This window comes from Paracoccus aestuariivivens (assembly GCF_009711225.1).
Classification (GTDB): Bacteria; Pseudomonadota; Alphaproteobacteria; order Rhodobacterales; family Rhodobacteraceae; genus Paracoccus; species Paracoccus aestuariivivens.
In genome coordinates this window covers 57,212-244,239 of the sequence record NZ_WMIE01000005.1, presented here as the reverse complement: position 1 = coordinate 244,239, position 187,028 = coordinate 57,212, and the positions used below count along the sequence as shown (strand labels likewise).

At 61.3% G+C, this 187,028-nt stretch carries 189 protein-coding genes, 2 tRNA genes and 1 riboswitch; of the genes, 91 read left to right on the top strand and 100 right to left on the bottom strand.

What is annotated here, in order from left to right:
• Positions 1-172: 172 nt before the first annotated feature.
• The 3 genes from GL286_RS11450 to GL286_RS11440 are packed head-to-tail and all read right to left on the bottom strand — an operon-like array spanning position 173 to position 2,190.
• The gene (locus GL286_RS11450; RefSeq protein ID WP_155095693.1) at positions 173-439 is read right to left on the bottom strand and encodes a hypothetical protein; all 267 of its coding nucleotides are present in this window, start codon (positions 437-439) and stop codon (positions 173-175) included.
• Positions 439-1,329, bottom strand: coding sequence for an SPFH domain-containing protein (locus tag GL286_RS11445; RefSeq protein WP_155095692.1), 891 nt, complete (start codon positions 1,327-1,329; stop codon positions 439-441). Before GL286_RS11445 ends, GL286_RS11450 begins: the two co-directional genes overlap by 1 nt.
• A gap of 12 nt (positions 1,330-1,341) precedes the next feature.
• Positions 1,342-2,190: an N-formylglutamate amidohydrolase gene (locus GL286_RS11440; protein ID WP_246184923.1), complete on the bottom strand. Its 849-nt coding sequence runs from the start codon at positions 2,188-2,190 to the stop codon at positions 1,342-1,344.
• 216 nt (positions 2,191-2,406) lie between these two features.
• Here GL286_RS11440 and GL286_RS11435 point away from each other — a divergent pair.
• Positions 2,407-2,481 (top strand) — tRNA-Val (locus GL286_RS11435).
• An 82-nt stretch (positions 2,482-2,563) separates the two neighbouring features.
• Positions 2,564-2,689, top strand: a complete 126-nt coding sequence (gene ykgO, locus GL286_RS11430; RefSeq protein ID WP_011746405.1) for a type B 50S ribosomal protein L36 — start codon at positions 2,564-2,566, stop codon at positions 2,687-2,689.
• A gap of 114 nt (positions 2,690-2,803) precedes the next feature.
• On the opposite strand, the gene GL286_RS11425 is transcribed toward ykgO, so the two are convergent.
• The 10 genes from GL286_RS11425 to GL286_RS11380 are packed head-to-tail and all read right to left on the bottom strand — an operon-like array spanning position 2,804 to position 13,500.
• A complete protein-coding gene (locus tag GL286_RS11425) occupies positions 2,804-3,247 on the bottom strand; it encodes a DMT family transporter (protein WP_155095690.1) in 444 nt (147 codons plus the stop codon).
• 18 nt (positions 3,248-3,265) lie between these two features.
• Positions 3,266-4,867 carry a peptidoglycan-binding protein gene (locus tag GL286_RS11420; RefSeq protein WP_155095689.1) on the bottom strand — a complete coding sequence of 534 codons (1,602 nt, stop codon included), beginning with the start codon at positions 4,865-4,867 and terminating at the stop codon, positions 3,266-3,268.
• A gap of 34 nt (positions 4,868-4,901) precedes the next feature.
• Complete coding sequence (locus GL286_RS11415; protein ID WP_155095688.1) at positions 4,902-6,119, bottom strand: phenylacetate--CoA ligase family protein; 1,218 nt, start codon at positions 6,117-6,119, stop codon at positions 4,902-4,904.
• 36 nt (positions 6,120-6,155) lie between these two features.
• Positions 6,156-6,980 (bottom strand): ABC transporter ATP-binding protein, encoded by an 825-nt coding sequence (locus tag GL286_RS11410; protein ID WP_155095687.1) that lies wholly within the window; start codon positions 6,978-6,980, stop codon positions 6,156-6,158.
• Between the two features lie 56 nt (positions 6,981-7,036).
• Entirely contained in the window at positions 7,037-8,314 is a 1,278-nt protein-coding gene (locus GL286_RS11405) for an ABC transporter substrate-binding protein (RefSeq protein ID WP_155095686.1), read from the bottom strand.
• Between the two features lie 42 nt (positions 8,315-8,356).
• Positions 8,357-9,433 carry a branched-chain amino acid ABC transporter permease gene (locus tag GL286_RS11400; protein ID WP_155095685.1) on the bottom strand — a complete coding sequence of 359 codons (1,077 nt, stop codon included), beginning with the start codon at positions 9,431-9,433 and terminating at the stop codon, positions 8,357-8,359.
• Positions 9,434-9,445: 12 nt separating this feature from the next.
• Positions 9,446-10,426, bottom strand: coding sequence for a branched-chain amino acid ABC transporter permease (locus tag GL286_RS11395; RefSeq protein ID WP_155095684.1), 981 nt, complete (start codon positions 10,424-10,426; stop codon positions 9,446-9,448).
• A gap of 4 nt (positions 10,427-10,430) precedes the next feature.
• Positions 10,431-11,261, bottom strand: coding sequence for an ABC transporter ATP-binding protein (locus GL286_RS11390; protein WP_155095683.1), 831 nt, complete (start codon positions 11,259-11,261; stop codon positions 10,431-10,433).
• Positions 11,258-11,518: a hypothetical protein gene (locus GL286_RS11385; protein WP_155095682.1), complete on the bottom strand. Its 261-nt coding sequence runs from the start codon at positions 11,516-11,518 to the stop codon at positions 11,258-11,260. The genes GL286_RS11390 and GL286_RS11385 overlap by 4 nt, the downstream gene beginning before the upstream one ends.
• Positions 11,515-13,500, bottom strand: coding sequence for an AMP-binding protein (locus GL286_RS11380; RefSeq protein WP_155095681.1), 1,986 nt, complete (start codon positions 13,498-13,500; stop codon positions 11,515-11,517). Before GL286_RS11380 ends, GL286_RS11385 begins: the two co-directional genes overlap by 4 nt.
• 120 nt (positions 13,501-13,620) lie before the next feature.
• Between GL286_RS11380 and GL286_RS11375 the strand changes: the two genes are divergently transcribed.
• From GL286_RS11375 to aroQ, 3 genes are all read left to right on the top strand, one after another.
• Positions 13,621-15,486 (top strand): PAS-domain containing protein, encoded by a 1,866-nt coding sequence (locus GL286_RS11375; RefSeq protein ID WP_155095680.1) that lies wholly within the window; start codon positions 13,621-13,623, stop codon positions 15,484-15,486.
• Positions 15,479-16,183, top strand: coding sequence for a response regulator transcription factor (locus tag GL286_RS11370; RefSeq protein WP_155095679.1), 705 nt, complete (start codon positions 15,479-15,481; stop codon positions 16,181-16,183). Before GL286_RS11375 ends, GL286_RS11370 begins: the two co-directional genes overlap by 8 nt.
• An 81-nt stretch (positions 16,184-16,264) precedes the next feature.
• Positions 16,265-16,705, top strand: coding sequence for a type II 3-dehydroquinate dehydratase (gene aroQ, locus GL286_RS11365; protein WP_155095678.1), 441 nt, complete (start codon positions 16,265-16,267; stop codon positions 16,703-16,705).
• A 4-nt stretch (positions 16,706-16,709) separates the two neighbouring features.
• Here the strand turns inward: aroQ and GL286_RS11360 are convergent, their stop codons facing one another.
• Both GL286_RS11360 and GL286_RS11355 read right to left on the bottom strand, forming a co-directional pair.
• Complete coding sequence (locus GL286_RS11360) at positions 16,710-17,324, bottom strand: HAD family hydrolase (protein WP_155095677.1); 615 nt, start codon at positions 17,322-17,324, stop codon at positions 16,710-16,712.
• A gap of 136 nt (positions 17,325-17,460) precedes the next feature.
• The gene (locus tag GL286_RS11355) at positions 17,461-18,978 is read right to left on the bottom strand and encodes an aldehyde dehydrogenase (NADP(+)) (RefSeq protein ID WP_155095676.1); all 1,518 of its coding nucleotides are present in this window, start codon (positions 18,976-18,978) and stop codon (positions 17,461-17,463) included.
• A 137-nt stretch (positions 18,979-19,115) separates the two neighbouring features.
• On the opposite strand from GL286_RS11355, the gene GL286_RS11350 reads away from it, so the two are divergent.
• The 12 genes from GL286_RS11350 to GL286_RS11295 all read left to right on the top strand — a co-directional run bounded on the left by GL286_RS11350 (position 19,116) and on the right by GL286_RS11295 (position 28,818).
• Complete coding sequence (locus GL286_RS11350; RefSeq protein WP_155095675.1) at positions 19,116-20,282, top strand: nucleotide sugar dehydrogenase; 1,167 nt, start codon at positions 19,116-19,118, stop codon at positions 20,280-20,282.
• A complete protein-coding gene (locus GL286_RS11345) occupies positions 20,279-21,277 on the top strand; it encodes an NAD-dependent epimerase/dehydratase family protein (RefSeq protein WP_155095674.1) in 999 nt (332 codons plus the stop codon). Before GL286_RS11350 ends, GL286_RS11345 begins: the two co-directional genes overlap by 4 nt.
• Positions 21,278-21,320: 43 nt before the next feature.
• Positions 21,321-21,425, top strand: a riboswitch (TPP riboswitch).
• A gap of 72 nt (positions 21,426-21,497) precedes the next feature.
• Positions 21,498-22,313, top strand: a complete 816-nt coding sequence (gene thiD, locus GL286_RS11340; RefSeq protein WP_155095673.1) for a bifunctional hydroxymethylpyrimidine kinase/phosphomethylpyrimidine kinase — start codon at positions 21,498-21,500, stop codon at positions 22,311-22,313.
• Positions 22,310-23,287 (top strand): FAD-dependent oxidoreductase, encoded by a 978-nt coding sequence (locus GL286_RS11335; RefSeq protein ID WP_155095672.1) that lies wholly within the window; start codon positions 22,310-22,312, stop codon positions 23,285-23,287. Before thiD ends, GL286_RS11335 begins: the two co-directional genes overlap by 4 nt.
• The gene (gene thiS, locus GL286_RS11330) at positions 23,271-23,468 is read left to right on the top strand and encodes a sulfur carrier protein ThiS (RefSeq protein ID WP_155095671.1); all 198 of its coding nucleotides are present in this window, start codon (positions 23,271-23,273) and stop codon (positions 23,466-23,468) included. The genes GL286_RS11335 and thiS overlap by 17 nt, the downstream gene beginning before the upstream one ends.
• Before the next feature lies 1 nt (position 23,469).
• Positions 23,470-24,234 carry a thiazole synthase gene (locus GL286_RS11325; protein WP_155095670.1) on the top strand — a complete coding sequence of 255 codons (765 nt, stop codon included), beginning with the start codon at positions 23,470-23,472 and terminating at the stop codon, positions 24,232-24,234.
• The gene (locus GL286_RS11320) at positions 24,231-24,827 is read left to right on the top strand and encodes a thiamine phosphate synthase (protein WP_155095669.1); all 597 of its coding nucleotides are present in this window, start codon (positions 24,231-24,233) and stop codon (positions 24,825-24,827) included. The genes GL286_RS11325 and GL286_RS11320 overlap by 4 nt, the downstream gene beginning before the upstream one ends.
• Positions 24,824-25,786 (top strand): HesA/MoeB/ThiF family protein, encoded by a 963-nt coding sequence (locus GL286_RS11315; RefSeq protein WP_170295150.1) that lies wholly within the window; start codon positions 24,824-24,826, stop codon positions 25,784-25,786. Before GL286_RS11320 ends, GL286_RS11315 begins: the two co-directional genes overlap by 4 nt.
• Positions 25,783-26,721, top strand: coding sequence for an ABC transporter substrate-binding protein (locus GL286_RS11310; RefSeq protein ID WP_155095667.1), 939 nt, complete (start codon positions 25,783-25,785; stop codon positions 26,719-26,721). Before GL286_RS11315 ends, GL286_RS11310 begins: the two co-directional genes overlap by 4 nt.
• The gene (gene tenA, locus GL286_RS11305; RefSeq protein ID WP_170295149.1) at positions 26,718-27,389 is read left to right on the top strand and encodes a thiaminase II; all 672 of its coding nucleotides are present in this window, start codon (positions 26,718-26,720) and stop codon (positions 27,387-27,389) included. Before GL286_RS11310 ends, tenA begins: the two co-directional genes overlap by 4 nt.
• Positions 27,386-28,090 carry an ABC transporter ATP-binding protein gene (locus GL286_RS11300; RefSeq protein WP_155095666.1) on the top strand — a complete coding sequence of 235 codons (705 nt, stop codon included), beginning with the start codon at positions 27,386-27,388 and terminating at the stop codon, positions 28,088-28,090. Before tenA ends, GL286_RS11300 begins: the two co-directional genes overlap by 4 nt.
• Positions 28,087-28,818, top strand: a complete 732-nt coding sequence (locus GL286_RS11295; RefSeq protein ID WP_155095665.1) for an ABC transporter permease — start codon at positions 28,087-28,089, stop codon at positions 28,816-28,818. Before GL286_RS11300 ends, GL286_RS11295 begins: the two co-directional genes overlap by 4 nt.
• A 39-nt stretch (positions 28,819-28,857) precedes the next feature.
• Here GL286_RS11295 and GL286_RS11290 read toward each other — a convergent pair whose 3' ends face one another.
• The 8 genes from GL286_RS11290 to GL286_RS11255 all read right to left on the bottom strand — a co-directional run bounded on the left by GL286_RS11290 (position 28,858) and on the right by GL286_RS11255 (position 35,799).
• Positions 28,858-30,120 (bottom strand): Nramp family divalent metal transporter, encoded by a 1,263-nt coding sequence (locus GL286_RS11290; RefSeq protein ID WP_155095664.1) that lies wholly within the window; start codon positions 30,118-30,120, stop codon positions 28,858-28,860.
• A gap of 141 nt (positions 30,121-30,261) precedes the next feature.
• A complete protein-coding gene (mobA, locus tag GL286_RS11285) occupies positions 30,262-30,864 on the bottom strand; it encodes a molybdenum cofactor guanylyltransferase MobA (RefSeq protein WP_155095663.1) in 603 nt (200 codons plus the stop codon).
• The gene (locus GL286_RS11280; protein ID WP_155095662.1) at positions 30,861-31,454 is read right to left on the bottom strand and encodes a hypothetical protein; all 594 of its coding nucleotides are present in this window, start codon (positions 31,452-31,454) and stop codon (positions 30,861-30,863) included. The genes mobA and GL286_RS11280 overlap by 4 nt, the downstream gene beginning before the upstream one ends.
• Positions 31,451-32,269 carry an ABC transporter permease gene (locus tag GL286_RS11275; protein WP_155095661.1) on the bottom strand — a complete coding sequence of 273 codons (819 nt, stop codon included), beginning with the start codon at positions 32,267-32,269 and terminating at the stop codon, positions 31,451-31,453. The genes GL286_RS11280 and GL286_RS11275 overlap by 4 nt, the downstream gene beginning before the upstream one ends.
• Positions 32,266-32,988, bottom strand: coding sequence for an ABC transporter ATP-binding protein (locus GL286_RS11270; protein WP_155095660.1), 723 nt, complete (start codon positions 32,986-32,988; stop codon positions 32,266-32,268). Before GL286_RS11270 ends, GL286_RS11275 begins: the two co-directional genes overlap by 4 nt.
• A gap of 39 nt (positions 32,989-33,027) precedes the next feature.
• The gene (locus GL286_RS11265; protein ID WP_155095659.1) at positions 33,028-33,594 is read right to left on the bottom strand and encodes a cupredoxin domain-containing protein; all 567 of its coding nucleotides are present in this window, start codon (positions 33,592-33,594) and stop codon (positions 33,028-33,030) included.
• Positions 33,595-33,619: 25 nt separating this feature from the next.
• Positions 33,620-34,594, bottom strand: a complete 975-nt coding sequence (locus GL286_RS11260; RefSeq protein WP_155095658.1) for a YVTN family beta-propeller repeat protein — start codon at positions 34,592-34,594, stop codon at positions 33,620-33,622.
• A gap of 8 nt (positions 34,595-34,602) precedes the next feature.
• Complete coding sequence (locus GL286_RS11255) at positions 34,603-35,799, bottom strand: ABC transporter substrate-binding protein (protein ID WP_155095657.1); 1,197 nt, start codon at positions 35,797-35,799, stop codon at positions 34,603-34,605.
• A gap of 201 nt (positions 35,800-36,000) precedes the next feature.
• Between GL286_RS11255 and GL286_RS11250 the strand changes: the two genes are divergently transcribed.
• The gene (locus tag GL286_RS11250) at positions 36,001-36,552 is read left to right on the top strand and encodes an SRPBCC family protein (protein ID WP_155095656.1); all 552 of its coding nucleotides are present in this window, start codon (positions 36,001-36,003) and stop codon (positions 36,550-36,552) included.
• Positions 36,549-37,472, top strand: a complete 924-nt coding sequence (locus tag GL286_RS11245; RefSeq protein ID WP_155095655.1) for a YncE family protein — start codon at positions 36,549-36,551, stop codon at positions 37,470-37,472. Before GL286_RS11250 ends, GL286_RS11245 begins: the two co-directional genes overlap by 4 nt.
• Here the strand turns inward: GL286_RS11245 and GL286_RS11240 are convergent.
• The 5 genes from GL286_RS11240 to fghA form a co-directional block, all read right to left on the bottom strand.
• Complete coding sequence (locus GL286_RS11240) at positions 37,453-37,983, bottom strand: PQQ-dependent catabolism-associated CXXCW motif protein (RefSeq protein WP_155095654.1); 531 nt, start codon at positions 37,981-37,983, stop codon at positions 37,453-37,455. The two genes, GL286_RS11245 and GL286_RS11240, sit on opposite strands and share 20 nt — an antisense overlap.
• Entirely contained in the window at positions 37,980-38,795 is an 816-nt protein-coding gene (locus GL286_RS11235) for a substrate-binding domain-containing protein (RefSeq protein WP_425496095.1), read from the bottom strand. Before GL286_RS11235 ends, GL286_RS11240 begins: the two co-directional genes overlap by 4 nt.
• Complete coding sequence (locus tag GL286_RS11230; protein WP_155095652.1) at positions 38,795-39,457, bottom strand: c-type cytochrome, methanol metabolism-related; 663 nt, start codon at positions 39,455-39,457, stop codon at positions 38,795-38,797. Before GL286_RS11230 ends, GL286_RS11235 begins: the two co-directional genes overlap by 1 nt.
• A 108-nt stretch (positions 39,458-39,565) precedes the next feature.
• Positions 39,566-41,368 carry a methanol/ethanol family PQQ-dependent dehydrogenase gene (locus tag GL286_RS11225; protein ID WP_155095651.1) on the bottom strand — a complete coding sequence of 601 codons (1,803 nt, stop codon included), beginning with the start codon at positions 41,366-41,368 and terminating at the stop codon, positions 39,566-39,568.
• 184 nt (positions 41,369-41,552) lie between these two features.
• Positions 41,553-42,386 carry an S-formylglutathione hydrolase gene (gene fghA, locus GL286_RS11220; RefSeq protein ID WP_155095650.1) on the bottom strand — a complete coding sequence of 278 codons (834 nt, stop codon included), beginning with the start codon at positions 42,384-42,386 and terminating at the stop codon, positions 41,553-41,555.
• A 254-nt stretch (positions 42,387-42,640) separates the two neighbouring features.
• Here fghA and GL286_RS11215 point away from each other — a divergent pair, with 254 nt between their 5' ends.
• The gene (locus GL286_RS11215; RefSeq protein WP_155095649.1) at positions 42,641-43,750 is read left to right on the top strand and encodes a BamA/TamA family outer membrane protein; all 1,110 of its coding nucleotides are present in this window, start codon (positions 42,641-42,643) and stop codon (positions 43,748-43,750) included.
• Positions 43,751-43,757: 7 nt separating this feature from the next.
• On the opposite strand, the gene GL286_RS11210 is transcribed toward GL286_RS11215, so the two are convergent.
• From GL286_RS11210 to rph, 9 genes are all read right to left on the bottom strand, one after another.
• Positions 43,758-44,270: a GNAT family N-acetyltransferase gene (locus GL286_RS11210; RefSeq protein ID WP_155095648.1), complete on the bottom strand. Its 513-nt coding sequence runs from the start codon at positions 44,268-44,270 to the stop codon at positions 43,758-43,760.
• Positions 44,267-44,905 carry an ATP-dependent Clp protease proteolytic subunit gene (locus GL286_RS11205; RefSeq protein ID WP_155095647.1) on the bottom strand — a complete coding sequence of 213 codons (639 nt, stop codon included), beginning with the start codon at positions 44,903-44,905 and terminating at the stop codon, positions 44,267-44,269. Before GL286_RS11205 ends, GL286_RS11210 begins: the two co-directional genes overlap by 4 nt.
• A 79-nt stretch (positions 44,906-44,984) precedes the next feature.
• Entirely contained in the window at positions 44,985-46,112 is a 1,128-nt protein-coding gene (locus tag GL286_RS11200) for an S-(hydroxymethyl)glutathione dehydrogenase/class III alcohol dehydrogenase (protein WP_155095646.1), read from the bottom strand.
• A gap of 132 nt (positions 46,113-46,244) precedes the next feature.
• Complete coding sequence (gene gfa, locus GL286_RS11195; RefSeq protein WP_155095645.1) at positions 46,245-46,829, bottom strand: S-(hydroxymethyl)glutathione synthase; 585 nt, start codon at positions 46,827-46,829, stop codon at positions 46,245-46,247.
• A gap of 104 nt (positions 46,830-46,933) precedes the next feature.
• Positions 46,934-47,287, bottom strand: coding sequence for a YbaN family protein (locus GL286_RS11190; RefSeq protein WP_155095644.1), 354 nt, complete (start codon positions 47,285-47,287; stop codon positions 46,934-46,936).
• Position 47,288: 1 nt separating this feature from the next.
• Positions 47,289-48,479: a radical SAM family heme chaperone HemW gene (hemW, locus tag GL286_RS11185; protein ID WP_155095643.1), complete on the bottom strand. Its 1,191-nt coding sequence runs from the start codon at positions 48,477-48,479 to the stop codon at positions 47,289-47,291.
• Complete coding sequence (locus GL286_RS11180) at positions 48,476-48,850, bottom strand: RidA family protein (RefSeq protein ID WP_155095642.1); 375 nt, start codon at positions 48,848-48,850, stop codon at positions 48,476-48,478. Before GL286_RS11180 ends, hemW begins: the two co-directional genes overlap by 4 nt.
• On the bottom strand, positions 48,843-49,448 hold the full coding sequence (gene rdgB / locus GL286_RS11175) for an RdgB/HAM1 family non-canonical purine NTP pyrophosphatase (RefSeq protein ID WP_155095641.1): 606 nt from the start codon (positions 49,446-49,448) through the stop codon (positions 48,843-48,845). Before rdgB ends, GL286_RS11180 begins: the two co-directional genes overlap by 8 nt.
• Positions 49,445-50,158 carry a ribonuclease PH gene (rph, locus tag GL286_RS11170; RefSeq protein ID WP_155095640.1) on the bottom strand — a complete coding sequence of 238 codons (714 nt, stop codon included), beginning with the start codon at positions 50,156-50,158 and terminating at the stop codon, positions 49,445-49,447. Before rph ends, rdgB begins: the two co-directional genes overlap by 4 nt.
• A gap of 85 nt (positions 50,159-50,243) precedes the next feature.
• On the opposite strand from rph, the gene hrcA reads away from it, so the two are divergent.
• Together hrcA and GL286_RS11160 are read left to right on the top strand one after the other, a co-directional pair.
• Positions 50,244-51,299: a heat-inducible transcriptional repressor HrcA gene (gene hrcA, locus GL286_RS11165; RefSeq protein WP_155095639.1), complete on the top strand. Its 1,056-nt coding sequence runs from the start codon at positions 50,244-50,246 to the stop codon at positions 51,297-51,299.
• 4 nt (positions 51,300-51,303) lie between these two features.
• Complete coding sequence (locus tag GL286_RS11160; RefSeq protein ID WP_155095638.1) at positions 51,304-51,849, top strand: nucleotide exchange factor GrpE; 546 nt, start codon at positions 51,304-51,306, stop codon at positions 51,847-51,849.
• Between the two features lie 82 nt (positions 51,850-51,931).
• On the opposite strand, the gene GL286_RS11155 is transcribed toward GL286_RS11160, so the two are convergent.
• The 7 genes from GL286_RS11155 to hemJ all read right to left on the bottom strand — a co-directional run bounded on the left by GL286_RS11155 (position 51,932) and on the right by hemJ (position 59,145).
• Positions 51,932-52,807: a ParB/RepB/Spo0J family partition protein gene (locus tag GL286_RS11155; protein ID WP_155095637.1), complete on the bottom strand. Its 876-nt coding sequence runs from the start codon at positions 52,805-52,807 to the stop codon at positions 51,932-51,934.
• A gap of 9 nt (positions 52,808-52,816) precedes the next feature.
• On the bottom strand, positions 52,817-53,593 hold the full coding sequence (locus tag GL286_RS11150; RefSeq protein WP_155095636.1) for a ParA family protein: 777 nt from the start codon (positions 53,591-53,593) through the stop codon (positions 52,817-52,819).
• Complete coding sequence (gene rsmG / locus GL286_RS11145; RefSeq protein WP_155095635.1) at positions 53,586-54,167, bottom strand: 16S rRNA (guanine(527)-N(7))-methyltransferase RsmG; 582 nt, start codon at positions 54,165-54,167, stop codon at positions 53,586-53,588. Before rsmG ends, GL286_RS11150 begins: the two co-directional genes overlap by 8 nt.
• Positions 54,164-56,023 carry a tRNA uridine-5-carboxymethylaminomethyl(34) synthesis enzyme MnmG gene (gene mnmG, locus GL286_RS11140; protein WP_170295148.1) on the bottom strand — a complete coding sequence of 620 codons (1,860 nt, stop codon included), beginning with the start codon at positions 56,021-56,023 and terminating at the stop codon, positions 54,164-54,166. Before mnmG ends, rsmG begins: the two co-directional genes overlap by 4 nt.
• A 9-nt stretch (positions 56,024-56,032) precedes the next feature.
• Positions 56,033-57,289 carry a tRNA uridine-5-carboxymethylaminomethyl(34) synthesis GTPase MnmE gene (gene mnmE, locus GL286_RS11135; protein ID WP_155095634.1) on the bottom strand — a complete coding sequence of 419 codons (1,257 nt, stop codon included), beginning with the start codon at positions 57,287-57,289 and terminating at the stop codon, positions 56,033-56,035.
• Positions 57,290-57,305: 16 nt separating this feature from the next.
• Positions 57,306-58,577, bottom strand: a complete 1,272-nt coding sequence (gene rho, locus GL286_RS11130) for a transcription termination factor Rho (RefSeq protein ID WP_155095633.1) — start codon at positions 58,575-58,577, stop codon at positions 57,306-57,308.
• A gap of 118 nt (positions 58,578-58,695) precedes the next feature.
• Positions 58,696-59,145 carry a protoporphyrinogen oxidase HemJ gene (gene hemJ, locus GL286_RS11125; protein WP_155095632.1) on the bottom strand — a complete coding sequence of 150 codons (450 nt, stop codon included), beginning with the start codon at positions 59,143-59,145 and terminating at the stop codon, positions 58,696-58,698.
• A gap of 582 nt (positions 59,146-59,727) precedes the next feature.
• Between hemJ and GL286_RS11120 the strand changes: the two genes are divergently transcribed.
• The 8 genes from GL286_RS11120 to selB all read left to right on the top strand — a co-directional run bounded on the left by GL286_RS11120 (position 59,728) and on the right by selB (position 71,140).
• Positions 59,728-60,966, top strand: a complete 1,239-nt coding sequence (locus tag GL286_RS11120; RefSeq protein WP_155095631.1) for an aromatic ring-hydroxylating oxygenase subunit alpha — start codon at positions 59,728-59,730, stop codon at positions 60,964-60,966.
• Entirely contained in the window at positions 60,966-62,042 is a 1,077-nt protein-coding gene (locus GL286_RS11115; protein WP_155095630.1) for an FAD-binding oxidoreductase, read from the top strand. Before GL286_RS11120 ends, GL286_RS11115 begins: the two co-directional genes overlap by 1 nt.
• A gap of 141 nt (positions 62,043-62,183) precedes the next feature.
• Positions 62,184-65,267 (top strand): formate dehydrogenase-N subunit alpha, encoded by a 3,084-nt coding sequence (gene fdnG / locus GL286_RS11110; protein WP_155095629.1) that lies wholly within the window; start codon positions 62,184-62,186, stop codon positions 65,265-65,267.
• Complete coding sequence (gene fdxH / locus GL286_RS11105; RefSeq protein WP_155095628.1) at positions 65,264-66,256, top strand: formate dehydrogenase subunit beta; 993 nt, start codon at positions 65,264-65,266, stop codon at positions 66,254-66,256. The genes fdnG and fdxH overlap by 4 nt, the downstream gene beginning before the upstream one ends.
• Positions 66,253-66,939, top strand: coding sequence for a formate dehydrogenase subunit gamma (locus GL286_RS11100; protein WP_155095627.1), 687 nt, complete (start codon positions 66,253-66,255; stop codon positions 66,937-66,939). Before fdxH ends, GL286_RS11100 begins: the two co-directional genes overlap by 4 nt.
• Positions 66,940-66,981: 42 nt before the next feature.
• The gene (gene fdhE, locus GL286_RS11095) at positions 66,982-67,890 is read left to right on the top strand and encodes a formate dehydrogenase accessory protein FdhE (RefSeq protein WP_155095626.1); all 909 of its coding nucleotides are present in this window, start codon (positions 66,982-66,984) and stop codon (positions 67,888-67,890) included.
• The gene (selA, locus tag GL286_RS11090) at positions 67,890-69,227 is read left to right on the top strand and encodes an L-seryl-tRNA(Sec) selenium transferase (RefSeq protein ID WP_155095625.1); all 1,338 of its coding nucleotides are present in this window, start codon (positions 67,890-67,892) and stop codon (positions 69,225-69,227) included. Before fdhE ends, selA begins: the two co-directional genes overlap by 1 nt.
• Positions 69,224-71,140 carry a selenocysteine-specific translation elongation factor gene (selB, locus tag GL286_RS11085; RefSeq protein WP_155095624.1) on the top strand — a complete coding sequence of 639 codons (1,917 nt, stop codon included), beginning with the start codon at positions 69,224-69,226 and terminating at the stop codon, positions 71,138-71,140. Before selA ends, selB begins: the two co-directional genes overlap by 4 nt.
• Positions 71,141-71,212: 72 nt before the next feature.
• Here the strand turns inward: selB and GL286_RS11080 are convergent, their stop codons facing one another.
• Both GL286_RS11080 and GL286_RS11075 read right to left on the bottom strand, forming a co-directional pair.
• Entirely contained in the window at positions 71,213-72,034 is an 822-nt protein-coding gene (locus GL286_RS11080; protein ID WP_155095623.1) for a hypothetical protein, read from the bottom strand.
• A gap of 9 nt (positions 72,035-72,043) precedes the next feature.
• Positions 72,044-74,062, bottom strand: a complete 2,019-nt coding sequence (locus tag GL286_RS11075) for a hypothetical protein (protein ID WP_155095622.1) — start codon at positions 74,060-74,062, stop codon at positions 72,044-72,046.
• A gap of 440 nt (positions 74,063-74,502) precedes the next feature.
• On the opposite strand from GL286_RS11075, the gene GL286_RS11070 reads away from it, so the two are divergent.
• From GL286_RS11070 to GL286_RS11060, 3 genes are all read left to right on the top strand, one after another.
• Positions 74,503-74,598, top strand: a tRNA-Sec gene (locus GL286_RS11070).
• A 20-nt stretch (positions 74,599-74,618) separates the two neighbouring features.
• On the top strand, positions 74,619-75,674 hold the full coding sequence (locus tag GL286_RS11065; protein ID WP_155095621.1) for an aldo/keto reductase: 1,056 nt from the start codon (positions 74,619-74,621) through the stop codon (positions 75,672-75,674).
• A 78-nt stretch (positions 75,675-75,752) separates the two neighbouring features.
• The gene (locus GL286_RS11060) at positions 75,753-76,721 is read left to right on the top strand and encodes an NAD(P)H-dependent flavin oxidoreductase (protein WP_155095620.1); all 969 of its coding nucleotides are present in this window, start codon (positions 75,753-75,755) and stop codon (positions 76,719-76,721) included.
• A gap of 46 nt (positions 76,722-76,767) precedes the next feature.
• Here the strand turns inward: GL286_RS11060 and GL286_RS11055 are convergent, their stop codons facing one another.
• Positions 76,768-77,574 carry a response regulator gene (locus GL286_RS11055; RefSeq protein WP_155095619.1) on the bottom strand — a complete coding sequence of 269 codons (807 nt, stop codon included), beginning with the start codon at positions 77,572-77,574 and terminating at the stop codon, positions 76,768-76,770.
• Positions 77,575-77,667: 93 nt separating this feature from the next.
• On the opposite strand from GL286_RS11055, the gene GL286_RS11050 reads away from it, so the two are divergent.
• Genes GL286_RS11050 through GL286_RS11040 form a run of 3 tightly spaced genes read left to right on the top strand, consistent with a single transcriptional unit; the run spans position 77,668 to position 80,208 of the window.
• Entirely contained in the window at positions 77,668-77,814 is a 147-nt protein-coding gene (locus tag GL286_RS11050; protein ID WP_155095618.1) for a NepR family anti-sigma factor, read from the top strand.
• Between the two features lie 6 nt (positions 77,815-77,820).
• Positions 77,821-78,411, top strand: a complete 591-nt coding sequence (locus tag GL286_RS11045) for an RNA polymerase sigma factor (RefSeq protein WP_155095617.1) — start codon at positions 77,821-77,823, stop codon at positions 78,409-78,411.
• 9 nt (positions 78,412-78,420) lie between these two features.
• Complete coding sequence (locus GL286_RS11040) at positions 78,421-80,208, top strand: histidine kinase dimerization/phosphoacceptor domain -containing protein (protein WP_170295147.1); 1,788 nt, start codon at positions 78,421-78,423, stop codon at positions 80,206-80,208.
• On the opposite strand, the gene GL286_RS11035 is transcribed toward GL286_RS11040, so the two are convergent.
• The 5 genes from GL286_RS11035 to GL286_RS11015 all read right to left on the bottom strand — a co-directional run bounded on the left by GL286_RS11035 (position 80,205) and on the right by GL286_RS11015 (position 83,927).
• Positions 80,205-81,083: a YihY/virulence factor BrkB family protein gene (locus tag GL286_RS11035; RefSeq protein ID WP_246184918.1), complete on the bottom strand. Its 879-nt coding sequence runs from the start codon at positions 81,081-81,083 to the stop codon at positions 80,205-80,207. The two genes, GL286_RS11040 and GL286_RS11035, sit on opposite strands and share 4 nt — an antisense overlap.
• An 88-nt stretch (positions 81,084-81,171) precedes the next feature.
• Positions 81,172-81,882, bottom strand: coding sequence for a DNA polymerase III subunit epsilon (gene dnaQ / locus GL286_RS11030; RefSeq protein ID WP_155095615.1), 711 nt, complete (start codon positions 81,880-81,882; stop codon positions 81,172-81,174).
• A complete protein-coding gene (gene coaE, locus GL286_RS11025; protein ID WP_155095614.1) occupies positions 81,875-82,471 on the bottom strand; it encodes a dephospho-CoA kinase in 597 nt (198 codons plus the stop codon). The genes dnaQ and coaE overlap by 8 nt, the downstream gene beginning before the upstream one ends.
• Positions 82,468-83,319 (bottom strand): shikimate dehydrogenase, encoded by an 852-nt coding sequence (locus tag GL286_RS11020; RefSeq protein ID WP_155095709.1) that lies wholly within the window; start codon positions 83,317-83,319, stop codon positions 82,468-82,470. Before GL286_RS11020 ends, coaE begins: the two co-directional genes overlap by 4 nt.
• Before the next feature lie 158 nt (positions 83,320-83,477).
• Positions 83,478-83,927 (bottom strand): RrF2 family transcriptional regulator, encoded by a 450-nt coding sequence (locus tag GL286_RS11015; RefSeq protein ID WP_155095613.1) that lies wholly within the window; start codon positions 83,925-83,927, stop codon positions 83,478-83,480.
• 151 nt (positions 83,928-84,078) lie between these two features.
• Here GL286_RS11015 and GL286_RS11010 point away from each other — a divergent pair, with 151 nt between their 5' ends.
• From GL286_RS11010 to GL286_RS10970, 9 genes are all read left to right on the top strand, one after another.
• Positions 84,079-85,296 carry an NAD-dependent epimerase/dehydratase family protein gene (locus GL286_RS11010; protein ID WP_155095612.1) on the top strand — a complete coding sequence of 406 codons (1,218 nt, stop codon included), beginning with the start codon at positions 84,079-84,081 and terminating at the stop codon, positions 85,294-85,296.
• Positions 85,290-86,123, top strand: a complete 834-nt coding sequence (locus GL286_RS11005; RefSeq protein ID WP_170295153.1) for a glycosyltransferase — start codon at positions 85,290-85,292, stop codon at positions 86,121-86,123. The genes GL286_RS11010 and GL286_RS11005 overlap by 7 nt, the downstream gene beginning before the upstream one ends.
• Complete coding sequence (locus GL286_RS11000; RefSeq protein ID WP_155095611.1) at positions 86,120-86,950, top strand: NAD-dependent epimerase/dehydratase family protein; 831 nt, start codon at positions 86,120-86,122, stop codon at positions 86,948-86,950. Before GL286_RS11005 ends, GL286_RS11000 begins: the two co-directional genes overlap by 4 nt.
• The gene (locus GL286_RS10995; RefSeq protein WP_155095610.1) at positions 86,947-87,405 is read left to right on the top strand and encodes a GAF domain-containing protein; all 459 of its coding nucleotides are present in this window, start codon (positions 86,947-86,949) and stop codon (positions 87,403-87,405) included. The genes GL286_RS11000 and GL286_RS10995 overlap by 4 nt, the downstream gene beginning before the upstream one ends.
• On the top strand, positions 87,383-87,778 hold the full coding sequence (locus GL286_RS10990; RefSeq protein ID WP_155095609.1) for a GFA family protein: 396 nt from the start codon (positions 87,383-87,385) through the stop codon (positions 87,776-87,778). The genes GL286_RS10995 and GL286_RS10990 overlap by 23 nt, the downstream gene beginning before the upstream one ends.
• 49 nt (positions 87,779-87,827) lie before the next feature.
• Positions 87,828-88,454, top strand: coding sequence for a LysE family translocator (locus GL286_RS10985; RefSeq protein WP_155095608.1), 627 nt, complete (start codon positions 87,828-87,830; stop codon positions 88,452-88,454).
• The gene (locus GL286_RS10980) at positions 88,451-89,098 is read left to right on the top strand and encodes an RluA family pseudouridine synthase (protein ID WP_155095607.1); all 648 of its coding nucleotides are present in this window, start codon (positions 88,451-88,453) and stop codon (positions 89,096-89,098) included. Before GL286_RS10985 ends, GL286_RS10980 begins: the two co-directional genes overlap by 4 nt.
• A 79-nt stretch (positions 89,099-89,177) precedes the next feature.
• Complete coding sequence (locus GL286_RS10975) at positions 89,178-90,107, top strand: MBL fold metallo-hydrolase (protein ID WP_155095606.1); 930 nt, start codon at positions 89,178-89,180, stop codon at positions 90,105-90,107.
• 186 nt (positions 90,108-90,293) lie between these two features.
• Complete coding sequence (locus tag GL286_RS10970) at positions 90,294-90,776, top strand: MOSC domain-containing protein (protein ID WP_211596282.1); 483 nt, start codon at positions 90,294-90,296, stop codon at positions 90,774-90,776.
• Here the strand turns inward: GL286_RS10970 and truB are convergent.
• The 3 genes from truB to rbfA are packed head-to-tail and all read right to left on the bottom strand — an operon-like array spanning position 90,773 to position 92,835.
• The gene (gene truB, locus GL286_RS10965; protein ID WP_155095604.1) at positions 90,773-91,669 is read right to left on the bottom strand and encodes a tRNA pseudouridine(55) synthase TruB; all 897 of its coding nucleotides are present in this window, start codon (positions 91,667-91,669) and stop codon (positions 90,773-90,775) included. The genes GL286_RS10970 and truB overlap by 4 nt on opposite strands.
• Position 91,670: 1 nt before the next feature.
• Complete coding sequence (locus GL286_RS10960; RefSeq protein ID WP_155095603.1) at positions 91,671-92,426, bottom strand: phosphodiester glycosidase family protein; 756 nt, start codon at positions 92,424-92,426, stop codon at positions 91,671-91,673.
• Entirely contained in the window at positions 92,416-92,835 is a 420-nt protein-coding gene (gene rbfA / locus GL286_RS10955; RefSeq protein ID WP_155095602.1) for a 30S ribosome-binding factor RbfA, read from the bottom strand. Before rbfA ends, GL286_RS10960 begins: the two co-directional genes overlap by 11 nt.
• Positions 92,836-92,914: 79 nt before the next feature.
• Between rbfA and dapB the strand changes: the two genes are divergently transcribed.
• The 6 genes from dapB to trxA are packed head-to-tail and all read left to right on the top strand — an operon-like array spanning position 92,915 to position 102,532.
• Positions 92,915-93,721, top strand: a complete 807-nt coding sequence (dapB, locus tag GL286_RS10950) for a 4-hydroxy-tetrahydrodipicolinate reductase (RefSeq protein ID WP_155095601.1) — start codon at positions 92,915-92,917, stop codon at positions 93,719-93,721.
• Between the two features lie 32 nt (positions 93,722-93,753).
• The gene (tsaE, locus tag GL286_RS10945) at positions 93,754-95,172 is read left to right on the top strand and encodes a tRNA (adenosine(37)-N6)-threonylcarbamoyltransferase complex ATPase subunit type 1 TsaE (protein WP_155095600.1); all 1,419 of its coding nucleotides are present in this window, start codon (positions 93,754-93,756) and stop codon (positions 95,170-95,172) included.
• Positions 95,169-95,840: a nucleotidyltransferase family protein gene (locus GL286_RS10940; protein ID WP_155095599.1), complete on the top strand. Its 672-nt coding sequence runs from the start codon at positions 95,169-95,171 to the stop codon at positions 95,838-95,840. The genes tsaE and GL286_RS10940 overlap by 4 nt, the downstream gene beginning before the upstream one ends.
• On the top strand, positions 95,833-98,772 hold the full coding sequence (addB, locus tag GL286_RS10935) for a double-strand break repair protein AddB (protein WP_155095598.1): 2,940 nt from the start codon (positions 95,833-95,835) through the stop codon (positions 98,770-98,772). Before GL286_RS10940 ends, addB begins: the two co-directional genes overlap by 8 nt.
• Entirely contained in the window at positions 98,765-102,157 is a 3,393-nt protein-coding gene (gene addA, locus GL286_RS10930) for a double-strand break repair helicase AddA (RefSeq protein ID WP_246184917.1), read from the top strand. Before addB ends, addA begins: the two co-directional genes overlap by 8 nt.
• 54 nt (positions 102,158-102,211) lie before the next feature.
• Positions 102,212-102,532, top strand: a complete 321-nt coding sequence (trxA, locus tag GL286_RS10925; protein WP_155095597.1) for a thioredoxin — start codon at positions 102,212-102,214, stop codon at positions 102,530-102,532.
• 22 nt (positions 102,533-102,554) lie between these two features.
• Here the strand turns inward: trxA and GL286_RS10920 are convergent, their stop codons facing one another.
• A complete protein-coding gene (locus GL286_RS10920) occupies positions 102,555-103,457 on the bottom strand; it encodes a hypothetical protein (protein ID WP_155095596.1) in 903 nt (300 codons plus the stop codon).
• Between the two features lie 83 nt (positions 103,458-103,540).
• Here GL286_RS10920 and hslV point away from each other — a divergent pair, with 83 nt between their 5' ends.
• The 4 genes from hslV (at position 103,541) to GL286_RS10900 (ending at position 106,926) form a co-directional block, all read left to right on the top strand.
• Positions 103,541-104,095 (top strand): ATP-dependent protease subunit HslV, encoded by a 555-nt coding sequence (hslV, locus tag GL286_RS10915; RefSeq protein ID WP_155095595.1) that lies wholly within the window; start codon positions 103,541-103,543, stop codon positions 104,093-104,095.
• A gap of 87 nt (positions 104,096-104,182) precedes the next feature.
• A complete protein-coding gene (gene hslU, locus GL286_RS10910) occupies positions 104,183-105,490 on the top strand; it encodes an ATP-dependent protease ATPase subunit HslU (protein ID WP_155095594.1) in 1,308 nt (435 codons plus the stop codon).
• Positions 105,491-105,544: 54 nt separating this feature from the next.
• On the top strand, positions 105,545-105,724 hold the full coding sequence (locus GL286_RS10905) for a PLD nuclease N-terminal domain-containing protein (RefSeq protein WP_155095706.1): 180 nt from the start codon (positions 105,545-105,547) through the stop codon (positions 105,722-105,724).
• Between the two features lie 473 nt (positions 105,725-106,197).
• The gene (locus tag GL286_RS10900; RefSeq protein WP_211596281.1) at positions 106,198-106,926 is read left to right on the top strand and encodes a hypothetical protein; all 729 of its coding nucleotides are present in this window, start codon (positions 106,198-106,200) and stop codon (positions 106,924-106,926) included.
• Positions 106,927-106,986: 60 nt separating this feature from the next.
• Here the strand turns inward: GL286_RS10900 and GL286_RS10895 are convergent, their stop codons facing one another.
• Together GL286_RS10895 and GL286_RS10890 are read right to left on the bottom strand one after the other, a co-directional pair.
• Entirely contained in the window at positions 106,987-107,592 is a 606-nt protein-coding gene (locus GL286_RS10895; RefSeq protein ID WP_155095593.1) for a Smr/MutS family protein, read from the bottom strand.
• Positions 107,593-108,249, bottom strand: coding sequence for a Tim44/TimA family putative adaptor protein (locus GL286_RS10890; protein WP_155095592.1), 657 nt, complete (start codon positions 108,247-108,249; stop codon positions 107,593-107,595).
• Positions 108,250-108,359: 110 nt separating this feature from the next.
• Here GL286_RS10890 and GL286_RS10885 point away from each other — a divergent pair, with 110 nt between their 5' ends.
• The 3 genes from GL286_RS10885 to GL286_RS10875 all read left to right on the top strand — a co-directional run bounded on the left by GL286_RS10885 (position 108,360) and on the right by GL286_RS10875 (position 110,185).
• Complete coding sequence (locus tag GL286_RS10885; protein WP_155095591.1) at positions 108,360-108,920, top strand: FxsA family protein; 561 nt, start codon at positions 108,360-108,362, stop codon at positions 108,918-108,920.
• 61 nt (positions 108,921-108,981) lie between these two features.
• The gene (gene secB, locus GL286_RS10880; RefSeq protein ID WP_170295152.1) at positions 108,982-109,482 is read left to right on the top strand and encodes a protein-export chaperone SecB; all 501 of its coding nucleotides are present in this window, start codon (positions 108,982-108,984) and stop codon (positions 109,480-109,482) included.
• Positions 109,483-109,579: 97 nt separating this feature from the next.
• Complete coding sequence (locus tag GL286_RS10875) at positions 109,580-110,185, top strand: HD domain-containing protein (RefSeq protein ID WP_155095589.1); 606 nt, start codon at positions 109,580-109,582, stop codon at positions 110,183-110,185.
• A gap of 35 nt (positions 110,186-110,220) precedes the next feature.
• Here GL286_RS10875 and GL286_RS10870 read toward each other — a convergent pair whose 3' ends face one another.
• Entirely contained in the window at positions 110,221-110,529 is a 309-nt protein-coding gene (locus GL286_RS10870; RefSeq protein ID WP_155095588.1) for an H-NS histone family protein, read from the bottom strand.
• Between the two features lie 102 nt (positions 110,530-110,631).
• Positions 110,632-111,183 (bottom strand): ActR/PrrA/RegA family redox response regulator transcription factor, encoded by a 552-nt coding sequence (locus GL286_RS10865; RefSeq protein ID WP_155095587.1) that lies wholly within the window; start codon positions 111,181-111,183, stop codon positions 110,632-110,634.
• Between the two features lie 149 nt (positions 111,184-111,332).
• Here GL286_RS10865 and GL286_RS10860 point away from each other — a divergent pair, with 149 nt between their 5' ends.
• Both GL286_RS10860 and GL286_RS10855 read left to right on the top strand, forming a co-directional pair.
• Complete coding sequence (locus GL286_RS10860; RefSeq protein WP_170295146.1) at positions 111,333-112,673, top strand: ActS/PrrB/RegB family redox-sensitive histidine kinase; 1,341 nt, start codon at positions 111,333-111,335, stop codon at positions 112,671-112,673.
• A gap of 66 nt (positions 112,674-112,739) precedes the next feature.
• A complete protein-coding gene (locus tag GL286_RS10855; protein ID WP_155095586.1) occupies positions 112,740-114,272 on the top strand; it encodes a PAS-domain containing protein in 1,533 nt (510 codons plus the stop codon).
• A gap of 180 nt (positions 114,273-114,452) precedes the next feature.
• On the opposite strand, the gene GL286_RS10850 is transcribed toward GL286_RS10855, so the two are convergent.
• The 10 genes from GL286_RS10850 to GL286_RS10805 all read right to left on the bottom strand — a co-directional run bounded on the left by GL286_RS10850 (position 114,453) and on the right by GL286_RS10805 (position 125,547).
• Positions 114,453-115,475: an aspartate-semialdehyde dehydrogenase gene (locus tag GL286_RS10850; RefSeq protein ID WP_155095585.1), complete on the bottom strand. Its 1,023-nt coding sequence runs from the start codon at positions 115,473-115,475 to the stop codon at positions 114,453-114,455.
• 76 nt (positions 115,476-115,551) lie between these two features.
• Positions 115,552-116,169 (bottom strand): glycosyltransferase family 29 protein, encoded by a 618-nt coding sequence (locus tag GL286_RS10845; RefSeq protein WP_170295145.1) that lies wholly within the window; start codon positions 116,167-116,169, stop codon positions 115,552-115,554.
• On the bottom strand, positions 116,166-117,212 hold the full coding sequence (locus GL286_RS10840) for a glycosyltransferase family 4 protein (RefSeq protein WP_155095584.1): 1,047 nt from the start codon (positions 117,210-117,212) through the stop codon (positions 116,166-116,168). Before GL286_RS10840 ends, GL286_RS10845 begins: the two co-directional genes overlap by 4 nt.
• Positions 117,205-118,398, bottom strand: coding sequence for an MFS transporter (locus tag GL286_RS10835; protein ID WP_155095583.1), 1,194 nt, complete (start codon positions 118,396-118,398; stop codon positions 117,205-117,207). The genes GL286_RS10840 and GL286_RS10835 overlap by 8 nt, the downstream gene beginning before the upstream one ends.
• Positions 118,399-118,467: 69 nt before the next feature.
• Positions 118,468-119,712, bottom strand: coding sequence for an MFS transporter (locus GL286_RS10830; RefSeq protein ID WP_155095582.1), 1,245 nt, complete (start codon positions 119,710-119,712; stop codon positions 118,468-118,470).
• 73 nt (positions 119,713-119,785) lie between these two features.
• Positions 119,786-120,931 carry a TIGR03862 family flavoprotein gene (locus tag GL286_RS10825; RefSeq protein WP_155095702.1) on the bottom strand — a complete coding sequence of 382 codons (1,146 nt, stop codon included), beginning with the start codon at positions 120,929-120,931 and terminating at the stop codon, positions 119,786-119,788.
• A gap of 53 nt (positions 120,932-120,984) precedes the next feature.
• Complete coding sequence (holA, locus tag GL286_RS10820; RefSeq protein ID WP_155095581.1) at positions 120,985-122,013, bottom strand: DNA polymerase III subunit delta; 1,029 nt, start codon at positions 122,011-122,013, stop codon at positions 120,985-120,987.
• The gene (lptE, locus tag GL286_RS10815) at positions 122,010-122,495 is read right to left on the bottom strand and encodes an LPS assembly lipoprotein LptE (protein WP_155095580.1); all 486 of its coding nucleotides are present in this window, start codon (positions 122,493-122,495) and stop codon (positions 122,010-122,012) included. The genes holA and lptE overlap by 4 nt, the downstream gene beginning before the upstream one ends.
• Positions 122,482-125,019, bottom strand: coding sequence for a leucine--tRNA ligase (gene leuS / locus GL286_RS10810; protein ID WP_155095579.1), 2,538 nt, complete (start codon positions 125,017-125,019; stop codon positions 122,482-122,484). Before leuS ends, lptE begins: the two co-directional genes overlap by 14 nt.
• 66 nt (positions 125,020-125,085) lie before the next feature.
• Positions 125,086-125,547 (bottom strand): DUF3576 domain-containing protein, encoded by a 462-nt coding sequence (locus GL286_RS10805; RefSeq protein ID WP_155095578.1) that lies wholly within the window; start codon positions 125,545-125,547, stop codon positions 125,086-125,088.
• 407 nt (positions 125,548-125,954) lie between these two features.
• On the opposite strand from GL286_RS10805, the gene GL286_RS10800 reads away from it, so the two are divergent.
• The 6 genes from GL286_RS10800 to pnp all read left to right on the top strand — a co-directional run bounded on the left by GL286_RS10800 (position 125,955) and on the right by pnp (position 133,160).
• A complete protein-coding gene (locus tag GL286_RS10800) occupies positions 125,955-127,019 on the top strand; it encodes a porin (RefSeq protein WP_155095577.1) in 1,065 nt (354 codons plus the stop codon).
• Between the two features lie 70 nt (positions 127,020-127,089).
• Complete coding sequence (locus tag GL286_RS10795) at positions 127,090-127,743, top strand: YggS family pyridoxal phosphate-dependent enzyme (protein WP_155095576.1); 654 nt, start codon at positions 127,090-127,092, stop codon at positions 127,741-127,743.
• Between the two features lie 229 nt (positions 127,744-127,972).
• Positions 127,973-128,242 carry a 30S ribosomal protein S15 gene (rpsO, locus tag GL286_RS10790; RefSeq protein ID WP_155095575.1) on the top strand — a complete coding sequence of 90 codons (270 nt, stop codon included), beginning with the start codon at positions 127,973-127,975 and terminating at the stop codon, positions 128,240-128,242.
• Positions 128,243-128,681: 439 nt separating this feature from the next.
• Complete coding sequence (locus tag GL286_RS10785) at positions 128,682-128,927, top strand: hypothetical protein (protein WP_155095574.1); 246 nt, start codon at positions 128,682-128,684, stop codon at positions 128,925-128,927.
• Positions 128,928-129,225: 298 nt separating this feature from the next.
• Positions 129,226-130,695, top strand: a complete 1,470-nt coding sequence (gene putP, locus GL286_RS10780; protein ID WP_155095573.1) for a sodium/proline symporter PutP — start codon at positions 129,226-129,228, stop codon at positions 130,693-130,695.
• Positions 130,696-131,015: 320 nt separating this feature from the next.
• Positions 131,016-133,160, top strand: coding sequence for a polyribonucleotide nucleotidyltransferase (gene pnp / locus GL286_RS10775; protein ID WP_155095572.1), 2,145 nt, complete (start codon positions 131,016-131,018; stop codon positions 133,158-133,160).
• 49 nt (positions 133,161-133,209) lie between these two features.
• Here pnp and GL286_RS10770 read toward each other — a convergent pair whose 3' ends face one another.
• Entirely contained in the window at positions 133,210-134,139 is a 930-nt protein-coding gene (locus GL286_RS10770; RefSeq protein ID WP_211596279.1) for a glycosyltransferase family 2 protein, read from the bottom strand.
• Between the two features lie 136 nt (positions 134,140-134,275).
• Between GL286_RS10770 and GL286_RS10765 the strand changes: the two genes are divergently transcribed.
• Complete coding sequence (locus GL286_RS10765) at positions 134,276-135,043, top strand: hypothetical protein (protein ID WP_170295143.1); 768 nt, start codon at positions 134,276-134,278, stop codon at positions 135,041-135,043.
• 48 nt (positions 135,044-135,091) lie between these two features.
• On the opposite strand, the gene GL286_RS10760 is transcribed toward GL286_RS10765, so the two are convergent.
• Together GL286_RS10760 and gloA2 are read right to left on the bottom strand one after the other, a co-directional pair.
• Positions 135,092-135,748 carry a redoxin domain-containing protein gene (locus tag GL286_RS10760; protein ID WP_155095570.1) on the bottom strand — a complete coding sequence of 219 codons (657 nt, stop codon included), beginning with the start codon at positions 135,746-135,748 and terminating at the stop codon, positions 135,092-135,094.
• Between the two features lie 80 nt (positions 135,749-135,828).
• Positions 135,829-136,221, bottom strand: coding sequence for an SMU1112c/YaeR family gloxylase I-like metalloprotein (gene gloA2 / locus GL286_RS10755; protein WP_155095569.1), 393 nt, complete (start codon positions 136,219-136,221; stop codon positions 135,829-135,831).
• Between the two features lie 125 nt (positions 136,222-136,346).
• On the opposite strand from gloA2, the gene GL286_RS10750 reads away from it, so the two are divergent.
• The 6 genes from GL286_RS10750 to GL286_RS10725 all read left to right on the top strand — a co-directional run bounded on the left by GL286_RS10750 (position 136,347) and on the right by GL286_RS10725 (position 143,226).
• Positions 136,347-137,798 carry an aldehyde dehydrogenase family protein gene (locus GL286_RS10750; protein ID WP_155095568.1) on the top strand — a complete coding sequence of 484 codons (1,452 nt, stop codon included), beginning with the start codon at positions 136,347-136,349 and terminating at the stop codon, positions 137,796-137,798.
• Positions 137,799-137,894: 96 nt separating this feature from the next.
• Positions 137,895-138,794, top strand: coding sequence for a sugar kinase (locus tag GL286_RS10745; RefSeq protein WP_155095567.1), 900 nt, complete (start codon positions 137,895-137,897; stop codon positions 138,792-138,794).
• A 128-nt stretch (positions 138,795-138,922) separates the two neighbouring features.
• Positions 138,923-139,969: an ABC transporter ATP-binding protein gene (locus GL286_RS10740; RefSeq protein WP_155095566.1), complete on the top strand. Its 1,047-nt coding sequence runs from the start codon at positions 138,923-138,925 to the stop codon at positions 139,967-139,969.
• 82 nt (positions 139,970-140,051) lie between these two features.
• The gene (locus tag GL286_RS10735) at positions 140,052-141,365 is read left to right on the top strand and encodes an ABC transporter substrate-binding protein (protein WP_155095565.1); all 1,314 of its coding nucleotides are present in this window, start codon (positions 140,052-140,054) and stop codon (positions 141,363-141,365) included.
• Between the two features lie 50 nt (positions 141,366-141,415).
• Positions 141,416-142,342, top strand: coding sequence for a carbohydrate ABC transporter permease (locus GL286_RS10730; RefSeq protein WP_155095564.1), 927 nt, complete (start codon positions 141,416-141,418; stop codon positions 142,340-142,342).
• Positions 142,342-143,226 carry a carbohydrate ABC transporter permease gene (locus GL286_RS10725; protein ID WP_155095563.1) on the top strand — a complete coding sequence of 295 codons (885 nt, stop codon included), beginning with the start codon at positions 142,342-142,344 and terminating at the stop codon, positions 143,224-143,226. Before GL286_RS10730 ends, GL286_RS10725 begins: the two co-directional genes overlap by 1 nt.
• A 26-nt stretch (positions 143,227-143,252) precedes the next feature.
• Here the strand turns inward: GL286_RS10725 and GL286_RS10720 are convergent, their stop codons facing one another.
• The 4 genes from GL286_RS10720 to GL286_RS10705 all read right to left on the bottom strand — a co-directional run bounded on the left by GL286_RS10720 (position 143,253) and on the right by GL286_RS10705 (position 146,740).
• Positions 143,253-143,987: an SDR family NAD(P)-dependent oxidoreductase gene (locus tag GL286_RS10720; protein WP_155095562.1), complete on the bottom strand. Its 735-nt coding sequence runs from the start codon at positions 143,985-143,987 to the stop codon at positions 143,253-143,255.
• Between the two features lie 28 nt (positions 143,988-144,015).
• Entirely contained in the window at positions 144,016-144,756 is a 741-nt protein-coding gene (locus GL286_RS10715; protein ID WP_211596278.1) for a GntR family transcriptional regulator, read from the bottom strand.
• Entirely contained in the window at positions 144,743-145,720 is a 978-nt protein-coding gene (gene denD / locus GL286_RS10710; RefSeq protein WP_155095561.1) for a D-erythronate dehydrogenase, read from the bottom strand. Before denD ends, GL286_RS10715 begins: the two co-directional genes overlap by 14 nt.
• Positions 145,721-145,828: 108 nt before the next feature.
• Positions 145,829-146,740: a dihydrodipicolinate synthase family protein gene (locus GL286_RS10705; RefSeq protein WP_155095560.1), complete on the bottom strand. Its 912-nt coding sequence runs from the start codon at positions 146,738-146,740 to the stop codon at positions 145,829-145,831.
• A 128-nt stretch (positions 146,741-146,868) separates the two neighbouring features.
• Here GL286_RS10705 and GL286_RS10700 point away from each other — a divergent pair, with 128 nt between their 5' ends.
• From GL286_RS10700 to GL286_RS10670, 7 genes are read left to right on the top strand one after another with little or no spacing between them, the layout of a single operon-like run.
• A complete protein-coding gene (locus GL286_RS10700; RefSeq protein ID WP_155095559.1) occupies positions 146,869-148,650 on the top strand; it encodes an IlvD/Edd family dehydratase in 1,782 nt (593 codons plus the stop codon).
• 24 nt (positions 148,651-148,674) lie between these two features.
• Complete coding sequence (locus tag GL286_RS10695; protein WP_170295142.1) at positions 148,675-149,409, top strand: SDR family NAD(P)-dependent oxidoreductase; 735 nt, start codon at positions 148,675-148,677, stop codon at positions 149,407-149,409.
• A gap of 12 nt (positions 149,410-149,421) precedes the next feature.
• A complete protein-coding gene (locus GL286_RS10690) occupies positions 149,422-150,363 on the top strand; it encodes a 2-hydroxyacid dehydrogenase (protein ID WP_155095558.1) in 942 nt (313 codons plus the stop codon).
• Positions 150,364-150,374: 11 nt separating this feature from the next.
• Entirely contained in the window at positions 150,375-151,037 is a 663-nt protein-coding gene (locus tag GL286_RS10685) for a GntR family transcriptional regulator (RefSeq protein WP_246184916.1), read from the top strand.
• A gap of 3 nt (positions 151,038-151,040) precedes the next feature.
• Positions 151,041-151,982 (top strand): DMT family transporter, encoded by a 942-nt coding sequence (locus tag GL286_RS10680; protein WP_155095556.1) that lies wholly within the window; start codon positions 151,041-151,043, stop codon positions 151,980-151,982.
• Complete coding sequence (locus GL286_RS10675; RefSeq protein ID WP_155095555.1) at positions 151,979-152,821, top strand: ureidoglycolate lyase; 843 nt, start codon at positions 151,979-151,981, stop codon at positions 152,819-152,821. Before GL286_RS10680 ends, GL286_RS10675 begins: the two co-directional genes overlap by 4 nt.
• Positions 152,822-152,872: 51 nt before the next feature.
• Positions 152,873-153,628 carry a hydroxypyruvate isomerase family protein gene (locus tag GL286_RS10670; RefSeq protein ID WP_155095554.1) on the top strand — a complete coding sequence of 252 codons (756 nt, stop codon included), beginning with the start codon at positions 152,873-152,875 and terminating at the stop codon, positions 153,626-153,628.
• 46 nt (positions 153,629-153,674) lie between these two features.
• Here the strand turns inward: GL286_RS10670 and ltnD are convergent, their stop codons facing one another.
• The 14 genes from ltnD to chvE all read right to left on the bottom strand — a co-directional run bounded on the left by ltnD (position 153,675) and on the right by chvE (position 168,381).
• A complete protein-coding gene (ltnD, locus tag GL286_RS10665; protein ID WP_155095553.1) occupies positions 153,675-154,577 on the bottom strand; it encodes an L-threonate dehydrogenase in 903 nt (300 codons plus the stop codon).
• On the bottom strand, positions 154,574-156,067 hold the full coding sequence (locus GL286_RS10660; RefSeq protein ID WP_155095552.1) for a tripartite tricarboxylate transporter permease: 1,494 nt from the start codon (positions 156,065-156,067) through the stop codon (positions 154,574-154,576). Before GL286_RS10660 ends, ltnD begins: the two co-directional genes overlap by 4 nt.
• Before the next feature lie 10 nt (positions 156,068-156,077).
• The gene (locus GL286_RS10655; protein WP_155095551.1) at positions 156,078-156,551 is read right to left on the bottom strand and encodes a tripartite tricarboxylate transporter TctB family protein; all 474 of its coding nucleotides are present in this window, start codon (positions 156,549-156,551) and stop codon (positions 156,078-156,080) included.
• A 61-nt stretch (positions 156,552-156,612) separates the two neighbouring features.
• On the bottom strand, positions 156,613-157,587 hold the full coding sequence (locus GL286_RS10650) for a tripartite tricarboxylate transporter substrate binding protein (RefSeq protein WP_155095550.1): 975 nt from the start codon (positions 157,585-157,587) through the stop codon (positions 156,613-156,615).
• Positions 157,588-157,688: 101 nt separating this feature from the next.
• On the bottom strand, positions 157,689-158,444 hold the full coding sequence (locus tag GL286_RS10645) for a GntR family transcriptional regulator (protein WP_155095549.1): 756 nt from the start codon (positions 158,442-158,444) through the stop codon (positions 157,689-157,691).
• A 45-nt stretch (positions 158,445-158,489) separates the two neighbouring features.
• Positions 158,490-159,500 (bottom strand): aldose epimerase family protein, encoded by a 1,011-nt coding sequence (locus tag GL286_RS10640; protein WP_155095548.1) that lies wholly within the window; start codon positions 159,498-159,500, stop codon positions 158,490-158,492.
• On the bottom strand, positions 159,497-160,342 hold the full coding sequence (locus tag GL286_RS10635; RefSeq protein WP_155095547.1) for an SMP-30/gluconolactonase/LRE family protein: 846 nt from the start codon (positions 160,340-160,342) through the stop codon (positions 159,497-159,499). Before GL286_RS10635 ends, GL286_RS10640 begins: the two co-directional genes overlap by 4 nt.
• The gene (locus GL286_RS10630) at positions 160,339-160,935 is read right to left on the bottom strand and encodes a 2-dehydro-3-deoxy-6-phosphogalactonate aldolase (RefSeq protein ID WP_155095546.1); all 597 of its coding nucleotides are present in this window, start codon (positions 160,933-160,935) and stop codon (positions 160,339-160,341) included. The genes GL286_RS10635 and GL286_RS10630 overlap by 4 nt, the downstream gene beginning before the upstream one ends.
• Positions 160,932-161,834 carry a 2-dehydro-3-deoxygalactonokinase gene (locus GL286_RS10625; RefSeq protein WP_155095545.1) on the bottom strand — a complete coding sequence of 301 codons (903 nt, stop codon included), beginning with the start codon at positions 161,832-161,834 and terminating at the stop codon, positions 160,932-160,934. The genes GL286_RS10630 and GL286_RS10625 overlap by 4 nt, the downstream gene beginning before the upstream one ends.
• Positions 161,828-162,760: a Gfo/Idh/MocA family oxidoreductase gene (locus GL286_RS10620; RefSeq protein WP_170295141.1), complete on the bottom strand. Its 933-nt coding sequence runs from the start codon at positions 162,758-162,760 to the stop codon at positions 161,828-161,830. The genes GL286_RS10625 and GL286_RS10620 overlap by 7 nt, the downstream gene beginning before the upstream one ends.
• Complete coding sequence (gene araD, locus GL286_RS10615; RefSeq protein ID WP_155095544.1) at positions 162,747-164,489, bottom strand: L-arabinonate dehydratase; 1,743 nt, start codon at positions 164,487-164,489, stop codon at positions 162,747-162,749. Before araD ends, GL286_RS10620 begins: the two co-directional genes overlap by 14 nt.
• Complete coding sequence (mmsB, locus tag GL286_RS10610; RefSeq protein WP_155095543.1) at positions 164,489-165,673, bottom strand: multiple monosaccharide ABC transporter permease; 1,185 nt, start codon at positions 165,671-165,673, stop codon at positions 164,489-164,491. Before mmsB ends, araD begins: the two co-directional genes overlap by 1 nt.
• Positions 165,666-167,240, bottom strand: a complete 1,575-nt coding sequence (mmsA, locus tag GL286_RS10605) for a multiple monosaccharide ABC transporter ATP-binding protein (RefSeq protein ID WP_155095542.1) — start codon at positions 167,238-167,240, stop codon at positions 165,666-165,668. The genes mmsB and mmsA overlap by 8 nt, the downstream gene beginning before the upstream one ends.
• A gap of 76 nt (positions 167,241-167,316) precedes the next feature.
• The gene (gene chvE, locus GL286_RS10600) at positions 167,317-168,381 is read right to left on the bottom strand and encodes a multiple monosaccharide ABC transporter substrate-binding protein (RefSeq protein ID WP_155095541.1); all 1,065 of its coding nucleotides are present in this window, start codon (positions 168,379-168,381) and stop codon (positions 167,317-167,319) included.
• A gap of 316 nt (positions 168,382-168,697) precedes the next feature.
• Between chvE and GL286_RS10595 the strand changes: the two genes are divergently transcribed.
• Entirely contained in the window at positions 168,698-169,603 is a 906-nt protein-coding gene (locus tag GL286_RS10595) for a LysR family transcriptional regulator (protein WP_170295140.1), read from the top strand.
• Here the strand turns inward: GL286_RS10595 and GL286_RS10590 are convergent, their stop codons facing one another.
• Positions 169,604-169,903, bottom strand: a complete 300-nt coding sequence (locus GL286_RS10590) for a GNAT family N-acetyltransferase (RefSeq protein ID WP_155095539.1) — start codon at positions 169,901-169,903, stop codon at positions 169,604-169,606.
• 126 nt (positions 169,904-170,029) lie between these two features.
• Positions 170,030-170,593 carry an elongation factor P gene (efp, locus tag GL286_RS10585; protein WP_155095538.1) on the bottom strand — a complete coding sequence of 188 codons (564 nt, stop codon included), beginning with the start codon at positions 170,591-170,593 and terminating at the stop codon, positions 170,030-170,032.
• Positions 170,594-170,937: 344 nt separating this feature from the next.
• On the opposite strand from efp, the gene GL286_RS10580 reads away from it, so the two are divergent.
• On the top strand, positions 170,938-171,258 hold the full coding sequence (locus GL286_RS10580) for a DUF6280 family protein (protein WP_024842734.1): 321 nt from the start codon (positions 170,938-170,940) through the stop codon (positions 171,256-171,258).
• Between the two features lie 55 nt (positions 171,259-171,313).
• Here GL286_RS10580 and GL286_RS10575 read toward each other — a convergent pair whose 3' ends face one another.
• Positions 171,314-172,030: an LrgB family protein gene (locus tag GL286_RS10575; protein WP_155095537.1), complete on the bottom strand. Its 717-nt coding sequence runs from the start codon at positions 172,028-172,030 to the stop codon at positions 171,314-171,316.
• Entirely contained in the window at positions 172,027-172,380 is a 354-nt protein-coding gene (locus GL286_RS10570; RefSeq protein WP_155095536.1) for a CidA/LrgA family protein, read from the bottom strand. Before GL286_RS10570 ends, GL286_RS10575 begins: the two co-directional genes overlap by 4 nt.
• Before the next feature lie 154 nt (positions 172,381-172,534).
• Between GL286_RS10570 and GL286_RS10565 the strand changes: the two genes are divergently transcribed.
• The 6 genes from GL286_RS10565 to GL286_RS10540 all read left to right on the top strand — a co-directional run bounded on the left by GL286_RS10565 (position 172,535) and on the right by GL286_RS10540 (position 179,616).
• The gene (locus GL286_RS10565) at positions 172,535-175,981 is read left to right on the top strand and encodes a chromosome segregation SMC family protein (protein WP_155095535.1); all 3,447 of its coding nucleotides are present in this window, start codon (positions 172,535-172,537) and stop codon (positions 175,979-175,981) included.
• A 151-nt stretch (positions 175,982-176,132) separates the two neighbouring features.
• Positions 176,133-176,489, top strand: coding sequence for a YbjN domain-containing protein (locus GL286_RS10560; RefSeq protein WP_170295139.1), 357 nt, complete (start codon positions 176,133-176,135; stop codon positions 176,487-176,489).
• 8 nt (positions 176,490-176,497) lie between these two features.
• Positions 176,498-176,938, top strand: a complete 441-nt coding sequence (locus GL286_RS10555; protein WP_155095533.1) for a RidA family protein — start codon at positions 176,498-176,500, stop codon at positions 176,936-176,938.
• A complete protein-coding gene (locus GL286_RS10550) occupies positions 176,938-177,693 on the top strand; it encodes a glycerophosphodiester phosphodiesterase family protein (RefSeq protein ID WP_155095532.1) in 756 nt (251 codons plus the stop codon). The genes GL286_RS10555 and GL286_RS10550 overlap by 1 nt, the downstream gene beginning before the upstream one ends.
• Positions 177,690-178,442, top strand: a complete 753-nt coding sequence (locus GL286_RS10545; protein ID WP_155095531.1) for an SDR family oxidoreductase — start codon at positions 177,690-177,692, stop codon at positions 178,440-178,442. Before GL286_RS10550 ends, GL286_RS10545 begins: the two co-directional genes overlap by 4 nt.
• Positions 178,443-178,473: 31 nt before the next feature.
• Positions 178,474-179,616, top strand: a complete 1,143-nt coding sequence (locus GL286_RS10540) for a GNAT family N-acetyltransferase (RefSeq protein WP_155095530.1) — start codon at positions 178,474-178,476, stop codon at positions 179,614-179,616.
• On the opposite strand, the gene GL286_RS10535 is transcribed toward GL286_RS10540, so the two are convergent.
• Both GL286_RS10535 and GL286_RS10530 read right to left on the bottom strand, forming a co-directional pair.
• Complete coding sequence (locus GL286_RS10535; RefSeq protein WP_425496096.1) at positions 179,613-180,398, bottom strand: TIGR02186 family protein; 786 nt, start codon at positions 180,396-180,398, stop codon at positions 179,613-179,615. The two genes, GL286_RS10540 and GL286_RS10535, sit on opposite strands and share 4 nt — an antisense overlap.
• Complete coding sequence (locus tag GL286_RS10530) at positions 180,398-181,321, bottom strand: sulfite exporter TauE/SafE family protein (RefSeq protein ID WP_155095528.1); 924 nt, start codon at positions 181,319-181,321, stop codon at positions 180,398-180,400. The genes GL286_RS10535 and GL286_RS10530 overlap by 1 nt, the downstream gene beginning before the upstream one ends.
• Before the next feature lie 210 nt (positions 181,322-181,531).
• Between GL286_RS10530 and surE the strand changes: the two genes are divergently transcribed.
• Genes surE through GL286_RS10515 form a run of 3 tightly spaced genes read left to right on the top strand, consistent with a single transcriptional unit; the run spans position 181,532 to position 184,188 of the window.
• Positions 181,532-182,323, top strand: coding sequence for a 5'/3'-nucleotidase SurE (gene surE / locus GL286_RS10525; RefSeq protein WP_155095527.1), 792 nt, complete (start codon positions 181,532-181,534; stop codon positions 182,321-182,323).
• Positions 182,324-182,330: 7 nt separating this feature from the next.
• Positions 182,331-182,978, top strand: a complete 648-nt coding sequence (locus GL286_RS10520; protein WP_155095526.1) for a protein-L-isoaspartate(D-aspartate) O-methyltransferase — start codon at positions 182,331-182,333, stop codon at positions 182,976-182,978.
• A gap of 37 nt (positions 182,979-183,015) precedes the next feature.
• Positions 183,016-184,188, top strand: a complete 1,173-nt coding sequence (locus GL286_RS10515; RefSeq protein ID WP_155095525.1) for a LysM peptidoglycan-binding domain-containing protein — start codon at positions 183,016-183,018, stop codon at positions 184,186-184,188.
• A 42-nt stretch (positions 184,189-184,230) separates the two neighbouring features.
• Here the strand turns inward: GL286_RS10515 and GL286_RS10510 are convergent, their stop codons facing one another.
• The 3 genes from GL286_RS10510 to GL286_RS10500 are packed head-to-tail and all read right to left on the bottom strand — an operon-like array spanning position 184,231 to position 186,935.
• A complete protein-coding gene (locus tag GL286_RS10510; RefSeq protein ID WP_155095524.1) occupies positions 184,231-184,827 on the bottom strand; it encodes a hypothetical protein in 597 nt (198 codons plus the stop codon).
• Between the two features lie 35 nt (positions 184,828-184,862).
• Positions 184,863-186,257 carry a TolC family outer membrane protein gene (locus GL286_RS10505; RefSeq protein WP_155095523.1) on the bottom strand — a complete coding sequence of 465 codons (1,395 nt, stop codon included), beginning with the start codon at positions 186,255-186,257 and terminating at the stop codon, positions 184,863-184,865.
• 24 nt (positions 186,258-186,281) lie between these two features.
• Positions 186,282-186,935 carry a protein-L-isoaspartate O-methyltransferase family protein gene (locus GL286_RS10500; RefSeq protein WP_155095522.1) on the bottom strand — a complete coding sequence of 218 codons (654 nt, stop codon included), beginning with the start codon at positions 186,933-186,935 and terminating at the stop codon, positions 186,282-186,284.
• Positions 186,936-187,028: the final 93 nt, after the last annotated feature.

The window sequence follows — 187,028 nt, the reverse complement described above, 5'->3', positions numbered from 1 at the left end:
ACCCGCGCATGAGAGCTTGCTCAACCGTCGTCTCAGTTCCGTCTCCAACCTTGCGCATCCACATCACGTTGGCCCGGATCAGCCGGAATAAATGCTATGGAACAAAGCCTTGACAACGATCATGAGAGCAGGCTGTCGCCACAGGTCAGAACCAGTTTTGAGCCGACGAACTTCATGGATCGTCATTGATGTCGCGCGTCCAGATCCGGACATCGCCGCGACTCGAACCAAAGATACGGCGCATCACAAGCCAGATCACCCCGCTCAGCATGGCGGTCACCACCAGCGTCACGGGCAAGCCGCCGGTCCAGATCCCGACCAATAGCGCCAACCCCATCAGACCGGTCGCCAAAGCGATGCCAAGGAAGAACCAGCCCGGTAGCACGATCTCCAATGCTGCAAGGATCAGAGCCGCGATGATCCACAGCCAGCCGCTCATCACGGTTTTGCGCCCCTGAACATACGGAAGGCATCGCCCATCGCCTCGACCGCCGAGGCAGGCAGGATGACGGTCTGCTGTCCCGGACCTTTGCCGACCTCGGACAGCACTTCGACCTGACGCATGGCGACCTGATACTGCGCCGCCTCAAGCCCGCCATCGCGGATTGCGGACGCAATGGCGCCGGTCGCGTAGGCTTCAGCATCGGCAAGCACGCGCTTAGCTTTGGCGTGCTGCTCGGCCGCGTACAATTCCCCATCGGCGGCCAGTTCGACGGCACGGCGCTTGCCCTCGGCCTCGGTCACCTGCGCACGGCGGGCACGTTCGGCGTTCAACTGCTGCAACATGGCGGCGCGGGTGGCATCGTCCAGATTTACGTCCAGAATCTCGGCCCGCGTAACCTCGATACCCCAGTCATCGACGATATTCGCCAGTGAACCCCGAATGCGTTCGATCAGCGAAGCCCGATTGGACTGGACCTGATCCAGTTCCATCGTGCCGATTTCAGAGCGGACGATGCCCGTAACCGTGGTTGCGATTGCCGCGTCGATGTCGCGGATGCGGTAGACGGTCTTTTCCGGCTCGATGATGCGATAGAAGACCGAGGTTTCAACCTGCACAAGCACGTTATCCGCCGTGATCGCATCCTGACGGTTTGTCGGCAATTGACGCTCGAGAACCGAGATCTTATGTGCGACCCGATCCAGAAACGGCACGATGAAGTTGATCCCCGGTCCCAGCACCGCCCGCAAGCGCCCGAAACGCTCGACCACGAATTTCTCTGATTGAGGCACGATCCGGACGGCTGATGTGACGGCGATAAAGATCACGATAGCCAGAACGATTAGCGCGATGTTCTGACCGATCAGATCGGTGATGTCCTGCTCCATGCCCGTCCCTTCCTATTCAGCGGCGATCGCGCGCTGGCAATCATCCGGCCGCAACTGCGCCAGTCGCTCGACGATGCGCGAGAAACGGGCCGCGAAGACATCGAAATCCGGCCGCGGTTCGATCTTTTTCTCGTCCATATACAGCGACCGGTCCAGTTCGAGCTGCACGACATGAACGTTCCGCGTCGGCTTGCCATATGCCGCCGTGATGTAGGCCCCCGAGAAGGGCGTGTTCTTCTGGACCCGAAAGCCTTCGGCGGTAACAGCCGACACGACTTCCTTGGTAATCCGCGGAGAGGCAGAAACCCCGTTCCGGTCGCCAAGGACGAAATCCGGTCGCGGTCTTGGCAAATGGGCCAGCGCATCGCGCGGCATGGAATGCATGTCGACCAGAATCGCGCCTCCGAACCGTCTCAGCGATTCGTCGATCAGCGCGGAAAGCGCTTGGTGATAGGGATGCCACAGGCGGGCGATCCTGTGATCGGCCTCTTCCCGCGCAATCGGGCGGTCGTGAATCACCCTGCCCTGCGACACGACACGCGGAATCACCCCAAGTCCCGCCATGATTCGCGGACTCATCACCCTTGGGACCGCACCCGCGACCACCAGAGGGTCTATTTCGTCGGGTCCGCGATTGAGATCGACCACGCAACGCGGCACCCGTGCCGTCAGCACGACAGCACCGTGATCCAACGCAGGAGCGATCAACCGATCCACAAATGCATCCTCGGATGACCGCAGATTCTGGGGATCCAGCCTCGATTCGGCTAAAAACCACTGGGGATAACAACGACCTGAATGAGGAGAGGCAAAAATAACCCCTCCGGCCCAGCCTTCGGGGCGTTGCAGGTCGAACGTCATATCGTCCAGGCTCATATCCGGATTTCCTTAAGAATTCGGGCTGGCTGGGCAAAATCTGCCGGGCGGAATACCCAATCGTTATAGCTTAAGTTGGTCTTAGTCCAAGTCCGGATCAAGAAGCTTGCAAAAGGGGGTTGTAACCGCCGAAATGCCTCTATATAGAGCCGCAGACCAAGGAGATGTGGAAGCGAAAGCAGCAAGCATCACCGGTTCGGAGGGCGGTTAGCTCAGCGGTAGAGCACTACGTTGACATCGTAGTGGCCACTGGTTCGATCCCAGTACCGCCCACCATATTTATTCGAGCCCCCGGGCATTGACCGGGGGCGTTTCAGTTTCATGGCGCCTTGCGATGCGCCGCGATAGGAGAAGACCCATGAAGGTTCGCAATTCGCTCCGCTCGCTCAAGAGCCGCCACCGCGATTGCCAAGTAGTACGTCGTAAAGGCCGTATCTACGTCATCAACAAGACCAACCCGCGCTTCAAAGCCCGTCAAGGCTAAGTCTCGCGGCACTTGTTGCCAGATTTGAACGCCCGCTGCGCAATTGCTCAGCGGGCGTTTTGCTGTCCGCAAAGGGCATCCGGTATTTCCGCGACGGTTTCCCTACCAACGACGCTAGAATCGCGACAGGATCAGCCCGCCTCCGACCATGGCGGCAGCGATAATCCGGGGTAGGGATATTTCACGAATCGGCAGGCCGAATGCGCCGGTCCGGTCAAGAATGATGGCTGCCACGATCTGTCCCAATGCCAGCGCACAAAGCGCGGTCAGCGTGCCCAAGCGGGGCAACGACCAGACCATCGCCCAGACATAGAAGGCACCCAGAATGCCTCCGGCCCACATCCATGGCTCGGCAGCGGTGGCGCGGGAAAGTCCTTTGCCCTGCCCCGTGACAAAGGACAGCGACATCAGGATGACAAAGCCGACCCCGAACGAGATCGCCGCCGCCACGAGCGGGCTTTCCACCATCCGTCCAAGCGCCGCGTTGATCGGCGCCTGAACCGCAATGCAGACACCCGCCAGAACGATCAGGACGGCTGGCAAAAGGACTTGGATCATTGGCTGGTTCCTTCGGGCCTATTCGGGCTGCGCGCCATTGGCCAGAAGCGTTGCCGCAGTCTGGCGCGAGACATAGCCGGTGACACGCAGGTTTCGTGACGCCTGATACCGGCGAAGCGCCTGACGGGTATCCTCGGTGAACTCGCCATCGGTCAACCCCGGTTCCAGCCCCGCGAGATGCAGGCGGTTCTCGATGATTTGCCGGGCGGTGATCGTCAGACCCAGTTCCGCTTCCTCGAGTCGCGCGGCCTCGGTCAGGGCAAGCAGGTTGTCGTGGCGCAACTGAGCTTCCTCGCGATGCGCGCCCTCGGGGAACCGGTCAAGATAGATCTGATAGGCCGCCGACGAATCCTGACGGCGCGCCCAACGCCATGTCGCGGAATCGCCCCTAAACCGAGACTGCAACAACGGGTGCTGTCCTCCCGAGGCCAATTGCCTGCGGGCATCGGCGGCAAACAGGCCCTCGGGATAGCGTTTCAGGTAATCGCGCAACCGCTCGATGCCACCCTTTGCGCCGCTTCTTTCCCAGAAATCACGATCCCCCGCCGGATCTGCGGCCGTGGCGGTGTTCTCCCGCAACTGCGCCAACTGATCGGCCGTCAGGTATCCGGTCGGATCGAAGCGGTGGGCGCGCTGCCAGATCCGCAACGCGTGCCGTGTCTGATCGCCGATCGTCCCGTCCTGCGGGCCGGGATCAATTCCCAACGCGGCCAAATTGCGCTGGATCTGCAACTGTTGCGCCCCGCTCAGGCGCAATGCCGCCTCGATCTGCGCGGGCGACGCTGTCATCTCACCCGGAACGGATTGCTGCAAAAGGCGCAGACCTGCGCGTCGCTCCCGCGCCGCCGAAGCGAAAGCGCCCAAGGGGAACCGCTCGAGATAGGTCGAGTAACCACGAACGGAATCGAGCGTCATTGCTTCGGCCCATGCCTGCCGATCAGGATCCGAGGGCTCGACAGTCGGGATCGGGACCGTGCGTGACGGGCGGACAGGAATCGCGTCTCCATCCGCTCCGGGCAAAAGCCTTAGCCCCTTGACGGCGGCGACCGCGGCCTTGACCGACCGCCCCGCAGCTAGCTCGCGCAGGGCTCGTCCGGTTGCCTCGGGCGGGCCAGTGATGACCGAGACACCCTCGACCGCAGACAGCGGACCGACGCCATTCGCCAACCCGCGTTCATGCGGCATACCCTGCCGGTCGGTTCCCAGCAAAAGCACAGCGCCCTGTTCCGAGCTTGCCATCAATTGCATGACCAGCCCCAGCGGCACACCTTGCCGCGCCGCGCCCAGTGGACCGGGTTTGCGCGCTTCGGTCCCCATGAACCAGGTCTCGGCACCGTCGTTCAGGAAGCGACCGCTGAGCATGACGATGCGTGCCCCCGGCATGTCATCGACCCGAGCCATCAGGTCCAGCACGCCGCGCATTTCATTCGAGGGCAGATCCACCCCTTCGGCAGTCACGAAACCGGTCTTGCGGATCACCCCTGCCAAGGACAGCGTGTCCGAACCGGCCAGATCGGGCGCATGAAGATAGTCGGCGTTCCCGATGACCACCGCGCGATTCTCGGCCCATGCCGGAGCCGCCGCGCCAAGCATGGCCAGCAGAAACAAACAGTACCGCATCGACGAACCTCATGGCCTTTATTGGCGGCCAAGATCAGTCGTAGCTGCGCCGATCCTCGATGACCTTTCCGTCATTGGGCAAGGAGCCGGGCGCAACCAGTTCGATCCGGCCGCGAAGTTTCAAGGTGTCCAGCACCGTTGCCTCGTACCTTGCCGCATCTTGTATGTCAGTTTCCAGTTGCACCGTCATCAAATCCATCTCACCCGAGCGATCAGCCACGACACGGGCGCGATTTACTTCGGGATGGCGCGAGACGAGTGCCGCGACCTGCTCGGGGCGAACGAACATGCCCTTGATCTTGGTGGTCTGATCGGCGCGCCCCATCCAACCCTTGATCCTCATATTCGTGCGCCCGCATGGACTGGTTCCCGGCAGCACGGCCGACAGGTCTCCGGTCGCGAATCTCACCAGAGGATAATCCGGATTGAACGTGGTCACGACGACCTCGCCCACCTCGCCTTCGGGGACCGGATCGCCGGTGCCGGGACGGACGATTTCCACGATGACGCCCTCATCCACGATCATCCCCTCCATCGCGGGGGATTCATAGGCGATCAGGCCAAGATCGGCGGTGGCATAGCATTGCGTCGTAGCGATCCGCCGATCGGCATAGGATTGGCGCAGACTTGGGAACAACGCTCCGCCCGAGACGACCGCGCGAGTCAGGGCCAAGGACTCGGCCATCTCGTCGGCCTTATCCAGAATGATCTTCAGGTAATCGGGTGTCCCTGCATAGACCGTAGTCCCGATATCCACGGCGGCACGGACCTGCAATTCGGTCTGGCCGGTTCCAGCAGGCAATACAGCGGCATCGACCGCGCGCGCCGCGCTTTCGAACATCATGCCCGCAGGAGTCAGATGATAGCCGAAGCAGTTCTGGACGATATCGCCCGCCCCGACCCCCGCCGCAAACAGGAAACGCCCCAGCCTCCACCAGTCATTGCCGCGCCTTCCCGGCTCGTAGATCGGGCCGGGACTTTGGAAGATATTCTCGAACTCATGGGCATGGCGGGTGGTGAAGCCTCCGAAGGGCGGAGACTTCTTCTGCGCCTCGGACAGTTCGGATTTACGCAAAACCGGCAGGCTTGCCAGCATATCCGCCGTCACCAATGCATCAGGGTCGATTGCATGCAGGCTGCGGGCAAGCGCCGGTGCCGTGCGCGCCCGGGCAAGGGCTGCCGTCAACTCGCGGGCCTGCCATGCCGCGCGCTCATCGGCGCTGCGGGTTTCCAGCTCGTCATAGAATGTCATCGGATTACCTTTCTGCCACGCGCGATCTTGCCCCGATCAGGCCAACCAGCGTTTGCGGCGACGATACGAGCGCACATCGCGAAAGCTTTTCCGGCCCTGCTCGGACATGCCGAGGTAGAATTCCTTCACATCGGGATTCTCGCGCAAAGCCTCGGCGGGACCGTCCATCACCACCCGCCCACTTTCCAGAATGTAGCCGTAATGGCCGTAGCGCAGCGCGATATTGGTGTTCTGCTCAGCCAGAAGGAAGGTCACGCCCTCACCCTCATTGACCGCCTTCACGATCTCGAAGATCTGCTCGACCAGTTGCGGGGCAAGACCCATCGAGGGCTCATCAAGCAGGATCGTCTCGGGGCGGGACATCAGCGCGCGGCCCATGGCGCACATCTGCTGCTCGCCGCCCGAAGTGTAGCCCGCCTGAGATTTCCGCCGTTCCTTGAGGCGAGGGAAGTAGGAATAGACCATTTCCAGATCCTGCGCGACGGCGGCGCGACCATCGGTCCGTGTATAGGCTCCGGTCAGCAGGTTTTCCTCGACCGTCAGGTGTTCGAAGCAATGCCGCCCCTCCATCACCTGAATGACGCCTTTTTTCACAAGGCTGGCCGGGTCCATCTTCTGGATCGGCTCGCCGCGATAGTTGATCGCGCCCTTGGTGACCTCGCCCCGTTCCGAATGCAGCAGGTTCGAGATCGCCTTCAACGTCGTCGTCTTGCCCGCGCCGTTCCCGCCAAGCAGGGCCGTGATGCCGCCCTTGGGCACCGACAAGCTGACGCCCTTGAGCACCAGAATGACGTGATTGTAGATCACCTCGATATTATTGATCTCAAGCAGCGTTTCGCGGCCTGCTGCGCTGTCGAACATGGTGTTCCCCTGTGGATTGGGTACGCCCCGGCAGTTCGCCCGCCGGGGCGGATGCTTCAGCAGCGCGGTGTGATGCCGGCCTCCTTGGCATAAGCCTCGCTGTCCTCGGCGATCAGCGGGTTCAGCACGTCCTGATCAGGTTCGGTGAACTCGGTGATCAGGCTCCATTTCTTGGCACCCGCATCCCATTGCTGCAGACGGGCCATGCCGCTGCCGCCATGGTTGTCGCAGCTCATCTTGATCTCGGGTCCGAAATCAGGAAGGCCGATCTCGGTCAGACGCTCGGGCGTGATGTCCAGCGCCTCGAAACCGTCACGCAGTTGTGGCGCGGTGATCGCCGAGGATCCGGCCAGTTCTTGCGCCTTCTTGATCGCCTCGGCGATCACCACCGCCGCATACATGCCGCGCGAATACAAGGCCGAGCCGACGAACTGCCCGCCTTGCGATGCCTTACCCGGCTCAATGACGAATTTCTTCATGTCGTCATAGACCGGATAGTCGGTGCCGACGCCGTTGAAGGTGAGCGACTTATATCCATTCGCGGCATCACCCACCGGCATCACGTCAACCTCGGAACCCGCCCACCAGATGCCGATGAAATTCTCCATCGGGAAGCGGATGTTTGCTGCTTCCTGAATGGCGGTCTGGTTCATCACGCCCCAACCCCACATCACCACGTAATCCGGCTTGTCGCGGCGGATTTGCAGCCATTGGCTTTTCTGCTCCTGCCCCGGAGGGTCGATCGGCAGTTCGCTTAGCGTAAAGCCGTGCTTCTTCGACAATTCCTGCAGGGTGCGGATCGGCTCTTTGCCATAGGCCGAGTTGTGATAGACTAGCGCGATTTTTTTGCCCTTCAGATCGCCGCCATTCTGGTCCAGCAGGTATTTGATCGCGACCGAGGCACCGTCCCAATAGTTCGCCGGCGCGTTGAAGACCCACTCGAAAACCTTGCCGTTCTTGGCCGAGGTCCGCCCGTAACCCGGCGTATAAAGCGGGATCTTGTCAGCCGAAACCTTGGGGATCAGTTGATAGGTGATGCCGGTCGAAAGCGGGTTATAGACCAGCGCACCATTGCCCTTGGTGGCCTCGTAGCATTCGACGCCTTTTTCGGTGTTGTAGGCAGTCTCGCATTCCGGAGTCTGGATCTTTTCGCCGCCAATGCCGCCGTCACGTTCGTTCAGCAGGGTGAAGTAGTCGTTGAACCCGTCGGCATATTGCGTGCCGTTCGCGCCGTAAGGGCCGGTGCGGTAGCTCAGGTTCGGCACGACCAGATCCGCCATGGCGGGTCCCGCCACCAGCAATGCGGTCAAGGCAGTCGCAAGTTTCAGTTTCATCTTGGTCTCCTCCCCAAGGGTTTTCCGCCGGTTAACCGGTCTTCAATGCGGGAACGGCCAGAGCCGTAGTTTTTCCTTTGTCAGCCGCCAAAGCCGTGCGAGGCCATGCGGTTCGACGATCAGGAAGAAAATGATCAGCGCTCCGACGATCATCAGCTCCAGATGCGCGGCCAGATCGGTCGGCCAACCCAACCGCGCGACCAGAACGTTCTTCAGAAACACCGGCAGCAGGACAAGGAAAGCCGCCCCCGCGAAGCTGCCGAAGATGCTGCCAAGGCCGCCGATGATGACCATAAAGAGGACAAGAAAGCTCTTGTTGATGCCGAATGCCTCGCTCGCCTCGGCCGCGCCCAGATAGACCGCGAACAGAAGCGCACCCGCGATGCCGATGAAAAAGCTGCTGACGGCAAAGGCCGAGAGTTTCGCGCTCAGCGGGTTCACCCCGATGATCTCAGCAGCGATGTCCATGTCGCGGATCGCCATCCATTTGCGCCCCACCGTTCCGCGCGTCAGGTTCCGCGCGACCCATGCCAGAACCACCGCAAAGACCAGACAAGTCAGGTATTTCGCCGAAGCCGAGGTCGCAGGCCCTGTCACTGCCCAGCCGAAGAAAGTCCGCTCGGGCGCGGTGATCTGACCCGAGGCCGAGTAGTTGTAAAACCACGGCACCTTGTTGAAGAGCCAGACCAGAAAGAACTGCGCTGCCAGCGTCGCGACCGCCAGATAGAAGCCCTTGATCCGCAGGCTGGGCAGACCAAACAGCATCCCGACCAGCGCCGTGATCAGCCCTGCCAACAGGATATGGACAAAGATCGGCACACCCGGAAAGGCCGTCATCAGCTTATAGACCGCATAGGCCCCGACCGCCATAAAGCCGCCCGTGCCAAGGCTGACCTGCCCCGCATAGCCCACCAGAATATTCAGCCCGATCGCTGCAATCGCGTAGATCAGGAACGGCACCAGCACCGCATTGGCCCAGTAGCTGTCGATAAAGAACGGCACGACCAGAAAGGCCACCGCCAGCAGCGCGTAATAGCCCCAGCGGTCCAGCCGGATCGGAAAGGTCTGGCCATCGTCGCGATAGCTCGTCTTGAAGTCGCCCGCTTCGCGATAGATCATCGCCTTCCCTCCTCAGACGCGCTCGATGATGCGCTCGCCGAACAGGCCTTGCGGCCTGAAGACGAGGAACAGCAGCGCCAGCACATAGGCGAACCAGTTCTCGGTCGCGCCGCCGACCATCGGGCCGATGAAATATTCAAACAGTTTCTCGCCCATGCCGATGATCAGCCCGCCAACGATCGCGCCGGGGATCGAGGTGAAGCCGCCAAGCATCAACACCGGCAGCGCCTTCAACGCGATCAAGGACAGGCTGAACTGCACACCGGATTTCGTGCCCCACATGATCCCCGCGACCAGCGCGACGAAACCGGCGATGGACCATACCATGATCCAGATGAAGCGTAGGCTGATCCCCACCGAAAGCGCGGCCTGATGATCATCTGCCACGGCCCGCATGGCGCGGCCCTGCTTGGTATATTGCGAGAAACCGACCAGAGCCGCGACCAGAGCCGCCGCAATCACCGTGGCCCAGATATCGAGCTTATCGATGAAGAAGCCATAGCCCAACCAGTCATTCGTCGCGGCCTCGATCCCGTCCGAGATGCCCTGCGGCAGGCCGACATCCAGAACCTTGACGTCCGCGCCCCACATCACGTCGCCCAAGCCTTCGAGGAACCAGGCCAGACCGATGGTCGCCATGAAAAGGATGATCGGCTCTTGCCCGACCAAATGTTTCAGCACGAGTTTTTCGACCGCGATCGCCAGTCCGACCATGATCAGCGCGGTCAGCGCGATCCCGAAGATTGCGGGGACGGTCCAACCGAAATGGCTGACATGGACGCCGAACATCGCGTTGATCAGATGGGCGAAGGGCACGCGGCCCTCCATGATGCCCACCAGCGTCATCGCCGCGAACAGCGCCATCACCCCTTGGGCATAGTTAAAAACGCCCGAGGCCTTGTAGATCAGCACGAAACCCAGCGCGACGAGGGCATACATCACCCCCGCCATCAGCCCGTTGACCAGCACCTCGCTTGCGTAAAGAAACTCCATCGCCCTACTCCTGCGAGACGCCAAGATAGGCGCTGATGACCTCGGGGTTGGCGCGCACCTCGTCGGGCGTGCCGTCGCCGATCTTGCGGCCGTAATCCATCACCACCACACGGTCGCTCAGGTCCATGACCACGCCCATGTCATGCTCGATCAGGGCAATAGTCGTGCCGAATTCGTCATTCACGTCGAGGATGAAGCGGCACATGTCCTCTTTCTCTTCGACATTCATTCCGGCCATCGGCTCGTCGAGCAGCAGGATGCGGGGCTCGGCCGCCAAGGCGCGGGCCAGTTCGACGCGCTTTTTCAGCCCGTAAGGCAGGCGGCCCACGGGCGTCTTGCGGATGTTCTGGATTTCAAGAAAGTCGATGATCTTCTCGACCTGCTCGCGGTTCTCGACCTCTTCGCGCTCGGCCCGACCCCACCAGATCGCCTGCGCCCACAAGGGCGCCTTCATACGGTTCAGCCTGCCGGTCATGATATTGTCCAGAACCGACATGCCGTCGAACAGCGCAATATTCTGGAAGGTGCGCGCCAGACCAAGACGCGCGACCTCATAGGGTTTCATCGGTGGGCGCCTCGCACCCTCGAACCAGATCTCGCCCTCTTGCGGGACATAGAAGCCCGAGATGACGTTCAACATCGAGGATTTGCCCGCCCCGTTCGGCCCGATGATCGCGCGGATCTCGCCCTCGCGGATGTCGAAGCTGATGTCCTTGATCGCCACCACCCCGCCAAAGCGCAGGGTGATGTTTTTCAGGTCCATCAGCACCGGACCGGTCCGGCGGCCATCGGTGGTGAATTCGCCAGTGAGTTCGGTAGCGGGCGTAGCAATCATGCGGACAACCAGACCCTTTCCAGCAGCGAAAGGCCGATATTGTAGGCGATCAGCGCCGCACCCCAGAGATGTGCCTTGCCAAAGGGCAAAGCAGGCCACAGGCGCGAGATCATCAAGACGCCAAAGACCGCGCCGATGGCGCTTGAAAAGACGTTGTAGACATGCGGCGGCAGGATCGAGGCCAGAAGCCATGCCAGTACCAGACCGGAGATCCCGAAGATGATGGCAAAGACATAAGCGGGTTTTTCAGAGGTCATGCTGCAATTCCCTTTGCTTTCACATGGTGAAGGGTGGGAGATACGAGCCGGGTATCCTCGATGTGCAATGTCGCCCGGATCTTGCCCTTGCGACCATCTTCGTAGGTGACTTCGGTTTCGGTAAAGACGTTTTCCGATCCGTCATAAAGCGCCGCGATCAGATCGGCATATTTGTCGGCAATGATATTGCGCCGAACCTTGCGGGTACGGGTCATCTCGCCGTCGTCTGGATCAAGTTCCTTATGCAGAACAAGGAAACGGCTGATCTGGCAGCCCGACAGCATCGGGTCTTCGGCAATTGAGGCATTGACCGCCTGCACATGGTCCTTGATCGTCGCATAGACCTGCGGATGCCCGGCCAATTCCTGATAGCTGGCATAGGCGATGTTGTTACGCTCAGCCCAATTACCGACGGCGGTCAGGTCGATATTGATGAAGGCGGTGCAGAAGTCGCGCCCCGCGCCAAAGACGACGGCCTCAAGGATGTTGGGATAGAATTTCAGCTTATTCTCGACATATTTCGGCGCGAACATGCGTCCGTCAGCCATCTTCCCGACATCCTTGGCGCGGTCGATAATGCGCAGATGTCCGGTCGCCTCTTCGAAAAAGCCCGCGTCTCCGGTTGCGACCCAACCCTCGGCGTCCTTGGTCGAGGCCGTGCTGTCGGGGTTCTTGAAATATTCGACGAACGTGCCGGGCGAGCGGTAGAACACTTCGCCATTCTCGGCGATCTTCAACTCGACCCCCGGCGACGGCACGCCCACCGTATCCGAGCGCACCTCGCCATCCGGTTGCTGGGTGATGAAAACCGAAGCCTCGGTCTGGCCGTAAAGCTGCTTCAGGTTGATCCCGAGGCTGCGATAGAAATCGAAGATCTCGGGCCCGATCGCCTCGCCCGCGGTGTAGCCGACGCGGATGCGGGAATAGCCCAGCGTATTCTTGAGCGGCCCAAAGATCAGGATATTGCCAAGTGCATAGCTGAGCCGGTCCAGAATTCCGACGGGTTTACCCTCGAGGATCTGCGGTCCGACGCGGCGCGCCACGGCCATGTAATGCTTGAACAGCCCGCGCTTGATGCGGCCCGCATCCTCCATCCGGATCATGACGCTGGTCAGTTGCCCCTCGAACACGCGCGGCGGAGCGAAGAAGTATGTCGGACCGATTTCGCGCAGGTCGGTCATCATCGTATGCGCGCCCTCGGGACAGCTGACCGTGAAGGCAGCCGAATAAGCCTGCCCCACCGAAAAGATGAAATCGCCGACCCATGCCATCGGCAGATAGGCCAAGGCCTCCTCACGCTCGGAAAGGTGGTCGAAATCGGCACTGTTTCTGGCGGTTTCGATGATATTGCGGTTCGAGAGCACCACTCCCTTGGGCTTGCCCGTCGTCCCCGAAGTGTACAGCATCACGCAGGTCGCGTCGTAATCCAGCGCGGCGATATGGCGGTCGAGTTCCGGGCCGAGCCGTTGCTCGGCGGCGCGACCCTCGGCCTGCACATCGGCCAAGGCGTTCATGCGGGAATGGTCGTATTTCCGCATCCCGCGCTTGTCGGTATAGATGATCTGCTCGACCGCCGGGGCTCGGGTTCCGACCTCGAGTACCTTGTCGACCTGTTCCTGATCGCCGCAAACCACAAAACGCGCGCCGCAATTTCCCAGCACATAGGCCATCTCGTCGGCGACGGCGTCCTGATACAGCGGCACCGGAATGGCTCCGCACATCTGGGCCGCGACCATCGACCAATAATGCATCGGGCGGTTGCGGCCGATAATGGCGACGTAATCACCGGGGCGAAGGCCAAGAACCAGAAAACCCAAAGCCAGCTCGCGAATCTCGCGCGCGGATTGCGCCCAGGTCCAGCTTTGCCAGATCCCGAATTCCTTTTCCCGATATGCTGTCCGCGTCCCGAATTGCGAGGCGTTGCGCGCCAGCAATGCGGGAATGGACTGCAAACCGGCATGGGCCGCCTGCGTCTTCTGCATGGTTCCTCCCTGTCCTTGGGGCTCCCCTCCCTTCGGACAATCTCAGCTTAGTTCAGCAATCCTTGCGCCAATTTTTCGAAAATCCTACGAATTGTTACAAGCTCAAGGCAAAGAGGTCTGATGATGCTTCCCGAGGACCGTCACGCCGAGTTGACCAGATCCGGCCTGAACCTGATCCAGCAGGCAATCTCGATCTTTGACGCGGACCTTAGGCTTGCCGTGGCCAACCGGCCCTATCAGGCGATGTTCGGTCTGCCGGATGCGCTGACCCGTCCGGGCGCAACCTTTCAGGACACGATCCGCTATCTGGTCGATCGTGGCGAATACGGCCCGCAAGACGACCCCGAGACCGCGATCCGCGAAAGGGTCGAGCAGGCCAAGACCTTCCAGCCCCACTACATGGAGCGCAAACGGGCCGACGGGCGCTGGATTTCGGTCGAGGGGGCGCCGCTGTCCCAAGGTGGCTGGATCGCCGTCTATACCGATATCACCCAGATCAAGCAGCACGAGGAATTGCGGCGGGCGCGATCCGAGGAACTGTCAGAACTTGTTCTGGACCATGCCGAGCGTCTGTCCGCCGCGAACCGCACCTTGGCCGCGACCAACGCCGCGCTGGAAGAAGCCAAGCGCATCCTGACCGAATCCGAGGCCCGCACCCGACAGGTCACCGCAATGGTTCCTGCCCATATCGCGCATATGGACCAGAACTACCGCTACACCTTTTCGAACAACCAGATCTCGACCGTGTTTCCGGGATCGGGCCGGTCGATCCTTGGCCGCGATGGCAACGAGGTGCTGGGACGCGAGACCTTCGACCGCATCCGCCCTTATATGGATCGCGCGATTGCCGGCCAACCCCAGGTGTTCGAGATCACCCATCCCCCTTCCGGACGGCGCATCCGCATCGCACTGACCCCCGACCAGATCGGGCGTGGCGCCTATATCCTGTCGACCGATGTCACCGCCGAGGTGCAATCGCGCGAGGCCATGACCCATGCCGCAAAGCGCGCCGTTGCAGCTCAGGTCACTTCGGGTATGGCGCATGATTTCGGCAATCTTCTGACCATCATTCTGGGCTTGCAAACCCGTCTATCGCGGGTCGGACTTCCCGCTGAACAGGCCGAGGACGTACAGGCAACGCTTGCCGCAGCAAGACGCGGCGCGACGCTGCTGGACGGTATCGCCACGCTGACCGGACGGCGGGAACACCATCCCCGCCCCGTCGATCTGGGACGGCTGCTCGAAGAACTGGCCGCCATGACCCGCCCGACCCTTGGCGCGGATGTGACGCTGACGATCAGCCCCGATCTACCGGCACAACCGCTGATGCTGGACCCCGGCGCGTTGCAGGATGCGCTGTTGAACCTGATCCTCAACGCAAGGGATGCCATGCAAGGTCAGGGCCGGATCACCCTGACCGCCCGCCCCGCCGGTCGTTGGCTTGAAATCGCGGTGACCGATTCCGGTCCCGGCTTCTCGCCCGAGGCGCTCAAGCGCGGAACCGAGCCGTTCTTTTCCACGAAAGGCGGACAGGGATCGGGGCTTGGCCTGCCGATGGTCTATGACCAGATCAAACTTGCCGGAGGAACGCTGCAACTGGCCAATGCCGGGGGCGCGCAGGTCACCATCCGGTTGCCTTGGCAAACGGCCAACCCGTTGCTGGTTCTGCTCGCCGATGACGATCCCGACATTCGCGCCACCATCCGCGAGATGTTGACCGCGCAGGGGCATTCCGTCATCGAGGCCGACAGCCTGTCCGAAGCCCGCGCCTTGTCCGACCTGCCGGATCTGGCGCTGATCCTGTCGGACCTACAGCTTGGCGACGGCTTGGGGACCGATCTTGGTGCGACGGGCCTGCCACTGATCCTGATGACGGCGCTGCCGGTCGGCGCTGCCCAAAGGGACGGGCTGCAATCTATCGTCTTGACCAAACCCTTTGATGAGGCCGAACTGGCCATTGCTCTTTTGAAGGTGACGGATGACTGACGACGCCCCGCTGATTGCGATCCTTGACGACGAACCGGAAATCCGTCGTCTGCTGTCGAATGCGCTGCAGGAAGCAGGCTTTCGCACGCAATGCTTCGCGCGCGCCACCGAGTTCGAGGCAGGTCTGCGCCGCATCCAGCCCGATGCCTGCCTGATCGATCTGGGCTTGCCGGATCGGGACGGGCTGGCATTGGTACATCGCTTGGCGCGCGATTCCGGCGCGGCGATCATCATCATCTCGGGTCGGGCGCAAGTGCAGGATCGGGTGACTGGCCTCGAGCTTGGCGCGGATGACTACATCATCAAACCTTTCGAGCCAGCCGAGGTCGTGGCCCGCATCCGCGCCCGCCTGCGCAAACCCGTCCGCGACAACGGCACGGGCCGCCAATTGATCCGCTTCGCCGGTTGGGCTGTCGATTTCGACCGCTACAGCCTGACCTCGCCCGAGGGGGTCGAAACCCCGATCAGCCATGCCGAAGCCGAAGTCCTGCGGATGTTTCTGGACAATCCGCGCCGCCTGATCTCGCGCACGCAGATGCTGGAAACATTGGGTGGCGCGGCGGGGGAAAGCTTTGATCGGGCCATGGACGTCCGCATCTCGCGCCTGCGGACCAAGCTGGGCGAAGACCCCAAAAGCCCGCGCCTGATCAAGACAATCTACGGTGCAGGCTACATCTTCCTGGCCGAACCTGCCTGATCCCGCTTGCGGCAGGGGCCGCCCCCGCTATCCTGCGCGCCACGAAAATGCGGGCATGCCCGCCTGCGCCACGAGGAAGCCATGCCCACCGTCTATATCCTGAACGGCCCGAACCTGAACCTGCTTGGTCAACGCCAGCCCGAGATCTACGGCAGCACCACACTGGCCGATGTCGAACAGTCCTGCACCGAGCTAGGTCGCGAACTGGGGTTGGAGATCCGTTTCTTCCAATCCAACCACGAAGGCGTCATCGTCGACACCATCCACGAGGCGCGTCACAAGGCCGATGCGATCGTGATCAATCCCGGTGCGCTTACCCATACCTCGGTCGCGATCCTCGATGCGCTGAACACCTTCGATGCGCCGGTGATCGAGGTCCATATCTCGAACATCCACAAACGCGAGAGCTTCCGCCATCACTCCTATGTCAGCCTGCGGGCCGAGGGGGTGATCGCAGGTCTGGGAACCAACGGCTATCTGCTGGCGCTTCGCCACCTTGCGCCGCTGATCGGCGCGGCGTGACGCGCTAGCCGAAGACCCCGCGCAAGGCAAGTTCCCGTGCGAGTGCCTCGGCTCCGGTGAAATGGATTGCATCCATGCCGACAGCGCGCGCGCCTTCGACATTCGCCGCGCTGTCGTCAATGAAGATGCAATCCTTGGCCTCGAGTCCGTTGCGCGCCATCAATAGCTGATAGATCGCCGCGTCGGGCTTGAGTTGCGCCACCTGCCCCGAGACGACGATATCCTTGAACACCGTGGCCAGACGCGGGTGCAGTTCCAGCGCCGCAGGCCATGTTTCCGCGGCCCAGTTTGTAATGGCATAAAGCGGCACGTCGCGGGTGGCCAGATCCTCGAGGATCTCCCAGCTTCCCGGAACGGTCTTTTCGATGGTGACAGGAAAGGCCGCCAGATAGCCTTTCAGATGCCGCGCGAGATCGCCGTGTTCGGCTTTGGCTGCGGCCAGCCCGTCGTCAAAACTGCGGCCACCATCCTGCAAGCGGTTCCAAGCCACAAAACCGATCTCGTGCATCCAGCTTTCGGCGGCGTCGCGGGTGGTAAAGACATCGGCAAAGGCCAGCGCCGCATCCCATTCGATCAGGACCGCGCCCAGATCGAAAATCACATGTTTCGTCGCCGTCATTTCCCGAACTCCGATGCCGCCGCCATTTGTCCGCGCAAACTGAATCAGCCGCTCCTTGTGGTCAAGTCAGCGGTAGAAATGGAAATGCCACGGGACGCGGGTCCCGTGGCACGAAGTCTTGCGATGCAGCGCGAAATCAGCCGCGCAGATCTTCCGGCAGCAGGGCTTCCGGGAAGTTCTGGTAGCTGACCGGACGCAGGAAGCGACGGATCGACAGCGTACCGACCGAGGTCGCGCCGAAGTTCGTCGAAGCCGGATACGGCCCGCCATGCACCATCGAGTCGACAACTTCCACGCCGGTCGGGAAACCGTTGACCATCACGCGGCCAGCCTTGCGCTCGAGGATCGGGCGAAGTTTCAGCGCGTCGTCCAGATCGCCCGCATCCATGTGCAGGGTCGTGGTCAGCTGACCTTCGAAACCTTTCGCCAGTTTCACCATCTCGTCCACGTCAGCGACGCGCACAACCAGACCAAGCGGGCCGAAGACTTCTTCACCCAGCGCATGGTCCTGCAGATAGGCTTCGGCGGTGGTTTCATAGAGGTTCGGGTTGGCAACGCGGTCAGCCGACTCGGTCGTATAGACCGGAGTCACCGAGTTGCGCGACTCGAAGCGCTCTTTGCCATCGCGGTAGGCTTTCGCGATACCGTCGGTCAGCATGGTCTGCGCGCCGACTTTTTCCAGACCCGCTTTGGCAGCGGCGGTGTAACGGTCGGCATCCGGACCGTCGATCACGACCGAAATGCCCGGATTGGTGCAGAACTGGCCTGCGCCCATGGTCAGCGAACCGGCCCAACCGGTGCCCAGTTCTTCGGCGCGGGCAGCCATGGCTTCCGGCAGCAGGAACATCGGGTTGACCGAGCCCAGCTCGCCGAAGAAGGGGATCGGCTCGGGGCGCTGCGCACACAGATCGAACAGCGCACGGCCACCAGCCAGCGAGCCGGTGAAGCCGACCGCCTTGATGAACGGGTGCTGGACCAGTGCCGTGCCGACGTCGCGGCGACCGCCCTGGATCAGGCTGAAGACGCCCGGATGCAGACCGCATTTCGCGATTGCTGCGGCGACGGCTTCGGCAACGATCTCGCCGGTGCCGGGATGGGCCGAGTGACCTTTGACGACGACGGGGCAACCAGCGGCCAGAGCGGCTGCGGTGTCACCACCAGCCGTCGAGAATGCCAGCGGGAAGTTCGAGGCACCGAAAACGGCAACCGGACCGATGGGACGCTCGACAAGGCGCAGTTCCGGACGCGGTGCCGGTTTGCGGTCGGGCATAGCCGCGTCGAAGCGGCGGTCAAGGTAGTCGCCCTTGCGGATGTGGCTTGCGAACAGACGCAACTGGCCGGTGGTGCGGCCACGCTCGCCTTGCAGGCGGGCTTCCGGCAGGCCGGTTTCCTGGCTGCCGATCTGGGTGATCGCATCGGCACGGGCTTCGATCTCGTCCGCGATGGCTTCAAGGAACAGCGCACGCTCTTCGCGCGAGCTGTAGCCGTAGCTCCAGAACGCGTCTTCGGCGGCTTCACAGGCGCGGTTCACCAGATCGACGGTGCCGACGCTGAACGAATGCACCGGTCCGGTGGCCGGTTCGGATTGGAAAGTCTGCTCGGTCGCGACCCATTCGCCAGCGATCAGATGTTTGCCATGAGGGGTGAAGGTCATTGGGGGAGGTCCTCCGTTTGGTCGGGCTCTATTTGGCATCTTGGTATACCGGTCGCAAGTCGCATGACCAAATCTGCGGCTTCTTCGCCCAGATTGCCTATGTTAGGGCTGGCACAAACAAGGATGTGGACGCCACGATGAAGATCACAGTCGCAGGCTTGGGCTATGTCGGGATGTCAATTGGCGTCCTACTTGCCCAGCACAACAAGGTCGTTGCGCTGGATATCAACAAATCCCGCGTCGATCAGGTCAACGCCCGACGCTCTCCGATCGAAGACCACGAGATCGCAAGGTTTCTGGCCGACAAGCCCCTTGATCTTGAAGCAACCACCGATGCCGCCGAGGCGCTGACCGGCGCGAACTTTGTCGTGATCGCCACGCCGACGAATTACGACACCCGCACGAACCATTTCGACACATCCAGCGTGCAGCGCGTCATAGGGCTTGCTAGGGAATACGCGCCGAATGCGACAATCGTCGTGAAATCGACCGTTCCCGTTGGTTTCGCGACCGAAATGCGGACGCAGTTCGACTATGCGGGGATCATGTTCTCGCCCGAATTCCTACGCGAGGGCCGCGCGCTTTATGACAACCTTTATCCCTCGCGCATCGTTGTCGGCGATGACACGCCGCAAGCGCATCAATTCGCCGATCTTCTGGTCGAAGGCGCCGTCAGCAAGGACATGCCCGTGCTGTTTACCGGCGCGGTCGAGGCCGAGGCCATCAAGCTGTTCTCGAACACCTATCTTGCGCTGCGCATCGCCTATTTCAACGAACTCGACAGCTACGCATTGTCGCGCGGGCTGAACACCCGCGACATCATCGAGGGCGTCGGTCTGGACCCACGCATCGGCGCTCACTACAATAACCCGAGTTTCGGCTATGGCGGATACTGCCTGCCAAAGGATGCCAAACAGCTTTTGGCCAATTATGATCAGGTGCCGCAGCAATTGATCGCGGCGGTCGTCGAATCAAACCGCACCCGCAAGGACTTTATCGCCGATGAAATCATCGCCCGCCGTCCGAAACTGGTCGGCGTCTACCGGCTTGTGATGAAGGCAGGCTCGGACAATTTCCGCGACAGCTCGATCCAGGGCATCATGAAACGGATCAAGGCCAAGGGCATTCCCTGTATCGTCTATGAGCCCGCGCTGGCCGAGGAAGATTTCTTCCAAAGTCCGGTCGTGCGCAACCTTGCGAGGTTCAAGGAACAGTCGGATCTGATCATCGCCAACCGGATGAGTCCCGATCTGCTGGATGTCGAAGGCAAGGTCTACACCCGCGACCTTTATGGGGTAGATTGATGCGAGTCCTCGTTACCGGATCGGCCGGTTTCATCGGCTATCACCTGTCCGAACTACTGTTGGCCGAAGGAAACGACGTCATCGGACTGGATGCCCATGACGTCTATTACGACCCCGCGCTGAAAGAAGCCCGCGAGGCGCGACTGCGCCAGCATCCCCGCTTCACCGCAATTCATGCCCGCGTCGAGGAGCCCGATGTGCTGGCCGATATCTTTGCCACGCATCGTCTCGATCTGGTCGTCCATCTGGCCGCACAAGCCGGAGTCCGGCATTCGATCGACAATCCCCGCGCCTATCTGCAATCGAACCTGATCGGCACGTTCGAACTGCTCGAAGCCGCGCGCGCCCATCCGCCAAGGCACCTGCTGCTGGCCTCGACCAGTTCGGCATATGGCGCGAACACAAGGATGCCCTACCGCGAGACGGATAAGGCCGATCTGCAGATGTCGTTCTACGCGGCTTCGAAAAAGTCGACCGAAGCCATGGCGCATAGCTACTCGCATCTGTTCGGCCTGCCGGTGACGATGTTCCGCTTTTTCACGGTTTATGGGCCTTGGGGGCGTCCGGACATGGCTCCGTGGCTGTTCACGAGCGCGATTCTGGCTGGCAAGCCGATCAGGGTGTTCAATCACGGCGACATGCGGCGCGACTTTACCTATGTCACTGATCTGGTCCGTGCGATCCGGCTTCTGATGGATACGGTTCCCGGCGATACTCCGGTCGGGCCCGAGGATAGCCTGTCCTCGGTCGCGCCTTTCCGCGTCGTGAATATCGGCAATGGCGCACCGGTCGAACTGCTGGATTTCATCGCCGCATTCGAAGCCGCGACAGGTCGGGAAGCGATCAAGGATCTGCTGCCCATGCAGCCGGGCGACGTTCCCGCGACATGGGCCGATACCACGCTTTTGCGCAGCCTGACGGGTTATGCGCCCGAAACGCAGGTGCGTGAGGGCGTGGCGGCCTATGTGGACTGGTTCCGCAGCTATTATCTTTGACCTCTTGCGGGTCGCGCCGGCTGGCCTTAGATTATCAGCACAATTTCTACACTTGGGGAGTCCCGCGACGGGGCTGAGAGGTGCAAGGCACCGACCCATCGAACCTGATCCGGGTCATGCCGGCGTAGGGAAGGGTAGAGTGCCGCATTCGGGCCATCCTTGGCCATAATCGGCGCATATCCCCCGAACTGCCTGACCCGCTTTTGATGAAAGGCGGGCCATGTCTCATCCCATCGCACTGACCATTGCCGGTTCGGACAGTGGCGGCGGCGCAGGTATTCAGGCGGACCTGAAAAGCTTTTCGGCTATGGAGGTCTATGGCGCATCCGTGATCACGGCGATCACCGCGCAGAACACCCGCACCGTGGCCGCAGTCGAATCCGTCAGCCCCGCGATGGTCGCAGCCCAGATCGACGCGGTATTCGGCGATCTGGACGTGCGTGCGGTCAAGATCGGCATGGTCGGCGGGCCAGACGTCATCACAACGGTCGCGGAACGGCTGGAAGCCCATTTGCGCACCAATGCGGTTCCCGTGGTGCTGGATCCCGTGATGGTCGCGAAATCGGGTGATGCACTGCTGCCGGATCTTGCCGTCACCGCCCTGCGCGACCGCCTGATCCCTTTGGCAACCGTCCTGACCCCGAACCTACCCGAAGCCGCGCGGCTGCTGGAATGTGCGCCCGCCGAAACGCCGGAACAACTGGCCGAACAAGGCGAGGCGCTGCGGGCGCTTGGCGCGACCTATGTCCTGATGAAGGGCGGACATGCCTCGGGCGAGGTTTGCACCGACCTTCTGATCGGACCGACACCCTTGACCCTTTCCGTTGCGCGCCAAATCACGCGCAACACTCACGGCACCGGATGCTCGTTGTCATCCGCCATCGCCGCCGGACTGGCTTCGGGCCAGACCGTCACCGAGGCCGTCACGAACGCGCATCGCTGGTTACAGGGTGCCATTGCCGCCGCCGACGAACTGGCGGTCGGGCTGGGCCATGGCCCGGTCCACCACTTCCACGAGCTATGGGGGAAATCATGACCCAAATCACCATTCTCGGCGCGGGCGTTATGGGCCTTGCGATTGCGACCGAACTGGCCGCGCGCGGCCTGCGTCCACGCCTTATCGACCCCGCCGGAAAACCCGGCTCGCATGCGTGCAGTTGGCGGGCTGGCGGGATGCTTGCCCCCTATTGCGAGGCCGAAAGCGCCGAACCTGTCGTCGTCCGCCTTGGCCTTGACGCGATCGGCTGGTGGCAGGCCAACGGTGCCGAAGTGACCCATCGCGGGACGCTGGTGCTGGCCCCCTCGCGCGACAAGGCCGAATTGGACCGCTTTGCCCGCATGACGGAAACCCACCAAGCGGTCAGCGGAGCCGAGATCTCGACGCTTGAACCCGAGTTGGATGGCCGCTTCCAGCGGGGACTTTTCTTCGGCACCGAGGCACACCTGAATCCGCGCAAGGCTTTGGTCACACTGCGCGACCGTTTGGCCGAGCAGGGCATCGAGATCGAAGCCGAAGGCGCTCCGACCGGCATGGTCGTGGATGCACGAGGGCTGAGCGCGCGCGACGAGTTGACCGACCTTCGCGGCGTTCGCGGCGAGATGCTGGTCCTGCGCTGCCCCGAGGTGAACCTGACCCGCACCGTCCGTTTGCTGCATCCGCGCATCCCGCTTTACGTCGTGCCGCGCGGCGATGGCGTCTACATGATCGGCGCGACCATGCTTGAAACCGGCGGAAAATACCGCGTCACCGCACGTTCCGCCGTCGAAATGCTGTCTGCCGCCTATGCGCTGCATCCCGGATTTGCCGAGGCCGAGATCCTTGAACTGGGATCGGATGCCCGCCCCGCCTTCCCCGACAACCTGCCCCGCCTCCGCCGACGCGGGAACACGCTGTTCGCCAATGGTCTATACCGCCACGGCTACCTGTTGGCACCTGCGGTAGCCCGCATGGCCGCCGAATACATCACCACGGGCGAGAAACCGGAGTTCATGGATGAAGATCACCCTTAACGGAGTTCCGCGCGACCTGAACGGCCCGACCGTGCAGCAGGCGCTGACCGAGATCGGCTTGGGTCAGGCCAAGGTGGCCACCGCGCTGAACGGAGATTTCCTGCCCGCAGGAATCCGGACCACGACTACGCTCAAGGACGGGGACGCGTTGGAAGTCGTCGCCCCCATGCAAGGAGGCTGACATGCCGCAATTCTACGGAACCCATGTCGAAAGCCCACTGATGCTGGGCACGGCGCAATACCCCTCGCCCGCGATCATGGCCGAGGCCTTCCGTGCCTCGGGCGCGGGCATCGCCACCGTCAGCCTGCGCCGCGAGGGCGGGCAAGGTCAGGATTTCCACGCCTTGATCAAGGGGCTCGGCGTTCCCGTCCTGCCCAATACCGCAGGTTGCCACTCCGTGCGCGAGGCCGTGACCACTGCCCAGATGGCGCGCGAATTGTTCGACACGCCTTGGATCAAACTTGAGGTCATCCGCGACGATGACACGCTTTGCCCCGACGTGATCGCGCTTGTCGAGGCCGCGAAGATCCTTGCCGATGACGGCTTTCAGGTCTTTCCCTATTGCACCGAGGATCTGTCCGTTTGCGGGCGGCTTCTTGACGCGGGCTGCGAGGTGCTGATGCCTTGGGGCGCGCCCATCGGCTCGGGTCGAGGGCTGAACAATCCCTACGGGCTGCGCAGTCTGCGCGCGCATTTCCCCGATGTGCCTTTGGTCGTCGATGCGGGGATCGGCCTGCCCAGCCACGCGGCCCAAGCGATGGAGCTTGGTTTTGACGCTGTGCTGCTGAACACTGCCGTCGCCAAGGCGGGCGATCCCGTCGCCATGGCCCGCGCTATGGCCTTGGCCATCGAGGCAGGCCAACTGGCTCATGCCGCGAACCCGATCGAGGCGCGGGATATGGCCGCGCCCTCGACCCCCCTATTCGGCATGGCGGTGCTTGGATGAGCTTTCCCCGTTTCTATCCGATCTTCGACAATACCGGCTGGCTGAGGCGCGCTTTACCCCTTGGCGTCAAGCTGGTGCAGATCCGCATCAAGGACCTGCCGCCCGAGGCCCTGTTGGCCGAACTGACGCTGGCCCGCGATCTTTGCCGCGAGCATGGTGCGACGCTGGTGGTCAATGACCATTGGCGCGAGGCCATCGATCTGGGTTGCGATTTCATCCATCTGGGGCAAGAGGATCTGGACGTGGCCGACATCACCGCGATCCGGCGCGCAGGCCTCCGGCTGGGGCTTTCGACCCATGACAATGCGGAACTCGACCGCGCCTTGTCCTTCGGCCCCGAATATATCGCGCTGGGTCCGGTCTGGCCGACGATCCTGAAGAAGATGAAATGGGAACAGCAAGGGCTAGAGCGCGTAAGCGAATGGAAGCGCCTTGTCGGTGATACGCCTCTGGTCGCGATCGGGGGCATGACGCCCGAACGCGCCGCGCTGGCGTTTGAGGCCGGAGCCGATATCGCATCCGCTGTGACCGACATCACCCTGAACCCCGACCCCGAGGCCCGCATCCGCGAATGGCTGAAGGTCGCCGCATGAACCGCTTTGCCCGCCAGATGATCCTGCCCGAGGTCGGAGCCGACGGGCAGGCACGGATTGGCTCCGCCCATGTTCTGATCGTCGGAGCCGGTGGCCTTGGCGTACCGGCCCTGCAATATCTTGCGGGAGCTGGCATCGGACGCATCACCCTGATCGACCCCGATCTGGTCGAGGAAACCAACCTTCACCGCCAGCCGCTGTATCGCATGAAGGATCTTGGTAAGCCCAAGGTCCGCGCTGCTGCCAAGGCTGTCGCTCGGCTGAACCCCGATGTCAGAATTACGGCGCTGGTTGATCGACTGACACCGGCCAATGCTCCGGCGCTGGTCTGGGAAGCCGATGTCGTGCTGGATTGCGCCGACAGCTACGCCGCCAGTTATACGCTGTCAGATGCATGTCTGGCGGTCGGCAAGCCGCTGATCTCGGCCTCTGCCTTGGGCATGTCTGGCTATGTCGGCGGCTTTTGCGGCACCGCGCCCAGCCTGCGAGCCCTGTTCCCCGATCCGCCCGATAGCGGACAGACATGCGCGACTGCCGGCGTGTTGGGTCCGGTTGTCGGGATGCTGGGTTGCCTGCAAGCGCAGATGACGCTGGGGGTGATCCTTGGGCTTGCGCCCTCGCTCTTGGGTCAGTTTACGCGGCTCGAAAACGGTCGTTTCACCCAATTCCGCTTTGACAACGCCCCCGAGGCCGACGGCCCGCGCTTCATCGCGCGCGACCAGATCCGCGACGGCGACATGGTCATCGACCTGCGCCCCGAAGACGAAGCGCCGCGCAAGGCGACACCCGACGCGCTGCGCATCCCCGGCTATGGCGAAACCGGACCCCTTCCCGAAACGGGCCAACGTATCGTGCTGGCCTGCCGCTCTGGCCTGCGCTCGTGGCGCGCGGCCGACCAGCTTGCCCGCCGATGGTGCGGCGAAATCACCCTTCTGGCTCTTGGAGACGACACGGAATGAAGCACCTGATCCCCGCCGCCTTGCTGGCGCTGATCTCTCAACCCGCATTGGCCGCCGACAAGGTCACGCTGATGCTGGATTGGTTCGTGAACCCCGACCACGCCCCCATCATCGTCGCGCAGGAGAAGGGCTTCTTCAAGGACGAGGGCCTTGAGGTCGAGGTCGTCGCCCCCGCCGATCCCTCGGACCCACCGAAACTGGTCGCGGCCGGCAAGGCGGATTACGCGATCAGCTACCAGCCACAACTGCATCTGCAGGTCCACGAGGGGCTGCCGCTGAAACGCGTCGGAACGCTGATCGCGACGCCGCTGAACTGCCTGATGGTCAAGGCCGATGGTCCGGTCCAGAAGATCGAGGACCTCAAGGGCAAGAAGATCGGCTATTCGGTTTCCGGCGTCGAGGAGGCTCTGGTCGGCCAGATCCTGAAAACCGCGGGGCTGGGCATGTCCGATGTGGAGATGGTCAACGTCAACTGGTCGCTGTCGCCGTCGCTGATCGCCGGTCAGGTCGATGCCACCATCGGCGGCTACCGCAATTTCGAACTGACCCAGATGCGTCTGGAAGGCGCGGAAGGACGCTGCTTCTTTGTCGAGGAGCAAGGCGTGCCGACCTATGACGAACTGATCTTCGTCGCGAACCCCGCCACTCTGGACACCGAACGCACCGCCCGTTTCCTGCACGCGGTCGAGCGTGGCGCGCAATACATGGTCAACCACCCTGACGAGGCATGGGAACTGTTCTCGGGCACTGCGCCCGACCTGAAGGACGAGTTGAACGCCGAGGCGTGGAAGCAAACCCTGCCCCGCTTTTCGCAAAGCCCCGCCGCGCTGGATCAGGGCCGCTATGCGCATTTCGAGACGTTCCTGAAGGAAGCCGGACTGATCGACAGCGTCCTGCCGGTATCGGATCTGGCGATCGACGTAGGTGCAAAGTGAGCTACGGTCAGGCATTCGAGCTATGGCGTCAGGCGTCCCAACCCGATTGGGACGCCTATACCCACCACCCCTTTGTCGAAGGATTGCGCGACGGGACGTTGCCCCGCGCCGATTTCCTGACCTATTTGGTGCAGGACTATCTGTTCCTGATCAACTTTTCCCGCGCATGGGCTTTGGCGGTGGTCAAGGCGGGCGATCTGGACGAGATGCGCGCCTGTTCGGCCACGGTCCACACCTTGCTCGACCACGAGATGTCGCTGCATGTCCAGACCTGCTCTGCCGCCGGAATCGATATCGAGGCGATGGTCAACACGCCCGAGGCCATGACCAATATCGCCTATACGCGATACGTCATGGATGCGGGCCTGTCGGGCGATTTTCTGGACCTGCTGGCCGCGCTGATGCCCTGCGTGCTGGGCTATGGCGAGATCGGCTTGCGGCTGGCGCGCGACTGTGTGCCGGACACACCCTATCGCGAATGGATCGATACCTATGCTGGCGCAGACTACCAGACCGCCTGTGCCGAGGCGGGCGCGTTGCTGGATAGCGCGATCCGCAAACGTCTGGGCAACCAGCCTGAAGCCAGCCCTCGCTGGGCCATGCTGACCAAACGCTTCGCCACCGCCACAAGGCTGGAGGTCGCGTTCTGGGATCTGGGCCGCGCATGAGCGCCGCCGCGATTGTCCGTGGGCGGGCTTGGGTGGGCGACACCGCCCTGTTCGCGCCGGTCGATCTGGAACTGGGCACGACGGGATGGACCTGTCTTCTGGGGCCGTCGGGGGTGGGCAAATCCACCATCCTGCGGCTGATCGCGGGGCTGGAAACCGGCGCGCGCTTCGAAGGGCGGGTGGAAACCAACCGCCCCGTCGCCCTCATGGCCCAAGACCCCGGCCTGATCGGCTGGCTGGATGTGACGGGCAACGTCACGCTGGGGGCAAGGCTGCGCGGCGAAAACCCAGATCCGGCCCGCGCCGAAACTCTGATCAAGGCAGTCGGTCTGGCCGACCGTGCCCATCACCTTCCCTCGAACCTGTCAGGAGGGCAGCGCCAGCGCGTGGCCCTTGCGCGGACCCTGTTCGAGGACCGGCCTCTGGTCCTGCTGGACGAGCCGTTCTCGGCGCTGGATGCGCGGACGCGGGCCCAGATGCAGGATCTTTCTGCGCACTTGCTGGACGGCCGCACCGTACTTCTGGTCACGCACGACCCCGCCGAGGCCGCCCGTCTGGGCGACCGCATCGTGCTTTTGCGCGAGGATGGTCTGACCGAATGGTCTGTCCCGACCCGACGTCCCGATGCCGCCGCCCGCCCCTATGACGCGCCCGAGGTTCTGGCCCTTCAGGCCGATCTGATGCGGGGGATGATGGCATGAGGACGGTCCTTGCCTTGATCGTCACCGTCCTTGCGCTGTGGCAGGGCGTGATCTGGCTGGCTGGAATGCCGCCATTCCTGCTGCCCTCGCCCATATCCGTCGCCGAGGCGCTATGGATCAACCGCGCCGAGATCACCCGCCATGCCGGTTACACCTTAGCCGAGGTTGCACTGGGCTTCGTCCTTGGCTCGGCGCTTGGGGCGGCGCTGGCCGTCGCGATGGGCTTCTCGGCTAAGCTGACGGCTGTGCTGCGCCCGATCCTGACATTCAGCCAGACAATTCCGGTATTCGCGCTGGCGCCAATCCTGACCCTGTGGCTGGGTTTCGGCATGGCCCCCAAGATCGCGGTGACGGTGTTGATCGTGTTCTTTCCGGTCTGTTCGGCATTTCTGGACGGGCTGGCCCGGACGCCACAGGCCGCGCTGGACCTGGCACAGGTCATGGGGGCCTCACGCGGCCGGATCATGCGCCATCTGCGCATTCCTGCCGCCTTGCCCTATCTGGCGACGGGGTTGCGGCTGGCAGCAGTCTACGCGCCCATCGGTGCGGTCATCGGCGAATGGGTCGGAGGCGCGCGTGGCCTTGGTGCGCTGATGATCCACGCCAACGGACGGATGAAGACCGATCTGGTCTTTGCCGCGTTGCTGGTTCTATCGGTGATGACGGTCGTTTTCGCGCGTCTGGTCGCGATCGCTGTGGCGCGGCTCTGGCGGCGCTACGCGGTTTGAAATGCTGCGCCCCATCCGGTCGGGGCGCAGCGATCAGTTTCAGAACAGACCCGAAAGCCGGGTGTAAAGTTCGTTCACGGCCAGCGCGAGGAAGGCCAGCGCACAGATTACCAGCATCAGGTTGGTCAGAGGTTTGTTGCGCCATTGGGCGGGAACGCGGTCGGTGTTCAGGATCCACAGCAGGGTGATCGCCATGAACGGCATGAACAACGAGCCCAGCACCCCGTAAGCCAGAATCAGATAGACCGGCTTGCCAAGGAACATCATCGCCATCGGCGGAACCGTCAGCCAGAAGATATAGGCCTTGTAGTAACGGCCACCCGCCAAGCGGTCGGGATGGTCATGCGGTTTGCCCTGAACATGGCCGGCGAAATCGGCAAACATCAGGCTGACCCCGTTCCAGACGCCGACGAGCGAGCTCATCGAGGCCGCAAAGAAGCCCAGCAGGAACAGCTTGCTCATGAAGGTGCCGTAACGCTCGCCCAACACACCGGCCAGATCGACCATGCCCTGATCGCCTCCGCCAATGGCAATTCCGGCAGAGTGCAGCAGCTCGGCGCCGACAATCAGCGTCGCAATCACGAACAGGCCCGTCACCAGATAGGCGATGCCGTTATCCAGACGCATGACCCGCATGAAGCGCGGCGTGGTCCAACCCTTTTCACGCAGCCAATAGCCATAGGCGGCAAGGGTGATCGTGCCGCCGACGCCACCTGCGACACTAAGGACGTTGATCATCGCGCCTTGCGGGATCGTCGGAACCAGACCGGTCAGGATCTCGCCCAGATTGGGCAAGGTGCAGGCCGCAGCGACGATCATCGTGACGAACATCAGCACGACCATCACGGTCAGGACTTTCTCGAACAGATCATAGCGGCCCGACCAGACCAGTGCGAGGCCCGCCAGCCCCGACAGGATGCCCCAGACAGCGACGCTGAGGAACGGGAACAGCGAATACAGCGCTAGTCCTGTTCCTGCCATGGCGGCAGCACCGTAAACGAAGCCCCAGATGACGATATAGGGGCCGAAATACCAATGGGTCCAACGGCCAAGGCTACTCCAGCCTTCGAAGATGGTATTGCCGGTGGCAAGGCTGTAACGGCCCGCGCCCTCGACAAGGATGACTTTCATGATGCAGCCCGCAATGACCGCCCAAAGCAGGGCGTAGCCATATTTGCTGCCAGCAACGGTGGTTGCGATCAGATCCGCGGCACCGACACCTGTCGCAGCCACGACAAGACCCGGACCGACAATGTTCCATTTCGGCTCTGCGGCCGTCGGATGATCGTTTCGGTTCGCCATCCTTGCCTCCTCTCATTGTAATTCAGATTCCATCCCGCGGCATCCGGTAAATGTATACCATTGGATACCGTCGATTCGCGGAAACTGGTTACAGGTCAGGAACCCGAGGGGAAACCCGAGAAAGGCCTGTTGGCGCAATCATTACAGGTATCGCGCCGCATCTGCCAAATCCTGAGGCGAGTTGAGGTTCAGGAAGGGATCGACCGGATTGCTGTTGAAGACCGCGCGCCCCGGATCATAGGCCGCCGCGAACTGACCGGTCCGGTGCAGCCCCGATTCCAGTGCAGCATGCAGGTCATCAGCCAGACCGACCGGCCATAACCCGCATGTTGGATGATCGCGCAACTCTCCGTTCGGGGCTTCGCTGGCAGCGATGGCCAGCCCGTTGCGTCCCTTGGCCTCGCGCAGGCGGTGGACCAGATCCTGCGGCAGGAAAGGGGTATCCACGCTGACGCTGACCACGCAATCCATACCTTGCGCTGCCGCCCACTCCATTCCTGCCAGAATCCCCGCAAGTGGCCCAGGAAAGCCCCCGAATCCGTCGGCAATCACCGGCAGGTCATAATCCTCGAACTGGTCGGGATGACCGTTGGCATTCAGGGCCAGCAGATCACATTGCGGGCGCATCCGCGCGATGACCCGCGACAGCAGCGTTTCGCCTGCCAGCAGCCGCAGCCCTTTATTGCCGCCGCCCATGCGGGTCGACAGCCCTCCGGCCAGAATGATCGCGGGGGGACGGCTCATTTCAGACCCGCCTGAATTGCCCGTGCCAGCGCAAAAACCCGCTGTTCAAGAATGACGGGTGTTTCACAGACATAAGTCAGCGATTGCTGCCGGTCCTGAAAAATCCTCATATCCCAGTCGAGCTGTTTTTCCGTTTCGTCGATGGCATCGAAATCAGGCTTCTCTGCTTTTTCTAGTTCCGTCATCTTGGCGCGGTGATCCTCGATCCGATTGGCCAAATCCACCTGCTTGTGCCCGTAGCGCGCGATCCCCGAAATCAGTGCGCTGCGCTGCGGGTCCACCCGATCAAAGATCGCCACCATCAACGCGGTCAGTTTCCGGTTATCCGCCCCCGAAGCAAATTCGCCGATCTCGGTCGTGGCCTGCTCGATCGGCAGGCGACGCTGCTCAAGCCGCTCGGCCAGATGCGCGATTTCGGGCATGCTTGCCATGGCGCGGATTGCATCGTCGGGCTCGGGACCGGACCACATCTGCCCCAGCGAAAGGTGCGGCTGCTTGCGCTGGATACAGGGCCAATCGGGATCGGTGCTCGACTCGGCATGTGCGGCGGTTGCACCGGTCAGTACAAGCGCCAGAATGAACCCCTTCATAATCCCCCCTTTCGTCGTGCCCAAAGTCCCTTGGCCGGATCATACATGAAGACCGCCGCACCGAAGAACAGGATCAGGCATCCCGTCACCACCGAAAAGGACAGCAGATCTAATTTCCCGTAAAGGGCAAAGCGGATCAACTCCACCGCATGGGTGAAGGGATTGACCGCGCAAATGTCATGCAAAAGAGTCGAGCTTTCCCGCATCCGCCATAGCGGGTACAGCGCGGTCGAGGCAAAGAACATCGGGAAGATGACGAAGTTCATCACGCCGGCGAAGTTCTCCAGCTGCCGGATGGCCGAGGACAGGAACAGCCCCATCGCCCCCAGCATCAGCCCCGACAGGACCAGCGCGGGCAGAACCGTCAGATAGCCGATCAGCGGCGGCTCGACATCCCAGAACCACGCGATGGCAAGGAAGGTATAGACCTGGATGATCGAGACGATCACCCCCGCCACCAGCTTCGAGGCCAGCAGGAACCAACGCGGAAACGGACTGACCAATAGCGTCCGCATTGCCCCCGTCTCGCGGTCATAGACCATCGAAAGCGAGGACTGCATCCCGTTGAACAACTGGATCATCGCGACAAGGCCGGGGGTCACGTAGACCTCGTACAGCACATAGGTCTGGTAGGGCGGCGTGATGGACAGGCCCAGCACCGCGCGAAATCCGGCGGCAAAGATGAACAGCCAGACCAATGGCCGGACCAGAGCCGCAAGGAAACGCCCGCGCTGGTTGACGAAGCGCAGGGTCTCGCGCCGCGCGATGCCAAGGAATGCGGTCAGCCACATGCGTGGGGTCAGTTCATGGCTCATGTGTTTTCACCCGTGAGCCGCAGGAAGGTCCGGGTCAGATCGCCGCCTGCCGTGATGTCCTGGGCCGATCCATCGGCCAGAACCTGCCCCTTGTGCAGGATGACAAGACCGTCCTCGGGGCGGATTTCATCCATGATATGCGTGGCCCACAGCGCCGAAACGCCGCTGCGGGTCAGGTCGCGGGTCAGTTCCACGACCTCGGCGCGGGACTTGACGTCAAGGCCCACCGTCGCTTCATCCAGCAGCAGGATCTCGGGGCGATGGATCAGCGCGCGGGCGATTTCCGCGCGCCGTTGCTGCCCGCCCGATAGGGCCGAAACCTTGGCTTGCAACCGGTCCGAGAGGCCCACCATAGCCATGACCTCGGTTGCTCGGGTCATGGCCTCGCGGCGCGAGATCCCGTGCAGGGCAGCATGATAGGCAAGGTTCTGCGCCACGGTCAGATCGGTATCAAGCGAGCGGGACTGGAACACGACGCCCAACCGCGCCAAAGCCGCACCCGGTGCGCGGCGCAGATCATGCCCCGCTACCTCAATGCGGCCCGAGGCATTGTCGTAAAGCCGCGTGACCAGCGAGAACAGCGTCGTCTTGCCCGCGCCGTTTATGCCCAGAAGGGCGGTAAAGCTGCCGCGCGGCACCGTCAGCGAGACATTCTTCAAAGCCTCGAAGCGACCGAAATTATGGCTGACATTCTGGATGGAAAGTGCGTCTTGCAGCATTATGGGCGGGTCCGGACCAGACCCGCACCTCCTTTTGCGTTACTGGATGTTGAAGACGGCCTGCTGGGTTTCGCCATGCGAACCGGGAATGGACAGCGTATAACGTCCCGGAACAATAGCAACGAAACTCATCGTGGCCGTGCCCGCATCGTCGAACTCCAGCGAATGCACACCCGTCGGACGGATCTCGATATCGTTGACGACGATTTCGTTGACCCAGACCGAGCGGAAGAAGTCACCGCCCGAAAGCGCCAGTTCCTGACTTCCGTCAGCGGTGATGTCGATGCGGTAATAGCCACCCGATTTCAGCTTGTATTCGGCGCTGGCGACCGGCTTGCCCGAGGCCAAAGTCAGGGGCGCAAGCTGGACGCGGTTGTCACGCGCCAGCATCCCCGAGAAGCCGTAGTCGAACTTTGCGCCGGCCTCATGCACTCCCTCGGCAGCGGCGGTCTGCTCCTCCTCCTCGCCTTCTTCTTCGCCTTCCTCCATCTCGGCGGCTTCGGCCTTGGCGGCGGCATCAGCCGGTTTCTCGGGCGGGGTTTCCTGCGCATAGGCGGGGGCCGAAAGGCCCGCCATCAGCATCAGAATGGTCAGCAATCGTGTCATGTTTTCCTCCTCCGATTATGATTATTCAGTTGGGCGCGACCACCACGCCCCAAGGCTGCTGACCCACGGGGACGGATTTCACGACCTTGTTTTCGGCGACGTCGATCACCGAGACGTCGTTCGAGTTACCGTTCGTGGTGAACAGGTATTTCTCATCCGGCGTGAAGCCCATCTGCCAGACGCGCTGGCCGACCAGCAGGTAATCCTCGACCTCGTCGGTTTCGCCATTGATGACCGCGACGCGGTTCGCCGGACCAAGCGCCACGAACACCTTTTTGCCATCCTTGGTCACGCGTACGCCGACGGGTTGGATCGCCTCGGGCAGAACGCCGGGAATGTCGAAGGTGATCTTCTTCTCGATGGCCTGCGTTTCGGGATTGATGACGCTGACCGTACCGCCGATCTCGGCGCTGACGTAAAGCTTTGTTCCGGCGTCATTATATTGAGCAAAGCGGGGGCGGCTGTCGACGAGGACGTTGGCGAAAATCTCGTAGGTTTCGCTGTTGATGAAATGCGCCATATTGGTGGTTTCCGAGGTGTTGATGACCACCTTGCCATCGGGACTGATCCCCATGCCCTCGGGTTCGACGCCCACCGGAATTTCCGCCAACATCTTGTGGGTCTTGGTATCGACCACGGTCACAAGGTTGTCGTCCTCGTTCGCGATGTAAAGCGGATTGCCCGACGGGTGCAGCACGAACAGTTCGGGGTCCGGCCCAGAAGGCAGCGTGTGCATTTCCTCCATGGTTTCGGGGTTGAAGACCCGCACCAGATCGTCATCCGAGGCGCAGACATACAACTCCTTGCCGTCTGGGCTGATGGTAATGCCACGGGGACGGGCGCCGACGGGGTAATGACCGATCACCTCGAGCGTGGTGCTATCCAGAACTGTGACGTCATTGCCCTTTTCGTTGCTGACGAAAACGCGGTTCGCCAGCGCGGGGCTTCCCAGCCCAAGGCAGATCGCCGAGGTCAGGATGGCAGTCGAAAGATGTTTCATCTGTGGCCTCAGAATTTGCATTGGGTTTCGGGACGGTCGATGCCCAGCGTGTCCAGCGCCGAGGTCTGGTGCAGATATTGGTCCTGCGGACTGACCGAGGCGGTCACGTCTCCGGTGGTCAGCAGGATCGGTTGACGCAGCTGGTGGTCCCAGTCGCGCATCGTCAGTTTCTGACCCTTGAAACCCGCGACCTCGAACTTGTCAGAAAGCATGAATTCCTTGAGCATGGGCGCATCGGTGCTTTGGGTCCGCGTTGCGGCCTCGCCGATCATGCGCAAGGCAAGCCATGTCTGGTAATCCTCGTCCCACATACGGCGGGTGGCGAGTTTTTCGAAACGGTTCTGGAATTGCGTCGCGCCCCAAGCCTCCAGCGCGGGATGCCAACTATGCGGTACCAGACCCGCCGAACCCGTCACCGGCCGCGGGTCCCATGTCTGATAGGGCAGCCATGGCGCGAAAATCCCCGCCTCATCCGCCGCCACAACGACATCGTGTTCCTTGGCACGTTGAGTGAATACCGGCATTTGCTGCTGGACCTGCACATGGCCGCTATCCGAGCGCCGCCCACCGCCGGTATCTTCGTAGGTTCGTTCCTCGACGATCTTCGCCCCGAATTTGGTTGCCGCGCGGCGATAGGCATCCGCCAGCGCGATATCCTCGGGGTGGCTGCCTGCGATCAGGAACCAGTTCGTCCATTTTTTCCACATCAGGAACTGTGCCAGCCCATCGGCCAACATGGCGTGGCTGGGCGCGGTGTGAATCATGTTGAAGCGGCAATCCGCCCCGCGCAGACGATCCCCCCGCGCGCGGGCATTGAAGATCAGCGCCTTGTCGCCCGCCTGATCCGCCAGTTTCAGGGTCTGCTCTTCGTTTGCCAGCGTCACGACGAAGCTGACGCCTTCGGCCAGCAGCTTGTCCAGTTCCGCGCTGGCAGTTTCGGGCGTCGCCGTGATCTCGGTGGCGTCAAAGTCCTGCCCCATGAAGCGACCCGTGGTGTCATTGTCCTCGATCGCGAGCCTCGCACCGGCGAAACCCAGATCCCCGGGCGGAGTGTCCAGACGCGAGATCGGCGGCAGTTCCGGCATATCGACGCGCAGCACTGCAGCCTGCACGGTCTGAACCGTTTTCTGCGCGGCTGGCTGCTGCGCATTGGCAGGGGCAGTTGCAGACAACCCCGCCAAAAGTATGATGATTCTGCCCTTCATGACCGTCCTCCCCTAGGCATCATGGCGGGGGAAACGGCCCGCGCCAACCCGGCAAAGACCCCGACCCGACTCGGGGAAAATCACCCGATACGTTTGTCGTATGGACGCAACCGGACGCTGCGGGGCAAGGTCCGGATATCAGGCGCACTATCGCTGCGGGTCCAAAGGCCCGCCCCGCGCCTTACCGGAGGAGACTGCAAGATGAACCGATTTCTGGCCATGACACTTGGCGCGACGATGGCGCTGGCGGGTGCGGCACATGCCCATGGTCCGGTGCGGCTGAAGCTGGAGCTGGATCAGAAATTGAACGCCTCGCCCGACGAGGTATGGGCCGCAATCGGCAAGTTCGAGGATATGAGCTGGCATCCCGCAGTCGATAAAGTCGAGATCAAGGGCGATGGCTCGGTCGACCAACCCGAGAAATCCGAACGGGTCTTGCATCTGAAAGCCGAAGCCGGCGACCCTACCATCACCGAGATCCTGTCCAAGATTCAGCCCGACAAGCGCTGCTACGGATACCGGATCGAAGCGGTCGAAGTCTCGGTCCTGCCGGTCACGAACTATGCCTCGACGATTTGCGTCAAGGACGATGCGGGCAAAGCGGTGGTCAGCTGGAAAGGCGGCTTCTATCGCGGTTTCCCCAATAACAACCCGCCCGCCGATCAGAATGACGAGGCGGCAATCGCTGCGGTCACCGGAATCTATCAGGCAGGTCTGGATGCGCTGGCCGAAAGGTTCGGCAAGGCCGAATGATCCGCGCAGTTTCCGCGCTGGCGGTCGGACTGTGGGCCGGATCGGCAGGTGCTGCGGATCTGGCCTTCGTGACGTCTCAGAACGCGGATGCCGTGTCGGTCATTAATCTGCAATCCGGCAAGATACTGGCCGAAACCCCTGTCGGGGGCGCGCCCGCCCCTGTGGCTTATGATCCTGACCATCAGCGGGCCTATGTCATATCCGCCAAGACCGGAAGGCTGACGGTGCTGGATGAAAGCGGCGCGGTCACCTTGACCAAGGACTTTCCCGAAGGTGCCTTCGGTCTGGCTGCAACGAAAGACGGAGGGGTGTTTGTCACCGATTGGTATCAGGCGCGTCTGTTTCGGCTGGATGCGTCGTTGCAGCAGCTTTGGACCGTCCCGACCGGTAAGGCCCCTGCAGGCGTGGCGACTGACGGCAGGTTGGTGGCTACGGCGGATCGGGACGAGGATCAGATCTCGGTCTATGACACGGAAACCGGCGATTTGTGGGTGCGGGTCAAGGTCGGGAAGCATCCCTACGCGATAACATTCCATAAGGGGCTGATATGGACCGCTGATGTGCGAAGCGATACCGTCAGCGTCGTCGATCCGGTTCAAGGCAGGATGATCGGACAAGTCCCGACCGGCAGTCACCCCTATGGTATAGCTTTTGCCAAAGGACGCGGTTTCGTGACCAATCAATATGCGGGAACCGTGACCGTCTTTGATCCCGATACACGGGCGCAACTCGCCACGCTCGAAACCGGAGACTATCCCGAAGGGATCGCTGCTCTGCCCGATGGTTCGGGCGTCGTGGTGGCGCATTGGGATTCGAACAATCTGGTCTGGATCGATGCCGCGACGCTATCGGTCACGCACGAATTAGACCTGCCGGACGGTCCGCGCGCCTTCGGAGAGTTCACGGGTCGCCAGCACTAGCCGGAACCAGCGTGCCACCCGCTTTTTCCCAGCCGTCCGAGCCTTCCGGAAACCAGATGACGCCGGAATATCCCATGGCGACCGCGCGTTTCGCTGCATTCCAGCTCATCCAGCAGTCGGTTTTGCAAAAGATCACGACCAGAGCGGATTTGTCGCCCTTGGTCGCGTCCTCCAGCCCTTTTGTCAGGCGGGCATCTTCGGCCGGAGCAAGACGGTCATAGCCGGTGTCATAAAGCCAGACCGCGCCCGGAATGGTTTGATGGGCCGGGCTGTTCCAGATCGTCCCTGCGGGCAAATCTGCGGGACGCTTCTGTCGCGGCATCACGTCCAGAAAAGGCACTCCTTGCTGATGCAGAAGCTGCGCCTCGGGCAAAGTGACCACCTTGGCACCGGTTAAGGTGGCGGGCACCCCGGCGCGATAGGGTTCGCCACGATAACCCTGCGGTTCGGCAACTTCGGCGACAGCCGATCCGGCTGCCAAGATCAATAAAATGGCAGCCAAAAAATTCATTGCTTCAGTTCCTTGCCGTAATCATCAAGGATCGGCACACCCGCATCGCGCAGGATCGCGTCGATTTCGGCCTGATTGCGGCGGATCAAGCTGTTCAACTCACGTTTCCAGGCATCCTCACCCAGACGGACCCCCATGGTGATGCGATAGAACATCTTGGGGCCGGTGGTTTCCTTGAGAAGCGGGGTGAACTGCAGATCGGGGTTCTGCTTGACCAACGGTCCGGCCAATGGCCCCCACAGCACGGCAGCACCCAACTCGCCGGATTTGACCTGCGCCAGCATGTCGCCGACGGGGTTCTCGACCCGACGATCAACGAACAGATCCCAGCCCTTCATGTTTTTGGCCAAACCCGCCCGCGCCATATTCGTTGCCGGAGGCGTACCCGCCACAACGCCGATCGGCTGATCCTTGAGCGCGGGATCTTCAAGCGTATCGACCGATGCCAAGGGACTATCCTTGCGGGTCACGATGCCATAGGCCGAGGTATAATAATGGTTCGTGTTCAGAACCATTTCGTCGCCTTGGGCGTAACCCATGACAATGTCGCAAAGCCCCGCCCGCAGGGTCTTGCGAATGAACCCCGAGCCTTGCGGAAACCAGGTATATGTCACCGGCATTCCAAGCTTTTCTCCCATAAAGGCGGCAAGCTTGTTTTCGAATCCCTTGCCATCCTCGGACGACATCGGAACCGCCGCCGGATCGGCGCAGACCCTGAATTCGGTATGAGAGCGCAGATCGGCGACCTGCGCCGAAGCGGTCGAAACCGCTAGGCAGGCCGCCGCTATGGCTGGCAGAATGTGATGTCTCATCATCCTTCCATGCAGGAATTTTCCTGCGTCGTGAAATCGTCGGACTTCGCTTCTTTCTTGGCCGGACGACCGCGCGGCAGATCGCCAGCGCCACGCGCCAGAAGATAGACGTAGATATCGTCGATATAGCACCAGACGTTCTTGTTGGTGCCGAATGCCGGCATCACAAGGTTGTTCGCCTTGCTGACCTCTTGCTTGCCCGAGGCGACGATCTCTTGGAACTGGTAGTAATCCATCGTCAGAACCGAGTTCTTCAGCGCCGGTGCATAGGTCGACCCCTCGCCATCCGGACCATGACAGACGTGGCATTCCGCTGAATAGCGCCGATACCCCGAGAAGGTCGCGTAATCGATGGTGCCGTCCTCGGCAGTCTTGAAGGTCGGGATGCCCTCGCTGTTGTACCAGCGCCCGTTCTCCATGTGGTCGGGGGTCATGTCCTGACCGTTGGGCAGCACCAGCTTTCCGCCCTCGGCCTTGACCACTGGGGCATCTCCGGCGGGTGCCGCTACGGGCGCATTGCCCGAGGTCGCCGCAGCCGCACCCGCCCCCGCCTGAGCCGGAGGCGTCGTATTGTCCTGCGCAACGGCCGTCTGGGCCATGGCGGTCGTCGCAACACATGCGACACAGATCGCCATCAGTCTGGCGGTCGTCCTGTTGATCATGAATTCTTCCTCCCTTACCCGCCTTTACGAAAGGCGAGGCCGCTCCAAGTTACCCTTGGAACGGCCCTTTTCGAGTCACAGTTTGGTATTCTGCACCAAAGTATGAGGTCAGCCCGGCAGTTCGAACACAGTCAGCTGTCCGCCCAACTCAGTATATTGCGACAAGGCGGCATAGCCACCCACCGCACCCAGACCTTCGTTCGGGTTGGTCAGACCTGCGGCCAGACCGATACCAGCCCAACCACCGACACCCGAAAGCACCGCGACATATTGCTTGCCGCCGCTTTCATAGGTCATGACGTTGCCGATGATGCCCGACGGGGTCTTGAACTTGTAAAGCTCTTTGCCCGTCTCGGCATCGACCGCTTTCAGGTAACCTTCCAGCGTGCCGTAGAAGACGATGTCGCCTGCGGTTGCCAAAGCGCCGGACCAGACCGAGAACTGCTCGGGCAGCGACCACTTGATCTCGCCCTTGGTGTTGTCCCAGGCGATGAAGTTACCCATGCCGCCATGGCTGTTCGGCGCGGGATACATCGACAAGGTCGCACCGACATAGGGCTGTCCGGCGGTATAGGCCACGCGGAACGGCTCGTAGTCCATGCAGACGTGGTTGGTCGGGACATAGAACAGGTTGGTCTTGGGCGAGAAGGCCGCGGGCTGCTGGTCCTTGGTCCCAAGCGCGGCCGGACAGATGCCGGTCGAGTTGGTGTCCTCACCGTTCTGTTCGGTCGAGTACTGCGCCACCACAGCCGGCCGGCCAAAGGTTTCCGAATTCGGATCCATGTCGACGCCGGTTGTCCAGTTCACCGCCGGATCGTATTTCTGGGCGACCAGCAATTCACCGCTTTCGCGATCCAAGGTGTAGCCCAGACCGTTCCGGTCGAAGTGGGTCAGCAGCTTGCGTTCCGTCCCGTCGATGGCCTGGTTGGTCAGGATCATCTCGTTGACGCCGTCGAAGTCCCATTCATCATGGGGCGTCATCTGGTAGAACCATTTGGCCATACCGGTATCGGCGTCGCGGGCCATGATGGTCATCGACCATTTGTTGTCACCTGGACGCTGCGCCGGGTTCCAGGTCGACGGGTTACCGGTGCCGTAATAAACAAGGTTCAGTTCAGGATCGTACGAGTACCAGCCCCATGTAGTGCCGCCACCGATCTTCCACTGATCGCCTTCCCAGCTTTTCAGCGAGCTGTCAGCGCCGATCGGCTTGCCAAGCACCATGGTCTTTTCGGGATCGACCAGCATTTCGGCGTCGGGGCCGGTCGAGTAGGCCTTCCAGACCTCTTTGCCGTCCGCGAGGTTATAAGCCGTCACGCGACCGCGCACGCCGTATTCACCACCGGAGACACCGACGATCACCTTGTCCTTGACCGGCATTACCGTTGCGGTGTTGGTCTCACCAATCGCCGGATCGCCGGTCTTGACCGACCATTTCAACTCGCCGGTTTTCGCATCCAGCGCGATCAGGGTCGTGTCGGCCTGATGGAAGATGATCATGCCATCGGCATAGGCCGGACCGCGGCTGACGGTGTCGCAGCACATCACCGCGATCACGTTCGGGTCCTGTTGCGGCTCGTAGCGCCACAGGATCTTGCCGCCGTCTTTCAGGTCGAGCGCGAAAATGTTGTTGGGGAACGGCGTATGGACATACATCACATCGCCGATAACCAGCGGCGAGCCTTCATGCCCGCGCAGGACACCGGTCGAGAAGGTCCATGCAACACGCATGTCCTTAACGTTGTCCTTATTGATCGAATCCAGCGTCGAATAACGCGTGTTCGCGTAATCGCCGGTCTGGATTGCCCATTGTCCAGGTTTTCCAACCTCGGCAAGGACGCTGTCATTGGCCAGCACCGAAGAGCCAGACAAGAGCAGCGCCATGGTGGCGCCTTGCAGCAGTCTTTTCATGATATCCCTCCACTAGCTGGCCAGCGCGACTCCTCCTCGCGGTTGGCCATCCCAGCCCAAGTGTTCGGACCGCCAATTCATTGCGTCAACGAAGGGGACTGATGCGTCACACCAAAGTCTTAGGGAAACTTGGTATATCGGCAGGGAATTCCCCCCGCATTCGCGCGGGGGGATAGTCACTTGATCAGGCAAGCCGTTCCGCATGCCAACGGATGTGATCGGGCATGAAGGTTTGCACGAAGAAATAGCTGTGATCGTAGCCTTCCTGCATACGGAATTCGCCGGGTTGACGGCGTTCCATCATCGCATGGGCCAAGGCTTCGGGCTTGAGCAGGTTCAGGAACTGATCGCTTGCGCCCTGATCTATCAGAACCTCGCCCGGATAACCCTTTTCGCGCATGAGAATGGTCGAATCATGTTTCGACCATCCCGATTTATCCGCGCCAAGATAGGCCGTAAATTGTTTGCGGCCCCAGTCGGATTCCGTTGGATTCGCAATCGGCGCGAAGGCCGAGACCGATTTGTAGCGTTCAGGAAAAGTCATCGCGATGGTCAAGGCGCCATGCCCGCCCATCGAATGTCCGGTGATACCCTGCGCGTCGCGATCCAGCTGGAAATTGTTGAAAACCAGTTCGGGCAGTTCATGCGTTATATAGTGCCACATCTTGAAATGCGGCGCCCAAGGCGTTTCGGTTGCATCGACATAGAACCCCGCTCCCTGCCCCAGATCATAGGCATCGTCATTGGCAACGCCTTCGCCGCGCGGGCTGGTATCAGGGAAAATCAGCGCTATGCCGTATTCGGATGCCCATTCCTGCGCACCCGCCTTGGTCATCGCATTCTCATGCGTGCAGGTCAGGCCGGACAGATACCACAGAACCGGAACCTTACCGTATTGCGCCGCCGGAGGCAGATAAACCGCAAAGGTCATGTCGGTTCCGGTCGTCTGTGATTTGTGGCGATAAACGCCCTGCGTGCCACCGAAGCTGCGGTTCTCGGAAACGGTTTCGTACTTCATCTGTCTTTCCCTTCAGGCAGATTGGATGCTGGCGCCACTCGAAATCATGCGGCGGTGTCGGGCAACCGGAAATCTTCGGTTCTGCAACGAATGGCCTGTGCCATCGCGTGGCCTGAGCGTCACGCAACAGAAGAAATCCGCCCCGTCACTTAACCCTTGGACATATTATGCTAACGTCTCGGGAGTAATCGGCGAAAGGGCCCCGGATGTCCACGACAAGCAGATCACTACCAGCCGGCCTAAGGATACTCGCTTTGATCGCCACCTTCGGGATCGCCGAAAACGCAACGGCCTTCGATTTCTCGATATTTGTCGACCCCGAGGACAACTACATCGACGCCTCGGCCTTTCTTGCCCGTGGCGGATTTGTTCCCGTTCCCGTCATTATCACCGAGCCTGCCGTCGATGGCGGTTTCGGGATTATCGGCCAGTTCATCGGCACGCCGACTGCTCCGGGCCGACAACCATCGCGGACCATGATCGGAATTTCGCGCACCGGCAACGGCTCGACCGCAGGGGGCGTCCTGCATAGCGGAAACATGCGGGACGGCACGATCCGGTATAAATACGGCGCTGGTGTCGCGGACATGACCATTCCGATTTTCCCCTTCGGACTGGACCAATCCGTCGATTATTCCAACAAAAACGTCGCCGCCTTCGCCAATGCCCGGATGCGGCTAGGCGAGTCGGACTTCTGGGCCGGACCACGCTTTGTCTATCGCAAGACCGACCTGTCGATCGGCGAGGATGCCGATCTGGGGCCGGTCGCGACCCAAGTGCGCGACTACATCAACAACCTCTTCGATTCCCAACAATATATCGCGCTAGGCGCGTCGCTGCATTATGACACCCGCAACAATCCCATCTCGCCGACCGAGGGCATCAACGGTTCGCTCAGATACGATATCTATGATGATGCCTTCGGCAGCGACGCCAATTTCAAGATCGGTCAGGCCGTGTTGACCAGTTTCAGCAGCTTCGGTGACGATTGGACCTTCGGCATCATGAACAAATACAAGTGGACTGACGGCAACAATCCGTTCTTCACCTCGCCACATGTCGATTTACGCGGTGTGCAGTCGGGGCGCTATTCGGGCGATGCCGCCTACAGCGCCGAGGCCGAGATCCGCAAGCAGTTCACCGACCGTTGGGCCGGTGTTGTGTTCGGCGGCTATGGCGAAACCTATGTCTCGGATTCGAAACTATACGAGCCAGCCGACGATATTTGGACCTATGGTCTGGGTGTGCGCTACAAGCTTGCCCGCAAGATCGGGCTGGATGTCGGGCTGGATGTCGCGAAAGGCCCCGAGGAATCGATCTTTTACATCCAGTTCGGCCACGCATGGGGCCGCGCGATGGACTGACCGCAGATCACTCTGCGGTCAGGTCGTTGAACATGACCAAGGCATCGACATAGCCCAGACGCGGGTGGAGAAATGCCCCCGGCAAGCGGCCGACGATTTCAAATCCCGCCTTTTGCCACGAATGCACGGCATCGGCATTGGTCGAGACGACGAAGTTGAACTGCATCGCCCGGAACCCCTGACCACGCGCCCAATCCTTGGCGTGGGTGACCAAAGCCCGCGCGATGCCGCGACCGCGGGCATCGGGATGGGTCGCGAAGCTCGCATTGGCGACATGGCTGGCCGGACCGGGGCGATTGCGGCCCACATGGCTGATCCCCAGAATGCGCCCATCCAGTTCCGCCACAAACGCGCTGAAAGGCGCGGCGAACCAGTCCGCCAGCGCATCCTCGCGCGTGATGTCGGTCGGGATGCAATAGGTTTCGCCCGCCCGATAGACCGGTTCCAGAATCGTCCAGATCGCGTCGTGATCGTCAGAGGTCGCGGGGCGGATCACCACCCCGCGATTATCGGTAGTCATTTCAGCTCATCCACGGTGCGGATGACCTTGCCCAGCAGACCGTAATCTAGCGCCTCTTGCGTGTTCAACCAGAAGTCGCGCTGGGTGTCTTTCTCGATCCGCTCGATCGGCTGGCCGGTCGCCTCGGCAAAGATCTGGTTCAGGCGGTCGCGCATCAGGCGAACCTGCTCGGCCTGGATCATCATGTCCGAGGACGTGCCGCCAATCCCGCCCGAGGGCTGGTGGATCAGGAAGCGCGTGTTCGGCAGGCAGAAGCGGTTTTCCTTTTTCGCCGCGACAAAGATCAGCGCGCCAGCCGAGGCCACCCAACCCGAGCCGATGGTGCGGACGGTGGGACGGATGAACTTGATCACGTCATGGATCATATCGCCCGATTCCACATGACCACCCGGAGACGAGATCAGCATGTTGATCGGTTTGTCGCTGTCCTCGGCCAAGGCCAGAAGATGCGCAACAGTGCGCTGCGCCAGCTTGTCGTTGATCGGACCTGCGACGATTACAGTGCGCGATTTGAAGTAAAGCTTGCCGATCTTGTCGCCCTCGGGCAGGCCGAGACCCTCGTCTTTTTCGCCTTTTTGCGGCTGATCGTCGTCATCATCGTCGTCATCGTCATCGTTGAGCCATTGGTGACGCATCGGCCTGCTCCTTGTTTCCTTATGGCGACGGCGGGACCAAGCGGCCCCGCCGTCCTTTTAACTAAGCAGCCGTTACCGATCAGTAAAGGACGACCGAGCGAATCGACTCGCCGGAATGCATCAGGTCGAAGCCTTTGTTGATGTCTTCCAGCGGCATTGTGTGGGTGATCATCGGGTCGATCTCGATCTTTCCGTCCATGTACCAGTCGACAATTTTAGGAACATCGGTCCGGCCACGTGCGCCACCGAATGCCGTGCCCTTCCAGACGCGACCGGTGACCAGCTGAAACGGACGGGTGCTGATTTCTGCGCCCGCAGCGGCCACGCCGATGATGACAGACTGGCCCCAGCCGCGATGGGTGCATTCCAGCGCATCGCGCATGACTTTGGTGTTCCCGGTGGCGTCGAAGCTGTAATCCGCGCCGCCGATCTGGTCGAACGGGGTCTTCGTCATGTTGACGATTTCCTGCACGACATTGTCGGTGTTCTTCGGGTTGATGAAATGGGTCATGCCGAAATGCTCGGCCATGCCCTTCTTGTCGTCGTTCAGGTCGACGCCGATGATCATGTCGGCACCGGCAAGACGCAGGCCCTGAATTACGTTCAGACCAATGCCGCCCAGACCGAAGACGACCGCTTTCGCGCCGATCTCGACCTTGGCGGTGTTGATCACCGCACCGATGCCGGTGGTGACGCCGCAGCCGATATAGCAGATCTTGTCGAAGGGCGCGTCCCCGCGAACCTTCGCCACGGCGATCTCCGGCAGGACGGTGTAGTTCGAGAAGGTCGAGCAACCCATGTAGTGATGGATCGGCGTGCCATCCAGCATCGAGAAGCGCGAGGTCCCGTCCGGCATCAGCCCCTGCCCCTGCGTCGCGCGAATCGCAGTGCAAAGGTTGGTCTTGCCCGAGAGGCAGGACGCGCATTGGCGGCATTCCGGCGTGTAAAGCGGAATGACGTGATCGCCCACCTTGACCGAGGTGACGCCCGGGCCGACCTCGACCACGACGCCCGCGCCTTCATGGCCAAGGATCGCGGGGAACAGGCCTTCGGGATCGGCGCCCGAGCGGGTGAATTCGTCGGTATGGCAGATGCCGGTCGCCTTGATCTCGATCATGACCTCTCCGGCCTTCGGGCCTTCAAGGTTCACTTCCATGACCTCCAGCGGCTTGCCTGCCTCGAGGGCGACGGCTGCACGTGTTCTCATTTCAAGTCTCCTTCCGTGTCGGCCTGACGGCCTGCTGAATGTCTGGTCATGGCGTAACCCCATCGCATGGCATTGTCATGGCATCGGGGGCCGGATTGACCGACCCCCTGCTTGCCATTCAAGCCGCTATCGTCAAGCCGGGAGTGCGCCAGATTTCTTGGCAATATGCGTCGCGATGGCGTCCATCAGCGGCGGCGAAAGCGCGTCATAGGGCTCGAGCCCCAGTTCTTTAAGACGCGCGCGGATGCCCGCCATGCGGCTGGGATCGACACCGGATTCAATGATCGAGCTGACGAATGCGGCAAATTCGGGTGCAGACCAGCCGCCCTGATCGGACAGTTCGGTATGGACGAAATCCAGCCCGTAGAACGGATGTCCGGTATTTTCGATGCGGCCATACATATGCACGCCGCAATCCTTGCAGCGGTAGCGCTGGATCGGAGCGTCAGCATTCACGATCTCGAGCTTCTCGGCGCCGCTGATAACCTCGACCGAATCACGGCCAACGACAGCGATCTGCGAGAAGACGGCACCATCGGGCTTCCAGCATTTTGTGCAGCCGCAGACGTGATTATGGGCGGTTTGGGACTTTACCGCCACGCGAACCGGATTCGACGTGCATTTGCAATGAAGCTCGCCGCCCGCGAAGCCTGGCGTGGCCGGTTTGATGCCGTTATCAACAGCGGGGTGAATCTTTACCCCGGAAGTGTCGCTCATGGTCTTCCCTCCCGATAGACCCTGGGCCCAGACCGGCCTCAGTGAGCGCAGTTTGCGCTGCGTAGTCGGGCACACAAGTGGGCAAAAGGTTGTAATCCTTGGGATCAGACCTCGGGACGGGTGACCAGCCAAAGCGCGACGGCGCTACAGATCAAGGCCTGTCCAGCAATCAGGCGGGGATCAAGGCCTAGCCATAGTGACCAGCCCACACCACAGCCCATAGCCAGCGTAGCCCAGATTTTAGCAGACCGCCCCACCACCCCGCGCTTGCGCCAATCGCGGATGGGCGGACCAAAGGTCGGATGGCGCATGATCCGCGCGCCAAGTCGCGGAGAGGATTTCGCAAAGGCCCAAACGGCCACCAAAAGAAACGGTACGGTCGGCATGACCGGCAGAATCGCTCCGATCACACCGATTGTCAGGGATAGCCAACCAACGGCAAGCCAAAGGAAACGCATCTTATTCAGCCAGCTCCCGCAGGATTCCATTCAGTACCGGTCGACCCGCTTCGGTCGCCGCAAGCCGGTCCCCCTGAACCGTAACCAATCCAAGCCCGATCAGATCCTTTAACTGTCCTTGTGGCAGTGTCGCACCATGACCAACGTAGCGTGAAATCTCCATGCCTTCGGTCAGGCGCAGCGACATCAACAGGTATTCGACCGCACGATCGGACAGGCTCAGAAGATCGCGCACGCTGTCACCGTTGCCAAGACGCTCGACGGCATCCAGCCATGCGCCGGGGGCGCGATGGGCCTCGGTCGCCCAACGGCCCGAGGGTAGCGTCAGGCGGCCATGTGCGCCCGGACCGACCGCAGCCCAATCGCCCTGCCGCCAATAGACCAGATTATGCAGACTTTCCGCACCGGGGCGAGCATGGTTCGATATCTCATATGTCGGCATTCCTGCCTCAGCGCAGATTTCCTGCGTGTCCTGATACATATCCGCGGACAGATCATCATCGGGAAGGCCCTTGAGCCCACCTTTCGCGTGGCGCGCACCAAAGGCCGTTCCCGGTTCGATGGTCAACTGATAGGCGGACAGGTGATCGACGGCCATCGAAAGCGCCTCGGACAACTCGCGCCGCCAATGCGCGCGATCCTGATCCTGACGCGCATAGATCAGATCGAAGCTGACACGCGTGAAACATTCGCGCGCGATATCAAAGGCCGCGCGCCCCTCGGCAACGCTATGCATCCTGCCAAGTCGCCGAAGATCCTCATCGTTAAGCGCCTGCATTCCCATCGAGACGCGATTCACGCCCGCATCGGCATAGGCGCGGAAACGTCCCATCTCGACGCTGGTCGGATTGGCCTCGAGCGTGATTTCTATATTGTTGGCAAAAGGCCAGACAACGCGGGCCGCTTCGATTACGCCCGCAACCGTTTCCGGTGCCATCAGGCTGGGTGTACCGCCACCGAAAAAGATGCTGTTGAGCACCCTTCCCGGAACCTCGCGACCAATCCGGGCCAGTTCGACGCGATAAGCCTCGAGCCATCGGCTTTGGTCGACTGTCGCCGAAACGTGACTGTTGAAGTCGCAATATGGACATTTCGAGGCGCAAAACGGCCAATGCACATACAAGGCAAAGCCCCCGGCCCGCCAATCTTCGGCGACGGGGGCTGTCGTGGTGATGGCTGCTGTGGCTGTCATTCCCTGAACGCGGTAACTTCGATCTCGACCTTCATTTCGGGTCTGATCAGTCCCGCGACAACCATTGTCGCAGCAGGTAACGCAAGCTTCATCGCTTCACCCAATACCGGCGCAATTTCGTCAACCAGTGCGGGATCGGTGATCGTGTACTGCACGCGCACAATGTCATCGGGCGCGAAGCCGGCCTTTTCAAGCGTTGAAAAGATCGTGGCGAAAGCATTGCGCGCTTGCTCGGCGGCGCTGTCGGGCATCTGCATCGCCGCATAGTCATAGCCGGTTGTGCCCGAAACGAAGCACCACGGACCTTTGACGACGGCGCGACTATACCCCAGCGCCGTCTCGAACAGTGATCCGGTCGAAATCCTATGCAAAGGTTGCCTCCAACTTGCGGAAGGCGTCTGCACGATGGCTGATACGGTTTTTTTCCTCGGACGGCATCTCGGCAAATGTCACGTCATGGCCATCGGGGACGAAGATCGGGTCGTAGCCATGGCCCTGCGCGCCGCGCGGCGGCCATATCAGGTGACCCGGCGCGATGCCCTCGAAGATCTCCTCGTGCCCGTCGGGCCACATCAACATCAGCGTTGCGCGAAACTGGGCAGTCCGCGGTTCAGGGATATTGCGTTCGTCCAACTCGCTCCATGTCCGCGACATCGCCTGCATGAAGTCGCGCCCGTTCGGAGTTTCAGCCCAGTCGGCAGTATAGACGCCTGGAGCACCATCAAGACCGTCAACGGTAATCCCGCTATCATCGGCCAGCACAGGAAGGCCGGTCGCCTGAACGGCGGCGCGAGCCTTGATCCGGGCATTGCCGATGAAACTGTCTTCGGTTTCGTCGGGTTCAGCCAATCCCATCTCGCCAGCCGAAGTGACCTCGATCCCATGCGGAGCCATCATGGCGCGGATTTCTTCCAGCTTGCCCGCATTATGGGTCGCAACCAGAAGCTTCCGTTCGGTAAGCTTTCTCATGCGGTCGCCTCTTTCTGGGCGCTGACCAGTTCGGCGACTCCGGTCTCGGCCAGATCCAGCAACTCGTTCATTTGAGGACGCGAGAAGGTCGCGCCTTCTGCCGACATCTGCACCTCGATCAGGCGTCCCGAACCGGTCAGGATGAAGTTGCCGTCCGTGCCTGCCTCGCTGTCTTCGGCATAGTCCAGATCCAGAACCGACTGACCGGCGTAGATACCACATGAAACAGCCGCGACATGGTCCATGATCGGATCGGTTGTGATGACGCCGGCTTTCAAAAGCTTGTTCACCGCCAGTCGCAGCGCGACCCATCCGCCCGTGATCGATGCACAGCGGGTTCCGCCATCGGCCTGAATGACGTCACAGTCGATGACGATCTGGCGTTCGCCCAATGCACGGCGGTCGACACCGGCGCGGAGCGCACGGCCGATCAGGCGTTGGATTTCTTGGGTACGTCCGGATTGCTTGCCAGTCGCCGCCTCGCGGCGGTTGCGGGAGTTGGTGGCGCGGGGAAGCATGCCGTATTCAGCAGTCACCCAACCCTGCCCCGACCCTTTCAGGAAAGGCGGTGCCTTTTCCTCGATCGTGGCCGAGCAAAGCACCTTGGTGTCCCCGCAAGAGATCAGGCACGAGCCCTCGGCGTGTCGCATTACACCCGTTTCGATTGAAATCGGACGCATATCGCTTAAATTCCGGCCAGAGGGTCGCATCGGTCGTTCCTTTCGGGGGTTTTGCTGTTCAAATACAGGTCGCCTGCCCCTGACCGCAACCCGTTACCCATCAAACTGATTGACCATGCCCGATACCGCGCTTCTTTCCGACCTGAACGACCGCTCGCGTGAAGTCTTCCGCAGGGTGGTGGAATCCTATCTTGCGACCGGTGAGCCCGTCGGATCGCGCACATTGACCCGCGACCTGACCGAAAAGATCAGCGCCGCGACGATCCGCAACGTCATGCAGGATCTTGAGCATCTGGGGCTGCTGGATCATCCGCATGTCTCAGCCGGAAGGATGCCGACCCAACTGGGGCTACGACTGTTTGTCGACGGGTTGATGGAAGCAGGCCCTGTTTCGATGACTGATCGCGAAATGATCAACGAAACACTCGGCAACGAAAGCGGAGATACTGGCGCGATGCTTGATCGCGTCAGCATGGCGCTGTCAAACCTGACGCAAGGCGCCTCGCTGGTACTGATGCCAAAACACGAAGCGCCTGTTCGGCATATCGAATTCGTCAGTCTTGCGCCGGATCGTGCGCTGGTCGTGCTGGTCTTTGCGGATGGCCGGGTCGAGAACCGGGTCTTCAACCCGCCGCCCGGCCATACCGCCAGTTCGATGCGTGAAGCGGCCAACTTCCTGAATGCAGTTGCGGAAGGACGGACACTAAGCGATCTGCGCAGCGGTATCTCGCGCGAGATCGAAGCAAGCCGTCAGAAACTGGATCTGATGGCTGCCGAACTGATCGCGTCGGGCTTGGCGATGTGGGATGGCGACTCGACCGATCCAAGGTTGATCGTACGCGGTCGGGCAAACTTGCTGGCGCATGAATTGGCCGATCTGGATCGGGTACGAACGCTGTTCGATGACCTTGAACGCAAACGCGATATTGCCGAATTCTTGGAATTGGCCGAACACGGTGAAGGAGTCCGAATTTTCATCGGCTCGGAGAACAAGCTTTTTTCACTTTCTGGTTCATCTCTCGTCGTTTCACCCTATATGAATGCCGACCGAAAGATCGTCGGCGCGGTTGGAGTAATTGGGCCCACCAGGCTTAATTATGGAAGAATCGTACCGATCGTCGATTACACCGCTCAGCTCGTCGGCCGGATGATTGCCGGCCGGAAAGGATAAGGACATGACCAACGAGTACCCCAACGGCCTGACAGAAGGCGAAGATATTACCAGCCCGCTGGACGAAGCCGTCGAGGACACCTCGGAGATCGATACCCTGATCGCCGAGCGGGATGCCCTGCAGGACAAATTCATGCGCGCTCTGGCCGATGCGGACAATGCCCGCAAGCGTGCCGACAAAGAGCGCCGCGAGGCCGAGCAATACGGCGGCTCGCGTCTGGCACGCGACCTTCTGCCGGTTTATGACGCCCTGTCCCGCGCCCTTGATACAGTCACGGACGAACAACGGGATGCGACCGGCGCACTGATCGAAGGCGTCGAGCTGACTCTGCGCGAGTTGAGCAACGTCTTTGCCAAGCACGGCATCAACGTGATCACCCCCGCGATCGGCGACAGATTTGATCCGCTCCAGCACGAAGCGATGTTCGAGGCTCCGGTTCCTGGCACCATTTCCGGAAACATCATTCAGGTGATGGGCCACGGCTTCATGTTGCATGACCGGTTGCTACGACCCGCAAAGGTCGGGGTTAGCTCGTCTCCGGCCAACTGATCGAGCGTAATACGAGGTCCCGGAAAATTCCGGGGCCTCTCTACATTTAGTATAGAAGCAAGGGAAGCACTCAATATATGTGCTATTGATTACCCAATAGCTGACAAAGCTGATCAAGTTGATCAAGATCTTTGTAAGAAATCACCAGCTGTCCACCATCCTGACCGGCATGGTTGATCGTAACTTTCATCCGCAGATGTGCCGACAGATCCCCTTCGAGGGCACGGGTATCTGCGTCCTTTTCAGGGGCCTGCCGCGCCGGCTTCTGCTTCGCGCCTTCTGCCTGGCGACGGACAAGCTCCTCGGTTTCCCGCACCGAGAGATTCTTGTCGATGACTCGACGGGCCAATTCTACCGCGTTCTGCGCAGTAATAAGGGCACGTGCATGACCAGCAGTAAGCTTTCCTTCCTTCAGCCAAGCCTGAACTTGTTCGGGCAGGTTCAGAAGACGAAGCAAATTGGCAATATGGCTACGACTTTTGTTTAGCGCCTCGCCCAATTTTTCTTGAGTGTGCCCGAACCGATCCATCAACTGCCGATAGGACGCGGCCTCCTCGATCGCGTTCAGATCGGAACGTTGAATGTTCTCGACAATTGCAACCTCAAGAACTTCGGTATCATTCAGATCACGAACGATAACCGGAACTTCATGCAGTTGTGCAATCTGAGCTGCCCGCCAACGACGTTCACCAGCAACAATTTGAAAGAGTCCGCGATCATTCGGATGCGGACGAACGATCAAGGGTTGCAAGACACCTTTGGCCCGAAGCGAACTCGCCAGTTCTTGCAAGGATTCTGGCGCAAAGCTTCGCCTTGGTTGATCTGGGTTCGGGGTAATCTGCTCGACCGGCAAAACCTGCCTCGGAACCGGTCGATCCGAAGGTATAAGATCGACATCCGCCATTAGTGCTGACAACCCGCGCCCTAGCCCCCGTTTTTCTGCTCTGTTCTCGGACATTTTCACTCCCTAGGCCGCGACAAACTGTCTCGAAAGAAATTCTTTGGCCAACTCGCGGTACGCGATGCTGCCCTTTGAGTTCGAATCGTACTGTAGCACCGGCATCGCGTGAGACGGCGCCTCGGACAAGCGAACATTTCGCGGAATGACGGTATTATAAACCAACCCAGACAAGGTGTTTCTGGCGTCGGCCTCGACTTGCTGCGAAAGATTGTTCCGGTTATCTGACATAGTCAGCAGGACACCTTCAATCCGTAGATCAGGATTGGCTGCCTGACGAACTTCTCGGACCGTCATGAGAAGTTGCGACAACCCCTCCAAGGCGTAGAACTCAGCTTGCAATGGGACCAAAACGCTGTCAGCGGCAACCATTGCATTCAACGTGAGCAGACCCAGAGCCGGAGGACAGTCGATCAGGATGAAATCGAAATCCGCAACATGGGAAATTTTTTTTTGAAGTAGTTGCATCCGTCCGGAGCGGTTGGCAACTTCAAAATCAACGGAGGCAAGATCTCGATCAGACGGAATCAAACTGAGTTTTTCAAACTGCGTCGGTAAAAGACAGTCGGAAAAACTCGCATCGCCTGTCAAAAGATCATAGGAGGTGATTGGCCTAGATTCTGGAGACACCCCAAGACCAGTTGATGCGTTTCCTTGTGGGTCAAGATCGATGACGACAACTCTTTGCCCCTGCTCTCCTAGTGCAGCCGCCAGGTTGATTGCCGTTGTTGTTTTTCCAACCCCACCTTTTTGGTTCGCTACGGCAACAATACGGCTTTCAGACATGCCGGAGCTCCGATATTTCAAGGATTGCTGCGTCCGGATCGGTCGCGCTGGGATGAGAGATCACCTCAAAATTCCAATCGGCCCGAGCGGCCTGCACCTCGGACTGCCAATTACGCCCCTTCATCAGCCATGCCTTCCCCCCGAGTGCAAGATGTCTATCTACATAAGACAACAGCAATGGCAGCGGCGCAAGTGCGCGCGCACTAATCGAATTAGCTAATAGCGGAGCAATCTTTTCGATCCGGTCGGTGTAGACAATCACGTTCTGAAGATTCAACTCGCGCGCTGCATTACGAAGAAAGCTGCTTTTTCTCTTATCGCTCTCAAGTAACCCCACCGACAGTTCAGGCCGGAAAATTGCAACGATCAAGCCTGGCAATCCGCCGCCACTGCCTAGATCGACCCATTTACCGTCGGCGGAAGCCGCGAGTCGTGCGAGTTCTTGGCAGTCTGCTATATGCCGATTTTTTAGATCCCGCAGCGTGGAAGTAGCAACCAGATTAATGGCTGGATTCCATTTCCGTATCAACTCGGCATATTTTTCGAGCGATTCTGTTTCACGTGAAACAATCATGCCGTCTTCTGATCCTTAATGCGGATAGCTGAAATCAGCAACGTAAGGGCCGCTGGCGTCATACCCTCAATTTTACTTGCCGCAGCCAGACTATCCGGTTTGAGCACGCTGAGTTTCGTACGTAACTCGTTCGACAGTCCAGGAATCTCATCGTATCGGAGATCAACTGGCAGCTTTAGTCCCTCTTCTTTCCGTAACATTTCTGCATCACGACTCTGCCTATCAACATATTGATTGTACAAAGCATCAATGGAGATCTGATTCACAATATCAATGGGAGCACTGCCAAGCACCTGATCCAACAGAACGACCTTTTCTCTGTCGACATCATGCTGACCCAGCAATGAAAATAGAGATCGTCGATTACCGTCCTGCCTAACTTCAATCCCCTTGATGCTTAGCTCATTTGGAGAAAAACGTGTGTTTTCAGAATGATTACGCAAGAAGCGGTAAGTTTTCATCTTATCAGTGAAGGCGACACTACGGCCCTCTCCAATACAGCCCAGCTCCATCCCCATTCCGGTTAGACGCTGATCCGCGTTGTCCGCACGCAATGACAAACGGAATTCCGCACGCGAGGTAAACATACGATATGGCTCACTCACCCCGCGAGTGATAAGATCATCGATCATTACACCAATATAGCTTTCCGATCGGCTAAACTGCACTGCAGACCTATTCTGCGCCCGGCGTGCCGCGTTCAAACCAGCCACAATTCCCTGAGCGGCTGCTTCTTCGTAGCCGGTTGTTCCGTTTATCTGTCCGGCAAGGTATAGTCCTGGCAGGAGCTTGACCTCGAGTCCCGAAGTTAACGATCGTGGATCAATATAATCGTACTCAACCGCATAACCCGGTTGCGCGATAACGGCCTCTTCTAATCCATGGATTGAACGTACATAGTCGATTTGCACTTCAACTGGCATCGAAGTGGAAATCCCGTTTGGATATACAAGGTTCGAATCTAAGCCCTCGGGCTCCAGAAAAATTTGGTGGGAACTCTTATCCGCGAATCGGACCACTTTATCCTCAATAGACGGGCAGTATCGCGGGCCAACCCCGTCGATCCTGCCACCATACATAGCCGATCTCGCTAAATTCTTGGTTATTATCTCATGCGTTCCAGCGTTTGTATGGGTTATCCCGCAGCTTATCTGCCGTGCAACTGGAGTACTATTGAGGTAGGATAACATGACCGGCTCATCATCACCAGGCTGAACATCCAGAATATCCCAATTGATACTTTCGGATTCGAGCCTGGGCGGTGTACCAGTCTTCAGACGTCCCATCGGCAGGCACAGCGACTTCAAAGCGCCGGCAAGAGAGGTCGACGACTCACCGCCCCATCTACCAGCAACCTTCGTTTCCTCGCCAACGTGAATTTTTCCGTTGAGGAACGTTCCAGTGGTCAAAACGACTTGCTTTGCCAGCAACTCTCGACCGTCGGCAAGTCTTACGCCTTCGACGCCTTCAACGCCATGGACAAGGTCACTCACTTCACCGAGGACGACACTTAGGCCGGGCTGAGCTTCGACGGCGGCCCGTGCGGCCGCTCGATACAACGATCTGTCTGCTTGTGCCCGAGGCCCCTGCACCGCAGGGCCTTTTCGCCGATTTAGCAATCTGAATTGAATACCCGCTGAATCGGTGACCCGCCCCATAACGCCGTCAAGTGCGTCTATCTCGCGAACCAAATGTCCCTTGCCCAGGCCACCAATTGCTGGGTTACATGACATTGTACCAATGTCATCAATTTTCATGGTCACTAACGCTGTAGACACGCCCATCCGCGCAGCTACTGCTGCTGCCTCAACGCCTGCATGGCCCGCGCCGATAACAATCACATCGTACTGTTTCACGTGAAACACCTACTTCCCGATACAGAATGAGGAGAAGATTTCGTCTAGATAATCCTCTACACCAACTCGCCCAACCATCTCCGAAAGGGCATAGACCGCCTGTCGAATCTGTTCCGCCAACAACTCAGGAGGCATCGTTTCATCAATTTTCAATGCCCCGCTGGCCCTTACTAACGCATCAGCTTGTCTTCGATGCCCAATCAAACCTGCAGACGCTGCCCTTTCCCTTAGCTTATTATAGACAATATCGAGCAGTTCCGCGACACCTTCGCCAGTCGCAGCTGAAATTTCTAGCCCATCGCCAGACACGACGTCCGCTTTTGACCGAACAAGCAACTGTTCAGGTTCAGATGTGCAATCCTCGCCATCAACATAAAGCTTGATCCTCAAATCCGCGTTCGTTGCGCGCTCTGTTGCCCGCGCAATTCCCATAGCCTCAATAACATCAACGCTTTCGCGCAAGCCAGCTGTGTCAAGGAAAGTGACAGGTAGACCGCGCAGGTCTGTATGAAGCTCAATCACATCGCGCGTCGTACCAGCTATGTCGGATACAAGCGCCAACTCACGTTGAGCGATGCGATTGATCAGCGTTGATTTGCCCGCATTAGGCGGACCGATGATTGCGACTTCATAGCCTTGTCGCAATCTTTCAGTGGCTGGGTAACTCGACAGCATCGAGACAACTTCGGTCCTAACGTCAGCAACCAAAGCGAAAACTTCGGCGGGAACATCTTCCGGCACTTCTTCGTCGGCAAAATCGATACTTGCCTCGATCAGTGCTCCAGCTCGGATCAACTTGCTTCGCAGCGCATCGGCCCGTCCACCAAGTTCCCCGTCCGTCAGTTTCACAGCCAGTTTTCGTTGGGCTTCCGTCTCTGCCGCAAGAAGATCCGCGAGTCCCTCTGCCTCGGATAGATCCATCACTCCGTTTACAAAGGCACGGCGGGTAAACTCTCCGGCTTCTGCACGTCTGGCTCCAAATGACAAAAGTGCTGCACTCAAGCGATTCGCAATGACCGGCGCGCCGTGAAGATGGAACTCGGCCACATCTTCACCCGTAAAACTCTTTCCAGAGTCAAATCGGATAACCAGTGACCGATCGATCAAGTCGTCGCCATCACGCAAAGCGCGCAGATATGATCTGCGCGCTTCCGGAATAGGTCCTGCCAGTGACTCAAGATAGGCACGAGAATCTGGTCCGCTTACACGGACGACGGAAACGCCTCCGCGACCGGGCGGAGTTGCCTCGGCAAAGATCGTATCCAATAGATCCTCCGAACCATCAGGCGTTCATCGAATCGAAGAACTCGCCGTTGGTTTTCGTCTGCTTTAGTTTCGAGATCAGGAATTCCACCGCATCAGTGGTTCCCATGGGATTTAGGATTCGGCGAAGCAGATAAGTCTTCTGCAGATCTTTCGAATCAACCAGCAACTCTTCTTTCCGAGTACCGGACTTGAGAATATCCATAGCAGGGAAGACACGTTTATCTGCAACCTTCCGGTCAAGAACAATCTCGCTGTTACCGGTGCCTTTGAACTCCTCGAAGATTACCTCATCCATCCTCGAACCAGTGTCGATCAACGCGGTCGCAATGATGGTAAGCGAGCCACCTTCCTCGATATTCCGCGCAGCGCCAAAGAAGCGTTTCGGACGCTGCAATGCATTCGCGTCTACACCACCCGTCAAAACTTTACCCGAGCTAGGAACAACGGTGTTGAAAGCCCTACCAAGTCTTGTGATTGAGTCCAAAAGAATCACAACATCTCGTTTATGCTCGACAAGTCGCTTAGCTTTCTCGATCACCATCTCGGAAACCGCAACGTGACGGCTGGCCGGCTCATCGAAAGTCGAGGAAACTACCTCACCCTTTACCGAGCGCTGCATATCCGTCACCTCTTCGGGACGCTCATCGATCAGCAAGACGATAAGATAGCATTCCGGATGATTCTTCGCGATCGAATGCGCGATATTCTGCAGCAGAACGGTTTTACCGGTCCGCGGCGGGGCCACGATCAGCGATCGCTGCCCCTTCCCGATCGGTGCGACAAGATCGATGATCCGCGCCGAGCGATCTTTGATCGTCGGATCCTCGATCTCCATCTTCAGACGGTCGTTCGGATACAGCGGTGTCAGGTTGTCGAATGCGACCTTGTGCCGAGCCTTCTCAGGGTCTTCGAAGTTGATCTTCTCGACTTTGGTTAAAGCGAAATAGCGCTCATTCTCACCCGGTGCGCGGATAACGCCCTCGACGGTGTCACCGGTGCGCAGCGCATGCTGCCGGATCATTTCTGGGCTGACATAGATATCATCAGGGCCAGGCAAATAGTTCGCCTCGGTCGAGCGAAGGAAGCCGAAGCCGTCCTGAACGACCTCTAGGACTCCGTCGCCGCCAATTTCGAATCCCTCTTCCGCATGCTCCTTAAGGATCGAGAACATCATCTCGCCCTTACGCATGGTCGAGGCGTTCTCGATCTCCCATTCTTCGGCCATTGACAACAGGTCAGCCGGGCTCTTCGCCTTGAGATCGGACAGGTTAAGACGTTCTTCGCTCATTTCGGGCCTATAGACACGTCGGAAGCCCGAACCGCGCCGCACTGGAAACTGTAATGGAAAGATTCTGCCGGACGGCAGCAAGGCCTGAGATAGGTAGATTCCCTGCCCGAGTCAATTCTCAGAACTTCACGATCACCGATAGAACAATAACCACCATCAGAATCGTCGGAAGCTCGTTCATCATGCGATAGCGCCGACCACTCAATGCCTTGCCCTTCGCCAACTGGCGACGTTGCCCGGCCAGCCACATGTGGAACCACGTCATAGCAATTACCGAAGCTGCCTTGCTCCAAGGCCAAACCATTGACCAATCGACGATTCCCGGAGTGAGCGTAAGAACAAGACCCGCAATCCAAGTCACGAACATTGCAGGGTTCATGATCAGGCGCAGCAGTTTTTCTTCCATGATCATCAGCGAGCGGGCGGGCTCGGTGTCGGCGTTCTGACCTCGTTCAGCATGGTAGACGAACAATCTTGGCAAATAAAACAGTCCTGCCATCCATGACAGAACTGCCATGACATGCAGTGCCTTTACGAATGGATAAGACGAGGCGAACAGATCAAGCATTAGCACCCTCCGAATTAGTCCCCTCCTCTATCAAATGAATGAAAAGATAAAGGAAAGATGATGATGTAATAGAGGCTGTGGATAACCGGATATGGCTGTTCCACGAAGAGAATCCACAGATCCTGCAACTGTGTAAAATAATCATCTCGATCGAATCCATTAAAAATATTCTAATAAAATCAAATATATATTTAGCAAAGACTTGTGGATAACTTTGTGAAAAGTCTACCGGTCCACAGGTTGTGAATAACTGTCAATTTAATGTCTACATGTGGAGAAGTCGGCCTCGTTCCGGTCGCGTTCTCGTTGGTGATCCACAGCATCTAACCTCGGAATCTGATTCCCACAGATTCGCCCTCGTGAGTCGGCCCCGATTCCTCCACAGTCTTAGTCACAGAATCGATTTTGGCGGGAAAATCGTCGATTTTTGGCATCTGGATTGCAGCGTAAGCCCAGAATCTTCGACACCGTGGAAATGTCAGATTCCGCCATCCGAGTGTCGTATTTGGCGCGCTGCGTCGGGATTGTCCGGTGCAATGATTTTCGTAGGACGCCTCCCACGATAGCCACCGGAACACCGCCATGCTGACTCACTCTGAAATCCTGACGCAGCTTGCCAATAGGCAGAAGAACCATGCCCTGACCCGGGATCTCTATTGTGATGACGGTGTCTTCCAGTCGGATCTTGAACACATTTGGTACAAGGAATGGCTGTTCGCGATTCCGGCCTGCGAGATCCCTAAGACCGGAAATTACGCGACGATGCAGATCGGCGCCTATCCCGTTGTCGTCGTGCGTGGCGCAGATGGCAGGGTACGGGCTTTTCACAACGTCTGCCGCCATCGTGGCCAGCGTCTATGCTCGAAGGCAAACGGCACGACCACCAAGCTGGTCTGTCCCTATCACCAGTGGACCTACGAACTCGATGGCAAGCTGCTTTATGCGCGCGATATGGGGGATGATTTCGACCCGTCCAAATACGGATTGAAGCCCGTGCATTGCATTGACATGAGCGGGATGGTCTTCATCTGTCTTGCGCAGATCCCGCCGGCAATCGCCGATCTTGCCAAGCAGCTTGGCGCTTATCTGGCGCCCAGCGGGCTCGCAGACAGCAAGGTCGCTTTCAGTTCGACCATCATCGAGAATGGCAATTGGAAGCTGGTGATCGAGAACAACCGCGAGTGTTACCATTGCGGCGGCAGCCACCCCTCGTTGTGCCGGACTTATTCGGACAACCCGAACATGACCGCGATGGAGGGACCGGATAGCGCCAGCCCTGACATTCTGGCCCATTGGAAGCGTTGCGAAGAGGCGGGGTTGCCTTCACGCTTCGTCAACCATCCGCGTATGCAATGGCGTCTGGCGCGCATCCCGCTGCTCAACAACGCCGAAAGCTACACGATGAGCACCAAGGCAGCCGTTTCTAAACGCATGGGGCAAATGCCGTTCAACGATGCGGGCAGCCTGTTGTTCTTCCACTACCCCAACAGCTGGAACCACTTTCTGGGCGATCATGCGATCGTCTTCCGCATCCTGCCGATCAGTCCGACCGAGACTCAGGTCACGACGAACTGGCTCGTCCACAAGGACGCGGTCGAGGGTGTCGACTACAACATCGAGGATCTGACCCGCGTCTGGCTGAACACCAATGATGAGGACCGGTTGGTCGTCGAAGAGAACCAGAAAGGCATCCTTTCACCCGCCTACGAGCCAGGGCCATATTCGATGATACAGGAAGAAGGCGTGGTGCAGTTCATCGACTGGTATAGCGGCACGATGGTCGAGCGTCTGACGCCCCCGCCCGCGATGGCGGCCGAATAATGGCGGTTCTGGTGAAAGCCTTCGGTGACAAGCCTTGGCGCGATACCGAGTCGTTGGAATGCGTGATGATCGTCCCCGAGACGACCGACACGGCGACCTTCACGTTCCGCGCGCCATCCGGAGCCTATTTCGACTATCAGCCCGGTCAGTTCATCACATTGGACCTGCCGGTTCCGGCTGGAAACGTGCAGCGCACCTACACGATCAGCTCCAGCCCGTCGCGGCCATTGTCGATCTCGGTCACGGTGAAGGCGCAGTTCGATAGCGTTGGTGGTCGTTGGATGCTGGATCATCTGCGACCGGGGATGCGGATCAAGACCTTCGGGCCAGCCGGTATCTTCAGCTTTGTGCGGCACGAGGCTCCGAAATACCTGTTCATCTCGGCGGGATCGGGCATTACTCCGATGATGTCGATGACGACATGGGCCTGGGATTCGGGCGAGATGCCGGACATCGTTTTCGTCCATGCCGCCAGATCGCCCAGCGACATCATCTTCCGTCAGCGCCTTGAGCAGATGGCGGATCGCGTGCCGGGCCTGCAACTGCGTTTCAGCGTCGAAGAGGGTGATCCCTTCCGAAGCTGGCACGGTTATCGCGGTCGCCTGAGCCAGATTATGCTGGGCCTCATGGCGCCGGATTATCTAGAGCGTGAGGTGTTCTGCTGCGGCCCCGAGCCGTTCATGCAAGCGGTGCGCGACATGCTGGTGGCGCTTGGCTATGACATGGACCGCTATCATCAGGAAAGCTTTGGCGCGCCTGTGCGCAACGAATCCGAGGCCCCGGTGCTGGACGATCTCGTCCCCGATGAGGCCAGCGAGTCCCGGATCAGCTTTGCGCTTTCTGGGGTTACGGCGACCTGCATCCAGACCGACACCGTGCTGGGCGTGGCCAAGGCGAATGGGCTGAACATCCCCTCGGGCTGCACCTTCGGCTTGTGCGGCACCTGCAAGATCCGCAAGACCTCGGGCGAGGTCCATATGGTCCATAATGGCGGGATCAGCGATGAGGATATTGCGGCGGGCTATATTCTGGCTTGCTGCTCGCATCCGATCGGTGCGGTCGCCGTCGAGGTCTGATCTGTGCTGCGGTGCAGCATAAACCAACTGTTTTCCTTGGGAAAATGCCATTTGCTGCGACCTTGCGTCGCTTGACATGGCTTCGCCTGCGGAGTCATTCTGGACATTACCTATCCAATTGACAGGCAAAAAGGAGGCACGATGAACATCGACCTCTCACGTCGCGGCTTTCTGAAGCTGGCGGGTGCGGGTGTCGCGGCAACTTCGCTTGGGGCCATGGGCTTCGGCGAGGCAGAGGCAGCGGAACAGGCACATGTGCGTGCCTTCAAACTGGCCTCGACAACCGAAGTCCGCAACACATGTACCTACTGCTCGGTCGCCTGCGGCATCCTGATCTATTCCAAGGGTGACGTTGCAGCCGGCGAAGAAGCCCATGTCGTCCATATCGAAGGCGACGCCGACCACCCGACGAACCGCGGCACGCTTTGCCCCAAGGGCGCAGCGCTCAAGGACACGGTCCTGTCCGCCACCCGCCTGACCCAGCCGCGCATCCGCCGCCCGGGTTCAGACAAGCTGGAAGAGATCAGCTGGGAAGAGGCGCTCGACAAGATCGCCCGCGCGCTCAAGGACGACCGCGACGCCAACCTGATCCAGACCAACGAAGCCGGGGTTCCGGTGAACCGTTGGACCTCGACCGGGTTTCTGGCCGCTTCGGCCACCACTAATGAGACCGCATGGCTGACCTATAAAGTGGTCCGGTCCATGGGGATCGTCGGATTCGATAACCAGGCGCGCGTCTGACACGGCCCCACGGTGTCCAGTTTGGGCCCGACATTTGGCCGTGGAGCGATGACCAACTCCTGGACCGACATCAAGAATACCGACCTCGTGGTCGTCATGGGCGGCAACGCCGCTGAAGCCCATCCCTGCGGCTTCAAATGGGTGACCGAGGCCAAGGCACATCGCGGTGCCAAGCTGATCGTTGTGGACCCAAGGTTCACGCGCACCGCATCCGTGTCCGATTACTACGCCCCGATCCGTCCCGGCTCGGACATCGCCTTCCTGATGGGCCTGATCAACTGGATGATCCAGAACGACAAGGTTCAATGGGAATACGTCAAGAACTTCACCAACGCCGCCTTCATCGTGAAGGACGAGTTCGGCTGGAGCGACGGGCTGTTCTCGGGCTATGACCCCGAGAAGCGCGACTACGACAAATCCAGCTGGGATTACGTCATCGGCGATGACGGTTTCGCGCAGGTCGACATGACCTTGCAGAACCCACGCTGCGTCTGGAACCTGCTCAAAGAACATGTCTCGCGCTATACGCCCGAGCTGGTCGAGCAGGTCTGCGGCACGCCCAAGGACAAGTTCCTGAAGGTGGCCGAGATGATCGGCGAATGCTCGGCGGTCGATAAGACCATGACCTCGATGTACGCGCTTGGCTGGACCCAGCATTCCAAAGGCGCGCAGAACATCCGCGGCATGGCGATGTTGCAGCTGATCTTGGGCAATATCGGGGTCCGAGGTGGCGGGATGAACGCCTTGCGCGGGCATTCGAACATTCAGGGCCTGACCGATGTCGGCCTGATGTCGAACCTGCTGCCGGGCTACATGAACATCCCGACCGAGAAGGAAAAGGACTGGACCACCTATATGTCCAGCCGGTCCTTCAAGCCGCTCAGGCCGGGCCAGACCAGCTATTGGCAGAACTATCCCAAGTTCATGGTCAGCTTCATGAAGGCCATGTGGGGCGATGCCGCGCGGGCCGATAATGATTGGGCATTCCACTACCTGCCCAAGCTGGATGTCCCGACCTATGACATCCTGCGCATGTTCGACCTGATGAACGAAGGCAAGATCACCAACTACTTCTGCCAAGGCTTCAACCCGCTGCTGTCCTTCCCCAACCGGGGCAAGGTCACCTCGGCGCTGTCCAAGCTGAAGCTGCTGGTCGTCATGGACCCGCTGGAAACCGAGACCGCCCATTTCTGGGAAAACCACGGCGAATATAATGACGTGGACACGGCCTCGATCCAGACCGAGGTGCTTGAGCTGCCCACCACCAGCTTTGCCGAAGATGACGGCTCGCTGGTGAACTCGGGGCGCTGGATGCAATGGCACTGGGCGGCGGCGACGCCTCCGGGTCAGGCCAAGCGCGATACATGGATCATGGCGCAGATCTTCCTGCGCATGAAAAAGATGTATCAGGACGAGGGCGGACCCTTCCCCGATCCGATCCTGAACCTGACATGGGAGTATAAGGACGAGAACGAACCCTCGGCCGAGGAACTGGCCAAGGAGTTGAACGGGCGCGCGCTGGCCGATGTCTATGATCTGAAGGACACGACCAAGCTGCTGACCGCACAGGGCAAGCAACTCTTGAACTTCAGCCAGATGCGCGACGACGGCTCGACCATGTCTGCTTGCTGGATCTATTCCGGCTCGTGGAACGAGGAAGGCAACAATATGGCGCGGCGGGACAATTCCGATCCCGACGACACCGGGGCCTTCCTGAACTGGAGCTTTGCTTGGCCGCTGAACCGTCGGATTCTGTACAACCGGGCTTCGGCGGATATGCAGGGCAAGGCTTGGGACCCCTCGCGCAAGCTGATCGAGTGGAATGGCGAGAAATGGGCAGGCTACGACGTGCCCGATATCGCCCCTACCGCGAAGCCCGACGAGGTCGGCCCCTTCATCATGAACCCGGAGGGCTCTTCGCGGCTCTTTACCCGGGGCATGATGCGCGACGGGCCTTTCCCGACGCATATGGAGCCCTTCGAGTCCCCCATCGCCAACGTCTTCAATCCGGAAATGCGGGGCAACCCGGTGGCTCGGGTCTTTGCCAAGGATGCGGATCAATTCGCGACCAGCGATGAGTTCCCGTTTGTGGCAACCTCCTATCGCCTGACCGAGCATTTCCATTACTGGACCAAGCACAACCGAATCAACTCGGCCCTTCAGCCCGAATTCTTCGTCGAGATCAGCGAAGAACTCGCCGCCGAAAAGGGCATCACCAAGGGCGGCACGGTGCGGGTCTGGTCCAAGCGTGGGTCGGTCACGGCCAAGGCGCTGGTCAGCAAGCGGCTGCGGCCCCTGCAATGCGGCGACAAGCTGGTGCATGTCATCGGCATCCCGTTGCATTGGGGCTTCATGGGCGCGGCGCGCAAGGGTTTCGGCCCGAACAGCCTGACGCCCTTTGTCGGCGACGCAAACGTGGAAACGCCGGAATTCAAGGCGTTCCTTGTCAACATTGAGCCGGCCCAAGGGGAGGTCGTGTCATGACCATGGACCCGAACCTCGACAGCCCACGGACGGCGGTGTCAAACCCGCCGATCCAGCCGATGAAGGCGAACCTTGGCGTGGGCGATGTCGTCCGCGCCTCGGCGATGCCCGATCTGCCCAAGCCCGAGCGTCAACTGACCCCGGTCGCCAAGCTCATCGACGTGTCGAAATGTATCGGCTGCAAAGCCTGCCAATCGGCCTGCGCCGAGTGGAACGACACCGTGCCCGAGATCGAGCACAATGTCGGCATGTTCGAAAACCCGCATGACCTGACGCCGGACATGTTCACCTTGATGCGCTTCAGCGAATTCGACAATCCCCAGACAGGGGAGTTCGAATGGCTGATCCGCAAGGACGGTTGCATGCATTGCGAAGACCCGGGCTGCCTGAAAGCCTGCCCGGCCCCGGGCGCGATCGTGCAATATTCCAACGGCATCGTGGATTTCATCCACGAGAACTGCATCGGCTGCGGCTATTGCGTCACCGGCTGCCCCTTCAACGTCCCGCGCGTCAGCAAGACCGATCACAAGAGCTACAAATGCACGCTGTGTTCGGATCGCGTTGCCGTGGGACAGGGTCCGGCCTGCGCCAAAGCCTGCCCCACCCAAGCCATCGTCTTCGGCGCCAAGGAAGACATGATCGAGCACGCCAATATGCGCGTGGCCGATCTGAAATCCCGCGGCTATGAAAACGCCGGAATCTACGACCCCGAAGGTGTCGGCGGAACGCATGTCTTTTATGTGCTGCACCATGCCGACCAGCCCGAGCTTTATTCGGGCCTGCCTGCAAATCCGCAGATCTCTCCGGTGGTGCGCGGCTGGAAGGGTGTGACCAAGACGATTGGATTGGCCGTCATCGGGGCGGCGGCGGTCGGCTCGGTCCTGCATGGGCTCTTCGCCCGCGCGAACCGTGTCAGCGCCGAGGAAGAGCGCGAGGCCGAACACCTCGTTGAAACTACCGTCCCCGTCAAAGGTGAGGAGGCGTCATGACCAAACCTCTCTATTCGGAAAAGGGCGACCACCTCGAATCGACGGCTCCGGTCCGGGTCAGCCGCTATCGTGGTTATACCCGGGCCAATCACTGGGTCACGGCGCTCAGCCTGATCGTGCTGCTGCTCTCGGGGCTGGCGCTGTTCCACCCCTCGCTCTACTTCCTGACCGGCTTGTTCGGCGGTGGACAGAACACGCGCTGGCTGCATCCCTTTGTGGGCATCCTATTGTTCTTCAGCTTCTTCGTGCTGTTCGCGCAGCTTTGGAAGCTGAACCTGCCCCGCCCCGAGGATCGTACCTGGGTCTCTCAGATCGGTGACGTGATGAAGGGGAATGAGGAACGCCTGCCCGAGCTTGGCAAATACAATGCCGGGCAAAAGGGCGTGTTCTGGGGGATGTCGATCCTGATCCTTGTCCTGATCGGATCGGGCGTGATGATCTGGGAGCAGTATTTCCCCGATCTGGTCAGCATCCCTGTGCGTCGTTGGGCGGTTCTGGTCCACTCGCTCGCGGCGGTCGCGATCATCCTCGTCTTCATCATGCATGTCTATGCGGCGATCTGGACGCGGGGCACGATCAGCGCCATGACCCGTGGCAGCGTGACCGGCGGCTGGGCCTTCCGGCATCACCGGAAATGGCTGCGGGAAGTCGCTGGACGCGAGGGGCGTGACCCGGCAGAGTAACTGAAACGGCCGGATGTATGGCCGGTCGGCCCGAAGGATGTGATGACTTCTAGCTTGAAACCCGATCCCTCGATGATCGGCGGCGTGGCGAAAGTACCTTTCGCCCGCCTGCCGGACCCCGAGGCGATGTTTATCACCCGAGCCGAAAGGTTCGATTTTCTTGCCCAGCATAGCCCCAATCTTGCGCCCTATCTGCGCTTTCTTGGTGGCATTGCCAGGGCGCAGGCGCGACTTGTCCGCGAATTACCCACCCCCGAACCCATCCCCGCATCGCGGATCGAACTAGCCCGATCAAGCAGGATGCCGCAGCTTGATCGCAACGACATGCGTTCCGCCCTTTGCAAAGCGCTGGACCGGTTGTGCGAGTTGCTTGCCGATGTCGATATGCCCGAGCCAGCGCGACTGGCGCTGTCGGCGCTGAAGGACGCAAGCGCTTCGGATCGCGACTGGGTGATGACGAACGTCCTGACCGATACCATTCCGGAAGATAGCGTGGCTCCGCATCTTTTCGCGGCGGCCGCCCTTCAGGCCCACGCGGCGATGTCGGCCTCGGGACTTCACGTGGAACAATTGGTCCCGATCAAATCCGGCATTTGCCCCGCTTGCGGCGGTCGTGCGGCGGTCAGCATGGTGACCGAAAATATCGGCGCCGAAGGTGCGCGATATTGTTCATGCGCAACCTGCCAGACCCTATGGAACGAGGTGCGGGTCAAATGCACCTGCTGTGGCTCGACCAAGGGGATCACCTATCGCTCGGTCGAGACCGAAGAGGCGACGGTCAAGGCCGAGATCTGCCGTGAATGCGGCCATTGGGTCAAAATCCTGTATCAGAACAAGAACCCCTCGCTTGAGCCTGTCGCGGACGATGTGGCCAGCCTTGGACTTGATCTGATGATGCGCGACACCGAATGGAAACGGGGCGGATTCAACCCCTTCCTTGTGGGATACTGATGTCGGATTTGCGGTCATTGCCCTCGGTTGATCGACTTTTGGCCGATTGCGGTCCGCTGATCCAATCCTATGGACGTATGGCGGTCACACAGGCGGTGCGAAGCCAGCTTGTGGCGATCCGCGCCACGCGCCCCGATCCCGTGCCGGACGCGCAGGAGATCCTGATCGCAGTTATCAAGGCGATGGCCGCGCAGGCCAGATCGCGTTTGCGGCCGGTGTTGAATCTGACCGGCACGGTTCTGCACACCAATCTGGGTCGAGCATTGCTGGCCGAGTCTGCGATCGAGGCCGCGGTTGCCGCCATGCGCGCCCCTGCGGCTTTGGAATTCGATCTGGACGACGGAGGTCGGGGCGAGCGCGACAGCCATCTGCGCGGACTGCTTTGCGAATTGACGGGAGCCGAGGATGCGACGGTCGTCAACAACAACGCCTCGGCGGTCCTGATAACCCTGAACACCTTGGCCAAGGGCCGTGAGGCCATTGTCTCGCGCGGCGAGTTGATCGAGATCGGCGGCGCCTTCCGGATGCCCGCGATCATGGAACAGGCGGGCTGCATCCTGCGCGAGGTCGGGACAACCAACCGTACCCATGCCAAGGACTACCGCGAAGCAATCGGTCCCGAAACCGGTCTGTTGATGAAGGTCCATACCTCGAACTACCGCATCGAGGGCTTTACCAAGGAAGTTCTGGCGTCGGAACTTGCCGCCATCGCCCACGCAGCTGGCTTGCCGATGGTCAACGACCTCGGGTCCGGCACGCTGGTCGATCTGCGTCGCTGGGGGCTGTCGCCCGAACCCACGGTGGCCGAAGCCGTGGCCGAGGGCGCGGATGTCGTGACCTTCTCGGGCGACAAGCTGCTGGGTGGACCGCAGGCCGGCTTTATCGTTGGCAAGCGAGAGATCATCGCGGCGATTAACAGGAATCCGCTGAAGCGTGCCGTCCGGATGGACAAGATCCGCATCGCGGCGACCGAGGCTACGTTGAGGCTTTACCGCAATCCCGACTGCCTTGCCGAACGGCTGCCGACCCTGCGGCTGCTGGCCCGCACCGAGGCCGAGATCCGCGCTCAGGCCGAGCGTCTTGCTCCGCGCGTAGAGGCCAAGTTGGGTTGCCGTGTGCGCGTTACCCCCTGTGCCAGCCAGATCGGATCGGGTGCATTGCCCACCGAAACGATTCCCAGTGCGGGACTGGCTTTGACCCCCTCACCCGAAGCGCTGGCCGACCGGTTGCGCGGTCTGGACACCCCGATCATCGGGCATATCCATGATGGAGAGCTGATTCTGGATCTGCGCTGTCTGCCCAGTGATCAGGCGCTTCTGGATGCCCTTTCGGCATGATTGTCGGAACGGCGGGGCATATCGACCACGGGAAGACGGCGTTGGTCAGGGCCTTGACCGGGGTCGATGCCGACCGGCTTGCCGAAGAAAAGGCCCGCGGCATCACCATAGATCTGGGTTTCGCCTATGCAGATCTGGGCGGCGGAGCGGTCACCGGATTTGTCGATGTACCGGGACACGAGAAATTCGTGCATACTATGCTGGCGGGTGCGGGCGGGATTGATCTGGCGCTGTTGGTGATCGCGGCAGATGACGGGATCATGCCTCAGACGCGGGAGCATTTGGCCATTCTGGATCAGCTCGGCATCCGGCAGGGTGTCGTCGCGCTGACCAAATCCGATCTGGCCGATCCGGAGCGTATCTCGGACCTGACCAGCGAAATTTCCGATCTTCTGGCACCAACCGGACTGGCGGGCGCGGCAGTGTTCTCCGTTTCGTCTTTGTCCGGAGCGGGGATCGAGCGGTTGAAATCCGAGCTTGCCAAGGCCGAGGCGCAGACCACCGCTCGTGCGGCCGACGCCCGCTTTCGCCTTGTCATCGACCGCAGCTTCACGCTTGCGGGGACTGGTACGGTGGTGACGGGAACTGTCGTTTCGGGGCAGGTCGCGGTTGGCGACCAGATCGTTGTCAGCCCGTCGGGGCTGCCCGCCCGTGTCCGCGGAATCCATGCGCAGAACCGCAAGGCCGATCATGGTGTTGCGGGCCAGCGCTGCGCGTTGAACCTGACCGGTGACGGTATTTCTCGCGAAGCCGTCCTGCGCGGCCATGTTGCGCTTGATCCCATGTTGCACGCCCCCACGGACCGCATCGACGTAATGCTGCATGCCTTGGATAGCGAACCGAAGCCCCTTGCGACGTGGTTCCCTGCACGGTTGCATATCGGGGCTGCCGAGCTTGGTGCACGCATTGTTCCGCTCGAGGGCGATCTGGCACCGGGAGCCGAGGGACTAGCCCAGATCGTTCTTGATCGACCGCTTGCGGCTGCCGTGGGTGATCGTTTCATCCTGCGTGATGTCTCGGCCAGACGCACCATCGGTGGCGGGCGCATCGTCGATTTGCGCGCCCCCGCCCGTCGCCGCACGCGCCCCGAGCGTTTGGCGGCATTGCGTGCCCTCGCTCTGCCCGATCCGGCGCTGGCCTTGGCTGCTTCGGGTCAGGCGGGTCTGGTGGATCTGCACAGTTTCGCCCGCGATCATGCGCTGTCGGACGCACAAATGGATGCGGCGCTTGCGACCTCTGGCCTGACCGTGATTGATGCGACCAGACAAGCGCTGGCAGCGTCGTCGCTGGCAGCCATGCGTCAGCAAATGCTGGACCGCTTGGCCGAGTTTCACCATGAGAATGCCGACCTGCAGGGGCTGGGCCGCGAAAGACTTCGGCTTCTGCTGCAACCCCGCTTATCGAAGGCCGATTTTTCGGCCTTCATCCGCAGCGAGGCTGAAGCGGGTCGCATCGCCCTTGATGGTGCTTTCCTGCGCCTGCCCGGCCATTTGCCACGCCTTTCGTCTGAAGATGAGGCGATCTATGCCCGCATTATCCCTCAACTGACCGGAGATGAGCGCTTTCGCCCGCCCCGCGTCCGCGATTTCGCGACCGAGTTCGGCGAGGATGAGGCCGAAATCCGCCGCATTCTGCGTATGGCCGCGCGTCAGGGACGGATCGACCAAATCGCGCATGACCATTTTTTCGCGCGTGAAACCACGGTCGAGATGGTGCAGATCATCCGTGATACCGCCGCCTTGGCCGAGGATGGCTGGTTTACCGCGCCTGCATTTCGCGACCGTGTCCAGAACGGCCGCAAGGTGGCTATTCAGATCCTCGACTTCTTCGACAGGCTGGGCCTGACGTTGCGGCGGGGCGATTTACGGCGCATCAATCCGCACCGGATCGACCTGTTCACGCCCGACGGCTAGGGCGGCGTCAAACAGCTCTGCAGGCAGTTCGCCATTTCCGGTGCCGTCGCGGGGCTGCGCTATCGCAAACCTCTAAAGCCCGAAGATGCTTACAGCGCCGAATGCCCATGCGTTGATCTGGTCAAGCAGCGCGGGTTCCGCATGCGCGTCATGGCCGGCGAATGTCAGTACACCCGCAACGCGGCCCGAATAGCTGTCAAACGTGCCGAGCGCATTATGGGCCCCGAGCGTCATCAGCGTTTTGGTCGGCGGATACTCGGCTGGCCATGTTGCTGTCGCCCATGTCCATCTTGCGGCGCCGGTCGCCCGTACACCGCATTTGACCATCCGCGCGTCCGGGTCCAGACACATCGCCACGGCCTGCCATGCGCCGAGCGGTATCCCGCCTGCGGTGATTTCCGCATTGCCCCAGTTCGGCGAAACGTCTCCGGCCCATGCCCGCATACCCAACTGGCCGTTGATCTGGCGCAATATCCATGTGTTTCGACCCGTACCGGTCGAGCGCGCAGACAGCAGGTGATAATTCAACGCATCTTCGGTGATCGTCGGGCGGATGATCAGGACTTTGGTCAGCTTGCCGATATCCAGATCACCAAGCATCATGCCATCGGGTCTGGTTTTCACGAACTCCAGGGCATCGGTCAGCCCGTTCGGTCCACCCGCGGCCAGATAGGCTGGCTGGTTGGTCGTTTCTGCCTGTGTCAGCGGGCGAGATGTGCCGATCGGGTTGACCCGCGACACCCGCAGCGTACCGGAAACGTCGCCACGCACGATCGTGGACGCCTTGAACTCGAAGCGGTCGGTCAACCCGAACCCGCTGAAATCCACGGTGTTGTCGTAGAATGTCGACAGCCCCGCGTTCACCGGATCCCCTGTGCCGATGATCTGTGCCATGAGGCCCCCTCAGATCGTGAAGTTGAAATAGTCGGACGCCATCCAGCGGTGCAGTGGCCGCCCCGTCAGGATCGAACGGCCCTGCCAATCGGCGCGGATGTTGCCGCGGTTCGCGGACCGGTTGTCGCCGCGAGTCGAATTGACTGTGCCGTTGTAATGCATGGCGTAGCGGATTTGCAGCGTACCGGATGCGGGTGCGCTGGTCAGCGTGACGGTGATCCTGCGGCGATCAACCGTGACGCTGTCGATGGCAAGCTTTGACCCGTCGACCGATGCCTCGAAGCCGTAGAACGGAACGGGCTTGCCCCCGGAATATGCCCCGGTTGCGGGATCATACGCGCCGCCGGTCTGGTGTCGGTCCGACACGATGCTTTCATCCACAACGACGTCATGCGCGCCGATCACGTCGAAGGTCACCACCGCGCCCGAGCGGCGGGGATTGGCCAGCATGGGCCCGCCCCACGGTTCGCCGCGCAGTGTTTTCTCCGCTGCGATGGCCCGCAATTCGCCGATCTCGACCGAGGCCCATCGGGTCAGGTGGATGTGGTCGATATGCTCGTGACCGTATCCCCCTGTGATCATCACACAGTCATCCCGCTCACGGCACAGATCAGATGTGACCTTGATGTGATCAGCGTAACCTTTGCTTTGCGTGGGCATCTGCTGCATCACCATAAACACTGGCTTGATGGTCTGGCGCGTGATCGACATGACGGTTCGGCTCATGCGGTCGAGCAGCATTTCCATATTGGTGCGATAGGTGGCGTAGCTGTCGTCGGTATTCGCCTGACCGTGCGTCCAGGGAATGAACCGGACCTCGTAGGCTACGCCCAGACCTGTGGCGATGTCGAAAGCGTCTTGCACAGCGCCTTCCCACGCGGCCCAGCACGCCCCGTCGCCTATGGCATAGGGCAGATCCGGCGAAGCCAGATACTCCAGCGCTGTGCCGCCCTTGGCCTCGGTGCGCGCCATGACGACCAGCGGGCGACCTTCGTCATTCGCGGATCGCGCCAGACGGAACGCCATCGCGCCCACAAGCGTCTGGATATCCGTATCCGTCTCGGAGCCCGCCGCGAATGCCGTCGAAGCGATCCGGCCCGCCGCGCCTTCCCAGCCCAGAAAGCCACGCCCGTCATTCAGGGTCAGGACGTTTTTCGGGAACAACTGACCGGTCAGCGTGTAGCCCGCTACATCGTTTTGCGCGATGCCGGTCTGGGCGTTCCGCGTTTCCCATGACTGGCCATAGGCGTGGATGCCGATGATTGGTCCCAGCGGCTTGTGGAATTCGGCGGTTCCGCTGGTCAGCATCGGATAATCGCGAACCGCGACGGGCAGATTGTCCGCAATGTATTCCATGGTGCGTTCGTCGGGCTGGCAGCGCACACGCCCGCGATAGTCCCATGCCATCAACGTAGTCAGGCCGTCGCTCGACGTGATCCGATCGACCCAGCGCCCCGATGCCACGTTGCCGGATAGATCGCGAGAGATCAGTTTGGACGCCTCCCATGCGCCATCCACCGCGCGAAACCCGCCCAGCAGATAGCGCCGGCGCGCGTTTGTTCCGGATTTGGCCATGAACTCGTGCGTGTACGTGGCAGCGTCGTCGTCGGTGACCGCGCGAAGGGCCGCCGTCTCGCCATCCATTCCGGATGGGGACAGGATCTCGATCAAAGCGGTCTGCGTCATCGCATCGTCGCGGCGAAAGATGGTTGGACGGGAAAGGCCATCAGGACCGCCCGCAACGACGGCGAAAGACTCTCCATCTGCCACGGCGGCACGTCCCAGCGCGATCCTGTCGTAAAAGCGTGCGGTGGTCGTGCCGGCAGAAAATACTCCGGTCGTGGCGCAGGAATGCTCGGTCGATCGGACCGCTACGGTTGCGAATTCCTCGGTCCGATGCAGGGCCAGCGCAGCCGTGTCCGGATTGTCAGCAGGCGCGATAAGATCGTTCGCGCAGATGTGATCTGCCGGGTCAAGCGGGGCTTGCTGGCAATGCTCCGAGGCATTTGGCTTGCTTTGACCAGGCATCAGTAACCCTTTAGAATTAAGGTGATAATTTACGATCTCATACCCGAGCGACTTGCCTCGATCCAGACAGATCGCTGCGGCATATTTGCTCTGTGCCCCGACGTTTTTTTCTTTGAAGCGTCGTCGATTGGGCAACGCAATGTCGGTTTCGCGCGCGGCGACCCTTGACTTGTCCGATACGCTTGTGTCGGCCACCGGTCGGCAGCGTCCACACTTCCGAGTGAATGAATGGATTCCCTGCGAATCCATGTTGGTGGCTGGGTACGGCAACGCAAAAATGGGGGCGCTTCTTGTCGGATTTGCCCGTCAGGAATTCCTTACGAAACAGGACTGTAGCGATCCGAGGAAAGACTTGGTCGCCGGTGGATGTTGTAAAAATGCCGCGAAAGCCTGTTTGCACCGTCCGGAAATCCATGGTTAGAGATTGAAATCAAAGGCGGGGAAGAGAATCGTCCCCGGTGGGGCGGCCGGACTTCAAATCCGGTTGGGGCAGCGAGCCTGTCCCGGGTGGGTTCGACTCCCATTCTCTTCCGCCAATCCAGACGAAAGGTTCCCGATGCAACGAATGACGCTTGGCAACAGCGGAGTCTCGGTTAGTGCCGTTTCTCTGGGGACCATGACTTTTGGCAACCAGACCAGCCTATCGGATGCCCATGACCAGATGGATTTGGCTCCGGATGCGGGGATCACGTTTTTTGATACCGCCGAGATGTATCCCGTCAATCCGGTGCTGCGTGAAACGGTTGGCGTGACCGAACAGATCATCGGCAAATGGCTGGCCAGTCGTGGCGGTCGTGACAAGGTCGAGATCGCGACTAAAGTTGCCGGCCCCAGCGACAAGCTGCGCCTTGAGGGCTATGACGGCAAGATCCTGCACCAGACCATCGACGCGTCTCTGCGTCGGCTGCAAACCGATTATATCGATATCTATCAGTTGCATTGGCCGGTTCGTGGAAGCTACGCCTTTCGTCAGAACTGGCGCTATGATCCGCGCAAGCAGGACCGGCAAAAAACGCTGGATCATATGGCCGATGTGCTTGAGGCCGTCGCTGACGCGGCCAAGGCCGGCAAGATCCGTGCCTTTGGCCTGTCGAACGAATCCGCATGGGGGACCTCGCGCTGGATCGACATGGCCGACAAAATCGGCGCGCCGCGGGTGGTGACGATCCAGAACGAATATTCGCTGATGAACCGGCTTTACGATACCGATCTGGCAGAAGTTGCGGTGAATGAGGACGTGACGCTGCTGGCCTATTCGCCGCTGGCAGCCGGTCTGCTGACCGGCAAGTATCAGGCCGGTATCGAGCCCGATGGCAGCCGTGCCGCGGTCGACAAGGCTCATGGCGGGCCGGGCGATCTGGGCGGGCGTCGCACGCCTCGTGCGCCTTCGGTTGTTGCGGCGTATCATGCGCTTGCGTGTGAATTGCAGCTTGATCCGATCCATATGGCCATCGCTTTTACCCGCCAGCGGCCATTCGCGTGCATCCCGATCATCGGGGCGACCAGCTATGGCCAGCTTGAGCATCTGCTGAAGGGTATCGATCTGGTCCTTTCGGACGAGGCGCTCGGGCGGATCGACCAGTTGCACCGCGACAATCCGATGCCGTTCTGACCGACGCGACGGAACCCGTTGGCAGTCTCGGGGGGCTGGTGCAACCTGCGCCCCGATGCTGACCATGGAGGAACCGTCATGCTGCCACCCATTCTTGCGAATCTGCGCATTCCGGCCATGGCATCGCCCATGTTCATCGTCTCGGGACCGGATCTGGTCATCGCGCAATGCAAGGCGGGGATTGTCGGCAGCTTTCCGGCTTTGAATGCGCGGGAGAAAGACGGCGATCCGCCGCTTCTGGACATCTGGCTGACCCGCATCGAAGAAGAGCTTGATCGCCACAACCAAGCCAATCCGGACCGCCCTGCCGCCCCCTTTGCGGTGAACCAGATCGTCCATCGCAGCAATGCCCGGCTGGAACGCGACATCGAGATCTGTCACAAGCACCGCGTTCCGATCTGGATCACCAGCCTTGGCGCCCGCCCCGAGGTGAATGCTGCCGCCCATGACTGTGGCGGAATCGCTCTGCATGACGTGATCACCAACACTTTCGCGAAGAAAGCCATCGAGAAAGGCGCGGACGGGCTGATCGCCGTTGCGGCTGGCGCCGGCGGCCACGCGGGCCAGCAATCCCCCTTTGCGCTGATCCACGAAATCCGCGAATGGTTTGACGGTCCGTTGCTGCTGTCGGGCGCGATCTCGACAGGCCGTGCCATTCTGGCCGCGCAGGCGATGGGCGCGGATCTGGCCTATATCGGAAGCCCCTTTATCGCGACGGCCGAGGCGAATGCCCAAGCCGAATACAAGCAGATGATCGTCGATAGCGGGGCCGAGGATATCGTGAACTCCAGCCTGTTCACCGGAATCCATGGCAATTATCTGGCACCCTCGATCCGGAATGCCGGAATGGACCCAGCGGCCTTGTCTGGCGCAGACTCCTCGGCGATGGATTTCGGCGGTGGCGCGGCGAAAGCCAAGGCGTGGAGCCAGATCTGGGGATCGGGACAAGGGATCGGCGCTGTGCGCGCCGTGCAGCCGGCAGCCGAACTGGTCGACCGGCTGGCCGCCGAATACGCGGAAGCGAAACAGGCGCTTGCCGCGCTGTAGGGGCGAAAGTCGGTGGCGGGCCAACCGCCACCGTGGGGCCTGCGGATCAGACGGTGCTCAGACCTTGGGTCGAGGCGAAGAACATCGCCTGACTGACAGCCGAACGCACCTGCTCTTCCGAGTAGGGCTTCGAGATCAGGAAGGCAGGCTCGGGGCGGTCGCCGGTCAGCAGCCGCTCGGGGAAGGCCGTGATGAAGATCACCGGAATGTCGCCCATGCTGGACAGCAGTTCGTTCACCGCATCGACGCCTGACGAACCATCGGCCAGCTGGATATCGGCAAGGATCAGATCCGGACGCTTGGCATGGGCCAGTTCGACCGCCTGTTTATGGGTGCGTGCGACGCCGGTGACGTCATGGCTCATCGCCTGAACGATGCCCTTCAGGTCCATCGCGATGATCGTCTCGTCCTCGATGATCATGACTTTGCCCGACAGGGCCTGGCTCATCTCGGACAGAGCGATCTGGACAAGTTCCTCGGCTTCGGACTGCTCGACCTGCATGATCTGACCGATCTGGTCGTAGCGCAGTTCCTCGATGGTGCGCAGCAGCAGGGCCTCGCGCGAGTTCGGGGTCAGCTTGCGCAGATGGGCCTGCGCGCGGGCTTCATGCACGCCTTGCTGGCTGTCGGTATGGACCGGCTGCCCCGAGCTTTGCCAGATCGCGTGGAACGTGCGGAACAGACAGATACGGGCTTCGCCGCCATCCATCAGGCCGCGATCGGCAAGAATGGCTTCAAGCGTGGCGGCGGCATAATTGTCTCCGGCGGTTTGGCTTCCCGTTAGCGCACGGGCGTAGCGACGCAAGTAGGGCAGCTCGCGACTGATGGATTGGGCCAGATCTGCAGCGGTCATGACGTCCTCAAAAATGCGGTATTCACAGGGAACTTGAAAGGATACGTATCTGTTAGAGTGTGTGCGCACAAGAATTTCGGGAATAACTTAAAAATGACTAACAGGCGTGAGGAACGCAGAAAGGTCGCCATCGAAAAGCAAATCGATGAAAACCTGAAGCGCGTATACGAACAGGATGTCACCCAGAAGATCCCCGACAAATTTTTGGAATTGCTCGATAAATTGCGCGAGCAGGAGTAGGCCCGCATGACAAAAGACGCCAAAGCGGCGCGTACCTCCGAAGTCCATGCCGATCCCCGCAACGAGCTTGTAGATCACCTCCCCGCGCTGCGCGCTTTTGCGCTTTCCCTTACCCGCGAAGGGGCGTCGGCAGACGATCTGGTGCAGGACACGATCGTCAAGGCATGGACCCACATCGACAAGTTCCAGCCCGGAACGAACCTCAGGGCTTGGCTGTTCACCATCCTTCGCAACACGTTCTATTCGGCCCGTCGCAAGACCCGCCGCGAGGTCAGCGACACCGACGGCATCCATGCCGCGCGGCAAGCGACCCGCCCCGAGCATGACGGTCGTCTGGCGATGAACGATTTCCGCGTGGCTTTCGCCAAGCTGCCCGACGAACAGCGCGAGGCGCTGATCCTGGTCGGGGCCTCGGGTTTTTCTTACGAGGAAGCTGCCAACATGACCGGCGTTGCTGTCGGAACGGTCAAATCCCGCGCCAATCGCGGACGTCGCCGTCTGGCCGAACTTCTCAAGCTTGAGGATGGCGAAGAGCTTGAGATGACCGACCGCGCGACATTGGCAGTGATGGCGCAGAACCACCCCGTTTCGCGCTAAGGGGCGGTTGTGGCACCGCGACTGCTTGACAGGCTGGAGTTCACCAAGGGCCTTGGCTTCCGGCTGGGTGGACTATTGTCGGTGGCAATTCTGCCCATCGGCCTGATTTCGGTCATTCAGACGCTATACCTGTCGCGGGAATACGAGCGGTCTTCCGAAATTGCGCTGCTCGGGCGCACCGCGACGGCTGCGGCTGGCGAACGGGCCTTGTTGCAAGGCGCGATCGGTACAGCGGACGCGTTGGGCCCCGCCGTCCTTGAGACGATGGACAATCCGCGTGCCTGCGCCGACATCATGCGCGGTTTCGTGCAGCGGACGGTGAACTTTTCCTATGCCGGTTTCACCCGTCTCGACGGTTCGACCGAATGTTCGTCGATTCCGGGTGTGCATGACATGGCGGACGATCCGGCATTCAAGAAGTTCACGGAAAGCCCCGGAACCTTGGTCACGACAAGTCTGGTCGGCAGCGGCGATGACCCTTCATCGGTCATCGTGATCCAGCCGCTTTATCGCGGCGATGAGCCGCTGGGTTTCATCGGTGTTGCCATGTCGCATGACATGCTGCGCTCGACCCATGTGTCGGGCGTCGCGAATGACAGCGTTCAGGTTCTCACCTTCAACAATCTTGGCCAGATCTTGTCCGGCGCCGAGCGCGACGATGCCTCGATTTTGGACCTGCTGCCGCGCGACAAATCGCTGCCGTCGCTGCTGTCGCGCAGCGAGACGACGTTCAGCGATTATTCTGCGCAAGGCGAGCGGCGGATCTTCAGCGTCATCCCCGTCGTTCCGGGACTGGTCTATGCCATGGGGTCATGGACGCGTTCGGAATCAGGTATCGCGGGCATCGACCAGACCCGGCGGACTGCGCTTCTTCTGCCGTTGATCCTGTGGGGCGCGTCGTTGGCGGTGGCTTATTTCGCCGTCTACCGCCTTGTCCTGCGGCACATCCGCGAATTGCGGGGCCAGATGCGCCGCTTTGCCATCGGCGACCGGTCCGCGCCCCCTCCGGTGCTGCAGGGCGCTCCGACCGAGATCGGGGATATGAGTTCGACCTTCCATAACATGGCGCGGATCCTGATCCGTGACGAGGACGCGATGGAGGCCGCGGTCAACGAAAAGACCGTGCTGCTGAAAGAGGTTCACCATCGCGTCAAGAACAACCTTCAACTGATCGCCTCGATCATCAACATGCAGATCAGGGTGATCGACCACGAGGACGCGCGGCGGGTTCTGCGGTCGGTACAGGATCGCGTCGCGTCATTGGCGACGATCTATCGCAACCTGTATCAGGCCGAGCATCTGGATTCGGTCGAGGCCGACCGGTTGCTACGCGACATCATCAACCAGATGGTGAACGCCTCGGTCGAGCCGGGCACGGGATTGCAGGTCGAAACCAATCTTTCGCCGCTGGTCCTGATGCCAGATCAGGCCGTGCCACTGTCGTTGCTGGCGACCGAGGCTTTTACCAATGCGCTGAAATATTCCGGCTCGGGAACAGATGGCCGTCCGCCATGGGTACGGGTGACGCTGCATAACGATGGTCTAGGTCAGGCGACGCTTGAAGTGCAGAACTCGACCGGCAACGCCCCCCCGCCCGAGGGAACCGGCCTTGGCAGCCAGCTGATCGAAGCCTTTTCCAGCCAGCTGGAAGGCCATGCCGAACAGGAACACATCCCCGGTCGATTTACCTTGCGGCTGACATTCCGTGTCGATCCGGTCAAACGCAAGCCTGCCGGACTGGTTTCGACTTCGGATGTCGTTCTGACCTCGGCGGCGCGTCCGGGTTCGCGCCACTAGGGTTTTTTCGCTGCATCGGCACGGGCGGCCTGCCGTAACTTGCGGGCGGCGGCGACCCGACGGTGGCGGGCCAGTTCAAGATTGATCAGCGCGCCCATCATCACCGAAAACCCGCCCAGATAGAACCACATCAGCAGCGCGATCACCGCCCCGATCGAGCCATAGATCCGGTTGTAGCTGTTGAAGCTGGACAGATAGGTCGAGAACGCCCATGACGCCGCCGCCCATGCCAGCGCCGCGAACAGCGCCCCCCAAGTGAAGATCGGGCTGCGCGGCGATTTCACGTTCGGGCCAAAGCGGTACATGATCCCGATCACCACAAGCACGATCAGGAAGATGGAGGTCCACGGCACGATACCCATCATCCAGTCCCGCAACTGCACTTCGGGAATGAATGCCAGCACCAGCGGGACGACCACGATGATCGCAAGGCCCATGATCACCACGCCCACGATCACCAGCGTCAGCGCATAGGCCAGCAGAAATCCCATGATCGTCGAATGCGACCGTACGCCATTCGCGGCATTCAGCCCCCGGATCAGCGCATCCACACCGGCCCGCGCCGAAATCGTCGCGATCAGGAACGAGATCGCGGTGGTCCAGCCTAGCTGTGTCCGGCCAGCCGCAATCAGTTCGTTGACCTGTCCGTAGATGATATCGGCCGCGCCCTTCGGGATGAACTCGTCGATGAAGTGGACATATTGCTCGATCAGGGCGGGATCGTACCAAAGCCCCCATAGCGCAAACAGCGCCGCCAATCCGGGAAACACCGCGAACATCGCATAGAAGGCCACGCCCGCCGCGATGAGGCTCATGTGGATCTTGTCCATGCGCTCGAACAGCGCGAGGACGAACTGCCACCAATCCCTTAGCAATGCACTTTCCTGTCCCTGTCGTTCCGTCGCAAAGGGATAGCTTGCGGCAGAGGTAAAAGGTTCCGCAACCCCGCAGGGCCGCGCGCGTTCAATCCACGCGGTAACGAAGCCACACGGCCTTGTCGCCCAGCTTTTCGACGAAGGCGGCATGGGATTCGGCCTCGGATTCGGTGATCCTTGGCGCCAATTCCCGGGGACGTGCCCCGCGTGGATTTCCGTCCCGTCCCTGAGCCGTCGCACCGGTCTGTCCGTTGGCGGCAACCGCCTCGAGCACCAGCCCCGGCTGACGACCACCGCGCAGCGCCAGATAGACCTCGGCCAGCAATTCGCTGTCCAGAAGCGCGCCGTGCAAGGTCCGGTTCGAGTTGTCGATGCGGAAGCGCCGGCACAAGGCGTCCAGCGAGTTCTGCGCGCCCGGAAATTTCTTGCGCGCCAGTTCCAGTGTGTCCACGGCCCGCGAATAAGGCATGGACGGGTGACCGACCTTTGTCAGTTCGGCGTTCAGGAATTTCATGTCGAACTGGGCGTTGTGGATGACCAGCTTGGCATCCGCACCGATGAACTCCACGAAATCACCCGCGATCTCGGCGAATTTCGGTTTGTCGCGCAAGAAGTCGTCGCCCAGACCATGCACCTCGAACGCCTCTTTCGGCATCTCGCGTTCGGGGTTGATATAGACGTGGAACGTCTTGCCCGTGGGCAGGTGGTTGAACAGCTCGACCGCGCCGATCTCGACGATGCGGTCGCCGGTGGTTGGGTCGAAACCGGTGGTCTCGGTATCTAGGACGATCTCACGCATGGGGTTTACCTGCCACGATACGGTCGCAGATGTCCATGATGGCGGCGCGCGCCGATTCCATCGTGTCCGAGGGAATAATCCAGTCCGCCCGCGCCCGCTTGTCGGCGTCTGGCATCTGCCGCGACAGGATCAACCGGAAGCCCTCCTCGGTCATGCCGGGGCGGGCCAGCACGCGGGCGCGCTGAACCTCTGCCGGAGCCGAAACCACGGCCACCCCGTCCATAGCGGCGTCGCTGCCGTTTTCGAAAAGCAGCGGAATATCCAGCACCACGATGGGGGCATCCGCATGCCGCGCGACAAAATCGGCGCGATCCTGCGCGACCAAGGGATGCACGATCGCCTCGAGACGCGCGAATCCGGCGGGATCGGCCGCCAACGCCGCCTTCAGCGCAGCGCGGTCGATCGCCCCGTCACGCCGGACCGAGGGAAAGGCCGCCGCAACCGGCCCGACCGCAGCGCCGCCTTTGGCGTAAAGCCGATGCACCGTGGCATCGGCATCCCAGACCGGATGCCCCAGTTCGCGGAACATCGCGGCGGCTGTGGATTTACCCATCCCGATGCTGCCGGTCAGTCCCAGCAGAAAGCTCATCCAAGAACAGCCCGACGCAATTCGTCATCGACCTCGGGGCGGTGACCGAACCAGCGCTCGAATCCCGGCGCGGCCTGATGCAGCAGCATGCCCAGACCATCGACGATCTCGCAGCCGCGCGCCTGTGCTTCCTCAAGGAAAGGCGTCATCAGCGGCGTGTACACCAGATCGGTGACCAATGTGCCGGGGGCGAGCGCGTCCAGCGGAATGCGCAAGGGCGGCTTGCCCTGCATCCCCATCGAGGTCGCGTTCACCACGGTAATCGCGCCTTCCAGCATGTTGCCGGCCTGCGCCCAGTCATAGACGACGACCTTGGCGCCGAATTCGGCCTTGATCTGCTCGGCGCGGATGCGGGTGCGGTTCGCGATGCGCAATTCGGTCACGCCGCTTTCCAGCAGAGAGGCGACAACGGCCCGCGCCGCGCCACCCGCGCCGATCACCGCTGCGGGACCAAGATCGGGAATCCAGCCGGGAACATGCTGGCGGATATTGGCGATGAAACCGTAGCCGTCGGTGTTGTCGGCGTGGATTTTTCCGTCAGAGCGGAAGATGAGCGTGTTCGCGGCCCCGATCAGGGCGGCGCGGTCGGTGACGACATCGGCCAGCGCCAATACGCTTTCCTTATGCGGAATCGTCACGTTGGCTCCGACGAAGCCCATGCGGGGCATGGCGCGCAGCACCTCGGCCAGATGCTCGGGCATCACGGGAATGGGGATGTAATGTCCGTCAATGCCGTAGCGCTGAAGCCAATGCCCATGCAGGCGCGGCGACCGTGAATGGGCGATAGGCCAGCCGAGGACTCCGGCGATGGGGACATGATGAGGGGCGGAGGGCTGGGAATCCGGCATGGTCGAACAGGTACTTTCTAAACGCAGGGTCGGGGCAGCCGCCGTCAGGGCGATCCCAAGAAAGAGAAGTGCAACCACCGCTCTTTCGGGTCAAGCATCCAGCCGACGACCGTTCCCGCAGCATGGCAGAAAGGCAACCTTTTCGCTGGCTTGCCGTCTTACGAAACGACTCCCATCTCGGGCAGACCGCCTTCTTCGACAAGGTCGGCCAAGGTCAGGGATTCGATCAGAAGCAGATAGGACCAGAACACTTGCCCGAACATCTTGCGCAGGCGACAGCTGGCCTCGTCGGTGCAATCCTCGCAGCGCTGGTAGGACCGGCGCGACAGGCACGGCAAGGGCGCGATCGGGCCATCGACCTGACGCAGCAACTCGCCAATCGAGATTTCCTTGGGCTGCTTGATCAGGATATACCCGCCCGAGCGCCCGCGCCGCGAACCGACATAGCCCGCGTTGCGCAGTTCAAGCATGATGTGTTCGAGAAACCGCTTGGGCGCGCCCGAGCGCGTCGCGATCTCTTCGATCGTCATGGCACCGCCGCCCGCGGCGACTTCGTCGGCAAGCGCCATCATCGCCTTGATGGCATATTTGGTTTTCTGCGAGATCATGGAAAATCAATAATTACTAGCGGACGGGGTTGCAATCACTTCAAGTATTTTCCTTTCTCAAGAAAGTAGGGAACACAGCACTGACGTCAAAGCGTTATATTTCTGACACATTGCGCGCGCATGTCTGGCCGCGCACAGCAAGGAGATGACGATGCGCATTGCAGTCCTGGGAGGAGACGGCTTCGTGGGTTGGCCCACCGCCCTGCACCTGTCCGATCTGGGTCACGAGATCCATATCGTCGACAACCTCTCGCGGCGCTGGATCGACACCGAGTTGGGCGTGCAATCACTGACTCCGATGGATTCGATTCAGGAGCGCTGCCGGATCTGGCACCAGCAGACCGGTCGCAAGATCCACTTTCACCTGCTGAACCTTGCGACCGAATACGAGCGGTTGAAGTCGTGGCTGGCCGATGCGCGGCCCGATGCGGTGATCCATTTTGCCGAGCAACGCGCCGCGCCCTATTCGATGAAGACCGACCGGCATAAGGTCTACACAGTCAACAACAACACCAACGCGACGCATAACCTGCTGGCGGCATTGGTCGAAACCGGCATCGACGCACATCTGGTGCATCTGGGAACGATGGGGGTTTACGGCTATTCCTCGGTCGGCGCGCCCATCCCCGAGGGCTATCTGGACGTGCAGATCGACACGCCCAGCGGTCCACGCGAACAGCAGATCCTGTATCCGACCCGGCCCGGCTCGGTCTATCACATGACCAAAAGCCTCGATCAGATCCTGTTCCAGTTCTATGCCCAGAATGACGGGCTGCGGATCACCGACCTGCATCAGGGCATCGTCTGGGGCACGCATACCGACCAGACCCGGCGGCACGAGCAATTGATCAACCGTTTCGACTATGACGGCGATTACGGCACCGTGCTGAACCGCTTCCTGATCCAGGCGGCGATCGGTTATCCGTTGACAGTGCATGGCACGGGTGGCCAGACCCGCGCCTTCATCCATATTCAGGATTCGGTGCGCTGCGTCGAACTGGCGCTGAAAGATGCTCCGGCCTCGGGCGAACGGGTCCGCATCTTCAACCAGATGACCGAAACCCACCGCGTCCGCGATCTGGCCGAGATGGTGGCCAAGCTGACCGGAGCCGAGGTCGCCTATCTGCCCAATCCCCGCAAAGAGGCCGACGAGAACGAACTGATCGTCAAGAACGACCAGTTCCTGCGCCTTGGCCTGAAGCCGATCACATTGGCCGAGGGGCTTTTGTCCGAGGTGGTCGATGTCGCGCGCAAATACGCCCATCGCATCGACCGCTCGCGCGTGCCTGCGGTCAGCGCATGGACCAAGGATCTGGCCAAGCGCGTCGAGCATGACCCCGAGGGCAAGAGGCTGCGTTCCGTATCGTGACTTCCGGCATCCATCCCCAAGGCAAGGCGCGGTCCGACCGCGCCTTTGTCACGCTCGCGACCAACCCCGACTACGCGATCGGCGCGGCGGCCCTGTTCCGGTCCTTGCGCCGGACCGGCACGACCGCTGATCTGGTCCTGCTGTACACTGACCTGCCCGACGACGCGGTGTACGACCTGTGTACGCTCGGTGTACGCGCGGTGCACGTGGATCTGTTGTCCACTTCTCACGATTTCAACCAGTTACACACCCGCGACCGCCTACATGGCGCAGCCCCCTTCACCAAGGGCGAAAAGCCGCCGTTCCACACGCCGTTGGACAATTTTGCCAAGCTGCGGCTATGGCAACTCGATTATGACCGCGTGGTTTTCATCGACGCCGACGCGATTGTCCTGCAGAATATCGATCGGCTTTTCGACTATCGCGAGTTCTCGGCAGCCCCGAATGTCTATGAAAGCCTTGCTGATTTTCATCGCCTGAACTCGGGCGTCTTTACCGCTCGCCCCTCTCAAGCGACCTTCGAGGCGATGCTGAAACGCCTTGACCAGCCAGGCGTTTTCTGGCGGCGGACCGACCAGACCTTTCTGGAAACCTACTTCCCGAATTGGCATGGCCTGCCGGTTTTCGACAATATGCTGCAGTATGTCTGGCTGAACCTACCCGATCTATGGCGCTGGCAGGATATCCGCGTGCTGCATTTCCAATATGAAAAGCCGTGGCAGGACCACGCCAAGGCCGACAGCCTGCGTGTGTTGATCGACCTGTGGAAGGCTCATGCTTCGGACGGTCCTGTTCCCGATCTTCGCGACCTGCCGGCCCCGACATGAGGATCGCACTGACCGGAGCCTCGGGCCTTGTCGGTCGCTGGATCGCCCGAGCGGCGGTTACCGCTGGCCATGAGATCTATCCCCTGCCCGCTTGGCGCTTGGGCCAGACGCCTGACCTTACCCGCTGCGATGCGCTGATCCATTGCGCCTTCCAGCACCTTCCCGGCAAATATCGCGGCGGCGAGGGTTCCGACCCCGACGGCTTCACCCGCGCCAATCTGGACGGCTCACGGGCATTGTTTCACGTGGCACTCGATCAGGGTGTCGGCCGGGTAGTCTTTCTGTCTTCGCGCGCCATCCATGATGGCCATCCGGCCGGAGCCGAGCTTGCCGATGAACTCGCGCCCGCCCCGACCAGCCTTTACGGCGAGGTCAAGGCGCAGGCCGAAGCGGAACTCGCCGCCCTATCTTCCTCCGATTTCCGCACCGCCAGCCTACGCCCGACGGGGGTTTTCGGCCCCGGCCAGCCGCAGAAATGGGCCAAGCTGATCCGCGATTTCCTTGCCGGAGCCTCGGTCCCCTCGCGCGTTGCGACCGAGGTACACGGTGCCGATCTGGGCCATGCCGCAATGCTGGTTCTTGCCGCCCCCGACATGTCGGGCAGCTATAACGTCAGCGACCTGATCCTTGATAATCACGACCTGCTGTCCGGCATCGCGGTCCTGACCGGCAGCCATCGCCAACCACCCGCCCGCGCCGATGCCAGCCTGCTACGCGTGCCGGTCTGCGCAAGGCTGCATGCCTTGGGTTGGAGACCGGATGGGCTTGCGCGCCTGCATAATGACCTGCAAAGCATCCTGCGCGACGCCACAGGAGAAGACGCATGACATCGGTCGATTACACTGAACTCGCCCAGACCATCCGCAGCCTGACCCATGGCGAAACCGACGAGGTCGCCTTGATGGCCACCCTCGCCTGCGAGATCCACCATGCCGACGCCCGCTTCGACTGGACCGGCTTCTACCGCGTGACGGAACCTGAACTGCTGAAGATCGGCCCCTATCAGGGCGGGCATGGCTGTCTGGTCATCCCCTTCGCGCGGGGTGTCTGCGGTGCTGCGGCCCGTACGCGGGAAACCCAACTCGTTCCCGATGTCGACGCCTTCCCCGGCCATATCGCCTGCGCCAGCTCGACCCGCTCGGAACTGGTCATTCCGGTCTTCGCCGCGAATGAGCGCCTGATCGGCGTGCTTGACATCGACAGCAACCAACCCGACGCTTTCACCCAGGAAGATGCAGACCGCCTGCAGGAGATCCTGGATGAAACCTTCGGACGCCACTGAGTTCACCGGCCATTGCCTGTGCGGAGAGATCCGCTTTCGCGGCACCTTTGACGACAGCCATGGCCTGAACGCCTGTCACTGCAGCCAGTGCCGGCGTTGGTCCGGCCATGTCTGGGCCGCGATCCTTCCGAAGTCGATGCAGATCGAAGGCGAGCCGAAATGGTACCGCGCGTCGGATTTCGCGCGGCGCGGTTTTTGCGGCACTTGCGGATCGTCACTGTTCTGGCAGCGGGATGGGTCCGACATTATCGACGTGGCGGCAGGTGCTTTGGATAGCCCGACAGGATTGAAATTGCTGGGGCATATCTTTGTCGCCGATAAGGGCGACTATTACGAAATCGCCGACGGTCTGCCGCAGGATCCCCGGGAATAGTTGACGCCGCCTGCCCTGCGTCCGATATGCGGGGAAAACGAGGTGCGCGATGATCTGGGATACCCTTGCCAATTTTCCGGCCCAGCAACTGCTGGCTTTCATGGCCGGTGCACTGGTGCTGAATTTCGCGCCGGGTCAGGACGTGTTCTTCGCCAGCGCCTGCGGTATCCAGAATGGGCCTCGTGCCGGAGCCTTGGCCGGTTTCGGCGTCGGCATGGGCGTCATCTGCCACGTTATCATGGCGACCGTGGGTCTTGGCGCATTGGTCGCCGCCCATCCCGGTGCGCTTATCGCGATCAAATTCGTCGGCGCGGCCTATCTTTTGTGGCTGGCCTATAAAAGCTGGACCGCCGGAGAGATCGACCCGACCGCCCGCGCGGCCAGCAGCACATGGAACATCATCCGTCGCGGTGCCCTGTCGAACCTTCTGAACCCCAAGCCGGTCCTGTTCCTGCTGGCTTTTCTGCCGCAATTCACCCGCCCCGAATTCGGGCCGATCTGGCAGCAGATCCTGGGACTGGGCCTGATGTTCACCGTCTCGGGGACATTGGTGACGATGGGTTACGGCATTGTCGGCGGCTATGCCGGTAACATTATCGGCAAGCGTCTGGGCATCGTGAACAAGGTGGCCGTCGTCATGTTCGCGGGGCTGGCAATCCGGTTGGTGGCGAAATGAGCTTTGTTTACGAGGCGACCAGCGAACAGCCGCAAGTGATCCACGCCGATCACGAGATACTGGTGGTGTCGAAGCCGTCAGGCTTGCTGTCGGTTCCGGGGCGCGGCGAAGATCGCACGGATTGCCTGATTGAGCGTCTAAGGGGAGCTTTTCCGACCGTCCTGTTGGTGCATCGACTGGATATGGATACATCGGGTGTCATGGTCTTTGGTCTGACACCGCATGCGCAACGCCATCTGTCCAAGCAGTTCGAGGACCGCAAGACCAAGAAAACCTATGTCGCGCGTCTATGGGGCAAGCTTGAGCCAAAGTCCGGAACGGTTGATTTGCCGCTGATGGTCGATTGGCCGAACCGGCCGCGGCAGAAGGTCGATCACGACGAAGGCCGCCCGTCGCAAACGGATTGGCGGGTGGTGCGGGCCTCGGATCAGGAAACCCGTGTGCGGTTAATGCCGCTGACGGGGCGCAGCCATCAGTTGCGCGTCCATATGGCCGAGATCGGCCACCCGATCCTTGGCGATCCGCTTTACGCTACCGGCGCGGCGGCAGACTTTCCGCGCCTGATGCTGCATGCCGAAAACCTGCGCTTCAAGCATCCCGAAACCGGAGTCATGCAAAGCTTCACCGCGCCTGTCCCTTTTTAAAGCCTTCACAACAGTTTCACTCGGGAACTGCTGTATCTTGGCTTAGGTTGAAGCATATCAACCAAAGGGGAGCGGAAAGATGACCAAGACCGGAATCAGTCGTCGCGGCGCCATGTTGATGGGGAGCGCTTTACCGGTGATGATCGCCCTACCCGCCGCAGCGCAAAGCCAGACGGCTGCAAAGGACGCACCTGCGGGCAAGGCCAATACCGTCAAGCTGGGCGGGTTCGAAGTGACAACCCTGCTTGGTGGCGCAAGTATGCGGGAAAAGCCGATCGAGACATTTGGCCTTGGCGTCGATCCCGCCGAGTTCGCCAAGTTGAGCGAGGATAATTTCATCCCCTCGGACCGTTCGGGGCAGTCCTTCACCATGACTCTGGTGAAAACGCCCGAGGCGCTGGTGTTGTTCGACACCGGTATGTTCCCCGAAAACAACAAGGCCGCGCTGGCGGCTGCGGGTTACACCCCCGAGGATGTGACCCATATCGTTCTGACCCATATGCATGGCGACCATGTCAGCGGGATGATGCAGGGCGAGACGCCGATGTTCCCGAATGCCAAGCTGATCGCTCCCAAGGATGAGAACGATTATTGGGCGGCCAACCCCAGCGAAGCCTATACCGCGCATGTTGCGCCCTTGATCGACAAGGCCACGCTGATCGGCGATGGCGATACGGTGCTGCCCGGTATCACGGCGGCGGCGGCTTATGGCCATACGCCGGGGCATACGATCTATTTGCTGGAAAGCGACGGGCAAAAACTGCTGATCACCGGCGACAGCTTCAACCACTATGTCTACTCGGTGCAACGCCCCGATTGGCATGTGCGTTTCGATGTCGACAAGGACATGGGTGCTACGACCCGCAAGGCCGTATTGGCCCGTCTGGCCGAGGAGCGGATTCCCTTCGTCGGTTACCACATGCCGTTCCCCGCACTGGCCTTCATCGCCAAGGGCGAGGCGGACGACACTTTCCGTTACGTCCCCGCGACCTACCAACTTGCAGGCTGATACCTGAATTGCGCCGGTCGGGTCGGCTGGCGCAAACCGACCCGATTGTCCGAACTACGCCATATAGTTGTGGCATTCGGACCGTATAGGGGCATTGAAGGGTCGGATAAGACGAGGAATCTGGAATTGGCAGGATCGGTGATCGCGGTCGCGCGCGACGCAACCCATCGTTTTTCGAAAACCCCTATGCCCGAAATTCGGATCGTCGCAGGATTGGGCATCGAGGGCGACGCGCATCAGGGCGTCACGGTCAAGCATCGTTCACGTGTTCGTGCCGACCCGACCCAGCCCAATCTGCGGCAGGTCCATCTGATCCATTCCGAGCTGTTTGACGAACTTGCCGCCCAAGGCTTTTCCATAAGCCCTGCCGATCTGGGCGAAAATATCACCACCAAGGATATCGACCTGCTGGGCCTGCCGCGTGGCGCGATCCTTAGGATCGGGGATCAGGTCCAGCTGGAGGTCACCGGCCTTCGCAATCCCTGCTCGCAGATCGAGACCTTTCAGAAGGGTCTGTTGGGCGCGGTTCTGGTCAAGGGCAATGATGGCAAACTGATCAGGAAGTCGGGCATCATGGCGGTCGTAAGGTCGGGCGGCACGGTCAGGCCGGGTGATGGGATCACCGTCGCCTATCCTGCGCCGCCCTACCTGCCGTTGGAACGGGTCTAGCCCAGATTGAACACGCGGCTGGGTTGGACCTCGCCGCCCATGTAACGCCCGATGCACAAGGCGCGGTCGTTGCGGCTGACCCAGACCTCGGCGCCAAATTCGGCATGGCCCAGAACCTGACCGGGATTGCCGTTCAGGATACGGATCTCGCCGATTTCGGTCGCTTGCATCTGCGGCAGGTCGACCAGCGCGGATTGCAGCGGCAGCAGCGCCGCCTCGATCTCGACCTGATTGGCGCGGTCGATCCGGTCAAAGGCGATGCCGTCCTCGGCGCCGAACGGGCCGGACCAGATGCGGCGCAGGTGATCGACATGGCCAAGACAGCCAAGACTGCGGCCCAGATCGCGGGCAATCGAGCGGACATAGCCGCCCTTGCCGCAAACCATGCGCAGGTCGGCGGTATGTTCGGTCGTGGCCAGCAATTCCAGCGACTCGACCCACAAGGGCCGTGCGGCCAGTTCGACCACCTCGCCTTCGCGTGCCAGATCATAGGCCCGTGCGCCATCGACACGCACCGCCGAAACCGAAGGCGGAACCTGCATGATGTCGCCGATGAAGCCGGACAAAGCGGCGCGGATGGCGGCCTCGGTCGGGCGCACGTCCGAGGTTTTCACCACTTCGCCCGAGGCGTCGTCGCTGCTGGTCTCGGCCCCCCAGTTCACGGTGAAATCATAGGCCTTCAGCGCGTCGGTCAGGATCGGCACGGTCTTGGTGGCTTCGCCAAGGGCAATCGCCAGCACGCCCGTCGCATCGGGGTCCAATGTTCCTGCATGACCGGCCTTTTTCGCGTCAAGCGCCCAGCGGACCTTGCTGACGACATCGGTCGATCCCACGCCAGCGGGCTTGTCCACGATCAGCCAACCGTGGATCTCGCGTCCCTTTTTCCGCGCCATATCAGTTCTTTCCCGTATATCCGATGATGGGCCCCAACCGGCGCCCGAAATCGGCGCGGTTCAACTCGGGCGCATAAAGCCGCGAGATCGAGCCGTCGAAGTAAAGCGCGTCGCGCGCGCCAAGGCCGTCCCGGAAGAGACGTCCGAACTCGTGAAACGTGACCGCCCGATCCGAGATTGCGAACCATGCCGTCTGCCCATCGCGCGAGACGCCGACTCCGTTGCGGATGTAGCGGCTGTCGCTATCCACAAGAAAGCGCGGGTGCAGCGCGCCGTCGATGACCAGCATCGGGCCCGATTGCGTGGCGATCCGGCATTGCGGTTTTGCCTTGGCAAAGGCGCGGCTCTCGATCACCTGATAGGGGCGTTTGCCTCCGGTGCAGAAGACACCGTTCGGCAGCATCCCGAAATTACCGCCACCACCGGCGGTCACCAGATCATGGGTTTTGCTGCCGTCGCTGACGTAAAGTCCGACTGGCGTGTAATCCGGGTGGTACATGCCCGCATTCATCGCAAAGCCCAGCACCTCGCCTTCGCCAAGTGTCCGGCGCACGCTGCTGAAGTCGCCAAGAACCTTGCCGTCAGGACCGTTCAGCCACAGCTTCAGGTCCGGCTCTTGGGCGGCGGTCAAGGTGCAGACCACATAGCCCTGTCCGTCGAAGTCGCGCTTTTCGCAGATCCCTGCCATTGCGGGCAGGCTCATCGCGACCAACGCGCCGATGGCAAGGCCAAGGCGGCGCTTCAGATCAATCTTCATCTGCTTCGTCGTCATCCGTGTCGATGTCGCGACGGACGCGGGCTTCGCTGAGCAAGCGACGGGTGTCGTCCATGCGGTCGAAGGTTTCGTCCAGAACGAAGCGCAGCTCGGGTGCGTATTTCAGCGTCATGGCCTTGGCGACCAGATGGCGCAACTCGCCCGAGTTGCGGCGCAGGGCCAGCAATGCCCCGTCGGCGTCCTGCCCGCCTAGGGGCAGCACGAAAGCGGTCGCGACCTTGAGGTCGGTGGACATCCGGACCTCGCCCACCGTGATCGAGTGGCGGTTCAGGTCAGGGTCATGGACATCCCCCCGCAGGAGAACGTCGGAAAGGGTGCGGCGGACAAGTTCCCCGACGCGCAGCTGTCGCTGCTTGGGGCCTGTGCCGTTATGATTGCGGTTCTGTGCCATGGGCGCAGATGTAGGGGGTCGCGGCCCGCGCCGCAACGGGATAGACCATCTGGAAACGGGTGTTTGGACGGGAATGGACATGGAAAAACCGGGAATCGTCATCACGGGTGCGTCGGGCCGCATGGGCCAGATGCTGGTACGTACCGTTATGGAATCGGATCAGGCACGTCTTGTCGGTGCGATCGAGCGTCAGGTCAGCCCTTGGATCGGCCGCGATCTGGGCGAGGCGATGGGTGGCGCTGCTATCGGAGTGACCGTCACCGACGACCCGATCGAGGCCATTGCCAAGGCGCAAGCGGTCATCGACTTTACCTCTCCGGCGGCGACGGTCGGTTTTGCCGAACTGGCCGCGCAGGCCCGCGCTGTCCACGTCATCGGTACCACCGGACTCGAGCCCGAGCATCTGGCCAAGATCAAGGCTGCCGCCCGTCACGCCCCGATCGTGCGCGCCGGAAACATGAGCCTTGGCGTGAACCTTCTGGTCGGGCTGACGCGCAAGGTCGCCGCCGCCTTGGGCGACGACTGGGACGTCGAGGTCGTCGAGGCGCACCATAACCGGAAGGTCGACGCCCCGTCGGGCACAGCGCTGATGTTGGGCGAGGCTGCCGCCGAAGGTCGCGGCCACAGCTTGGACGATCTGCGCACTCCGGCGCGGGAAGGCATCACCGGCGCGCGCGAAAAGGGCACGATCGGGTTCAGCGCCATCCGTGGCGGCGACATTGTCGGCGAACATGACGTGATGTTCGCGAGCGCAGGCGAACGTCTGATCTTGCGGCACGTCGCGACGGACCGCGCAATCTTTGCGCGCGGGGCGCTGCGGGCCGCGCTTTGGGGGCAGGACAAGGGGCCGGGCGAATATGACATGGCCGATGTGCTGGGGCTTTGACGCCCCCGCGCTTGACCGCATAGCTTGTTCCCATGACCCTGCTTGCCACGCTTGACCCCGCCGATGCCGATCTGACCGCCTGCCTTGCGCGGGTCATGGCGGCCGTTCTGAAACCCGGCGATGTGATCGCACTGGAAGGACCGGTCGGGGCGGGCAAGACCCATTTTGCCCGATCCTTCATCCGCGCCCGTCAGGGTGATCTGGCCGAAGACGTTCCCAGCCCGACCTTCACACTGGTCCAGACCTATGAAGACCCGCTGGGAACCGAAATCTGGCATGCCGACCTTTACCGCCTGACCCATCCCGACGAACTGGTCGAACTGGGGCTAGATGAGGCCGTGCGCGAGGCCATCGTACTGATCGAATGGCCCGATCACGGCGGTCCGCTGCCCGATCCCTTGAAGCTGGGATTGGAGCCGCTGGCCGATTTCCCCGACCTGCGCCGGATCACGTTGGGCGGTTCGGAATTGCGCTGGGGGGCGATGGCCCGCCTGCCCGCAATAGCGCGGTTGATCCACCGCGCCGGTTGGTCCGAGGCGCGGCTGATCCCCTTGGCGGGCGATGCCTCGTCGCGGCGCTATTTCCGTTTGATCGACGGCGAGCGCAGCGCAGTGCTGATGGATGCCGCCCCCGGCACGACGGATTCCTATGTCGCGATGACGCAATGGCTGCGCAACCGTGACCTGCATGCGCCGAAGATCCTTGCCGCCGATCAGGCCGAAGGGTTGTTGCTGCTCGAAGATCTGGGCGACGATTTGGTCGCCCGCGTGCTTGAGGCCGAGCCTGAACTGGCCCCCCGTATCTACGACCGGATGACCGACCTTTTGGTCGCATTGCACGGTCATCCTCCGCCGGACTTTGTCCTGCCGCTGGATGGGCCCGAGCTTGCCCGTCAGGTCGGCCTGTTCGCCGAATATTATCCGGCAGCAGTGGGCGCGCCCGGAAAAGGCACCGAGATCGCCGGCCTGATCGAGACACTTCACGCGAAACTTGCCGAGGACGTACCTCCGGTCACGGGATTGCGCGATTTCCATGCCGAGAACCTGATCTGGCGTGATGGCGATCCGCTTGGAATCCTTGATTTTCAGGACGCCGTGGCGGTGCATCCGGCCTATGATCTGGTTTCGGGATTGCAGGACGCGCGGCGCGAAGTCGATCCGATGACCGAAGAGACCCAGATCGCCCGCTACATCGCGGCCACCCATGTCGATGCGGAACGTTTCCGCGCGGCCTATGCCTTGCTTGGGGTGCAGCGGAACCTGCGGATCATGGGGATATTTACCCGTTTGGCGCAGCGCGACGGTAAGCCGCGCTATCTGGCCTTTATGCCGCGCGTCTGGGATGCGATCCAGCGCGATGTCTCGCATCCGGCGTTGGCCGCGCTGGCTGCGGCGCTTGACGGCATTCCGGCCCCCTCGCCCGAAGTGATCGAAAGGATCGCCCGCGCATGACTTTGCCATTGATGATTTTCGCCGCGGGCAAGGGCACGCGGATGGCTCCGCTGACCGATACGACCCCGAAACCGCTGATAAAGGTCGGCGGGCAGACGCTGCTGGACCGCGCGCTGGACCTTGGTCAGGAAGCAGGCGTGGACCGGATCGTGCTGAATACGCATCATCTGGGCGGTCAGATCAGGGATCATGTCGCGGGGCGCGATGTGCTGGTCTCGGACGAAGCGGATCGGTTGCTGGAAACAGGGGGCGGGTTGCGCAAAGCTTTGCCCTTGCTTGGCGACGGCCCCGTCATCACCATGAACCCCGATGTGATCTGGACCGGCGCGAACCCCATTCGCGCCCTGCTTGATGCATGGGATGACAGCATGGACGCCCTGCTGATGCTGGTTCCTTTGCCGCAGGCGCACGGACGTCATGGCGGCGGAGATTTCAGCCTTGGTCCTGATAGTCATCTGATCCGCAAGGGAGATCTGGTCTATGGTGGCGCCCAGATCATCCGACCCGATCGTCTGGCCGAAATTCCCGACGATGCTTTCTCGCTGAACAGGCTTTGGGATCTGCTGATCGGGGCCAAGCGGGCTTACGGCGTGGTTCATTCCGGCGAGTGGTGCGACGTCGGTCGTCCCGATTGCATCCCCTTGGCCGAGGGATTGCTGGATGACTGATTGGCAGAACGGTCTCTTTGCCCTGCCCTGCGGCGCGGATTTCGCTGGCGCCTTCGCGGAAGGGCTGATCGCCCGTATGCGGGGGCGTCCGCCGCAGGATATGGCCAAGGTCACCGTCTACGCCAATTCGGGGCAATCCCTGCTGGGTCTGCGCGAGGCGCTGGTCTGGCGTGGTCCGATGATCCTGCCGCAGCTTCGGCTGATTTCGGATCTGGGTGGCGGTTCGGCGACCGCTCCGCTGGCGCGCCGCCTTGAACTTGGCCGTCTGATCGACGCGGCGCTGCGTGCCCAGCCCGATCTGGCGCAGGGGCAATCGGTGCCCGAACTTGCCGCCTCGCTCGCCGGACTGATGGCCGAGATGCAGTTGGAAGGTCTTGATGCCGAGGCGCTGGACCGGATCGATGCGGGCGATCACGCCCAGCATTGGGGCCGTGCCTTGGCTTTCCTCAAGATTGCCGCCGGATATTATCTGGCCGATCCGCCTCAGGACCGCGAATCCCGCCAACGCGCCGAGGCCGAAAAGCTGGCCGAAGCTTGGGCGCGCGGCGAGAACCTGCCCGAGGGGCCCGTGGTGGTTGCGGGCTCGACCGGTTCGCATGGCGCGACGCAGGATTTCATGCGCGCCGTCGCCCAACTTCCGATGGGTGCGGTGGTGCTGCCCGGTTTCGACCCGCATATGCCGCAGGATGTCTGGGACGGGCTGGACGCGCGGGCCGAGGACCATCCGCAGGCCCGCTTCGCCCCATTGCTGGCAGAATTCGGTCAGCCGACCGCATGGATCGCGGGTGCTGCCCCTGATCCGACACGAAACCGACTGATTTCGCTCGCGCTGCGGCCCGCACCCGTGACCGATCAATGGATCAAGGAAGGCCCGCGGCTTGGCTCGTTGCTACCGGCAACCCGCAACCTGACCCTGATCGAGGCCGAACAGCCCGGCGTCGAGGCCGAGGCCGTCGCGCTGATCATCCGCGAAGCGGTCGAGCGCAACCATCCGGTGACCTTGATTGCTGCCGATAGGATGCTAACCCGCCGTGTGCAATCTGCGCTGGACCGCTGGCAGATCATCCCCGACGATTCCGCCGGTCAGCCCCTGCCCCTGACCGCGCCCGGCTTGTTCCTGCGCCATGTCGCGGACCTTTTCGGCGCTGAACTGATGATCGATACGCTGCTGGTGCTGCTCAAGCATCCGGTCATGGCGACCGGTCTTGGCTCGGATTATCGCCGCGAGCATTTGCGCCAGACCCGCGATCTGGAGCTGCAATTGCGGGCGCGTGGCCCTGCTTTCCCTAATGGCGAGGCGCTGCGGGAATGGGCCGACAAGGGCGACGAGCGCCGCAAACCGTGGGCGCTGTGGCTGGCCGGAATTCTGGACCGCATCGTGCCGCTTGCGCATGACCGCGCTCCTCGCCCCTTGGGCCAGCGCTTGGCCGATCTGCGCCATCTGGCCGGGGTTCTGGCCTCCGGCCCCGATGGCGACGCGGATGCCTCCGAATTATGGGCCAAGGCTTCGGGTGGTCTGGCGCGGAACGTTCTGGAGCATCTGGCAACCCATGCCCATCTGGGCCATGATCTTCGCCCGTCGGAATTCCGCGACCTGCTTTACGATGAATTGCAAGGTCAGGCCGTCCGTCAGGACGTGGCCTCGCATCCCCTTGTCCGTTTTCGTGGCCCGCGCGAGGCACGGACCGAAGCCGTGTCGCAATCTGCCGGTCTGGTGATCCTTGCCGGACTGAACGAAGGCGGCTGGCCCCAAAGCTTGCCGCCCGATCCGTGGTTGTCCCGCCCGATGCGTCTTTCCGCTGGGCTGACCCTGCCGGAACGCCGCGTTGGTCTATCGGCACATGATTTCCAGCAAGCGGTCGGGGCCGCCGAGGTGATCATGACCCGCGCCCATCGCGACGCCGAGGCCGAAACAATCCCCTCGCGCTGGTTGAACCGTTTGGTGAACCTGCTCGGCGGTCTGCCCGATCAGGATGGCCCGGCCGCCTTGAAACAGATGCGGGAGCGCGGTCAACGCTGGCTAGATCTGGCCGAGGTTCAGGCGCAACCACGTCACCAGCTTGCGCCAGCGAAAAGACCATCTCCGATCCCGCCCGCGCCGGCGCTGAAGCAGATGTCGGTGACCGAGGTTCGCACGCTCATCCGCGATCCCTATGCGATCTATGCCCGTCGGGTCTTGGGGCTGCGGATGCTTGATCCGCTGCGCCCACAGGCCGACGCGGCTGAACGTGGAACTACGCTGCACGAGATCATGGACGGTTTTCTGGCCTCGCTTCCCGATCATCCCGAGCTGCCCGAGGTGATGAAGACCCGCCTGCTAGAAATCACGGATCGGGTCTTGTCCGAAAATGTCCCGTGGCCCTCGGCGCGACTGTTCTGGCAGGCGCGGATCGCCGGAATCGCCGATTGCTTGATGGCGGACGAGGCCCTGCGCCTGACCCAAGGCAAACCGACGGTCGTCGAAAGCTTCGCGCAGTTGAACGTCCCCGGCATGGATTTCCGGCTGATCGCCAAGCCCGACCGGCTGGATCTGCTGACCGACGGGCGGGTGCATGTGTACGATTACAAGTCGGGCAAGCCTCCGACCGATGCGCAGGTCGCGAATTTCGACAAGCAGTTGCCGCTCGAAGCCGCGATGGTTGAACAGGGCGCGTTCGACCGTCTTGGCCGCGCCGAGGTCGAAGGCATCAGCTACATCCAGCTTGGCGGCGAAGGCAAAACCGAAACCCGCAGTTTCGGTCCCGGTTTCGCGCAAGAGACTTGGGCGGGGTTTGTCGATCTGATCGGGCTGTATCTGCGCGGTGAACGCGGCTTTACCGCCCGCCTTGCGATGGAGCGCAGCGATCACGCCAGCGACTATGATCACCTGTCGCGGCATGGCGAATGGGACACGACCCGCGCCGCAGACCCCGAAAGGTTCAGCGATGGCTGAGATGAAGTTCGACGAAGCGACTTTGGCGCAGGTCCGTGCGGCGGACCCGGTGCGCTCGACTTGGCTGACGGCGAATGCGGGTTCAGGCAAGACGCGGGTGCTGACGGATCGGGTTGCACGATTGCTGCTGGCCGGAACCGCGCCGGAAAAAATCCTGTGCCTGACCTATACCAAGGCCGCAGCGACCGAGATGCAGAACCGACTTCTGCAACGTCTGGGCAAATGGGCGATGCTGCCCGAGGCGAAGCTGCTGGACGAATTGGCCCGACTGGGCGAGGACAAGGCACCCGACCTGCCCGCTGCGCGTCGGTTGTTTGCCCGCGCGATCGAAACGCCGGGTGGTCTCAAGGTCCAGACCATCCACAGTTTCTGCGGTGGCGTCCTGCGTCGTTTCCCGATCGAGGCGGGCGTCCCGCATGGCTTCACCGAGCTTGACGACCGCAGCGCCGCCCTGATCCGCTCGGAGATCATCGAGGACATGGTCCGCGAGAATGCTCCCGAGCTGGCCGATCTGCTGATGTTGCATTCAGGCGAGAACCTTGACGGTTTCCTCGCCGGTCTGCGGGGGTTCGAGACCCCTGCGGACCGGGATCTGCTATGGACGGCCTGCGGGCTTGAGGCGGGCGATGATCTGGCGGGGCTTCTGGCGCAGACCTTTGCCGATGGCACCAATGTCATTGCTGCGCTGATCCCGCTTCTGCTCAAGGGTAGCTCGAACGACCAGAAGGCCGCGATCAAGCTGCAGGCCGGCAACTGGGACCAGCCGGGCATGGCGGAACTGGCACTTCTTGAATCGGTCCTTTTGACCGGATCTGGCGCGAAAGAGCCCTTTGCCGCCAAATATGACAGCTTCCCGACCAAGGCTTTGCGGCAGGGTTCCTGCGTTGATCTGATCGACGATCTTGGCATCCTGATGGAGCGTGTGCAGGATTCTCGCCCGCGCCGGCTTGCCTTGGCGATGGCCCAGCGGTCGCTGTCGCTGCACCGTTTCGCTCATGCGTTCCTGCATCGCTATCGGGCGCAGAAAGCGGCGCATGGCTATCTGGATTTCGACGACCTTATCGAATTTACCGCGCGATTGTTGTCGGAAAACAGCATGGCGCAATGGGTGTTGTTCCGGCTGGACGGCGGCATCGACCACATTCTGGTCGATGAGGCGCAAGATACCAGTCCCGCCCAATGGCAGGTGATCGAACGCCTGACGGATGAATTCACCTCGGGGCATGGCGTGCATGAGACCGGTTCGCGAAGCCTGTTTGTCGTGGGCGATCCGAAGCAGTCGATCTATTCGTTCCAAGGGGCAGATATCGCCGTGTTCGAGGCCCGACGCACCGGTTTTGCCGAGGCCTTTGCCGCCGTCGAAAATCCGATGCAGGTGTTGGAACTACGCCACTCGTTCCGTTCATCGACGGCAATTCTGTCTTTGGTCGATGAGGTGTTTGCAGGCGATGCCGCACGCGGTCTGGGCGATCCACCGCAGCACCGCGCGTTCCGCACGGACATGCCGGGACGGGTCGATCTGTGGCCCTCGATTCCGAAACCCGACAAGCTTGAGCCGGGGGACTGGACCGATCCGGTCGACCAACCCGCCGAGAATTCCGAGACGACGCAGCTTGCCCGCGCGATTGCCGAAGAAATCGGGCGCATGATCGGGACGCCGATGTTCGATGCCAAGCACGGGGTGGTGCGTCGGGTCCGCGCCGGAGACGTGTTGATTCTGGTCCAGCGGCGCTCGGATCTGTTCGCCGAAGTGATCGCTGCCCTGAAAGCTGCGAATCTTCCGGTGGCAGGGGCCGACCGGTTGAAACTTGCGGGCGAAATGGCGGTGCGCGACATTCGGGCCGTGCTGTCAGTCCTTGCCACGCCCGAGGATGACCTGTCGCTGGCGGCGGCCTTGCGCTCTCCGATCTTCGGCCTGACCGAGGAAGAACTGTACAGGCTCGCGTCGGGACGGAAGAAGGGCGAATACCTGTGGCGGCGGCTGCGCGAATCCGGCCATCGCGCCGCAGTCGATCTGCTGTCGGATCTGATGGGTCAGACCGGCTTCATGCGGCCCTATGACCTGATCTCGCGGCTGTTGATCCGTCATGGCTGCCGTGAACGACTGGTCGCCCGCCTTGGCCCCGAGGCCGAGGACGGCATCGACGAATTGCTGTCGCAGGCGCTAAGTTATGAAAGCAGCGAGACGCCCTCGCTGACCGGTTTTTTGGTCTGGCTGTCGGGCGATGATGTCGTGGTCAAGCGTCAGGCGGGCTCGGGCGGCGAGGATGGCGAAGGGTTGATCCGCGTCATGACGGTGCATGGCTCGAAAGGGCTGGAAAGCCCGATTGTCATCATGCCCGACAGTTCGAAACGCCGTCCGCCGCGGGAAGGTCAGGTGCTGGTCGTCCCCGGAGGGCCGCCGCTATGGCGTGGCAAGAAAGGCGAACGTCCCGATGCGATCGAGGATCTGGCCGCCGAACAGACCGAGCGGCAATTACAGGAACGCAAGCGGCTGCTATATGTCGGCCTGACCCGCGCGGAAAGCTGGCTGATCGTTGCGGCCGCCGGTGAAACCGGTGTCGACGAGGATAGCTGGCACAGTCTGGTCGAGGCAGGTTTCGGCCGCTCGGATTTGACGGCCAGCCGGATACCGGCCTTGTTCGGGGGCGAGATCAGGCGCCTCAGTTTTGGCGACTGGCCTGACAGTGCGCCCGACACTATCCGGGTCGAAAAAGACGTGATCGAGTCTCCAGACTGGCTTCGTGCGGCCCCTCCGCCCATGCCGGAAAAACGCAGGCCGGTCGCCGCGACCTCGTTGGGCGGAGCCAAGGTTCTGACCGCGCAAGGGGACGGCGATGCCGAAGCGGCGATGCTGTTCGGCACGCGTCTGCACCTGCTGCTTGAACATCTGCCGGGTCGCGATCCTGCCGAATGGGAAACGATCGCCCGCGACGTTCTGGCCGGATCGGAAGGCGGATTACCTCTGCCAATCGAGATGGAGAGGCTACTTGCCGAGGCGCGCGAGGTCTTTGATGCACCGGATCTGGCCTCGGTCTTTGATCTGCCCGAAGAGGCCGAGGTGTTCCAAGAGCTAGAGTTGTCCGCACCTTTGCCGCGGATAGGGATGCTGTGGGGCAAGATCGACCGTCTGGTGGTCACCAAGGATCGTGTGCTGGCGATTGACTACAAAACGAACCGTGACGTTCCGGCAGACCCCAATGCGACTCCGCTGGGTATTTTGCGGCAAATGGCGGCCTATCGCGCGGCGCTCCGCCAGCTTTGGCCCGATCTGACCGTTGAAGCGGCAGTTCTTTGGACCGCGACCCGCAGCCTGATGCCGCTTCCGGATACGCTGCTGGATCAGGTGCTGGTGGGACTTGACCCCGTCGGGTCGGCTCCCTAGCTCTTGTCGGACACGCCCAGCCGATCCTTGATCGGCGCATTGCAGGAGATTTCCATGGCCACCCAAGCCGTATCCGACGCCGAATTCGACAGCGAAGTCCGCCAGTCCGCGACCCCGGTCGTGGTCGACTTCTGGGCTGAATGGTGCGGCCCTTGCCGTCAGATCGGTCCGGCTCTGGAAGAGCTTGCCGCCGAATATGGCGACAAAGTCAAAATCGTGAAGGTCAACGTCGACGAGAACCCGGAAAGCCCGGCTGCTCTGGGCGTTCGCGGCATTCCGGCGCTGTTCCTGTTCAAGGATGGTGAGGTCGTATCGAACAAGATCGGTGCGGCGCCGAAAGCGGCTTTGAAAGCCTGGATCGACGACGCAATCTGATCGTGATTAACGGGGGCGGCGGTCAGATCGGCCAGCCGCCCCTGCGCATTGCCGCAAGAATCCGCGTCTCGGCATCGGGCAGGGTCGCGTTGATCGCTTTTTCCTCAAGAAACCAATAGATGTATCGGTCAAAGTCCGGATTGTGGGTTTTGGCCAACTCAATGGCTCGCGCATGTCCCAGTTCGGCGACGTTCAGACCGATATGGTGAAAGTCGATTTGGGCGAACAGGACAGCAGGTTTTCCAAGCAAATATCCGTCAAACGCGACCGCGCTGTTCTGCGTTGCCACAAGGCTGCAATCGCGGAGGACCGGCTGCGATTTGGGCGCGAATTTCAGGTTGGGATATTTGCGCAGCAGGGGCTGCAGTGCATCCATATCTCCGATGTCAAAACTCGCGTCGGGATGCAGGGTCGCAATGATGCGTTCGCCGGTCGCGGCGACGACCTCCAGCATATCGACCGGCGACATAGTCTGAAAACTGCGACAACGCCGCAATTCGCCTTGCAGCGGGACCAGAACCGAGCCGTCTTTTCGTGGTGGTGGTCCGGGTAAAACCCGCTCGCGCAGGCGATCCGCAAATTCGCGGGCCTGATCGGGGTCGATGCTTGCGGGATCGAAATCGCTGCGGGCCACGTCGAAACGCCAGCGTTGTTGGACAGTTTCAATCTGCCAGAACGGATAGTGATAGGCGCGGCGAAATGTCAGGGCGCGATCATGGGTCGGAGCCTCGGCGTGAAACAGCGCATAGCCGTCCAGTTCTGGCGCTTCGGCCCGTGCATCAGGGCCGGTCAAATGCCATTCGAGTCGCCATCCTGTGGATTCCACGGCTGATTTCAGGACATTGAGAAAGTTGAAACTTCCCTCGCGTGCTGATTTCAGCATCGGGGCCTCAAGATAGGCGCGAATGATCGTTTGAGAACTCATGGCGCAAGGCTAGCTGCGTGCGCCGGGTTGCGAAAGGCTTTCCTGGCCCATATCTGACCGGCAGACTAAAGCGGAGAATACGCATGTCCGATGAGAAATTTCCCGGCTGGCACGGCACGACCATCCTTGCGGTGCGGCGTGGCGGAAAAGTAGTCGTCGCGGGGGACGGTCAGGTCAGCGTCGGCCCGACGGTTATGAAAGGCACGGCCCGTAAGGTGCGCCGCCTGACGCCGGGTGGCCATGATGTGGTGGTGGGTTTTGCCGGATCGACGGCGGATGCCTTTACCTTGCTGGAGCGGCTGGAGAAAAAGCTGGAATCCGCACCGGGGCAACTGGCCCGGGCCTGCGTGGATCTGGCGAAGGACTGGCGCATGGACAAGTACCTGCGCAACCTTGAGGCCATGCTGATCGTCACCGACGGCAAGGATATCTTTGTCGTGACCGGCGCTGGTGACGTGCTGGAACCTGAACATGACGTGGCGGCGATCGGCTCGGGCGGGAACTATGCTCTTGCCGCAGCTCGTGGCCTGATGGCGAGCGATCTGGATGCCGAGGGCGTGGCCCGCAAGGCCATGGCGATTGCAGCCGATATCTGTGTCTACACCAACGGCAACCTGACCGTCGAGATTCTGGGCTGAAGCGGGGGTCAGACCCCACGCTTCGGATGACCCGACAATTTGGGCACAAAGGGTGGATGCCCGTGTCCGCAAGAAGAGAGGTTCAAAATGAGTGATTTGACGCCGCGCGAGATCGTGTCCGAGCTCGATCGCTTCATCATCGGCCAAAGGGATGCCAAGCGGGCCGTCGCGGTCGCTTTGCGTAACCGCTGGCGTCGTCGCCAATTGGCCGACGATCTGCGCGATGAGGTTTATCCGAAAAACATCCTGATGATCGGCCCGACCGGCGTCGGTAAAACCGAGATCTCGCGTCGTTTGGCGAAGCTCGCACGGGCTCCGTTCCTGAAGGTCGAAGCCACGAAGTTCACCGAGGTCGGTTATGTCGGCCGTGATGTCGAACAGATCATTCGCGATCTGTCCGATGCCGCGATCATCGAGACACGTGAGCGGATGCGCGAAGAGGTCAAGGCAAAGGCGCATAAATCCGCCGAGGATCGCGTCGTGGCGGCTCTTGCAGGCGAGGGCGCGCGCGAGCAGACCAAAGCCATGTTCCGCGACAAGCTGAAACGTGGCGAGCTGGACGAGACGGTCATCGAACTGGAGTTGCAGGACAATTCGAATCCCTTGGGGATGATGGAAGTGCCCGGTCAGCCTCCGGGGGCGATGGGCGGCATGATGGATCTGTCCGGCCTGATGAAGGCCTTTGGCGGTCGTCGCGTGCGTCGTAAGGTCAGCGTTAAGGAAAGCTATGACCTGCTGATCGCCGAAGAGGCCGACAAGCTTCTGGATGACGAGGTGGTCAAGGCTGCCGCGCTGGAAGCGGTTCAGGAAAACGGTATCGTGTTTATCGACGAGATCGACAAGGTCGCTGCCCGCAGCGACGCGCGTGGCGGCGACGTCTCGCGCGAGGGGGTGCAGCGCGATCTGCTGCCGCTGATCGAGGGGACGACGGTTTCGACCAAATATGGTCCGGTGAAGACCGATCATATCCTGTTCATCGCAAGCGGCGCGTTCCATATTGCCAAACCCTCGGATCTGCTGCCCGAGCTTCAGGGCCGTCTGCCGATCCGGGTCGAATTGCGTCCTCTGACCGAGGAAGATTTTGTCCGCATCCTGACCGAGACGGACAACGCTTTGACCCGCCAGTATACCGCGCTGATGAATACCGAGGGTGTCGAGGTGACCTTTACCGAGACCGGTATCCGCGCCTTGGCGCGGATCGCAGCCGAGGTGAACAGCTCGGTCGAGAATATCGGCGCACGGCGGCTTTATACGGTGATCGAACGGGTCTTCGAGGAATTGTCCTTCAGCGCTCCGGATCGTTCAGGCGAAAGCGTGACCGTGGACGAAGCCTTCGTCGAGAAGCATCTGGGCGATCTGGCGCGCTCGACCGATTTGTCGCGCTACGTGCTGTAATGGAACCTCCGGTTGCTGCTGTCGTTGAAAGACAGCAGCAACCGGGGGCTTCTCATGAATTACCTGTTCGGCATTATCATTTTTGCTTTGGATGTCTGGGCGATCGCCTCGATCATCAATACGAATGTGCAGACCTCGACCAAGATTTTATGGATCGTTCTGGTCGCATTCCTGCCATTGCTGGGGCTTATCATCTGGTGGTTCGCCGGCCCCAAGCCAAACTACGGTTCATAACGGGATCAGCCGCGCATTCTCCGTGCATTTGTCGCCGGTTTGGCGGGATTGACCGGTTCCGCTAGCTCGGGTCAATTGCGCGCCAATACCCATATGCGGGCTCCAGCGACGATCTGACACATCCATGTTGCGAGCCATGCAGCGTGCTTTATCCGGAAGAATCAAGCAGGCAAGCTTGCAATCCGGACATTGCCCGCGGGTGTGTTCGGCTAAGCGGCCTTTCGGGCAATGAAGTGAATAAATCGTCGTAGTTACTTGGTGTTACGTCGTTCTGCCATGGTTTCGACGATGCCGTTAGCCGCGGAAAAACGTGACGATTCCGGCCCTGTAGCTATCCGAATCCCCCACAAATTCGGTGCGATATGCGTTGCGGACACCTCTGGCATGTTGACCATTCCCTCCTATGGACAACCATAGGCACAGGTTCGAAACAGCGCCCTTGAATCCATCAGACCACCCGAAAGGTTTGAGGCATGTGCTCTCTTCGAACGATACTGCAACGACGCGCGGGTGAAATCACCGCGCTGACGCGACGCCTTGTATTGCTGCTGACGATCCTTCCTGCCTTGGCCGGAGGAGCTTATGCAGAGGAAAAGGCCGCAGAAGATCCAACCAAGATCGCCACTAAGCTCGGTGTCGGCTATTCCGACGAGCTGGCGATTTCAGGCTCGCTGGCATTCGGTGACAAGGCGAAACTCAATGCGCGCATTTCTGAAAGCGGGCAATGGTCCGTGGGGGCCTCGTACCTGTTTCCGGTCGCCATCCTGACCTTCTCGGCGGCGAAAACCGAATTCGACAACGGGACGGTCCAGACCCGCTATTCGCTTGGCGGGTTCGTCCCTATCACGAAACTGGGTGCCGAGACCGGACAGTGGCAGGTCTTCGTTCCGTTCGGATACACCTACGCCCATGGTGAGACGAGTGTCTCGGAACTGGAACTGTCCGAGAATATGACCGTCGATGTCAGCAGCAATAGTATCTATCTGGGCCTCTTCGGCATCCGGCCGATCAATGCGAAGATGACTTTCCTCAGCGGTGTCAACGTGACCAAAGGAACCGAGGGCTTCAAGGGGATCTCGATGGCGGCTGGCGTGTCTTACCATGTGACGAAGAAAGATACGCTTGCGATGTATCGCGGCTATATCGACAACAGCTTCGGTGAAAAGAAGAAGCTGGGGATCTCGTACAAGCGCGAGTTCTGAGGTTTGCATCGCTGACGTGATACGCCGTTCATCGCAATTCCAGCGGCGGTCACCAAGCCGTCAGCGGCGCAGGTAGACATAATAGGCGCCATCGCCGCCATGACGGCGATGGGCGGGCCTGACCTGCAGGACGAGTTGGTTCAGCGGGGCCATTTCAAGCCACAAAGGGACATTGTGGCGCAAGGCACCGGGGCGAACCGGCAGGGGCGCATCCGGCCCGCCCTCGCGCCCCTTGCCGGTAATGACCAGCACCAACCGGTAACCGTTGCCTTGGGCGTTCAGGATGAACCGCGTCAATTGCGGCTGCGCCACGCTAAGCGTCATGCCGTGAAGGTCTATCCGGTCCTCGGGTGACAGTTTGCCCTGACTCATGCGGCGGTGGGTCTTATGATCCATCCGCACCGGTTGTTCGCGCAAAGCGTGACCGGGGTGCGGCGACAGGTCGATCCGTAGCTGGGGTTTCTTGACCGGTTTCGATCCGATCCGAAAATCCGGTAGCGGCAAAGGTGCCGGATCAGGCGCACGCGGAGCGCGAGCGGGCTTGGATCGGGGCTCTTCCGGAATGTCAGGCTTGGATGCGCGGCCCGGATGCATCGGGACCGCGGTCTTGGCAATACGGGACCAGAGGGCCTTTTCTTCGGCCGTCAGGCCCCTGCGCCGCGCCATTTACGCAGTGGCGACAAGCTGCCAGTTAGGGTCGGACGACCCCATCTGACGGGCAAAGGTCCAAGTGTCTCGCTGTTTGCGCGAAGATTTGGGATCGCCATCGACAACGTTACCCTCGGCGTCGCGGGTGGCCACGATCATCTCGCCAACAAAGCGGACCGAGACCTCGGCCTGACGTGTCGCCGGATTGAACTCGGCTGCGGCAAGCGCGGTCTCGCGGGTTCCAAGAAACTGGGCTTCTGTCGTCAGGCCGCGTGCCTTGCGGTCGGCGATGACGCCATCCAGCGCCTCGGCAACGGGCGGGGCAAGAAAATCACGCACATCCGACAGATCGCCGCGCTCGAATGCCATGAGGATCATCTCGTAAGCGGATTTCGCGCCGCCAAGGAAAGGTCCGACGGCAAAGCTGGGTTCGATCTGTTTCATCGCGGTCAGTGCCTTGGCATTGGCACTTCCCGGTTCGGCGTGATCGTTGATGTCGTTGTCCATCGCATCGGCTGTGCCGTCGATGACATCGAAGCGACGCGGGGCCGGTTTTTCGTCCTGGGGAGTGGGTGATTCAAAACCATCGCGCGTGCCAAGAACCCCCCGGAGCCGGAGGATCAGGAATATGGCGATCGCGGCAAGAACAAGAAGTTGCAACATGGGGTTCGACATCACGGACCTAGAGGAGCTTTCTTAAGGGGCATTCGATACCTATGTAGGGTGCGGGGCGGATCAAGTCCAGTTTGCCGCCTTCGGAAGAAAGAAGTGAAAGGTGCATTGCCATGTGGCTGCTATTGCCATTCGTCATCCTGCCGATCGTCGAGATCGCGCTGTTCATTCAGGTGGGCGGTGCCATCGGCGTGTTCGCGACCATCGGGCTGGTGATCTTGTCGGCGGTCTTGGGTGTCGCGGTGATGCGTCGTCAGGGCGCGATGGCAATGCTGGACGTGCAGCGCTCGGTGCAGGAATTCCGCGACCCCTCGGCGCCGTTGGCGCATGGTGCGCTGATCATGCTTGCGGGGGTGCTGATGGTGTTGCCGGGGTTGTTCACAAGCTCGGTCGGCGTGCTGCTGCTGATCCCGGCCGTACGCGGTCTGGTCATGCGCTGGATGGGTCGGCGGGTGCGGGTCGTGGGCGCGGGATATAAGCCCCGCTCGGCGGATTCCGATTATGTCAGCGACTACCCCTCGGGATTTGGCCGAGGCCGGAATGCAAGGGATGGGGTGATCGACGGCGAATATTCGGTGCAGGACGATCCTCCGGCACCGGTGCGCGAAGGCCTGACCGATGAGCGCCCCGATATGGGCCCGGGTAAAAACAAATCCGGCTGGACCCGGCATTGAGCGCGGTTCGCTGGGGTGTTAGAACGCCCCGAAAGACAGGGAGTCCCCAATGAGCGACGAAATCACCAATGGCGCTGCAGCGCCGGCCAACCCTCAGCCGGCAGTCCGTATGCAGGTCCTGACGCAGTATATTCGCGACCTCTCGTTCGAAAACGCGGTGGCGCAAAAAGGCCTGCCCTCGGGCGAGGTGCAGCCTGAAATCAGCGTTCAGGTCAGCCTTGATGCGCGCAAGCGTCCTGCAGATCATCAATATGAAGTGATCAGCAAATTCCGCGTTCAATCGACCAACGCCAACGACAAATCTCCGATCTTCCTGTGCGAATTGGATTACGGCGGGATTTTCCACGTCGAGGGTGTGCCCGAGGACCAGTTGCATCCGTTCCTGATGATCGAATGCCCGCGCATGCTGTTCCCCTATGTCCGTCGCATCATCTCGGACATGACGCGCGATGGCGGTTTCCCGCCCTTCAACATGGACCCGATTGATTTCGTGGCGCTGTATCGTCAGGAAATCGCACGTCGCGTTCAAAGCGAGCGTCCGGCCGATCAGCCGCTGTCCTGATCGATCTCGGATGACACGATGGCCCGCGTCCATTGAAATGGCGCGGGCATTTTCATATCCGATTGCCATGCGGCATTCGCAGTGATGAGGGAAACAGATGGCCAAACGGGCGCAACGCGCATGGCAGAGAATGCTCTCCGGCCGCCGGCTGGATCTTCTTGATCCGACCCCGATGGACATTGAAATTCTGGATATCGCACATGGTCTGGCGTTCGTCGCAAGATGGAACGGGCAAACGCGGGGTAACTGGGCATATTCCGTGGCCGAGCATTCTTTGCTGGTCGAAGAAATCTATCGCAAATCCCAACCGAATGCAGAAGCGCGCTGGCGTCTGGCCGCCCTGCTGCATGATGCGCCGGAATATGTCATCGGGGACATGATATCTCCGGTCAAATCCGCGCTTGGTGCTGAATACGGCGAGATGGATGCCAGACTCACGGCTGCCGTTCACCTTCGCTTCGGTCTGCCCGCCCAATTGCCGAAGCCCATCAAACTCGCGATCAAACAGGCGGACCGGGTATCGGCATGGCTGGAGGCAATCCAGATCGCCGGTTTTTCACGGGCTGAGGCCGATAAACTGTTTCCCGTGCCTGCCGAAGATCTGATCGACGGGCTGGAGATCAGGCTGCGTCCGCCAATCGAAACCCGCAATGCCTTCGTCGAGAGGTTCGGAGAGTTGATTGCCGAAATCGATCAGGCATGAATGAAAAACCCCGCCGATTGGCGGGGCTTTTTGTTTTAGATCTCAAGATCTTCCAAGGCCTTTCCGGCATCCAGAGCATCCACCACCCAACGAGGTTTGCGGCCGCGGCCGGTCCAGGTCGATTCAGGGTTGGAAGGATCGGCATATTTTGCGGCGACTTTGCCACGAGTCGGCTTCGCATTTGCCAAGTCGGCAAAGGTAAAACCAAACTCACGGGCGGCATTTTCAACTGCTGCAAGGGCTTCGCGTTTCCGACGATCTTCGAAAGTTGAGATGGCTTTTTCAACTTTGTTGCGAATGTCGCGAAGCTCACGCAAGGATAGTTTTTCCAGATCGAGTTCCATTGGTTTTCCTGTGGTGGATTATTATTATTTCTATCCGCCCATTATAGCAACGGGCGGATAATGGAAATGAAAAATAGTGTAAATTACACATAGTCGTGAAAATCAGCGCGGGCTTCGTTTCGCCAAAATGCGCTGAAGTGTCCGGCGATGCATGTGCAAACGTCGGGCTGTTTCACTGACATTACGATCGCATTGTTCATAGACGCGTTGGATATGCTCCCAACGAACACGATCGGCCGACATTGGGGATTCAGGCGGAGGAGGCAGCATTTCGTCAGGGCTGGACAGCAAAGCCCGCGTGACCTCATCGGCATCCGCCGGTTTCGACAGATAGTCCGTAGCCCCCATCTTCACCGCGGCGACTGCGGTAGCGATGGCTCCGTATCCCGTCAGAACGATGATGCGGGCCTCAGCTCGGGCCTCGCGCAGTGCGTCGACGACATCAAGGCCGTTTCCATCCTCAAGCCGCAGATCGACAACGGCGTAGGCCGGCGGCTTTTCGGCGACAATCGCGCGCGCATCCGCAACCGACGTGGCACGTGCGACGTCAAATCCACGTTTTTCCATTGCCCGCGCCAGACGATTCAGAAAGATTTCGTCATCGTCGACCAGAAGAAGGCTGGCATCAGGTCCGATATTCTGGCTTTCGGCCATGTATAGTTACCCCTGAAAAATGTCCCGAAGCTCATAAGCGGATTTCGCGCTAGGGTCAAACGGACATCAAATTGCGGTGGTTCACACTCCATTGATTGCTCCGCTTGGGGCGCTTATCAATCGGTGATTTTCGAATAAGGAGAAACAAGGTGTTCATTGGCCTCGTTTCAAGGCGTTTCGATCTATTGCCCGGTCAACCGGCCCCCGAGCCAATTCGATTGCGGACATTGGTTCTTCTGCGATGGGTGGCAATATTCGGGCAGATCGTTGCCATCGGAGTTGCGCTTCTGATCGGCGCGCATTTGATGCTTGTTCCGGTTCTAATTGTCGTCGGCATGGCAATTATTTTGAACCTTATCCTTATGTTACGATATGATCGCCGAATGTCGGCACATGAGGCGGCATGGCAGTTGGCCTTTGATCTGGCGCAGATCGCGGCATTGCTTTCTTTGACCGGAGGATTGGCGAATCCCTTCGCCCTTTTGTTGCTTGCCCCGGTGACGATGGCGGCGACGGCTTTGCCGGGCCGGCATCTCATGGCGTTGGGAATCGCCACCTTCATCATGGTCTCGATGGCGGCCTATTTTGCGCGCCCGCTCACGTTTTCTGATGACGGAGTTGCAACACTCAACGACCCGCTGCTGGTCGGAAGTTGGTTCGCAATCATCATCGGCGCATTGTTTTTCGCGCTTTATGCCCGCACTGTGACGGCCGAGATTACCGCGACCTCGGACGCGCTATTTGCCGCACGGATGGCGCTGGAGCGCGAGCAAAAGCTGCAACATCTGGGTGGCGTCGTCGCAGCCGCTGCGCATGAGATGGGCACTCCGCTGGCCACGATCAAATTGATCAGCTCGGAACTGGTCGATGAAATCACCGACGCCCTGCCCGAGCGCGAGGACTTGGCCGAAGATGCCCGGATCCTGCGTCAATCAGCCGAGAGATGCGGTGCAATCCTGCGCTCGATGGGAAGCGCCGGACGCGATGACTTGCAGATCCGCAACGCGCCCCTGAGGCAGGTTCTGGACGAGGCTGCGGGCCCGCACCGTGAACGCGGCATTCGCATCCGGATAGAAACGCCCTCGGATCAACCGGTCATCCATCGTGATGCGGCGTTGATCCACGGGCTGCGTAACCTGATCCAGAACGCGGTCGATTTCGCGACGGTGGAAGTGCTTATCGAGGCAAAGGCGGATCCACGCGAGATCAGGCTGCGGATTGCCGATGACGGACCGGGTTTTCCCACCACTTTGCTGCCCCGGATCGGTAGCCCTTTCCTGACGACTCGCCCGCGGTCCGAAGATGGTCGCAGCTACGAGGGGATGGGGCTTGGGCTATTCATCGCGAAAACGCTATTGGAAAGGTCCGGCGCAAAGGTGCGTTTCGGCAACAGGCAGCGTGGCGCGCAGGTCACTGTGACATGGCCGCGCGACCTCATCGAAACGAGTGACCGCACCGCGCTTGGGCAAAACCCACATATTTCGGTGTAGCGTTAACCTATATTTCAATTAGAGGATGTAGAAGTGACGGGATGTAGGCGATAGCGGTTCATCCTCATGCTTGTGCAGTTCCTGATTTCCTTTGCGGCAGCGGCTCTTGCTGTCGGTTTTCTGCGTCTGCTGACCAACGGAAAAAAAACGACGTCGGTCCGGTTGGATCGGGATCTTGAACCAATCGCCTTTCTGTTCAAAGAGCAGAGATTACTGGATGCCACGGTACCGGCGCGGGCATTGCTTGCTGCGCTGCCAGGCAATTCCGAATGGCAACGGCTGATCGGGTGGCTTGCGATGCGCCTGCCGGAATCGTCGATCAACGTGGGTGCGCTGGAACGCTCGGCCCGCATCGTGTTGACGGGACAAGGCGGCCTCCGGGTCAAGATCGAGAATCTGGGGGACGGTCACCTTCGCATGACACTTGTCGATCCGCAGGCCGAATCCGCCGGTATCGTGGTTGATTCCCTGACGCTTGCCGCGATGGAGCAAGAACTGCAAATTCTCCGTAGCACCATGGATCATTCTCCTATGCTGGCGTGGCGTCAGGATGCTCAAGGACATGTGACATGGGCCAATTCCGCCTATCTCATGACCGTCGAGGATGTCACAGGGAGCGAAGCCCCTTGGCCCTTGCCACGACTTTTCGAGTTGGGCGACGGGCCAAAGCCGGTTTCGCGTCGTGTGCAAGTACTGAACGACACGAAGAATCGCTGGTATGATTGCCGCACTCACGAGATCGCAGGGCAAACCGTTGCGATGGCTTTACCGGCCGACGCAACTGTCCGAGCCGAGAGGAGTCTGCGCGAGTTTGTCCAAACCCTCACCAAGACATTCGCTGATCTGCCGATAGGGCTGGCTATTTTTGATCGTGAACGGAAACTGCAACTGTTCAATCCCGCGCTGATTGACTTGACGGGCCTCGCGACCGGCTTCCTGACCAGCCGTCCGACCCTGTTCGCGTTTCTTGATCGCCTTCGCGAGGCAAGAATGGTCCCTGAGCCAAAGGACTTCCGCAGTTGGCGGCAACAGATGAACTCGCTGGAAGCGGCCGCGTCTTCTGGTCGGCATGTCGAAACTTGGTCGCTTCCCGGAGGTCAGACCTATCGCGTGACCGGTCGGCCCCATCCTGACGGAGCCGTGGCGTTCTTGTTCGAAGACATAACTTCGGAAATTTCGCTCACGCGGAAATTCCGCTCCGAACTTTCATTGGGCGGCGATGTTTTTGATGCGCTTGATGCCGCGATTATTGTCTTTGGCGCCAACGGCGATGTCCTGCTGTCAAATCGTCGGTTTACTGAAGTATGGGAGATGCCGGCTGGGGAGACGCTCGACGATCAACTCGCGCATTGGGATATCCTTTGTGACGGCAGTCCAGGGTTTGGTGTACTGCGAACGGCACTGTCGAAATCGCAAACAGATCAGGTACTAGGTGGTGCGGTTCGGGCGCCCTCGGGCGGATTGCTTTCCTGGCGCTTGTGTTCGCTGTCCGGCGGGCGCCTGCTACTGACGTTCCAACCGGTTGTCTCGGTGGATACGGATCTCGCTGCGGAGGAGAATCCTTCTGACGCGATGGCGGCCAGTGACCTGTCGGGATGAAGAAATCCGGTCTTTCCTTGCGGGGAGTTTTGGCCTTCAGGGTTCGGGCGGCGAGAGGTTGGTGTGACCGCCTCGATATCGAATCGATATACAGTTCTGCCTCAGCGAAGGCGTAAAATCGGAAACGAAAAAGGCCCCTCTATGAGAGGGGCCCCGTGCTGATTTAGTGCGCTGTAATAATCAGCCTTTTTTCAGGCAACGGTTGCCCAGCAGCTCCGCGATCTGGACTGCGTTCAGCGCAGCACCCTTGCGCAGGTTGTCCGACACGCACCACAGGTTCAGGCCGTTTTCGACGGTGACGTCCTGACGGATACGCGAGACGAAAGTCGCGAAATCGCCGACACATTCGACCGGAGTCGAGTAGCCACCCGGCTCGCGCTTGTCGATCACGAGAACGCCGGGCGCTTCGCGCAGGATGTCGCGGGCTTCATCCTCGTCAAGGAAGTCTTCGAACTCGATATTGACCGCCTCGGAGTGACCGACGAAAACCGGAACGCGCACGCAGGTCGCGGTGACCTTGATCGACGGGTCCATGATTTTCTTGGTCTCGGCCGCCATCTTCCATTCTTCCTTGGTGTCGCCACTGTCCAGGAAGACGTCGATTTGCGGAATCACGTTGAAAGCGATCTGCTTCTGGAATTTCTTCGGCTCGACTTCCTGACCGGGGACATACATGCCCTTGGTCTGGTTCCAAAGTTCGTCCATGCCGTCCTTGCCAGCGCCGGACACCGATTGGTAGGTCGAGACGACGACGCGTTTGATACGCGCACGATCATGCAGTGGCTTCAATGCGACGACCATCTGGGCGGTCGAGCAGTTCGGGTTCGCGATGATCATCTTGTTGCGGTATTCCTCGACCGCGTCCGGGTTCACTTCCGGCACGACCAGAGGGATCTGGGGATCATAGCGATAAAGCGACGAGTTATCGATCACCACGCAACCCTGCGAGGCAGCGATGGGGGCGTATTGCTTGGTCGCTTCCGATCCGATCGCGAACAGCGCGATGTCGTAACCGGTGAAGTCGAAACCCTCGATGTCCTTGGTCTTCAGGGTTTTGTCGCCAAAGCTGACCTCAGTGCCAAGGCTCCGGCGCGAAGCCAGAGCAACAACCTCATCGGCAGGGAACTGGCGCTCGGCCAGAATGTTCAGCATTTCGCGGCCCACGTTCCCCGTGGCGCCGGCAACAACAACCTTGTAGCCCATTGGGGGTCTCCTCATACAAAGGACGCCGCGATATAGGGCAAGAACGCGGGAAACGAAAGGGGTTCCCAAAAGCTATTCAGTGAATGTGGCGGATACGTTTGTCTAATTTACGTTGTTTTGCCACCCATTCCGCCTCTTTGCCGAAATCGTGCGGCACATTGCCAGCAGTGCGGCTTCCGGAAAGCGACAGGGATGCGAAGAAGTCGAAGCCATACAGATCAATGCGGGCTGCGTCAGACCTACTAAGCAGGTCGATCATTATCGCTCCGGTTGTCGGGGGGGCACCAAGTGTTTCCTTCAGGGCCGTGTAATCGCCCAACGGGTGCAGGTAAAATCCGGGGCTGGTGGCGGTCTGCCAGTCCAGCCGTTTGCGTTTATGGGACATCCACAAGACGCGCCGAGGCGCGATCCTGTCGCGGTCGGCGCTGCCCAGACGAACGGCAAGCGCCAGCCAATCGGTTCGTGTGCCGTGGCTATGGGGGCTAGGCATTGGGGCGCGGTTGATCCGGATCACCATATCTGCCGCATCAATGGCCGCGCCGTGGCCGGAAGCTTCAAGAGCGCGGGCATTTCCAACCAAGGCGACATGCTTGCCCGACAGATCCCCGAGCAGGCTGTCCTGTGCCACCGACAGTCGTTGCAGTGCATCTTCATCGCGCAGGGTTCTGGCGATGAGAAAGCCAAGGCGCGTCACGCAAGCAGCTTTCTGTAGACCTCGACGATGGCGCGGGCCTCGCCTTCGATCGCATGATTCGTCTGCACGCGGTTTCGGGCAAGGCTGCCTGCCGTTTCGCGGGCCGTATCGTCGTCCAGCCAATGTGCCAAGGCAGCGGTCAGGCCATCGACATCCTCGCGGTCAACCAGACTACCGGTTTCGCCGTCAAGGATCAGCGTTTCGAATGCGCCGACGCGGGTTCCGATGGCAGGGACCCCGCAAGCCATCGCCTCCAGAGGGGTCAGGCCGAAGCCCTCCCACCTTGCGGGGGCGGCGAACAGGTCGATGGCCTGATAGTTCTCGACCACTTGCTCCCACGGGACTTCGCCCAGAAAGCGGATGCGATCCGACAGACCGGCAGCCTCGATCCGCGCGATCAGGTCATCGGTGAACTTCCGGTTATCGGCAGTCACCCGCCCCGAAAAGATCAGCTTGGCGCGGGGGCGCGAAGGGAAAAGGCGCAATGCCGCCTCGACCAGCAGATCGACGCCTTTCTGCGCGCGGACCCGACCGAAGCACCCGATCACGATGTCATCGGGCGCAAAGCCCAGACGGTCCCGCAACGCGGCGCGGTCCGCCGAGGGATGGAAGATCGACAGATCCACGCCATGCATGATCACTGTCGCAGGACGCTCCAGATAGCTGGCGGCTTGCGGCGAAGTGGCGATCAGAGCCTCTTGCCTGCGGATGAGCCAACGCGTGAAGCCGGTATGTCGGCGCTGCGCCGCCGAGGTGAACAGAAGCCTGTAACGCCGACGCAGGATGTGACGCAGGATCAGGCCCAAAGCCATTTCGGTGTTACGGCGCGCATGCCAGACCCGCCAACGATCACGCGGAAGAGTTGCGGCCCGGACAAGCGGGATGTGGGGCAGGGTTTCGGGCAAGCCCGGTCCGGTGGTGACGATGCCGATCCGTTTCGATTGAACCGGAATCAACCGGATAACCGTCGCGGTGACGCCGGACAGGCGGCGCTTCAGGTTCGGGGCAACGACTTCGATCCGGTCGTCAGAGAGTTCAGGCATCGGGCGCCTCGGGCGTCAGGAAGTACAGCAGAAGCCCTATCGTAAGCGGAATGAGGAAGAACAGGAACAGGTCGGAATACGCATCTGCCGCGGATTGCCCCTGAATTGCGCTGCGATAAACCGGTCGAGAGCCGAACTGTAGTATTCCCGCTCCGCCAATCGAGAACATGTTGAGGAATGTGACGCCCCGTCCCACAAGGTGCGCAGGCAGAAACGCCCTGCCATGCGCCATCAGCAATGTGTAGGACGCGCCGGACAATCCAACCAGTGCCAGCAGTACAACGGACAAGCCGATGCTGGATGCGGGTAGAAGCCACAACGCGGCCATGACGATGACGGCCCCAGCGTTGAAGATCAGCGCCGTTCGGCGGACCGAGCCGATGATCGTGGTCAGTGGCCCGATCAGGAAGCTGCCCAGCACCATCGCCACCCCCATCACAAGCGTCGCGCGTCCGATCAAGATATCGGAGGCGTTGTGAACCTCGGCCAGATAGGGACCGGCCCAAAGGCCACGAATGGCCGCCGACGAGGCGTAATTCACCGAGAACAGCGGCAGGATGAACCACAGCGCGCGCAATCTCAGGATCTCGGTCAGCGAACCGCGCGGAGTATTGCCGCCCAGCTGTTCGGGGTCCCGTACCAGTGCCATGATCGCCGCCGCAACCGCCAGCGTGATCGCCGCTAACCCCCATAGGGTATGCCGCCAACCCAGTGCCTCGATCACCCAGACCAGTGGAGCCGCGCCAAGGATGTTTCCCATCGAACCGAAGCCCACGACAGCTCCGGCCAATGTGCCAAAGATCGCAGCAGGATAGGTGCGCGCGAAGATGTAGTAGCTGCCCATCAAGGCCGGAGCGCAGCCGATACCCAGCAGCCCCAGCGAGACATGCAGATGCCACGCTGCATGAGCCAAAGCAAAGACAATGGCCCCTCCAGCGCCGCCAAAGGCCAGCATCGCCGCGACGGTCAGGCGGGGGCCGAAGCGGTCTAAAGACCAGCCGATCGGGATTTGCATGGCCGCGAAGGTGATGAACCACATGCCCGAACTGATCGCCAGATCATCCGGACCGGCACCTAGCTCGGATTGAAGGACGGGGGACAGAACCGCCAGAAAGGCTCGGTAGAACTGGCTCAACGTATAGGCAAGGATCAGACTGATGATCCCGCCCGACAGCAATATCCGCATATGACCCGTGCCTCCCCGCCGGACGCGAAGCTGCGACGTCCGGCGGGCAAGTGCAAGGCGATGGGTATTCTAGGCCGCTGCCAGTTGCCGGGGGGTTTCACGAACCGGCAGGTGGATCAACGCGCTGAGCGCGCCGACTCCGACGCCGACCCACCAAACCAATGTGTAATCGCCGTAGATGTCGTACATCCTGCCCCCCAGCCACACGCCAAGGAACGAGCCGATCTGATGGCTCAGGAAGACAAAACCGTACAGCGTGCCCATGTAGCGTAGCCCGTAGATATAGGCGACCAGACCCGAGGTCAGCGGAACGGTGGCAAGCCACAGCGCCCCCATTACGATCGAGAATATCACCACCGAGGTCGGGGTGATCGGCAGCAGGATGAAGATCGCGGCGGCAATCGTGCGAAGCGTATAGATCCCCGCCAGAAGATATTTCTTGGTGTAACGCTTGCCCAGCCAGCCCGCAAAGATCGCGCCGCCGATATTCGCCAGCCCTATCAAAGAGATCGCTGCCGCGCCCAGTGCCGATGTCGTGGTGATGCCTATGCTGGCCAATGTCCCCATCGGGCTGATCGGCCCGCACATCTCGGTAATCATGGCCGGAAAATGGGCGGTGATGAAGCCAAGCTGATAGCCGCACGAGAAGAAACCGATGAAGATCATCAGATAGGACGGATCGGTGAAAGCGCGCCGAAGGACCGTCCCCATGCTTTCTTCCAGCTCGGATTTGGTCGCCGGTTCTCCGCTGCCCAGCATGGGCAGGAACAGCAGGCACGACAGAACGATGACGCCGAAGATGATGAAGACCGTCTGCCACGGATAGATCGCCAGCAGCCCCTCGGCCAGCGGAGCGCCAAAGACCTGACCCGCCGATCCGGCTGCAGTTGCGATCCCAAGCGCGAGGCTGCGGTTTTCGTCGCTTGCGGCGCGCCCGATGACGGCAAGAATGACGCCGAAGCCGGTTCCCGCGACCCCGAACCCGACGATGATTTCCAGCAACTGCATTGTGCCTGGGGTCGTGGCAAAGGCGGTCAGGATCAGTCCGGCTGAATACAGGAATGTTCCGATAATGATTGACCAGCGGTCGCCGAAACGCTCGCCCAATGCGCCGAAAACGGGCTGCCCGATACCCCATGCGAGGTTCTGGATGGCGATGGCCAGACTGAACTCGGCACGGGGCCAACCGAATTCTTCGGCGATCGGGATCTGGAACACGCCAAAGCTGGCCCGCAGGGCAAAGTTGATCAGCAGAATGATCGCGCCACCAATCAGGACAGGCGTGAACAGCGGTGCGCGTGAAGCGTTGGTCATGGGATAACCTCGTGGAGACCCGCAATTCCTGCGCCGGTCGCCGGGTCAGGTCAATGCCCGTTGCGACGCTGCGTTATTTCCCCGCGGCAAGACGGGCCGCTGCCGCCTTGCCCGCCAGCCTTCCCGACGCGAGGCAGGTCGTCAGAAGATAGCCTCCGGTCGGAGCCTCCCAATCCAGCATTTCGCCCGCTGCGAAAACTCCGGGCAGTGCGCGGAGTTCAAGGTTCTCGGTCAGGCTGCTGGCCGCGATCCCGCCCGCCGAGGAAATCGCCCGCTCAAGCCCGATCGCGCCGCCATGCCGAAGCGGCAATGACTTCGCCCTCATGGCCAATTCCGTAGGTGCTGTTGGCAAAGGTTGGCCCCATTCCAACAGCAGGGCGGCGCGCACCGGATCGCCAAGCACCCTCCGCAAACGGTTGCCCACGGAAAGCTTGGCAGGAGCCTTGGCGAACCTGCTGGCCAATTCGTCAACCGTCAGATCCGGCGCGAGATCGATCCGCGCCTCGACCCCGTCCCGCATCGGGGCGGCCACTTCGTAAATGCCGCCGCCTTCGATGCCATTCCGCGACACGATCCATTCGCCCCGGCTTGTCAGCTTCCCGGCCGTCAAAGCGACGCCCTTGACCGCTTGCCCGAAATGGCGCGCCATGGCGGGCGACCATTCCACCCGAAATCCCGTATTCGCGGGCCGGAATGGTGTGATCGCAACGCCCAGATCGGCCAGCCACGGCACCCATGCGGCATCCGAGCCAAGACGTGGCCAGCTTGCGCCCCCCAATCCCAGCACGGCGACCTCCGGATGGACAAGCCGGTCGCCATCGGGGCTGTCGAACCGCCAATGGCCGTCTTTGATCCCCGTCCAACGCCAGCGTGTCCGCAGTTCCACGCCCATATCGCGCAGGCGCAAAAGCCATGCCCGAAGTAATGGCGACCCCTTCATGCCGACAGGGAACACCCGCCCCGTCGAGCCCGAGAATAACTCGATCCCCAGACCTCGCGCCCAGTCCATGACCTCGGACGGACCCATGTCCTTCGTGCCCAGATAGTCCGGAACGTGGGGCAGAGTGCCGCTGAGCCGCGAGGCAAACGCGTCGGGGTCTTCGTCCTTGGTCAGGTTCAGTCCCGACTTTCCGGCCATCAGGAACTTGCGCGCGGGGGTGGGCATGGCCTCGGCCACAACCACGCGGATACCTTGCGCTGCCATGGTTTCAGCGGCCATCAGCCCTGCCGGTCCCGCGCCGATGACCAGTGCCTGAACCCGCTCGACCGCGCTCACCGCCCGCCTCGGGGCATCATGCACAGGCGCAGCAGCATCCGCTCCATCACGGCCATGGCGGGCGCCTTGGACGCCGAGCGCAATGTCAGGTCGGTGGCGATCAGCTGGTGGATCGCATCCTCCAGTGCCCGCATTCCCCAATCCTGCGCCTGCCGGATCATCCGGTCGCGACGGGGGCCGAACACCGGAGGCCGCAAACGTCCGATCCCCGCACCAGGTCCACCGGGGTCCGAGGCCGCGGCATGAAGCGCGCGAAAATGGCGCAAGGCGGCGATGCACAGCGTGACCGGAGCGATGCCTTGCCCCTCGATCCGCCGCATCATCGCGCCGAAATCGCGGGCGCGACGTTCGGCGACGCAATCGATCAGATCGTCGACCTCGGCCTCGATCGTCGCGGGGGCGAGATGGGCGATTTCAGCGGGGGTCAGCGCGGTGTCATCGCCGAATTTGTACAGCGCGATCTTTTCGACGGTCTGGCGGAAGTCGCCGGGGTCAAGTGCCCGACTTAACGCCATCAAGTCGCGCATCGCATCGCGCGGAATATCCCACAATCCGGCATCAGTAAGCCAGCGGGTGATTTCTTCCTCGCCCGGAGGATCGTCGTAGATCGGTGCGGTGACGGCTGCGGGATGTGGCTCGAACAGCTTGCGCAGGGCGGAGCCCTTGGACAAAGCGCCTGCGGCGACCACGATCACGGCATCGCCGGTGTTCCATTCACCGATGGCCGACGCGATTGCGGGCGCAGCGGCGTCAGGTGTGTCATCGACCAGAACCACGCGTTGACCGGGAAAAAAACCAACGGCTTTCACGGCGTCAAGCAGTGCGGCAGGGTCTTTGCGCAAGTCTGCACCGGGCAGGCGGGTCAGGCGCATTTCTTCCTCGGCCCCTTCGCCGACCAAGGCCTTGACGGCTTCGGCGCGTTTCAGGGCGACGCGCATCGCATCCTGACCATAGATCAGCAATGCCGGACGCGTGGGATCGGGCCGCGCCACATAGCGGGCGATTTCCGCGCCCTTGAGGATCATTCGACGGTCGCCGGGTCGATGGCCAACAGACGGGTCAGAACCTGATCGGCCAGCAGGCGCGCCAGCCGCTCATGGGCATCCTGTTCGGCAGCCATTGTGGCGATGGTCGTGCCCGTCGTCGAATAAGAGGTGAAGCTGCTGACCTGACCGCGCGTTATTGTCTGGCGTGTTGCCATATCGGTCAGCATGAACTCGACACTGCCGTTCAGGGCGTAGCGTGTGGTGATTTCGTCCGGCGTAATGGCCTGAGGCACCACGGCAATGCGCAATTGCCAGCTTAGCTCATATTTGGCGGCGTTATCCGGCCCCAGCCGCTCGGCAATACGACCGGCAAAGGCGAAATCATCCGGAGTCTTCGGGTCGGCGGTCCTGACCTTGCCGAACAGCTTGCCGCCCGTTCCCCCCGGCCCATAGACCGGAGAGAATCCGCAGGCGGCAACCGCCAGCGGGGCCAGCAGAAGGCTTCGCCTAGACCACGACATTGACGATGCGTCCCGGCACAACGATCAGCTTTTTCGGGGCGACGCCCTCGAGGAAGCGCAGAACGGTTTCGTCAGCCAGAACGATGGCTTCGATTTCTTCCTTGGGCATGTCTTTCGGTACCTCGATCTCGGCCCGACGTTTGCCGTTGATCTGGATGGGCAGCACCACGCTGTCCGACACCAGCATCAAGGGGTCCGCCTTGGGCCATGCGGCGTCGACCACCATGCCCTGACCTCCGGCTTTCGACCAGAGTTCTTCGGCAAGGTGCGGCACCATCGGAGCCAGAAGCTGCGCAAGGATACGAACGGCCTCGCGGCGGCCTTCGCCTCCGGACTTCGATTTGCCGATGGCGTTGGCCAGTTCGTAAAGCTTGGCGACGGCCTTGTTGAAGGCAAAACCCTCGATTGCCTTGGTCACATCGGCAATGGCGCGATGGGCCGCGCGGAGAAGTTCGACATCACCCTCACCCTCGGGGATCTCGTCCGACAAGCGCCAGACGCGATTGAGGAATTTGCTGGCGGCCTCGGCCCCGGCGGCGGTCCATTCCACGTCGCGCTCGGGCGGGCTGTCCGAAAGCATGAACCAGCGCGCGGTATCGGCACCGAAGTTCTGGACGATGTTGACCGGATCGACGACGTTCTTCTTGGATTTCGACATCTTGGCCGAGGGGATGATCTCGACCGCGGTGCCATCCGCCAGCTTCCCGTCGGTGACGGCTTCGGGCAGGTGATAGACTGGGCGACCGCGATCATCGCGGGTCAGGTAGATCTCATGCGTGACCATGCCCTGCGTGAACAGCGCGTCGAAGGGCTCTTTGGCGCTTTCGGGCAGGTGGCCGGTCTTGACCATCGCGCGGGCGAAGAAGCGCGAGTACAGCAGGTGCAGGATCGCATGCTCGATGCCGCCGATATATTGGTCGACGTTCATCCAGTAATCGGCATCGGCGCGGTTGGTCGGCGTCTCGGCGCGCGGCGCGGTGAAGCGGGCGTAATACCAGGACGAATCGACGAAGGTGTCCATCGTGTCGGTTTCGCGACGTGCGGCCTTGCCGCAAACCGGGCAAGGCGTGTTGCGCCAGGTCGGGTGGCGGTCCAGCGGGTTGCCGGGCACGTCGAAGGTCACGTCCTGCGGCAGCAGGACCGGCAGGTTTTCCTTTTTCTCGGGGACGGTGCCGCAGTCGTCGCAATGGACGACCGGGATGGGGCAGCCCCAATAACGCTGGCGCGAGATGCCCCAGTCGCGCAGTCGGAACTTGGTGACGCCTTCACCGTAGCCCGCTGCTTCGGCATGCTGGATGGCGGAGTCGACGGCTGCTTCGCCGGTTTGGTCGACATCGCCCGAAAAGCCACGGACATAGGTCACGGCTTCGGATTTCAGGGGCACGAAGGGCGCTTTGGCGATCAGCTCGTCAGCCTCTTCCAGCGTCGCGCCTTTCGGGCCGAAGGTGGCGTGGATAGGCAGGTCGTATTTGGTGGCGAATTCGTGGTCGCGTTCGTCATGGGCGGGCGAGCCGAAGATCGCGCCAGTGCCGTAATCCATCAGCACGAAGTTGGCGATCCAGATCGGCAATTCCCAAGTCGGATCAAGCGGATGACGCACGGTCAGGCCGGTGTCGAAGCCCAGCTTCGGCGCGGTCTCGATGGCTTCTTCGGTGGTGCCGATGCGGCGGCATTCGGCACAGAACTCGGCGATCTCGGGGCGGGTCTCGGCGAGCGCCTTGATCAGCGGGTGATCGGGCGACAGCGCGGCGAAGCTCGCGCCCATCAGTGTGTCGGGACGGGTCGTATAGACCTCAATCGCGTCGAAACCCTGCGGCGGGTTCACGATGTCAAAGCGGAATTGCAGGCCGCGCGACTTGCCGATCCAGTTCTGCTGCATCAGGCGGACCTTTTCCGGCCAGCCAGTCAGGTTGTCCAATGCCGAAAGCAACTCATCGGAATAATCCGAGATGCGGAAGAACCATTGCGTCAGCTCGCGACGCTCGACCAGCGCGCCCGAGCGCCAGCCGCGACCGTCCTCGACCTGCTCGTTCGCCAGAACCGTCATATCGACCGGGTCCCAGTTCACCATCGCGGATTTGCGATAGATCAGGCCCGCTTCGAGGAAGTCGAGGAACATCGACTGCTGCTGATGGACATATTCATCGTCGCAGGTCGCGAATTCGCGGCTCCAGTCGATGGAGAGGCCCAAGGGCTTCAGTTGCTCGCGCATGGTGGCGATGTTGGCGTAGGTCCAGTCGCGAGGATGGCCGCCCTGCTCCATCGCGGCGTTTTCGGCGGGCATGCCGAAGGCGTCCCAGCCCATCGGATGCAGCACCGAGAAGCCCTGCGCGCGTTTGAAGCGCGCGACCACGTCGCCCATCGTGTAGTTGCGGACGTGGCCCATGTGGATGCGCCCCGAGGGATAGGGGAACATCTCGAGGACGTAATATTTCGGCCGTTCGTCACGGATGGCACGGAACGTGTCCGCGTCGTTCCACGCCTCTTGCCAGCGCGGCTCGCTGCTTGCGGGATCATAGGGCATGGAAACCTCCGGGCGTCAGATTGCCCGCAGGGTATTATAGCTTGGCGGGACGCAGGTCCAGCGGGGTCAAAGCTTGCCGTCGCGAACGCGCATCTGACGGGCGCGGGTCAGGATCGCATCCTCGACTGCGCGAACCGTATCGGGGGCAACAGCGCTGCCGCCAGCACCCTGCAGCGACACTTTCAGCGCCCGCGCATCCAGCGACGGGTCCGAGACCTTGATCGTCGCGCGATACGAGCGTCCTCCACCCGGAGGCGTGCCGTAGCCGGTCACGATGACTCCCGTGAACGGGTCGATGGATTGGATCGGCAGGAAGTTCAGCACTTCTAGGCTGGCATTCCACAGGTATTTGTTCACCGCCACGGTGTCGTTCGCGCTGCGGCGATTTGCGAACAGATCCCAAATGGTCGATTCCCGCTCTGGCGTGGCGGCTTTGGTCGAGCCCGAACCAGAGCCCGTACCGGAACATGCGGCAAGCCCCGCGGTAATCAGCAGGGCGGCAATCAGCCGTGCAGCATTTCTGGTCATCTGGTGTCCCCCGATCGTCCTGCGAAGAGCCATAGCGCAATTAGGTGCCGAGCGACAAGATAGCGGGGGCGCGCATCACTCACGGATTTGGCGCCGATTATTTCCCTGCTTTGTCGCGAAAAGATTGTCGCAATGCCCCGATCAGAGGGCGTCTAGGCCGCCGATGGCATTCGCGGACTGTCGTCAGACTGGGTCTGCAAATTCATGCCGATCGCGGCGTGATAGCCTTAAAAACCTGAGGTTGCAGGGGTTGCAGTGTGAGTGTGGCTCATGTGCATCACACGCATTGCTAATCGGAAAACAGGAATGTGATTCCGTTGCAATACTAGGATGAAAGCGCGAGACAACTGCCATACCCCAAGTTGGCATACCGGCTGGGGCACACGAGAGAGACAAGAGGGAAAACCATGAAAAAGGTTCTTTTCGCCACCACCGCACTGGTGATGACGGCTGGTGTTGCTGCCGCTGAAGTAGCTGTCACCGGCACCGGCCGGATGGGTGTGATCTATGACGGCAACGACGCTCAGTTCTCGAGCCGTATCCGTGCCATCTTCACGATGACTGGCGAAAGCGACGCTGGCCTGTCGTTCGGCGGCTCGATCCGCGCCGACAACTCGCAAGACGGCAACCGCGGCACCGCCGGTTCGGTTTGGGTTTCGGGCACCTACGGCAAGCTCGAAATGGGCGACGCTGTTTCGGCTTCGGAATCTGCAGTCGGTGACCTGCCGGCAGTCGGCTACACCGATGGTGGCTTCGCTGGCGACCTGGAAGAGATTTCGTACCTGACCGGCGACGGTGAGAACCTCGATCAGGGCCCGAACATCCTGTACACCTACACCATCAACAACATCTCGCTGTTCGCGTCGGCTTCGGACGGCAGCGACCGCGCATGGTTCACCACCACCGGTGACAACGACAACGTCGAGTGCACCTACGATCCGGTGACCGGCGAACTGATCGACTGCTCGACCGTTTCGACTGACGACACCGCTTGGTCGGTGGGTGCCAACTACGAAGCCGAAAACTTCACCGTTGGTCTCGGCTACGCGAAATCGGGCGACGCAGAAGAGATCGTTCTGGGCGGTAACACCACCTTCGCAGGCGTCAAACTGTCGGCCGTCTATGCTGACTATCAGGACCGCAACTCGATCAGCTTCGGCGGCGATGACGCGACCGGCAACTTCGTCGACGACCTGACCCTGACCTCGGACAACTTTGAGCTGGGCAAAACCTGGGGTCTGGGCGCTGAATGGCAGCAAGACGCTCTGCGCGTTGCAGCATTCTACCGTCGCGACGAACTCCGCGTTACCGACGCCGGTGCTGCTCTTGACCTCGACGACCGTGACTTCGACTCGTTCGGCGTTGGCGCAGACTACGATCTGGGCGGCGGCGCAGTCGTCTCGGGCGGTATCGTCGACAGCGACTGGCTGAACGACACCGTCGCCGACATGGGCGTCAAGTTCAAATTCTGATCCTTCGGGAACTCGATTTGACGAAGAGCGGGCCTTGTGCCCGCTCTTTTCTTTTGGAATTCATCTGCACATGGGACTCGAAAACATCAAAGGCCGCATAGCTGCGGCAGTAGCTGCCGCCGGTCGTCCGCAGGGCGATGTGCGGCTGATCGCGGTCAGCAAGGTGCAGCCACCCGATAGGGTCGAGGCTGTTCTCAATGCGGGGCATCGGGTCTTTGGCGAGAATTATGTACAGGAAGCCGCTGGCAAATGGCCTGGCTGGCGCGAGGTCTATTCCGGTACCGAGGTTCATATGATCGGCCCGTTGCAGACCAACAAGCTAAAGCTGGCTCTGGATCTGTTTGATGCGATCCATACGCTGGACCGTCCTTCGCTGGCGCAAAAGCTGGCACGGCAGGTGCAGGCGCGCGGAAGCTGCCCTCAGCTTTTCGTGCAGGTCAACATCGGCGACGAACCTCAGAAGGCGGGTGTTCTGCCGGACGATACCGATAACTTTATCAGGGATTGCGAGTCGCTGGACCTTCCGGTTTTCGGCTTGATGTGCATTCCACCGGAAGATCAAAGACCGCGACCCTATTTTGCCGCAATGCGGGTGATTGCCGAGCGGAACGGACTTGCGGGGCTATCAATGGGCATGAGCGCGGATTTCGAGGATGCGATAGCCGAGGGCGCGACTCATGTCCGCGTTGGAAGCGCAATCTTTGGCGCCCGCGACTATAGCTGAGCTTCTTGGCAGTGCGATACCTTGTGGCGGTATCAGCCTCGCGCGGGCGGCGGGATCACCGCCTGAACCGGATGAGCGCCACAAGGACGATAGAAATTTCTTTCCTTTTCCGTGGATTCCGCCTATAGGCGCGTGTCCGGTAGATCGAATCTGCCGGATATCTCCATGGGCCTGAGCTGGACGACATCCCGGCCTGAGCCATAACCCTTTGATCCGAAAGGAGACCCCGATGTCGATCACCGTCGAGGAAAAAAACCGTCTGATGACCGAATTTGCGACCAAGCAAGGCGATACCGGTTCGCCCGAGGTCCAAGTCGCCATCCTGTCGTCGCGTATCGCGACGCTGACCGAGCACTTCAAGACCCACAAAAAAGACAACCACTCGCGTCGTGGTCTGCTCATGATGGTTGCTCAGCGCCGTAAGCTGCTGGACTACCTGAAGAAAAAAGACGAATCCCGCTACACCGCCCTGATCGGCAAGCTGGGTCTGCGTCGCTGATCCCGGATCAGTCAACGGACAGACGCCCGTAGCGCAAGCTGCGGGCGTTTTTCTTTGCGCAACGCCCGGATGCGTTGCGTCCGGTGCATCGCAGCGGCGGTTTTGCGCAATGGCCAGTGTTTGCCGGGGCGGGGGCCGCGAAAGCTGTACACAGCGCGTACACCGCCCGTACACCGGCCGTGCACAACCCTCGCGCGAATTGCCGAGAAGGACAATTCCGGAAATTGTCGTTTTCTGTTATGATCTTGAGCGCGGACAGGGGGACGCAACCTTCATCAAATTCAATCGGCAATAGACTCGATCAACACGAGGGGATCGCCCGATGGAGCTATCATTTGCGCGAGTCGCCATTCTGGCGACGGTCGTCGGATGCCCTGCGCTTGCCCAATCCACACATCAGTTCGCTGATATGGTCGGGTCGGGCGCCGAGGCAGTCGACATGAATATGACGCAGTACGGATATTCGAACGTCAAAGGAAACTACTGGTGGAACGCCGCGCAGCGGGATTGCGTCTACATGCCCATGAGCAACGGGCATGTGGAGTCGGTCTCGGATGTCCGGCCGACCATTTGCGGACTTGCCGTGCGCAAGAAGACGGGTCCCGGCGCGGGTTGTCCCGTCGGGACGGGCGAGGCGGATTACGCGCTTTATCCCGATTGCCGCAACATCATGGCGGGGCGCTGACCGTCTGACCTGCGGTGACAAGCCGCAGGCCGGAACCACGCATTTGCCAGCCGGAAACGCTAGTCTGAAGGCATCATTCAGGTGATTCGTCCGGTATATTCCGCCGGATTCGACGGTCAGACGCGGAATCCTGATCGTCCAAATCCGCCGAGATCGCCCGACTTTCGGATTTTTCAGCGCGGCTGTCTGGACGATTCGACCATTTGGCAAATGCGGGCGGAAAGAACGCAGGATTTTCCTTTTCGAAATGCCGAATCCGTGAAAAAGGCCCGCCCTTGGTTTACAAGGGGAAGAGCGAATGCAAACGGGAGTCTGGGTCAGCCTATCGATCTATTTCCTGCTGATGATCGCGATCGGCGTCTATGCCTGGCGCAAATCGACAGCCAGTTCGGAAGAATACATTCTTGGTGGGCGCGACCTGTCGCCCTCGGTTACGGCGCTGTCCGCAGGTGCATCGGATATGAGCGGCTGGCTGCTGCTGGGTCTGCCCGGCGCGCTGTTCGTCGCTGGCCTGTCGCAGGCATGGATCGGCATCGGTCTGGTGCTGGGCGCATGGGTCAACTGGATGCTGGTCGCGCCGCGCCTGCGCGAGCAGACCGAGCGTTATGACAACAGCCTGACCATTCCGGGCTTCCTTGGCGCACGCTTCCCCAGCACGCAGCGGTTGCTGCGCATGGTTTCCGCCGTGGTGATCGTCGTCTTCTTCGCGGTTTATACCGCCTCGGGTCTGGTTGGCGGCGGCAAGTTGTTCGCCAGCGCGTTCGGCGGCGATTACATGACCGGCGTCGCGCTGACCTTGGGCATCGTTCTGGTCTATACCGTGATCGGCGGCTTCCTTGCGGTCAGCCTGACCGATTTCGTGCAGGGCTGCATCATGATGCTGGCGCTGGTGATCATGCCGATCGTGATCCTGACCTCGGACGGAGGGCAGGGCGTCGGTCAAGCCGCCGCGCGTCTGACCGAGATCGACCCGCAATTCCTGTCGGTCTCGAAAGGGGTCACGGCGATTGGCTGGCTTTCCGCGATGGCTTGGGGCCTGGGCTATTTCGGCCAGCCGCATATCATCGTCCGCTTTATGGCGATCCGCAGCGTTCAGGACGTTCCGACCGCGCGCCGGATCGGTATGTCGTGGATGATCATCTCGTTGATCGGCGCGATTGCCGTCGGGATCTTTGGTCGCGCCTATGCTTTGCGCACGGGTCTGGAAGTCGCCGATCCGGAAACGATCTTCATCATGCTGTCGGATCTGCTGTTCCATCCGCTGGTCACCGGCTTCCTGTATGCCGCGCTGCTGGCCGCGATCATGTCGACGGTATCGAGCCAGCTTCTGGTCGCGTCCTCCTCGTTGACGGAAGACATCTACCGCACCGTCCTGAAGCGCGGCGCGTCCGAGCGCGAGCTGGTCAATGTCGGTCGTCTGGCAGTTCTGGCCGTCGGTATCGTCGCGCTGCTGATCGCCGGAGATCCGGATTCGCAGGTGCTGGGGCTGGTTTCCAACGCATGGGCCGGTTTCGGCGCGGCCTTCGGGCCGCTGATCATCCTGTCGCTGACGTGGAAGCGCATGACCGGTGCGGGCGCCGTCGCGGGTCTGATCGTTGGTGCGGTCACCGTGATCCTGTGGATCTGGCTGGGTCTGAACCAGTCGCTACTGGGTGGCGAGGGTATCTACGAGATCGTTCCGGGCTTCATCGCCTCGTTCCTTGCGATCGTGCTGGTCAGCTTTGCGACCGCTGATCAGGGTGAGTTCCGCCATTTGGAACGCGCCTGAGCCTTCGGCTTTGCGGCATCGGCCCGTCCCTGTCGGGGGCGGGCCTTTTTCATGGGTGATTCCCGACCGCGCCGACAGGCGATAGGGGGGCCATGATGCGCGCTCCGATCAGGGTGTTGTTACTAAAGGATCACGGTCGGGCGTTGGGCCACACCAGCCCTAGCCACTTTCCAAATCCCTTGTTTTGCTGTATGCCCGCCTGCATCTGTGACGTGCCGCCCATGCCTCGGGGCACATGCAAAGGATAGGGGCAAGCGGCAATGGGGCCGCATATGACACGGGACGCGACCGGAGGGCCGGGCGTTCTCAGAGGAAATCAGATGTTTGATGAAGTGAAAAAATCCATCCAGTGGGGCGAAGAAACGCTCACGCTGGAAACGGGCAAGATTGCCCGTCAGGCTGACGGTACGGTTATCGCCACGCTTGGCGAAACCAGCGTCATGGCCAACGTCACTTTCGCGAAAGAACCGAAACCGGGGCAGGACTTCTTCCCGCTCACGGTTCACTACCAAGAGAAATACTATGCCGCCGGTAAAGTGCCGGGCGGTTTCTTCAAGCGCGAAGCGCGCCCGACCGAAAAAGAGACGCTGACCGCGCGTCTGATCGACCGTCCTTGCCGCCCGCTGTTCGCCGCAGGCTTCAAGAACGAAGTTCTGGTGATGTGCACCGTGCTGTCGCACGATCTGGTCAACGATCCCGATATCGTTGCGATGATCGCGGCCTCGGCGGCGCTGACCATTTCCGGCGTGCCCTTCATGGGTCCGATCGGTGCGGCCCGCGTCGGCTTCTCGAACGGTGAATATGTGCTGAACCCCGAGGTTCAGGACATGGATAACCTGCGCAACAACCCCGAGCAGCGTCTGGATCTGGTCGTCGCCGGTACTAAAGACGCCGTGATGATGGTGGAATCGGAAGCTTACGAGCTGACCGAGGAAGAAATGCTGGGCGCCGTGAAATTCGGCCACGAAGCCATGCAGCCCGTCATCGACCTGATCATCGATCTGGCCGAAGCCGCCGCGAAAGAGCCCTTCGACTTCCAGTCGCCGGACTATTCCGAGCTGTATGCCCGCGTGAAATCGCTGGGCGAAACCGAGATGCGTGCCGCTTACGCGATCAAGGACAAGGCCGACCGTCAGGACGCCGTTGCCGCCGCGAAAGCGACCGTGAAGGCTGGTCTGACCGAGGAAGAACTGGCTGACGCGAACCTTGGTTCGGCGCTGAAAAAGCTGGAATCGGGCATTCTGCGCGGTGACATCATCAATGGTGGCGCTCGCATCGACGGTCGCGACACCCGTACCGTTCGCGCCATCGACAGCGAAGTCGGCATCCTGCCGCGCACCCACGGCTCGTCGCTGTTCACCCGCGGTGAAACGCAGGCGCTGGTCGTGACCACGCTGGGCACCGGCGACGATGAGCAGATCATCGACGCGCTGCACGGCAACTTCCGCTCGAACTTCCTGCTGCATTACAACTTCCCGCCCTATTCGGTCGGTGAAGTAGGCCGCGTTGGTTCGCCCGGTCGTCGTGAAATCGGCCACGGCAAACTGGCATGGCGCGCGCTGCAGGCGGTTCTGCCGGCTGCGACCGACTTCCCCTACACCATCCGCGTTGTCTCCGAGATCACCGAGTCGAACGGCTCGTCCTCGATGGCTTCGGTCTGCGGCGGCTCGCTGTCGATGATGGATGCGGGCGTTCCGCTGAAAGCTCCGGTCGCTGGCGTCGCCATGGGCCTGATTCTGGAAGATGACGGCAAATACGCCGTTCTGACCGACATCCTTGGCGACGAGGATCACCTCGGCGACATGGACTTCAAGGTCGCGGGCACCGAAAACGGCATCACTTCGCTGCAGATGGACATCAAGGTTGCGGGCATCACGCCGGCGATCATGGAGCAGGCTCTGGCGCAAGCCAAAGACGGCCGGATGCACATTCTGGGCGAGATGGCTCATGCCCTGACCGAAGGCCGCCGCGAGTTCTCGGCTCATGCTCCGCGCATCGAGACCATGACCATCCCGACCGACAAGATCCGTGAAGTGATCGGCTCGGGCGGCAAGGTCATCCGCGAGATCGTGGAAACCTCGGGTGCCAAAGTCGACATCAACGACGACGGCGTCATCAAGATCGCATCGGCCAATGCCGAGTCGATCAAGAAGGCCTACGACATGATCTATTCGATCGTCGCCGAGCCGGAAGAGGGCAAGGTCTATATCGGTAAGGTCGTGAAGCTGGTCGATTTCGGCGCCTTCGTGAACTTCTTCGGCAAGCGCGACGGTCTGGTCCACGTGTCCCAGATCGCCAACAAGCGCCTGACCCACCCGAACGAGGTCCTGAAAGAGGGCCAAGAGGTCAAGGTCAAGCTGCTGGGCTTCGACGATCGTGGTAAGGTTCGCCTTGGCATGAAGATGGTCGATCAGGAGACCGGCGAAGAGATTGCTCCCGAGAAGAAAGAAGAAAACGCCGAGTAATTGGCGCGATCAGTTAAAGGAAAGGCCCCGGCGATTGCCGGGGCCTTTTTCATGGTGCAGATGATGTGGTCGATGCTGTCGCGCGTTTCGAGATCTGCCGCATGGTTTCGCTCATCCATGTGGCAGGGGGAACGGGTTGACCTCCGGGTTTCCAGATGCCGTAGGTCTGCCGCATATAATCTATCGCCGCGATATCGGCCTTGACCCGACCGTGGTCCTGCTCGACCAGATCGTGCAGGGCATCAACACCGCCGGCCTCCGAGACCTTCATGCGGGACACCTCGGCCAGCAGCCAGATCGGGATGTTGCGACGTTCGAGATGGCCCGATAGCCACGGATCGTCGACCGTCCACAAAACAGGCGGAATTTGCCAGACTTCCGGCCCGAACCAATCGGGGCGGACCATCACGCCGCCATGTCCGCCAAGGACGTCCACATAGCCGCTGGTCGCGTAGATCGGCGATTTATGGGTGAAAAGCGTAAGCACGCGCTTGATGCGGTAGGAAAGCGGTTTCTTGGTCCAGCGGGCTGCGCGTGGCAAGCGGTCGGCGGGGCGGACGGAATCGGCGATGTCGGGCAGGCTGTCGCCGGCCTCGACGATGCAGGCATCGGGTCGTGTGGCGCGGGCGCGCTTGAGGCGAAGATGCCAATCGCGATCGTAAAGCTTGTCGTCATCGCAAAACAGCAGGTCGACATCCTGTCCGGCGTAGTCGCGACACGTGGGCAGGATCTTTGTGGCCGGACCCAGATCGTCGTCGCAACGGCGGATCGTGACTCCCTTGGGGACTTGCGGCAACGTGCCGTCCCAATCCGGAAAGCGGCGATAGAGCAGCGGGATATTAATGCGGATTTCCTGAGCCTGCAGCTTCTGGTCCAGCAAGCTGCGCAGGGTCGGCTCCAACAGGTGAAAGCGCGACGGAATAGAAGAAAGTGTGATGATCGTCGGGCTGGTCACGGCATTCCTGTCAGGCTTGTTCAAACCTTGATCCTATACGCTGTGCGGCACTTTTGCGAAAGCGATGCAGCATATATGACCGTCGGCGCGAATTATGATAGCAGCAGATCGACCCACAAGCGCGTGGCGTTGCCAGTTAGGGATTATTCGGAAGGCCATGTTGAATCATCGCGTCCTGGCCAGTGTGCAGCGTGCCCCCGGTTTCGTGCGGTCATTGGCCGCTAAGATCCTGAGGCGGAAATTCGGCGCAGCGTATGCCTTCGATGCGGAACGGTTTCGCGACAAACGAGTGCTTGTTCTGGGTCCGGCGCGAACGCTTGACGATGATCTGTCCGGCATCGACATCGCCCGCTTCGATGTGATCGTCAAAATGAACAACGGGCTGGACACGCCGATTCCGGCTTTGGGCGCTGACGCCCTGCGTTGCGACGTGCTGTTCCATTCCTTGACCGACGAGACCCGCCCGGTGACGCCGCAGGGGCTGCTCGATGCAGGCGTGGGCGTGCTTGTCCACCGCACGCCGACGAAAACGGCCTTTCTCAGGACGCTGATGGCGGCCAGGGAATATGCGACCTGCCTTGAGGTCAAGCATGTCCCCTGCGAGGTCTATCTGAAGCTGACCGGCGAGTTGGAGGGCGCATGTCCGACGACCGGTCTGGTCTGTTCCTGCTTTTTCCTTCGCGCTCCGGTATGCGAGGTTGCCATCATGGGCTTTACCTTCTTCTCGACCAGCTATGTCGGCGGATATGACGATGCGGTCTGCTCGGATGCGGTGGCGCGGCAGCGCATCCGTGACAGGGGGCATCATGATCCGGAACGAGAGATTACGCTTTTCCGCCAAGAGGTCGCCCACGCGAGGTCCAGCGGCGTAACGGTGACTTTGGGGCGGAATGTCGAACATGCGCTGGAGAAAGCTGCGCAGGGATAACGGTCGCGCCAAAGGACGCGACCGGTATTTTTAGGGTAGCTGCTGCGATCAGGCCGGATCTTTGGCGAAACGCAGATAGGGCAGCTTCTTGTCCAGCGCGCCGTATTTCGCTTCGGCGGCGGCGTCGTCCAGTGCCAGCGCGACGATGACGTCCTGACCGGGAACCCAGTTCGCCGGAGTGGCCAGCGGCACGCCGTCGGTTTTGCGGACGGCATCAAGAGCGCGCAGGATCTCGGCGAAGTTGCGGCCGACCGACATCGGATAGGTCATGGTCAGGCGGATCTTCTTGTCGGGACCGATGATGAACACGGTGCGGACGGTCGCCGAATGGGCCGGAGTGCGGCCCTCGGTCGGAAGGTAGAACTCCTCGGGCAGCATGTCGAAGGCTTTGGCGACGGTTAGCCCCGTGTCGTCAATGATGGCGAAATTGGCCGGAACGCCAGCGACCTTCTCGATGTCGGCCTTCCATTTGCCGTGGTCGTCGGCCGAATCCACCGAGACGCCCAGAACCTTCGTGTTACGCTTTTCGAACTCGGGTGCGAGTTGGGCGACGGCGCTGAACTCGGTGGTGCAGACCGGCGTGAAATCGCGCGGGTGTGAGAACAGGATCGCGTAGCTGTCGCCGATCCAGTCGTGGAAACTGATCTGGCCCTCGGTCGAGTTGGCGGTGAAATCCGGGGCGGTCGAGTTGATGCGAAGGGACATGTGAACATCCTAAATTGTTGGGTCGCGGCAATACGTTAGACTAGGTCATGTTGATTGCCAACTTGACTAATTCGGTCGTATTAAATTTCCCGGGTTTCGTACAATTCCAGCGGCAACCCGTCGGGATCGGCGAAAAAGGTAAACCGGCATCCGGTAAATTCATCGGTGCGGATCGGTTCGATCCGGACGCCGTGTTGCTGCAGCCGGTCGCAGGCGGAGTCCAGATCGGTGACCGCGAAGGCGAGGTGGCGCAGGCCGCGCGCCTCGGGGTGGCTGGGACGGGCGGGGGGATCGGGGAACGAGAACAGCTCGATCTGGCCGCCATCGGGCAAGGCAAGGTCCAGCTTCCATGAATCCCGCGCGGCGCGGTGGTTCTCGGCCACGATCCTCAGGCCAAGGACTTGCGTGTAGAAGTCCCGCGAGCGCCGGTAATCCGAGCAGATGATGGCAGCATGGTGGATCGAGCGCAGCATGGGATTCCTGTCCGGTGTCGCGGCAATAACATGCCGATGATCCGCGTGGTTGGCGAGTCCCCGTGACTTGCAACCCAATCGGGGCAGTGCCACCTTACCGCCAACAACAGCAAAGGGGGCCGATCATGTCCGATCTGGCAGACAAGCGGAAGTTCTACATCAACGGTGCATGGGTACAGCCCAGTGTGGCGCATGACCTCGAGGTCATCGACCCGTCCACCGAAGAGCCGGTCGCGGTGATCTCGCTTGGAGCGCAGGCCGATACCGACGCTGCCGTAGCGGCTGCAAAAGCGGCGTTCCCCGCATGGTCCGCGACCGCGCCCGCCGAGCGTCTGGCCCATGTCGAGAAAATTCTGGCCGTCTACAAGGACCGTCAGGCCGATATGGGCAAGGCCATCGAAGACGAGATGGGCGCACCGCATGACATGGCGGTCGCGGATCAGGCAGGCTCGGGCGTGTCCCATATCGAGACCTTCATCGAGGCGTTCCGCAATTTCGAGTTCATCCGCCCGCTGGGTGCCCATGCCCCCGGCAGCATGGTTGCATGGGAGCCGATCGGCGTCGTCGGTTTGATCACGCCGTGGAACTGGCCGATGAATCAGGTCACGCTGAAGGTGATTCCGGCCATCCTTGCTGGCAATACCGTGGTCCTGAAGCCCAGCGAGATCGCGCCGCTATCCTCGGTCGTCTTCGCCGAGATCGTCGATGCGGCGGGTCTGCCTGCGGGTGTCTTCAACATGGTAAACGGCGACGGTCCGGGTGTCGGAACGCAGCTTTCGACCCATCCCGATGTCGAGATGATCAGCTTCACCGGCTCGACCCGTGCGGGCATCGCGATCACCAAGGCGGCGGCGGATACCGTGAAAAAGGTCGCGCTGGAACTGGGCGGCAAGGGCGCGAACCTGGTCTTTGCCGATGCCGACGAAAAGGCCGTGACGCGCGGCGTGCGCCATGTCTTCTACAACTCGGGCCAGTCCTGCAACGCGCCGACCCGGATGCTGGTCGAGCGGTCGTTCTACGAAACCGCCGTCGCGCATGCCCAGAAGGTCGCCGAGGAAACCGCCGTCGCCACGGCGCACCAATCGGGTCGCCATATCGGACCGGTGGTGTCGAAGCTGCAATGGGACAAGATTCAGGATCTGATCCAGGCCGGCATCGACGAGGGCGCGCGACTGGTCGCCGGTGGCCCCGGCCTGCCCGAGGGCGTCAATCGTGGCTATTTCGTCCGCCCTACGGTCTTTGCCGATGTCACGAATGACATGACCATCGCCCGTCAGGAGATCTTTGGCCCCGTCCTGTCGATCATCCCCTTCGACACCGAGGAGGAAGCCGTCGAGATGGCCAATGACACGATTTACGGGCTGACGAACTACGTCCAGACGCAGGACGGCGCGCGGCGCAACCGCCTGTCGCGCCAGCTTCGCGCCGGCATGATCGAGATGAACGGGCAAAGCCGCGGTCGCGGCTCGGCCTTCGGCGGGGTCAAGGCCTCGGGGCGGGCACGCGAGGGCGGTGTCTGGGGCATCGAGGAATTCATGGACAGCAAGCAGATCAGCGGCTGGGACGTCGAGGCGTAAGCCAATCCTGACCGATCGGGGCCGCCGCGTCATTGGCGGCCCTTTTCATTTCGGACGCAAACGCTAAGTTGCGCCTCGCAAGAACAGGGGGTCGCAATGCGGGTGGTATCGGTCGGAGAATGCATGGTCGAAATGTCGGGCGCGGGGCAGGGGCTCTGGCGGCAGGCATTCGCGGGCGACACGTTCAACACCGCTTGGTATTTGCGGGCCCTGATGCCGCAAGACGCGCAGGTGGATTATCTGACCTGCGTCGGGCAGGACGCGATCTCCGATGCGATGGTGAATTTCATTGCTGGTTCCGGCGTCGGCACGGGCTGCATCACCCGTCATCCGACCCGTGCGCCCGGTCTTTACATGATCGACCTGAAAGACGGTGAGCGCAGCTTCACCTATTGGCGCGACAGTTCGGCTGCGCGCTGTCTGGCCGATGACATCGACCATCTGGCGCACTGCTTCCATGACGCGGACCTGATCTATTTCTCGGGGATCACCCTGGCGATCCTGACGCCCGACCGGCGGCAGGCGCTGCTTGAGGCACTGGCGGCAGCCTCGGGCAAGGTCGCGTTCGACAGCAATATGCGGCTGCGTTTGTGGTCCAGCACCGACGAGATGCGCGACTGGATCATGAAGGGCGCGGCAGTCGCGGATATCGCTCTGCCCAGCTTCGACGAGGAAGCGCAGTATTTCGGGGACGAAACCCCGCGCCAGACCGCCGAACGCTACCTGAAGGCCGGTGTGACCGAAATCCTTGTGAAGAATGGCGGCGCGGATATGCTGGGCCATACGGCGGATGGCGAATGGCTGGACCTGCCCTGCGGCGAGCGTATCCAGCCGGTCGATACCACGGGTGCGGGCGACAGCTTCAACGGCGGCTATCTGTCGGCGCGTCTGGCCGGCGAGGAGATGGCGCAGGCTGTCATCTGTGGCCATGCAACAGCCAGCCGTGTGATCCAGCATCCGGGTGCGTTGATCCCGCCAGAAGCGTTGTTGGGATAGCAGCGTATACATTGGCGGTAGCGCCGGATGGACTTGTCCTTTTTGTCTATCGCCAACAAAATGCTTGCTTGATCTAACCCTTCCTGCCAGCCTGCCTTCCAATGGATACCTTTGGGAGGAGGGATCGCATGGCCTCGGTGACTATCCGCGAGATACGGAAATCCTATGGCGCGGTCGAGGTGATGCATGGCGTCTCGGTCGATATCGAGGAAGGGGAATTCGTCGTTCTGGTCGGCCCCTCCGGATGCGGGAAATCCACTTTGCTGCGGATGCTGGCGGGGCTTGAGCATATCACCTCGGGCGACATCCTGATCGGCGAGAAGGTCGTGAACGACCTGCCGCCCAAGGATCGCGACATCGCGATGGTGTTCCAGAACTACGCGCTGTACCCGCATCTGACGGTGGCCGAGAACATGGGCTTTTCGCTGAAGCTCAAGGGGGAATCCCGCGCAGACATCTCGGAACGGGTCAAGCCCGCCGCCGAGATTCTGGGTCTGGCCCACCTGCTGGACCGCTACCCGCGCCAGCTATCGGGCGGTCAGCGCCAACGCGTCGCCATGGGCCGTGCCATCGTGCGCGATCCGCAAGTTTTCCTGTTCGACGAACCGCTGTCGAACCTTGACGCAAAGTTGCGCGTCAGTATGCGCAGCGAGATCAAGAACCTGCATAACCGCCTGAAAACCACGACCGTCTATGTCACCCATGACCAGATCGAGGCCATGACCATGGCCGACAAGATCGTGGTCATGCATGACGGGCGGGTCGAGCAGATCGGCGCTCCGCTTGAGCTTTATGACCGCCCCGCGAACCTGTTCGTGGCGGGTTTCATCGGCAGTCCGGCGATGAACATGATTCAGGGCAGCGCCAAGGACGGGGCTTTTGTCGCGACCGATGGCCAACGCCTGCCGGTCCCGCGCGCGCCTGAGGGGCGCAAACTGGTTTACGGTGCTCGCCCCGAGGCGATTACCTTGGGCGGCGACATCCCCCTGACCATCGAGGTGACCGAGCCGACCGGCGCCGAAACCTATGTCGTGGGCCGCATCGGTGGCCAGCCGGTCACCTGTGTGTTCCGCGACCGCGTGACCGCCCGACCGGGCGAGATCGTGAATGTCTCGATAGATCCCGCCGCCGTGCATCTGTTTGACGCTGACAGCGGGGTGCGCCTGACGAACTGACTGCCGGTCTCGCGTCCGAGGAGGGGCGCGGGATGAACAAGGCCGCGAAGCGGCCGCATTGCACTTTGGGAGGAGTGAAGCAATGTCCATCGACCGCAGAAAGATTCTACAGGGCGGCGCCGCGCTAGCGGCGGGTGCCGTCCTGACCAGCCCGTTCATCCGTCCTGCCATGGCGCAGGCCGCGGGCATGACCTTCACCCCCGAAGAGGGCGCCAGCCTGCGCCTGCTGCGCTGGGTGCCCTTCGTCAAGGGCGAGGAAGAAGCGTGGAACGCCAACACCGCCGCCTTTACCAAGGCGACCGGTGTCGAGGTCCGCATCGATCAGGAAAGCTGGGAGGATGTCCGCCCGAAAGCCGCCGTTGCCGCCAATGTGGGCTCTGGCCCCGACATGGTGATGAGCTGGTTCGATGACCCCTTCCAGTATCCCGACAAGCTGGTCGATGTGACCGATCTTTGCACCATGCTGGGCGAGAAGAACGGTGGCTGGTACGATGGCTTGCGCGGTTATGGCGAAAAGGACGGCAAGTTCATCTCGACGCCGCTTTGCGCCATCGGCAACGCCATCTGCTATCGCGAAAGCCATGTAAAGGCTGCGGGCTTCGACAGCTTCCCGACCGATACCGAAGGTTTCCTCAAGCTGTGTACGGCGCTGAAGGAAAAGGGAACTCCTGCGGGTTTCCCGTTCGGCAAGGCCGTGGGCGACGGCAACAACTTCGCGCATTGGCTGCTGTGGTCGCATGGCGGTCAGACGGTCAACGAGGCGGGCGAGGTCGCGATCAACAGCCCCGAGACTTTGGCGGCAATCGACTATGCCAAGAAACTGTACTCGGTCTTTGTGCCGGGAACGGAAAGCTGGCTCGATATCAACAACAACCGCGCCTTCCTTGCCGGTGATATCTCGCTGACGGCGAACGGCGTGTCGCTGTATTATGCGGCGATGAAGGACGAGGCGACCAAGGCGCTTGGCGAGGACATCCGGACCTCGAACCTGCCGATCGGGCCTGTGGGCAAGTCGGTGGAATTGCACCAGACCTCAACCATCTCGATTTTCAATCACTGCAAGTTCCCGAATGCCGCGAAAGCCTATCTGGAGTTCATGTATCAGCCCGAGCAGATGAACGCTTGGCTGACCGGAGCCAGCGCCTATTGCTGTCAGGCGCTAAAAGGCTTTGCAAACAATCCGGTATGGACCTCGAACCCGATCCACGCGCCCTATGCCAAGGCCTCGGAATCGCTGCGTCCGAACGGGTATGCCGGACCTCTGGGACCGGCATCGGCGGGGGTCATGGCCGATTACGTGCTTGTGGACATGTTCGCCGAGGCTGTCACCGGACAGCGCAGCCCCGAAGAGGCCATCGCCAACGCCGAGCGCCGTATCGCGCGCTATTACCGCTGATCCAGAGGGCGCCATAGGGCGCCCCAATTCCCCGAACGAAGGAGCTGGACATGCCACCCGTGTCTGAGCCGCGCGCGTCGTTCTGGCGGCGCTTTGTCGAAAGCCGCAATGGTCTGGGCCTGCTGTTCATGCTGCCGGCGGCGGTTTTTCTGCTGTGTTTTCTGACATATCCCTTGGGTCTGGGGGTCTGGCTTGGTTTTACCGATGCCCGGATCGGGCGCTCGGGCCAATGGATCGGGCTGGAGAACTATGCCTGGTTGATGGACGATCCGGTGTTCTGGCTGTCGGTCTTCAACACGCTTTTCTATACTGTCGTCGCCTCGGTCCTGAAATTCGGTCTGGGCCTGTGGCTGGCGCTGCTCTTGAACCGGCACCTGCCTTGCAAGAATTTCTTCCGCGCGATCATCCTGCTGCCATGGGTGGTGCCGACGGTGCTGTCGGCGCTGGCATTCTGGTGGATCTTCGACAGCCAGTTCTCGATCATCTCATGGGTGCTGCTGAAATGGGGCATCATCAGCCAGCCGATCAACTTCCTTGGCGATCCGTGGAATGCGCGGCTGTCCGTCATGGCGGCCAACGTCTGGAGGGGTATCCCCTTTGTCGCGATCTCGCTGCTGGCGGGCTTGCAGACCATCCCGCAATCCCTGAACGAGGCCGCGGCCATTGACGGTGCGACCCCGTGGCAGCGTTTCACCAAGGTGACGTTGCCGCTGCTGACGCCGATCATCGCGGTGGTGATGACCTTCTCGGTCCTGTTCACCTTCACCGATTTCCAGCTGATCTATGTGCTGACGCGCGGCGGGCCGGTGAACGCCACCCACCTGATGGCAACGCTGTCGTTCCAACGCGCCATTCCGGGCGGTCAATTGGGCGAGGGTGCGGCCATTGCTGTCGCGATGATCCCGTTCCTGCTGGCGGCGATCCTGTTCAGCTTCTTCGGCCTTCAGCGCCGCAAATGGCAGCAAGGAGCGGATTGATGACCGACCAAACCACGATCACCGACGATCACGAGGGGCTGGAGCAATTCGAGAGCCGTACCCGCCGGATCATGCTGGTCTGGCTGCCACTGGCCTGCTTTGTTTTCGTGCTGCTCTTCCCGTTCTACTGGATGGCGATCACGGCGGTGAAGCCGAACGCACAGCTGACCGATTACCAGAACCACAGCCCGTTCTGGGTTGTCGGTCCGACGCTGGAGCACATCAAATACCTGCTATTCGAGACCAGCTATCCCGGCTGGCTGTGGAACACGCTGGTCGTAGCGGTCTGCTCGACCTTCCTGTCGTTGCTGGCCTCGGTCTTTGCGGCCTACGCCATCGAGCGGCTGCGATTTCGCGGTGCGCGGGTGACGGGGCTTCTGATCTTCTTGGCCTATCTGGTACCGCCCTCGATCCTATTCATCCCGCTTTCGGTGATCGTGTTCCAGATCGGGATTTTTGACAGCAAGCTTGCCCTGATCCTGACCTATCCGACCTTCCTGATCCCTTTCTGCACATGGCTTCTGATGGGATATTTCCGCTCGATCCCCTACGAGCTTGAGGAATCGGCGCTGGTCGATGGCGCGACGCGCTGGCAAATCCTGACCAAGGTGGTGCTGCCCTTGGCGGTGCCGGGGCTGATCTCGGCGGGGATCTTTGCCTTCACGCTGTCATGGAATGAGTTCATCTATGCGCTGACCTTTATCTCGAGTTCCGAGAACAAGACCATCCCCGTGGGGGTGCTGACGGAACTGGTGCGGGGCGACATTTACGAATGGGGTGCGCTGATGAGTGGGGCGCTGCTTGGATCGCTGCCGGTGGTGATCCTGTATTCGTTCTTCGTCGATTACTATGTCAGCTCGATGACCGGCGCGGTGAAGGAATAGGGGCCGTGAACGGCCCCTTTCCACGCTCAATAGGTGGCGCGACCGCCCGAGATGTCAAAGACCGCTCCGGTCGAGAAGGCGCAATCCCCGGAGGCGAGCCATGCGACCAGCGCGGCGGCCTCGGACGGCTCAAGGAAGCGGTTCATCGGGATTTTTGACAACATGTAGTCGATATGCTGCTGGGTCATCTGGTCAAAAATCGGGGTGCGTGCGGCAGCGGGAGTGATGGCATTCACGATGACGCCGGTTCCCGCCAGTTCCTTGCCCAGAGATTTCGTCAGCGCGATCAGCCCTGCTTTCGAGGCCGAGTAATGCGCGGCGTTCGGGTTGCCTTCCTTGGCAGCGATCGATGCTACGTTGACGATCCGGCCATAGCCGCGCTCGATCATGCCGGGGACAAGGGCGCGACAGGCGACATAGGGGGCGTTCAGGTTGACCTCGATCACCTGCCGCCAGACCGAGGGCTCAAGTTCCCAAGTCTTGCCATTGCCGCCGGTGATGCCCGCGTTGTTGACAAGAATATCGACCGGACCGGCGGCTTTGGCCGCGGCCTCGATTTCGGCATCGACAGCCAGTTCGACCTGTTGGCTGGTGGCGGCTTCGCCCAGCGTTGCCGCGGCTTTCTCGGCGGCGGCACCGTCGCGGTCCCAGATGATGACGCGCGCGCCGCTTTCAACGAAACGTTGCGCTACGGCATAGCCGATGCCCTGCGCGCCTCCGGTGATGACCGCGAGGCGGCCGTTCAGGTCGATCTTGTTCATTGGTGGTCTCCCTCCTCCTCAGGGATGCTCAGGCCAGTCCGCTGCTCCCCAATGAGCGGCGCAGTAGCTCGAGCTGCTGTTTGTCGGCCCGGTCGCGATGGGCATTCTGCCGCTCGCGGGTCAGGTCGCGGTCGCCAAGTTTCAGCGCATCCAGGACGGCGCGATGCTCGGCATTGGATTCGTCGGGCAAAGGGCGCAGCGGCAGGATCATCATCCTTGCGCGGTACTGCTGGCCCCAGAAGGCGTTCAGCGCGGTTTGCAGGCGCTGATTGCCGCAAAGCGAGACGATCTCGGCATGAAACTCGTCGTCGAGATCGGACCAGCGGGCGATGTCGCCCGTGGCAGTGGCGGTTTCCATATCCTCGACCATGCGTTCCAGCAGGCGGGTCTGTTCGGGGGTCAGCCCGCGCGCGGCGACCAGTTCATAGGCCCGGACCTCAAGGGCCGAGTAGGTGTCGAGGATATTGGCGAAGTCTTGCAGCGACAGCGCTTTGATGGTCACGCCGTGGCGGGGGCGGACCTCGACCAGTCCTTCCTCTTCAAGCTTGATGACGGCTTCGCGGACGGGCGTGCGCGACAGGGACAGAAGACCCGCGAGCTCGGTTTCCAGAAGGGTCGTGCCAGGGGCGAGGCGACCGGTCAGGATGCGGTAGCGCAGGTCATGATAGGCGCGCTCGCGCGCGGCCATCTCGGTCAGGCCATGCAGGCTGGGAATCGAACGGGCCGAGCGGACCTTGCCGCGCATCCGTGGCGGTTCAGCCTGAGGCATCGGCGGTGTCCCGGATATGGGCGCGGATGATCGACTGGAAATCCTTGTCTGCGGTAAAGCCCGCTTGCAGGGCGCGCTCGGGGGCGAAATCCTGCGGCCAGCCCGCAACGATGGTACGGATGGTCTGGTTGGGAACGCGTTTGACACGGGCCACGGCATCCTCGCCCGCGACCTCGCGCAATGCCCCCAGAACTTCGGCGATGGACAGGCACAGACCGGGCATGGTCAGGCAGCGGCGCACGCCAAGTTGCGCGGTGTCCATCGTCGACGCATGCAGCAGGAAACCGACTGCGGCATCGGGGCTGGCGAACCAGTGGCGCACGTCATCCTCGACTGGAAGTTCCGCATCCAGCCCCGCCAGCGGCTCGCGGATGATCCCCGAGAAGAAGCCCGAGGCGGCTTTGTTCGGCTTACCGGGACGCACGACGATGGTCGGCAATCGGATACCCACGCCGTCGAAGAAGCCCTTGCGGGTATAGTCGTTCAGCAGCAGCTCGCCGATCATCTTCTGCGCGCCGTAGCTGGTCATCGGCGCGGTCAGGAAGGTGTCGGTGATCTTTTCGTCGAAAGGCGCGCCGAAGACGGCAATGGACGAGGTATAGACCACGCGTGGGTGGTAGTCGGGGCCTTGGGCGCGGATCGCCTCGAACAGATGGCGGGTGCCGTCCATGTTGATGGCATAGCCCTTGTCGAAATCGGCCTCGGCCTCGCCCGAGACGATGGCGGCAAGGTGAAAGATCACATCAGGCCGGTCGGCGATCAGCGAATCGACCACGCTGCGGTCCGAGATGTCTCCCGAAAGATTGGTGACTTCGACCTGATCGGTCGAGACAAGACCCGCCGGAACCACGTCGAATGCCACCAGTGCATCCGCAGGATTCGCACCAAGCGTGCCGGTTTTCAGGATGGTTTCTGCCAGACGGCGGCCAACCATGCCTGCCGCGCCGATGATCAACAGCTTCATGTCCGACCTCTCCTCCCCAGTATCGGTCGGCTTATGTATACATTGGTGTGAAGGGTCGCGCCAGTGTCTCGTAAGGTCCGGCCGCGATTGGCAGCCGGACCGTAGGGATTACTTGCCCCAGCGCAAAGCGACCGGATCCAGCGGGCGCACGAGGTCCATAAGCATGGCGCGGGTGGCCGGATGCAGCGCCGGAATCGGATGGCGGCTGAACTCGGATTTGATGACGCCGCCCTCGACCATGACGGCCTTGGCCGACAGGAAGCCGCATTGACGGTTCTCGTGATTCACTGCCGGAAGGATGCGGGCGTAAGCCGCGGTGGCGGCGGCGCGGTCGCCGGCTTTCCAATGGGTCAGCACCGGCTTGATCTGGTCGGGGATCATCGCCGAGGTCATGGTGCCGGTCGCGCCTGCATCCAGATCGGCCAGCAGGGTGATAGCTTCCTCGCCGTCGAAGGGACCTTCGATCGCGTCTCCGCCTTCGGCGATCAGCGCGCGCAGCTTGTTCGCGGCACGGGGGCATTCGATCTTGAACAGCTTCACCATCTCGATCTCGCGGGCCATGCGGACCAGCAGCGGCACCGGCAGATCGACGCCCGACAGCGGCGCGTCCTGGATCATGATCGGGATGCCGACATCGCCGACGCGGGCGAATTGCTCGAACGTCTGCTCGGCGGTGCCTTTCAGCAGGGCACCGTGATAGGGAGGCATCATCATGACCATGGCGGCGCCAAGATCCTTGGCGAGCTGCGCGCGCTCGACCACGATCGGGGTGGCGTAATGGCTGATGGTGACGATGACCGGAACGCGGCCAGCGACATGTTCCAGCGAGACGCGGGTCAGGGCCTCACGCTCCGCATCCGAGATCAGGAACTGCTCCGAGAAGTTCGCGAGGATGCAGATCCCGTCCACGCCTTGGTCGATCATGCAGTCCAGAATGCGGCGCATGCCGTCAAAATCGACCGATCCGTCGTCGTTGAAAGAAACCGGCGCAACAGGCCAGATGCCCTCGTATTTAGCCATGATGGCCTCCTGAAAAATTCGCGGCGGATGGTATACCATTTCTGCTCCGGCGCAAGCTGGCCCCTTTTACCTCGGAAATTTTTGGTATACCAAGCTTGCAAGCGAGTTGCTGAAAGGCGGTGCCAGCCATGGAAAATACCAAAGCAAACAAGCGTTTCAGGTCTCAGGAATGGTTCGACAACCCGAACAATCCCGGCATGACCGCCCTGTATATCGAGCGCTACCTGAACCAGCAGTTCACCCGCGAAGAACTGCAATCGGCCCGCCCGATCATCGGTATCGCACAAACCGGCAGCGATCTGGCCCCCTGCAACAAGATCCACGTTTTCCTGATGGACCGGATCAAAGCAGGCATCCGTGACGGTGGCGGTATCCCGATGGAGTTTCCGGTCCATCCAATTCAGGAAACCGGCAAGCGTCCGACCGCGGCACTGGATCGCAACCTTGCCTATCTGGGTCTGGTCGAGGTGCTGCATGGCTATCCATTGGACGGCGTCGTGCTGACCACCGGCTGCGACAAGACCACGCCTGCCATGCTGATGGGCGCGGCAACGGTCGATATTCCGGCGATCACGCTGAATGGCGGGCCGATGCTGGATGGCTGGTGGAAGGGCAAGCGCGCAGGGTCCGGTACGGTCGTCTGGGAAAGCCGGCGTCTGCTGTCGGAAGGCAAGATCGACTATGACGAGTTCATGTCGCGCGTCTGCGCCTCGGCCCCGTCGCTGGGCCATTGCAACACCATGGGCACGGCCAGCACGATGAACGCCATGGCCGAGGCGCTTGGCATGTCGCTGACCGGCTGCTCGGCCATTCCCGCGCCCTTCCGCGAGCGGATGAACATGGCCTATCAGACCGGAAAACGCATCGTCGAAATGGTCTATGAAAATATCAAGCCCAGCGATGTGATGACCCGCGAAGCCTTTGAAAACGCTATCATCGTCAACGCGGCCATCGGGGGTTCGACCAACGCGCCGCCGCATCTGCAGGCCATTGCCCGCCATGCTGGCGTCGAACTGGACGTGACCGATTGGCAGAAGGTCGGCTTCGATGTGCCGCTGCTGGTCAACATGCAGCCTGCGGGCGAATATCTGGGGGAAAGCTTCTTCCATGCGGGCGGTGTTCCGGCAGTGATGGGTGAGTTGAAAAAGGCCGGTCGCCTGCATGAGAAGGCGATGACCGTCTCGGGTCAGACCATGGGCCAGAACCTGACCGGCTGGGAAAGTCAGGACCGCGCTGTGATCCGTCCCTATGACGATCCGCTGCGCGAGAATGCGGGCTTCATCGTGCTGACCGGCAACCTGTTCGATTCGGCGCTGATGAAGACCAGCGTGATCTCCAAGGATTTCCGGCAGCGCTTCCTGTCCGAGCCGGGCAATGAGGGCGTCCACGAGGCGCGCGCGGTGGTCTTCGAAGGCCCCGAGGATTACCACGACCGGATCAACGATCCTGCCTTGGGTATCGACGAACATTGCATCCTGTTCATCCGCAATGTCGGTTGCGTAGGTTACCCCGGCAGCGCCGAGGTGGTGAACATGCAGCCGCCGGATGCGCTGCTGAAACAGGGCATCAACCACCTGCCGACGGTGGGCGACGGGCGGCAATCGGGCACCTCGGAAAGCCCGTCGATCCTGAACGCCTCGCCCGAGTCGGTCGTGGGCGGCGGTCTGGCCTATCTGCAGACCGGTGATTGGGTGCGGCTGGACCTGAACGCAGGCCACATGGATGCTCTGGTCGATCCCGCCGAATGGCAGGCCCGCAAGGATGCGTGGACCCCGCCGGTTCTGGAATGCCAGACCCCGTGGGAAGAGATCTACCGCAAGGAGGTCGGCCAGCTCGCGCAAGGCGGCTGTCTTGAGCTGGCGACGGCCTATCAGCGCGTGCGGCAGACCATGCCGCGCGACAACCACTGACGGCTAGCGAGGGAGGAGAGACTCGTGAAGAATATCCTGATTACCGGCGGTGGCAGCGGCGTGGGTCGCGTTACAGCCCGCCGTTTCCTGATCGAGGGCTGGAAGGTCGGTCTGATCGGCAGGCGTGAGGACGCCTTGGCCGAGACTGCCGAGGACAACCCGAACGCCCTGATCCTGCCTTGCGACGTCACGGACGAGGCTGCGGTGGATGCCGCTTTCGCCAAGGTTGCCCAGACCTGGGGGCGACTGGATGTCCTGTTCAACAATGCGGGCGCGGTGCTGCCCTCGACCCTGATCGACGAGATTTCGGTCGCCGACTGGCGGCGTGTAACCGATGTGAACATCACCGGAATGTTCCTGTCGGCTCGCGCGGCATTCCGCCAGATGCGCAATCAGGACCCGATGGGGGGCCGTATCATCAACAATGGCTCGATTTCGGCGGATGTGCCGCGTCCGGGCTCGGTTCCCTATACCGTGTCGAAACATGCGGTGACCGGACTGACCCGCACGCTGTCGCTGGACGGGCGGCCCTTTAACATCGCCTGCGGTCAGGTCGATATCGGCAATGCCCTGACCGACATGGCGGTGGCGATGACCAAGGGCGTGCCGCAGGCTGATGGCTCGACCAGGATCGAGCCGGTGATCGATGCGGGAACCGTGGCCGAGTCGGTCCTGCATATGGCCTCGATGCCCGAGGGCGCGAATGTGCAATGGCTGACCGTGATGGCGACCAATATGCCCTATATCGGGCGCGGATAAGAGGACGACCTGATGAACAAGGTTCTGGCCGTTGGCCAATATTCTGAAACCGATGTGGATGCGTTGTCGCGTGAGTTCGATGCAGCGCCCATGTCCGAGCTGTCCCGCATCGCCGAACTGACCGTGGCGGATCGGGCCGGAGTCTCGGCACTGGCCTATAAGGGGCACCACCCGTTGGACGGCGCGGTGATGGACCTGCTGCCCGACCTGAAACTGATCGCCAATTTCGGCGTCGGTTATGACGCGATCAACGTGGCCGATGCCTCGGCGCGCGGCATCAAGGTCACGAATACGCCCAATGTGCTGAACGACGATGTGGCCGATCTGGCGGTGGCCCTGCTGATCATGGAATCGCGCAAGTTGACCGCCTCGGAAGCTTGGATGCGGGACGGGAAATGGCCGGTCGAAGGTGCTTATCCTTTGGCGCGCAAGATGTCGGGCCGCAAGGTCGGCGTGCTGGGCATGGGCCGCATCGGGCGCGAGATCGCCGACCGTCTGGCCGCCTTCAAATGCGAGATCCATTACCAGTCGCGCAGCCGCAAGGAGGCCCCCGAGGGCTGGACCTATCACTCCGATCCGGTCGAACTGGCGCGGGCTGTCGATGATCTGGTCATCGCCGTGGTCGGCGGGCCGGAAACCGAAGGCTTCGTTTCGGCTGCGGTGATCGACGCGCTGGGGCAGGACGGAATCATCGTGAACATCGCCCGCGGCTCGGTCATCGACGAGGCCGCGATGCTGGACGCGCTTGAACAAGGCCGCCTGCGCGGCGCGGGTCTGGACGTGTTCCGCAACGAGCCCTCGGTTGACGCGCGGTTCATGGCTTTGCCCAACGCGACGATCCTTCCGCATGTCGGCTCGGCCACGGTCGAGACCCGCGCGGCGATGGGCGATCTGCAACGCCAGAATGTCCGTGCGCATCTGGCCGGCCAGCCGCTGGTCACGCCGGTCAACTGATGAGCAGGGCGATGACCGAGGATAGTTTGGCCGAGGCCATCGCCTACGAGCTGCGCCGCGAGATCCTGCGCGGCAACCTGCCGCCGGGCGCGACGATCAAGGAACGCGACAATGCCGAGCGGCAGGGCGTCTCGCGCACTCCCATGCGCGAGGCGATCCGCATTCTGGCCAAAGAGGGGCTGGTGCAGCTTCGGCCTTTGCGCAGTCCCATCGTCGCCGATCCGTCGCTGTCCGAGATCATCGACCAAATCCGCGTGCTGCATGCGCTGGAAATGTTGTCGGGAGAACTTGCCTGCGAGAATGCGACCGACGCCGAGGTTGACCGGATCGGCGCGCTCAAGGACCGGATCGAAGTGATCTATGGCGAGGCCGATACGCTGGATGTGTTCGAACTGGACATGCAGTTCCACTCGGCCATCGTTGCGGCGTCGCATAATGCGTCGCTGGCCGAAACCCATGGTGCCTACATGGCGCGGCTGTGGCGGGCGCGCTATCTGTCGGCGCGTCGTCGTCTGACCCGTGATCGGGTATTGGCCCAGCACAAGGCCATCCATGCCGCATTGGCCGCCCGTGACGTCTCGGCCATCAAGGCCGAGATCGCCGCCCACCTTCATGCCATGATCGCAAATATCGAGCATCACTTCCACGAAGAAGCCGAAGGCGGGCAGGACTAGCATATGAAGAATGGCGGCAACCTGACGGGCCTTTTGCTGATGACCGGCGCGGTGATGCTGTTCGCCGTTCAGGACACGACGGCAAAGTTCCTGCTGGGATCAGGGCTTGCGCTGATGCAGGTGGCTTTCGTGCGCTACCTCGGGCATCTCGTGATCACATTGGCTGCGGTGTTGCCGAAACAGGGCCTTTCGGCGTTGCGCTCGATCAATCCGAAGCTGCAGATCCTGCGCTCGCTTTCACTTCTGGGCAGCACGGCCTTCAACTTTGTCGGGCTAAGCCATCTGCCTTTGACCACGGTCACCGCGATCATGTTCGCTGGTCCGGTCCTGACCACCCTGCTGGCCGTCCCCATGCTGGGAGAGCGCGTCAGCCCGATGCAGTTCGTCGCGATCATGCTGGGCTTTGTCGGGGTTTTGATCGTCGTTGCGCCGTGGCAGGCCGATTTCCACCCTGCGATCCTGTTCTCGTTGACGGCCTGCGTCTGCACCTCGTTCTATTTCATCTTCAGCCGCAAGCTGGCGGCGGAATCGACCGCCGCGCAGCAGGTCTGGTCCAGCGGTCTGGCCGCGCTTTGCCTTGCCCCCTTCGCCCTGATGCAATGGCAAGAGCCACATAGCTGGCTGATCGTCGGATTGATGTGCCTGATTGGCGTGGTCGGGGGCATGTCGCATAGCCTTGTCACGCTGGCGCACCGGATCGCGGATGCCTCGGTTCTGGCGCCAGTCGTCTATCTGCAACTGCTTTTTGCCTCGATCGCCGGATATCTGGTCTTCGGTCAGGTACCGGGGGCCTCGACACTGCTTGGCGCAGTGGTCATCATCGCCGGTGGTGCGCTGCTTTGGCTGTCGGGGCGAAGAAAGAGAATTGCCGCAATACGGGGTTCCGCAATCGCGGTTTCTTCAGAACAGTCACATTCCAAACCAAAGAAGAAGGAGGAGAGATGAAGCTTTTGCGCTATGGCCCCGAGGGCCAGGAAAAGCCGGGCCTGCTGGATGCAGAAGGCCAGATTCGCGACCTGTCGGGCCATGTGGCCGATATCGCCGATGACGTGCTGACCCCCGAGGGGCAGGCGAAACTCGCGGCGCTGGACGTGGCTTCGCTGCCCGTGGTTCAGGGCTCGCCCCGCCTTGGCGCCTGCGTCGGTCACGTGCGCAAGTTCATCGCCATTGGCCTGAACTATGCCGACCACGCCGCTGAAAGCGGTATGCCGGTTCCCGCCGAGCCGGTGGTGTTCAACAAATGGACCAGCTGCATCGTCGGCCCGAATGACGATGTCGTCATTCCCGAAGGCTCGAACAAGACCGACTGGGAAGTCGAACTTGGCATCGTCATCGGCAAGACCGCGCGCAGCGTCTCCGAGGCCGAGGCTCTGGAACACGTCGCCGGTTACTGCGTCGTCAACGATGTCTCGGAGCGTGAATGGCAACTCGAGCGCGGCGCGACATGGGACAAGGGCAAGGGGTTCGACACCTTCGGTCCGATCGGTCCCTATGTGGTCACTCGTGACGAGGTTCCGGACGCAGGCAACCTGTCCATGTGGCTCGAGGTCGATGGCAAGCGCTATCAGGACGGCTCGACCAAGACCATGATCTTTGGCGTGGCGAAGCTGGTTTCCTATTGCTCGAAACTGATGACGCTGATGCCGGGCGACGTGATCACCACGGGCACACCTCCGGGTGTGGGCATGGGGCAGAATCCCCAAGTCTATCTGAAAGGTGGCGAGACGATCCGTCTGGGCATCGAGGGTCTGGGCGAGCAGTCCCAAAAGGTGCGTCGCGCCTGACGCATTCGGGCGGCGGGGGTGACCCCGCCGCTTTGTCTTTCGGGGGAAAAGATGCAGTTTTCAGCCAATCTTGGCTTTTTGTGGACCGATCTAGCCTTGCCTGACGCGATCCGCGCCGCTGCCGCCGCCGGTTTTGACGCCGTGGAATGCCATTGGCCCTATGAATATGCGCCCGAGGCAATCGCTGCCGCCTTGGCCGAGACGGGGCTTGCAATGCTGGGGCTGAATACCCATCGCGGCCAACCCGGCGAGAACGGCCTTTCCGCAATCCCCGGCCGTGAGGCCGAGGCGCGCGCCGAGATCGACCGCGCCATCGCCTATGCCCGTGCCATCGGCTGCAAGGCGGTTCACGTCATGGCGGGTATCGCCCAAGGCGACGCGGCCGAGGTCGTATTTCTGGCCAATCTGGACTACGCTTGTAAAACTGCACCTGAACTGACCATCCTGATCGAGCCGCTGAATAACCGCGATGCGCCGGGTTATTTCCTGTCGCATTCGGATCAGGCCATGCGTTTGATCGGGCGGGCGGGCCATCCGAACCTGAAACTGATGTTTGACTGCTACCATTTGCAGATCATGGATGGTGACCTGACCCGACGTTTGCAGCGCATGATGCCGGTGATCGGGCATGTGCAATTCGCCTCGGTTCCGGATCGCGGGACGCCGGATCATGGCGAGTTGGATCACCGCCACATCTGCAAGGTCTTGCGGGATCTGGGCTGGGTCAGACCTGTCGGGGCAGAGTACAAGCCCGTCGGGCCGACCGGCGACAGTCTGGGCTGGTTGCCAGAGTTACGGGCGATCTGATCCCGTGCCTTGTCGGCACGGGCTTTGGTATTTCGGGAAATGACGATCAGCCCTCGCGCGTTGGCAGGGTCGCGCCCGCGCGAGTGGCAAGGATCTTGGCGATGGCTGCGTCGGCTTCACGACCAAGGCCCGCATCGGACGCGGCTTGGTACAGTTGAAGCGAGCTTTCGGCCAGCGGCACCGGACTACCCAAGGCACGGGCCGCGTCAGTGACGATTCCAAGATCCTTGACGAAAATATCGACCGCCGAGAACGGCGTATAGTCGCCCGAGACGACTTGTGGTCCGCGGTTCTCGAACATCCAGCTGTTTCCGGCGCATTCGGTGATGACGTCCTGCACCGTCGCCAGATCAAGGCCGGATTTCGCTGCAAGGACCATCGCTTCGGCCATTGCGGCGATGTGGACGCCAGCCAGAAGCTGGTTGATCAGCTTCATCCGGCTACCGGCGCCGGCGTCGTCTCCTAAGCGGAAGACGCGCGCTGCGATGGCGTCAAGGGCAGGCTGGATGCGGTCGAAAGCTTGCGGCGGGCCGGACGCCATGATGCTGATCTGGCCTGCCTGAGCCTTTGTGGCTCCGCCCGAAACCGGCGCGTCTATGACGAGCATGCCGGCACTCATAAGGTCCGAAGCAATGGCGACGGCATCGTCGGGTTGCATGGTGGGGCACAGCACAAAGACGGTTCCGGGAACGGCGGTGCTGATAGTGCCATCCGCGCCGAACAGCACCGTGCGCGTTTGCGACGCATTGACGACATAGACGAATATGGCATCCGCACCGCGTGCGGCCTCGGCAGGACTTGCGGCGGCCTGCCCCCCTGCGGCGGTAAGCTCTGCCACAGGGCTGGGGTTCAGGTCGACGCCGCGTACCGGAAATCCGGCGCGCGCCAGTGACAGGGCCGCTCCGATCCCCATCGAGCCAAGGCCGATAACTGCGCAGGTCAGGGTCATGTCACGGCCTCCTTCCGGCGCAGGATGGCGCGGCGGATCAGCGGGGCGCACCAGACAAGGATGGTAAAGATGCCAAGGCCCGCGGCAATGGGTCGATCAAAGAAGGCCATCAGATGTCCATCGGCCTTGATCATCGAGGTGATGAAATGCTGTTCCAGCAACGGGCCAAGCACGAGGCCAAGGATTGCGGGCGCAATGGGGATGTCGTTTTCCTCCATCAGGAAGCCGATGATGCCGAAGCACAGCATCAGGATGATGCCGAAGACCGAGTTGGTGATCGCGAAGGCACCGACCATGCAGAAAAGCGTGATGATCGGCATCAGGATCTTTTGCGGCACGGCAAGGATCGTCGTCGCGGCGCGGATCGCGAGCCAGCCCAGCGGGATCATCAGCAGGTTCGCCAGCAGGAAGACGATGAACAGCGCGTTGATCAGTTCGGCCTGATTGATGAAGATCGTCGGCCCCGGATTCATGCCCTTGATGTAAAGCACGCCGATGACGATGGCGGTGATCGAGTCGCCGGGGATGCCAAAGACCAGCGCCGGAATCCATGCTCCGCTGACGGCGGCATTGTTGGAAGCGCCTGCCTCGACCAAACCCTCGACATGGCCCTTGCCGAATTTTTCGGGTTCGCGCGAGAAGCGCTTCGACATCGCATAGGATATCCATGCCGCGATATCGGCTCCTGCACCGGGCAATGCGCCGATCAGCGTACCGGTGACATTGCCGCGCAGCATCTGCTTGGGGTAGCGGCGGATCACGGGCAATTGGCTTTTCAGCAGGCCCTTGGTCGAAGGGCGAAGCGGTGCGCCCGTTTTATGGCCGCGCACCAGATAGCGCAGCACCTCGGCCAGCGCGAAAAGCCCGATCATCGCCGGAATGAACGAGATGCCCCCCAGAAGATCGACATTGCCGAATGTGAAGCGTGGCTCGGCGGTCGGGTTGTCCATGCCGACGCAGGCCGCGACCAGCCCGATCACCAGCGCGACCAGTCCGCGCGGGACCGATCCGGGAGAGACGAAGATCGCAGCGGAAAGACCCAGCAAGACCAGCCAGAAATACTCGAAAGACGAGAATTTCAGCGCGATTTCCGCAAGGATCGGTGAGGCGAGGATAAGGACTATCGTTCCGAAGACGCCTCCGATGACGGAAAAGACCAGCAGCGCGCCAAGCGCTTCATTGCCACGGCCATCGCGCGTCATGCGATACGCGTCATCGACGTAGGCTGCCGAGGCGGGTGTGCCCGGGATGCGAAGCAACGCGCCGGGGATGTCGCCGGAAAAGATTGCCATGGCCGAGGCGGTGACGATCGAGGCGATGGCGGCGATCGGCTCCATGAAGAAGGTGATCGGGACCAGAAGCGCGGTGGCCATGGTCGCCGTCAGGCCGGGAATGGCTCCGACGAACAGGCCAAAGGCACCGGACAGGACCATGACCATCAGCACTTGCGGATCGAAGACCATGGCGAAGGATTGGGCGAGAACGCTCATATGTCGGACCTCACCACGGCAGGGACAGGATTTCGCCGCGCGGCAGCGGCACCATCAGGAGCTTGCCGAAGGCGAATTGCACGACAAGGACCGCCGCGACCGAGACGACCAGCGCGGGCAGAGGCTTTGTTCCGGTCAGAAGCATCAGCGCAAAAACCAGAACAAGGCTTGCCAATGTGAAGCCCATCCAATCCGACATAAGGATATAGGCAGCGATCAAACCGATGGTGGCGGCAATCCGGCCCCAAGCTGCCGGTTCGCGCGCCCATTCGACCACGTCGGCCAGCGGTGCGCCGCGTTCGGTGGCAAGCCCTTGCAGAATCAGCCAGATTCCGACGATGGCAGTCAGGCCCGAAATAGCCAATGGCAGGGTTTCCGCCCCGTATTTTTGTCCCGGTAAGGGCGAAAATTGCCGCGAGGCGAGGAACAGCGCCACAGCCCCCAGCAATGTCAGCGCGCCTAGCGCGCGGTCTCCGAGTCTCATGCCGGTTCCTCCTTCGACATTGACGAAGAAGGCCGCAGGATTGCCCCCGCGGCCTTTGTCATCACTTTGCCAGACCGGCTTTCTTCATGACTTCGCCTAGGCTCGCGTCATCGGCGGCAACCAAAGCGGTTGCTTCCTCGGATGCGGCCCAACGCAGGCCGAAGCCGCGTTCCTTCATGAAGTTCTGATAGGATTCGCTGTTATATGCCTTCTCGATTGCGGCAGTCAGCTTTTCGCGCGCTTCGGGGGGCATGTCCTTGGGCGCGGCAATGGCGCGCCAGACCGAAAGCTTCCAGTCCGAGCCGGTCGCTTCCTTCAGGGTCGGAACGTCGGGGAACATCGCCTGACGTTCGTCCGACATGCTGGCCAGCGCGCGCACGCGGGTCGCGTCGATCAGCGAACGGCCTTCCGCCAGCGAGGACGGCACCATCTGTACCCCTCCGGCGACCATGTCGGTCAGACCTGCGGCTGCGCCTTGGCTGGGAACGAAGGGAACTGCCTCGACCGGAATGCCTTCGGACATGAGCCAACCCAGCAAGTTCAGGTGCCAGATGCCACCTTGTCCGGTGCCCGATGCCTTTACGGTTCCGGCAGGGTCGGCTTTGATCGTATCGCGCAACGCGGCGGCATCTTTCCACGGCGCGTCCGCCGAAACCATGATCCCGCCGGGATCGGCATTGACCAGCGCCAGAATGTCGAAATCCTTGTAGGTCAGGTCGGTCAGCCCCTGCCAATGCATCATGTCGATCTCGATCGTCATGACGCCGATGGTGTAGCCATCGGGCTTGGCCTTGGCGATGGCGCTATGGCCGACGACGCCTGAGCCACCGGTTCGGTTCACCACGTTCACCGGCTTGCCGAGTTCCTCTTGCAGGATCTGTCCGAAGATCCGGCCAACGGCATCTGTTCCACCGCCCGCGCCCCAAGGGACGATCATTTCGATCGGGCGTTCAGGATATTCGGCGAGTGCCGGGGCGGCCCAGTGGCCAAGCGTCAGCGTAGCCGCAAGCAGCGGCAGAACGGTTCTGCGGTCCATAAATTTCCTCCCTTGTGGCACGATGCTGTGCCATTCCTCCGGGGAGAAGGATCAATACAGACGTATACATTGTCAACGGTGCTGTAGGGATTGCCCGCAATTCAGGCGTTGATCGACGGATCGTAATGCATACGCGCTGCCAATTGGTCGGCCTTGTCGAAATATTGCGGCGAAAGCTGCATGATCGCGGGCAGGTCGCCAAAGACGCGGCGCAGATGCAGGCGCATCGCCTTTTCGGCCTGATCCGGATCGCCCGCCGCGATGGCATCGACAACGGCGCGATGTTGATCCAGCATGATATCCTTGGGCGAGATTGCCGAAACCAGATGGCGCACGCGGTCGAGATGCATCTTAAGCCCCTGCAGATGTCGCCACACGACGGTCTGTCCCGCGATGGCGGCCAGCGAGTAATGGAACTCCTCGTCCAGCGTCACCAATGCGGCGGCATCACCCTGCGCGATCAATTGCTGCCGCTCGAGGATCCCGTTCAGCGCCACGATCTGCTGCGGTTGGGCCAGTCGGGCGGCCAGCCGGACGATATCGGCCTCGACGGATTCGCGGATGAAGCGTGTACCCATCACCCAATCCATATCGATCCGCGAGACATAGGTGCCACGCTGGGGACGAACCTCGATCAGCCCGTCACCGGTCAACCGGATGAAGGCTTCGCGGATGGGCTGGCGCGACAGGTCGTACTGATCCGCGATTTCCTGTTCCGACAGCCGGAGTCCCGGCATCAATTCTCCCGAGATGATGCGCTTGCGTAGCACGCCATACATCTGCACGGCGGCGGGTTGGTCGGTTGCATGTCCGGAATTCGGCCGCGCGTGATCAGACTCGGGGTTGGGGGTGGCCATGGTTGTCCTCCTCACCTCCCATTTCGATCCAAGCATGCCGTTGCGTCAACTCTTTGTTTTGTGGGTGAAACTCAGGATTGTGGACTGGCGGTAGAGTTGGCCAAGCGGAAGTATCGCAGAGGGATAGCCGGGATTGTGAACGGCATCGGGCCAAAGCTGCGATTCCAGTGCAATCCCCGCATGTTGGCCATAGGGCATACCTCCAGTTCCGATCGCGCCGGGGCGCATGTGATCGGCGGCATAGACCTGCAATCCCGGCTCGGTCGAGGCGATCCGAAGACGCAGATCGCCAGCCTCAAGCGTGGCGACAGGCTGTGGCAGCGTCTGCTTCCGGTCCGCGACGCACAGGTTATGATCGATCAGCGGGCCGTCCAGACGATCACCAAGACGGGTGGCCGTGCGGAAGTCCAGATGCGAGCCCTGAACCGGTGCCGTTGGTCCAAGCGGGATCAGATCGGCATCGACCGGCAGATAGCTTTCGGCCAGAACGGTCAGGCGGTGGTCCGCGATGCTGTGGCTGCCGTCCAGATTGAAATAGGTATGCTGGGCGAAGTTGCAGACCGTGGTCTCGCTTGCGGTGACAAGCATATCGATCTGCAGGGTCGCGTCGGGCAGCAGGCGATACCGGACATGGACCAGCATCGCGCCCGGAAACCCCATATGGCCGTCGGGCAGATAGTCGGACAGGGCCACGGCGTCTTCCGTGATCTCGCCAACGGCCCAGTTCCGAACACCGGTCCCGTCCGAGCCGCCATGCAGCATGGTCAGGTCGCGTTCGTTGCGGTCCAGCGTCAGGATTTTGCCTTCGACAAGCGCCTCGCCCCGCGCGACGCGGTTGGCACAGCGCCCGACGATCGCGCCGAAGTAGCGGCCTTCGTCCAGATAGGGTGCAAGAGTGGGGAAGCCCAAAACCAGCGGATGGTCCACGCCGTCAAGCCGAAGATCCTGAACCGACGCGCCAAGTGTCAACAACGACAAGGTCAGGCCATGTGCGCTGATCGTGATCCGTTCGACCTTTTGGCCGTCGGGCAGCGTGCCGAATTCTTCGCGGGTCATAGGATGACCTTGGGCTCGGGGCGGCCTTTGGCATTGCCGGGCAAGACCAGCCATGTCCGGCCATCCTGCGCGCCACCCAGATCGACGGCGGCACTGGTCAGCAGGATGCGGTCCAGCTTTTCGCCGAAGAACGCGGGGCAGGTGGTCTGTTTCGAGGGCACCTCGATCTGATCCAGCAGCCGTCCGTCGGGCGCGTGGCAGACCAGACGGCCGGTTCCCCAGCGGGCGTTCCAGAAATTGCCCTTGGAATCGGTAACGGCTCCGTCGGGATATTCATCGGTGCCGCGCAGATCCAGAAAGACTCGCGGCTCGCCGGTGGGCCAGCCGTTTTCGTCCAGATCCTGCACCCAGACGGTCTGTTCGGCGGTATCGGCATAATAGCCCAGACGACCATCGACCGAGAAGCAGATCGCGTTCGAGATCGAGACGTTCGCGTGCAGCTTGCGCAACTCGCCACGATAGTAGCGATAGATCGCGCCCTGTCCGTGGCTTGCATCGACGGCCATTGTCCCGATCCAGAACCCGCCATGCGGATCGGCGCGGCCGTCATTCGAGCGGGTGTCGGAACGGTCAGCCTCGAGCGCGACCAGATGCTGCTGGCTGCCATCGCGCAGGTCAAAACGGAACAACGCCGTTTCGCTGGCGATCAGCAGGTTGTTGTGATCGATCCAGCCCGCCGCCGAGACGCGCTCGTCAAAATGCCAAGCCAGTTCGCGCCCGTCTTTGCGGCTGAGCATCCGGCGGCCCAGAATATCGAACCAGAAGGCCTGTTGCCGCTCGGGGTGCCAGAACGCGCCTTCGCCTAGAAGGCAAGGGCGCGGATCGAAAAGCGTATATCTCATGCTGGCAAGGCGGCGACCATTTCGCGGGCGCGTTTGGCCACGACCTCGGCGCTGTCGCCGGGTTTGTAAAGCGACGAGCCGATACCGAAGCCCTGAGCGCCTGCCGCGAACCAATCGGCAAAATTGCTGGGTCCGACGCCGCCAACGGCATAAACTGAGATGTCTTTGGGAAGCACCGCCCGCAAGGCCCTGAGCGTACCCAGTCCGGCCTGATCGGCAGGGAACAGCTTCAGCCCCGTCGCGCCTGCCTGAATTGCGGCGAAACACTCGGTCGCCGTAAACACCCCGGGATAGGATTCCAGCCCGCGGCGACGGGTTTCGCGGATCACTTCAGGATTTGTGTTCGGCGAGACGATCATCCGTCCGCCCGCGTCGGCGACGCGCGCCACATCCTCGACCGTGAGCACGGTTCCAGCCCCGATGATAGCCTGACCTGCGAAGCTTGTGGACATCAGCCGGATGCTTTCCAGCGGATCGGGCGAGTTCAGCGGCACTTCGATCCGGTCGATGCCGGAATCGATCAGGGCCTGGCCAACGTCGAGGGCATCGGCCGGAGTCAGGCCGCGCAGAATGGCGATGATGGGCTGGGTCATGTGTTCCTCGTCAGGGCAGTAGCGGCAGCGGTCAGTCCGGAAAGGACAAGTTCCCCCCCGTCCAACTGATGTGCATCAGCGCCCGCCTGCGTCAAGGCCCCAGCGTAAAGAGACGAGAGTTCCGGCGCGCCAATTATCACGACGCGGCGTCCGTGCCAAAGCGGATGGGCCGAAGCCAGCTCGGATCCGATCAGCAGACCGGACAGGCGACCCGCGCCTTGTTCCGGCGTCAGTCCGTTCAACAGCGCGGCAGCCCGCAAGGGAAACAGTCCCGCTGCCGCCATATCGGCATTCGTCGCGGCCTGCGCCGATGCCTCAAGGAAACTGACCCGATCCGGCTTGGCGTCACCGATCGTCAGGCGCAGGACCGACTGGCGCGAAAGCAAGGCATAAACCTCGCCGGTCATGAAGGTGTGGAAGCCCTCGACGCGGCCGTCGGTGATGATGACCCATTTGCAATGGGTTCCCGGCAAGCACAGCGTGCCTTCGAAATCGGGATTTTGGGCCAGAAAGCCCGCAATCTGGGTTTCCTCGCCGCGCAGAACGTCGGGCGGGTCGATCTGTGAAAGGCCGGGCAGGATATGCACGTCCAGACGGGGATCGTTGACCTGCGGGCGTGTCGCGCGTTGGGGATCAAGCGGTGTGCAGGGGGTGTGGCGGTATTCGGCCTCGGCCCAGCCGGTGCGCGCGCCGACCATGCCGCAGGCGATGATCGGGATCGGTTGGTCGCCCAGCCAATCCTCGACCAGTTCCAGCAGGGCAGGCTCGAATCCGTCACGCGACAGGCTGCCCATGCCTTTGTCCGAGGAGCGGTTCTCCAGCACCTCGGACCCTTGCATGGCCCAGACGCGCAGCCGGGTGGTGCCCCAATCGACTGCGATCCAGTCCGGCCTTACCATTCGAAGGCGTCCGTCCGGACGCGGCGGCCCAGCATCATCGCATCGGCGACATGGCGGAACGGAGCCACGTCGACATCGCTTTCGCCTGTCGCGATGAGTTCAGCGAAGCGGGCATAGATGCGGTCATATTCGCCCGCCAGCGCGCCTTGCTCGGACAGAACGACACCGTCCGCGGTGATGGTCGCGCCGCCTTGCGAGAGCTCCATCACACCGCGATCGGTCTCGATCCGCATGTCCCAGGTCTGCACGCCGGTCTCGCGGAAATCGAAATCCAGATCGACCGGAGCGCCTTCTTCGGTCAGCATTTTCAGCTGAGCGGCGATCGGCGTGTCGCGGTTTTCGGGGAATTCCAGCGCGGCCTCGGTCGTGTAAAGACCGATCGGCAGGATATAGGTCAGGATCGAATAGGCGTTGATGCCCGGATCGAAGACGCCGGTTCCGCCGGGGGCAAAGATCCAGTCCTGACCGGGATGCCAGCGCCGGACATCCTCGCGCCAAGTCACGGTGATCGCCGTGATCTTGCGGCTGGCAAGCCAGTCCCGCGCGCCGGGGATGCCGGGGGCGAACTGGCTGTGCCATGCGGTGAAGAGCGTCTTGCCCTGTTCCTTGGCGATGCGCTGAAGCGTCATCACCTCGGACACGGTGGTTCCCGGCGGCTTTTCCAGCAACACGTGGCGACCGGCCAGCAGCGCCTCGCGTGCGACCGCGAAGCGGACCTGCGGCGGCGTGCAAAGCGCGACCGCGCCGACTTCCGGGCGCTCGGCCAGGAAAGTCGTCACGTCCTTGTAGGAGGAGATGCCCTCGGCCGTGTTGAACGGATCGACCGTGGCCGCGAAGTTGAAGGCCGATGAGGCCTCCAACGCAGGGCGGTGCTGTTCGCGGGCAATCTTGCCGAAGCCGATAATGGCGAGATCAGTGGCTGTCACGTCCCACCTCGCTTCCGCGGCAACCTTTCAGGAAGTCGAAATCGGCCCCGGTATCGGCACCCTCGACATGCTCATGGAACATGCGGGCATAGCCCGAGGCCGGCGGCTCGACCGGGTTTTTCCACTCGGCCAGACGGGCGGCGATTTCCTCATCCGACAGGTCCAGATGCAGACGGCGGTTCGGCACGTCCAGCTCGATCCAGTCGCCCGAGCGGACAATGGCCAGCGGGCCACCGCGCGCGGCTTCGGGCGAGGTGTGCAGGACAACCGTGCCGTAAGCCGTGCCCGACATGCGCGCATCGGAAATGCGCACCATATCGGTGATGCCTTTTTTCAGCACTTTGGGCGGCAGGCCCATATTGCCGACCTCGGCCATGCCCGGATAGCCCTTGGGACCGCAGTTCTTCATGACCATGATGCAGGTCTCGTCGATGTCGAGCGCGTCATCATTGATCCGGGCCTTGTAGTCGTCGATATCCTCGAAGACCACGGCGCGGCCACGGTGCTGCATCAGATGGGGCGAGGCGGCCGAGGGCTTCAGCACCGCGCCCAGCGGCGCGAGGTTGCCCTTGAGGACCGCGATGCCGCCCTGTTGGGTCAAGGCTTTCTCGACCGGCAGGATGACGTCTTCGTTCCAGTTCTTGGCGTCCTTGACCTCATCCCAGATCGTGTCGCCGGAAACGGTCAGCGCGTTCTTATGCAGCAGACCCGCTTCGCCCAGATGCTTCAGCACGACGGGCAGGCCACCGGCATAGAAGAACTCTTCCATCAGGTATTTGCCCGACGGCATCAGGTTCACGATGGTCGCCACGTCGCGACCGCAGCGGTCCCAGTCGTCCAGCGTCAGTTCGACACCCGTACGGCCCGCCATGGCCAGCAGGTGGACCACGGCATTGGTCGAGCCGCCAATCGCGCCATTGCAGCGGATCGCGTTCTCGAAGGCTTCCTTGGTCATGATGTCGCTGGGCTTCAGGTCGTCCTTGACCATCTGCACGATGCGGCGACCGGTCATCTGCGCCATCACGCGGCGACGGCTATCGACCGCCGGGATCGCGGCATTGCCCGACAGCGCCATGCCAAGGGCTTCCGCCATCGACGCCATCGTCGAGGCGGTGCCCATGGTGTTGCAGGTGCCCGAGGAACGGCTCATCGCCTGCTCGGCCTCAAGGAACTCGTCCTGCGTCATCTCGCCAGCCTTCACGGCCTCCGAGAATTTCCACAGATGGGTGCCCGAGCCGATACGCTCGCCACGGAACCAGCCGTTCAGCATCGGACCGCCGGTGACGACGATCGACGGAATGTCGGTCGAGGCTGCGGCCATCAGCAGCGAAGGCGTGGTCTTGTCGCAGCCGACCATAAGGACGGCACCGTCGATCGGCTGGCCGCGCATCGCTTCCTCGACCGCCATGGCGGCGAGGTTGCGATACATCATCGCGGTCGGGCGGAAGGTGTTTTCCGATGCCGAGAAGACCGGAACCTCGACCGGGAAGCCACCGGCCTCCCAGATCCCGGCTTTGACCTTCTCAGCCAGTTCCCGCAGGTGGCCGTTGCAAGGCGTCAGGTCCGACCAGGTGTTCAGGATGCCGATAACCGGGCGTCCGTCGAACAGGTCATGCGGGTAGCCTTGGTTCTTCAGCCAGCCACGGTGATAGATCGTGTCACGCGAGTTGCCGCCGTACCAGTGCTGCGAGCGGAGTTTGCGGGGCCATTCTGCAGGTTTGAAGGTCATTAGGATTTTCGCTTGTTCGAGACGTCAAAGATGACGGCGGCCATAAGGACGAGGCCCTTGATGACCTGTTGATAGTCGATGCCGATGCCAAGGATCGACATGCCGTTGTTCATGACGCCCATGATGAAAGCGCCGATGATCGCGCCGACCACGGTGCCGACGCCGCCCGACATGGATGCGCCGCCGATGAAGACTGCCGCAATCACGTCGAGTTCAAAGCCAACGCCCGCTTTCGGCGTGGCCGAGTTCAGACGGGCCGAGACGACCATGCCAGCCAGTGCCGCGAGCATGCCCATATTGACGAAGGTCAGGAAGGTGATGCGCTCGACATTGATGCCCGACAGTTTCGCCGCTTTCTCATTGCCGCCGATGGCATAGATGCGGCGACCGAGCGTCGTGCGTTCCGAGATGAAGGCGTAAAGCGCGACCAGAACCGCCATGACGATGAAGACGTTCGGCAGGCCACGGAAGTTCGCCAGCGCCCAAGTCATCCATGCCAGAGCGACAAAGATCAGGGCGTTCTTGCCGACGAAGAAGGCGAAAGGCTCATCGGCGATGCCGACGGCTTCTTCGCGTTTGCGGTTGCGGATCTGAATCCACAGGATCACCAGCGCGGCAGCCCAGCCCAGAACCAGCGACAGCACGTTCGGCTTGCCCACCCCGAAGAGGTCCGGGATGAAGCCCGAGGCGATCATCTGGAAGTCTTTGGGGAAGGGGCCGATCGACTGGCCTTGCAGCGCCCACATGGTCAAGCCGCGGAAGACAAGCATCCCAGCCAGCGTGACGATAAAGGACGGGATCTTCCAATAGGCGATCCAATAGCCCTGAATCGCGCCGATAATGGCACCGGCGACAAGGCTCAGGACCACGACCAGCGGAACCGGAAGGCCCATTTTGACGATCATGATCGCCGCCAGCGCTCCGACAAAGGCCGCGACCGAGCCGACCGACAGGTCGATATGGCCCGCGACGATGATCAAGAGCATCCCCACCGCCATGATGACGATGTGGCTGTTTTGCAGGAACAGGTTCGTCAGGTTGACCGGGCGGAACAGGATGCCGCCGGTCACGACCTGGAAGAAGGCCATGATGACGACAAGCGCGAAAAGGATGCCGTATTGGCGGATGTTGCGGCGGATGAAGCCGAACGTGTCGCTGCCGCGATCGGTTGTGGTATCAGACATGGGCGGTCTCTGCCTCGATCTCTTCGGGGGTGATGTCTTCCTCGGTCAGGTCATGGCCCGACTTGATGATGACCGACATGATGCGTTCCTGGGTCGCCTGCGCGGTGGGCATCTCGCCCACCAGACGACCCTCGTTCATCACGATAACGCGGTCAGTGATGCCCAGAAGTTCGGGCATCTCGGAAGAAATCACGATGATGGACTTACCCGCGGCAGCAAGGTCGCGGATGATGGTATAGATCTCGTATTTCGCGCCCACGTCGATGCCGCGGGTCGGCTCATCAAGGATCAGGATTTCGGGCTCTGAGAAAAGCCATTTGGCCAGCACGACCTTTTGCTGGTTGCCGCCCGACAGGTTCATCGTCGCCTGATCGATGTTCGGCGCGCGGATGTTGATTGCCTTGCGGTAGTCCTGCGCGATCTTGCCTTCCTTATGGCGGTCGATGATGCCGTTTTTCGCAACGCCGGGCAGGTTCGCCAGCGGGATGTTGCGGCGGATCGAATCCTCAAGAATCAGGCCCAGCGATTTGCGGTCCTCGGTCACATAGGCAAGGCCGGCTTTGATCGCTTTCGAGACGGTGCTTACATCCACGCTCTTGCCGTGGATCGTGACGGTGCCGTTCTTGAAGATGCCGACCGAACGCCCGAACAGGCTCATCGCCAGTTCGGTGCGGCCAGCGCCCATCAGACCGGCAATGCCCAGAACCTCGCCCTGCTTCAGATCGAAATTGGCATTGTTGACCAGCAGGCGGCCATCGCCACCCTCTTCGGCCACAGTCCAGTCGCGGACCTTCATGATGACGTCGCCGATTTTCGGCTCGCGCGGCGGGTAACGGTCGTCCATCGAGCGGCCGACCATGTCCTTGATGATCTGGCTTTCCGGCACCATGCCCGAATGGTGCGAGACGGTCGCGCCGTCCCGCAGCACGGTGATACTGTCGCAGATTTCCGAAATTTCATTGAGCTTGTGCGAGATCATGATGGCGGTCATGCCCTGTTCGCGGAAACTCGCGAGCAGGCGCAGCAGCGCCGCGCTGTCATGTTCGTTCAGGGACGAGGTCGGCTCGTCAAGGATCAGCAGTTCCACCTTTTTCGACAGCGCCTTGGCGATCTCGATCAGCTGCTGCTTGCCCATGCCCAGTTCGCCGACCTTGGTCTCGGGGCTTTCGCGCAGACCGACCTTGGCCAGCAGTTCGGCGGTGCGGCGGTTGGTTTCGTGGCGGTCGATCACGCCGTTCTTGGCGATCTCGTTGCCCAGAAAGATATTCTCGGCGATCGACATATGCGGCACCAGAGCAAGCTCCTGGTGGATGATGACGATGCCCTCATGCTCGCTGTCGGCGATCTTCCTGAACGCCATCGGCTTGCCCTTGTACAGGATTTCGCCGTCATAGGAGCCATGCGGGTAGACGCCCGAAAGCACCTTCATCAGGGTGGATTTGCCGGCGCCGTTCTCGCCGCAAAGTGCGCGGATCTCGCCGGGTTTGACCACCATGTTGACGTTGTCGAGGGCTTTGACCCCGGGGAATTCCTTGGTAATTCCCCGCATTTCCAGAATGGCGTCCATAGTTACCTTGTGCCCCTGGCTACGGAATACGCCGCCGCAGGGGATCGGTCCCCTGCGGCGGCGCGGGTTGATCGGATTACTTCAGTTGGTCTTCGGTATAGTAACCCGAACCGACCAGAACGTCTTTCAGGTTTTTCTCGGTCACCGGAACCGGCTCAAGCAGGAAGGACGGAACGACCTTGACGCCGTTGTTGTAGGTCTCGGTGTCGTTGACTTTGGGCTCTTCGCCTTTGATCATCGCATCGACCATGCCGACGGTGACTTTGGCCAGCTCGCGGGTGTCCTTGAAGATGGTCGAATACTGCTCGCCAGCCAGGATCGACTTGACCGATTGCAGTTCTGCATCCTGACCCGACACGACCGGCATCGGCATATCGCCCGAACCGTAACCGATGCCTTTCAACGAGGAAAGGATACCGATCGACAGCCCGTCATAGGGCGACAGAACGCCGTTCACATGCTTGTCGGTGTAATTGGCCGACAGGATGTTATCCATGCGCGCCTGAGCGGTTGCCGGATCCCAGCGCAGCGTGCCGACCTTGTCCATGCCTTGCTGACCCGACGGGATCGCGATCGAGCCGTCGTCGATCAGCGGCTGCAGCACCGACATCGCGCCGTCATAGAAGAAGAAGGCGTTGTTGTCGTCCGGGCTGCCGCCGAACAGTTCGACGTTCCACGGCTTCACGTCCGGGAACTTGGTTTTCAGGCCTTCGACCAGCGTGTTGGCTTGCTCGACGCCGACCTTGAAGTTGTCGAAGGTCGCGTAATAGTCGATGTCGCCGGTGTCGCGGATCAGGCGGTCATAGGCGATGACCTTGATGTCGGCGGCTTTGGCGTTTGCCAGCGCGTTCGACAGCGTGGTGCCGTCGATGGCGGCGATGACCAGAACGTTCACGCCCTTGGTGATCATGTTTTCGATCTGGGCCAGCTGGTTCGGGATGTCGTCATCCGCATATTGCAGGTCGGTCTGGTAGCCGGCGTCCTGGAACTGCTTGACCATGTTGTCGCCGTCCGCGATCCAGCGCGCCGAGGTTTTCGTAGGCATCGAGATGCCGACCATGCCTTCAGCAAGAGCGAAGCTCGGCACCGAAAGCGCAGCGACCGAGGCAGCCGCAAGAGCGAGTTTCTTGAAAGTGAACATAGTATCCTCCCCGTATATGGGCACGACAGAAGAAGGCGCTTTTTTGTGAGCGCCCTTATGGCAATCTTCCGGTGCATCCCCCCGACGTTGCGGGTCTCTCGGGTCTTTCCCGAGTTTGATCACCGCGGCAGCGGAATTCAGCCCGCTTGCCTGACGCGTAAGCTATCTTGGGGCAGGGACGGGCGTCAATTTCGGTTTCTGAGTGAAGATATACCGTTTATGGTATATCTTAGCGCTAACATCGAAATGAACATACGGGCGGTGAATGCGATCGACGCGTGATCTTGGTGACGAACTGGTCTCAAAGGGAATAAAAATGAGGCAACTGGCATTGCTGGTTGCGGTCGAGCGCAGCGGGCAGCTTAGTCTTGCAGCATCGATCCTGAACATCACGCAACCGGCGGCCTCGCGGCTGTTGGGCGATCTGGAACGCATCGTCGGAGCCCAGTTGACGCAGCGTCATAGCCGCGGAGTCAGTCTGACTTTGGCCGGTCAACGACTGGCTGAACGGGCACGATCCATGCTGCGCGATCTGGACCTTGCGGGGCGTGAGGTGCGCGACATCAGCCGTGGCAGCGTCGGTTCGGTGCGTCTGGGCTCGGTCACCGGTCCTTCGCTGGAGTTGGTCCTGCCGGTTGTGCGCAGTCTTGAACAGTCCGAGCCCGATTTGCGGATCAGGATAGACGTGACCTCCAGCGACAGGCTGGCTTCAGAGCTTCTGATGGGCCATCTCGACCTGTATCTGGGTCGTGTGCCCGACGGAATCGATCCGAGCCAGTTCCAGCTGACGCCGATCGGGTCCGAGCCCTTGTCCTTGGTGGTCCGGCGCGATCACCCGCTGGCCCTTATGCCGGATTGCACGCTGGAAGATTGCCTGGAATATGACTGGGTGATGCAGCCCACCGGCAGCATGTTGCGCGGCACGGTTGATCGGTACCTGATCGAACGCGGTTTGCCTCCGCCCAGCACCGTGATCTCGACGGGATCGCTGATGTTGTCCTTTGCCTTCGTCATGCGCTCGCAGGCCGCGGCGGTCATATCGACGGCCGCGGCGAGGCTGTTCGGGATCGGCAAGGAAAATCCCGTGACCGAACTGCACGTCATGCCGGGATTGGCCGTCGAGCCGCATTCCATCGTGACGATCAAGGACCGCGTGCCGACGCCTTCGGCGCAGCTGTTCATGAATGTGCTGAAGGAGCAGATCCGGCAGCGCAGCACCTAGTCAGGCGCGCAATTCGGCCCATTCGGGGTGACGCTCGAACTGGGCGCGGACATAGGTACAGGCGGGAATGATCTGCACCCCGCGCTTGCGTGAATCGTCAATCAGGCGTTGGACAAGGGCCATGGCCGCGCCGCTGCCGCGCAGGGAATCCGGTGCATAGGTGTGGTCGGCGACGATGACGCCCGGACCGCCTGATTTCCACGTCAATTCTGCTTCGGCCTCGGTCCCCGGCAGCGAGGCGACGTAGCGTCCGGAACTGCCGAAATCCTCATGTGCGATACGAATCGAAGGCTGCGCCATTGGCTTCTCCCGTGATGCGCAACTGTAACGCGGCATCATGCGACGGGGTCCACCAGAAATGGTCAAATCAACACGACTGGCGCAAATTCGGGCAGGTGGCGCCGGTTTGATCCCGGCGCCCCGTGATCAGGCGCGTTCCGAATATTCGAAAAGCTCGGTGTTCACGATGATGCTTTCGTCAGCATCGACGAATGGCGGGATCATGACGCGGATGCCATTGTCCAGAATCGCCGGTTTGAAGCTTTTCGAGGCGGTCTGGCCGTTCAGGACCGGCTCGGTCTCGACAACCTTGCAGACGACTTTCTGCGGGATGCGGACCGACAAAGCCTCGTCGCCGTAATATTCGACGGTGGCGGTCATGCCGTCCTGCAGGAAGGGGCGGCGATCGCCCAGCAGGTCGGCGTCAAGTTCGGTCTGCTCGAAGGTTTCGCTGTCCATGAAGACCAGCTTGCCATCGGTTTCGTACAGGAATTGCTGGTCCTTGTTGTCCAGTTGGACGCGCTCGACCTTGTCTTCCGAACGGAAGCGTTCGTTCAGCTTGCGACCGTCGCGCAGGTTTTTCATCTCAACCTGAGCAAACGCACCGCCCTTGCCCGGCTTGACGTGGTTCACTTTCACGGCGGCCCACAGGCCACCGTCGTGTTCCAGCACGAAGCCAGGCTTAATTTCGTTGCCGTTGATCTTGGCCATGCGAGGCTACCTTATGAGAAATTCGCGCGCGTTCCTTACCTTGAACCGCGACTTCGCGCTCCTATATCCATGAGCGCGTTCGGTCGCAACCAAATCGTCTTTTCGGCGTTGTCAAGGGTTGCTGGACGTTTCCGGGTGTCGTGAAAGCTTTATCAAGCTCAAGCTACGGTCGAGTTCGCTTGGGTTTGCATAAGGCGCATGGCTGTCATGTAGGTGGAGGCATACCGAATCAACGGCGGAATCGGGTAAGCCCCGCCAGTCACGCCTGATCAAGGTGTACGGATCGACAGGGCAAGGGCTCTGTCGTCGTGATGCGGTACTGCAAGAAAAACAGGATAAGTATAATGCGCGATTTCGTGGATGGTTCGGCGTTTAATTTTGAACAAGGCCAACGTGCCCGCAAGCTTTTTGCGGCTGTCGTGCTGGCTGCGCTGGATGACGCGATCGCTGATGATAAAAAATACGGCAACGGGCCTGATCAAATAGCACGTTGGGCACGGTCGCGCGACGGTCGCGAGGTCTTGTCCTGCGCTGGAATCGATCCGAACGAGCGCGTTGTGAAGGGCCTGATGGAGTTCGTCGCGAAAGGTGTGCGGACCTCGGTCGCGCTGTCGCGCGAGGAAAGCGAACGTCGCCACGCCGCCGAAGAGGCCGACGCAGCCTGATCCACAGTCATCGGCCGGAAGTATGTTGGCCGTCCTTCGGGGCGGCCCTTTTTCGTTACTGGAACAGGTGCAGGACCAGCGGCGCAATGATTGCGGTCAGGATCGCGTTCAGCCCCATCCCGATGCCAGCAAAGGCTCCGGCGGTCTCGTTCACCTGAAATGCACGGGCGGTCCCGATGCCATGCGCCGCGACCCCTAAGGCGAAGCCGCGCGCGCGCCAGTCGTGGACGCGAAGCAGGTTGAGAAGCGGCGTCGCGATCACCGCCCCGAATATGCCGGTCAACAGGACCAGCACAGCGGTGATCGTCGGTTCGCCGCCCAGACCCTCGGCGATGCCGATGGCGACGGGTGCGGTTGTCGATTTCGGCGCGAGGCTGGCCAGCATGACATCGGACAGGCCGGTCGCCTTTGCAATGACAAGGACAGACACCACGGCAGTCAGCGATCCGGCGAGAAGGGCGACGGCCAGTGGCAGCAGCGCTTTGCGGACACGGTGCAGGTTGTCATAAAGCGGCATTCCCAGCGCGACAGTGGCCGGACCCAGCATGAAATGGACGAATTGCGCGCCTTCGAAATAGGTCTGGTACGTCGTTCCCGTCAGTTCCAGCAATATGGCCAGCAGGATCACGGCGATCATTACCGGATTGGCCCAGCTTTGCCGCCTGGCCGCGTTGAAGATCCGGTCTCCGATCCAGTAGGCTGCCAGCGTCGCGGTCAGCCAAAGCAAGGGGCCGCGCGACAGGTATGACCAGATGAGTGCCGGATCGCTCATTGCTTGTTCTGCCCCGTGATCTGGACGACCAGCTTGAACACCAGGGCTCCGGCTGCGATGGCCAAAGCGGTCGAGACGGTCAAGGCCAGTGCGATGGCCAAGCCGTCGCTGCGGAACTCGGCCATATGGGCCACGACACCGACACCGGCCGGCACGAAGAATAGCGACAGGTTCCCAAGCAGTCCGCGCACGACCGGACGCAGCATCTCGGCCAGTTTCGGGCGGATGCTGCACGAGACGACGAGCAGGATCAGACCGATCACCGGACCGGGTAGGGGCATCCCGAGCCCACGGGCCGCAATTTCGCCCACAAGCTGGAATGACAGAAGGATGACGAGCGCGGGAATCATGGCGGCAGCCTACGCCTGAATGTCGGAAATGTTCAGCCCTCAAATCTTGTGGATAAGCTCGAGGCCTCACCCATATCTTGTAGCCAAGATTGACTTTCGCGGTCCAATTCTTCAAGAATTATTGGCAAAACGATAAGAGCACAGGACAGTCCCATTGCGCTTTGACAAGCTCCGCCTGAATGGCTTCAAAAGCTTCGTGGACCCGACCGATCTGGTCATTCACGAGGGCCTGACCGGGGTCGTCGGGCCGAATGGCTGCGGCAAGTCGAACCTGCTCGAGGCTTTGCGCTGGGTCATGGGTGAAAACCGTCCTACCGCCATGCGTGGCGAAGGGATGGAGGATGTGATCTTTGCGGGCACGACCCGCCGTACGGCGCGTGCCCATGCCGAAGTGACCCTGACCATCGATAACAAGGACCGGCTGGCTCCGGCCGGAATGAATGATAGCGACGCCCTGGACATCAGTCGGCGGATCACCCGTGATGCTGGTTCGGCCTATCGTATCAACGGCAAAGAGGTCCGCGCCCGTGACGTCCAGATGCTGTTCGCCGACGCCTCGACCGGTGCGCATTCTCCGGCGCTGGTGCGGCAGGGCCAGATTTCCGAACTGATCAACGCCAAGCCCAAGGCGCGGCGTCGGATTCTTGAGGAAGCGGCCGGTATCTCGGGGCTTTATCAGCGTCGGCATGAGGCCGAGTTGAAGCTGAACGCGGCCGAAGCGAACCTGACCCGTGTCGATGACACGCTTGACCAGCTTTCGTCCCAAGCGGCAAGCCTTGCGCGTCAGGCCCGCGCGGCGGCGAAATACCGCGAAATCGGAACCGTTCTGCGGCGGGCCGAAGGGCAGTTGCTATATCGCCGCTGGGCCGATGCCGATCTGGCCAAGGGACAGACCGCCGAAATCCTGCGCGAAGCGATCCGTGCCGCCACCGATGCCGAGGCCGCTGCCAAGCGCGCCATTCTGGCCCGCGAGGAAGCTGACAGGCATTTGCCGCCTTTGCGCGAGGAAGAACAGGTTGCCGCTGCGATCCTGTCCCGCGCGACCGTCGAACGCGAGGCGCTGGACGAGGCCGAGGCCCGCGCGGCTCAGGCAATCAAAACCTTGCTCGCGCGGATTTCACAGCTTGATCGCGATATCGAACGGGAATCCGCGCTGAACCGTGATGCTGTCGAGGTGATCGGGCGTCTGGAATGGGAACGTCGCGAACTGGAGAAAGCCGGTCAGGGCCACGAAGCGAAATTGGAGGTCGCCGAAGGTGTCGCTGAAGAAGCCGGCGAGGCCCTGCGCGAGGTCGAAGGCAAACTTGCCGAGTTGACCGACGAATCCGCCCGACTGGCGGCGCGCTATCAATCGGCCGAACGGTTGGCCCATGATCTGCGCAAGATGATGGAGCGTGCCACTCAAGCTGCGACCGTATCCGAGGCGGCCGTCGCCACCGCAGCCGAGGCCGGAGGTGTGGCTCAGGCCGCGCGCGAGGCTGCCGAGGCGGTACAGGATCAGGCGCGGGAACGGGTCGAAACCGCCGAGGAAACTCTGGCCGCTGCCGAAGAAGCCCGCGCCGCGTTGGAGGCGGAGGAAGCTGTCGCCCGCGCTACCCGCGCCGAGGCCGAAGGTGAGTTGTCGGCGCTGAACGCCGAGATGGCGGCGCTGAAACGTCTGGTCGAACGCAGCGAGACCGGCTGCGCGTCCATTCTTGATCTGGTCAAGGTGACCAAAGGCTATGAGGCGGCTTTCGGTGCGGCGCTTGGTGACGATCTTGCCGCCGGATTGGCCAAGGATGGTACGGGTTGGCACATCCTGCCCGGCTATGGTTCATCCCATCCCTTGCCGTCGGGCGTGACCTCGATCGCCGCGCAGGTCGAAGGCCCCGAGGCATTGCAGCGTCGCTTGTCGCAAGTCGGATTGGTCGCGGATGTGGCCACGGGAGCAAGACTGCAATCGGAACTGACGCCGGGCCAACGCCTTGTCACCCAAGATGGCGATCTGTTCCGTTGGGACGGGATGCGGGTGATGGCGGGCGATGCGTCCTCGTCTGCGGCGCTGCATCTGCAAAAGGTGAACCAGCTTGCCGAGATGACTGGTCAGGCTGAAGCTGCGCAAGAGCGCGCTACGGCTGCGATCAACACCCATTTGGCTCTACGCGACAGGCATGCCGCTTCGACTGAAGCCGAAAAACGCGCCCGTGACGCTCGTCGTGAAGCCGAGCGTGGCCTGTCGGATGCCTCCCGTTCGGTGACGCGTGCTGAATCCGAACTGGCTTTGGCGCAAAGCCGCGCTGAATCTGCTCGCGCCGAGCTTTCGCGCCATCGCGCCGATGCAGGCGATGCCCGTTCGCGTCTGGCCGAGGCTGATCGCACAATCGCCGAACTGCCGGATCGGGGCAGTATCGTGGCTGCGCTGGAACATGCCCGCACGGCAGTCGAAGCCGCAAGGATCGCCACACTGACCCGCCGCAGCCGTCTGGACGAACTTAAACGCGAGGCGACGGCGCGCACCAAACGCTTGCAGGAAATCTCGACCGAAGAGTCGGGTTGGCGTTTGCGTCTGGATCAGGCGGGTACACGTTCCAGGGAATTGACCTCGCGCCGCGATCATGCCGCCGAAGAACTGGAAGCGGCCGAGGCCCAACCCGAGGTTTTGGCCGAGCGTCGCGAAACCTTGACCGAATCCGAGGCCCGCGCCGCCGCGCGGCTTGCCCGCGCCCGCGCCGCCTTGTCCGCTGCCGACCAGACCCTGCGCGTTTCGGCCGAAACCGAACGCGATGCCGAACGCACCGCCTCTGTTGCACGTGAAACGCGTGCCGCCCGCGAGGCCCGTGCGGAAGCCGCCGTCGAAGCAGAGGTCGCAGCCCGCACTCGGATTCAGGAGGACGCGGAAACCACCCCCGAGCAGTTGCTGGAAACCTTGGGCGAGTTGCAGGAAATCGCTTTGGCGGCGCTTGAGGATCAGATCCTGCGGCTGCGCCAGCAGCGCGATTCGCTTGGCGCCGTCAATCTGCGTGCCGAGGACGACAAGCAGGAGCTTGAGACCGAACGAGACCGTCTGAGCGGTGAAAAGGAAGATCTGACCGAGGCGATCCGAAAGTTACGTCAGGGAATTGGCAGCCTGAACCGTGAAGGCCGCGAACGTCTGCTGGCTGCGTTCGACACGGTGAACCAGAACTTTACGACGCTGTTCACCCATCTCTTTGGCGGTGGCGAGGCAAAGTTGGTTCTGGTCGAATCGGACGACCCGCTTGAGGCCGGACTCGAGATCATGTGCCAGCCTCCGGGAAAGAAGCTGTCGACGCTGAGCCTGCTGTCCGGTGGCGAGCAAACCCTGACGGCGCTGGCGCTGATCTTTGCCGTATTCCTTGCGAACCCTGCGCCGATTTGCGTGCTGGACGAGGTTGACGCACCTTTGGACGATGCGAACGTGACGCGCTTTTGCGATCTCATGGACGAGATGACCCGCCGAACCGAGACGCGGTTTCTGGTCATCACCCACCACGCCGTGACCATGGCGCGGATGGATCGCCTGTTCGGCGTGACCATGGTCGAACAGGGCGTTAGCCAGTTGGTGAGTGTCGATCTGAAACGTGCGGAGGCTCTGGTGGCCTGAACGGCAAAACGCTAATACGTCTGCCATTCCTCCTTCGGAGTTTCAGACCAAAATGCGTGCGCTTTGCGCTTTCCTTATGGCTGCCTGCTTGCAGCCACTTCCGTTATTTGCGGCCCAAGTCACCGGTGATCCCGAAATCATCAGTAAAATCATGACCGAGATGGGACTAGCGGTCACAAAAGGGCAGGATGTCGAGGGCCTGCCCATGCTGGAAAGCAAGATCGACGACACGCTGTTCAACGTGTTCTTCTACGAATGCCATCCGCAATGTCGCCGGATGCAATTCGTCACCGGATTCCAGATGACGCAGCCGATGACTCCTGCGGATGCGAATGAATGGAACCGCGAGAACCCGTTTGCCAAGCTTGTCGTGGCGGAATCGGGAAATCCTTATCTGGAGATGGATATCGGTCTTGCAGGCGACGGATTGGGGCGCGAGAATTTCGAGGACGCGTTTCAGACGTGGCGTGCCGTCCTTGGCGACTTCCGCGCTTCTATCACAGAGTAGGTAAGAACATGAGCATCGAGACGAAACTCGCTGAACTGGGGATCACGCTGCCGGAGGCGCCCGCGCCCGCGGCGAATTATGTTCCCTTTGTCATTTCGGGCAATATGCTGTTCGTCTCGGGGCAAATCAGTGCGCTGAAAGGCAAGTTGGGGGCGGATCTGGCCGTCGAGGCCGGGGCAGAGGCCGCGCGCGGTTGTGGTCTGGCGCTGCTGGCGCAAGCCAATGCGGCGCTGGGATCGCTGGACCGTGTGAAGCGCGTGGTCAAGCTGGGCGGTTTCGTCAACTCGACGCCTGAATTTACCGACCAGCCCGAGGTCATCAACGGCTGCTCGAACCTGATGGTCGAGGTGTTCGGCGACAGGGGCCGTCATGCCCGCGCCGCAGTCTCTGCTCCGGCATTGCCGCGCGGGGTTGCGGTGGAAATCGAAGCGATCTTCGAGATCGAGTGATGGCCCTCCATCCGGATTTTCTGACGCTGCCGATTGCGCATCGGGGGCTGCATTCAGCTGGAATACCGGAAAACAGCATGGCGGCCTTTCGCGCCGCCATCGCAGCCGGATACGGCATCGAATGCGACATTCAGGCGACAAGTGATGGTACACCGGTCGTCTTTCATGATGACGATCTGCCACGTCTGACCGGAGTCGAGGGGCTGGTTCGCGCCCTTGGCATGGACGCCCTATCAATGCTGCGGATCATGGGCACGGATCAGGCTATCCCGACCCTTGTCGATCTGTTGACCGAAGTCGCGGGACAGGTGCCGCTGCTGATCGAGATCAAGGATCAAAGCCTGAAATCCTCGGATGATGTTGGCGATCTGTCCCGACGGGTCGCCGAACTGGTTGCGGGCTATGTCGGCCCCTTGGCGGTCATGTCCTTCAATCCGCACAGCATTGCGGATTTTCACAAGGCGGCTCCCGAGGTGACGGTCGGGCTGACCACCTGCGGCTATGATGCGGATGAATGGGACATGCTGGATGCCGCGACCCGCGCACATCTGGCGGCGATTGCGGATTTCGATCGCGTCGGGGCCAGCTTCATCTCGCATGATCGCAAGGATCTGGGCAATCCTGCCGTCACTGAGCTGAAGACCGCAGGAGTGCCGGTCCTGACATGGACGATCCGCTCGCCCGATCAGGAGGCGGCGGCGCGGCGCGTGGCGGATAACATCACATTCGAGAACTATGTGCCGGGGGAAGCATGAAAGACACGAAATCAATCATCGTCACCGGAGGATCACGCGGCATCGGTCGGGCGGTCGCCCTGCTGGCGGCGGAACGCGGCTGGGACGTCGCAATCAGCTGGCGTAGCGATGCCACTGCGGGCGAGGAAGTGTTGGCCCAGATCCGTACGATGGGTCGTCGCGCCGTTGGCGTTCAGGGCGATGTCGCAGATGAGGCACATGTCACCGCTTTGTTCGATGCGGCCGAGGCCGAATTCGGCGGCATCGATTCCGTTGTAGTCAATGCCGGTATGCTGGCGCAGGCCATGCCCATCACCCAGATGTCGCTTGAGCGTATGCAAAGGGTGATCGACGTGAATGTGATCGGCGCGCTTCTGACCGTGCGCGAGGCGGCACGACGAATGAAACGCGGCATGGACCAGCCCTCGGCGTCGATTGTGCTGCTTAGTTCTGCTGCGGCAAAATTGGGCGGGCCGGGTGAATATGTCGATTATGCGGCCAGCAAAGGCGCTATCGACAGCCTGAATATCGGTCTGGCAAAGGAACTTGCGCGGTACAATATCCGCGTCAACGCGGTCAGGCCCGGGTTGATCGACACCGAAATCCACGCCTCGGGCGGCGATCCGGGACGCGCGGCCCGACTGGCTTCGACCGTGCCTATGGGGCGGACCGGCAGCGCAAAAGAGGTGGCCGAGGCGATCCTTTGGCTGGCGGACGAGCAGGCGAGCTATGTCACTGGCACAAATCTGGAAGTGACGGGCGGGCGCTGACAAAACCCCGCCGCGCCGCTATCGTCGGACCATGAGCGAACTTAGTGTCTCCGTCCTGCCTGCCATTTCCGGTATCGACGCGGCCCTTTGGGACGGCTGCGGCGCGGCGCAAAATCCGTTTACCACGCATGGTTTTCTGGCCGCGCTCGAGGATTCCGGCTCGGTCGGAGAGGGGACGGGCTGGCATCCAAGCCACCTGATCGCCCGCCTTGATGGTCAGGTGGCGGGCGTTGCGCCCTGCTATGTCAAGACCCACAGTCAGGGCGAGTATATTTTCGACCACGCATGGGCACAGGCCTTCGAGCGGGCGGGCGGGCAATATTATCCCAAGCTGCAATGCGCGGTGCCATTTACGCCGGTGACCGGACCGCGACTGATCTCGGATAATCCGGCGGTTCGGGGCGCATTGCTGCAAGCCATGGCGCAGGTCGCAAAGCAATCGGGGCTGTCGGGCGTCCACGTCACGTTCTGCACCGAAGCCGAGGCCGAGTTGGGCGAAAAGGTCGGTTACCTGACCCGCGCGACCGAACAGTTCCATTGGCAGAACCGCGACTATTCCAGCTTCGAGGATTTTCTGGCCGACCTTTCCTCGCGCAAGCGCAAGGCCATCCGCAAGGAACGCGAACGCGCGCAGGCGTTTGGCGGCACCATCCGCAGTCTGCGCGGTGACGAGATCCTGCCGCAGCATTGGGATGCATTCTGGCGGTTCTATCAGGACACCGGAAGCCGGAAATGGGGCAGCCCCTATCTGACGCGGGCCTTCTTTGACCGCCTGCACGACACGATGCGCGAACAATGCATGCTGGTTTTGGCCGAGCGTGCTGGTCGTCCGGTCGCTGGCGCACTGAACCTGCTGGGGCCGGACGCGATCTATGGCCGCTATTGGGGCTGCATCGAGGATCATCCCTTCCTGCATTTCGAACTGTGCTACCACCGCGCCATCGACTGGGCGATCGAGCACGGGCTGTCTCGGGTCGAGGCAGGGGCGCAGGGCGAACACAAACTGGCGCGAGGCTATTTGCCCAGTCAGACCCATTCGCTGCATTGGCTGGCCGATGAGGGCTTTCACGACGCGATCGACAATTACCTGCAACGCGAGCGGTTGGCGATCAGTCAGGAAATGGCGTTCCTGACCGAACTGGGCCCGTTCCGCCGTGGTGAGCGTAGCCTTTAGCGCCTTTGCAATTGCCGGAAGGCCGCCGACGCCCCCCAACCCGCCGCAATCGCAAGGGCCAAGGACATAATGCCGTAAAGAAACGGCTTTTCCAGCGCGAGACGGTACAGCCAACGCTCGAGTCCGACTTTGCGGACTTCGATCGGGGCGCGGAAGGTGTCGATCACGCGGCCATCGCGCAGCAGGAAAATACGCGTGGCATATAGTCCCTCGATCAGGTTCGCGGGCAGGCGGACATCGGCGCGGAACAAGGTCTGTTCGGCCAGCGTGACGGCCCCGTCATCCAGCCGGTACAGGTCGTTGGCTTCGCGCAGGCGGACCAGGGCCTCGGTATAAGGCACGACGTCATCGACCTCGGCTGCGCCCGAAAAGGCGCGGATCGCCAAGGGGACCGAGATGCGAAAGCGGTAGTCCTCGTCCTGATAAAGGATCTTAGCCAGCGGGCGGGTCGTCGCAACGACATAGAAATTCGGAGCCGAGGCGACGCTGACCTTTCCTGTATTGACCCAGATACCCAACCTGCGTTCCTTGTGCCGCACGGTGACGGCGCGCGCCGGTCCTTCGACCGTCACGATCACGTCCAAGGGGGCGTCTTGCGGGATGGGTTGCTCGCGTTTGATCGCGCCGTAGATGATGATGTCCGATCCGTCGAAACTCGTGGTGATATCCACATCGTCCCGCGACAGATCGGCCACGATTTGCTCGGCTGCGGCCGGAGCCGTGGCTTCTTGCGCCGAGACCGGCAAGGCGCAGGCGAGCAGCACAAGGATTGCCCGCAACATCATCCGATTACTCCGGGTGTCAGCGAGAACAGATCGTCGGGCTTCAGGAACAGGTCCAGCGCAAGCCTGCCGCAGACCGACAGCACCAGAAGCGCCAACAGAATGCGCAGCTGTTCGGCCCGTAATCTGGCGCCGAAACTGGTCCCGATCTGGGCGCCGATGACGCCTCCGACAATCAGCAGTACGGCCAGCATGATATCGACGGTGTTCGAGAAGATCGCATGCATCAGCGTCGTATAGGCCGAGAGAAAGGTGATCTGGAACAGGGACGTCCCGATCACGACCTTGGTCGGCATACCCAGCAGATAGATCATCGCGGGAACCATGATGAAGCCGCCGCCGACCCCCATGATCGCGCCCAGAACGCCGACCGCGCAGCCGACCATCAGAACAGGGATCGCGCTGATATAAAGCCCCGAGGCACGGAATTTGACCTTGAGCGGCCAGCGATGCACCCAGCCGTGCTGGTTGCGTCGCATCGGTTTGACGGGACCGCTGCGCTTGGCACGGTGCAGCGCGCGCAGGCTTTCCTGCAGCATCATGGCACCGATCAGACCCAAAAACAGAACGTAGCAAAGCTGGACCACCAGATCGACTTGACCCAATCGCGACAGCATGTTGAACAGGATGACGCCACAGGACGAGCCGACAAGTCCGCCTGCCAGCAACACCCAGCCCATGCGGAAATCGACGGTCTTGCGCTTCACATGCGCCAGTACGCCGGAAAAGGACGAGGCCACGACCTGGTTCGCGCCCGTGGCCACGGCAATGGCGGGCGGGATGCCGATAAAGAACAGCAGCGGCGTGATCAGAAAGCCGCCGCCGACGCCGAACAGGCCCGACATAAGACCGACGATGCCGCCAAGTCCGACGAGGGTGAAGGCGTTGACCACCACCTCGGCAATTGGAAGATAGATCTGCATTTTCTGCCCGGCGTTCTGCCCGATTTTATCCTGCCCTTGCCACGCTCTGACGTCAAACGCTGCGGTTGCATCTACTGCGGGTTGTCGCAGATGTGTGGCGCGTTTAAGCATGTTTCTGACGGGGATGTGATCGCGGACCGGAGCCTTGGTGGTTCGTACGCGCGCGGCCTCTCTCCCGACAGGGAAACGGGAAGACGGAATGAGGGCGGAATGCGGATCCTGATCACCAATGATGATGGCATCAACGCGCCGGGACTGGTCGCCTTGGCCGAAATTGCGGCCGAAATCGCCGGTCCTGATGGCGAGGTCTGGACCGTCGCGCCCGCGTTTGAGCAATCTGGCGTCGGCCATTGCATCAGCTATGTCCACCCCACCCTGATCGCCGAACTGGGGCCGCGCCGCTTTGCCGCCGAGGGATCTCCCGCCGATTGCGTGTTGGCGGCAATTGGCGATGTGATGCGGGATAATCCGCCCGATCTGGTGCTGTCGGGCGTCAACAGGGGCAATAACTCCGGCGAAAATGTGATGTATTCCGGCACCATAGGTGGCGCGATGGAGGCAGCCTTGCAGGGTCTGCCAGCAATCGCCTTGTCGCAATATCTGGGCCAGCATACCGCGACTTTGGCCGATCCGTTCGAGGCGGCGCGCAAACACGCCCCGCGTCTGATCCGGCAGTTGCTGGATCACGGCGACTGGACCTCGGACGCCGATTTCCGTCTGTTCTACAATATCAACTTCCCTGCCTGCGATGCGGCCTCGGTCAAGGGGGTGCGCGTTGCGCCGCAGGGCCGGCGTCAGGGCGTCCGCTTCGAATCCGAACCCTATCACGCACCGAACGGTCGCCGGTTCCTGTGGATTCTGGGGGGCTCGCAGACATCGCCCGCAACTCCGGGTAGCGACGTCGATGCGAATATGCGCAACTATATCTCGTTGACGCCGATGCGGCCGGACCTGACCTGTCACGCAAGTCTGGACGCGCTTCGCATCATGGAAGAGGGCTGATCTCCGGATGAGCGACGATCCCGCCGAGGGTGCTGAACGAAAGATGCGGTTCCTGTTCGCGCTGCGTCAACGCGGCGTGACCGATCCGCGCGTGCTTGAGGCGATGGAGCGCATAGATCGCGGCGAATTCGTGCGCGGCCTTTTCGAAGACCGCGCCTATGAGGATACGCCGTTACCCATTCCCTGCGGCCAGACGATCAGCCAGCCTTCGGTCGTAGGTCTGATGACACAGGCGCTTGATGTCGGTCCGCGCGACAAGGTGCTCGAAATCGGGACCGGATCGGGCTATCAGGCCGCGATCTTGTCGTTACTTTGTCGTCGGGTCTATACGGTCGATCGCCATCGTCGGCTGGTCACCGAGGCCGAAGAGATCTTTCGTCATTTCGGTCTGTCAAACATTACGACCATGGTTGCGGACGGCTCACGCGGGCTGGCCGAACAGGCACCATTTGATCGCATTATGGTGACAGCGGCGGCCGAGGATCCTCCGGGGCCGCTCTTGGCGCAGTTGAAAATCGGCGGTATCATGGTCGTACCGGTCGGTCAGTCGGATGCGGTGCAGACCCTGATCCGCGTCCGTAGGAATGAAAACGGCTTTGATTACGATGAGTTGCGGCAGGTACGCTTCGTGCCGCTCGTCGAGGGATTGGGATAAACACGATCTCCGGCCGCGCTGAATGAGGAACGGGCAGATGGCGAAAGCATGGCGGCTGATTTTTGTGGCCGGTTCGGTGATAACCCTTGTTGCGTGCAATTCGCCCGGAGGTTTGAATCTTTCCACTCTGGACCCTGACCTGCGTGGTTGGGGTGGTGGAGGCTTCGATACAGCTGCCGCCGCCGCCGCCGCTGCCCCCCGTCCCGCGCCGGATAATCGTGGCATCATCAGCTATCCGGGCTATCAGGTCGCAATCGCGCGGCAGGGTGATACGGTTACATCCATCGCGTCGCGGCTGGGGCTGAACGCCGCGCAACTTGCCAGCTATAACGCCATTGCGCCGACTGCTCCGCTCAACTCGGGCGCGGTCGTGGCCTTGCCCCGGCGTGTGGCTGCCGGTGCGCCAGCGACGACTTCGGCGCCCGTGACCTCGACGACAGGGCGGGTCAGCGATCCTTTTGCCGGTCAGGGCATGAAAACTCCGAATGTCCCTCCGGCAGCGGGGGCTGCAGCCGCCACGACTACGCAGCCAGCGTCAAGCCAGCCCCGTCAACATGTTGTGGCCGCGGGCGAGACGGCATGGTCGGTGGCGCGGAAATACAATGTCTCGGTCAATGATCTGGCGCAGTGGAACGGTTTGCCGTCGAATATGTCGGTGCGGACCGGCCAGAGGCTGTTGATACCGGTTACGGGACAACGCCCTGCCGCTACGGCTGCCGTTTCGGCTCCCGGAGTTGGCAGCCCGACGCCAACGCCGCCCTCGTCGACCGAGCCGTTGCCCAAGGAAAAAACCCAGCCGGCGAACAAGGCGGTCGACAAGCCAGCCAGTCCGGATTTCGGCAAGACCCGCACTGCGTCATCCAGTGGTGGCAGGTTCCGGATGCCGGTGAACGGCGCGATCATCCGGACCTATGAAAAGGGCAAGAACGAGGGAATCGACATTTCGGCGGCGCCCGGTAGCGCGATTTCGGCAGCAGGTTCTGGTACGGTTGCGGCCATCACCCGCGATACGGATCAGGTGCCGATCATCGTCGTGCGGCATTCCAACAACATGATGACGGTCTATGCCGGTCTGGACGATGTCGCTGTCACCAAAGGGCAAACCGTCAGCGCCGGAACGACCTTGGGCAAGGCGCGAAATCAAGGCGTGGTGCATTTCGAGGTCCGCAACGGCTTCGATAGTGTCGATCCCGAGAAATATCTGAACTGATCGGGTCAGGGGCGGGCGGGTCCTCCCGCCTATCCATGTCTATCAGGACTCCGTGCAGATATCGCGGATGACGGTTTCGACCTCTTGCCGAACCAACAGGTGAAGCTGGCGGCTGACCCGCAATCCGGTTTCGCTCTGCAATTCCTCGCGGATCACCTCGCGGATCAAATCCCGCAGGCTGGGTTCGACGGCCTCGGGCGCGACTGCGGCGAACAGGTTCAGGACGGGGAATTGCGCGATCTGGGCTTCCTCGACTTCAGGGGCAGGTTCGGGTTCTGTCGGGCGGGAGGCAGTGACCATTCTGGCCAATGCGGCCTCGGCTTCGGCGAACTCGGCTTCCTCTTCGGGGGTCAGTGCCGGCTCGGACGCTGCCATCGCCCCGTTTGGTTCCAGTGCAGGCTGATCAGCCGGAAGCATCGCTTCGGACACCATATCCTGATGCGCAAGTACAAGCGGAGAGACCGGCAGGCTGTGCAGGATCGCCGAGCGTGAGAACGGCGGAAGCGGTGTATCGCCATAGGTCGTCGAGCTGGCGTGGCGGTCGGCCTGATCCTGAGCAATCAGGCGTCGGATCGAGGCCAGAACATCGCCCACATTATCCGCTGCTTCGCCGGTTTGGCTGATATAATCACGCTGCATGGTTGGCCCCCCGATCCCGAGGGGCCGTGTCCGGATTACTTTTTGCCGATCGAACGCAATACCCGGTCGAGGCTTTCGCCCTGCCGACTGGTGAAAGGCGCGTCCTTGACTGCTTTGTAATAGGCTGATGGGTCATAGGTGGGGATTCCCAGTTTCAGGTTTTCTACCGTCAACAGACCCATAGAGGATAGAAGTTGATAATGTGCTAATTGGAGATTTGCGACTGCCGTGATCTTGTCCGCCATCGCCTGCAACAGGATCTGTTCGGCTTCCAGAACGTCCAGCGTGGTGCGCGCACCAAGGGTCGCTTCTTCGCGCACACCTTGGAAGGCCTGACGCGCCGAAACGATTTGTTGGTCGATGGCGCTGATCTGGGCATTCGCGACGTCGATATTCGCCCAAGACGTGCCGACCGCCTGATCGACCTGACGCGCGGTATTCAGCAGCGAGGAACGGGTTGCATCACGCTGCGCCATCGCCCGACGATGCGCCGAGGGCAGGCGCCCGCCTGAATAGATCGTCTGGGACATGTTCAGCGAAACCGAACCGACATCGCTTTCCAGCGAACTACCCGTGGCTTGCGTCTTGTTCGTCTGCTTGGTCAGCGCGGCGCTGCCGGTCAGTTCGGGGTTGCGTTCGGCGGCGGCGGCGGCAACGCCAAGCTCTGAGGCGGCTGCCTCGCGTTTCGCCTGCTGGATCAGCGGGTGGGTCCGCTGGCCTATTTCGCGGGCCGAAGCGAGGGACGCGGGCAATTTAGGCGTCGGCGGCAGCGGATCTAGCTTGTTCGGGAACTTCCCTGTCGCCGCGCGGAAACTTTCGCGAGCTACCTCAAGATCACCTTCCGCGCTTGCCAGATCGGCGCGGGCTGCGGCCAACGCGGCATCGGCCTGCGAAACGTCGGTTTGCGTAATCTCGCCCACATCGAAGCGGTCGGTCGCGGCCTGTTGTTCTTCACCCAGAACGCGGACCGAGTTCTGTTGCAGTTCGACCTGCTCGGTGGCGCTGCGCACATCCAGATAGGCGCGGATCGCGCCCAGCAGCACGTCTTGCTCCACACCGACAAGCGAGGCGCGGGTCGCCAGAACCGATTCCTTGGCGATGTCGATGGCGATGGCGTTGCGACCCCAGTCATAAAGCGTCATCGACGCCTGCAGCGAGATGCTGGCCGAATTGCCGTCAAATCCTTCGATGTTCTGGTAGGTGTAGCCCGCGACCCATTGGACGATGGGACGCAGTTGGGCCAAGGCGGTTGCCGCGTCCTCGTCGGCCGCCCGCAGAACCGCGCGGTTCTGCTCGAGCAGGGCCGAGTGGCGATAGGCTGCCACCATGGTATCGGCCAGAGATTCGGCGTAAGCCGGAAGAGCGGTGGCACCAGCAAGAAGCGCCGCGAGAAGCGGCCGTTGCAGAACTTTCAACCGATTGCGAAACATGCCATCTCCTTATGCCGGAGCTACTTATAAGACGAAACCACGCGTCTCCGTGAAGCCTTGAAGTACAGGCGCGCTTGCATTGAACGAGAAGCGCCAGTTGATGCGACCATCCACTTTGTGACCGACACGAACGACGCCCAGATTGCCCTCGCGGAACAGGGCGACGATGCGGCCTCCATCGCGCAACTGCTTGGCCAGCGACTCGGGCATGACCTCGATTGCGCCTTCGATCAACATGGCATCATAGGGGGCCTGACTGGCGAAACCCTCGGACAGCGGAGCGTTGACGACGACGACATTGAAAACATCCTGCGCAGCCAGTCGGGCCTGCGCCTCGGCGGCCAGACCAGCCTCGGATTCGACAGCGACGACGGCCTCGGCGATGCGGGCGATGACGGCAGCGGTATAGCCATATCCGCCACCGACGTTCAGTACCAGATCGCTGCTTTGAAGGTTCAGAACCTCCATCATCTTGCCCAGAGTCCGCGGCTCCAGCAGGATCCGGCCGGGCGCGAGGTCGATATTCTGGCCAGCATAGGCAACGTCACGCATGGCGTCGGGCACGAATTCCTCGCGCGGGACGCTGAGCATTGCGTCGATGACCGGATAGCTGGTTACATCGTTCGGGCGGACTTGGGAGTCGACCATCATGGTGCGGCGCTGCGCGAAGTCGGTCATAACAGGGAACCTGTCTCTCGTATTGCTTTTGGCCCTATTGCCACGGAAAAACCCGCTCGGCAACGCCCACAGCGCGCTTTGCCCGCCGGACGG

Coding starts and splice junctions, on each gene's coding strand:
- GL286_RS11450 (WP_155095693.1), bottom strand. CDS start 439: ATGAGCGGCTGGCTGTGGATCATCGCGGCTCTGATCCTTGCAGCATTG.
- GL286_RS11445 (WP_155095692.1), bottom strand. CDS start 1,329: ATGGAGCAGGACATCACCGATCTGATCGGTCAGAACATCGCGCTAATC.
- GL286_RS11440 (WP_246184923.1), bottom strand. CDS start 2,190: ATGACGTTCGACCTGCAACGCCCCGAAGGCTGGGCCGGAGGGGTTATT.
- ykgO (WP_011746405.1), top strand. CDS start 2,564: ATGAAGGTTCGCAATTCGCTCCGCTCGCTCAAGAGCCGCCACCGCGAT.
- GL286_RS11425 (WP_155095690.1), bottom strand. CDS start 3,247: ATGATCCAAGTCCTTTTGCCAGCCGTCCTGATCGTTCTGGCGGGTGTC.
- GL286_RS11420 (WP_155095689.1), bottom strand. CDS start 4,867: ATGCGGTACTGTTTGTTTCTGCTGGCCATGCTTGGCGCGGCGGCTCCG.
- GL286_RS11415 (WP_155095688.1), bottom strand. CDS start 6,119: ATGACATTCTATGACGAGCTGGAAACCCGCAGCGCCGATGAGCGCGCG.
- GL286_RS11410 (WP_155095687.1), bottom strand. CDS start 6,980: ATGTTCGACAGCGCAGCAGGCCGCGAAACGCTGCTTGAGATCAATAAT.
- GL286_RS11405 (WP_155095686.1), bottom strand. CDS start 8,314: ATGAAACTGAAACTTGCGACTGCCTTGACCGCATTGCTGGTGGCGGGA.
- GL286_RS11400 (WP_155095685.1), bottom strand. CDS start 9,433: ATGATCTATCGCGAAGCGGGCGACTTCAAGACGAGCTATCGCGACGAT.
- GL286_RS11395 (WP_155095684.1), bottom strand. CDS start 10,426: ATGGAGTTTCTTTACGCAAGCGAGGTGCTGGTCAACGGGCTGATGGCG.
- GL286_RS11390 (WP_155095683.1), bottom strand. CDS start 11,261: ATGATTGCTACGCCCGCTACCGAACTCACTGGCGAATTCACCACCGAT.
- GL286_RS11385 (WP_155095682.1), bottom strand. CDS start 11,518: ATGACCTCTGAAAAACCCGCTTATGTCTTTGCCATCATCTTCGGGATC.
- GL286_RS11380 (WP_155095681.1), bottom strand. CDS start 13,500: ATGCAGAAGACGCAGGCGGCCCATGCCGGTTTGCAGTCCATTCCCGCA.
- GL286_RS11375 (WP_155095680.1), top strand. CDS start 13,621: ATGATGCTTCCCGAGGACCGTCACGCCGAGTTGACCAGATCCGGCCTG.
- GL286_RS11370 (WP_155095679.1), top strand. CDS start 15,479: ATGACTGACGACGCCCCGCTGATTGCGATCCTTGACGACGAACCGGAA.
- aroQ (WP_155095678.1), top strand. CDS start 16,265: ATGCCCACCGTCTATATCCTGAACGGCCCGAACCTGAACCTGCTTGGT.
- GL286_RS11360 (WP_155095677.1), bottom strand. CDS start 17,324: ATGACGGCGACGAAACATGTGATTTTCGATCTGGGCGCGGTCCTGATC.
- GL286_RS11355 (WP_155095676.1), bottom strand. CDS start 18,978: ATGACCTTCACCCCTCATGGCAAACATCTGATCGCTGGCGAATGGGTC.
- GL286_RS11350 (WP_155095675.1), top strand. CDS start 19,116: ATGAAGATCACAGTCGCAGGCTTGGGCTATGTCGGGATGTCAATTGGC.
- thiD (WP_155095673.1), top strand. CDS start 21,498: ATGTCTCATCCCATCGCACTGACCATTGCCGGTTCGGACAGTGGCGGC.
- GL286_RS11335 (WP_155095672.1), top strand. CDS start 22,310: ATGACCCAAATCACCATTCTCGGCGCGGGCGTTATGGGCCTTGCGATT.
- thiS (WP_155095671.1), top strand. CDS start 23,271: ATGAAGATCACCCTTAACGGAGTTCCGCGCGACCTGAACGGCCCGACC.
- GL286_RS11325 (WP_155095670.1), top strand. CDS start 23,470: ATGCCGCAATTCTACGGAACCCATGTCGAAAGCCCACTGATGCTGGGC.
- GL286_RS11320 (WP_155095669.1), top strand. CDS start 24,231: ATGAGCTTTCCCCGTTTCTATCCGATCTTCGACAATACCGGCTGGCTG.
- GL286_RS11315 (WP_170295150.1), top strand. CDS start 24,824: ATGAACCGCTTTGCCCGCCAGATGATCCTGCCCGAGGTCGGAGCCGAC.
- GL286_RS11310 (WP_155095667.1), top strand. CDS start 25,783: ATGAAGCACCTGATCCCCGCCGCCTTGCTGGCGCTGATCTCTCAACCC.
- GL286_RS11300 (WP_155095666.1), top strand. CDS start 27,386: ATGAGCGCCGCCGCGATTGTCCGTGGGCGGGCTTGGGTGGGCGACACC.
- GL286_RS11295 (WP_155095665.1), top strand. CDS start 28,087: ATGAGGACGGTCCTTGCCTTGATCGTCACCGTCCTTGCGCTGTGGCAG.
- GL286_RS11290 (WP_155095664.1), bottom strand. CDS start 30,120: ATGGCGAACCGAAACGATCATCCGACGGCCGCAGAGCCGAAATGGAAC.
- mobA (WP_155095663.1), bottom strand. CDS start 30,864: ATGAGCCGTCCCCCCGCGATCATTCTGGCCGGAGGGCTGTCGACCCGC.
- GL286_RS11280 (WP_155095662.1), bottom strand. CDS start 31,454: ATGAAGGGGTTCATTCTGGCGCTTGTACTGACCGGTGCAACCGCCGCA.
- GL286_RS11275 (WP_155095661.1), bottom strand. CDS start 32,269: ATGAGCCATGAACTGACCCCACGCATGTGGCTGACCGCATTCCTTGGC.
- GL286_RS11270 (WP_155095660.1), bottom strand. CDS start 32,988: ATGCTGCAAGACGCACTTTCCATCCAGAATGTCAGCCATAATTTCGGT.
- GL286_RS11265 (WP_155095659.1), bottom strand. CDS start 33,594: ATGACACGATTGCTGACCATTCTGATGCTGATGGCGGGCCTTTCGGCC.
- GL286_RS11260 (WP_155095658.1), bottom strand. CDS start 34,594: ATGAAACATCTTTCGACTGCCATCCTGACCTCGGCGATCTGCCTTGGG.
- GL286_RS11255 (WP_155095657.1), bottom strand. CDS start 35,799: ATGAAGGGCAGAATCATCATACTTTTGGCGGGGTTGTCTGCAACTGCC.
- GL286_RS11250 (WP_155095656.1), top strand. CDS start 36,001: ATGAACCGATTTCTGGCCATGACACTTGGCGCGACGATGGCGCTGGCG.
- GL286_RS11245 (WP_155095655.1), top strand. CDS start 36,549: ATGATCCGCGCAGTTTCCGCGCTGGCGGTCGGACTGTGGGCCGGATCG.
- GL286_RS11240 (WP_155095654.1), bottom strand. CDS start 37,983: ATGAATTTTTTGGCTGCCATTTTATTGATCTTGGCAGCCGGATCGGCT.
- GL286_RS11235 (WP_425496095.1), bottom strand. CDS start 38,795: ATGAGACATCACATTCTGCCAGCCATAGCGGCGGCCTGCCTAGCGGTT.
- GL286_RS11230 (WP_155095652.1), bottom strand. CDS start 39,457: ATGATCAACAGGACGACCGCCAGACTGATGGCGATCTGTGTCGCATGT.
- GL286_RS11225 (WP_155095651.1), bottom strand. CDS start 41,368: ATGAAAAGACTGCTGCAAGGCGCCACCATGGCGCTGCTCTTGTCTGGC.
- fghA (WP_155095650.1), bottom strand. CDS start 42,386: ATGAAGTACGAAACCGTTTCCGAGAACCGCAGCTTCGGTGGCACGCAG.
- GL286_RS11210 (WP_155095648.1), bottom strand. CDS start 44,270: ATGACTACCGATAATCGCGGGGTGGTGATCCGCCCCGCGACCTCTGAC.
- GL286_RS11205 (WP_155095647.1), bottom strand. CDS start 44,905: ATGCGTCACCAATGGCTCAACGATGACGATGACGACGATGATGACGAC.
- GL286_RS11200 (WP_155095646.1), bottom strand. CDS start 46,112: ATGAGAACACGTGCAGCCGTCGCCCTCGAGGCAGGCAAGCCGCTGGAG.
- gfa (WP_155095645.1), bottom strand. CDS start 46,829: ATGAGCGACACTTCCGGGGTAAAGATTCACCCCGCTGTTGATAACGGC.
- GL286_RS11190 (WP_155095644.1), bottom strand. CDS start 47,287: ATGCGTTTCCTTTGGCTTGCCGTTGGTTGGCTATCCCTGACAATCGGT.
- hemW (WP_155095643.1), bottom strand. CDS start 48,479: ATGACAGCCACAGCAGCCATCACCACGACAGCCCCCGTCGCCGAAGAT.
- rdgB (WP_155095641.1), bottom strand. CDS start 49,448: ATGAGAAAGCTTACCGAACGGAAGCTTCTGGTTGCGACCCATAATGCG.
- rph (WP_155095640.1), bottom strand. CDS start 50,158: ATGCGACCCTCTGGCCGGAATTTAAGCGATATGCGTCCGATTTCAATC.
- hrcA (WP_155095639.1), top strand. CDS start 50,244: ATGCCCGATACCGCGCTTCTTTCCGACCTGAACGACCGCTCGCGTGAA.
- GL286_RS11160 (WP_155095638.1), top strand. CDS start 51,304: ATGACCAACGAGTACCCCAACGGCCTGACAGAAGGCGAAGATATTACC.
- GL286_RS11155 (WP_155095637.1), bottom strand. CDS start 52,807: ATGTCCGAGAACAGAGCAGAAAAACGGGGGCTAGGGCGCGGGTTGTCA.
- GL286_RS11150 (WP_155095636.1), bottom strand. CDS start 53,593: ATGTCTGAAAGCCGTATTGTTGCCGTAGCGAACCAAAAAGGTGGGGTT.
- rsmG (WP_155095635.1), bottom strand. CDS start 54,167: ATGATTGTTTCACGTGAAACAGAATCGCTCGAAAAATATGCCGAGTTG.
- rho (WP_155095633.1), bottom strand. CDS start 58,577: ATGAGCGAAGAACGTCTTAACCTGTCCGATCTCAAGGCGAAGAGCCCG.
- hemJ (WP_155095632.1), bottom strand. CDS start 59,145: ATGCTTGATCTGTTCGCCTCGTCTTATCCATTCGTAAAGGCACTGCAT.
- GL286_RS11120 (WP_155095631.1), top strand. CDS start 59,728: ATGCTGACTCACTCTGAAATCCTGACGCAGCTTGCCAATAGGCAGAAG.
- GL286_RS11115 (WP_155095630.1), top strand. CDS start 60,966: ATGGCGGTTCTGGTGAAAGCCTTCGGTGACAAGCCTTGGCGCGATACC.
- fdxH (WP_155095628.1), top strand. CDS start 65,264: ATGACCATGGACCCGAACCTCGACAGCCCACGGACGGCGGTGTCAAAC.
- GL286_RS11100 (WP_155095627.1), top strand. CDS start 66,253: ATGACCAAACCTCTCTATTCGGAAAAGGGCGACCACCTCGAATCGACG.
- fdhE (WP_155095626.1), top strand. CDS start 66,982: ATGACTTCTAGCTTGAAACCCGATCCCTCGATGATCGGCGGCGTGGCG.
- selA (WP_155095625.1), top strand. CDS start 67,890: ATGTCGGATTTGCGGTCATTGCCCTCGGTTGATCGACTTTTGGCCGAT.
- selB (WP_155095624.1), top strand. CDS start 69,224: ATGATTGTCGGAACGGCGGGGCATATCGACCACGGGAAGACGGCGTTG.
- GL286_RS11080 (WP_155095623.1), bottom strand. CDS start 72,034: ATGGCACAGATCATCGGCACAGGGGATCCGGTGAACGCGGGGCTGTCG.
- GL286_RS11075 (WP_155095622.1), bottom strand. CDS start 74,062: ATGCCTGGTCAAAGCAAGCCAAATGCCTCGGAGCATTGCCAGCAAGCC.
- GL286_RS11065 (WP_155095621.1), top strand. CDS start 74,619: ATGCAACGAATGACGCTTGGCAACAGCGGAGTCTCGGTTAGTGCCGTT.
- GL286_RS11060 (WP_155095620.1), top strand. CDS start 75,753: ATGCTGCCACCCATTCTTGCGAATCTGCGCATTCCGGCCATGGCATCG.
- GL286_RS11055 (WP_155095619.1), bottom strand. CDS start 77,574: ATGACCGCTGCAGATCTGGCCCAATCCATCAGTCGCGAGCTGCCCTAC.
- GL286_RS11050 (WP_155095618.1), top strand. CDS start 77,668: ATGACTAACAGGCGTGAGGAACGCAGAAAGGTCGCCATCGAAAAGCAA.
- GL286_RS11045 (WP_155095617.1), top strand. CDS start 77,821: ATGACAAAAGACGCCAAAGCGGCGCGTACCTCCGAAGTCCATGCCGAT.
- dnaQ (WP_155095615.1), bottom strand. CDS start 81,882: ATGCGTGAGATCGTCCTAGATACCGAGACCACCGGTTTCGACCCAACC.
- coaE (WP_155095614.1), bottom strand. CDS start 82,471: ATGAGCTTTCTGCTGGGACTGACCGGCAGCATCGGGATGGGTAAATCC.
- GL286_RS11020 (WP_155095709.1), bottom strand. CDS start 83,319: ATGCCGGATTCCCAGCCCTCCGCCCCTCATCATGTCCCCATCGCCGGA.
- GL286_RS11015 (WP_155095613.1), bottom strand. CDS start 83,927: ATGATCTCGCAGAAAACCAAATATGCCATCAAGGCGATGATGGCGCTT.
- GL286_RS11010 (WP_155095612.1), top strand. CDS start 84,079: ATGCGCATTGCAGTCCTGGGAGGAGACGGCTTCGTGGGTTGGCCCACC.
- GL286_RS11000 (WP_155095611.1), top strand. CDS start 86,120: ATGAGGATCGCACTGACCGGAGCCTCGGGCCTTGTCGGTCGCTGGATC.
- GL286_RS10995 (WP_155095610.1), top strand. CDS start 86,947: ATGACATCGGTCGATTACACTGAACTCGCCCAGACCATCCGCAGCCTG.
- GL286_RS10990 (WP_155095609.1), top strand. CDS start 87,383: ATGAAACCTTCGGACGCCACTGAGTTCACCGGCCATTGCCTGTGCGGA.
- GL286_RS10985 (WP_155095608.1), top strand. CDS start 87,828: ATGATCTGGGATACCCTTGCCAATTTTCCGGCCCAGCAACTGCTGGCT.
- GL286_RS10980 (WP_155095607.1), top strand. CDS start 88,451: ATGAGCTTTGTTTACGAGGCGACCAGCGAACAGCCGCAAGTGATCCAC.
- GL286_RS10975 (WP_155095606.1), top strand. CDS start 89,178: ATGACCAAGACCGGAATCAGTCGTCGCGGCGCCATGTTGATGGGGAGC.
- GL286_RS10970 (WP_211596282.1), top strand. CDS start 90,294: ATGCCCGAAATTCGGATCGTCGCAGGATTGGGCATCGAGGGCGACGCG.
- truB (WP_155095604.1), bottom strand. CDS start 91,669: ATGGCGCGGAAAAAGGGACGCGAGATCCACGGTTGGCTGATCGTGGAC.
- GL286_RS10960 (WP_155095603.1), bottom strand. CDS start 92,426: ATGAAGATTGATCTGAAGCGCCGCCTTGGCCTTGCCATCGGCGCGTTG.
- rbfA (WP_155095602.1), bottom strand. CDS start 92,835: ATGGCACAGAACCGCAATCATAACGGCACAGGCCCCAAGCAGCGACAG.
- dapB (WP_155095601.1), top strand. CDS start 92,915: ATGGAAAAACCGGGAATCGTCATCACGGGTGCGTCGGGCCGCATGGGC.
- tsaE (WP_155095600.1), top strand. CDS start 93,754: ATGACCCTGCTTGCCACGCTTGACCCCGCCGATGCCGATCTGACCGCC.
- GL286_RS10940 (WP_155095599.1), top strand. CDS start 95,169: ATGACTTTGCCATTGATGATTTTCGCCGCGGGCAAGGGCACGCGGATG.
- addB (WP_155095598.1), top strand. CDS start 95,833: ATGACTGATTGGCAGAACGGTCTCTTTGCCCTGCCCTGCGGCGCGGAT.
- addA (WP_246184917.1), top strand. CDS start 98,765: ATGGCTGAGATGAAGTTCGACGAAGCGACTTTGGCGCAGGTCCGTGCG.
- trxA (WP_155095597.1), top strand. CDS start 102,212: ATGGCCACCCAAGCCGTATCCGACGCCGAATTCGACAGCGAAGTCCGC.
- GL286_RS10920 (WP_155095596.1), bottom strand. CDS start 103,457: ATGAGTTCTCAAACGATCATTCGCGCCTATCTTGAGGCCCCGATGCTG.
- hslV (WP_155095595.1), top strand. CDS start 103,541: ATGTCCGATGAGAAATTTCCCGGCTGGCACGGCACGACCATCCTTGCG.
- hslU (WP_155095594.1), top strand. CDS start 104,183: ATGAGTGATTTGACGCCGCGCGAGATCGTGTCCGAGCTCGATCGCTTC.
- GL286_RS10905 (WP_155095706.1), top strand. CDS start 105,545: ATGAATTACCTGTTCGGCATTATCATTTTTGCTTTGGATGTCTGGGCG.
- GL286_RS10900 (WP_211596281.1), top strand. CDS start 106,198: ATGTGCTCTCTTCGAACGATACTGCAACGACGCGCGGGTGAAATCACC.
- GL286_RS10895 (WP_155095593.1), bottom strand. CDS start 107,592: ATGGCGCGGCGCAGGGGCCTGACGGCCGAAGAAAAGGCCCTCTGGTCC.
- GL286_RS10890 (WP_155095592.1), bottom strand. CDS start 108,249: ATGTCGAACCCCATGTTGCAACTTCTTGTTCTTGCCGCGATCGCCATA.
- GL286_RS10885 (WP_155095591.1), top strand. CDS start 108,360: ATGTGGCTGCTATTGCCATTCGTCATCCTGCCGATCGTCGAGATCGCG.
- GL286_RS10875 (WP_155095589.1), top strand. CDS start 109,580: ATGGCCAAACGGGCGCAACGCGCATGGCAGAGAATGCTCTCCGGCCGC.
- GL286_RS10870 (WP_155095588.1), bottom strand. CDS start 110,529: ATGGAACTCGATCTGGAAAAACTATCCTTGCGTGAGCTTCGCGACATT.
- GL286_RS10865 (WP_155095587.1), bottom strand. CDS start 111,183: ATGGCCGAAAGCCAGAATATCGGACCTGATGCCAGCCTTCTTCTGGTC.
- GL286_RS10855 (WP_155095586.1), top strand. CDS start 112,740: ATGCTTGTGCAGTTCCTGATTTCCTTTGCGGCAGCGGCTCTTGCTGTC.
- GL286_RS10850 (WP_155095585.1), bottom strand. CDS start 115,475: ATGGGCTACAAGGTTGTTGTTGCCGGCGCCACGGGGAACGTGGGCCGC.
- GL286_RS10840 (WP_155095584.1), bottom strand. CDS start 117,212: ATGCCTGAACTCTCTGACGACCGGATCGAAGTCGTTGCCCCGAACCTG.
- GL286_RS10835 (WP_155095583.1), bottom strand. CDS start 118,398: ATGCGGATATTGCTGTCGGGCGGGATCATCAGTCTGATCCTTGCCTAT.
- GL286_RS10830 (WP_155095582.1), bottom strand. CDS start 119,712: ATGACCAACGCTTCACGCGCACCGCTGTTCACGCCTGTCCTGATTGGT.
- GL286_RS10825 (WP_155095702.1), bottom strand. CDS start 120,931: ATGGCCGCTGAAACCATGGCAGCGCAAGGTATCCGCGTGGTTGTGGCC.
- holA (WP_155095581.1), bottom strand. CDS start 122,013: ATGATCCTCAAGGGCGCGGAAATCGCCCGCTATGTGGCGCGGCCCGAT.
- lptE (WP_155095580.1), bottom strand. CDS start 122,495: ATGTCGTGGTCTAGGCGAAGCCTTCTGCTGGCCCCGCTGGCGGTTGCC.
- leuS (WP_155095579.1), bottom strand. CDS start 125,019: ATGCCCTATGATCCCGCAAGCAGCGAGCCGCGCTGGCAAGAGGCGTGG.
- GL286_RS10805 (WP_155095578.1), bottom strand. CDS start 125,547: ATGACCAGAAATGCTGCACGGCTGATTGCCGCCCTGCTGATTACCGCG.
- GL286_RS10800 (WP_155095577.1), top strand. CDS start 125,955: ATGAAAAAGGTTCTTTTCGCCACCACCGCACTGGTGATGACGGCTGGT.
- GL286_RS10795 (WP_155095576.1), top strand. CDS start 127,090: ATGGGACTCGAAAACATCAAAGGCCGCATAGCTGCGGCAGTAGCTGCC.
- rpsO (WP_155095575.1), top strand. CDS start 127,973: ATGTCGATCACCGTCGAGGAAAAAAACCGTCTGATGACCGAATTTGCG.
- GL286_RS10785 (WP_155095574.1), top strand. CDS start 128,682: ATGAATATGACGCAGTACGGATATTCGAACGTCAAAGGAAACTACTGG.
- putP (WP_155095573.1), top strand. CDS start 129,226: ATGCAAACGGGAGTCTGGGTCAGCCTATCGATCTATTTCCTGCTGATG.
- pnp (WP_155095572.1), top strand. CDS start 131,016: ATGTTTGATGAAGTGAAAAAATCCATCCAGTGGGGCGAAGAAACGCTC.
- GL286_RS10760 (WP_155095570.1), bottom strand. CDS start 135,748: ATGTCCCTTCGCATCAACTCGACCGCCCCGGATTTCACCGCCAACTCG.
- gloA2 (WP_155095569.1), bottom strand. CDS start 136,221: ATGCTGCGCTCGATCCACCATGCTGCCATCATCTGCTCGGATTACCGG.
- GL286_RS10750 (WP_155095568.1), top strand. CDS start 136,347: ATGTCCGATCTGGCAGACAAGCGGAAGTTCTACATCAACGGTGCATGG.
- GL286_RS10745 (WP_155095567.1), top strand. CDS start 137,895: ATGCGGGTGGTATCGGTCGGAGAATGCATGGTCGAAATGTCGGGCGCG.
- GL286_RS10740 (WP_155095566.1), top strand. CDS start 138,923: ATGGCCTCGGTGACTATCCGCGAGATACGGAAATCCTATGGCGCGGTC.
- GL286_RS10735 (WP_155095565.1), top strand. CDS start 140,052: ATGTCCATCGACCGCAGAAAGATTCTACAGGGCGGCGCCGCGCTAGCG.
- GL286_RS10730 (WP_155095564.1), top strand. CDS start 141,416: ATGCCACCCGTGTCTGAGCCGCGCGCGTCGTTCTGGCGGCGCTTTGTC.
- GL286_RS10725 (WP_155095563.1), top strand. CDS start 142,342: ATGACCGACCAAACCACGATCACCGACGATCACGAGGGGCTGGAGCAA.
- GL286_RS10720 (WP_155095562.1), bottom strand. CDS start 143,987: ATGAACAAGATCGACCTGAACGGCCGCCTCGCGGTCATCACCGGAGGC.
- GL286_RS10715 (WP_211596278.1), bottom strand. CDS start 144,756: ATGCCTCAGGCTGAACCGCCACGGATGCGCGGCAAGGTCCGCTCGGCC.
- denD (WP_155095561.1), bottom strand. CDS start 145,720: ATGAAGCTGTTGATCATCGGCGCGGCAGGCATGGTTGGCCGCCGTCTG.
- GL286_RS10705 (WP_155095560.1), bottom strand. CDS start 146,740: ATGGCTAAATACGAGGGCATCTGGCCTGTTGCGCCGGTTTCTTTCAAC.
- GL286_RS10700 (WP_155095559.1), top strand. CDS start 146,869: ATGGAAAATACCAAAGCAAACAAGCGTTTCAGGTCTCAGGAATGGTTC.
- GL286_RS10690 (WP_155095558.1), top strand. CDS start 149,422: ATGAACAAGGTTCTGGCCGTTGGCCAATATTCTGAAACCGATGTGGAT.
- GL286_RS10685 (WP_246184916.1), top strand. CDS start 150,375: ATGACCGAGGATAGTTTGGCCGAGGCCATCGCCTACGAGCTGCGCCGC.
- GL286_RS10680 (WP_155095556.1), top strand. CDS start 151,041: ATGAAGAATGGCGGCAACCTGACGGGCCTTTTGCTGATGACCGGCGCG.
- GL286_RS10675 (WP_155095555.1), top strand. CDS start 151,979: ATGAAGCTTTTGCGCTATGGCCCCGAGGGCCAGGAAAAGCCGGGCCTG.
- GL286_RS10670 (WP_155095554.1), top strand. CDS start 152,873: ATGCAGTTTTCAGCCAATCTTGGCTTTTTGTGGACCGATCTAGCCTTG.
- ltnD (WP_155095553.1), bottom strand. CDS start 154,577: ATGACCCTGACCTGCGCAGTTATCGGCCTTGGCTCGATGGGGATCGGA.
- GL286_RS10660 (WP_155095552.1), bottom strand. CDS start 156,067: ATGAGCGTTCTCGCCCAATCCTTCGCCATGGTCTTCGATCCGCAAGTG.
- GL286_RS10655 (WP_155095551.1), bottom strand. CDS start 156,551: ATGAGACTCGGAGACCGCGCGCTAGGCGCGCTGACATTGCTGGGGGCT.
- GL286_RS10650 (WP_155095550.1), bottom strand. CDS start 157,587: ATGGACCGCAGAACCGTTCTGCCGCTGCTTGCGGCTACGCTGACGCTT.
- GL286_RS10645 (WP_155095549.1), bottom strand. CDS start 158,444: ATGGCCACCCCCAACCCCGAGTCTGATCACGCGCGGCCGAATTCCGGA.
- GL286_RS10640 (WP_155095548.1), bottom strand. CDS start 159,500: ATGACCCGCGAAGAATTCGGCACGCTGCCCGACGGCCAAAAGGTCGAA.
- GL286_RS10635 (WP_155095547.1), bottom strand. CDS start 160,342: ATGAGATATACGCTTTTCGATCCGCGCCCTTGCCTTCTAGGCGAAGGC.
- GL286_RS10630 (WP_155095546.1), bottom strand. CDS start 160,935: ATGACCCAGCCCATCATCGCCATTCTGCGCGGCCTGACTCCGGCCGAT.
- GL286_RS10625 (WP_155095545.1), bottom strand. CDS start 161,834: ATGGTAAGGCCGGACTGGATCGCAGTCGATTGGGGCACCACCCGGCTG.
- araD (WP_155095544.1), bottom strand. CDS start 164,489: ATGACCTTCAAACCTGCAGAATGGCCCCGCAAACTCCGCTCGCAGCAC.
- mmsB (WP_155095543.1), bottom strand. CDS start 165,673: ATGTCTGATACCACAACCGATCGCGGCAGCGACACGTTCGGCTTCATC.
- mmsA (WP_155095542.1), bottom strand. CDS start 167,240: ATGGACGCCATTCTGGAAATGCGGGGAATTACCAAGGAATTCCCCGGG.
- chvE (WP_155095541.1), bottom strand. CDS start 168,381: ATGTTCACTTTCAAGAAACTCGCTCTTGCGGCTGCCTCGGTCGCTGCG.
- GL286_RS10595 (WP_170295140.1), top strand. CDS start 168,698: ATGAGGCAACTGGCATTGCTGGTTGCGGTCGAGCGCAGCGGGCAGCTT.
- GL286_RS10590 (WP_155095539.1), bottom strand. CDS start 169,903: ATGGCGCAGCCTTCGATTCGTATCGCACATGAGGATTTCGGCAGTTCC.
- efp (WP_155095538.1), bottom strand. CDS start 170,593: ATGGCCAAGATCAACGGCAACGAAATTAAGCCTGGCTTCGTGCTGGAA.
- GL286_RS10580 (WP_024842734.1), top strand. CDS start 170,938: ATGCGCGATTTCGTGGATGGTTCGGCGTTTAATTTTGAACAAGGCCAA.
- GL286_RS10575 (WP_155095537.1), bottom strand. CDS start 172,030: ATGAGCGATCCGGCACTCATCTGGTCATACCTGTCGCGCGGCCCCTTG.
- GL286_RS10570 (WP_155095536.1), bottom strand. CDS start 172,380: ATGATTCCCGCGCTCGTCATCCTTCTGTCATTCCAGCTTGTGGGCGAA.
- GL286_RS10560 (WP_170295139.1), top strand. CDS start 176,133: ATGACCGAGATGGGACTAGCGGTCACAAAAGGGCAGGATGTCGAGGGC.
- GL286_RS10555 (WP_155095533.1), top strand. CDS start 176,498: ATGAGCATCGAGACGAAACTCGCTGAACTGGGGATCACGCTGCCGGAG.
- GL286_RS10550 (WP_155095532.1), top strand. CDS start 176,938: ATGGCCCTCCATCCGGATTTTCTGACGCTGCCGATTGCGCATCGGGGG.
- GL286_RS10545 (WP_155095531.1), top strand. CDS start 177,690: ATGAAAGACACGAAATCAATCATCGTCACCGGAGGATCACGCGGCATC.
- GL286_RS10540 (WP_155095530.1), top strand. CDS start 178,474: ATGAGCGAACTTAGTGTCTCCGTCCTGCCTGCCATTTCCGGTATCGAC.
- GL286_RS10535 (WP_425496096.1), bottom strand. CDS start 180,398: ATGTTGCGGGCAATCCTTGTGCTGCTCGCCTGCGCCTTGCCGGTCTCG.
- GL286_RS10530 (WP_155095528.1), bottom strand. CDS start 181,321: ATGCAGATCTATCTTCCAATTGCCGAGGTGGTGGTCAACGCCTTCACC.
- surE (WP_155095527.1), top strand. CDS start 181,532: ATGCGGATCCTGATCACCAATGATGATGGCATCAACGCGCCGGGACTG.
- GL286_RS10520 (WP_155095526.1), top strand. CDS start 182,331: ATGAGCGACGATCCCGCCGAGGGTGCTGAACGAAAGATGCGGTTCCTG.
- GL286_RS10515 (WP_155095525.1), top strand. CDS start 183,016: ATGGCGAAAGCATGGCGGCTGATTTTTGTGGCCGGTTCGGTGATAACC.
- GL286_RS10510 (WP_155095524.1), bottom strand. CDS start 184,827: ATGCAGCGTGATTATATCAGCCAAACCGGCGAAGCAGCGGATAATGTG.
- GL286_RS10505 (WP_155095523.1), bottom strand. CDS start 186,257: ATGTTTCGCAATCGGTTGAAAGTTCTGCAACGGCCGCTTCTCGCGGCG.
- GL286_RS10500 (WP_155095522.1), bottom strand. CDS start 186,935: ATGACCGACTTCGCGCAGCGCCGCACCATGATGGTCGACTCCCAAGTC.